The sequence below is a fragment of the Paraburkholderia sp. SIMBA_054 genome (assembly GCF_046534875.1).
GTDB lineage: Bacteria > Pseudomonadota > Gammaproteobacteria > Burkholderiales > Burkholderiaceae > Paraburkholderia > Paraburkholderia hospita.
Genome location: NZ_JAWRXV010000002.1, coordinates 1 through 228,125 on the forward strand (window position 1 = coordinate 1; position 228,125 = coordinate 228,125).

The window sequence follows — 228,125 nt, forward strand, 5'->3', positions numbered from 1 at the left end:
TCACCTCAAAGCGCGTGGGCGGCAGATCGATCACCTGACGGCCTTCGGGCAACACGGTGACGCTGGCTGCCGCGATCAGCCTCCTACATGCATCGCACACCCGCGTCACCGGGTGAATCTCGATGTGATCGGGTTGCGCGACGCGTTTGAGCGTCTTGCCCTTGTGCCCCGGTTGCGCGCCAGGCCTGGCGCCGCTCGTGCCGCGCAATGACTTCGGCTTGCGTCTTGGACCATCGCTTGACGGCGGCTTGCTGGAGTTATGACTGTCCTTCTCAAGCTTTGCCTCAAGCTCGTTCAGACGCCTCACCAGATCAACGATGAGTGCGTCCTTCTGCTCCGGTGTCAGGTCCTTGATGTCGGGCATCTTCGTCATGTCCCTCACTATGCATAGCCTGGTAGCAGTTTACAAGCGCTGAATAGTTACGCGGCGGCAAAGAAAAGTAGGCAAAAGAAGGCGGCTCACACCGCCAACATTTGTTCTTGCCTGAGGGCCCCCGAAGGTTCTTACGCTTCACACGGCAACCACGTGACCCACGTTCGTTGCTAACGCTCTTGCGCTGCGCCTCACCCGCTTCACGCACCCGCGCTTCATCATGCCGTGCCAGATATTCCACGGCCGCCCAGGTGGCAAACTGTGTGTAGGCCGTAGTGCCTCACACGCCTCACTTCGGACCGATTGCGCATGCGTTCCACCCTGTAAGAGCGCTGCCCTATACGACGCGACAACCTACACACAGTTTGCCACCTGGGCGGCACGTACCATTCGCTGCCGCTTGCCCGAGTACGGGTATTCGAAGCGGGTGAGGCGCTCATTCAGCGCGTTGGCAACGAACGCGAACAGGGACGCTGACGTGTGAAGTGTGGGACCGGCTGGGGGCCCTCAGGCAATAACTAGCACTGGCGGTGTGAGCCGCTTTCTTTTGCCTACTTTTCTTTGCGGCGGCAAAGAAAAGTAGGTGCCGCCCCGCACAGGGGCGACGCTTGAAGCGCGAAGGCAATACGCGGATGCTCGCGAAAACGCAAAGCAAACCACCAAGCGTCGCAGACAAAAAACCCCTTCAAACAACACTCTTAGACTGCTTCACAATCGTCAGCGCCGCCGCGATCATCGACCCCATTTCCGCCATATTCCCCGGCACGATCAACGTATTCCCCGCCTTCGCGAGATTCGCAAAAGCATTCACATACTGCTCAGCAACCTTGAGATTCACAGCCTCCATCCCGCCCGTAGACTGAATCGCCGCCGCAATCTTTTGGATTGCCTGAGAATTAGCCTCAGCAACAGCCAGAATCGCCGCCGCCTGGCCTTGCGCCTGGTTAATCGCCGCCTGACGCTCGCCCTCGGACTTCTGGATCGCCGCCTCACGCCCACCCGACGCGATATTGATCTGCTCCTGCTTGCGCCCTTCCGATGCAGCGATCAGCGCGCGCTTCTCGCGTTCCGCCGTGATCTGCGCCTGCATCGAATGGAGAATCTCCTTAGGCGGCGTCAGGTCCTTGATCTCGTAACGCAGCACCTTCACGCCCCAGTTCGACGCGGCTTCGTCGAGCGCCGACACGATCGAATGATTGATGAAGTCGCGCTCCTCGAACGTCTTGTCGAGTTCGAGCTTGCCGATCACCGAACGCAACGTCGTCTGCGACAACTGCGTAATCGCGAACACGAAGTTGCTCGAACCATACGACGCCTTCATCGGATCAGTCACCTGAAAGTACAGCACGCCGTCCACCTGCAACTGCGTGTTGTCGCGCGTGATGCAGACCTGACTCGGCACATCGAGCGGAATTTCCTTGAGCATGTGCTTGTACGCAATCCGGTCGATGAACGGCAGCACGAAGTTCAGGCCCGGCGTGAGCGTCGCGTGATAGCGCCCGAGGCGCTCCATCACCCATGCGTGCTGCTGCGGCACGATCTTGATCGTCTGCGCAGCAACCACGATCACGACAATCAGCAAGACCAGCCCAGCGATGCTCGACGATTCCATTCCTGCCCCCACTCTGTTTTTGAATTGTTGTGCGCGTTCGAATGCGCCTACGTTGCATCGGACGGCTCAAGCCCTCGCCGCCGCATGCCTGCTCGCGACGACGACAAGACAGTTGCCCCGCAGCGCAGTGATTTCATAGAGATTGGCGTCTTCCGGCTCGCCGGGCGCGAGTTCGACTTCCCATGACGCGCCGCGATAACTGGTGCGCGCGTGTCCGTCGTGCCACGCGGACACGGTCAACGTCGAGCCGATATCGAGATTCACGTCGGGATTGCGCGCGGCTTCAGCGCGCGTTTTCGTTTTACGTCCGAAGCGCGACTTGCGCAGCAGGAGCACCGCGGCGAGCGCGACGGCGGCCGCGATGCCGAATTGCAGCGGCAGATCAGCCCCCGCGAGACGCGCCAACGCCGCCGCAATAAAGCCGAGCGCCACCATCAGCAGATAGAACGTGCCGTGCAGCAGTTCGAGCACGATCAGCACGCCTGCGCCGATCCACCAGAACAGTCCACTTTGGAACACTTGCGCCTCCACAAAGCAAAACACCCCGGATCTACCGGGGTGTTTATAGCATGAAGCGTCCAGCTTTTATCGTTCGTAGCAGCACGTTTTACGTACCGCCACAAATCGATGCGTAATGCTTATTTAGCCGTCACCTTCGCCAGCGCCTGCCACGTTTCGATGATCGTGTCCGGGTTCAGCGAGATCGACGCGATGCCTTCCTTCGTCAGCCACTCGGCGAAGTCCGGGTGGTCCGACGGACCCTGGCCGCAAATACCGACGTACTTGTCGAGACGCAGGCACGTTTCGATCGCACGCTTCAGCAGGAACTTGATGGCGGGATCGCGCTCGTCGAAGTCCGCTGCCAGCAGTTCCATGCCGGAGTCGCGGTCGAGGCCGAGCGTCAATTGCGTCAGATCGTTCGAACCGATCGAGAAGCCGTCGAAGTACTGCAGGAACTCTTCAGCCAGAATCGCGTTCGACGGCACTTCGCACATCATGATCAGGCGCAGGCCGTTTTCGCCGCGCTTCAGACCGTACTTCGCGAGCAGGCCAACCACGCGCTCCGCCTGCTTCAGCGTCCGCACGAACGGCACCATGATCTCGACGTTGTCGAGGCCCATCTCTTCCCGCACGCGCTTGAGCGCGATGCACTCCATTTCGAACGCCTGCGCGAAGTCTTCAGAGATGTAACGCGATGCGCCGCGGAAGCCCAGCATCGGGTTTTCCTCGTCCGGCTCGTAGCGCGAACCGCCGATCAGCTTCTTGTACTCGTTCGACTTGAAGTCCGACAGACGCACGATCACGGGCTTCGGATAGAACGCCGCGCCGATCGTCGCGATGCCTTCCGTCAGCTTGTCGACATAGAAGGCACGCGGCGATGCATGACCGCGCGCGACGCTTTCGACAGCCTTCTTCAGATCCTGATCGATGTTCGGGTATTCGAGAATCGCCTTCGGGTGAACGCCGATGTTGTTGTTGATGATGAACTCGAGGCGGGCGAGACCGACGCCCTTGTTCGGTAGCTGCGCGAAGTCGAACGCGAGCTGCGGATTGCCGACGTTCATCATGATCTTGACGGGAATTTCCGGCAGTTCGCCACGCTGAATTTCCGTCACTTCCGTTTCGAGCAGACCGTCGTAGATCTTGCCTTCGTCGCCTTCCGCGCACGATACCGTGACGAGCGCGCCTTCCTTCAGCACGTCCGACGCGTCGCCGCAACCCACGACGGCGGGCACACCCAGCTCACGCGCGATGATCGCCGCGTGGCAGGTACGGCCGCCACGGTTCGTGACGATCGCGGCTGCGCGCTTCATCACGGGTTCCCAGTTCGGGTCGGTCATATCTGCGACCAGCACGTCGCCCGGCTGCACGCGCTCCATTTCCGACGGATCGTGAATCACGCGCACGGGGCCCGCGCCGATCTTCTGGCCGATCGCGCGGCCCGTCGCCAGCACCTGCGACTGGCCCTTCAGCTTGAAGCGCTGCTCGGCCTTGTTGCCGCCCTGGCTCTTCACCGTTTCCGGACGCGCCTGCAAGATGAAAATCTTGCCGTCGCGGCCGTCCTTGCCCCACTCGATGTCCATCGGACGCTGGTAGTGCTTTTCGATGATGACCGCGTACTTCGCCAGTTCGATCACGTCTTCGTCGGTGATCGAGAAGCGGTTGCGCTGCTCGTGCGGCACGTCGACGGTCTTCACGCGGCCTTCTTCGCCCGCCTTCGTGAATTCCATCTTGATGAGCTTCGAGCCGATCGAACGGCGGATGATCGGGTATTTGTTCTGCGCGAGCGTGGTCTTGAAGACGTAGAACTCGTCCGGATTCACCGCGCCTTGCACGACGGTTTCACCGAGGCCATAGCTCGAGGTGATGAAGACTGCGTCCTTGAAGCCCGATTCCGTATCGAGGGTGAACATCACGCCCGCTGCGCCGACGTCCGAGCGCACCATGCGCTGCACGCCCGCCGACAACGCCACTTCAGCATGCGTGAAGCCCTTGTGGACGCGATAGGAGATGGCGCGGTCGTTGTAGAGCGACGCGAACACGTGCTTCATCCGATCGAGCACGTCTTCGACGCCGACCACGTTCAGGTAGCTTTCCTGCTGACCGGCAAACGATGCGTCCGGCAGGTCTTCCGCCGTGGCCGACGAGCGCACCGCGAACGACAGTTCTTCAGGCGAGCTCTTTTGCAGCGTGTCGAAGCCTGCGCGGATTTCCTGTTCGAGACGCGCCTGCATCGGGGCGTCGACGATCCATTGACGGATCTCCTTGCCCGCAGCGGCGAGTGCCTTCACGTCGTCGACGTCGAGCGTCTCGAGACGTTGGGCGATGCGTTCGGTCAGGTTGTTGTAATGCAGAAAGTCGCGGAATGCGAGCGCCGTCGTGGCGAAACCCGTCGGGACGCGCACGCCGGCTTCGGCGAGCTGACTGATCATCTCGCCGAGCGAAGCATTCTTGCCGCCGACGATTTCCACGTCGGTCATCCGCAACTGCTCGAATGGAACTACATACGCCTGATCCTTAGCAACGTTAACTGCGTTAGTCATACAAGCCCCTAAGTGGAAAAAAATGCTCGATTGCGCAAGTGGGCTCGAACACGAGGCGCTCATTGAGAGCGTTGACTCGTGCCTTGCGCAACCTGTTGGAGAAACAATCGCAGAAGGCTTTATGCCCGGCACGAAGGCCGACGAAGCGGAGGATTGAACGAACTTGCAGCGTTGCCGTGCAACTTACGAACAAATCACGACGCAATCAAAGAGCGATAACAGATAGTTACACGCGATTTGGCTGCAATTGCTTATCCAACAGGTTGCCGCTATTCTACCGTGCCGACTCTCAAAATGTGACAGTCGGACGAGAAATGCGCCCAGGACGGCGCGCGCGGCTTGCCGCCGGGGTTTGCGTGACAACCGCGGCTGTCATCCGGGCCACGCGTCAGCCTTTTACCCGTTCCGGGCGCACGCTGCGCCGCGTGTCGTATCGTGTTGCGCCGCTGCCGTTTTCCGGCCAGCCACCGGGCAGCGCGCGCCACGCGGCAATGTCTGATTCGAGCGGATTTTGACGCTCATGTTCCCTGCCCACTGATGCCGCCAACCGTATTCATCGTCTCCGACGGTACCGGGATCACTGCCGAAACCTTCGCGCATTCGATCCTCTCCCAGTTCGACCAGAAGTTCCGTCTGGTCCGCGTGCCCTTCGTCGATTCGACGGAAAAAGCCTACGCCACGCTCGAAAAGATCAACGAAGCCGCTCATCACGAAGGCCGCCGCCCGATCGTCTTCACGACGCTCGTGAACAGCGCGTCGAACCAGATCGTGAAGGATTCGAACGCGCTCGTGCTGGACATGTTCCAGACCTTCGTCGAGCCGCTCGAACAGGAACTGGAGCTGAAGTCGAGCCACGCGATGGGCCGCGGCCACCAGAACGCCGACACCGAGGAGTACAAGAACCGGATCGAGGCGATCAACTTCTCGCTCGCGCATGACGACGGCCAGTCCAATCGCAATCTGGAAGAAGCCGACGTGATCCTCGTTGGCGTGTCGCGCAGCGGCAAGACGCCAACCAGCCTGTATCTGGCGATGCAGTACGGCGTGAAGGCGGCAAACTATCCGCTGATCCCCGAAGACTTCGAGCGCGGCAAGCTGCCGACGCCGCTGCTCGCGCATCGCACGAAGATGTTCGGCTTGTCGATCGATCCTCAACGGCTTTCGGAAATCCGCAACGAGCGGCGCCCCGGCAGCAAGTACGCGGCGCTCGAAAACTGCCGCTACGAGATCAACGAAGCCGAGACGATGATGCGGCGCGAAGGGGTCAAGTGGCTCTCGTCGACGCACAAGTCGATCGAGGAAATCGCGACGACGATCCTGCAGGAAATCAAGCTGGACCGGTCGTCGTATTGATGGCGATGCGGTGAATTCAGCCGGCAGCGCGCTGCTGCCGGCACTGCTCGAAAAGACACACGGCGGCGGCCGCCGCGACATTGAGCGACTCCATCCCACCCGGCTGTGGAATCGTCACGCGGTATGTCACTGCGTCGCGCCACGCCTGCGAGACACCCGCCCCTTCATTGCCGAACACCCACGCGACAGGCCCCGACAGATCGGTGTCGTAGATCGCCTGCGCGCCATGCGAGTCCGTGATCGCGACTGGCACGCCGAGCCGTTCGATCAGCGTCTGCGGCTCAACGTCCTCGTGAATCTGCAGCAGAAAATGCGCACCCATCCCTGAGCGCAGCACCTTCGACGACCACGCGTACGCGGTGCCCGGCGCGCAGAACACATGACCAATGCCCGCTGCCGCCGCGCTGCGCAGAATCGAACCGACATTGCCCGCATCCTGCACGCCGTCGAGCACGACGCAACCCTGCATCACGCGCTCGGGCAACGGCAGGTCGAGCTTCTCGACGAGCAGCAACAGGCCGACGCCGTTGACGACATTCGACAGTTGTCCAAACAGCGCATCGGGCAGTGTGACGATGCGCCGTTCCTCGATCCGTGCGACGAGCGCCTGCGCTTCATCGTGGCGCAGCGCGCCTTCCGTGACGACGCACATTTCCGGCTGGCCAGCGACGTCGAGATACGCGCTCGCGAGGTGAAACCCTTCGAGCAGCGCATGGCCGCTCTTGCGCTGTTGATGCGTCGAGCCGGCCAATGCCTTCAGACGCTTGTAGAGCGGATTGTCCCGCGAGGTGATGGCTTTCACAGGCAGCACGAAGAGAATAGCGGTGAAAAGAAAAGCGCCCGCAGGCGCTTGATCGTGTTTTGCGTGGCGTCAGAACGGCGCGCTGTCGTCGGCGAGGAATGCATCGTCGGCGGCTGCGGGCGGCACGACTATCACGCCTTTCGGCAAACCGTTGCCTGTGCCGAGCCGCAAATGCGCCTCACGTACGGGCGCGAACGAGCGCCGGTGATGCTCGCACGGACCATGCTCGCGCAACGCCGTCAGATGCTGCGGCGTGCCGTAGCCGGCGTGCGCATCGAAGCCATATACCGGGAACATCTGATGCAGTTCGAGCAGCATCCGGTCGCGCGTGACTTTCGCGAGAATCGACGCGGCCGAAATGCACGGCACGAGCGCGTCACCGCCAATGATCGCCTCGCTGCGGATGCTCAGCGTCGGACAGCGGTTGCCGTCGATCTTCGCCAGCGTCGGCGTGACCTTCAGGCCTTCGACTGCGCGCTTCATCGCGAGCATGGTTGCGTGCAGGATGTTCAGCGCGTCGATTTCCTCGACGGAAGCCGACGCGACGCAATACGCGAGCGAACGCTCGATGATCTTCTCATAGAGTTCGTCGCGCTTTTTCGCCGTCAGCGCCTTGGAATCGTCAAGGCCGCGAATGCGCGGCTTCGACGGATCGAAAATCACGGCGGCAGCCACCACGGGCCCGGCCAGCGGACCGCGCCCCGCTTCGTCGACGCCGCAAATGATGTCTTCCGGCGACGAAAAATCGAGGCCGCCCTGGTCCGTTTTCTTCGCCGATGCCTTGCGGCGCGACGCAGCCACGGCCGTTGCGCGGGTCATGGACGCCCCCGGCGCGCTTCAATGACGGCGACGACCGCTTCCGCAGCCCGCTGCGCGGTGTTCTGCTTGAGCACGTGATGCATCTCGGTGAAAATTTCCGTCAGCGTGCGCCGGTTTGCGTCGTCGCGCAACTGGGTCAGCGTGGCGTCCGCCAGCGCTTCAGGCGTCGCGAAGTGCTGCAGGATCTCCGGCACGACGAAACGCCCCGCTAGAATATTCGGCAAGCCGACGTACGGCAGATAACCCTGCCGGCGCATGATCTGTCCCGTCAGCCAGGGCACCTTGTACGAGATCACCATCGGTTTCTTCAGCAGCGCGGCTTCCAGCGTGACCGTGCCGCTTTTCACGAGAATCGCGTCGGCGGCCGTCATCGCGATCTGCGCGTTGCCGTCCGTCAGCGTCAGCGGCAGCTTCGGATGCGCTTCGACGAGCGGCTTCAGCAGATCGCGCAGCGCCGGCGTCGCTGCCGGCATCACGAAACGCACGCCCGGTTCGCGCTGCAACATCAGTTCCATTGCGTCGAAGAACGTCGGGCCGATCAGCGAGATTTCCGAGCGCCGGCTGCCCGGCAGCACGGCGATCACCGGGCCGCTTTCGGGCAGGCCGAGCACGCGGCGCGCGCCTGCCGTGTCCGGTTCGAGCGGAATCTCGTCAGCGAGCGGATGCCCGACATAGGTCGCCGTCACGCCCGATTTCTCGAGCAGCGCCTTTTCGAACGGGAACACGCACAGCATGTGATCGACGGCCTTGACGATCTTCTTGATGCGGCCGCCGCGCCACGCCCAGATCGACGGGCAGACGAAGTGAATGGTCGGAATACCCGCGTCGCGCAGCGGATGCTCGAGGCCGAAGTTGAAGTCGGGCGCATCGACGCCGATAAAGGCGGACGGCGGCTCGGCCAGCAGCTGGCGCTTCAGCTCGTTGCGAATGCCGAGAATTTCGGGAATGTGCTTCAGCGCTTCGACATAGCCGCGCACCGACAGCTTTTCCATCGGAAAATGCGCGTCGAAGCCCTTCGCGATCATGCGCGGGCCGCCAATACCGAAGTACTGCGTGGTGTCAGGCAGACGGGCGGCGAGCCCGTCCAGCAACGAAGCCGCCAGCAGATCGCCCGACGGCTCGCCGGCCACCATTGCGAGCCGTAGCGGACTGGTAGGCAACGGCATCGGTTAGCGGATGATGCCGCGCTGCGACTGCTCGACGAACTCGACGAGCGCGCGTACCGGCTCGTCGCCGTCGCCGCCCGCCGTCGCGAGCTCGCGCAACTGCACTTTCGCCTCTTCGAGCGACAGACCGTTCTTGTACAGCAGACGGTAGGCCGAGCGCAGCGCCGAAATCGCATCCGGCGAAAAGCCACGGCGGCGCAGCCCTTCTACGTTGATGCCGTGCGGCTCCGCCTTGTTGCCCGCCGCGATCACGAACGGCGGAATATCCTGCACGAGCGCCGACGCGCCGCCCAGCATCGAATGCGCGCCGATCCGCACGAACTGGTGCACGCCCGACATGCCGCCGACGATCGCGTGATCGCCGATGATCACGTGGCCCGCCATCTGCGCGTTGCTCGACAGGATCACGTTGCTGCCGATCTGGCAGTCGTGGCCAATATGCACGTAGGCCATGATCCAGTTGTCGTCGCCGAGCGTCGTGGTGCCCTTGTCCTGCACGGTGCCCGTGTGGATCGTGGTGAACTCGCGGATCGTGTTGCGATTGCCGATCACGAGCTGCGTCGGCTCGTCCCGGTACTTCATGTCCTGCGGACGCCCGCCGACCGATGCGTAATGACCGATCCGGTTGTCTTCGCCGATCGTCGTGTGGCCTTCGACCACGCTGTGCGAACCGACGGTCGTGCGTGCGCCGATCGTGACGTGCGCGCCGACAACGGCGTACGGTCCGATTTCGACCGATTCGTCGAGCTGTGCGCCCGACTCGATGATCGCAGTAGGATGAATCCTGCTCATGCGCCCTCGCTAGTATTTCCGCGTATCAGTTACATGGCGCCGATGACGCTGCGGCGTCATCCGACGCGTTGAAGCGGTCACGATGCAACCCGTTTTGTGACCGCTCAAGGTTTCGATGGTTCTGCCTCGCGCGTTGCCGGACACACCGTTCACGGCTGCCCGGCCGCTGGCATTACTCGCTGTCCGTCTGGCGCACCGCGCACATCAGGTCGGCTTCGGCAGCCACCTGGCCGTCCACTTCCGCGCGCGCCTTGAACTTCCAGATGCCGCGCATATGGCGCTCGAACGTGACGTTCAGGATCAGCTGGTCGCCCGGCTCGACGACCCGCTTGAAGCGCGCATTGTCGATGCCGACGAACAGGTACAGCGTGTTGTTCGGATCGTGCGGCTCTTCCGCGAAGGTCAAGAGCGCTGCCGTCTGCGCGAGCGCTTCCAGAATCAGCACGCCAGGCATAACCGGGCGCTTCGGGAAGTGACCCATGAAGTACGGTTCGTTGATCGACACATTCTTCAGCGCTTTGATGCTCTTGTGCGGCTCGAGTTCGAGCACCCGATCGACCAGCAGGATCGGATAGCGGTGCGGCAGCAGCGTGAGAATCTTGTGAATGTCGAGATTGATTTTTTCGGTGCTCATGGTGTTTCTGCTCACGCAAGGGTTGCGCGATGATGACTGCGAATGCTGGGTGCAAGGGGCTGGATGATGACGACGCGCCCTGCCGCCCGTTCCTGTTCCGGCTGCGCGCGATCCGGGGGCCGCGCGCGCCGGCGTTTCCTTCCGGTCGTGCCTATGGTGCCCGAGATGCTTACGCCTTGTCTCCGGAGGCGCTGGCGACTGCGGCTTCGAGCGCCTTGATGCGATCGCGCAACTTGTCGAGGTTGCGCATCAACGCGGCACTCTTGTTCCAGTCGGCATGGTCGACGGCCGGGAATGCGCTCGTGTACATGCCGGGCTTCAGAAGCGACTTCGATACACCCGACTGTGCGGTAACGATTACGTAGTCGGCCAGCGTGACGTGGCCGGCAATGCCGACCGCGCCGCCGATCATGCAGTGACGGCCGATCGTCGTGCTGCCCGCGATGCCCGCACAGCCGGCGATCACCGTGTAGGCGCCGATCTTGCAGTTGTGGGCGATCTGCACGAGGTTGTCGATCTTCACGCATTCTTCGATGACAGTATCGGCCATCGCGCCGCGGTCGATCGTGGTATTTGCACCGATTTCGACGTCCGGTCCGATCGACACGCCGCCAACCTGCGGAATCTTGACCCAGCTGCCCGTGCGCGCATCGCCTTCGCCGACGAAGTCCGGCGCAAAACCAAAGCCATCCGAGCCGATCACCGCGCCCGCGTGGATGATGGCGCGCTCGCCGATCTTGCAGCCGTGATACACGGCGACGTTCGGATATAGATGCGAGCCCGCCGCGATCTGCGTACCGCGCCCGACGAACACGTTCGCGTCGAGACGCACGTTTTCGCCGATCGACACGCCCGCTTCGACCGTCACATTCGGGCCGATCACGGCGCTCGCGGCGATCTGCGCGGACGGGTCGATGGTTGCGCCCGGATGCACGCCAGGTTTCGCCTTCGGCGAGGCCATGTCGATGAAGGCCTGCGCGAGGCGCGCGAAGTAAGCGTAGGGATTCGGCGTGACGATGAAATTACGACCGTCGCGCGACGTGACCTTCTCCAGATCCGCCGCGTTGATCAGCACCGCGCCCGCGCGCGTCGACTCGACTTGCGCCAGATACTTCGGGTTGGCGAGAAACGCCAGTTGATCGGGGCCAGCCTGATCGAGCGGCGCCAGATTGCCGACGCGGTGCGCGCGATCGCCGACGATCTCTCCGCCGAACTGCTGGACGATCTCCTCGAGCGTGAATGCCATGCGTGTACTGCTCCTGCTGTTCAGTTGCCTAACTTGCGCGCTTTTCCCGGATCTCGCGCGCGCCGGAAGGTGTGCGCCGGACGGCTGGCGTGGGCGCCGTCCGGCCCGGCTTCAATTGCCCGATGCCGCCAGCGCCTTCAGCACCTGGTCGGTGATGTCGATACGCGGGCTGACATAGACGGCTTCCTGCACGATCAGATCGTAGTGTTGCTGCTCGGCGATCTGCTTGATGACCTTGTTCGCGCGGTCGAGCACGGCCGCCAGTTCTTCATTGCGGCGCTGGTTCAGGTCTTCGCGGAATTCGCGCTGCTTGCGCTGGAAATCCGTGTCGAGCTGCGACAAGTCGCGCTGCTTCTGCGCGCGATCGGCCGGCGCCAGCGACGCGCCGTTCTTGTCGAGCGAGTCGGACAGCGACTTCAGACGCTGCGCCATGTCCTGCAGGTCCTTGTCGCGCTTCGCGAACTCCGCTTCGAGCTTGGTCTGCGCCGCTTTCGCCGCCGCCGACTCACGCAGGATGCGATCCGAATTCACCGCGGCGATTCGCGCTTCCTGCGCCAGCGCGGCGTTCGCCGCGCCCACGCCGAGCGTCATGGCAAGCGCCATTGCACACGCCACACGCTTCGAAAACATACCAGTTAGCAAAGTCATCCTCTCGATGCTGTAAGGGGTTCCAGTTCTGGTGCGCGCGATCAGAACGCCGTCCCGATCTGGAACTGGAACTTCTGATACTGGTCGCCCGTATGTTTCTGCAGCGGGAAGCCCAACGACAGCTTGAGCGGCCCGATCGGCGAAATCCACGCGAGACCGACACCGTAGCCGTAACGCAGACCGTTCGAACCCGTCGTCGTCGTGCCGCCCTGACCCGGATCGCCCCAGACGTTACCAGCGTCGATGAACGTGAACACCCGCAGCGTGCGGTCATAGCCCGTACCCGGCAGCGGGAACGTCAGTTCGATGTTACTGACGAACATCTTGTTGCCGCCGATCGGGTCGTTCGTCGTCGCGTCGCGCGGACCCAGCGAGCTCGGTTCATAGCCACGAACCGAGCCGATACCGCCCGCGTAGTAGTTCTTGAAGATCGGGTAGGCGTTGCCGATACCGTTGCCGTAGCCGCCCTGTACGTTGAAGCCCAGCACGAAGCCGCGCGAGAACGAGTAATAGTACTGCGCCTGCAAGTCGGCCTTGTAATACTGGACGCCGCCCAGCGGCGTGCCGTATTCGGCGTTCGCCTGCGTGAAGTAACCACGGCTCGGCACCAGCGCGCTGTCACGCGCATCGCGCGACCAGCCGACTGTCAGCGGCACGTTGTTCGACACGCGGCCGAAGTCCTGCACGTAGTTCTTGTAGGCCTGCGGCGTGTTCGCGTCGACGTCGAGCGTGTTCTGCTCGAAGCCCGCGCCGAAGTACACCGTGTCCACTTCCGAAAACGGAATACCGAACTTCAGGTCGCCACCCATCGTGACGATACGGAAGCTCGAATCCGTCGAGTAGTACAGCGGCTCGTACGTGCGGTAGTAGAGATCGGTAATGCGCTTGATGCCGTCGACCGTGAAATACGGGTCGACCTGCGTCACCGTCAACGTACGGTATGTCTTCGCGGTGTTCACGTTCACCGAGAGGCTCGTGCCCGAACCGAACACGTTGTCCTGCGACACGCCCGCCGACAGCACCACCTTGTCCGTCGACGAGAAGCCCGCGCCCAGCGTGATCGCGCCCGTCGGCTTTTCGGCGACCTTCACGTCGACGTCCACCTGGTCCGGCGTGCCTTCGACGGGAATCGTCGTCACGTCCACGTCCGTGAAGTAGCCGAGACGGTTGATACGGTCTTTCGACAGCGCGAGGCGGTTCGAATCGAACCACGAGCTTTCGAGCTGGCGCATTTCACGGCGCACGACTTCGTCACGCGTACGCGTATTGCCGACCACGTTGATGCGGCGCACGTACACGCGGCGGCTCGGATCGACCTGCAGCGTCAGGTCGACCTTGTGATGCTCCTGGTCGATCTGCGGCAGCGCGTTCACGGTCGCGAACGCATAGCCGTATTCGCCGAGCTTGTCGACGATCGCCTTCGTCGTGGCCTGCAGTTTTTCAGCAGAGAACTTGTCGCCCGGTTTGATCTTGATCAGTTTGTTCAGCTCGGCTTCGCGGTCGAGCAGATTGCCCGCGAGCTTGATGCTGTTGATCGTGTACGGCTCGCCTTCATGCAGCGTCACCGTCAGATACATGTCCTTCTTGTCGGGCGTGATCGACACCTGCGTCGACTCGATGTTGAACTCGAGATAGCCGCGGTTCAGGTAGTACGAGCGAACGTTCTCGAGGTCGCCCGTGAGCTTTTCTTTCGAATACAGATCGTTCTTCGTGTACCACGAGAACCAGTTCGGCGTGGACAGCTGCATCTCGTCGCGCAGCGTGCCCGTGCTGAACGACTTGTTGCCGATGAAGTTGATCTGGCGGATCTTCGCGCTCGGACCTTCGATCACGGCGAACAGGACCGCAACACGGTTGCGATCGATCGGCGTGATCGTAGTCGTGACTTCAGCTGCGTAGAAACCGCGCGTCAGATACTGGCGCTTCAGTTCCTGTTCGGCCTTGTCGACGAGCGCCTTGTCGTAATAGCGGCCCTGCGAGAGGCCGACGGCGCGCAGCGCCTTGATCAGGTTGTCCTTCTCGAACTCGTGCAGGCCGGAGAAGTCGATCGTGCCGATGGCGGGACGCTCGAGCACCTGGACCACCACGACCTCGCCTTCCGTGGCGATCTTCACGTCGTTGAAGAAGCCCGTTGCGTACAACGCGCGAATGGCTTCGGAAGCCTTTTCGTCGGTAAACGTATCGCCTTGCTTGATGGGAAGATAGGAGAACACCGTGCCGGGTTCTACCCGTTGCAGCCCTTCGATCCGAATGTCTTTCACCACAAAAGGTGTCGTCGCGTGAGCTACCAGCCCATGCGCGGCGATTGCCGCGGCTACAACCGTCTTTGGAACAAAGCGATGAGGTTTAAACAACGTGCTTCCCCAGTGTGTATAGCTGCATCAGGTCAGGCGGGCGCCATCGTACGCCGCCAGACACTTTAAAAATGGATTAAACGAGCAAGATCGTTGAACAGCGCGATCGCCGACAAGGCGACGATACAAGCCAGTCCCGCTCTTTGAAGAACGAGCTGCCAGCGATCGGATACAGCTTTGCCGGTAACAGCTTCAACCAGATAATATAACAGATGCCCCCCGTCCAATACCGGTATTGGTAAAAGGTTGAGCACGCCGAGGCTTATGCTGACAAGCGCAAGGAACGACAGGAATGCTGACGGACCGAGTCTCGCGCTCTTGCCTGCATAGTCCGCGATGGTCACGGGACCGGACAGATTCTTCAACGACGCTTCGCCGACGATCATCCGGCCGAACATCCGCACCGAGTACACAGCAAGGTCCCACGTGCGATGCGCGCCGAGGCGCACGCTGTCGACAGGACCATAACGGACGTCGATGGACGGCACCTGCGTCGCGAGCTCAGCGCCGATGCGGCCGATGGGTTGCCCCGTCGTTTCGTCGCGCTGTGCGCCCGGCACGATGGTTAGATTCTGTAATGCACCCGCCTGCTGATTCTTCGCGCCGCGCTCGATTTGCAGCACGATCGGCTTGCCCGCGTGCGACTTGATGTAGCTGATGAAGGTGGTCGCGTTGTCGGCGGGATGACCGTCGACGGCGCGAATCCGGTCGCCCGCCAGCAGTCCCGCCTGCAAGGCCGCGCTGCCCGGCTGCACGCCCGCCACCGACAACGTCCCGCCACCCGGCTCGAAACCGAGGTGTGACATGAAGTCGTCATCGACTTCCTTGTCGGAAAGATTTTGCAAGTCGAGCGGGAAGTCGAACGTGCCGTGCGTGTCCTTCGCGGTCAGCACGACGCGCTTGTGATCGAACGCGGCGCCGAGCAGCTTCCAGCGCAGATCGGACCACGAGCGCACGGGTTCCGATTCGCCCGCATTCGCATCGCGCACGGCAACCACCGTCTCGCCGCCGTCGAAGCCCGCGCGCGCGGCGGCCGTCTCGACAGCGGGCGCCGCGACGATCGCCGCGGGCTCGGTGACGCCCGTCGCGAACACGGCTGCGAACAGCACGATGGCAAGAATGAAGTTGGCGATCGGGCCGGCCGCCACGATCGCGATGCGCTTGCCGACCGATTGACGGTTGAACGCGCGCGGCAGGTCTTCGGGCGCAATGGGCGCGCCCTCTTCGCGCTCGTCGAGCATCTTGACGTAGCCGCCGAGCGGCAGCGCCGCGATGGTCCACTCGGTACCCGTCTTCTTGCTGACCCAGCGCGCGAGCGGCTTGCCGAAGCCAATCGAAAAGCGCAACACCTTGACGCCGCACAAGCGAGCGATGCTGTAGTGGCCATACTCATGGACGACCACCAGTACGCCAATCGCGACTGCGAAGGCGACCAGTTCGATCAGCAGGTTCATAAACGCCTCACTGGACGGCGCGTTCCGTAAGGCGAGCGCCCGCCGGCAGACCGTCGATGAATGCGTGGGCAGCGCGGCGCGCAGCGGCGTCGGCGTCGACCACGTCGGCGAGGCTCGACGCCTCGCGGTTGGGCAATGCGTTCAGCACGGCATCGACGACCCGGGCGATCGCCATGAAGCCGATGCGGCGCGTCAGGAATGCTTCGACGGCGATCTCGTTTGCCGCGTTCAGCGCGGCGCTCGCGACGCCGCCTTCAGCCAGTGCCTTCATCGCGAGCGCGAGGCACGGGAAGCGCGTGTAATCGGGCTTCTCGAACGACAGTTGAGCGATCTGCGCGAGATCGAGTTGCGCGACGCCGGAATCGACGCGATCGGGGAACGCCAGCGCGTGCGCGATGGGCGTGCGCATGTCCGGGTTGCCCAGTTGCGCGAGCACCGAACCGTCGGTGTAGGAGACCAGCGAGTGGATCACGCTCTGCGGGTGAATCAGCACCTCGATGCGATCGCCGGGCAGATTGAAGAGCCAATGCGCCTCGATCACTTCGAGGCCCTTGTTCATCATCGTCGCGGAATCGACGGAAATCTTGCGGCCCATCACCCAGTTCGGATGCTTGCACGCTTCTTCCGGCGTGATGTCGACGAGACTGGACGGTTCGCGTGTGCGGAACGGTCCGCCCGAGGCCGTCAGGATGATCTTCGACACGCCGCCATGCAGCGCCGATTCGCGCGGCAGACACTGGAAAATCGCGTTGTGCTCGCTGTCGACGGGTAGCAGGATCGCGCCGTTGTCGCGCACCGCGTCCATGAAGATCGCACCCGACATCACGAGCGCTTCCTTGTTCGCGAGCAGGATGCGCTTGCCGGCGCGCGCCGCCGCGAGGCTCGGCTCGAGGCCCGCCGCGCCGACGATCGCCGCGACGACGGTGTCGCAGCCGTCGCTCTTCGACACGTCGACCAATGCCTGCGGACCGTAAGTCACCTCGGTCTTGCAGCCCGCTGCGCGCAGTTTCGCGGCCACGCTCGCAGCCGTATCGGCATCGCCGACCACGGCCACTTCGGGCTTGAAGCGCAAGCATTGCTCGACGAGCTTGTCGCCGTTGCGGTGCGCCGTCAGCGCGTACACCGAGAAGCGCTCAGGATGACGCGCGACGACGTCGAGCGTGCTGTCTCCGATCGAGCCCGTGGAACCGAGCAAACTAATTCGTTTTTGCATATCTCTTTCTCTAGCCGATGGCTACGACAACACGAGCATCGCAAGCGGCAGCACCGGCAACAAAGCGTCGATGCGGTCGAGCACGCCACCGTGACCCGGCAGCAGATTGCTCGAATCCTTCACGCCAGCCTGGCGCTTGAGCATCGATTCGAACAGATCGCCCACCACGCTGAACACGACCAGCAAGGTCAGCGTGGCAAACGCACGAGCGGTGCCCAGATGGTCGAGCAGCGCGGAAAACAGGGTCGGCGCGAAGGCATGCGTGATGACAGCCAGGGCCGCGACGATCATCACGGCCAGCCACCCGCCGATCGCGCCTTCCCAGGTCTTGCCGGGACTGATCGACGGCGCGAGTTTGTGCTTTCCAAACGCCTTACCCGCGAAGTATGCGCCGATATCGGCCAACCAGACCACCAGCAGCAGGGAAAGCACGAACGGCACGCCCGCCATCCGCGCCGCGACGAGCGCATGCCAGCAGGCGGCGAACACGACCACGCCCGCCAGCAGCAGGAACGGCCGCCATGCGCCTTGCGCGAGCGTCGGCTTGCGCAGCAGCACGAACGGGCCGGCGAATATCCAGAAGATTGACGACGCCTCGAAGAGCGGGCGCGGCGCCGTGACGCCTGTGCCGAGCTTCGTGCTGGCGACCAGCGCCAGCGCGGCGACGATCGCGTAGATCACGGGACCGGCGCCCGGCAGCTTCAGAAGCCGCGCCCATTCCCACGCGGCGAACACGACGACGAACGCGATCAGCGCGCCAAAGCCGCCGATCGGCGCCCAAAGCGTGACAGGCAGAAGAATAGCCAGCAGGACGATCGCCGTGATGACACGGGTTTTTAGCATGGAAGCGAATCGACGTTTTGCGATTGCGGCTCGAGCTGCGCGCTCGTGCGTCCGAAGCGGCGCTCGCGCCCCGTGTATGAACCGATGGCGCGGCCGAGCGCGTCGGCGTCGAAATCCGGCCAGTAGGTGTCAGTGAAATAGAACTCGGTGTAGGCGAGCTGCCACAGCAGGAAGTTGCTGATGCGCTGCTCGCCGCCCGTGCGGATGAACAGGTCCGGCTCGGGTGCGTAGGCCATCGCAAGATGCTCGGCGAAGGCATCTTCGTTGACCTCGACGGGACGCCCCGCCGCCACCGACTGCTCGACCAGCTTGCGCGTGGCCTGCATGATGTCCCAGCGGCCGCCGTAGTTCGCGGCGATGGTGAGCGTGAGGCGCGTGTTGCGCGCCGTCTTGGTTTCGGCGCGTGCGATCAGATCCTGGATCTTCTTGTCGAACATCGACAGATCGCCGACCACGCGCAGGCGGATGCCGTTCGCGTGCAGCTTGCCAATCTCGCGCTCGAGCGCGGTCACGAACAGGCGCATCAGGAACGACACTTCGTCGGTCGGACGGCGCCAGTTTTCCGAACTGAATGCGAACAGCGTCAGGTATTCGACGCCCTGGCGCGCGCACGCCTCGACGGCTGCGCGCACGGCGTCGACGCCGCGCGTATGGCCCGCCACGCGCGGCAGGCGGCGTTGCGTCGCCCAACGGCCATTGCCGTCCATGATGATCGCGATATGACGTGGTACGGCTGAAACGTCAGGGACGCGAACGGTTGAGCTTGTATAGGTCATGGCCGTCGGGTAAAGCTGCAAAGAAAGAAACGATGATCAGTGAAAGTCTTGGGGTCTGGTGTGCGCCAGACCGTCAAACCGTCATGATCTCGCCTTCCTTGGTCTGTACGAGCTTGTCGATTTCGGCGACGAACTTGTCCGTCAGCTTCTGGATGTCGTCGCTACCGCGACGCTCGTCGTCTTCCGAAATCTCCTTGTCCTTCACGAGTTTCTTCAGCGCCTCGTTGGCGTCGCGGCGCAGATTGCGCACGGCCACCTTGGCCGTTTCGCCTTCGCTCTTGACGACCTTCGTCAGTTCGCGGCGGCGCTCTTCCGTCAGCGCGGGCATCGGTACGCGGATCACATCGCCTTGCGACGCCGGGTTCAGACCCAGATCCGATTCGCGGATCGCCTTTTCGACGACCGTGATCATCTTCTTTTCCCACGGTTGCACGCCGATCGTGCGCGCGTCGATCAGCGTCAGGTTCGCGACCTGCGAGATCGGCACGGGCGAACCGTAGTAGTCGACCTGAATGTGATCGAGCAGGCCCGTGTGAGCACGGCCCGTGCGGATCTTCGACAGATCGTTCTTGAACGCGTCGATCGAGCGCTGCATCTTTTGCTCAGCGCTTTTCCTGGTGTCAGCCAAAGACATGATTAAACCTCCGAACCATCAAAACGATGCGGGCCCATAAGCGCGCGAGGCGCAGCCTGAGCCCGCGTTCAAGCCCACAGACGTGAAAGAGAGTTTACACGTGGACGAGGGTGCCTTCGTCTTCGCCCTGCACGATGCGCTTGAGCGCGCCCGGCTTGACGATCGAAAACACGCGGATCGGCAGCTTCTGGTCGCGGCACAGCGCGAACGCCGTCGCGTCCATCACCTGCAGATTGCGGCCGATCGCCTCGTCGAAACTGATCGTCGTATAGCGCGTGGCCGACGGGTCCTTCTTCGGGTCAGCCGAGTAGACGCCGTCCACCTTGGTCGCCTTCAGCACCACTTCGGCGCCCACTTCCGAGCCGCGCAGCGCAGCCGCCGTGTCCGTCGTGAAGAACGGGTTGCCCGTGCCGGCCGCGAAGATCACGACCTTGCCTTCTTCCAGCTGACGGATCGCGCGGGGACGGATGTAAGGCTCGACCACCTGGTCCATGCGCAGCGCCGACTGCACGCGCGCCTCGATGCCGGCGTGACGCATTGCGTCCTGCAGCGCCAGCGCGTTCATCATCGTGGCCAGCATGCCCATGTAGTCAGCCGTTGCACGGTCCATGCCCGCTGCGCCGCCCGCCACGCCACGAAAGATATTGCCGCCACCGATCACCACCGCCAGTTGCGTGCCGAGCCGCACCACCTCGGCCATGTCCGCCACCATTCTTTCGATCGTCGCGCGATTGATGCCGAATGCATCGTCGCCCATCAGGGCTTCGCCAGAGAGTTTGAGGAGGACGCGTTTATAGGCAGTGGGCATAGAGATATCCGGGTCGCGCTGAGCAGGGCAAAAAGCCGCCAAACAACAAGAAACTAACTGTAGGGGCGAAATAGGGGTTCGGGCAAGCGCCGCCAAATTGACCTGCCTCGACGACTGATCGGGGCCTGCCAACCGGTGGCTGCGGCGCGGCTTTCGCGCGCGCAGCCCGGTGGCGCTGCCGGCCGCGGCGAAGTCCAGCTCCGCCGCGGGTGAAACGGTACTGCGTGAAACTTAAATAACGCTTATTGCTGCTTTGCAGCAGCGACTTGCGCAGCGACTTCGGCCGCGAAGTCGTCCTGACGCTTCTCAATGCCCTCGCCGACCACGAACAGCGCGAACTTCTGCACGCTCGAGTTCGCTGCCTTCAGCATCTGCTCGATCGTCTGCTTGTCGTTCTTCACGAACGGCTGGTTCAGCAGCGACACTTCCTTCAGATACTTCTGCACCGAGCCGTCGACCATCTTGGCGACGATCTCAGCCGGCTTGCCCGATTCAGCAGCCTTCTGTTCAGCGATGCTGCGTTCCTTGGCGATCAGGTCAGCGGGAACTTCGTCCGACGACAGCGAGACCGGCTTCATCGCCGCGATGTGCATCGCGACGTCCTTGCCGACCTGCTCGTCCGCGCCCGTGTACTCGACCAGCACGCCGATACGCGTGCCGTGCAGGTACGCAGCCAGCTGGTTCGACGTTTCGAAGCGCGCGAAACGGCGGATCGACAGGTTTTCACCGATCTTGCCGACCAGCGCCGAGCGCACTGCGTCGACCGTCGAGCCTTCCAGCGGCAGCGCCGACAGCGCAGCGACGTCAGCCGGGTTTTGCTTGACGATGAGTTCGGCGACCTGCTTCGTGAAGCCGATGAAGTCGTCGTTCTTCGAAACGAAGTCGGTTTCGCAGTTCAGCTCGACGATCGCGCCAACGCCGCCTTCGATGAACGAAGCGATCACGCCTTCAGCCGTGACGCGCGACGCGGCCTTGCTGGCCTTGTTGCCGAGCTTCACGCGCAGCAGTTCTTCCGCACGCGCCATGTCGCCGTCGGCTTCCGTCAGCGCCTTCTTGCATTCCATCATCGGCGCATCGGTCTTCGCGCGCAGTTCTGCCACCATGCTTGCGGTAATTGCCGCCATCATTCGCTCCTTGAGTCTGTCTGTCACACGCCGCCCGCATTCGATGCCGGCGACAGCATTTCGTTTCCGCGCAGCGCACATTTTTTCGGGCGCTGCCGCGTGCCCGTTGCGGCACGCTCATTCAGATCGTCGCGACTTAAAAAAAGGGGGCCTATAGAGAGCCCCCTTTTTTGCCGGACACAGGGTGCTTTACGCTTCCCCGTTGACCTCGACGAACTCGTCGCCGTCGCCACCGCGGACAGCCTGCACGACTTCGTTGACCGCGCTCGCACGGCCTTCGACGATCGCCTCAGCCACACCTTGCGTGTACAGGGCAACAGCCTTGCTGGCGTCGTCGTTACCCGGGATCACGTAGTCGATGCCTTCCGGCGAGTGGTTCGTGTCGACCACGGCGATGACGGGGATGCCCAGCTTGTTCGCTTCCGTCACGGCGATCTTGTGGTAGCCGACGTCGACCACGAAGATTGCGTCAGGAATGCCGCCCATGTCCTTCACGCCGCCGATCGACTTTTGCAGCTTGGCGATTTCGCGTTCGAACAGCAGCGCCTCCTTCTTGCTCATCTTTTCGAGCTCGCCTGCCTCGACTGCCGCTTCCATGTCCTTCAGGCGCTTGATCGATACCTTCAGCGTCTTGAAGTTGGTCAGCATGCCGCCGAGCCAGCGTGCGTTGACGAACGGCATGCCAGCGCGTTGTGCTTCTTCAGCGATCGTGTCGCGCGATTGACGCTTCGTGCCGACAAACAGGATCGTGCCGCGGTTCGCTGCCAGCTGACGCACGTACTTCAGTGCGTCGTTGTACATCGGCAGCGTCTTTTCGAGGTTGATGATGTGAATCTTGTTGCGATGGCCGAAGATGAAGGGGGCCATCTTGGGGTTCCAGAAGCGCGTCTGGTGACCGAAGTGGACACCGGCTTCCAGCATTTGACGCATGGTAACTGCCATGAAAATCTCCGCTAGGGTTGGGTCTTAAGCCGGCTGCCGTATCCGCTGCGCCGTCTTCGCCGCTTCGGGAAGACCTGACGCCGCGAACACCCTGGGTGCGCCGGCTTGCGAATTCCGCGAACTGCGCCGCATGTTATGCATGACGCCGCTCACGAAGAAGCCTGCCGCCGAGTTGAACATTGAATATTCAAACTGGCGATTGACTTAGCCAAAGAGTATAGCACGCGAGCATTGCAGGACTCAACCTGCGCGGTAGCTCCCGTCTGGGCCGCCGGTTGCACCACCGCGTCAGCAACTGCCCTGTTCGCGCACCATTTGGCCGCCCGGCAAGGCCGCGCGGAACGCCCGCCGCAAGCGCCGCCGCCCGCCCTCGCGTCCCGCAAATTCCAGCGATCACCTGAATAAGGTGCGATAATTACACGATAACCCGCATTTCAGGCCCGACTCATGGCTATTACGCTCAAAAACGAAGACGATATCGCGCAGATGCGCATCGCCGGACGCCTCGGGAGCGAGGTGCTCGACTACATCACGCCGTTCGTCAAACCCGGCATCACGACGGGCGAACTCGACCGCCTGTGCCACGAATACATGACGAACGTGCAGGGCACGATTCCCGCGCCGCTGAACTACCAGCCGCCGGGCTATCCGCCGTTTCCGAAGGCCGTCTGCACATCGGTGAACGACGTGATCTGTCACGGCATTCCCGGCGACAAGGCGCTGAAGAACGGCGACGCGCTCAATATCGACGTCACGGTGATCAAGAACGGCTATTACGGCGACACGAGCCGCATGTTCATCGTCGGCGAAGGTTCGATCATGGCGAAGCGTCTCGTCCAGACCACGTACGAATGCATGTGGCTCGGGATCGAGCAGGTGCGCCCGGGCGCGCATCTCGGCGACATCGGTTATGCGATCCAGAAACATGCGGAAGGCCTCGGCTACAGCGTCGTGCGCGAGTATTGCGGCCACGGCATCGGCCAGGTTTTCCACGACGATCCGCAGGTGCTGCACTACGGCCGCCCCGGCACGGGCATCGAGTTGCAGGCGGGCATGATCTTCACGATCGAGCCGATGATCAACGCCGGCCGTCGCGACATCCGCACGATGCCCGACCAGTGGACCGTCAAGACGAAGGACCGCAGCCTGTCCGCGCAATGGGAGCACACCATTCTCGTCACGCCGACGGGCTACGAAGTGCTGACCGTTTCCGCCGGCACGCCCGCTCGCCCGCAAATCGCGGCCGCCGCCACAGCCTGATCACCTTCCCCGCCACCCGCCGCCTATGAGTAGCGTTCACGCTGTCGCCCTTTCCGATGCCACGTCTCTCAAGGCGGACTACAAGGTGGCCAAGACCCCGCTGCTCGATCGCTTCAAGACTGCGACCAATGTCGACACGCTGATGCACGCGCTCGCGCGCATCACCGACGATGCGCTGCGCGGCGCGTGGGCCGCGTGCGAACTGCCTGCGTCGCTGGCACTGCTGGCCGTCGGCGGGTACGGGCGCGGCGAACTCGCGCCCCACTCCGACATCGACATTCTGGTGCTGCTGCCCGACGAGCCAGTGGCGCATCTCGAAGCGCGCATCGAGCGCTTCATCGGGCTCGCGTGGGATCTGGGGCTGGAACTGGGCAGCAGCGTGCGCACGGTCTCGCAATGCATCGAGGAATCGGCGAACGATGTCACCGTGCAGACTTCGCTGCTCGAAGCGCGGCGCATCGTCGGCAGCACAGCGCTGTTTGAGAGCTTTTCGCTCCGCTACCGCGACGCACTCGACCCGCGCGCGTTCTTTCAGGCAAAAGTCCTGGAAATGCGCCAGCGTCACGCGAAATTCCAGGACTCGCCTTACTCGCTCGAACCGAATGTCAAAGAAAGTCCGGGCGGCCTGCGCGACCTGCAGCTGATTCTGTGGATTACCCAGGCCGCCGGCTTCGGCTGCAGCTGGCGCGAACTGGATGCGCGCGGCCTGATCACGGACCGAGAAGCGCGCGAACTGCGCCGCAACGAAGGCTTCCTGAAGACGCTGCGCGCGCGGTTGCACGTGCTGGCGGGGCGTCGCCAGGACATTCTGGTATTCGACCTGCAGAATCCGCTCGCCGAGAGCTTCGGTTTCAAGGCCACGTCCACGCGCCGGGCCAGCGAGCAGCTGATGCGCCGCTACTACTGGGCCGCCAAAGCCGTCACGCAGCTGTCGACCATTCTGATCCAGAACATCGAAGCGCAGCTTTTTCCTAGCACGAGCGGTATTACTCGCGTTCTGTCCGATCGTTTCGTCGAGAAACAGGGCATGCTGGAAATCGCCAGCGACGACGTTTTCGAGCGCGAGCCGAACGCGATCCTCGAAGCCTTCCTGCTGTACGAAGAGACGCCCGGCGTCAAAGGGCTGTCTGCACGCACGCTGCGCGCGCTCTACAACGCGCGCGACAAGATGGACCACCGCTGGCGGCGAGATCCGGAAAACCGGCGCCTCTTCATGGAAATCCTCAAGCAGCCGCAGGGCATCACGCATGCGATGCGTCTGATGAACCAGACCAGCGTGCTAGGGCGCTATCTGCTGAACTTCCGCCGGATCGTCGGACAGATGCAGCACGATCTGTATCACGTCTATACCGTCGATCAGCACATTCTGATGGTGCTTCGGAACATGCGGCGCTTCGCGGTTGCCGAGCACGCGCACGAATACCCGTTCTGCAGCCAGTTGATCGTGAACTTCGAGCGGCCGTACGTGCTGTACGTGGCCGCGCTGTTCCACGACATCGCGAAGGGTCGCGGCGGTGATCACTCCACCCTCGGCATGGCCGACGCGCGCCGCTTCTGCCGCGAGCACGACATTTCCACCGACGACACGGCGCTAATCGTCTGGCTCGTCCAGCATCACCTGACGATGAGCCAGGTCGCCCAGAAGCAGGACACGAGCGACCCGGAAGTGATCAAGCGGTTCGCCGATCTGGTCGGCACCGAGCGGCGCCTGACGGCGCTGTATCTGCTGACGGTGGCCGACATTCGCGGCACCAGCCCGAAAGTCTGGAACACGTGGAAAGGCAAGCTGCTCGAAGACCTGTACCGTGCGACGCTCGCCGTGCTCGGCGGCGCCCGCCCCGACGCGCATTCGGAACTCAAGCAGCGCCAGGAAGAAGCGCTCGCGCTGCTGCGCCTCGAAACGGTGCCCGAGAACGCGCACCGCGCGCTGTGGGACAAGCTCGACGTCGGCTACTTCCTGCGCCACGACGCTGCCGACATCGCGTGGCAGACGCGCGTGCTGCACCGTCATGTGGAGACGGAGACGCCGATCGTGCGCGCGCGGCCCTCGCCCATCGGTGAGGCGTTGCAGGTGCTCGTCTACGTGAAGGACCGCCCCGATCTGTTCGCGGGCATCTGCGCGTATTTCGACCGCAATTCGCTGTCTGTGCTCGATGCGCGCGTGAGCACCACCCGACACGGTTATGCCCTCGACAACTTTCTCGTTGCGCATACCGAGCGTGACGTCCACTATCGCGACATCGCCAACCTCGTCGAACAGGAACTGGCAGGGCGCCTGAGGGCGGAAGGCACGTTGTTGCCTGAGCCGTCGAAGGGCCGGCTGTCGCGCCTGTCGCGCACGTTCCCCGTGACGCCGCGCGTCGACCTGCGGGCCGACGAGCGTGGCCAGTATTACATCCTGTCCGTGTCGGCCAACGACCGGCCGGGCCTTCTTTATTCGATCGCGCGCGTGCTGGCCGAGCACCGGGTCGGCGTCCATGCGGCGCGGATCAATACACTCGGCGAACGCGTCGAGGACGTGTTCCTACTTGATGGACACGGCCTCTCTGACAACCGACGACAAATCCAGGTCGAAACGGAGCTGCTGCGCGCGATCGCAGTGTGAGATTTCATGCGAGTCAAACTGACAGCCAAGCATCCGCGGCCGAGTTCGTCCGAGCGCACCCCTGTGCGTCCGGGCAGCACGACGGCACGCAAGACGACGCGGCCCGCCGCCCCAGCCAAAGGCGCTGCTTCGACGGGGCCGCGCGGCGGCGCCGGCTCCGCGGGCGCAAGCGCTGCGCGCCGAGGCGCGGCAGCTAGCGGCGAAACACCGAGGCGCGCTGCCGGCAAGCCGGCGGGCGGCCCGGGCGAGCGACGCGGACCGTCGGCGGGTGCGCGTGACGGCGCGTCGCCGCGCTCGGGCGACCGGCCCGCGCGCGCAGCGGGCGCGGGTTCGCGCGAACGTGGCGATCCCGGTTCGTTCGAACGCCGCTCGATGGGTGACCGTCCGGCGCGCAGGGAGGGCGCCGCAGGAAGCGGCGGTTTCCGCCGTGACGCGGGCGACCGGACCGAACGACGCGCGCCGTCGGATCGTCCTTCGCGTGGCGCCGCTTCGGCAGGCGCAAGCGACCGTGCACCGCGCTTTTCCCGCGATGGCGACGAACGGCGCAGTGCACCGCGCTTCTCCCGTGACGGCGACGCAGGCCGTCCACCCCGCGCACCGCGTGACGGCGACGAACGCCGCAGCGCACCGCGCTTCTCCCGTGACGACGATGCACGCCGCGCGCCCCGCGCACCGCGTGACGGCGACGAACGCCGTAGTGCCCCGCGTTTCGGCCGTGACGACGACGCACGCCGAGCACCCCGCGCACCGCGTGACGGCGACGAACGCCGTAGTGCCCCGCGTTTCGGCCGTGACGACGACGCACGCCGAGCACCCCGTGCCCCGCGTGACGGCGACGAACGCCGCAGCGCGCCGCGTTTCTCTCGTGACGACGACGCACGCCGCGCTCCCCGCGCACCGCGTGATGGCGACGAACGCCGTAGTGCGCCGCGTGTCGGCCGTGACGACGATGCGCGCCGGGCTCCCCGCGCCCCGCGTGAGGGCGACGAACGCCGTAGCGCACCGCGTTTCTCCCGTGACGACGACGCACGCCGTGCTCCCCGCGCCCCGCGTGAGGGCGACGAACGCCGTAGCGCACCGCGCGACCGCAGCGAATCGCCCCGCCCGCGTTTCTCCGGCGAGCGCGATGCATCTGCCGAACGACGCCCACGCAGCGAAGGTGCGCCGCGCCGTACTCGCAGCGACGACACGCAAGCCCGCGGCGAACGCACCTACGCGAAGCCCGTGAAAAGCGCGTACGCAAACCGCCCCGACGCCGATGCGTCAGCCAGCGCGACACCGCGCGCACCGAAGGCAAAACGCGACCCGCGCTCGCTCGACGACAGCTTCGACCGCCCGGCCCAATTCGACCGCGCGGCCCCGAAACCGGCGCGCAAGGCTCGCCCGGAGGCCGCCCCGCGACACCGCGACGAAGGCGAATTCAACGACGCCCCCGGCAACCTGCGCCTGTCGAAGCTGATGTCCGAACTCGGCCTGTGCTCGCGCCGCGAAGCGGACGAATGGATCGAGAAAGGCTGGGTGACCGTCGACGGCGTCGTCATCGATACGCTCGGCACGAAGGTGCGCCCCGACGCCAATATCCAGATCGATCCCGCCGCGCAAGCCATGCAGATGAAGCTGGTCACGATCCTCATACACAAGCCGGTTGGCCTGGTATCGGGTCAGGCGGAAGACGGTTACGAGCCGGCCGTGACGCTCGTCAAACCCGAGAACCACTGGGACGGCGACCAGACGGACACGCGCTTCTCGGTCGCGCATCTGCGCCAGCTCGCGCCGGCGGGCCGCCTCGACATCGATTCGACGGGCTTGCTGGTGTTGACGCAGGACGGCCGCGTCGCGAAGCAGTTGATCGGCGGTCATTCGGAAATCGACAAGGAATACCTGGTGCGCGTCGCGTACGGCGACGTCGAAACGGACGTCGAACAACACTTCCCGCCCGAAAGTCTCGAGCAATTGCGCCACGGCCTCGAACTCGACGGCGTGCCGCTCAAGCCCGCACTGGTCGACTGGCAGAACGGCGAGCAACTGCGCTTCGTGCTGCGAGAAGGCAAGAAGCGTCAGATTCGCCGGATGTGCGAACTGGTCGGGCTGGACGTGGTGGGCCTCAAGCGCGTGCGGATGGGTCAGGTCATGCTCGGGGCATTACCGCCCGGACAGTGGCGTTATCTCGGTCCGGACGAGTCGTTCTGAGATCGGACGTCAGTCCATCGACGCTTCTCGACATGAGAAAAGCCCGCTCGCGCGGGCTTTTTCCTTTTCGGCGTCTGAAACTCAATCGTCCGATTTCGGATCGAGGTCGGGAAACAGCACTTCGGTAAAGCCGAACTTGGAGAAATCCGTGATTCGCATCGGATACAGCTTGCCGATCAGGTGATCGCACTCGTGCTGGACGACGCGCGCATGGAAGCCCTCGGCGACGCGATCGATCGGTTTGCCGAACTGATCGAAGCCGTGATAGCGGATCATCGACAGGCGACTCACCGCGCCGCGCAAGCCCGGCACCGACAGGCAGCCTTCCCAGCCCTCCTCCGTATCCAGAGAAACGGGCGTGATGGTCGGATTGATCAGCACCGTTTCCGGCACGGAAGGCGCGTCGGGATAACGCTCGTTATGGCCGAAACCGAAGATGACGACCTGAAGATCGACGCCGATCTGCGGCGCGGCGAGCCCGGCGCCATTGGCGTCATGCATCGTCTCGAACATGTCCCGGACGAGCTCGTGCAGTTCGGGCGTGTCGAAATGATCAACCGGCTTGGCGATGCGCAGCAGGCGCGGATCGCCCATCTTGAGGATTTCGTGAATCATGTTGTCTGCCCCTCCAGGAGCTTACGCATACCATCTTCGTCGAGCACGGGGACGCCGAGTTCCTCGGCCTTTGCGAGCTTACTGCCCGCTTCGGCACCCGCCACCACGTAATCGGTCTTCTTCGACACCGAGCCGGCCACCTTCGCGCCGGCTGCTTCCAGCAACTCCTTCGCTTCGTCGCGGCCCATCGTGGGCAGCGTGCCCGTCAGCACGACCGTCTTGCCCGCCAGCACGCCCTGCGGCGCCTTCGGCGCCGGCGGTCCTTCCGGCCATGTCACCTTGCCGGGCGCGCGCAACTGCTCGATGACCGTGCGGTTGTGCTCCTCGGCAAAGAACTGATGGATCGACTCGGCGACGATGGGACCGACATCGTTCACTTCGAGCAGCTCTTCGACCGACGCATCCATGATCGGCGTGAGCGAGCCGAAGTGCTTGGCCAGATCCTTCGCCGTCGATTCACCGACATGCCGGATGCCGAGCGCGTAGATGAAGCGCGCGAGCGTGGTGTGCTTGGCCTTTTCGAGCGAATCGATGAGGTTCTGCGCGGACTTTTCCGCAAAGCGATCGAGTTCGGCGAGTGTCGCAAAGCCCAGGTTGAAGAGATCGGCTGGCGTGCGCACCAGATTCAGTTCGACCAGTTGATCGATGATCTTTTCGCCCAGGCCGTCGATATCAAGCGCGCGGCGCTGCGCGAAATGCCACAGCGCCTGCTTGCGCTGCGCCGGACAGAACAGGCCGCCCGTGCAGCGCGCGATCGCTTCGTCCGGCAGCCGCTCGATCGCGGAACCGCATACGGGGCATTGCGTCGGCATCACGAACTCGTGCGCGTCGGCCGGACGCCGGTCGAGCAACGCGCCGACCACCTCGGGAATCACGTCGCCTGCGCGTCGCACGATCACGGTGTCGCCGATACGGATGTCCTTGCGACGCACTTCGTCCTCGTTGTGCAGCGTCGCGTTCGTCACCGTTGCGCCGCCAACGAACACGGGCTCGAGCCGCGCGACGGGCGTGATCGCGCCCGTGCGTCCGACCTGCACGTCGATGGCGACGAGCTTCGTCAACGCCTCTTGCGCCGGGAACTTGTGCGCGAGCGCAAAGCGCGGCGCGCGTGAAACGAAGCCCAGCGTGTCCTGCTGATCGCGGCGATTCACCTTGTAGACGACGCCGTCGATGTCATACGGCAGCTTGTCGCGCTTCTCGCCCACCTTCTGGAAGAAGCCGAGCAGCCCTTCGGCGCCCTGCACGACGGCGCGCTCGCTGTTCACGGGCAAGCCCATCTCGTGATACCAGTCGAGCAGTTCGCTGTGCGTGGCCGGCATCTCGATGCCGTCGAGCACGCCGATCCCATACGCGAAGAACGACAGCGGACGCTGTGCGGTGATCTTCGAATCGAGCTGCCGCAAACTGCCCGCCGCCGCATTGCGCGGGTTCGCGAACTCGCGCTGCTCCGCGTCGCGCTGACGCTGGTTCAGCTTGTCGAAATCGCGTTTGAACATCAGCACTTCGCCGCGCACGTCGAGCAGCTTCGGCACGCGCTTGCCCTTGAGCTTCAAAGGTATCGAGCGAATGGTGCGCACGTTCTCCGTCACGTCCTCGCCCGTCGCGCCGTCGCCGCGCGTGGACGCCTGCGTGAACTGGCCGTCCACGTAGCGCAGCGAGATGGCCAGACCGTCGAACTTCAGTTCGCACGCGTAGTCGACGCTCGCCTCGTGCAGTGCGTCCGACACGCGCTTGTCGAAAGCCGCGATGTCTTCATCCGAAAAACCGTTGTTCAGCGACAGCATCGGCAGGTCGTGCACGACGGGCTGAAAGCCGCTCGCCACTTCGCCGCCAACCCGTTGCGTGGGCGAATCCGGCGTGATGAGATCGGGATGCTCGCTTTCGACCTGCTGCAGTTCCTTGAACAGCTTGTCGTATTCCGCGTCGGGCAAGTCCGGCTGGTCGAGCACGTAGTACGCGTGGTTCGCGCGCTCGAGTTCGGCGCGCAGCCACAACGCCCGCTCGGCGGGTGCGCTGGTTGCTGGATCAGGGACGTTGGTTCGGGCCATGCTGTCGGCGTTTCGCGGATGGTAACGGGATGTCAGATTATCTCAGGAAGCGCTTCCTGTCGCATCGGCCGGATGGCCAGTTTCGTGCGCGCGCAAACCCAGGCCGAACGTATTCCTACAAGTCCTGGCCGATCGGCCAGTTCGCGTGCAAACCGTTGACAGCGCGCGGCTCGCAATGCGACCTTGTCGCCTGCCGTCCATCGCGTGCTTCCATCCACATCGGCACGCATCGACTGGGAGAACCTATCGCCATGTCCGCTATCGTCGTCCGTTTCGTCCATTTCGTCCGTTGCCTGCTCGTGCTTCTGGGAGCGCTCGCCCTTTTCAGCGCGCGAGGCGCAATGGCAAGCGAGCAGGTGGTCAGCGTGCCGCTCGCGGAGGGCACGTCGATCTCCTATCTACTCACGCAGCAGGACGGCAGCGCGCCGCGTTGGGTGCTCGTGATGTTCCCAGGCAGCGCGGGCGATCTCGAACTGTCGCAACAGCCCGACGGCACGATCCGCATACGCGAGAAGAACAACTTCCTGATTCGCGCACGCCAGCTATTCGTGGACGCGCAGTTCGCAACGGCAATCGTCGATGCCCCGTCCGATCAACCCGGCGGCTACTCCGACGCGTTCCGCGCGTCGCCGCGCTCCGCGCAGGATCTCGCCCAGGTCGCAGCCAGTCTGCGCAACCGCTTCCCGCAGGCGAAGCTCGTGCTGGTCGGCACCAGCCGCGGCACGATCTCGACGGCGTATGTGGGCCGTGCGTTGCCCGACGTTTGGGACGCCGTCGTGCATACCTCCACGCTCAGCAGTCCCGCGCGCGGCCAGGTCACGCCGTTGATCGGCTTCGACTATGGCGCGATCCACCCGCGCCAGCTATTCGTACAGCACGCCGACGATGGCTGCTTCCTCTGCTCGTACGAAGCGCTAAGACGCATCGCGGAGAGCAGCCAGTACGCGCTGATCACCGTGCATGGCGGCGACGTGCGTGGCAAACCCTGCGAGGCGTTGTCGCACCATGGGTTCTATGGAAGGGACGAGGCGGTGGTCGCCGCGATCAAGGCGTGGATCAGCGGCCAACCGTGGCAGGACGACGTGGGATGAAGCCGTCCGCAGAGTGGGCTGCGCAAGGTAACTACGCGAATCGAGAGACCCAAATGAAAACCGCCTGAAGCGGTGGCACGCGTCAGGCGGTTTGTCCGGTTGTTTGTCCGGTTGTTTGTCCGGCTATGACGAAGTTTCGTCGGGTAACTAGTGTCGTGCGCTTACTGGCTGAACAGTCGCCGCGTCGCCGGCGAGCCAGCCGGAATCCCCGCCTGCTCGAGCTTCGCGTAAAGCGTCATCAACTGCTGCTCGATGGCGAGCAGCGCGCTTTCCGGCAGCGGCCGACGGCCATCGTCGACCACGCGCCCGCCGATGCGCTCCGCCAGCGACTTCGCGTAATCGCACATCAGGCGGAACGGCAGGATGTCTTCATCCGCGACGGGCACGTCGAGCACCAGCGTGATCATCTGGCCGCCCTTGTACGTGAGATCGTCGCGCAGGAAGTTGGTGTCGCCGAACTGCAGCATGAACACGGGGCTTTGCTTCGCGTCGAGCTTGACGAAGCGCGTGCCGTCGCGCGACAGCAGCAGCCCGTCCTGGGACGCGACGGCCTGCACGTAGTTCGCCGACCACGGCGCGCCGTCCGACAGCACGTTGATCGACAGTTGCGCGTCGCATTGCGCCGCAAAGCCGTCGAGTTCCCGGGCCATCGACACCGTTTCCATCATGTCCGGAAACTCGGGCGATGCATCGAGCGCGTCGGCGAATTGCTGGACACCCGTGACGAACTCGGAGAACTCCAGCTCGTTGAGCGGGCCGCTGCGGTTCGCGAGCTGCGCAGCCGCGCGCAGGTCTTCGTAGCGCATGCCGTTTTGCAGCAGTTCCCACGCGCCGCCGCCTTCCGGCTTGCCTTCGATATGCACCGGCTTGCTGCCCGCACGGCGCAGACGCTGCGCGAGCGGCAGCACCTTGTCGCCCGTCACGGATGACGAAAGCCTGATCGGCACGATGCAGTCGATGCGCCGATCGACGATGGCCGGCGGCGCCGACGAAATCGTCGTGGCAGCGGGCAAAATCGGCTCGTTCCGCTCGTCGTCGGCATGCACCTCGGCACCCGGCTGCGCGGCCTCTTCATCTTCGGGGAAACCGTTCGGCGACGTGTTCTCAGCCTGGATATCCGCTGGCGTGTCGAGCGGCGCGACGCCGCCGAAAGTCGGCTCGACGCGCGCGGCTTCCGCCGGGTCGCCCGCAGTGGATTCGCGGCGCGTCGTCGGGCGCGCCGGCTCGATGAACGGGCTTTGCTCCATCTGGTCGTCCCGGACGAGCGGGTCCGCCGCATCGGCGGGCATCGGCCGCGGCATCCTGCGGCGCACCTTCGCGCCCTGCCACGCGTTGTAGACCACCACTCCCCCGACCACCACGGCGCCCGCGCCAATCAATCCGAGTGTCAACTCGTCCATGCACGCTCCCCATCTGCAATTCTTATCGTCGTTGCGCGCAGCGCCTGGTTCGCGCGGCTGGCGGTGACACCGGGAGTGACACGCACCGCCGCTGCGGGCGCAGACGCGCAGCGAATTCAATTCTGTTTCAGCAACACCCGCGCACAACCGAAGCGACGCGCGGGTGGACGTTTAAACGATATTCTGGACAAATCCCGCAGCCGTTTCCATGTCGACGGCCACGATCCGCGAGACGCCCTGCTCCTGCATCGTCACCCCGATCAGTTGCTGCGCCATTTCCATCGCGATCTTGTTGTGGGAAATGAACAGGAACTGCGTCTTCTCCGACATCGCGCGCACGAGGTTCGCGAAACGTTCAGTGTTCGCGTCGTCGAGCGGCGCGTCCACTTCGTCCAGCAGGCAGAACGGCGCCGGATTCAGCTGGAACATCGCAAACACGAGGGCCGTCGCCGTCAGCGCCTTTTCGCCGCCCGACAGCAGGTGAATCGTCGAGTTCTTCTTGCCCGGCGGCTGCGCCATCACCTGCACGCCTGCGTCGAGAATCTCGTCGCCCGTCATGATGAGCTTCGCCTGGCCGCCGCCAAAGAGACGCGGGAACAGCTCGCCGAAATGACGGTTCACCTCGTCGAACGTGCCTTGCAGCAGCGTGCGCGTTTCCTGGTCGATCTTGCGGATCGCGTCTTCGAGCGTTTCGATTGCGTTGTTCAGGTCGGCCGATTGCGCGTCGAGGAAAGTCTTGCGTTCCGACGCCGCCTTCAGCTCGTCGAGCGCGGCCATGTTGACGGGGCCGAGCGCGGTGACCGCGTTGTTGATGCGCGTCACTTCGCCCTGCAGATACGACGGCTTCATGTCCGACGTGAGCTTCGCCTGCAGGTCGGCTTCGTCGACACCCGCCGCCGTCAGCTGCTCGATGAACTGCTCGGCGTTCAGGCGTGCGGCCTGTTCCTTCAACTGCAATTCGGTGATGCGGTCGCGCAGCGGTTGCAACGAGCGTTCAGTGGTCAGCCGCAGTTCGTCCAAAGCACGCAGCTTCGCGGTCAGATCGTCGAGTTCCAGACGCGCGGCGTGCAGCGACTCTTCCTTCGCGCGGCGGATTTCAAGCGCGTCGTGCAAGCCCGTGTGCGCGGTCTGCTCGTTGATCGTTTCGAGTTCGGCGCGCGCGTCTTCGAGCGAACCGGCGACGCGCTCGCTCTGCTCATGCGCGACCTGGATGCTGCGCTTCAGCTCGTCGATACGGTTCGCCGAGTTGCGCGCGGCAAAGCGTGCATCGGTGGCGGCGCGGTCGAGATCGCGCGCCTGGTTGCGCGCGTTGCCCAGTTCTTCATCGAGCGATTCGAACGCAAGCTGGTTGTCTTCGAAACGCGCCTGCAATTCGGCGAGTTCGCCGTCGTGGCGCTCGAAGTTCGCTTCCGACTCCGTGCGCAACGCGCGCTGCTCGTCGATCTGCGCGGTGATCTCTTCGAGTTCCTCGCTGATCTGCGTGCTGCGCTGCGTGTAGCGCTCGTGCGCCTGGGTGAGCTTGAGCACGTCCATCTGCAGCGCGTGCACGCGCTGGGTCGCGCGCTCGGCCTGCTGGCGCACTTCCGTCAACGCATTCGATGCCTGCGTATGCGCAGCCTCAGCGCGAATCGCGGCCGCCTTCGCCTCTTCGGCGAGCAGCGCCTGCGCGCGCACCTGGCGCGTCAGGTTTTCGATTTCCTGCTGACGCGCGAGCATGCCCGCCTGCTCGGAATCGGCCGCGTACAGTTGCACACCGACGCGCGTCACCACGTGCCCGGCCTTCACGACAAACGCGCCGCCTTCCGGCAGTTGCGCGCGCATCGACAGCGCCTGGGGCAGATCGTCGGCGATGAACGTGTTGCCGAGCCAATCGTTGAGCACCGCGCGGATGCCGGCGTCGTCGATGCGCACCAGCGACACCAACGGCCGCAGCGACGGCGGCGCAGCCACCGGCTGACCAGCCGCGGGCGGCGCGTAGAACGCGAGCTTGGCGGGTGGCGCGTCGCTGACGAAGTGTTTCACCCAGTCGAGATTCGACACTTCGACCGCGGCAAGACGCTCGCGCAGCACGGATTCGAGCGCGGTTTCCCAACCGGCTTCGACATGCAGCTTCTTCCACAGACGCGGCAGCGCGCCCAGCTCGTGCTTGTCGAGCCACGGCTGGACCTTGCCTTCCGTCTGCACGTTTTCCTGCAACTGGCGCAGTGCGGCCAGACGTGCTTCGAGCTGATGGATCTGGGCGCTTTCCGCCTGCACGCGTTCCTGCGCGGCGCGGCGCTCGCCGTCCAGACGCGGCAGCGTGTCCTGCGCATCGGCGAGACGCGCTTGCGCTTCGCTCAAAATCTCTTCGTGCTCGGCAAGCTGCATGCGCAACTCTTCAAGCTGCGCCTCGTCGGGCGCGTCCAGCCCGCCCGCTTCCGTCTTCAGACGTTCCTGACGCTGCTGCAACTGCTGCAACTGCTGGTCGGCGTTGCGCTGGTGCGCGGCTTCGAGCTTGAGCGCCTGCTCAGTCTGCGCGATACCGGCGCGCTCCTCGTTCAGTTGCGACTGCGCATCGCGCCAGCGCGCTTCGAGCGCAGGCATCGCGTCGTGCTTCGCGGCCGCCGTCTCTTCGGCGATCACCGCCTTTTCTTCGCCTTCTCCGAGCTGGATTTCGGCGTCTTCGAGATCGTCCTGGGCCTTTTGCGCCTGCGCGAGCCACTGCTCGCGCTGCGCCGTCAGCGCGGCGATCTGCGCCTGTACGCGGTTGCGCGATTCGACGATGAACTTGATTTCGGCTTCGAGGCGGCTCACCTCGGCGTTCGCTTCGTACAGCGCGCCTTGTGCGCCCTGCATCGCGTCGCTGGCCGAATAGTGCGCGACACGCAGCGTTTCGAGTTGCGCTTCGACTTCGCGCAGCTTCGCCGTGTGCGCTTCGAGGTCGATCTGTGCCTGTTCGATCGCGCGCTTCTGCTTGTCCTGCTCGGTGCCCGCCTCGTTCTTGCGCAACAGCCACAACAGGCGCTGCTTTTCTTCGCCTTCGGCCTGCAGTTGCTTGTACTTCGTCGCGACGACGGCCTGCGCTTCGAGCTTTTCCAGATTCGCCGTCAACTCGCGGACGATATCCTCGACGCGCGTCAGATTCTCGCGCGTGTCATGCAGACGGTTCTCGGTTTCGCGGCGGCGTTCCTTGTACTTCGACACGCCCGCAGCTTCTTCGAGGAACACGCGCAGTTCTTCGGGCTTCGCCTCGATGATCCGCGAGATCATGCCCTGCCCGATGATCGCGTACGCACGCGGGCCGAGGCCCGTGCCGAGGAAGATGTCCTGGATGTCGCGGCGGCGCGCGGGGAGATTGTTGATGTAGTAGCTCGACGTGCCGTCGCGCGTCAGCACGCGCTTGACGGCGATTTCGGCATACTGGCCCCACTGGCCGGCGGCACGGCCGTCGGCGTTGTCGAACACGAGTTCGACGCTGGCGCGGCTACCCGGCTTGCGCGCCGTCGAGCCGTTGAAGATCACGTCCTGCATCGACTCGCCGCGCAGCTCCGAGGCGCGCGATTCGCCGAGCACCCAGCGCACGGCATCGATGATGTTGGACTTGCCGCAACCGTTGGGACCGACCACGCCGACGAGCTGGCCCGGAACCTGGAAATGCGTGGGATCGACGAATGACTTGAAGCCAGCGAGTTTGATCGAGGTCAGACGCACGGCGATTTCGCTGTTTGAGAAATAATTTATGGAAACGGAACGCGCGGGTTCATCTGCGAACCGCCATCGGGTTCACACCCCGACTGACGGCACGACGGAGCGCGAGCCCGCTGCGATTCCGGCGCCGCGGTGCGCCCTACGCTGCACCGCCGGCCAATGAGGGGCAATCATACCATCGCGCGTGGGCGATTCTTACCGTTGCCATCGGCGTTTCCATCCTTGCCGGCGTCCGCCTTCTCTGCAGGCTTCACCCGATGCACCCAGCTCGACAGCGCCGAGGCCAGCACGATGCACGCGCCGCCCGCCCATTCGCGCGGACCGGGCACTTCGCCCGCGAACAGCCACGCCGTGAGCGCCGTGATGACGATCTCGAACAGCATGATGATAGACGCCCGGTTGGCCGGCACGCGCGCGAGCCCGTATTGCACGAGCATGTTGTTGGTGGCCAGCACGAAGCCGATGGCGAGCACGAGGAACACGGCCATGCCCATATGCGCGCCCGTCGGCGGCGCGGGCATCGATTCGAAGAAAGATGCGCAACCGCCGAAAATCGCCGCGCCGCCGAAGATCACAGCCGTGCGCATCTCCGCCTTCATGCCGGGCAGCACGCGGCTCGTCTTGAGGATCAGCACGTTGCTCATCGCGAAGGACATGCCCGCCGCGAGCCCGGCCCATTCGGCGAGACTGCCGGGCACAGGAATGCCGAGCTGCGGCGACCACAGCATCATCATCGCACCCGCCAGCGACAGCGCCGCGAGCCCCGCGCCCGCCCACGTCAGCCGCTCGTGCAGGATGAAATGCGCGAACAGCGCAGTCCACGCGGGCGTCAGATAGAACAGCAGCAGCACGCGCATCACCTGGCCGTGGATCGCGCCCCACACGAAGCCAAGATTGGTGATGCCCGCGAACAGCGCGAGCGCGGGCAGCAGCCAATGCCAGCGGACCGTCCTGATCGCGCTGCGCCGTACGAGCAGCACGAACAGGCACCCCGCGCCGCTCGTCAGCGCGCTCGCGGCCGTACCTGTCACGTCAAGGGCGTGGAGCATGCGCAGCGGATACCAGACCATGCCCCATACCGACGCGCCCAGCATGATCGCGAGCGTCGGCCAGGCGTTGCCCAAGGTGTTGCGAAGCGGGAGATTCATCGCGCGATGCTCCCGCCGATGTCCAGCGTGTATTGCATGACTGCCTTGCCTTGCGTGTTGCCCTTGTTGCCCTTGTTGCCCTGTGTATTGCCGGCGACGGCGGCGCGTGATCGCTGCCAGCCGTTGCCGCTGAATTCTTTACCGTTGCATCCGGTGACTGCCCGCATTGTGTCTCCACTTTCTTCTTTGTGCCGGACGCATCGACTTTAGCGCGCCCAGCGCGTTCCCGGCGCCGCAAAGCCTTGTCCAGATGGACGATGCGCCGTGCCGCGGCCCGCCGACAGGCTATAATCGATCGCTCGTCGCCGGTGCCGCGCAAGCGCTTCGATGTCATTGCATCGGAGGCTTGCGCATCCTGTCCGCCGCGCGCCGCTTTCGCTGTGTCAGCCTGTGTCAGTCCGACAATCCGTCCTGCAACACGCCGAACCTACGCCGAACCGCCAAGTGAATCCGCTACTCGACTCCCTTCAGTCTTATCCCTTCGAAAAGCTGCGCCTGCTTTTCAAGGACGCCACGCCGCCCGCCGGTCTTGCGCACATCAGCTTCGGGATCGGCGAGCCGAAACATCCGACGCCCGAGCTGATCAAGAAAGCCGTGATCGATTCGCTCGGCGGTCTCGCGGCCTATCCGCTCACGCTCGGCACGCCGGCGCTGCGCGAAGCGATCGCGAAGTGGGTCACGCGGCGCTACAACCTGCCGCCCGTCGACCCCGCGACCCAGGTGCTACCCGTGTCCGGCTCGCGCGAAGCGCTGTTCGCGCTGGCGCAGACGGTGATCGACCCGAAGAAAAACGCCAGGGGCGAACCTGCGATCGTACTCTGTCCGAACCCGTTCTATCAAATCTACGAAGGCGCGGCGCTGCTGGCGGGCGCGCAGCCGTACTTCGCCAATAGCGACCCGAAACGCAACTTCGCGTGCGACTACTCGGCCATTCCCGACGACGTCTGGGCGCGCACGCAGCTGCTCTACGTCTGCTCGCCGGGCAACCCGACGGGCGCCGTGCTGACGCTCGACGACTGGCGCGAACTGTTCGAGCTGTCGGACCGTCACGGCTTCGTGATCGCGTCGGACGAATGCTACTCGGAGATCTATTTCGACGAGGCGCGTCCGCCGCTCGGCGCGCTGGAAGCGGCGCACAAGCTCGGCCGGGGTTTCGAGCGGCTCGTGATGCTGTCGAGCCTGTCCAAGCGCTCGAACGTGCCGGGCATGCGCTCGGGCTTCGTCGCGGGCGACGCGGCCATTCTCAAGCAGTTCCTGCTATACCGGACTTATCACGGCGCCGCCTTGTCGACGGTCTTTCAAACTGCGAGCATTGCTGCGTGGAGCGACGAGGCACACGTGCGCGAAAACCGCGCGATGTACGTACAGAAGTTTTCGACCGTCACGCCGATGCTCGCCGACGTGCTCGACGTCAAGCTGCCCGACGCCGCGTTCTACCTGTGGGCAAACGTCGCGCGCACGGGCCTGTCGGACGACGAGTTCGCCCGCCGCCTGTACGCCGACTATAATGTGACGGTTCTGCCCGGCTCGTTTCTCGCGCGCACCGCGCACGACACGAACCCCGGCCGCGATTTCGTCCGCCTCGCGCTGGTCGCGGGCGTCGACGAATGCACGGAGGGCGCGCGGCGCATCGTCGAGTTCTGCCGCTCGCTGAAAAGCTAGATCCGGCATTCTCACACGTCGCAGGGAGCGCCGCCGCTGCGCTCCACCCTCACCCGCTTTCCGATTTCAACCTTCTCGAAAGAGCACCACGAACATGTCGCAACAACTTCAGCAGATCATCGATACCGCCTGGGACAACCGCGCCGAACTGTCGCCGAAGGCCGCGCCCGCCGACGTGCGCGAAGCCGTCGCGCATGCCATCGAGCAGCTCGATAAAGGCGCGCTGCGCGTCGCCGAAAAGAAGGATGGCGACTGGGTCGTCAACCAGTGGCTGAAGAAGGCCGTGCTGCTGTCGTTCCGCCTCGAAGACAACGCGCCGATGCCGGCCGGCGGTTACTCGCAGTTCTACGACAAGGTGCCGTCGAAGTTCGCCAACTACACGGCTGAAGACTTCGCCGCAGGCGGCTTCCGCGTCGTGCCGCCCGCCATCGCGCGCCGCGGCTCGTACATCGCGAAGAACGTCGTGCTGATGCCGTCGTACACGAACATCGGCGCCTACGTCGACGAAGGCACGATGGTCGACACGTGGGCCACCGTCGGCTCCTGCGCGCAGATCGGCAAGAACGTGCACCTGTCGGGCGGAGTGGGCATCGGCGGCGTGCTGGAGCCGCTGCAGGCCAACCCCGTCATCATCGAAGACAACTGCTTCATCGGCGCGCGTTCGGAAGTCGTGGAAGGCGTGATCGTCGAAGAGAACTCGGTCATTTCGATGGGCGTGTACCTCGGCCAGAGCACCAAGATCTATGACCGCGAAACGGGCGAAGTCACGTATGGCCGCATTCCGGCGGGCTCGGTGGTGGTCGCGGGCAACCTGCCGTCCAAGGACGGCTCGCACAGCCTCTATTGCGCCGTGATCGTCAAGAAGGTCGACGCGAAGACGCGCGCGAAGGTCGGCCTGAACGAACTGCTGCGAGGCGACTGATGGCGCGCGGCGCAGCGAAGACGACCGTCTACGGCATTCCGAATTGCGACACCGTGAAGAAGGCCCGCGTGTGGCTCGAAGAACATGGCGTCGACTTCGAGTTTCATGACTTCAAGAAGGCGGGCGTCACTGCGCCGCTCGTGAAGGGCTGGCTGAAGGACGTGCCGCTCGACACGCTGCTGAACCGCCGCGGCACGACATGGCGCGGCCTCGCCGACGACGTGAAGGCCTCGGCCGAAAGCGAAGCGGGCGCGATCGCGCTGATGATCGAGAAGCCTTCCGTCATCAAGCGGCCCGTCGTTGTGGTCGATGGGCGCGTGAAGACGCTGGGCTTTTCCGCCGACAACTACGCGTCGCTGTTCGCCTGAGCTTTCTGCGCTTCGGCGCACGCATGCAAAAGCTGTTGCCGGCCCGTTCGGGCCGGCATTTTTTCACCCTGGATTCAAGCGTGGCTGTTGGCCACGCGTCTCATCTGCTGGTTGGAAGGAACTGAATCGATGTCCGGCACCCTTGCCCTTACCGAAGCCCTGATCGGCCGCGCGTCCGTCACGCCAGACGATCAGAACTGCCAGCGCCTGCTGATCGAGCGCCTGTCCGCGATCGGCTTCGAATGCGAAACGATCGAATCGAACGGCGTGACGAACCTGTGGGCCGTCAAGCGCGGCACCGCGGGCCAGGACGGCAAGCTGCTCGCGTTCGCGGGCCATACCGACGTCGTGCCGACGGGCCCGCTCGATCAATGGACCTCCGCGCCGTTCGAGCCGACGCATCGCGACGGCAAGCTGTACGGACGCGGCGCCGCCGACATGAAAGCGTCGATTGCAGGCTTCGTGGTGGCGAGCGAAGAGTTCGTCGCCGCACATCCGCAGCATCGCGGTTCGCTGGCATTCCTCATCACGAGCGACGAAGAAGGCCCGGCAACGGACGGCACCGTGAAGGTCATCGAAGCATTGCAAGCGCGCGGCGAGCGTCTCGACTATTGCGTCGTGGGCGAGCCGACGTCGAGCGCGCAGTTCGGCGACATGGTGAAGAACGGTCGACGCGGCTCGATGTCGGGCAAGCTGACCGTCAAGGGCGTGCAAGGGCACATCGCGTATCCGCATCTCGCGAAGAACCCGGTGCATCTGCTCGCGCCCGCGCTGACCGAACTGGTCGCCGAGCACTGGGACGCAGGCAACGAATATTTCCCGCCCACCACCTGGCAGGTGTCGAACCTGCACAGCGGCACGGGCGCGACCAACATCATTCCGGGCCACGCGGAAGTGATGTTCAACTTCCGCTTTTCGACGGCGAGCACGGTGGAAGAACTGCAAAGCCGCGTCCACCAGATTCTCGACAAGCATGGCCTCGAGTACGACCTGAAGTGGACCGTGAGCGGCCTGCCCTTTCTGACGCCGCGCGGCGAGTTGTCGAATGCGCTGGAAAGCGCGATCCACGCCGAAACGGGCCTCACGACGGAACTGTCCACCACGGGCGGCACGTCCGATGGCCGGTTCATCGCGCGCATCTGCAAGCAGGTGATCGAATTCGGCCCGTTGAATGCGAGCATCCACAAGATCGACGAACATGTCGAAGTTGCACATATCGAGCCGCTCAAGAACGTCTATCGACGCGTGCTCGAACAACTGATCGCCTGACGGAGGGCCCAGACCATGACTCATCCGTTTTCCACGGTTCGCGATGTGCTGCGCCATGCGGTGTCGCAGTTCAACCAGGCCGACCTGGCGTTCGGCCACGGCTCGTCGAACGCTTATGACGAAGCCGCGTATCTCGTGCTGCATACGCTGCATCTGCCCATCGATCTGCTGGAGCCGTTTCTCGATGCGCGCCTCACGTCCGAAGAAATCGACGCGGTGCTGAAAGTGATCGAACGGCGCGCGAAGGATCGCGTGCCCGCCGCCTACATCACGCAGGAAGCGTGGATGCACGGTTATCGCTTCCATGTCGACGAGCGCGTGATCGTGCCGCGTTCGTTCATCGGCGAACTTCTGCAGGACGGCTTGCAGCCGTATGTCGAGGACCCCGAACAGGTTGGCGCGGTGCTCGAACTGTGCACGGGCTCCGGGTGTCTCGCGATTCTCGCGGCGCACGCCTTCCCGAATGCCGACATCGACGCCGTTGACCTGTCGCCCTCCGCGCTCGAAGTCGCGGCGCGCAATGTCCACGACTACCAGCTCGACGAACGCGTGGCGCTTTTCGAAGGCGATCTGTACGCGCCGCTGCCTGAGCGCCGCTACGACGTGATCATCACGAATCCGCCGTACGTGAACGCAGAATCGATGAAGGCGCTGCCCGCCGAATACAAACACGAGCCGGAAATGGCGCTCGCGGGCGGCGCGGACGGCATGGATATCGTGCGTCGCATCATCGCCGATGCACGCAACTGGCTGACCGACGAAGGCGTGCTGGTCATCGAGATCGGCAACGAGCGCGCGCATGTCGAAGCGGCGTTCGGCGGCCTCGACCTCGTGTGGATGTCGACCAGCGCCGGCGATGACAACGTGTTCCTGATCCAGGCAAGCGATCTTCCCGGCAATTGAGGCCGTCAGGCGCTCGCAAGCGCCTGATCGTCGCACACCACGACGCACGCCGCCCGCCTGGGCGCCGTGCGTCGTGTGCTTTTGGGCTCGCACATTCGATGTGCATAAGCATCGATTTGCGTAAAAAGCCCTTCACGCATTGACGACGGGCTGACCGCGACGCCAGCGCTTTCGGTAATATGAGCGCGACCGCGCTGCTGTCGCCAGGTAATGTAGCCAAGGTACTGTAGCCAAGTAAGCGAGCCCGGCCTCGACAAGTGCCGCCACGAAGTCAACTACGCGCAGCGGAAGGGCCAACGCTCGCACGCTTATGCAATTCGATCTGCTTCACATCGGCACGCTCGTGTTTCTCGCCCATGCGCTGGGCGTGATCGCGGCTTGCCACGCCATTCTGCACACCCGCACATCGCAAGGCGCGATCGCGTGGGCGGTATCGCTCGTCGCGATGCCGTATCTGACGCTGGTTCCGTATCTGTTCCTCGGGCGCAGCAAGTTCGCCGGTTACGCGGACGCGCGCCGCCTCGAGAACGAAACGCTGCGCACGCGCGCGCATCCGCCTGAGTGGGACACGGAAGCCTCGTCGCACGGCCGCCCCACGGAAGTGCTCGGCCATCAATTCGTGCGCTCGCTCACGCGCCTGTCCGGCATGCCGTTTCTGCCGGGTAACCATGTGCGCACGCTCGTGAACGGCGAAGCGACGTTCGCCGCGATTCTCGATGCGATCGAAAGCGCGCAGCGCTACATCGTCGTGCAGTTCTTCATCGTGCGCGCCGACGCGCTCGGCGAGATGCTCAAGGACGCGCTGCTCGCGAAGGCCGCGCAAGGTTTGCGCGTGTACGTGCTGTACGACAGCATCGGCAGCTTCGACCTGCCGCATCGCTATGTCGCGTCGCTGCTCGCGGGCGGCGTGCAGATGCATCCGTTCGCGACGAACCGGCAGTTCGTCAACCGTTTCCAGCTCAACTTCCGCAATCACCGCAAGATCGTCGTGGTGGACGGCGAGCGCGCGTTCGTCGGCGGACATAACGTCGGCGTCGAGTATCTGGGCGGCAAGCCGCCACTGTCGCCGTGGCGCGACACGCATATCGAAGTGCGCGGCCCCGCCGTCGCCAGCATCCAGTTCGTGTTCACGGAAGACTGGTACTGGGCCACGCAGGATCTGCCGCTCTTCGACTCACCGCCGCCCGCGCGACCTGGCGACGGCATGCACTGCCTCGTCGTGCCGACGGGCCCGGCCGACAAACAGGAGACCTGCTCGCTGTTCTTCGTCGAAGCGATCAATGCGGCGCGCGAGCGTGTCTGGATCACCACGCCCTACCTCGTGCCCGACGAAGCCGTGTTCGCGGCCTTGCGGCTCGCGGCACTGCGCGGCGTCGACGTGCGCATCCTGATTCCGAGCCGGCGCGATCACCGCGTCGTGTTCGAGGCGTCCAAGCTCTACGCGTACGACTCGATACGCGCGGGCGTGCGCGTGTTCCGCTACCGGCCGGGCTTTCTCCATCAGAAGGTGGTGCTGATCGACGACGTCGCGGCGGCCGTGGGCAGCGCGAATCTCGACAACCGGTCGTTCCGCCTGAACTTCGAGATCATGGTGCTGACCGTGGACCACGGCTTTGCGCTCGAAGTCGAAGAGATGCTGCTGCGCGACTTCGCCGAATCGTTCGAGATCGACCGCAGCGAGTATCGCAACGCGCCGGCGCTGCGGCGCGTGTTGATGCATGTCGCACGGCTCTTCGCGCCGATCCTGTGACGCGTGCTTACAGCAGCGCTTCGATGTCGTCCGTGATCGTTTCGGGCTTGGTGGTGGGCGCGTAGCGCTTGACGACCTTGCCGCTTCGGTCGACGAGGAACTTCGTGAAGTTCCATTTGATCGCTTCGATGCCGAGCACGCCGGGCGCCTCGTCCTTCAGATACTTGAACAGCGGATGCGCGTCCGAACCGTTGACGTCGATCTTGTCGAACATCTGGAACGTGACGCCGTAGTTCTTTTCGCAGAACGCGCCGATCTGCGCGGCGTCGCCGGGTTCCTGCTTGCCGAACTGGTTGCACGGAAAGCCAAGCACCTCCAGCCCGCGCGCCGCATACTGCTCGTGCAGCTTCTGCAAGCCCGCGTATTGCGGCGTGAAACCGCATTCGCTCGCCGTGTTGACGATCAGCATCACCTTGCCGTCGTAGCGGTCGAGACTGACCGGTTCGCCGCCCAGTGTGCTCGCCGAAAAGGAATAAATAGAAGTGTTGTCCGCTGCCATATGTCGCCCTCCAGGAATGTCGTTAGTGTAGGTGTTTCGATGCCGCGCGCCACCTGGCCGACCGGCCAATGCCTGAGCGCGCGCCGCGCAGTCTAAAATAGCGTTTTTCTTCGAGCCGGCCCTGCTGTGATCCGTTTTAACCAGTTCAGTCTCGCGCGCGGCACGAAGCCGCTCTTCGAACAAACCACCTTCACGCTCAACCCCGGCGAGAAGGCCGGTCTCGTGGGCGCTAACGGCGCGGGCAAATCCACTTTGTTCTCCGTGCTGCTCGGCGGACTGCACGCGGACGGCGGCGATGTTTCGATCCCGCCGTCGTGGCAGATCGCGCACGTCGCGCAAGAAACGCCTGCCGCCGACAAGACCGCGCTCGACTACACGCTCGACGGCGACGCCGCCTTGCGCGCGATCGAAGCGCGCATCGCGAAGGCCTCAGCCGCCCACGACGGCGCGGCCGAAGCCGAAGCGCACGCCGCGTTCGCCGATGCCGACGGCTACACGGCGCCCGCGCGCGCCGAGGCATTGCTGCTCGGCCTCGGCTTCACGCTCGAACAGACGCGCGCGAGTGTCGGCAGTTTCTCGGGCGGCTGGCGCATGCGCCTGAACCTCGCGCAGGCGCTGATGTGCCGCTCGGACCTGCTGCTGCTCGACGAGCCGACCAACCACCTGGACCTCGATGCGATCGTCTGGCTCGAAGACTGGCTGCACCGTTATCCGGGCACGCTGATCGTGATCTCGCACGACCGCGAATTTCTCGACTCGGTCTGCAATGTTACGCTGCATCTGGAGAACCAGCAGATCAAGCGGTACGGCGGCAACTACTCGCAGTTCGAAGTGCTGCGCGCGCAACAACTGGCGCTGCAGCAGAGCGCTTACGAAAAGCAGCGCAAGACCATCGAGCATCTGCAGAGCTACGTCGACCGCTTCAAGGCGCAGGCGACCAAGGCGCGCCAGGCGCAAAGCCGGGTGAAAGCGCTTGAAAAGATGGAGCTGATCGCACCCGCGCATATCGCGTCGCCGTTCACGTTCGAGTTCCGCGCGCCCAACTCCGCGCCCAATCCGATGATGGTCATGGAAGACGTGCGCTGCGGCTATCACGCGGTGGACGGCGGCGAGATTCCCATTGTCGATCGTGTCGCGCTGTCCATCCAGAACGGGCAGCGCATCGGCCTGCTCGGCGCGAACGGCCAGGGCAAGTCGACGCTGATCAAGACGCTGGCGGGCACGCTGGCGCCGCTCGGCGGCCATGTGCGCGAAGGCAAGGGCCTGCAGATCGGTTACTTCGCGCAGCATCAACTTGAGACGCTGCGAGCCGACGATTCCCCATTGCAGCATCTGGGGCGGCTCGCGCCGGACACGCGCGAGCAGGAATTGCGGGATTTCCTCGGCAGCTTCAACTTCTCCGGCGACATGGCGACGGCCGCCATCGCGCCCTTCTCCGGCGGCGAAAAGGCGCGTCTCGCGCTGGCGCTGATCATCTGGCAGAAGCCGAACCTGTTGCTGCTCGACGAACCGACCAATCACCTCGACCTCGAAACGCGCCACGCTCTGACCATGGCGCTCGCGCAGTTCGAAGGCACACTGATTCTCGTGTCGCACGACCGGCATTTGCTGCGCGCCACGACGGACCAGTTTATGCTCGTCGCGAAGCACAAACTGCAGCCGTTCGACGGCGATCTCGACGACTATCGCGACTGGCTGCTGCAACATGCCGCCGACCAACGCGCCGCGCTCAAGGCGGATGCGTCGAACGGCGACGCGAACGGCGCGGATGCGTCGGTGAATCGCAAGGAGCAGCGGCGTCTCGAAGCGGAAACGCGCCAGAAGCTCGCGCATCTGAAGAAGCCGTTGCAGACCCGCATCGCGAAGATCGAAAAGGAAATGGATGCGCTGAACGCGGAAAAAGCGACGCTCGATACGTTCGTCGCCGATCCCGCCAGCTACGCCGCTGAGCAAAAAACCAAGCTGACGGAAGCGATACGCCGTCAGGCAGATGTCAGCGCACGACTCGAGACGCTCGAAGCCGACTGGCTCGAAGCGCACGAGGAACTCGAACAAATCGGCTAACGGCCCCTTCGCCACCGCGAAGGAACAGACAGGGAATCGAGGCCGCGCCAGCAATCGATGGAGGGCTGGGCATTGTCGTCTACTGCCGCACTGAAGGGCTTGCGCGTGCTCGATCTGACACGCCTGTTGCCCGGTCCCGTCGCGACGCTCCGGCTCGCGGAAATGGGCGCCGACGTGTTGAAGATCGAAGCGCCCGGCGCCGGCGACGCGACACGCACGATGATGCAAAGCAGCGCCGACCGCGTGGCGGGACGGCCCGGCGCGTTCTACCGGCTGGTGAATCGCGGCAAGCGCGAAACGCGGCTCGATCTGAAGTCCGAAGGCGGACGCACTGTGCTGATGGCGCTCGCGCGCGAAGCGGACGTGCTGATCGAGAGCTTCCGGCCCGGCGTGATGGAGCGGCTCGGCCTCGGCTATGACGTGTTGCGGGTAATCAATCCGAAGCTCGTCTACTGCGCGATTTCGGGGTACGGCGCCGATGGGCCTTTCGCGGAGCTGGCCGGGCACGACCTGAATTACATCGGCTATGCGGGCGTGCTCGACCAGTTGGCGTCGCGCGACGGCGCACCGATTGTGCCCAACTTCCAGATTGCGGATCTGCTGGGCGGCGCGCTGTCGGCTGTCAATCAGATTCTCGCAGCGCTGTGGGCCGTGGCGCGCGGCGGTGATGGGCGGTTCGTCGATGTGTCGATGGCGCATTGCACGTACGCGAACAACGTCGTCGCGCAAGTCGCGCTCGCCAACGACGGCACGGCGCCCGTCGCGGGCAGCAGCCTGCTCAATGGCGGCGTGCCCTGCTACAACCTGTATCGCACGCTCGATGGACGGTGGCTCGCCGTCGGCGCGCTCGAGCTCAAATTCTGGGAAACGCTGTGCATGGCGCTCGACCGCCCCGACTGGGCGACGCGCCATTGGAGCCTCGGCCAGGCAATCGCCGGACCGGACGCGGTGCAGTTGATCAAGGACATGGCCGACCTGATCGCCACGCGGGCGCTCGACGAATGGGCCGCGCTGCTGGTGCCGCTGGATTGCTGCGTGTCGCCCGTGCTGACGCCGGCGGAAGCGGCTCAGCATCCGCTCTTCAATGCGGCCGCGCGCGAGGCGCTGATGGAGCAGCAGGCGAGCGACGGGGAATCGAACTAGGCGCCTGGCCGGCGCGGCGAGCGCCGCGAGACCGCCTTAACGCCGCGGCAAGGTCTGCCGTGGCTCCCGCTCATCGTCGATCAACCGGTGCTTGCGGCCTTCAACGTGGTGCCGGATGGTCGCCCGCACTTCGTCGGCCGTCACATCTTCCGCGACCACACGCCGCGAAATCTGCCCCGTCGTGTCGATCCATTCGACGATCCGGCAGCCGCTGCCCCAAAGCCCTTGAATGGGCGCGGATACGCGACAGCCGCGCAGGTTCGAGAGAAACTCGGCTGAGGATTCATGGGACTGTTTCAAGACGCTTCCTTTTTCCGCTCGTGACATTCCATTTCACGAGGATAGGGAAAACGAAAGTCGCTTGGGTTACAGCCGCGGTTGAGAAATTTACAGCGGATTACGCCAGAAAGCCGACGCGATCCGCAGACGTCTGAGTCCGGCTATTCGAGCGTTCGGATACGATCGATGGCCTGCTCGATGCGCTCGACGGCGATCACCTGCAATCCGTCGATGGCTTGCTTCGGCGCGTTCGCCTTGGGAATCAGCGCAATCGAAAAGCCGAGTTTCGCGGCTTCCTTCAGACGTTCCTGGCCGCGCGGCGACGGCCGGATTTCACCCGCCAATCCCACTTCGCCGAACACGATCAGCCCCTTCGGCAGCGGCTTGTTGCGCATCGACGAATGAATCGCGAGCAGCACGGCGAGATCGGCGGCGGGCTCGGTGATCTTCACGCCGCCCACCGCGTTCAGGAACACGTCCTGATCGAAACAGGCGATACCCGCGTGCTTGTGCAGCACGGCGAGCAGCATCGCGAGGCGGTTCTGTTCGAGGCCGACGGCCAGCCGGCGCGGATTCGGCACATTCGCCGCGTCGACGAGCGCCTGCACTTCGACCAGCAGCGGCCGCGTGCCCTCTTGCGTGACCAGGACGCACGAGCCGGGCACGATCTGCTCGTGCTGCGACAGGAACAGCGCCGACGGATTCGCGACGCCGCGCAAGCCGCGTTCCGTCATCGCGAACACGCCCAGCTCGTTGACGGCCCCGAAGCGGTTCTTGAACGCGCGCACGAGCCGGAACGACGAATGTGTGTCACCTTCGAAATACAGCACGGTATCGACGATATGCTCAAGCACGCGCGGGCCCGCGAGGCTGCCCTCTTTCGTCACGTGGCCGACCAGGATGATGGCCGTGCCCGACTGCTTGGCGACGCGGGTCAGTTGCGCCGCGCATTCGCGCACCTGCGCCACCGATCCTGGCGCGGACGTCAGCGCCTCCGAATAGATGGTCTGGATCGAGTCGATCACGGCGACGTCCGGCCTCTCTTCGGCGATGGTCGCCTGGATTTTCTCCAGCTGGATTTCGGCGAGCAGCTTCAGCTCGCTGGCGTGCGAGCCCGGTTCGAGCAGCGACAACCGTTGCGCGCGCAACGCAATCTGCGCCGCCGACTCCTCCCCGCTCACATACAGCGCGCGCCGCTCGCTGGCGATTTCCGCAAGCGACTGCAACAGCAGCGTCGATTTGCCGATCCCCGGATCGCCGCCGATCAGCACGACGCCGCCCGCCACCAGCCCGCCGCCGAGCACGCGATCGAACTCGCCGACGCCCGTCGAAAAGCGCGGCACGTCCGACGCATGAATCTCGGCGAGCCGCTGCACCGGCTGGCTCTTGGCCAGCGCCTGGAAGCGGTGCGCGGAAGGCGACTCCGCAACCGACTCGACGAGCGTGTTCCACGCATGACACGCAGGGCACTGGCCCTGCCACTTCGGCGACTGCCCGCCGCATTCCGTGCAGATGTACAACGTTTTTTGTTTAGCCAACTTGTTTTGTCACGCGTCGTGGTTCTTGATGTGGATTATTCGGCACGCACAGGCACGCGCGGCGCGACGGCGCACATCAGCTCGTAGCCGATTGTGCCGGATGACTGCGCGACGTCGTCGATGGGCAACTGCGCGCCCCACAGCTCGACGCGCGAGCCGACGTTCGCCTGCGGACACGGCGTGAGATCGACGGTGATCATGTCCATCGACACGCGCCCGACGATCCGCGTACGAATACCGTCGACGATCACGGGCGTGCCTTCCGGTGCGACACGCGGATAGCCGTCGGCGTAACCGCACGCAACGACGCCGACGCGCATGCCTGCGCGCGCGGTGAAAATCGAGCCGTAGCCAATCGTGCTGCCTTCCTTGAGCGTCTGCACCGCGATCAGTTCCGAGCTCAGCGTCATCGCCGGTTGCAGACCCGTGTCCTTGATCTCCGCGCTCAAGCCCGACGGCGACGCGCCGTACAGCATCACGCCCGGGCGCACCCAGTCGAAATGCGCCTCCGGATACCAGAGCGTAGCGGCCGAATTGGACAGGCTGCGCGCGCCCGCGATACCCTGCGCGCCGCGCTCGAACGCTTCCATCTGGTGGGTGATGCCGCGCTCGCTGTCGGCGTCCGAGAAGTGGGTCATCAACGTGATCTGGCCCACGCCCTGACAGGCCCGCGCGCGCTCCCACGCGGCGCGGAACTTCTCGGGCAGATAGCCGAGCCGGTTCATGCCGCTGTTCATTTTCAGCTGGATATTGACGGGCTTGGACAGACGCGCCATTTCCAGCATGCGCAATTGCTCGTCCGAATGCAGCGCCGTGGTGAGGCTATAGCGGTCGATCACGTCGATATCCGTCGGCCGGAAAAAGCCCTCGAGCAACAAAATGGGCCCGGCCCAGCCCAATTCACGCAACTTCACGGCTTCTTCGAGGTCGAGCAAACCAAAGCCGTCGGTTGCGCGCAAGCCCGGGAACGCTCGCGCGAGCCCGTGACCGTAGGCGTTGGCCTTGACGACGGCCCATATTTTGGACTTCGGCGCATAACGACGGGCAACTGCGAGGTTATTGGCGAGAGCGGCGGTATGAATCGTGGCTGAGACTGGGCGCGGCATGGGATATTTTCGTAAAGACATTGTCGAATCAGCAGCTTACAGGGTGTTTGCAACGCCCCCGCGATAACCGCGACAATGCGATCAAGGATTCTGCTAGTCGGGATTCGGCTATTTTCGTGATATAAAGCCGTGCGCACAACCCATTTCGAACGGAATAAGCCCGGACGCACACCTCACGGCCGGGGCGGACAGACCGCAGCGAGGAAAGCATCGCATCAGATGAAAAAAGGTTTTTACACCATTATGGCCGCGCAGTTTTTTTCGTCGCTGGCCGACAATGCGCTTCTGATCGCTGCTATTGCACTGCTGAAAGATCTTCACGCCCCGAACTGGATGACGCCGCTGCTCAAGCTGTTTTTTGTGCTGTCGTACGTCGTGCTCGCGGCTTTTGTCGGCGCCTTCGCGGACTCCCGTCCGAAGGGCCGTGTGATGTTCGTGACCAATACGATCAAGGTGGTCGGTTGCCTCACGATGCTGATCGGCGCGCATCCGCTGCTGGCGTACGGCATCGTCGGCTTTGGCGCCGCCGCCTACTCGCCCGCCAAATACGGCATTCTCACCGAGCTGCTGCCGCCTGACCGCCTCGTCGCCGCGAACGGCTGGATTGAAGGCACGACCGTCGGCTCGATCATTCTCGGCACCGTGCTCGGCGGCGCACTGATCAGCCCGCATATTGCATCGCACGTCATCAAGCACACGCCGTCCGCGATCCATACGCCGGCGGAAGCCGCGATGCTCATCATCATCCTGATCTACATCATTGCCGCGCTCTTCAATCTGCGCATTCCCGACACGGGCGCCCGCTATCCGCGCCAGGCGCACGGACCGATCAAGCTCATCACTGATTTCGCCGACTGCTTTGTCGTGCTGTGGCGCGACAAGCTCGGCCAGATTTCGCTCGCCGTCACGACGCTGTTCTGGGGTGCGGGCGCGACGCTGCAATTCATCGTGCTGAAGTGGGCGGAAGTGTCGCTCGGCATGTCGCTGTCGGAAGGCGCGATCCTGCAGGCCGTGGTCGCCGTGGGCGTCGCGGCGGGCGCGATGATCGCCGCCGCGCGCGTGCCGTTGAAGAAGTCGCTGTCGGTGCTGCCCGTCGGCATCATCATGGGCATCGCCGTGATGCTGATGGCTTTCTATACGAAGCATATGTTCCCGTCGCACTGGGGCTTTTACTTCGGCAAGATGCACGTCCCCGGTTATCTGATCTTTGCCTATATCTTCCTGATGATCGTCGGTGCGCTGTCGGGGTTCTTCGTCGTACCGATGAATGCGCTGCTCCAGCATCGCGGGCACGTGCTGCTGTCGGCGGGTCACTCGATCGCCGTGCAGAACTTCAACGAAAATCTCTCCGTACTCATCATGCTGTGCCTGTACGCCGTGCTCGTGTGGCTCGACGTGCCCGTCGCGATCGTGATCGTGCTGTTCGGCACCTTCGTGTGCGTGATGATGTGGCTCGTGATGCGCCGCCATCAGGCGAACCAGCGCGCGTTCGATTCCGTGTCGCTGATCGGCGAAGCCCGGCACTGACGCGGCACTGACACCCGCCGCTGCCGCACCTTCGCTGCGGCCGCGCACCCGTCTTCTTCCAGCGCGTCACGCGCGCTCCGCTTTTCAGGTTCTTCCATGACCCGACCGATTCCCAACGTCCTGACGATTGCCGGCTCCGACTCCGGTGGCGGCGCCGGCATTCAGGCCGATATCAAGGCTTTCTCGGCGCTCGGCGCGTACGGCGCGAGCGTGATCACGGCATTGACGGCGCAGAACACGCGCGGCGTGACGGCCATCCACACGCCCGACCCCGGCTTCGTCACCGCGCAACTGGATGCCGTGTTCGACGACATCCGCATCGACGCGGTGAAGATCGGCATGCTGGCCAATGCGGCCATCGTGCGCGCCGTCGCCGACGCGCTGCGCCGTTACCAGCCGAAGCATGTGGTGCTCGATACCGTGATGATCTCGAAGAGCAATCACGCGCTGCTCGCACCCGAAGCCGTCGACGCCGTGCGCAGCGAACTGCTGCCGCTCGCCGATCTGCTGACGCCGAACCTGCCGGAAGCGGCCGCGCTGCTGGGCACATCGAGCGCGACCGACGAGGCCGCGATGGTCGATCAGGGCGAAGCGCTGCGCAAGCTGGGCGCGCGCGCCGTGCTGATGAAAGGCGGCCACCTCGCCGCCGCCGACAGCCCCGACTGGCTGATCCAGGACAGCGGCACGATGCGTCTCGCCGGTCCGCGCGTGCCCGTCAAGAACACGCACGGCACGGGCTGCTCGCTGTCGTCGGCGATCGCGGCGCTGATTCCGCAGCGCGACGACCTCGCGAGTGCCGTCGCCGATGCGAAAGTCTGGTTGACAGGCGCGCTCGAACAGAGCGGCCGGCTCGACGTCGGTCATGGCGTCGGGCCGGTGCATCATTTCTATCGTTGGTGGTAAAACACAGCCGCTGAGCGCTTTGTCAGCGGCCTGTCTGCTCGCGCGCAAATGCCTGCGCCCGCTCGGGCCAGTCGTCGGGCACGATGAAGCCGCGCGAGCGTTCGGTCCACAGTCCATCGGCGCGCTCGACGAACGCCGCGACCATCGTCGGGCCGGTCTGTTGCGCGAATTGCTGCGCGAGCGCATCCGCTGATACGAAGCCCGACGCGTGACGCCCATCGCGCACGCGCGGCGCGAGCCACTCGAGCCTTGGCAGCAGCATCCATGCATCGGCCTGCGTGGCGGAAAACGACGGCCACTCAGCGCGCGTCGCCCACCAGCCGCGCGCGTGTGTCGGATCGATTTCGATGGGGTCGCGCTCCGCGAGGCCATTCCGATAGAACAGCCAGCCCTTGACGAACATCTGCGGATCCCACGGACCGCGATGTCCGAGTGACGCAAACTCTTCGCGCGCACTGAGCGGCAGTTGATGATCGAGCAGATGCGCGAGCTTCAGATCGAAGCGGTCCTGCAGATTCGGGCCCACGTAGTCGGCCAGTTCGCCGCGGCCGTCGCCTGCGTGCAGATAGCATTTGACGGCCAGTTCCCAATGCAGCCGCCTGCCCGCCTGCGTCTCGACGAGAAAATCGCATTCGCCGAGCGTCACGCCCGCGCGACGCAACGCGACGTTCGCCGCGATCAGGCGAGCCGCCGGACCCTGCTGCAGAAACCATCCGAGCAGGTACTCGGCGTAGCGCCCGAGGCGCGTCAAGCGCGCCGCCGCAATATGCCGATGCAACGCGGCGGGATCGGCGTCCTGCGCTTCGAGCCAGTCCAGCGACGCAGCGACTTCATCGGGCGATTCGAACGGCGTCGCGAGCACGCCGGGTGGCCGTTGCGCGCGCAACAGGTCGGGACTGAACAGCAGCCACGCGATATCGCGCACGGCGGCATCGGCGAGCGCATCGAGCCGGGCCGCTGACGGCGCATCGAACGAAGCGGTCGGCCCGGCGTCTTCACTCATTTCGGCCCTTCTCCTTGCGCGGCTGCGTTGCGCCAGGTGTCGCGGGCGAGGCACAGGTCCTGCCAGGACTTCGCCTTGTCGCCGAGGCTGCGCAGCAGATACGCGGGATGGTAGGTGACGATCACGGGCACACCTTCGTATTCGTGAACGCGTCCGCGCAGCGACGAAATGCTCGCCTCCGTCTTCAGCAGGCTCTGCGCGGCGAAGCGCCCGAGCGCCACGATCAGCTTCGGCTTCACGAGCGCGACCTGGCGTTGCAGATACGGCTCGCAGCGCGCGACTTCGTCCGGTTCCGGATTGCGGTTGCCGGGCGGCCGGCACTTGATCACGTTCGCGATATAGACGTTCGTGCCGCGCGCGAGATCGAGCGATTGCAGCATGTTGTCGAGCAGCTTGCCCGCCTGGCCGACGAACGGCTCGCCCTGCTTGTCCTCGTTCTCGCCGGGCGCTTCGCCGATCAGCATCCAGTCGGCTTCGCGATCGCCGACGCCGAACACCGTGTTGGTGCGCCGCTCGCACAGGCGGCAGCGTTCGCATGCCGATACGCGGGCTTCGAGCGCGGGCCAGTCGAGCGTGTCGATGGCCGGCTGCGCGGGTCTGTCCGCGTTGGCTTCTATCTCCGACGTATGCGACGGCGGTTCGGCGGGAAGGTCGTCGAACCAGGCGAAGTCGTCGTCGGGTGAAGGCGGCGGCGCGTCCGATACGGGCGGCGGAGCGCGGCGGGATTCGGGTGCATGCGCACCTTGTGCTTCGGCCCGCGCGACAGGTTTGATTGCAGGCTCAACGATGTCGCCCGGCATTGCAGCGTCCGATTTCGCTTCGATCGAACCGGTTGCTTGCGCGCGCACCGTTTCGTTGCTTCCGGCCGCGTCCCTATCGGCGCGCGCAACCGGCGCTTCGCTCACCACGGCATCGGCGGCGCTTTCGGGCGCCTGCCCAACCGCCGCGCCCTGCCCGATCCCGCGACGCACCCACATCGGCGCCAGGCCGAGTTCTTCCAATGCGGATTCATGCAGCGCCATCTGCGCCCTCCTTCACGAAACTGAAACGCATGACGATGGCGTCCTCGCGGCTGCGATGACGCGCCGGATAATAGTTCTTACGACGGCCAATCGACGTAAAGCCAAAGCGCTCGTACAGCTTGATCGCGCGATGGTTCGACGGCCGCACTTCGAGCAGCATGCCCGCGAGCTTTTCGCCGTGCGTGACGCGCACGGCTTCGCGCAGCAGCGCGAGCCCCGCGCCCGCATGCTGCGCCACGGGCGCGACACACAGATTCAACAGATGCATTTCATCGACGACGGGCATTAGCACGCAATAGCCGATCAGCGTACCCGTCACGTGCCGCAGGCACATGCCGAAGTAGCCGTTGCGCAGCGAGTCTTCGAAGTTGCCCCGGCTCCATGGAAATTCATAGGCGAGCTTTTCGACGGCAGCGACCTCATCGAGATCACCTTCGGTCATCGGCGACATGTAGCGGTCCGCCAGCAACACACCGCTCATCGCGTGCCCTCGTCGTGCGCGGCTTGGGCCGATTGACCCGTTTTACCCGACTTACCCGTTTTACTGGCCTGGGGCTCGTTGCCCGGCTGTCCCGTCAGCGCTGCCGCTGCCTGCACTTGCGCAGCCTTCGCGGCCATGCGCTCTTCCGTGGTCTGCGCGACCTTGTCGCGGATGTACTCCGGCGCGGCCTGGTCGGCGGGCAGCGTGCGCCCGGCGCGGAACGCCCGCAGCGCGGCGAACGCAACCGGCAATGCGTGCGGCACGGCGTCCCGATCAACGCTGCGCGCCGCCGACGCCGCCTTAAGACGCTCGCCAAAGGCGGCTGCGGCATTGCCCGCGAGCGTGAACGGCTGATCCGGCAATGCGAGCGCATCCGGCGCGCCAAGCGACGCGGGATGCACCGTGCGCCATTCGCCCGCGCCGTCGTCCCACGCGTAGTCCGCCCAATAGACCTCGTCCATGCGGGCGTCGAGCGCGGCGAGCACGCGCGTCGCCGACGGATCGCGCAGCCGTACGCTTTCGGCGCACGCGAGCAGCGTACCGATCGGCACCACCGGGCAATTCAGGCCGAACGCGAGACCCTGCGCGACGCCCGTCGCGGTGCGCAAACCCGTGAACGAGCCGGGACCGGAGCCGAACGCAATCGCGTCGCAGTCTGCGAGCGCGAGACCCGCTTCGTCGAACAGTTCGCGAATGGCAGGCAGAAGCCGCGTGCTGGAGACGGCGCCCGTCGCTTCGTGACGCGTCCACACGCGCGGTGCGGGCGCAGGCGCGTCCGCATCGGCCGATGACGTATCGTCGGCGGATTCGGCGGACAGGAGTGCGACCGAGCAGAATTCGGTCGAAGTATCGAGGGCAAGCAGCACGATTTTCGTCATGACCGCTATTGTAATGCGGCACCCTGCATCGCCGGATGCGAACAAAACCCTGCGCGTGCTCAACAGCCGCGCGCGGCGTTTGGAAGAATCGCTCCAGCCTCCCGGGGCCGCGCGCCGCGCATCGCTTGTTATGATCGACGCCCTATCTCGAATAAAGCATGGAGAATCTGATGAGCGACGCGGACGGTCTCTTCGCCAAGGCACAGGAAGACGTGAAGCAACTGCCGGAGCGTCCGGGCAATCTCACGCTGCTGCGCCTGTACGCGCTCTTCAAGCAGGCCACCGAAGGCGACGTGCACGGCGACAAGCCCGGCTTCACGGATATCGTCGGCAAGTACAAGTACGATGCGTGGGCCGCGCTGCAAGGCACGCCGCAGGAAACAGCGCGTCAGCAATATGTCGAGCTGGTCGAATCGCTGAAAAACGGTACGGCGGCCTGATACGAAACGCGTTGAAGGCGCGGCTAAGCTTTCATTCTTCTCACGAATTAGCCCCTTTAATTCGGAAAGTTCTTAATGGTGGCGCGGTGCAGCAAAAATCGGTATAATGCTGGCTGCGCTTCACCGCTTATGTCCGGCATGGTCCGGCGACGCTGCGGAAAAGCGTCTCGTAGCGTTTTGCTCCAATCCAGTTTAGAACCTGTCCCCTCCTGCATGGCCCTACGGGCCGTCAAGTCCAGGCTGGCGGCACGCCAATTCCGGCATGTCGCATTCGATACAGCTTCTAACGAGAAACTCGCCTTCATTGTTGCGAGTTGCCCCCGTTTTTCGATTTGCTCGCTGCTTTTTTGCTCGCTGAATCCGACGACTTGGGTATGCCGATTGGCGCCGACGTGTTACTTCCCATGTTTCAAGGATTCTCATGACTTCGAGCAATACCACCAGCCCGCTGAACGCCATCGCCGAACAAGCCCTCGGTCTCGACACGCCGGAAACGGCCGTGCAAGCCGTTGAAGCTGAAGGCCCGACGTTCGCTGAGCTGGGTCTGTCGGCGGATATCGTCTCCGCGCTGACGGCTGCCGGCTACAAGACGCCGACGCCCGTCCAGCAGCGCGCCATCCCCGCCGGCATTGCGGGCCGCGATCTGCTGGTGTCGAGCCCGACGGGTTCGGGCAAGACGGCGGCGTTCATGCTGCCCGCCATCGAGCGTTTCGCGCAGCTTCAGATAACCCTCGCCAGCCAACCGCGTGAATCGCGCGAAAGCAACGCAGCGGGTGGCCGTGGCCGCCGTCCGATGCCCGTCGCGCGTCCCAGCCTGCTGGTCCTCACGCCGACTCGCGAACTCGCGATGCAGGTGACGACGGCAGCGTCCACGTACGGCAAGCACCTGAAGCGCCTGCGTACGGTCAGCATTCTCGGCGGTGTTGCGTATGGCCAGCAGCTGATGCTGCTGGCGAAGAACCCCGAAATCCTGGTCGCCACGCCGGGCCGTCTGCTCGACCATCTGGAGCGCGGCCGTATCGACCTGTCGCAACTGCAGATGCTGGTGCTCGACGAAGCCGACCGCATGCTCGACATGGGCTTCATCGACGACATCGAGACGATCGTCGCCGCGACGCCCGCCACGCGTCAAACGATGCTGTTCTCGGCCACGCTCGACGGCAAGATCGGTTCGCTGACGGGCCGTCTGCTGAAGGATCCGGAGCGTATCGAGATCGTCCAGCGTATGGAACAGCGCACCAACATCGCGCAAACGGTGCATTACGTCGACGACCGCGATCATAAGGATCGCCTGCTCGACCATCTTCTGCGCGCCGACGGCCTCGACCAGGCGATCGTCTTCACGGCAACCAAGAGCGACGCCGACTCGCTGGCTGGCCGTCTGGCCGACGCCGGTTTCGAATCGGCTGCGCTGCACGGCGACCTGCCGCAAGGCGCGCGTAACCGCACGATCCGTGCGCTGCGCGAGCGCCGCGTGCGCGTGCTGGTCGCAACGGACGTCGCCGCTCGCGGTATCGACATTCCCGGCATCACGCACGTGTTCAACTACGATCTGCCGAAGTTCGCCGAAGACTACGTGCACCGTATCGGCCGTACGGGCCGCGCGGGCCGCTCGGGCATCGCGGTGAGCCTCGTGCATCACGCCGAACAGGGCGCGCTGAAGCGCATCGAGCGTTTCGTGCGTTCGCCCCTGCCTGTCAACGTTGTGGAAGGCTTCGAGCCGCGCAAGTCACCGCCGGCTAACGGTCGCGGCGGTTTCGGCGGCGGCCGTGGCCGTCCGGGCGGCGGCAATGGCGGCCGACGCTTCGGCAGCGGCGGCGGCAAGCCGGGCTATGGTGGTTCGCGTGACGGCAACGGCGGCGGCAATGGCGGCGGCTACGGCGCGCCGCGCGAAGCCGGCAGCGGCGGTGGTCGCAGCTGGGGCAACAACAAGCCGGCGGGCGGTTCGCGTGAAGGCGGCTTCGGCGGTGGCAACCGCGAAGGCGGTTATCGTGGCGGCAATCGCGAAGGCGGTTTCTCGCGCGACGGTGGTTTCGGTGCTCGCCGCAACGACGGCCCGCGCAACACGCGCCGCGGCGACTAAATGTCGCGCAGGCGCCTCACACGGCGCCTGACTCATGCGGGCAGATCCGCCGCATCCCGAAAAACCGACGCTCCGGCGTCGGTTTTTTTTCGCCCCCACCGCCATTTCACGATGCGAAAAATTTTTTTGCGTCGTAAAAAATCGTGTTGCACGGCACAACAGGCGCTGTTGCAACATGGAAAATTACATTTCTCATTGCGAAACGAGCCGTATAACTCGTTGAAAAATATAATGTAAAAATCGCCGAAAAAGCCTTGATGGTGTCTGTTCCGCCCAACGCCTTGCGCCTAGACTCTTATATAAGACTTCACGAAACGAAACGCCTTCGGCGGTCTCGCTTCGCGGAGGTCACGAGTCCACCGAACCCTCTTACAAGGCAAAAGGAGCACACCATGACGCGCAACGACCAGGCAAAGCAGCTTCAACAACAATGGGAAACGGACAGCCGCTGGAAGGGCATCAAGCGCAGCTTTACTGCGGAAGACGTCGTTCGCCTGCGTGGCTCGCTGCAAGCCGAGCACACGATCGCCCGCCACGGTGCCGAGAAGCTGTGGAATGACATGCACGAACAGCCGTTCGTCAACGCGCTCGGTGCGCTGACGGGCAATCAGGCGATGCAGCAGGTCAAGGCCGGCCTGAAGGCGATCTATCTGTCGGGCTGGCAGGTTGCTGGCGATGCCAACGTAGCGGGCGAAATGTATCCCGACCAGTCGCTGTATCCGGCGAACTCGGTGCCGCTCGTCGTGAAGCGCATCAACAACACGCTCACGCGCGCTGACCAGATCCAATGGTCGGAAGGCAAGAATCCCGGCGACGAAGGTTATATCGATTACTTCGCGCCGATCGTCGCGGACGCGGAAGCCGGTTTCGGCGGCGTGCTGAACGCGTTCGAGCTGATGAAGGCGATGATCGAAGCGGGCGCGGCGGGCGTGCACTTCGAAGACCAGCTGGCGTCCGTCAAGAAGTGCGGCCACATGGGCGGCAAGGTGCTCGTGCCGACGCGCGAAAACGTCGCGAAGCTGACGGCCGCGCGCCTGGCCGCCGACGTGTGCGGCGTGCCGACCGTGCTGATCGCCCGCACCGACGCGGAAGCCGCTGATCTGATCACGTCGGACGTCGATGACAACGACAAGCCGTTCCTCACAGGCGAGCGCACGGTGGAAGGTTTCTACCGCACGAAGCCGGGCCTCGACCAGGCTGTGTCGCGCGGTCTCGCGTATGCGCCGTACGCCGATCTGATCTGGTGCGAGACGGGCAAGCCGGATCTCGAATACGCGAAGAAATTCGCCGAAGCGATTCACAAGGAATTCCCGGGCAAGATGCTGTCGTACAACTGCTCGCCGTCGTTCAACTGGAAGAAGAACCTCGACGACGCGACGATCGCCAAGTTCCAGAAGGAACTCGGCGCGATGGGCTACAAGTTCCAGTTCATCACGCTCGCCGGCTTCCACGCGCTGAACTACTCGATGTTCAACCTCGCGCACGGCTACGCGCGCCAGCAGATGAGTGCGTTCGTCGAACTGCAGCAGGCCGAGTTCGCCGCTGCCGAAAAGGGCTTCACGGCCGTGAAGCACCAGCGCGAAGTCGGTACGGGCTACTTCGACGCCGTCACGCAGACCGTTGAGCGCGATGCGTCGACGACGGCCCTGCACGGCTCGACGGAAGACGAACAGTTCTTCGACAACAAGAAGGTCGCCTGAAACGTCTGACGTCGTCCGACGTCGGCGAATTCAGCGGCGGGAAGATACGCGCCTCTCACTCGCAGCACCATGAAAAACGGCCCCGCAGAGGGCCGGTTTCCATCACTTCCAGGGAGGAAGGTCGGGCGGTCTGTCCATGACGCCCGATATGAATGAGACGAACCTGAGAGAGACCTTAAAAGACACACTCGACGGCAAGCCACATCGGGCTTCTGCTGTAACAAATCGCGCGCTGGCTATCCGCCGGCGCGCGTTTTTTTAGACACACCGGGTGAAGACCCGGCATCCGCAAAGAACGCGGCCGAAACCGCCTATCACCGATAGACGATCACCGGAATTTTCGTATGCGTGAGCACGCGCTGCGTCTCGCTGCCGATCAGCAGACTGCCGAGGCCACGCCGCCCATGCGACGCCATGAAGATCACGTCACAACCGCCCGACTCGGCCGCTTCGATGATGCCCAGATACGGCGACGGATGCACGCTCGTCTGGCTCGTGCATTCGACACCCGCGCCGCGCGCGGCCTCCTCGACTTCCTGCAGATGCTGGCGCGCCTCGCGCTCGCTGCGGTCCTGGAAGTCCACGGGCGGCTCGATCACGACTTCGGAAAACGGCGAGTACGGATATTGCGGCAGGCACGCGTACGCAGTCACGCGCGCGCCGACGGCCTGGGCGAGATCGATTGCGCCGTCGATCGCCTTCTTCGACAGGTCCGAACCATCCGTCGGAACGAGGATGTGCTTGAACATGGTGCCCTCCGTCGTCGACTGCAGGTGTGGAATGCGCGCACATGCCATTCGCGGCCTCGCAACCTGGCGAGCAGGAACGCGAATGCCCGCATGCGCGTGCAACCGCCTGCGCCGCAGCGGTCGCGATGCCGCGCGGCGGGCTGTCAGAACGATTGTAGTGCGCCGAAAAGTCGCGCAAGCGGCGCGTGCGGGCATGTCCGCATATCGGAAACCCGCGCGCGATCCGGACTTCGCAGCTCGGCGCGCGCCGCGCTCAGCCCCAATATGCGGGATTGCCGTACGTATGCTTGAGGAAATCGAGATAAAGACGCACGCGCAACGGCAGATGCCGCCGCTGGGGAAACACCGCGTGAATGCCGATGGGCGGCGCGGCGAAATCGTCGAGCACGCTGACAAGGCGCCCCGCCGCGATATCCATGCCGACTTCCCACCACGAGCGCCACGCGAGCCCATGGCCTTCCAGACACCATTCGTGGAGCACCGCACCGTCCGAGCATTCCATCGTGCCCGACACCTTGATCGTGACGACATTGTCGCCCTGCTGGAACACCCAGCCGCGCTGCTGGTTCGCGCTTGCGCCGAGTGCGAGACAGTTGTGATGCGCGAGATCGGCGAGTGTCTGCGGTGCCGGGCGGTGTGCAAGGTAAGTCGGCGATGCGACGCATACGCGCTTGTTCTCACCGAGTCTCAACGAGACCAGCGACGAATCAGGCAATTCACCAAGCCGTATCGCGCAGTCGAACCCTTCGTTAACGAGATCGACCATGCGATCGGACAGATCGAGAGAGATCGATACGTCGGGATGCGCGACGGTGAACGCGGGCACCAGCGGCGCGACGTGCCGTCGCCCGAATCCTGCGGGCGCCGACAAGCGCAGATGGCCGCTCGCCTTCACGCCGCCCGCCGACACGCTCGCCTCGGCGTTCTGCATGTCGTGAATGATGCGCTGACAGTCTTCCAGAAACGCCGAGCCTTCGTAGGTCAGCGTGATGCGGCGCGTGGTGCGCACGAGCAGCTTGACGCCGAGCCGCTCCTCGAGCGCGTCGATGCGGCGTCCGATGATCGCGGGCGCGACGCCTTCGGACTGCGCCGCCGCCGACAGGCTGCCGCGCGCCGCGACGGTCACGAAAGTCTCGATCTGTTTGAAGCGGTCCACGGCGGATGATGGCGCGTCGATCGCGCACGAATAAGAGGTCGCGTCAGATTAGGTTGATGAAAGTAAAAGATCAAGTGATCTTTAGAGTCTTTTTTAGCACAAGCCGTCACGAATAGAATCGATCCTGACCTCTGATGGAGCGCACGGCAATGTCGGCCACAACGACACTCTTCCCCAAGGCAGTGATTTTCGACGCATACGGCACGCTGTTCGACGTGCATTCCGTCGTCGCTGCCGCGGAGCAGATGTTTCCGGGCCACGGCGATGCGCTTTCGCAGTTGTGGCGGCAAAAACAGATCGAATACACGCAGCTGCGCACGGCCTCCGATCCCGCCGGTGCGCGCTACGAGCCATTCTGGAACATCACGCTCGACGCGCTGCGTTTCTCCGCGCGCAAGCTCGGCCTCGCGTTGAACGCGGCCGGCGAAAAACGCCTGATGGACGAATACGCATGTCTGTCCGCGTTTCCCGATGTGCTGCCCGCGTTGCGCCAATTGCGCGACGTGCGTACAGCGGGGCGCAACGAGCCGATCGGTCTCGCGATCCTGTCGAACGGCAATCCGCAGATGCTCGACATCGCGGTGAAGAGTGCGGGCATGTCCGGACTGTTCGATCACGTGCTGTCGGTGGACGCCGTGCGCGCGTTCAAGCCGGCACCCGCGACCTATGCGCTCGGCACGCAGGCGTTCGGCGCGGCCGCGCGCGAGATCGTGTTCGTGTCGTCGAACGGCTGGGACGCGAGCGGCGCGAACTGGTTCGGCTACACCGTGTTCTGGCTCAACCGCCTGGGCGCGCCCGCCGAAGAACTCGGCGTCACGCCGCACGGCACAGGCAGGAGCATGAGCGATTTGATGACGTTTATCGAACACCGGACGTCGTCCGGAAAACCAGCGAAACGGGAAACAAGCAGCCGCACGCGCCACAGCCCTGACGCATGACGGCTTCGAACCCGGCGACGCATTGCAATTGCATCACCACGCATTTTTGAAACTGACCGACCAAGGAGAAATCATGGCGAACACGTTGTCGCTCCCGCAGGGCATGACCATCACCGGCGACATCAAGCCCGGCTTCGAAGCGATTCTGACGCCGCAAGCGCTCGAACTCGTCGCCAGCCTGCACCGGACGTTCGAGCCGCGTCGCCAGAAACTGCTGAAAGCGCGCACTGAACGTGCGCAACGTCTCGACGCGGGCGAGCGCCCGGATTTTCTCGCCGAAACGAAGAGCATCCGCGAAGGCGACTGGACGATCGCCCCGCTGCCGCAGGATCTGCAATGCCGCCGCGTCGAGATCACGGGTCCCGTCGATCGCAAGATGATCATCAACGCGCTGAACTCGGGCGCGGATTCGTACATGACCGACTTCGAGGATTCGAATGCGCCGAGCTGGGACAACCAGATCACCGGCCATATCAATCTGAAGGAAGCGGTGCGCCGCACGATCTCGCTGGAGCAGAACGGCAAGTCGTACACGCTGAACGACAAAATTGCGACGCTGATCGTGCGTCCGCGCGGCTGGCATCTCGACGAGAAACATGTGAGCGTCGATGGCCAGCGCGTGTCGGGCGGCATCTTCGACTTCGCGCTGTTCCTGCATCACAACGCGAAGGAGCAACTGTCACACGGCACGGGCCCCTACTTCTATCTGCCGAAGCTGGAGAGCCATCTCGAAGCGCGTCTGTGGAACGACATCTTCGTCGCCGCGCAGGAAGCCGTGGATGTGCCGCGCGGCACGATTCGCGCGACCGTGCTGATCGAAACGATCCTGGCTGCGTTCGAAATGGATGAGATCCTGTACGAATTGCGTGAACACAGCTCCGGGCTGAACGCTGGGCGTTGGGACTACATCTTCTCGGCGATCAAGAAGTTCAAGAACGACAAGGACTTCTGTTTGGCCGACCGTTCGCAGATCACGATGACGGTGCCGTTCATGCGTGCGTACGCGTTGCAACTTCTGAAGACGTGCCACCGCCGCAACGCGCCTGCCATCGGCGGCATGAGCGCGCTGATTCCGATCAAGGGCGATGCGGCCGCGAACGACAAGGCAATGGCAGGCGTGCGCTCGGACAAGGCGCGCGACGCGACGGACGGCTACGACGGCGGCTGGGTCGCGCACCCGGGACTCGTGCCCATCGCGATGGAAGAGTTCGTGAAGGTGCTCGGCGACAAGCCAAACCAGATCGGCAAGCAACGCGTCGATGTGCAGGTGACGGGCAAGGATCTGCTCGACTTCCGTCCCGAAGCGCCCATCACCGAGGCAGGATTGCGCAACAACATCAACGTCGGCATTCACTACCTCGGCTCGTGGCTCGCGGGCAATGGCTGCGTCCCAATTCACAACCTGATGGAAGACGCGGCAACGGCGGAAATCTCGCGCTCGCAAGTGTGGCAGTGGATTCGCTCGCCGAAGGGCAAGCTCGACGATGGCCGCAAGGTAACGGCCGAACTCGTGCGCGACCTGACGGCACAGGAACTGGACAAGGTGAAGGCCGCGATTACCGGCGATACAAAACCGTACAATCGCGCCGCAAAGATCTTTAGCGACATGTCGACGTCGGAGAATTTCACCGAGTTCCTGACGCTGCCGCTTTACGAAGAACTCTGAGCAACACAACTGCTCGATGGTTGACCGACCGGGATGGCCTGGCGGGCGTCATGCCTGCTGGGCCATTCTTTTTTCGACTGCGTTTTGCCGATTGCGGCGCTGGCCTCAGCGCCCGTTCGAACGCCGGTGCTCGACCCAATCGCCACTGCGTATCTCAGGCAGCCCTTTGACAGCGTCCCGCTGCACGGGATAGTAACGGCACGTGACGGGCGTGCCTTCGACATCGACGGTCACTTCACGCGGCATGAACAGACCCTCGATGCCCGGATACACCTGCTCGATCTCATCGAGCACGGCGACGAGCTCGTCGTCGATCGCGTAGACGTCGCCGCGCACGTGAACGCCGGCGGCGTCGGGCACGAGGCCCGGGTAGGCGCCGAAATCGAACAGACGGCCCCGCAAGGTGGCCGAACCGACCAGCGTCGGCGAAGCGATATCGTTGCGCGCCGCCGCGGCGCCGATGTCATTGATCTCACCAGCACGCAAGGTGCCATATACAAAGACGTTTTGCATCAGTTCACTACCCTCCTTCCAGACAACATCCATTCATCACTTGAGGCTTTACAGGAGCGGCGCGCTCGCCACCAGCACGCCGTCGCTGTCCGCATACACCCATTCGCCCGGCCGCACGGCCGAGCCGGGCAAACGCACGGGCACATCGCGCTCTCCGCCGCCGCGCTTCTCGCTGCGCTGCGGATGGGTCGCGAGCGCGACGACACCAATGTTGCATTCGTTCAGTTCCAGCACGTCGCGCACGCAACCGAACACGACGAGGCCCGCCCAGCCATTTTTCTCGCCAAGCTTGCCCAGATTGCCGCCGACCAGCGCGCAACGCAGACTGCCGCCGCCGTCGATCACCAGCACACGGCCCGCGCCTTTTTCTTCGAGCGTCGCGCGCACCAGCGTGTTGTCTTCGAACACCTTGAGCGTGACAGCCTCGCCGCCAAAACATGACGCGCGCCCGAAACGGCTGAATACAGGATCGAGCACGCGCAACGTACCTGCGGCGAGCTGATCTTCGTGCGCGTCGCACAAGTCGGCTGTGGCAAAGTTCATGAGCTTCTCCCGTCGGCGAAAGGAATCCGGTGCATTATGCCGCGCCATTTCTTCGATGTCGCATCGTCCATTCGGCCAATGTTCGGATCACCTGCGCGACCCTACAATGACAATCGTCATGCGGCAGATTCGCTGCCGCCCACTCCGTTACGCCATGACTGAAGCTGCCCGCTCAACTACCCGCTCGACGCCGTCCGCATCGAAAGCGTCTGCCGAAATGTCGACGCGCGTCGATTTCGCCGACATTCCGCCGGAGTTCGCGCCCACGCCGACGCATCCTATCCGCGTGCGCTCGCGGCCCATGCCCGCTGGCGTACGCATCGCGCGGCACACGCACGCGTGGGCGCAAGTCGCGTATGCGTCGCGCGGCGTACTGCGGGTGGGCACGTTCGGCACGACGTGGATGGTGCCGCCGTCACGCGCAATCTGGGTGCCGCCGTATGTGCTGCATGAAGTGACCATCGTCGAAGAGGCGTTTCTGCGAACGCTATACGTTAACGAGACAGTCGTGCCGCCGGGACTGGACGCGTGCCGGGTGGTCGAAGTGTCGGGGCTGCTGCGCGAGGTCATTGCCTCGCTGGACACGCCCGGCTTGCCACCTGACCGCGAACGCCTGCTCGGCTCGCTGGCACTCGACGAAATCACCCGGTCGCAGCCTTTGCCGCTGTCCGTGCCGATGCCGACGGAAAAACGTCTACGTGCATTGTGTGAGGCGGTGCTTGCCGATCCCTCGAATACGGATTCACTGGAGCGATGGGCGTCGACGGTCGGCGCGAGCACGCGCACGATCGCGCGGCTTTTTCGTCAGGAACTTGGGGTGAGCTTTTCGCAATGGCGTCAGCAAGCCGTGCTGGCCCGCGCGATCCCCTTACTCAGTCAGGGGCGGCCGCTGTCGCATGTCGCGCGGGAGCTGGGTTACCAGAGTCAGAGTGCGTTTTCCGCGATGTTCCGGCGCGCGTTTGGCGAAAGTCCGCGGGCATTCATGGTGCGGGGCCCGGAGCATAGGCGTGACGAACGGGACCGGGACGAAGACGACGATCAGGACGATCAGAGTTGATGAAACGGGCTGCCGCCACGAACGGGAACACGCAGTCGATGCGCTCGCAACGTCCTCAGACGCGCCGGGCCATATGCCGGATCGAGCCGAGCTGTGCGAGTCGCGGGCCGGAGAGCCGGTAGCCCATCCGTTGATAGAGACGTGCCGCAGGATTGTCGACGAATACGCGCAGTTGCAGTTCGGAGAGACCGCGCGCCCGCGCCCAACGGTGCGACGTATTCAGCAGATACGTGCCCGCGCCGCGCCGCCGATGTCCCTCGGCGATCTGCACGTCGCGGATATGCAGCGAGTCGCCTTCTTCGGTGATGCGCAACACGCCGATCCGTTCGCCGTCCGCTTCGAGAATGAAATTTTCCGACTCGCGCCAGCTCGCGAGAAACAGGTCGCTGCGCCACACGAGATGGTGCCGGCGGTAGTAGCCGCCCATGTTGCTGCGCGTCAGCGCCTCGGCGAACGAGAAGTCGTCCATGCTGGCCTTGCGCAAATGGAAGGGAGATGGATCGTCAGTCGGGTCGAGCATCGTGCAAGGACGAAAGAGTCGGTCCGCTCAACGTTAAGACACGCGGACCGCGCTGGCAATGGCTGTTTGCCCCACAGTGAAGCAAGCGGCATCCCGGATGCCTTTGCAAGCTGTGTCGAATGGCAAGCGAAAAAACAAAAAGCCCGCTGACAACTCAGCGGGCTTCCTATTTCTGGCGGAGCGGACGGGACTCGAACCCGCGACCCCCGGCGTGACAGGCCGGTATTCTAACCAACTGAACTACCGCTCCAATCTTGCTACCTGACTTGCGAGCGTCAGTTATTTCTCGCAAGCGCATTACCTGAATTTCAAGTAACGCCAGTATTCTGGCGTCCCCTAGGGGATTCGAACCCCTGTACTCACCGTGAAAGGGTGATGTCCTAGGCCTCTAGACGAAGGGGACAACGTACTTCACATGCTACTGCTTATACCTTTAATGAAAAAGCCCGCTCACCGAACGGGCTTAATCTGGCGGAGTGGACGGGACTCGAACCCGCGACCCCCGGCGTGACAGGCCGGTATTCTAACCGACTGAACTACCACTCCAGTCTTGCTACCTGACTTGCGAGCGTCGGTTATTTCTCGCAAGCGCATTACTTGAATCTCAAGCAACGCCAGTATTTGGCGTCCCCTAGGGGATTCGAACCCCTGTACTCACCGTGAAAGGGTGATGTCCTAGGCCTCTAGACGAAGGGGACATAATCTTTTCAGATCTGTCTCGTTCTTGCTGCTAACTTCATTCATCAGCAGCGAAGACCGCAATTCTAACTGCTTTACTACCGTTTGTGAAGTCTTTTTTCTACAACTTCCAGCTAACCGGAAGACTTCACTCTGCTCTGATGGTGGAGGTAAGCGGGATCGAACCGCTGACCTCTTGCATGCCATGCAAGCGCTCTCCCAGCTGAGCTATACCCCCTTGCAGAACAGAAGCGAGATTGTAGTGAGCAATTTTCGCTTTGTAAATACCTCTTAAGTCGCTTTCTACAATTTTTTTGCGAGGCCGCGCAACGATGCCCGGCGACCTCGCTTCGCCTGCTCAGGCAAGCCCCTTTTCGATGCGGCTCACGGCCACGTCGCGACCGAACAGCATCAGCACGCTATCGATGGAAGGCGTATGCGTCGTGCCCGCCACCAGCAAACGCACGGGCATCGCGAGTTGCGGCATCTTCAGTTTGTGCGTGCCGAGCGTCGCCTTCAACGCGGCGGCGATACCCTCCTTCGTCCACTCGCAGGTCTTCAATGCCGTAGCGAGATCGGCGAGCGCCGGACGCACGACATCCGTCACATGCTGTGCGAGCGCGTCGGTATCCGGATTCGGACCGCGATAGAACATCGCGGCGCTGTCCACAATTTCCTTCACCGTCGACGCGCGATCCTTCATCAGCCCGATCACCGCCACCAGATCCGCGCCCGTCGCGAGCGTCGCTTCGTCGATGCCGAGCGCCGCGAAGAACGGCTTGCTCAGATCAGCGAGACGCGCGTTGTCCGCTTCCTTGATGTAATGGTTGTTCAGCCAGCTCAGCTTGTTGTGGTCATACTGCGCCGGCGACTTGCCCAGGTGATCGAGATCGAACCATTCGATCAGTTGCTCGCGCGAGAAAATCTCCGCATCGCCATGCGACCAGCCCAGACGCGCGAGATAGTTCAGCACCGCTTCCGGCAGATAGCCGGCGTCGCGATAACCCATCACGCTCATCGCGCCATGCCGCTTGCTCATCTTCTCGCCCTGCTCGTTCAGCACGGTCGGCAGGTGCGCATAGACGGGCGGCTCGGCGCCAAGCGCGCGCAGGATATTGATCTGGCGCGGCGTGTTGTTGACGTGGTCGTCGCCGCGAATCACATGCGTGATCTTCATGTCGAGATCGTCGACGACCACGCAGAAGTTATAGGTTGGCGTGCCGTCCGGGCGCGCAATCACGAGATCGTCGAGTTCTTCGTTCGAGATTTCGACGCGGCCCTTCACGGCATCGTCCCACGCGACCACGCCCGTCAGCGGATTACGGAAACGCAGCACGGGTTCCACGCCGGCGGGGGGCGTCGGCAGCACCTTGCCCGGCTCGGGGCGCCACGTGCCGTCATAGCGCGGCTTTTCGCCCGCGGCGCGCTGGCGCTCGCGCAACGCGTCGAGTTCTTCCGTCGACATGTAGCACGGATACACGAGCCCCTGCTCCTGCATCTGCTGCAGCACCTCGCGATAACGGTCCATGCGCTGCATCTGGTAGAACGGACCTTCGTCGTAGTCGAGGCCGAGCCATTGCATGCCTTCGAGGATCGCGTCGACGGATTGCTCGGTCGAGCGTTCGACGTCGGTGTCTTCGATACGCAGCACGAACACGCCCTTCGTTTTGCGCGCGAACGCCCACGGATACAGCGCAGAGCGAATGTTGCCGAGGTGAATGAAGCCGGTGGGGCTCGGTGCGAAGCGGGTGCGAACGGGAGTGGTCATGTGCGGTAACTCGGAGGCAGACGCCTGCGCCGGCGAACATCGAAGCCAGGCGTGGCAACGGAAACGGATCGCGCCCGGCGACGGTGACAACGCCTGCCGACGGCGCGAACGCGATTGAAAAAGAGAGACGAATTATACCCGTCGAATACTGACAGCATGGGTTTGCAGGCGCGTCCGGCAGCGCGCCGGAAGGCATAAGCCGAAACATCGGACAGCGGACGTCGTCAGTACCCGATACTGACAACTGCACCTGTAGACGGTTTCCTCAACCGATTGTCGCCGTGTGTCCGCTTTGCATTATGATGTGCGCGCGCTGCCATCCGGCTCCCGGCAGGCTCCATGCAGCGCGCGAGGATCGCCGCCAGCGATCGCTTTTGCATGACACGCGGCACGACACTTTCGCATGGACGTCGGCGCCGTCGCTGGAGAATTCGTTGAAACCGTCATCGCCACGCTTGTCCCGCCGCACGTTCTCGATTGCCGCGGCCTCCGCTGTTCTCTCCGCCTGCGCGTCGACGGGCAGCAAGCCCGACACTGTCACGCCCACGCCCAACACCGCGTCCATCCCGCCGACGCCCCCCGTCAAGCCAGAACGGCCGCTGCGCATCGGGCTCGCGCTTGGCGGCGGCGCGGCGCGCGGCTTTGCGCATATCGGCGTGATCAAGGCACTGGAGGCGCGCAACATCCAGATCGATCTGGTGTGCGGGACGAGCGCCGGATCGGTGGTCGGCGCGCTGTATGCGTCAGGGCTGAACGGTTTCGCGCTCAACAAGCTCGCGCTGACCATGGACGAAGCGTCGATCAGCGACTGGGCGATGCCCTTTCGCACGCGCGGCCTTCTGCAAGGCGTCGCGCTGCAGAACTACCTGAACAAGACGCTCGACAATCGCCCGATCGAGAAAATGGCGAAGCCGCTCGGCGTCGTCGCAACGGATCTGAAAACGGGCCAGCCGATTCTTTTCCAGCGCGGCAACACGGGCATTGCGGTGCGCGCGTCGTCGAGCGTGCCGTCGGTGTTCGAGCCGGTGAAGATCGGCGGACATGAATACGTCGACGGCGGCCTCGTCAGCCCGGTGCCGGCGTCGTTCGCGCGCAAGATGGGCGCGGACTTCGTGATCGCCGTCGATATTTCCGCGCGACCCGAAATAGCGCTTACCGAAAGCTCGTTCGACGTGCTGATGCAGACGTTTACGATCATGGGTCAGACGATCAAGGCATACGAGCTCGACAAATACGCCGACGTCGTGATCCGTCCGAATCTGAACGCGATGAGCGGCACCGACTTCGGACAACGCAATGCGGCGATTCTGGCGGGCGAGGAAGCCGCCGCGCGCATCGCGCCCGAACTGCTGCGCAAACTGGCGGCGGCGCGCGCAACGGCCTGACCGGCGGCGGCGTCACGCCGCGTGTCGGGCGCACCAAAGCAAAAGGCCCGTTTCGAATGAAGCGGGCCTTTCGTTTGAAACCAGTCAACCGACGATCGTCTTAATTGTTGCCACCGATCGTCGCGCTCACGCGCTGGCGCAGTTCCTGCTGCTGCGGCACCGTCGATTCGATACGACGCGCGCCCGTGAAGCGCTTTTCCCAGTAACCGTCATCCATGTCGTCGACGCGGATCGTGCTGCCTGTAGAAGGCGAATGCACGAACTTGTTGTCGCCGATGTAGATGCCGACGTGCGAGAACGTACGGCGCATCGTGTTGAAAAACACGAGATCGCCCGGCTTCAGGTCGGAAACCCGAACCTTCTCGCCGACACGGCTCATTTCTTCCGCGCGGCGCGGCAGTGCCATGCCCAGCGTGTCCTGGAACACGTAGCGCACGAAGCCGCTGCAATCGAGGCCGGAATCCGGCGTATCGCCGCCCCAGCGGTAGCGCACGCCGATCATGTTGAGGGCGCCGACCACCACATCACCCGCCTTGCCGGCCATGCCGGACAAAAACGAACGAGCGCCGCTCTCGGAATTCGAGGCAGCGCTTTGCATGCTTTGTGTGGTGGAGGACACTGAACTCGACCCGGAAGAGGTCGAAAATGAGGCATTCTGGTTAAAGCTGCTTACTTCATCGGCGAAAGCGCCGGGAGCTGCGGCCATCAGTACGCCAATGAACATCCCGGCGACGACGCGCGTGCAAGCCTGGGTTAGGTTTTGGTGCTGCATTGGTCTGGTGGTTGGTCTTGGTTAGGGCTGGGTGCGGCGGTAGTTTTTGCCTGAAAATCAACAGGCTAGGAAAAAAGTTTGGTCGATACTAGCCAGTAAGTATTCCAATGTCAAAACAAATAGAAAAAAACAATGACTCGCCGCACCCAATTGGTGAATGTCAAGTCGTCAAGGCCGCTTTCAACAGCTTACGTGTGTAAGGATGGGTCGGTTCCGCAAAGATCCGCTCGACCTCACCCGTCTCCACGATCGCCCCGTTCTGCATGACGGCAACGCGATGCGCCATGGCGCCGATCACGGCCAGATCGTGGCTGATGAACACAAATCCCAAGTTGTATTTGCGTTGCAAACCCGCGAGCAGCTTCAACACCTGTTGCTGGATCGATACGTCTAGCGCGCTGGTCGGTTCGTCGAGAATCAGGATGCGTGGTTCCAGCACCAGCGCACGCGCAATCGCAATGCGCTGCCGCTGTCCTCCGGAGAATTCATGCGGGTAGCGCTGCAGCGCCGTCCGGTCGATCCCCACTTCGCGCAGCACGCCAATCACCTTGTCGCGCCGCGCGTCGGCATTCAGTTGCGGCCGATGCAGCGCGAGCCCTTCGCCGACAATCCGCTCGATCGTCTGCCGGGGTGAAAGTGAACTAAAAGGATCCTGAAAGACGACCTGCATGTTCGAGCGCAGCGTGGTCTGCTCGCGCCCCCGATAACTGCCGAGCGCCCTGCCCTGAAAATCGATCGCGCCGTGCGAGGTTCTTTGCAGGCCGAGCAGTGCCATCGCGAGTGTCGATTTCCCCGATCCCGACTCGCCGACAATACCCAAGGTTTCGCCCTGCCGCACCGACACCGTCGCGTCGTCGACGGCACGAAAGCGCCCCGACCGGAACCAGCCAGCCATGCCCGACAGCTTCGTCCTGAAATCCACGCAGACGTCGCGCGCGTCGAGCAGCACGGGCGCGATCGGCAGCACGGGCACGACGGTGCGCTCCGGACGGCTTTGCAGCAGACGCTGCGTGTACGGATGCTGCGGCGACGCGAACAGCGTATCGACGGGGCCGCTCTCGACGAGCACGCCCTTCTCCATCACCGCGACGCGTTGCGCGAAGTGGCGCACGAGGTTCAGATCGTGCGTGATCAGCAGCACGGCCATGCCGCGCTTTTCGGCTTCCTCGCGTTGCAGTTCGAGCAGCAGTTCGACGATCTGCGCGCGGATCGTCACGTCGAGCGCCGTCGTCGGCTCGTCGGCGAGCAGCAGCCGTGGACGGCACGCGAGTGCCATCGCGATCATCGCGCGTTGCCGCTGGCCGCCCGACAACTGGTGCGGATAGCTGTTCACGCGCTTGCCCGGCTCCGTGATGCCCGTCCGGTCGAGCAGCGCGACGGCGCGCTTGCGCGCTTCGTTGGCGCTGACGCCATCGTGCAGCACGATGGTTTCCGCGATCTGGTCGCCGATCGTGTACAGCGGATTGAGCGCCGTCATCGGCTCCTGAAAGATCATCGCGATAGCAGAGCCGCGCATCCCGCGCATTTCGCGCTCGCTCTTCGCGAGCAGATCTTCGCCGTCGAAGCGCACGACGCCGCTCGTCTGCGCATCGTTCAACAAACGCAGGATCGACAGCGCCGTCACGCTCTTGCCGGAGCCCGACTCGCCGACCAGCGCAACGCGCTCGCCACGGCCGATCGCGAGCGACACATCGTCGACGGCCACTGTGTCGCCGAAGGTCACGCGCAGATGATCGAGTTCGAGCAGCGGCCCGTCGTGTTTCGTCGCGTGCGCGCTCACTGGTTGCCTCCCGCTTTCATCGCGTCGGAGATACGCGTGTCGAGCGCGTTGCGCAGCGCGTCGCCCATGAACGTCAACAGCAGCAGCGTCACGACCAGCACGCCGAAGGTCCACATGGAGATCCACCACGCATCGAGGTTCGCCTTGCCTTGCGCGAGCAGTTCACCGAGGCTGGGCGTCGGCGGCGGTACGCCGAGGCCGAGAAAATCGAGGCTCGTCAGCGCGAGAATTGCGCCGCTCATGCGAAACGGCAGGAACGTGATGACGGGCGTCAGGCTATTAGGCAACACATGTCGCCAGATGATCTGCCAGTTCGACAAGCCCATGGCCCGCGCGGCGCGCACGTAGTCCTGTTGCCGGTTGCGCAGGAACTCGGCGCGCACGTAGTCGGCAAGGCCGATCCAGCCGAACAGCGACAGCAGCACGATCAGCAGGATAAAGCCCGGCTCGAAGATCGACGCGAAGATGATCAGCAGATACAGCTCCGGCATCGCGCTCCAGATTTCGATCAGACGCTGTCCGAAGATGTCAGTCTTGCCGCCGAAGTAACCCTGCACGGCGCCCGCCAGCACGCCGAGCACGGTGCCGATGAAAGTCAGCACCAGCGCGAACTCCACCGACACGCGAAAGCCGTACACGAGGCGCGCGAACAGATCACGGCCGCGGTCGTCGGTGCCGAGCCAGTTGTCGCGCGAAGGCGGCGCCGGATTAGGCCGCTTCGAAAAATAGTTCAGCGTGTCGTAGTAGTAGCGGTTCAGCGGATAGATCGCGAAGTTGCCCGGCGCGTCGATGCGCTGCTTGACGTATGGATCGAGATAGTCGGCGGGCGTCGGAAAGTCGCCGCCGAAGGTCGTCTCCGCGTAGTCCTTCACGAGCGGGAAATAGTAGTGGCCGTCGTAGCGCACGACGACCGGCTTGTCGTTCGACCACAGCGGCGCGGCAAGGCTCGCCGCAAACGCGACAACGAATACGATCAGACTCCAGTAACCCAGCCGCTGCTGCCGGAAACGCAGCCACACGCGGCGCGCGGGCGACGGCGACACAAACGCGCGCACCGGCTGCGCGCGCGACACTTCGGCATCTGTACGAACGCGGCTCAAATCAGCGCTCCAGTTCTTCGAATTGAATGCGTGGATCGACCCACACATAACAGAGATCGGAGACGAGCTTGGTCGCGAGCCCGATCAATGTGAAGAGATAGAGCGTGCCGAGCACGACGGGATAATCGCGCCGCACGACCGACTCATACGACAGCAGCCCGAGCCCGTCGAGCGAGAACAGCGTCTCGATCAGCAGGCTGCCCGTGAAGAACGCGCCGATGAACGCAGCCGGAAAACCGACGATCAACGGCAACAGCGCGTTGCGGAACACGTGCTTCCACAGCACGCGGCGCTCGGACAGCCCTTTCGCGCGCGCGGTCAGCACGTACTGCTTGCGGATTTCGTCGAGGAACGCGTTCTTGGTCAGCATCGTGACGACCGCGAAGCTGCCGACCACGGAGGCCACGATCGGCAGCGTGATGTGCCACAGGTAATCGAGAATCTTGCCGAAGAGGCTCAGCTGATCCCAGTTGTCGGATGTGAGATTGCGCAGCGGGAACAACTGCAGGAACGAGCCGCCGCCGAACAGCACGAGCAGCAGCACGCCGAGCACGAAGCCGGGAATCGCATAGCCGATCAGCACGACGAGGCTCGTCGCGACGTCGAAGCGCGAGCCGTTGCGCACCGCCTTCGCGATGCCGAGCGGCACCGATATCAGATAAGTGAGGAAGAACGTCCATAGCCCGATGCTGATCGACACAGGCAGCTTCGACACGATCAGCGACCACACGCTTTGATGCCGGAAATAGCTTTGTCCAAGATCGAAGTGAGAGAAGCGCTTGAGCATCAGCCAGTAGCGTTCGAGCGGCGGTTTGTCGAAGCCATACAACGCCTTGAGTTGCGCGATCTGCTGCGCATCGACGCCGCTATGCGCGCGCAGCCCGAACGGCGTGCCGCCTTCGGCGGTACTGCGCCGCAGTTCGTGCACCGCCTGTTCGACGGGTCCGCCTGGCACGAACTGGATCACGACGAAAGTCAACGTGAGGACGCCGATCAACGTCGGGATCATCAATAGCAGACGTTTGAGGATGTAGCTCCACATGGCGGCCGTCCAGAATCAAAAGTACATGATGGGGTACGCGATCAGCGCGCTCATTGCGGCGTGGCGAACCACCACATCGAGGTGATCCAGCCTTCCGCCGTATAGTACAGCGGCAAGGTCGACGGCCACGCCATGCCGCGCTTGAACGCCACGCGATGCGTCGCGCTGTACCAGTGCGGGACCATGTAGTAGCCGTTGATCAGCACGCGATCGAGCGCGTGAGTGGCATCGACGAGTTGCTCGCGGGTCTGCGCGCCGACCAGCGCGCGCAGGATCGCATCGACGGCGGGCGATTTCAGCCCGATCAGATTGCCCGAGCCCGGTTCGCCTGCAGCCTTGCTGCCGAACCGGTCGATCATGTCCGCGCCCGGCACCTGCACGTCGGGAAAACGGATGGTCGTCACATCGAAGTCGAACGCGTCGAGGCGCTTCTGGTACACCGCAAAGTCCGCCGTACGCGTACGCGCATCGATACCGAGCTTCTTCAGATTGCGGATATAGGTGGCGTAGACCGGGTCAAACGTAGCCGACGAGCCCGAGTCGTCGAGAATCTCGAACGCGAACGGCTCGCCCTTCGCGTTGCGCAACGCGCCATCGCGATACGTCCAGCCAGCCTGCGCGAGCAGCGCGCGCGCTTCGAGCAGATTCGCGCGCAGCGAACCGGGCGGGTCCGTGTCGGGTTGCTTCGGCGGCACGCCGAACACGCCGGGCTCGAGCTGTGCGCGCCATGGCTCGAGCAGTTTCAGTTCGCCTGGCGACGGCAAGCCTTTAGCTTGCAGATCCGTATTGACGAAGTAGCTGTCGATCCGCTTGTACTGGCTGTAGAACAGTTGCCGGTTGAGCCACTGGAAGTCGAGCGCGAGATCGAGCGCCTTGCGCACGCGCACGTCCGAGAAAAGCGGCCGGCGCTGGTTCAGGATGAAGCCCTGCATCCCCGTGCCGTTATGTTGCGGAAACTCGCGCTTGATCAGCTCGCCGCTGTCGAACTTCTTGCCCACGTCGCGGCGCACCCAGTTGCGCGCGACGTACTCGACGAGCGCATCGTACTCGCCCGCCTTGAACGCTTCGAGACGCGCGGTGCCATCCGAATACAGCTTGTAGTTGATGCGCTCGAAGTTATACATGCCGACGCGCACGGGCAGCTTGTCGCCCCAGTACTTCGGGTCGCGTTTGTAGGTGATCGTGCGCCCGTTGTCGTAGCTCTCGATCAGATACGGCCCGCTGCCGAGAGGTTTTTCGAACGCGAGCTGATCGAACGCCGTGCGACTGCCGTCCGCCTTCATGCCCCACTTGCGCGAGAACACGGGCATGCCGCCCGCGAGCAACGGCAACTCGCGATCGTGCTGCTTGAATTCGAAGCGCACGGTCGCCGGATCGACGATCACGACGCGCGTGATCTCCGCGAAATACGCGGCGAATTGCGGCGCAGCCTGCGGGCTCTTCAAGGTATCGAACGAAAACTTCACGTCCTCGGCCGTAACGGGGTCGCCGTTCGAAAAGCGTGCGCGCGGGTTGATGTGGAAAGTCGTCGACAGGGCGTCCGGCGCGACGGCGATGTCGTCCGCCAGCAGGCCGTAGGCGGACGCGACTTCGTCGGCGCTGCCCGTCGTCAGGCTCTCGAACAACAGGCCGATGCCGGGCGCCGCGCTGCCGCGCATCGTGAACGGATTGAACTTGTCGAAGCTCGTCGAGCGGTCGGGATTCGCGAGCACCAGCGTACCGCCGCGCGGTGCGTCGGGATTGACGTAGTCGAAGTGCTTGAAGTCGGGCGGATACTTCGGGTTGCCGTACTGCGCGATCGCATACGCGGCCTGCGCATGCTGCGCCGTCATGGGCGACAAGCCGATCAGCAAGCCGACGCACACGGCGAGCGCGGCACGCACGGCGCGCGGCATCGCCTTGCAACGGACACGCAACAGCGGACGAATCAGAGTGCGCCATCTCGGGCGCGGCGCTTCAACCCGTCGCGTGCCTGCGGTCATAGGTGCCTTGTTGGTCGGTGGGCAGTTGCAATGTGAGAGAATTCTACCCAAAATCCCGCGCGTTCCCGCACTCTGTCATCGCGGCGCACTGACCTCATTAGGAGAATCCATGGGCATCCTCGCTGGTAAACGAATCTTGCTGACGGGCCTGCTGTCGAACCGTTCGATCGCGTACGGTATCGCGCAAGCCTGCAAGCGCGAAGGCGCAGAACTCGCGTTCACGTATGTCGGCGACCGCTTCAAGGATCGCATTACCGAGTTCGCGAACGAGTTCGGCAGCAATCTGATCTTCCCGTGCGACGTCGCCGACGATGCGCAAATCGACGCGCTGTTCACTTCGCTGAAAGAACACTGGGACAGCCTCGACGGCCTGGTGCATTCGATCGGCTTCGCGCCGCGCGAAGCGATCGCCGGCAACTTCCTCGACGGCATGACGCGCGAAAATTTCCGCATTGCGCACGACATCTCCGCCTACAGCTTCCCCGCTCTCGCGAAGGCCGCGTTGCCGATGCTGTCGAATGATGCGGCGCTGCTCACGCTGTCGTACCTCGGCGCAGAAAAAGCGATCCCGAACTACAACACGATGGGCCTCGCGAAGGCATCGCTCGAAGCGAGCGTGCGTTATCTCGCCGTGTCGCTGGGCGGCAAGGGCATTCGCGTGAACGGCATTTCGGCAGGCCCGATCAAGACGCTCGCGGCAAGCGGCATCAAGGGCTTCGGCAAGATTCTGGATTTCGTCGAGGGCAATGCGCCGCTCAAGCGCAATGTCACGATCGAACAGGTCGGCAATGCAGCGGCATTCCTGATGTCGGACCTCGCTGCCGGTGTGACGGCTGAGATCATGCATGTCGATAGCGGCTTCAGCGCCGTGGTCGGTGGGATGGCCGCCGTCGCCGAGTAAGCGCACGCGCTTACATGTATGCACGCGTCGTTGCGCGTGCAACCAGAAAAAAACCGCCCCTCGGGGCGGTTTTTTGTTGGGCGCATGCGACGCCGCGTGGGATCAGTGCCAGCCGTTGTGATGGCCGTTATCCCAGTGGCCATGACCATGGCCATGATCGTAGCCGCCGTGATGACGATAGTAGTCATCGCGGCCCCAGTAGCGGCGGCCATCCCAGTAGCGGTCACCATGCCAGCCGATCACGATGGCGGGTCCAGCGACGACGGGCACCGGCTGATACGGCTGATACGGCTGGTACACGACGGGCGGCGGCGGCGGCGGTGCATACACAGGCGCCGGCGCGACGTAGACGGGAGCGGGAATACCGATGTTGACACCGACGTTCAGTCCCCCAGCCATCGCCGCACTCGACGCGCCAATCGCGATCACGCCAGCGATCAACGGGATAAGACGCATGGACTTCATGGTTTCACCTTTCTTTGCGGGAGTTGTGTTTTATCGACTGCTTGATTCGAATATAACAAAGCGACGCTTAACGCGTATTTCAACTTTGTAATAACTGATGCATAACTTCGCGTCGCAAAGCGCTTCGTAACGTCCTGTTACACGCGACAGCATTTGGTGATATGCCCAGCGCTTCCACTGTTGCGTACACGCACGTTTCGCGGGATCTTTGCCATTCGCAAACCGTAGGCAGTTCGTTGGTTATCCCAGGCAAAAAGATATCCCGCATGATTCGCGTGAATGGCGCATTCATCGCGAACGCAATTCACCAATACCGATGTTTACGGACTAGGGAATGAAAAGTTGAGACCGCGCAGAGTCCACCAAGAAGACACATGAAACGAAACAGGCGCGCAAAAAACAAAACCCCGCAGAGCCGCAGCTCTACGGGGTTCCACCGCCATTTCTGGCGGAGACGGAGGGATTCGAACCCTCGATCCAGGTTTTGGCCCAGATGCTCCCTTAGCAGGGGAGTGCCTTCGACCTCTCGGCCACGTCTCCCAAACTTTCGCTTGCGCCAGGGAGGCAGCGCAACGAAGCCAAGATAATAGCGGGTTACGAGGCAGCGGTCAATTTCTACTTCACACTTTTTGCGCCTGAAGTGTCAATCGAATGTCACTTCCTTGACCTGCCCTTTCGCCGCCCTTTTACCGCGCTTTTATCGCACACAAGCTTTTACGCAGATGCCTGTCACCGAAGCAAACAGGTACTGCGCGCACATCACGCCTGGTCGAGTTCGAATGCCTTATGCAGCGCGCGCACGGCGAGCTCCATGTACTTCTCGTCGATCAGCACCGAGATCTTGATTTCCGACGTGGAGATCATCTGGATATTGATGCCCTCTTCCGACAGCGTGCGGAACATCTTGCTCGCGATACCCACGTGCGAACGCATGCCGACGCCGACCACCGAGACCTTCGACACCTTCGGATCGCCTAGCACCTGTTCGGCGTTCACGTGACCCTTGACCTGGTTCGTGAGGATGTCCATGGCGCGTTGATAATCGCCGCGACCGACCGTGAACGTGAACGCCGTTTTGCCTTCGACGCTCTGGTTCTGGATGATCATGTCGACATCGATATTCGCATCGGCAACCGGGCCGAGGATCTGATATGCGATGCCCGGCTTGTCGGGCACACCCATCACGGCGATACGGGCTTCGTCACGCTGAAACGCGATTCCCGAGATGACTGCTTTTTCCATGGTTTCGTCTTCTTCAAAAGTAATCAGGGTGCCCGACTTCATTTCTGCGTCGAGCGACATCAGCGGATCGGTCAGGCTGGACAGCACGCGCGTCTTCACCTGATATTTGCCGGCGAATTCGACCGAGCGGATCTGCAGCACCTTCGAACCGAGGCTGGCCATTTCCAGCATCTCCTCGAACGTCACGCGATCGAGCCGGCGCGCTTCTTCGACCACGCGCGGGTCCGTCGTGTAGACGCCGTCGACGTCCGTGTAGATCAGGCATTCGTCCGCTTTCAGCGCCGCGGCCACCGCGACAGCCGACGTGTCCGAGCCGCCGCGGCCGAGCGTCGTGATGTGGCCTTCGGGGTCGATGCCCTGGAAGCCCGTGATGACGACGACCTTGCCTTCGTCGAGATCGCGCAGCACGCGCTCGCCGTCGATGTCGCTGATACGCGCTTTCGTGAATGCGCTATCCGTTTTGACGGGCACTTGCCAGCCGGTGTAGCTGACGGCATCGACGCCTGCGTCATGCAGCGCGATGGACAGCAGGCCGACGCTGACCTGTTCGCCCGTCGACGCGATCATGTCGAGTTCACGCGGGCTCGGCTGGGGTGAAATTTCTCTCGCGAGACCCAGCAGGCGGTTCGTTTCGCCGGACATCGCCGAGGGCACGACGACCATCTTGTGGCCTGCCTTGTGCCATTTCGCGACGCGCTTCGCGACGTTCTTGATGCGCTCGACCGAGCCCATCGATGTGCCGCCGTATTTATGTACGATGAGTGCCATTGTCGTTCTGAACTGAAGGGAAACTGATACGCCAACCGGCGCGCGCCGGGCGCGCTGGAGACGGCCGCACAAAGAAAGCACAGGGCACAACGTTCGGGAACGACGGCGCAGTGTGGGCGGCGCAGATGCAGCGTGCGTAGGGTACGCGCGGATTTGCCGGGTTTGCTTTTTCCGGCCCTGCCGAAACCTGCCGGTAAACAGGGCTGACGGACGCTAACGGGGTGGCTAACGGCTTGGAGCGCGCCCCGGACGTCCGCATAAGAACAGCCAGGTAACACGACAAAAAGCGAGTCGGGCAAACAAGTTACCCTACCTGATCGGCAATAAAAAGACAAGCCGCAATCCAGGCAAAAGCCGCTGCAAATGCTTGTCGTAGAAGGATTTGCAGCGATTGTTGCGCGTGGATGACAGTGGCTGTCCGGTCGGTCGGGAGTCGGCCTTGGGTGATGCGGACGTCGGCCAGACGTCAGGCGAACATCACGCGAGCGTCAGATCCTCGCGCCAGGCAATCCGGATGTAGCGCGCGCTTGCGTGCTGCGCCGGGTCGACGGGCGCGGCGCGGTTCACGCCGATCAGCGGCACGAACAGCAGTGCGTCGCCGGCAAAAAGCAACGGTACATCGCGCTTCCACGATGGCACGCCGCGCTCCTGAAACAGATTCTTCAACGTGCGGCTCGGGCCGTTCGCGACACAGCGCATCCGTTCGCCGCCGCGGCGCGAGCGTGCGACGAGCGGCGCGCGCGTGAGCGCATCGACGGGAATCGCATCGGACTCGTCGGCGCTCGCCTCGCTGAATACGAACGTGCCGCGCCACTGCGGCAAACGCCACACGCTTTGCCCTTGCCATACGAGCACGCTTTCGGCGCGTTCGACGAGTGCCGTTTCGTCGGCGGGATCGGCGCTGTCGCCGGCTTCCCAATAGACCTGGCCGCGATAGCTGCGTAACGCCTGGCCCGCGTGATCGACCCGCAAGCTGTGCGCGTCGCCGATCGCGCGCAACTGGCGCAGCGCATCCGTCAGACGCGCAGTCGATGCAGCCGTCAAGCCGAGCGTACGCATCCAGTAACGCAGCAGATTCGCCGCGCGATCGTCGTCGAGCGCGAGCAGCGCGTCGCGCGACAACGCGCCCTCTTCGTCGCCGCGCGCCGTTTGCAGATCGATACGCGCCAGCTCGTCGAGCAGACGCTGCGCCGAAGCCGCGTGCGCCGCCGTGCGGGCGAGCGCGTCGCGAAAGCCCGGAAAATGCACGGCGAGCGGCGGCAGTACATCGTGACGCAGCGCGTTGCGCGCGTAGCGCGTGTCGGTGTTCGACTCATCGTCGATCCAGCGCAGATCGCGCCCGTGCGCGTATTGCTCCAGTTGTGCGCGCAGCAGATGCAGCAGCGGACGCACCCGCACAACGGACGCGCCGGACGGCAGATAGTCCGGCGCCATCGCCGCCAGACCCGCAAGCCCTGCTCCGCGAAGTAGTTGCAGCAGCACGGTCTCCGCCTGATCGTCGGCATGCTGCGCGAGCCAAAGCGTGCGCACGCGATGCTGCGAGCAAAGCGCATCGAGCGCGCGATAACGGGCGTCGCGCGCAGCGGCTTCGATGCTCAGACCGCCCGCACGTGATACGTCGACATGCGTCGACGCAAACTCGACACCCCGTTCGCGCGCAAACGCGCCGCAATGGGCGAGCCATTCGTCGGCATTGGCGCTCAGACCGTGATGAATATGCAACGCGATGCAGCGAGACGCACCACCGACACGCACCGCGGCGTCGATCAGCACCGTCGAATCGACGCCGCCGCTGAACGCAATCGCGATGCGCGCATCGTCGGGCAAGGCCCCAAACGCAACGCCGACCGCATCGAGAACGAGGCGGTCGGCGGGAGTGTCAGCGGAGGGAGTCACGTTGTGATGGCGCTTATCGTACGCGAGGCGCCTTCGGACGAGAGCGCGAGGCTTACGCGCCCGGCGTCGTTTCCTTGAACTTGCCGTAGGCCATCAGGCGTTCAAAGCGGCGCTGACGCAGATCGTTAGTGCTCATGCCCTGGAACTGGCGCAGCGAATCGGCGAGCGCACGGCGCAGCATGGCTGCCATACCCTTCGGATCGCGATGCGCGCCGCCGAGCGGCTCGTTGACGATCTTGTCGATCAGGTTCAGCGCCTTCAGGCGATGCGCGGTCAGACCCAGCGCTTCGGCTGCTTCGGGCGCCTTCGCGGCACTCTTCCACAGAATCGACGCGCAGCCTTCCGGCGAAATCACCGAGTACGTCGAGAATTGCAGCATCAGCACGCTATCGGCGACGGCGACAGCCAGCGCGCCGCCCGAACCGCCTTCACCGATGATCGTCGAGATGATGGGCGTCTTCAGCTCGGCCATCACGTACAGATTGCGGCCGATCGCTTCGGACTGGCCGCGCTCTTCCGCGCCGATGCCGGGATACGCGCCCGGCGTGTCGATGAACGTGAAGAGCGGCAGGCCGAACTTCTCGGCAAGACGCATCAGCCGTTCGGCCTTGCGGTAGCCTTCGGGGCGCGGCATGCCGAAGTTGCGCAGCGCGCGCTCCTTCGTGTCGCGGCCCTTCTGATGGCCGATCACCATGCACGGCTGACCGTTGAAACGCGCCAGGCCGCCGACGATCGACAGGTCGTCCGCATACGAGCGGTCGCCATGCAGTTCGTGGAAATCGGTGAACAGTTCGTTGATGTAATCCTGCGAGTACGGACGCTGCGGATGACGCGCAATCTGCGAAACCTGCCATGGCGTCAGGTTCGTATACAGATCTTTCGTGAGCTGCTGGCTCTTCTTCGACAGCCGCTCGATTTCTTCCGAAATATCGACGGCCGAATCGTCCTGCACGAAGCGCAATTCTTCGATTTTCGCTTCGAGCTCCGCGATCGGCTGCTCGAAATCCAGAAAGGTGGTCTTCATTGGTTTTTAATCCTTCGACTTACCGGCAGCGCGTATTCTAACCGCGCGCGCCCATGTCAAAACCGTCTCGAATCTATCAATTTTAACAAATCAATAGACTCCAACGGTTTTTGCCTTCTGCTTCAATGCTTGATTCAGCTGCCGGCCGGCGCCGGATCGAGGCTGCGCCACATGTACCAGGTCGCAACCGTGCGCCACGGCTCCCAGTTTGCGGCGACTTCACGCGCTTCGCTGCGCGTCACCGGCTCCCCGCTGAAATAGTTCTGGCTGATCGCGTGAATCAGATTCGGATCGTCAAGCGGCAGCACGTCCGGACGCGACAGATCGAAAATCAGGAACATCTCCGCCGTCCAGCGGCTGATGCCGCGAATCTGCGTCAGCTCGGCGATCACGTCCTCGTCTTCCATCGACGTCCACTTGCCGACGTGCAATGCACCCGAGACGAAGTGATGCGCGAGATCGAGAATGTACTCGGCCTTGCGCTTCGAGACGCCGCAGTTCATCAGGTCGTCCTGCCCGAGCTTGATGATCTGTTGCGGCACGAGCTTCGGACAGGCGGCGACGATGCGCTGCCACATCGACTGAGCGGACGCGACGGAAATCTGCTGGCCGACCACCGAGCGCGCCAGCGTGACGAACGGATCGGCACGGCTCGACAGATGCACGGGGCCGAACTTCGGGATCAGCTTCTTCAGAATGCGGTCGCGCTTGACGAGATCGGCACAAGCCTTGTCCCAATACGCCGGACGCGTCACGACGGACGACTGCGGGTCGCCCTGCACAGCTTGCTCGCCTTCCACCGACGACACAGCGGCGCGCGGCTTGCGAACCGTTTCGGCCTCATGGCTTTCATAGGCGAGTTCCTGCGCGTCGCTCGCGAGTTCCGCGGGCAGCGAGCCGTTGCCCTTCGCGTGCGCGGCCCGCGCGCGCGATGGTTTCACAACCGTTGCTTCGGGCAAGTCCGCTCCGTTGGGCAGGTGTCGGGACGACGCCGGCTTCGCGAGCGCGCCATGCGAGCCCGCCGTTTTGCGCGGGCCATGCAGGCCTGCCTTGACGCCTTTCGCCGACGCCGATTTCACCGCCACCTTCGCTGCGCCGCTTCGCGCCCGTACTGCCTTTACCTTAGCTGCCGCGTTTGATTGAGACGTGGCCCGTTTAGCCGGCGTCTTCGTGGCCGTTGCCATCCTGCCTCCTGCCTGGCGAGTCGATCAGAGGGAAGTACGAGGTGCACTCACACGCGCCGCCACTCGGTCAACCCGCCCGGTTTGTCTTCGAGCGCAATACCGGCGTCCAGCAATTCCTTGCGGATCCGGTCTGCCTCGGCGTAGTCCTTTGCCTGCTTCGCAGCGACGCGCGCGGCGATCTTCACTTCGATCGCTGCGACATCGAGCGCACCCTCGCTTTCGCTGCCCGCCGCCTGCTGCAGATAGGCGCGCGGTTCGCGCCTGAGCAATCCGAGCACCCGCGCGAGACCGTGCAACTGACGCGCCAGCGCCGCATCGCGCGTGCGGTTCACTTCGCTCGCCAGCTCGAACAGCACCGACACGGCGACAGGCGTATTGAAGTCGTCGTTCATCGCCGCGCGAAAACGCTGCGCATGCGCTTCATTCCAGTCGATCTCGCCCGCTCCCGGCGGCGTGTCCTTCAGTGCCGTGTACAGACGCGCAAGCGCGCTGCGCGCGTCGTCGAGATGCGTGTCGCTGTAATTCAGCGGCGAACGGTAATGCGCGCGCGCAATGAAGAACCGCACGACTTCGGCATCGTACTTCGCGAGCACTTCGCGGATCGTGAAGAAGTTGCCGAGCGACTTCGACATCTTCTCATTGTCGATCTGCACGTAACCGTTGTGCATCCAGTAATTGACGAAGGTTTGGCGCGTAGCGCCTTCACTTTGTGCGATCTCGTTTTCGTGGTGCGGAAACTGCAGATCCTGGCCGCCGCCATGAATGTCGAAATGCTCGCCGAGCAGCGTGCAGCCCATCGCCGAGCACTCGATGTGCCAGCCGGGACGGCCGCGCCCATACTTCGAATCCCAGCCGGTGTCGGCGGGCTCGTCGGGCTTCGACTGCTTCCACAGCACGAAGTCGAGCGGGTCCTGCTTCGCGTCGTTCGCGGCCACGCGCTCGCCCGCGCGCAGGTCTTCGAGCGACTTGCCCGACAGCGCGCCATAGTTCGCGAACTTGCGCACCGCGTAGTTCACGTCGCCGTCGGCGGCCTGATACGCGTAGCCGTTCTGCTCGAGCTTCTCGATCATGCCGAGCATCTGCGGAATGAAGTCCGTCGCGCGCGGTTCGAGGTCGGGCCGCTCGATACCGAGCGCGTCCGCATCCTCGTGCAGCGCCGCGATGAAGCGGTCCGTCAGCGCGCGGATCGACTCGCCGTTCTCGACTGCGCGGCGAATGATCTTGTCCTCGATGTCGGTGATATTGCGCACGTAGGTGACCTTGTAGCCGAGCGTGCGCAGCCAGCGCTGCACGATGTCGAATACGACCATCACCCGCGCATGCCCCACGTGACAGTAGTCGTACACCGTCATCCCGCAGACATACATACGCACTTCGCCTTCATGAAGCGGCACGAAATTTTGCTTGTCACGCGCGAGCGTGTTGTAGATGCGCAGAGATTCCATAGAGACGATGCGTGGGCCGAAAGAGATCCGCTTGGTCTTCGTTCATACCGCGCCCGATGAAAGCATGCAACTGCATGCACGAACACGGGCGGTGCGGCATGACTGACAGCCTGTCGCGCAACGGCGCGGGATCAGGCTGACGTCAAGGCGGAGACGACCACGAGTGGCGAAAAGACAGTCTGTGGTTCGACGGAACGCGCAGACCTTTTGTTAGAATGGGTCGGAGTATAACATCCCGACCTGAGCCTATGAAACACTCCAGCGGCCGCGCGCGAGGCGCCACGACCCTCTTCGCGACGGCGCTCCGCTCGACGCTTCGCCCGATTTCCGGCGCGTCGTCCCGTACGGGTTCCCGTCCGGGTAGCCGTCCAGGTTTGCTCGCGGCCCTGAGCACGGCAGCGGGCGCGACCTGCTGCGGCCTCGCCCTCATGGTCCTGCCCGCCGCGCCCGCCTTCGCGCAGAAAACGCCGACCGTCGCCCACGGTCCGGCCGTGCGTGACGCGACACCCGACGCCGATGCGTCGATCCAGCAGAAGAACTGGACGGCCGCGCTCTCGCAGCTCGATGCGCGCATCGCCGCGAATCCGCGCGACGCACAGGCCAAATTCAAGCGCGCCACCGTGCTTGCGCGCCTGAACCGCGACGACGAAGCGATCGCCGCATTCACCGAACTCACCGAGACGTTCCCCGAACTGCCCGAACCGTACAACAACCTCGCTGCGCTCTACGCGAAGCAGGGCCGCTATACGGAAGCGCGCGCCGCGCTGGAAACGGCCGTCAAGGCGAGCCCCGGCTACGGCCTCGCGTATGAGAATCTCGGCGACCTGTACCTGCGCATGGCGGATCAGGCGTATCGCCGCGCACAAAGTCTGGGCGCCGGCAACGGCACGACGACCCAGCGTATCGCCGACATCGAGAAAATCGTCACGCCGCGCAAGACGCCCGTGAAGAAGACCGGCCAGCCGGCTGATACCGACTACACGAATCGCGCCATGCAGAACATTACCGAGACGCCGAGCTTCACGTTCGGCGGCCCAAACGGTTCGCTCGCGACGCCGCCGTACGTTGCACCATCGCAGTGAGCGCTGGCGCGCACGCTTTCGGGCAGCGCGCCTGCCGACGTTTTTCATCTGAGTTCACCCTGTTTTCACCCCGAGGATTTACATGAAATGGTTGATGTTGGCGCTCGGCAGCGCCGCCCTGATCGCGAACGCACCGGCTTTTGCGCAAAACGGATCACAGGCTGCGCATCCGTCCGTTCTCTTGAAGACGTCGGAAGGCGATATCCGCGTCGAGTTGTATCCTGAGAAAGCGCCGAAGACGGTTGCCAATTTCCTCGACTACGTGAAATCCGGTCAATATAACGGGACGATCTTCCATCGCGTGATTCCCGGCTTCATGGTCCAGGGCGGCGGCTACACGACGAGCTACGCGGAAAAACCGACGCGCGCGCCGATTCAGCTCGAAAGCCGCAACGGCCTGAAGAACATGACGGGCACGATCGCGATGGCGCGCACGAGCGACCCGAACTCGGCTACGGCACAATTCTTCATCAACACGGTCGACAATGCCGGCCTCGACTATCCGAATCCGGACGGCAACGGCTACACGGTGTTTGGCAAGGTCACGTCGGGTATGGACGTCGTGAAGAAGATCGAGGGCACGCCGACCACGTCGCGCGGCCCGATGAGCGATGTGCCGCAAAAGCAGATCGTGCTCCAGTCGGCGACAATTGTCGGCAAGTAATTGTCGGCAACCAAGCCGAACTTGGATTGGCAATGAAGCGGCCGTGCAGGCCGCGAGAAGGCGCTCGATAGCAAACGAGCAGACGACGCATTTGCAAACAGGGTGACGCGCGAGCCGCCGGCAACTCGATGCACTGCACGGGGCCGCGCTGCACCGGAACTAACCATGCCACGGGCGCAGGCCAATGGCCGCTCAGACGGCGATGCGCCACGCCCTCCACTCACCTAGACCCAAAGGAAATCATCATGGTTGAACTGCACACGAACCACGGCGTCATCAAGCTGGAACTGGACACCGAGAAGGCGCCGAAGTCGGTTGAAAACTTCCTCGCCTACGTGAAAGCCGGCCACTACGACAACACGGTGTTCCACCGCGTGATCGACGGCTTCATGATCCAGGGCGGCGGTTTCGAGCCGGGCATGACGCAGAAGCCGACCAGCACGCCGATCGCTAACGAAGCGAACAACGGTCTGAAGAACGTGAAGGGTTCAGTCGCGATGGCGCGCACGAACGATCCGCACTCGGCGACCGCCCAGTTCTTCATCAACGTGAACGACAACGACTTCCTGAACCACTCATCGCCGACGCCGCAAGGCTGGGGCTACGCGGTGTTCGGCAAGGTCGTCGAAGGCCTCGAAGTCGTCGATGCGATCCGCAAGGTGAAGACGGGCTCGAAGGGCTTCCACCAGGACGTGCCCGTCGACGACGTGATCATTGAAAAGGCCGTCGTCGTCGAGTAAGAGAATTACTCAAACGAACAGCCTATTCTTTAAGAATCGCTGAGCAACTAGAGAAGCACACTTCCATGCTGCAAGAGACGCCGCTGCGAAGCGTCGCTGCGGGCGTGCCTGGCGAGGGCAAACGCCCGCACGCGGCGCGCCCGTTTTTCTTTATCGCTGACCTGCATCTGAGCGAGGCGATCCCACAGACGGTCGCCGCGTTCGAGCATTTCATCCGCGTGACGGCCGAGCATGCGGATTCCGTTTTTATTCTGGGCGACCTGTTCGAATACTGGATCGGCGACGACATGCTCGCCGAGCCCTTCCCCGCCCGCATGGCCGCGCTGATGCACACGCTCTCGGAGCGCGGCATCGCGCTCTACATCATGCACGGCAACCGCGACTTCCTGCTGGGCAAGCGCTTCATGAAAGCGGCGGGCGCGATCTGGCTGCCCGATCCGTTCGTCATCACCGCGTTCGGGTCAAAAATCGCGCTCACGCACGGCGACGCGCAATGCACGTCGGACCGCAAATATCAGCGCTTTCGTGGCTTCGCGCGCAACCATTTCGCGCAGTGGCTGTTTCTGGTGTGGCCGTATCGCTGGCGTAAAGCGTTGGCGGAAAAAATGCGCGCATCGAGCGAAGCGGGACGCCAGCGCCCTGTGTCGCCGCGTTACGACGTGACGTCGGAAGGCATCGCCGCGCTCTTCAAGAAGACGAAGACAGCCACCATTATTCACGGCCATACCCACAGGCCAGCGCTGCATCATGAGAAAGGCGGCATGCGCTGGGTGCTGCCCGATTGGGACCTCGACCACGGCGAGCGCCGCGGCGGTTATGTACGCATCGACTCCGAAGGGATCAAGGCGCTGCGGCTGGACAAGTAGTCGTTTTCACCCTTTTCCCCTCGCGCGCGCTTCAGTTTGGCGCCGCTCAGCGCGCCGCCACCTCGACCTTCCCGTCGATCGCCGCCGACAGACGGCGCAGATCCAGCAACGCCGCGTCCGCGCCATGCAGCGCCTCGAGACTCGCGCCGAGCCGTTCGAGCGCTGCGACGACTTCGTCGATGCGCTGCGATTGCGTCGACGCGTGATTCACCAGCCCATGAATGGCAAGCGAGACGGGATCGTCCGCATTCGGCGTGATGCCGTACGCGCAGAAGCCTGGGCGAGCCGTCGTCGCCCTGCCATCGGCGCCCGCGGATGCGGGAGCCGCTGTCACCGATCCCGTCGCCGGCATGATCACGCGCGCCGGATTGCCGACGGCCGTGCCGCCCGCCGGCACCGGCTTCACGACGACGGCGTTCGAGCCGATCTTCGCGTCGGCGCCGATCGTGAAGCCGCCGAGCACCTTCGCGCCCGCGCCGACGATCACGCCGCGCTCCAGTGTTGGATGGCGTTTCGCGCCGCGCGTGAGCGACGTGCCGCCGAGCGTGACGCCCTGGTAGATCGTGCAGTCGTCGCCGATTTCAGCCGTCTCGCCGATCACGACGCCCATGCCGTGATCGATGAATACACGCCGCCCGATCGTCGCGCCCGGGTGGATCTCGATACCTGTCATGAAGCGGCCGAACTGCGACAGGAAACGCGCGAGCCAGCGACGGTTCGCACGCCAGCAGCCATGTGCGAAGCGGTGGAATATCAGCGCGTGCAAGCCCGGGTAACACGTGAGGACTTCCCAGCCGCTGCGGGCGGCGGGATCGCGCTCGCGGATCGTGGCGATGTCTTCGCGGAGTCTCGTGAACATGGCAGTGAGGCTGTCGTAGGGATTGATCGCCGCCGCGCATTGCGCGGGGAGCGGGCCGCCGGTGCCTGCGCTTTTGCGTCCGCTATTGCGTCCGCAGTAATGTGCATTCCAGCCGGCGAGCTTTGCTTATGACGTTTCGGGCCATTGTAGGGCGAATGCGCGAAACCTGCCGGAAGCCCACGCGGACGACAAGGTTTGAGCTTTCGTGGACCGCGACAGCCGCAACGCACGCGGCTGCGCCTGACGTGAGATACGCGCGCCGCTCAACGCTCGTGGCCGTCGCGCCCTTTCGCGTGCAGCAGAATATGCTTCGCGATTCCGCGCACGATGTTGACCTCTTCACGCTCCAGACCCGAGCGCGCGAAGAGCCGCCGCAAGCGCGACATCAGCTTTTTCGGGTTGCCGGGATCGAGAAAGTCGAGCGCGATCAGCGCGTTTTCCAGGTGAACATACATGCGCTCGATTTCATCGCTCGCGGCGAGCGAACCCGCGCCGCCCGCCACCGACTCCGACCCGTCGCTGTCGACCAGATAGGCCATGCGTAACTCGTACGACAGAACCTGAATCGCCTGCGACAGATTCAGCGAGCTGTACGCGGGATTGGCCGGAATATGGGCGAGCGCGCTGCAACGCTCGACGTCCTCGTTAGACAGCCCCGTGCGTTCGTTGCCGAACACGAGCGCGATATCGCCATGCGCGGCATGCTCGCGCGCCTGCATCGCGGCCGCGCGCGGCGCGAGCTGCGGCGGCCCGTACTCGCGCGCACGTGCCGTCAGCGCTAACGACCAGTGCGCGCCCGACAGCGCGTCGGCGAGCGTCGGCACGACATGGGCGGACGCGAGCACGTCGTCCGCGCCGCTAGCCATTGCGATCGCCTCCGGGTCGTTTTTCACGTCCGCCACGCGCGGCGACACGAGCACGAGCCGGGAAAAGCCCATGGTTTTCAACGCGCGCGCCGCCGCGCCGACGTTGCCGGGATGACTCGGCTCGACGAGCACGAAACGCGTCGACGTGAAACCGCCGCCGATGCAGGAGTTGTCGGAAGCGTTGCTGGAGGAAGGCGAAGCAGGCGTTTGAACCACGATGAGCTTTGGAGACAAAGAAATAGTAATGGTAGCCCCAACCCGCCACCTCTTTCCATCTGCCGATCGGCCAATACCGCACCAGGCGAACGTCATAGGCCTGTTTGCCTGCTCGCGGGTCGGCCCGAACCGCCTCGAAACGACGAGACTCAGGTAAAATCCCGATATTCGCGCCGTGCCACATTGCCTCTCACGGGGAACATCGGGCACCGCGCATCGCTCTTCTTCAATTCGTCTCCGTCGACGGAATGTGCTGCCAGATTTCGACTCAGTCGTGTCGGGCGCCCGTTTCGCATGATTAACAGCTTATTTTCAGCTCAACACCGGGCCGCCGCCGTGCGCGTCCGGCACAAGGATCCAGACTCATGCATCCCATGCTCAATATCGCTGTCAAGGCCGCTCGCCGCGCCGGGCAGATCATCAACCGCGCGTCGCTCGATCTCGACCTCGTGCAGGTCAGCAAGAAGCAGCACAACGATTTCGTCACGGAGGTCGACAAGGCGTCCGAAGCGGCCATCATCGAAACGCTGACCACCGCCTACCCCGATCACGCAATCCTCGCCGAAGAGTCCGGCGAATCGGGCAACGAGTCCGAATTCCAGTGGATCATCGATCCCCTCGACGGCACCACGAACTTCATCCACGGCTTCCAGTATTACTGCGTGTCGATCGCGCTCGCGCACAAGGGCACCGTCACGCAGGCGGTCGTCTATGACCCGACGCGCAACGACCTGTTCACGGCCTCGCGCGGCCGCGGCGCGTACCTGAACGACCGGCGCATCCGCGTCGGCCGCCGCGACCGGCTCGCCGACAGCCTGATCGGCACGGGCTTCCCGTTCCGCGAAAAGGACACGCTCGAAGCGTACACGCACCTCTTCGCCGACATGACGAAGGCCTGCGCGGGCCTGCGCCGTCCGGGCGCGGCGGCGCTCGATCTGGCGAACGTCGCGGCGGGCCGCCTCGACGGCTTCTTCGAGCAAGGCATCAGCGCGTGGGACATGGCGGCAGGCAGCCTGCTCGTCACGGAAGCGGGCGGCCTGGTCGGTAATTACACGGGCGACTCGGACTTCCTGCACTTGCATGAGATCGTCGCGGGCAACCCGAAGGTGTATGCGCAGATGATTCCGATTCTGTCGCGTTACACCAAGACGAAGGAGCAGGCAGCTTAAGACGCTGCGTGCAGTTGAAAGCGGCCTCGGCCGCTTTTTTCTTTTGGGGCTCGTGACTCGCGATACGTCGCACACATCAACGGGACACGTGCATCAAAGGCAAAATTGCGGGCGCTGTGTTTCAATCGGGACCATGAAGAAAGGTTTCTACACGATCATTGCGGCACAGTTCGTGTCGTCGCTCGCCGATAACGCGCTGCTGATCGCGGCCATTGCGCAGCTCACCGAGATCCGCTCGCCTGCGTGGATCACGCCGTTGCTGCAGATCTTCTTCACGATTTCGTATGTGCTGCTCGCGCCGTTCGTCGGCGCATTCGCCGACGCGCTGCAAAAGCGCCACGTGATGTTCATCTCGAACGCGCTAAAAGCGTGCGGCTGCCTGCTGATGATCGGCGGCGTGCATCCGATGATCGCTTACGGCGTGGTCGGCTTCGGCGCGGCCGCGTACTCGCCCGCGAAGTACGGCATTCTCACCGAGCTGCTGCCCGCCGACCGGCTCGTCGCCGCGAACGCGTGGCTCGAATCGGCGACCGTGCTGTCGACCATCGTCGGCACGATGCTGGGCGGCGCGCTGATCAGCACCTACGCGTCGCACTTCGTGCAGCACATGCATTGGCCGCTGATCCATTCCGCCGCCGACCTCGCGATGCTCGCCGTGATGATCACCTACGCGATCGCGGCCGCGCTCAACGTCGGCATTCCCGATACGGGCGCGCGCTATCCGAACCGGTTGGCCGAGCCGGGCGAACTGGTCGGCGAGTTCGTGCGTTGCTTCAACGTGCTGTGGGCCGACCGTCTCGCACAGATCGCGCTGTGGGTCACGACGCTGATGTGGGGCGGCGCGGTCACGCTGCAACTGCTCGTACTCAAATGGGCCGACGCGAATCTCGGGCTGTCGCTGTCGAAAGCGGCCGTCATGCAGGGCGTGGCCGGCCTTGGCATCGCAATCGGTGCAGCGGCTGCCGCCGCCTGGATTCCGTTGCGCGCGTCACTCAAGGTGCTGCCCGTCGGCCTGATCACGGGCGCCGTGGCTGTCGCGATGGCGTTCTACAACAAGAACCTGTTTCCGCCCGGTGCGGGCCTGCGCGTCGGCGAGCTGTTTGCGCCCGCCTACATCATCTTCGCGTATCCGTTGATGGTGCTGCTCGGCGCGCTGTCGGGCTTCTTCATCGTGCCGATGAACGCAATTCTCCAGCACCGCGGCGCGACGCTGCTGACGGCGGGCCACTCGATCGCCGTGCAGAACTTCAACCAGAATCTCGCCGTGCTGCTGATGCTCGGCGCGTACGCGATCCTGCTGACGGCGAAGATGCCCGTGCAGTGGATCATCGCCGTGTTTGGCGTATTCATCACGGGCATGATGTGGCTTGCGCAGCGGCGCAGCGCCGCGAACGCGCACAAGGTCGACATGCGCGCGCTGATCGAGGAATGAGCAAAGCGTACGTGTGTCTGTACGGCGACAGCAACCTGGCCATCCGGCCAGGTTCGCTCGACGCGTCGGCGGGTTAAACTCACGCCCTGAACAGTCACGCAAGAAAGACACGAGGATGGGCACTCAAACCGCAGCCGCAAGCGACAACGCGCAACACACCCCCATGATGCAGCAGTATCTGCGCATTAAAGGGGAGCATCCGGGCACGCTCGTGTTCTACCGGATGGGCGATTTCTATGAACTGTTCTTCGACGACGCCGAAAAGGCCTCGCGCCTGCTCGATCTGACGCTTACGCAGCGCGGCGCGTCGGGCGGCAATCCGATCAAGATGGCGGGCGTGCCGCATCACGCCGTCGAACAGTATCTGGCGAAGCTGGTCAAGCTCGGCGAGTCGGTTGCGATCTGCGAGCAGATTGGCGATCCCGCGACATCGAAGGGGCCTGTCGAACGCAAGGTCGTGCGCGTGGTCACGCCCGGCACGCTGACGGACGCCGCGCTGCTGTCCGACAAGAACGACACGTATCTGCTCGCCGTGTGCGCCGGGCACAACCGGCGCGGCGTCGTGACCACGATCGGCCTCGCATGGCTGAATCTGGCGAGCGGCGCGCTGCGCCTCGCAGAAGTCGCGCCCGATCAGGTCGCGGCCGCCCTCGAGCGCATCCGCCCTGCTGAAATCCTCGTTGCCGACGCGCCGTCGTCGAACGATTCGAACGCGTGGACAGTGCCCACCGGCTTCGGCGCGACGACGCGCGTGCCCGTCTGGCACTTCGACGTCGCCTCGGGTACGCAGCGGCTGTGCGATCAACTGGAAGTGGCGGGCCTCGATGGCTTCGGCGCGCATTCGCTTTCGAGCGCATGCGGCGCGGCGGGCGCGCTGCTGCTGTACGCGGCGGCGACCCAAGGCCAGCAGTTGCGCCATGTGCGCAGCCTGAAGGTCGAGTATGAATCGGAGTACATCGGCCTCGATCCGTCCACGCGCCGCAATCTTGAACTGACGGAAACACTGCGCGGCACGGACTCGCCCACGCTCTGCTCGCTGCTCGATACCTGCTGCACGACAATGGGCAGCCGTCTGCTGCGTCACTGGCTGCATCATCCGCCGCGCGACGCGTCGTTCGCGCAGGCGCGCCAGCAGGCGATCGGCGCACTGCTCGACGCGCCGCCGCAAGCAAGCCTCGACGGGCTGCGCAGCGCGCTGCGGCAGATCTCGGATATCGAGCGGATCACTGGGCGGCTCGCGTTGCTGTCGGCGCGCCCGCGCGATCTGTCGAGCTTGCGCGACACGTTCATTGCGCTGCCCGAACTGCGCGCGCAACTCGCCGCCGTGACGGCCGCTGCCGATTCGCTCGCGCGCATCGATACGGCGCTGGTGCCGCCCGCTGACTGCGTCGATCTGCTGAAGCGCGCAGTCGCGCAGGAACCCGCTGCGATGGTGCGCGACGGCGGCGTGATCGCACGCGGGTACGATGCGGAACTCGATGAACTACGAGATATTTCGGAGAACTGTGGACAGTTCCTGATCGATCTCGAAACGCGTGAACGTGCGCGCACGGGCATCGGCAATCTGCGCGTCGAATACAACAAGGTGCACGGCTTCTATATCGAAGTGACGCGCGGCCAGACTGACAAGGTGCCCGACGATTATCGCCGCCGTCAGACGCTGAAGAACGCCGAGCGCTACATCACGCCTGAGCTGAAAACGTTCGAGGACAAGGCGCTGTCCGCGCAGGAACGCGCGCTCGCGCGAGAGAAAGCGCTGTATGACGCGCTGTTGCAATCGCTGCTGCCGTTCATCGCCGATTGCCAGCGCGTTGCGTTGGCGCTCGCCGAACTCGATCTGCTCGCCGCGTTTGCCGAGCGCGCCCGCGCGCTCGACTGGGTTGCCCCTGGCTTCACGCCGACGGGCGGCATCGATATCGAACAGGGCCGGCACCCCGTGGTCGAAGCGCAGGTCGAGCAGTTCATCGCCAACGACTGCGTGCTCAATCCCGAACGCAAGCTGCTGCTGATCACCGGCCCGAACATGGGCGGTAAATCGACGTTCATGCGTCAGACCGCGCTGATCGCGTTGATGGCGTATGTAGGCAGCTATGTGCCCGCGCGGCGCGCGTCGTTCGGCCCGATCGATCGTATTTTCACGCGGATCGGCGCCGCCGACGATCTGGCGGGCGGCCGCTCGACCTTCATGGTCGAAATGACGGAAGCCGCCGCGATCCTGAACGATGCGACGCCGCAAAGCCTCGTGTTGATGGACGAAATTGGGCGCGGCACGTCGACATTCGACGGCCTCGCGCTCGCTTGGGCCATCGCGCGGCATCTGCTGGCGCACAACAACTGCCATACGTTGTTCGCGACGCATTATTTCGAACTGACGCAACTGCCCGCCGAGTTTCCGCATGCGGCGAACGTGCATCTGTCGGCAGTCGAGCATGGGCACGGCATCGTGTTCCTGCATGCCGTCAACGATGGCCCCGCGAACCAGAGCTACGGCCTGCAGGTCGCGCAACTGGCGGGCGTGCCGAACGCGGTGATTCGTGCCGCGCGCAAGCATCTCGCTTATCTGGAGCAGCAGTCGGCCGCGCAACCCGCGCCGCAACTCGACCTGTTCGCGACGCCCGTTGCGATGCTCGAAGACGCCGACGACGAGCCGCCCGCGCCGGCAGTCGATCCCGCCACGCAGGCGCTCGTCGAACGCTTGCGCGAGATCGACCCGAACGATCTACGTCCGCGCGACGCGCTCGACCTGCTGTTCGAACTGCATGAACTGGCCAAGTCGCCAGATGCGCGACACTGACGCCGGCAATCGCCGCGCGCCGCCCCGCCTTCGCCGCCGCTCGCGCGGCGCAGCGCGAGCGCTCGCGCTGACGCTCGCGTACGTGAGCGCGCTGTCGCTGGCGGCGCTGGGCCCTGAGTCGTTCGCAAAGGAACCGGCGCCGCAGTACGCGTTCGCGGTCATCGGCGGCACGCTGCAAAGTTCCGCCGACGAAGCGCTCACGCAGCGACTGCTCGACGCAATCGGACGCGATCCGGACGTCTCGTTCATCGTCTACGATGGCAATCTGAAAAGCAGCAAGGAAGCCTGCCGCGATTCGCTGTTCGAGACGCGCCATACGCTGCTCGAAACGTCGAAGCCCGCGCTCGTCTTCATTCCCGGCCAGCACGACTGGACCGATTGCGGCACGGCTGAGGCCGGCAGCTACGATCCCGTCGAGCGGCTCGATCTGCTGCGGCAGACGCTGTTCGCCGATGCGTCGTCGATGGGACAGAATCCGATTCCGCTCGCACGCGAAAGCGAAGTGTCGCGGTTCCGGCCTTATCGCGAGAATGTGCGCTGGCTGGTCGGCGATACCGTGTTCGTCGGCCTCAACGTGCCGGGCCCGAACAATCATTTTCTGTATGCGGGCGGCCGCAATGGCGAGTTCGAAGACCGCGTGATCGCGAATGCATTCTGGCTCGATCACGCCGCCGAGTATGCGAAGCGCCGCGGCGCACGCGCGATCGTCGTGCTGGTTCAGGGCGACTTCGATCCCGAACGTTACGAGCGCCCCGAGCGCTTCGCGTGGCTGCGCTTCGGGCATCGCTCGAAGCGCGATGGTTTCATGGAATTCAAGCGCAGTCTGGTGAAGCTGGCCGAGACGTTTCGCGGACCAGTCGTCGTGATTCATCAGGACGACGACAGATCGCATACCGGCTTTATGATCGACCAGCCGCTGCGCAACGATAAGGGCGATCTGGTGACGAATCTGACGCGCATTGCATTCGCGCCGCGTAGCCCTCAGAACCAGTGGATACAGGTCGATGTCGATCTGCAGAAGCGGCCGCCGTTTCGCGTGACTATACGCGATGTGCCGAAGAATCTGCCGCTGCCGGCCGCGCCCACCATGCCGTCGCACAACGATAACGCCACGCCGCCGATGCCGCCGTCGATGCCCGCCGTGCCGGACTCCGCGCCCGCTTCCGAGCTGCCGCCGATCCTGCCTGAACCGTCGCGCACGCCGTCGCCGGATTAGAGCAACGGCATCACATACCGCGCTACGCGCCCCAGATGCGACAACGGGCGCTTACGCGCCCGCTTCGGGAACTGCTCCGTCGTCGGCCCTCTATCCGGTACCCAAGCGTCCACCCTGCAAATTCAGTGCAGCGTCGGCCGTGACGGTTCGGCGTCGTCGGCATCGTCCTCATCATCATCTTCGTCGGCGATTTCGAGTCCGCTCGCGCCGTGTGCATGCTCGTGCTGGATTTCGTCTTCCGTCGCTTCGCGCACGTCCTTCACAGTCAGGCTGAAACGCAGCGCCATGCCTGCGAGCGGGTGATTGCCGTCGAGCACGACCTTGTCTTCGGCGACATCGGTGACGGTATAGATCAACGAGTCCAGATCTTCATCGCCCTCTTCCGGCGTGCCTTCGAACTGCATGCCGACTTCGAGCGGCTCAGGGAAACGGCTGCGCGGCTCGATCTTCACGAGGTCAGGATCGTATTCGCCGAACGCGTCGCCCGGTTCCAGCTGGATCTGGGTTTCGAAGCCGGGCTCATGGCCGTCAAGCTCTTCCTCGATCTTGGGGAACGTGCCATCATAGCCGCCGTGCAGATAAACCATCGGCTCGTCGCTTTCCTCAATCAGATTGTCTTGCGCATCCGACAGTTTGTAAGTGACCGATACGACGGTGTTCTTTGCGATTTTCATTCGATTCTCCAGATTACGACTCACATTATACGATGCCCGTGCGGCCCCCTGACTACCCCGCTGGCAAAGCTTCAGCGCGTTCCACTCCGACTCCCGCCTCCGCTTCTTCCGCGCCTGCGCCCGATCGGCCTGCGTCGTTGCTGGGCAATCTGACGCCGTCGCAATTCATGCGGCGCTACTGGCAAAAGAAGCCTTTGCTGATCCGTCAGGCCATACCGGATATCGCCGCGCCGCTCTCGCGCGACGAACTGTTCGAACTGGCCGATCAGGATGAAGTCGAGTCACGCCTCATCACGCACTTTCGCAACAAATGGCAGCTCGAACATGGTCCGTTTGCTGCAGACGAATTGCCTTCCGTCAAACAGCGTGCGTGGACGTTGCTCGTGCAAGGCGCCGATCTGCATAACGACCGAGCGCGCGCATTACTTGACCGTTTTCGCTTCGTGCCCGACGCGCGTCTCGACGACCTGATGATCTCGTACGCGACGGACGGCGGCGGCGTCGGTCCTCATTTCGACTCTTACGATGTCTTCCTGTTGCAGGTTCACGGCAAGCGCCGCTGGCGCATCGGCGCGCAACGCGATCTGTCGTTGCAGCCCGGCCTGCCCTTGAAAGTTCTACAAAACTTCGAGCCGGAAGAGGAATGGGTATTGGAGCCCGGCGACATGCTTTATCTGCCGCCGCACATCGCCCACGACGGCGTGGCGGAAGGCGAATGCATGACGTGCTCGATCGGTTTTCGCGCGCCGTCGACGTCCGAACTCGCCGCGCAGTTCCTGTATTACCTTGCGGAGCGCGGCGAAGCGGCCAACTCGCCGGACGGCGCCGCGCTCTATCGCGACCCGCAGCAACCGGCCGTCGCGAAGCCAGCGGCACTGCCCGCTGCGCTTGTCGACCGGGTGGGTGCGATCCTTGCTAAGATCGACTGGAACGAGAAGGACGTCTCGTCATTCCTCGGTACCTATCTGAGCGAACCGAAGCCGAGCGTCGTATTCGATCCACCCGAGCGACCGCTCGATGAAGCGCGTTTCATCAAGCGCGCAAGCAAGGAAGGCGTGCGTCTGGATCGCAAGACTGTGCTGCTTTACGACAGTCGTGCTTACTACCTGAATGGAGAAGAAAGCAGGCTGTCGGGCGTGAAAACCGCGGTGATTGAACTCGCCGACAACCGCTATCTGAGTGCGAAACGCTTTGTAACACTCTCGGGGCAATCGTCGGTGACAGCACTACTTCACGAGTGGTATCGTGCGGGCTGGATACAGATGGGTGATCTGAGATAAGATTCGCTCCGCTGTCATACCGTATAGCGAAAAATTGTCTGAGAAAGACAACGTATTGGCCCCGGATTTGTCGACGGTCGATACGAAAGTGCATATAATTTCCGCCCAAGCCGTAGGGAAGATTCACGCTCATGAAGTGCGGTCTCCACCAGCGGCCCAGGTCGGTGTTGGAGCACATTACCGGTATTATTTTGCGCTGTTGCTTACCTTTAACCATAAAAGGACGTGATCATGAAGAAATCCCTCCTCGTAGCATCCCTGTTGGCAGCTGTGGCACTGGCTGCATGCAACAAGAGCAGCGACCAGGCAGCTGCCCCGGCTAGCGATGCTGCTGCCGCTTCGGCACCCGCTGCTGCTGCTTCGGATTCGGCTGCTGCCGCTTCGGGCGCTGCTGCTGCTGCGAGCGACGCTGCTGCTTCGGCTACGACGGCTGCTTCGGATGCAGGCGCTGCTGCTTCGGACGCTGCTGCGTCGGCAGCTGCTCCGGCTTCGGGCGCAAGCCAGTAAGCTGTAGCACAGGGTTCGCCTCAGGGCGAAAACTGCGACGGGAAGTCCGAGGGCTTTCCGGGCAAAAAACAAAACGCCACGAGTTCAAACTCGTGGCGTTTTGCTTTATGCGCCGCTATTAATCGCGATTATTTCGCTTGCATGCATTCGATGCATTTTGGTCAATTCATGTCGTTAAGCCACAACACGCAGTCCGGCCTTAAAAACAAAATGATTTGCCCGCTGCATCGGCAGCATGGTGTTTTCGATGTAACGAGCGCTTATTCGGAAGCCTGCGCCTTCTCTTCGAAGAACTCGCGCACGACGTCGATTTCACGCGTGCGCTTGAATGGCGGCAGGCTCTGCCATATCCGGCGCCCATACGGCTTGTCGACCAGCCGGGTGTCGCAGATCATCAGCACGCCGCGATCGGTCTCAGAGCGGATCAGACGCCCTGCGCCCTGCTTGAGCGTGATAACTGCCTGCGGCAGTTGATGCACGGCAAATGGACTCAAGCCCTTCTTCGTCAGCGCATCGAGACGCGCGGACAGCACGGGGTCGTCAGGCGGCGCAAACGGCAGCTTGTCGATGACGACGAGCGACAGCGCATCGCCACGCACATCGACGCCTTCCCAGAAGCTCTGGCTGCCGACGAGAATCGCATTGCCATAGGAGCGGAACCGGTCGAGCAGTTCAGTACGGCTCGCATCGCCCTGCACGAGTAATGGCATGTTCCAGCCGCGCGACTCGATCACGTCGCGCAGCTTCGTCGCGATGCGATCGACGGCGCGCAGCGTCGTGCACAGCATGAACACACCACCGCCCGATGCTTCGATCGCCGGCAGCGCGGCATCGAATACGGCATCGGTGAACGTCGGCGACGAGGGCTGCGGCAAATTACGCGGCACGTAGAGCAGGCCCTGCGTGCCGTAGTCGAACGGGCTGGGCAGCGTCATCGAGCGACGCGAGTTGAGACCCATCTGCGCCGCATAGTGCGCGAAGTCGCCACGCACCGACAACGTCGCCGACGTGAACACCCACGCGCGCGGCACGCCCGCGCGCTGCTTCGCGAAAATGGGCGCGACGGATAGCGGCGTCTCGTGCAGTTGCACGGTATGCGAGAACACTTCGATCCAGCGGACCTTCTCGTTCGGATCGCTTTTCTCTGCTGCTTTTGCGGCGTCCGTTGCGGCGTCGCGTTCGGTCTCGGTGGGCGGCGTGGTCCAGCCCGACAGCACCTCCTGCAACTCTCGTCCGCGGCGCACCAGCGCACCCAGCGACTCGGCGCGCTCCGACTGCCCAGCGAGCGCGCTTGCGAGCGCATCGAGTTCCGTCTCGACGGCTTCGAGCGCGGGGAACAACGGATGATCGTCGGGCAACTGGCCAATCGACAGCCGCACCGAGTCTTCCTTGAATGCGAGCCGCACGTCGCGCGCCGAGCGTTCGAGCGCTGCGCCGAGCTTCACCCAGTCGACGGCATCACGCGCATGGCCGAGGCCTTCCGCGACCGAGTCGCGCGCGAGCTCGAGGAATTGCGTGGTGGACAACGTTTCGCCGAAGAACAGCGTCGCGGTTTCGGGCAGTTGATGCGCTTCGTCGAAGATCACCGTGTTCGCCGTCGGCAGCAGTTCGGCCATGCCCGTATCGCGCAGCATGATGTCGGCGAAGAACAGATGGTGATTGACGACCACGATATCGGCCTGCTGCGCCTCACGGCGCGCCTGCATCACGAAGCAGTCCTTGTAGTGCGGGCACTCCTGGCCAAGACAGTTATCGCGCGTCGACGTCACCATCGACCACACGGCCGCCGTCTCCGGCACGCTTGCAAGCTCGGCCTTGTCACCCGTGCGTGTGATCTTCGCGAAGCGGATGATGTCCTGCAGATACGACGTTTCCTGCCGCGACGGCAGACGGCCGTTGTCGGCCGTGCGTTGCAGATAGTAGTGGCACAGATAGTTCGCGCGGCCCTTGAGCATCGCGACGGACACGGGCACGGCGAGCGCGTCGCGCACGGTCGGAATGTCGCGCTGAAAGAGCTGGTCCTGCAAGTGCTTGGTGCCCGTCGAGACGACCACCTTGCCGCCCCACAGCATCGCCGGCACGAGGTACGCGTAGGTCTTGCCCGTGCCCGTGCCTGCTTCGACGATCAGCGTGTTCTCGCCGCCTTCGGTATTGCCGTCAGCGGCCGCTGCGTCTTCAGGTGCGGACTGCGCTGCCGATGCCGACTGCTGCAAGCGCCGCGCCGGACGCTTCTGCGCCTCGAACATCGCGGGCTCCGGCATCGCGCGGCCCGATGCTTCCATCGCGGCGGCCACGGCACGCGCCATTTCGATCTGCGACGCGCGCGGCCGGTAGCCGTCGATCTGGCGTGCGAGCAGCCCGTCGGCGGCGAAGATGTCGGCGAGTTCGGATGATCGCTTGTGACTCAGCGACGCGGCTAGCGCGCCGCCGCCCGATGCGGGCTTCGCCGCGTGCTCGTCGGCGCCCGTCGCAGCGGCGTCCGAAGCGCCCGCCGACGCCGTCCGGGAAGAAGATTGAAGCGATGAATTCAAGGCAAGCGATTCCTGCAAAGTCCGGCGCGCCACATGCTGAACGGGGCCGGCGCCTGCCTGGCCGCTCCGTCAGTTGCGGGCTTCCGGTTCAAGCTGCAACTGCAGCAAGATGATGGTGTCCTTGACCTTGAGCTTGCGCTTTTTCAGGCGCTGGATCTCGAGGTCGTCGATGCCGGGTTCCTCGGACATTTTGTCGATCAAACGATCAAGCCCACTATGCTCCGATTCCAGTTGCAGAATGCGGTCGCGCAGTGTGTCCGAATTGACGACGCGATGATGGTCGCGCATGCTCGCCTCCTCTTTCGAAAGGGCGAAGGCCGCGCTGCGCGGTCGCTCCGCTCGAGGTTGCTGTCCGGCCTGAAACGCGTTACGGCTGTTGCTGACTGATGCTCACTGCTGCTGTTGCTGCTTCTGTTGCTGCTCGAGCTGCTGTTGCTGTTTCGCCTGCTCTTCCTGTTTCTGTTTGGCCTTCTCGGCCGCCTGCTTCTGACGCTCTTCGACATCGGCCTTGTGCTGCGCTGCTTCCGACTGCTTCTGCTGGAAGCGCTGCTGCTTCTCGCCGCGCTCCTGAGCCTTCTGGGCGGCCTGCTGATGCGCCTCGTCGAGCTTGCGCTGGAAGTCGGCCTGCTTCGCATCGTAGGCCTTCTGGTTCGCGGCCGCTTGCGAAGGCGAAATGCCGCGCTGCGCCTGATCGATGGCGTGCTGTTGCTGCTTCTGCTGGAAAGCCTGCTCGTTCGCGGCGCGCTGCGGCGCTTCTGCGTTGCGCTGCGCCTGACTCAACTGATGCTGACGCTGCTTGTCTTCGTACGCCTGCGCATTGCGCTCGTCCTGTGCAGTGCGCGCGGGCGTGTCTGCTTCGTACTGCGCGCGCTTGATGGCCGCCTGCTCGTCGCGTTGCCGCGCGTGCTCGACGCGCTTTTCGTCGTCGAGCGCGAGCTGCTCCTTGCGAATGTCGGCGGCGACGACACGCATGTCTTCACGGGCCGAGTCCAGGCAATGATTGACGAAAAACTTGCTATAACAGTTGTGCTGGGCGACGCCGTAACGGTAGTTGTTCTCCGTCGTGCGGGTATCGAGCGTCTTTTGACGCGCGTCGAAATCGTTCGCGGCTGGCACGCCCGAAGCCGTAGCCGACGCGGCCGACGATGCCGCCACGGCATTCTCCTGCGCATCGGCGAGCGCGGGCGTAAGCGCCGCGCACGCGACGAACGCCAGCGACGCGGCGAGCGCGAACCGGCGGACGGACCCGGCACACCAAAGTGCAACGGACGCGGCCTCTGGGCTGAAGACGGGCGATGCGAGCGGAGATCGGCGTGAAGATCCGGGCAGATTTCCGGACGTGAGGCGTGAGGTCGGCAACGTCGTAGATGGGCAGCGGAACATGCCTGAAATTCTATCACCCCGCGCTTGAGCGCTCGGTCATTTATGGCAAAATGCCCCGCTTCAGCAAGCTTTCACGAGCTTTGACGACTTTTCCGCAACCCGGCCGCCGCGTGTTTCGCGCAGCACGGCCACAGTCGAATCCGGCAGGAACATCAAGACCCTATGACGGACACCGTAGCAATCAAGATCGTACAGCGCATCGCCACCGAACTGACCGTCCAGCCGCGCCAGGTCGCGGCCGCGGTGCAACTACTCGATGAAGGAGCGACTGTTCCGTTTATCGCCCGGTACCGGAAGGAAGTCACCGGCAATCTCGACGACACGCAACTGCGCACGCTCGAAGAACGCCTGCTCTATCTGCGCGAGCTGGAAGACCGGCGCGCCTCGATCATCGCGAGCATCGACGAGCAAGGCAAACTCACGGACGAACTGCGCGCCGCGATCGAAGGCGCCGACAGCAAGCAGGTCCTCGAAGACCTCTATCTACCGTACAAGCCGAAGCGCCGAACGCGCGCGCAGATCGCCCGCGAAGCCGGCCTGCAGCCGCTCGCCGACGCGCTGCTCGCGAACCCGCTGCTCGATCCGCAGACGGAAGCCGCGAAATACGTCGATGCCAAGAAAGGCGTCGCGGACGTCAAGGTCGCGCTCGACGGCGCGCGCGACATTCTCTCCGAGCAGTTCGGCGAAACGGCCGAAGTGCTCGGCAAGCTGCGCGACTATCTGTTCAATCAGGGCGTGTTGGCGTCGGCAGTGGTCGAAGGCAAGGAAGGCGAAGAAGGCGAGAAATTCCGCGACTACTACGACTATTCGGAAACGATCCGCACCGTGCCGTCGCACCGCGCGCTCGCCCTCTTCCGCGGCCGCAATGCAGGCGTGCTGATGATCAAGCTGGGACTCGGCGAAGAACTCGACGCGCAGGTGCCGCATCCGGGCGAAGCGATGATCGCGCGCCACTTCGGCATCGCGAATCAGGGCCGGCCGGCGGACAAGTGGCTCTCCGATGTATGCCGCTGGTGCTGGCGCGTGAAGGTGCAGCCGCACATCGAAAACGAACTGCTGACGAATCTGCGCGAAGAAGCCGAAAACGAAGCGATCCGTGTGTTTGCGCGCAATCTGAAGGATCTGCTGCTGGCCGCGCCGGCGGGCCCGAAGGCTGTGATCGGCCTCGATCCGGGTCTGCGCACGGGCGTGAAGGTGGCTGTCGTCGACCGTACGGGCAAGGTGCTCGCCACGGATCAGATCTATCCTCACGAACCGCGCCGCGACTGGGACGGCTCGATCGCGAAGCTCGCACGCATCGCCGCGCAAACGCAGGCGGAACTGGTCAGTATCGGTAACGGCACGGCGTCGCGCGAAACGGACAAGCTCGCTAGTGAACTGATGTCGCGTCATCCGGAACTGAAGTTGCAGAAGATCGTCGTGTCGGAAGCGGGCGCTTCTGTGTACTCGGCATCGGAACTCGCGGCCAAGGAATTCCCGGATATGGACGTGTCGCTGCGCGGCGCGGTGTCGATCGCGCGCCGCCTGCAGGACCCGCTCGCCGAACTCGTGAAGATCGAGCCGAAGGCGATTGGGGTCGGGCAGTATCAGCATGACGTGAACCAGCGCGATCTCGCGCGTTCGCTCGATGCCGTTGTCGAAGACTGCGTGAATGCCGTCGGCGTGGATGCGAATACGGCTTCCGTTGCGTTGCTGGCGCGCGTGTCCGGCCTGAACGCGACGCTTGCGCGCAATATCGTTGATTATCGCGATGCGAACGGTCCGTTCCCGACGCGCGACCATCTGCGCAAGGTGCCGCGTCTTGGCGACAAGACGTTCGAGCAGGCTGCGGGCTTCTTGCGCATCAATGGCGGCGAGAATCCGCTCGACCGCTCGTCGGTGCACCCGGAAGCGTATCCCGTCGTTGAACGGATGCTTGCGAAGATCAGCAGGAACATTGGCGACGTGCTCGGTAATCGCGATGCGCTGTCGCGGCTGTCACCTGCCGAGTTCGTCGACGATCGTTTCGGTCTGCCGACTGTGCGGGATATTCTCTCTGAACTTGAGAAGCCTGGGCGTGATCCGCGTCCTGAGTTCAAGACTGCGACTTTCCGCGAAGGCGTTGAGAAGATTTCTGACCTGTCGCCGGGCATGGTGCTCGAAGGTGTCGTGACGAACGTGGCTGCGTTTGGCGCGTTTATCGATATCGGCGTGCATCAGGATGGGCTCGTGCATGTGTCGGCGATGTCGACGAAGTTCATCAAGGACCCGCATGAGGTCGTCAGGGCCGGGCAGATCGTCAAGGTGAAGGTGCTTGAGGTCGACGTCAAGCGTCAGCGGATTTCGTTGACCATGCGGATGGATGATGATGTTGCAGCGGGTGCGCCGCAGGAGCGCTCGGCTGGGCGTTCGGGGTCCGGGTCGGCCTCGGGGGCAGGTGCGGGGCGTTCGCAGCAACGCGCGCGTGGGCCGGAACCGGTTAATGCTATGGCGGCGGCTTTTGCCAAGTTGAAACGGTAAGTGTGGGCGGGGCTTTTGCCCCGTGTGCCCCGTTTTTGCGTTGCGCGTTGGGTGGTTTGTTGCTCTGCGATGGGGGTGCGGTTTGCCGCCGCGGTGCAGGCTTTAGTCTTTCAATGGCATCCGCGATTTGCCTTCGCTGTTCATGCGTTGCCCCGGTGATTTTGCCTGTGCGCTGGCATCCGCGCTTTGCCTTCGTGCTTCAAGCGTCGCCCCTGTGCGGGGCGGCACCTAAAGAAAGCGGCTCACACCGCCAACTCTTCTTCCTGCCTGAGGGCCCTCAACAGGTCCCACGCTTCACACGGCAACGTCTCTGTTCGCGTGTGTTGCCAACGCTCTGAATTGACGCCTCACCCGCCTCAAACTCCCTCGCAAATGCAAGCGGCAGCGAATGGTATATGCCGCCCAGGTGGCAAACTGTGTGTAGGTTGTCGCGTCGTATAACCTTGCGCTCTTACAGGGTGGAACGCGTGCGCTATCGGTCCGGAGTGAGGAGTGTGAGGCACTATGGCCTACACACAGTTTGCCACCTGGGCGGCGGTGGACTATCTGGCACGGCGTGCTGTAGTGCGGGAGCGTGAAGCGGGTGAGGCGCACCGCAAGAGCGCTGGCAACGAACGTGGGTCACGTGGTTGCCGTGTGAAGCGTAAGAACCTTCGGGGGCCCTCAGGCAAGAAGAAATGTTGGCGGTGTTAGCCGCTTTCTTTTGCCTACTTTTCTTTGCGGCGGTGGCAAAGAAAAGTAGGTGCCGCCCCGCACAGGGGCGACGCGTGAACGGCAAACACCACAACGCGGATGCCAGCGAAAACCAAAGCAAACCACCCAGCGTCGCAAGACAAAAAAACTCAGATCTCTATTTTCGTCCCAAGCTCAACAACGCGATTCGCGGGAATGCTAAAAAAGTCAGTTGGCTTCGCAGCATTCTGATGCATCCATGCAAACACACGCTCACGCCACACGGACATGCCGGGCAACTGCGTCGGCACGACAGTCTCCCTCGCGAGAAAGAACGACGTGTCCATCAACTCAAACGACATATCGTGTGACACGCTGATCTGCTCGAGCACAGCCTTCACATCAGGCGTCTCATTGAACCCATAAGCGGCCTTGACGAGAAAAAGCCCACCGCTAACATCCTTGACCGTCAACCGGTCCTTATCCTCAACATAAGGAATATCCCGCGTGATGAAAGTCAGAAAGATGGTCCGTTCGTGCAGCACCTTGTTGTGCTTGAGATTATGCAAAAGGCTCACGGGAACGAGCGTCGCGCTCCCTGTCAGATAAATGGCCGTGCCCGACACGCGATGCGGCGGATGCGCAAGCAGTCCTTGCACGAAGGGCATCAACGGAATACCGTCGGCGGCCGTGCGCTCCTTCACAATCATGCGCCCCTTGAACCACGTCATCAGCAGGAAGAACAGCAACGCGCCGATGCCGAGCGGCAACCACCCGCCCTCCGCCACTTTCAGCAGATTCGCGCCGAAGAACCCAAGGTCGACAATCAGCAGCGCGCCGATAATCAACGCGACAACGCCCTTGTTCCAGTTCCACACCTTCACCATCACCACGCTCGCGAGGATCGTCGTGATCACCATCGTCGCCGTCACGGCAATACCGTAGGCCGCGGCCAGATTGTCCGAACTCTTGAACGCGAGGACGATGCACAGAATGATGAACAGCAGCATCCAGTTGACGACAGGCACATAGATCTGCCCGATCGCCAGCTCCGACGTGTGCAGGATCTTCATGCGCGGCACGTAGCCGAGCTGGATCGCCTGGCTCGTCAGCGAATACGCGCCCGAAATCACCGCTTGCGACGCAATCACCGTCGCAACCGTCGACAGCACAACCAACGGCAGCAGCGCCCAGTCAGGCGCAAGCAGAAAGAACGGGTTTTCGATCGCCTTCGGGTCGTGCATCAGCAACGCACCCTGGCCGAAGTAGTTCAGCACCAGCGACGGCATCACGAGCGAATACCACGCGCAGCGTATCGGCGCCGCGCCGAAGTGGCCCATGTCCGCGTACAGCGCTTCCGCGCCCGTCAGCACCAGCACGACCGAGCCGAGCACCACGTACGCCTGCAGCAGGTGCGCCGACATGAACGAGAACGCGTAGTACGGATTGAGCGCCTTGATCACTTCCGGTGCCTGCACGATATGCGACAGGCCGAGCACCGCGATCGTCACGAACCACAACACCATGATCGGGCCGAACAGCCGGCCGACCATCGCCGTCCCGTGGCGCTGGATCCAGAACAGCAGCACGAGGATCACCATCGTCAGCGGCAGCACCAGATGCGAGAGCTTTGGCGCAGCGATCTCCAGACCCTCGACAGCCGACATTACCGAAATGGCAGGCGTGATCACGGCATCGCCGTAGAACATGCAGGCGCCGAAAATGCCGAGCATCATCAGAAGGCCCGCCGCCCTGCTCTTCGTGTCGAACGAGCGCAGCGACAGCGCCATCAACGCAAGCACGCCGCCCTCGCCGTTGTTGTCGGCGCGCATCACGAACATCACGTACTTGATGCTGACGACCACGATGATCGCCCAGAACAGCAGCGATATGACGCCGAGGATAGAACTCTCTGTGAGGGGAATGCCGTGGGAGGGGCTGAAGGCTTCTTTCAGCGAATACAGGGGGCTTGTGCCGATATCCCCGAAAACCACGCCGATCGCAGCGACTGCAAGCGAGGGCAACGGCTGCTTGGGGACGTGAGAGTTGTCTGTCATAAACGCGAAAAGAATCCGTTCCTGAGCGGCAAAAAACGAACGCTATTCTAAAGAATATAGGCGACAAAGCCCACCATTCAGCCCGTTGTGCTGACGCCACGCAGTCGGGCAGCGTCGGTCGAGTGTAGCATCACACCCCATGGCCGGCGTGCGTTTGCGCGTGTCAAGGGCTGCATTGTCAAATTGTTCCCGTTTGACCACGCTCATCAACGAATGTGAGGCGAACATAAAAACGGAGCCTCGAGAGGCTCCGTTTCAGTTTGCAGCATGCCGCCATCAACTTGCACGACGGCGGGCGGATGCTAGCTGGCGTCCGTCGAACGCTCCTGGCCACGCTTGATCCATGCGCTCAGGTTGTGCGGACGCACTGTGTCCCACTCCTCGAACGGCTGATGGATCCACGGGTTCGTCGCGAGATAGTGAACGTGATAGTCCGGCTTCACCTTCGAGCACGCCTTCCACCACAGCACCGCCGAACGCACCGACGTGATGGCGGGATAACGCTCCTTCAGATGCTGCTGCACGCGCGCGAGCGTCACGCCCGAATCGACAAGGTCATCGACCAGCAGCACGTTGCCCGACAGTTCGCCGCGCGTCATCGTGATGTACTGCGCGATATCGAGCTCGCCCTGCTCCGTGCCTGCCGCTTCGCGGTACGAACTCGTCGCGAGGATCGCGAGCGGCAGATCGTAGATGCGCGAGAGCTGATCGCCGACCCGCAGACCGCCGCGCGCGAGGCACAGGATCTTGTCGAACTTCCAGCCCGATTCGTGGACGGCGAGCGCAAGCAGCTCGATCAGCCGGTGATATTCGTCCCAGCCGACCCACAAGTTGCGCTCGTCGTTGCGCGGGTCCTTCATTTCAATCATGGGTACACCCTGGATCATGCTTAAACCTTGAACGGGTGACGCAGAAGAATGGTTTCGTCGCGGTCCGGACCCGTCGACACCATGTCGATCGGCACGCCCGCCACTTCCTGCACGCGCGACAGATACGCTTGAGCGTTCGCGGGCAACTTGCTCCATTCCTTGATACCGACCGTGCTTTCCTGCCAGCCGCCGAACGTTTCGTAAACCGGCTCGCAGCGCGAGACTTCGGACGCGCCGCGCGGCAGGATGTCGGCGCTCTTGCCGTCGATCGTGTAGCCGACGCACAGCTTCACTTCGTCGAGACCGTCGAGCACGTCGAGCTTCGTGATGCACAGGCCCGACACGCCGTTGATCTGGATCGAGCGGCGCAGCGCGGCGGCGTCGAGCCAGCCGGTGCGGCGCGGGCGGCCCGTGACCGAGCCGAATTCCTTGCCGACCTTCGCAAGCGTCAAGCCGACTTCTTCCTGGCGGTTGGCGTTGTCGGCGTCGTACAGTTCGCTCGGGAACGGACCCGAGCCGACGCGCGTGCAGTACGCCTTCGTGATGCCAAGAATGTAGTCCAGCTTCTGCGGGCCGACACCCGCGCCCGCGCTCGCCGCACCCGCGACGCAATTGCTCGACGTAACGAACGGATACGTGCCGTGGTCGATATCGAGCAGCGTGCCTTGCGCGCCTTCAAACAGCAGGTTGTTGCCCGCGGCGTTCTCGTCGTACAGACGGCGCGAAACATCCGTGACCATCGGCTTCAGACGGTCGGCGTAGCTCAGCATCATGTCGAGCGTCTGCTGATAATCGACAGCCGGTGCGCCGAGGTATTGCGTGAGCACGAAATTGTGGAAATCGAGATTTGCGCGCAGGCGTTCAGCGAAGGTCTTCGGCTCGAACAGGTCCTGCACGCGCATGCCACGGCGCGCCACCTTGTCTTCGTAGGCCGGGCCGATGCCGCGCCCCGTCGTGCCGATCTTGCCGGCGCCGCTGCGTGCTTCGCGGGCCTGGTCGATGGCGACGTGGTACGGGAGGATCAGCGTGGTGGCTTCGGAGATGAAGAGACGCTTCTGCACGTCGACGCCGGCCGATTCTAGCTCTTCGATTTCCTTGAACAGCGCTTCAGGCGACAACACGACGCCATTGCCGATGTAGCAGGCGACGCCCGGGCGCATGATGCCCGACGGAATCAGACGCAAGATGGTTTTCTTGCCGCCGATGATGAGCGTATGGCCGGCGTTGTGACCGCCCTGGAAACGAACGACGCCTTGCGCGTGGTCCGTCAGCCAGTCAACGATCTTGCCCTTGCCTTCATCACCCCACTGGGTACCCACGACGACGACATTGCGCCCAGGGTTCACATTCACTGCGCTGGCAGACATGTTGTTTCTTAAGCTGGTTAAAAACGTATTTTACCTATGTTCGCGAAAGGTTCCCGATTTTTTCACGGACTGATACCGGGATTTTTCCCGAAATTTCCTTTTGCGCTCAAAGGCATGGGAGCGGCGAGGCGCTGCGGCCCGGCCGCGCGTGGCACGGAGCGGCCACGCGTTCGATGGTTGCGGCGTCACGTTTCACATGACGCGGCAGGCCTTCACGGCATCACGACTTCGATTCGACGACCCACTGGCCGTTGCGCTCGACCAGCACGCGGTCGCACGCGAATTCGTCGAGTGCGTGGTCGTGCCCCGGCAGCGCCTGGATCACGACTTCGCCCGCATCGCGCAGCGCGGCGACGCTCGTGCGCAAGGCTTCGCCGTGTTGCCATGGCGCGAGGATCGCGCTGCTGCGCGCCTCGATGGGCGAGATGCGCGCCACTTCGCGCAGATCCAGCGAAAAGCCCGTTGCCGCGCGGGCGCGGCCGTACGCCTGGCCGACCTTGTCATAGCGGCCGCCTCGCGCGACGGCATTCGGCACGCCATCGACGTAGGCCGAGAACATCACGCCGCTGTGATAGGCGTAGCCGCGCAGATCGGCCAGATCGATCATCACTTCCGCGCCGTCGACCTGTTGCGCGAGGAACGCGAGGTCGTCGAGCGCCCGCGCGATTTCGGGCGCATTCGGCAGACGCGCGCGCGCTTCTTCGAGCACGGACGCGTCGCCGTACAGCGTGGGCAGTGCGCGCAGCGCGTCGCGCGTGACGGGCGTGAGGTTCGCCGTCAGTTCGTTGAGCAGCGGCACGTCCTTGCCTGCGAGCGCTTCGTAAAGCGCCTCGCCGAGCGACGCGGCAGCCGGCTCGCCATCGATCAGCGCGCCAAGCACGGCGGCGTGGCACAGATCCAGACGCACGCGGCCGAGTCCCGCGAGATGCAGCGCGTCGAGCATCAGTTGCTGAATCTCCAGATCCGCTTCGAGACCCGCATGACCGTAAATTTCGGCGCCGATCTGGATCTGCTCACGCGTCGCGTGCAAACCGCGCGGGCGCGTGTGCAGCACATTGCCCGCGTAGCACAGGCGCGTCACGCCCTGGCGGTTCAGCAGGTGCGCGTCGATGCGCGCGACCTGCGGCGTGATGTCGGCGCGCAGGCCGAGCGTGCGGCCCGACAGCTGATCGACGAGCTTGAAGGTGCGCAGGTTCAGGTCGCTGCCGCCGCCTGTCAGCAGCGACTCCAAGTATTCGAGCAGCGGCGGCATGACCATCTCGTAGCCGTACGCGCGAAAGCGGTCGAGCAGCCGGCGGCGCAGTTCTTCGATCTTGCGTGCCTCGGACGGCAGCACGTCGGCAATATTCTCGGGAAGTAACCAGGTCGACATCGATACAGTCCTACGACGGTGAATCCGGCGTCATGGCAAACGCCGTCGGAAATTGGGGTGATGCGCGGCGCGCGGAACGTTGGTGCCCACCTCGAGACTCGTTCCGGGCTTCGCCCCGGGGAGCCGGCGACGTGCCGGCCGGCCGTGATGGCCGGCAAAGTGAACGACACTTGGCGCATTACGACGCATGGCGCGTGCTGCACGCAGTGTCCGGAAACGGACGCCACCTCGTGAGTGCCGCCCGGCATCGCATGGCGCCCGGTCAGGTCGCGATCAACAGCAACAGCAGCCCGAGCACCATGACGATCAGCCCGCCGATCCGGATGTGGTGCGGCGGGCGCTCCGCTATTCTACGAAACGTGTCGCGCCAGGCGCTCGGAAACACGAACGGGAACATCCCCTCGATGATCAGCATCAGTGCGATCGCGAGCAATAACGAGCCGGCTATGTCCATGCGATGAGGCCGCCGCGATCCGTATGCCGCGGCGTTCCAGTTATCAGTGTTTGCGCGCGCCCGTCGACGCGCCGGAAGACGATTGAACGGCGGCGGCTCCGCCGTCCGGCCCGCGCATGAAGCGGAAGAAATCGTTGCTCGAGTCGACGACCATCACGTCGCCGGGTTTGAAGCTGTTCTTGTACGCCTGCATGCTTTGGTAGAACTGATAGAACTGCGGGTCGCTGCCATACGCCTCGGCGGCAATCGACGCAGCCTTGCCGTCGCCCTCGCCCTTGGTCGCCTGCGCCTGCTTGTACGCGTCGGCGAGCACCGCCTGCTGCTGTTGCGCGGCGTCCGCCTTGATGCGGTCCGCTTCGGCTGCGCCGTCCGCACGCTCCTGATTGGCCACCTGCTGGCGCGCGGCAATCATGCGCTTGTAGACGGAATCGGCCATCGCAGCCGGGAAATCGAGCCGCGTGAACTGCACGTTGACGACGTCGACGCCCAGCGACGCCGCGCCCTTCTGCATACCGTCGCGCGCCTGAGTCGCGATCGCGTCCTGCTTCGCGAGCGCGTCGGTCAGCGTGTATTTCGCGAACGCGTCGCCGAGCGCGCCGCGCGTGAGCAGCGCGAGCCGGTCAGGCAGGCTCTGCACGTCGCCCTTGGTTTCCGTGACCAGCTTCACGGGATCGGACACGCGGAATTTGACGACGGGGTTCACCAGCAGATCCGTTTTATCGGACGTGGCGTAACGGTCTTCGTCGGGTGCATCCAGCGACTGGATGCGCGTGTCCACCGATGTCACCGTCTGTAGCGGCGGCGGCAGCTTCACGTGCAGGCCGGGGCCCGCGAGCGTGGGCGCGGCGTCGCCGCGAGCGGAGACGACGGCCATATGCCGCGGATCAACGACGAATACCATCGACGACGCCGCGAACAGCACGATCACGACGGCCACGACGAGCGCAACAATTTTGTTCATGTTCGCGCTCCTTATTGCAGATCGTCTTCGCGGCCGCGGCTGCGGAACGAATCACGCGAACGGAAGGCGTCGCTTGCGGCGGCTGCCTGGCTTGCGCTGCTGACGGGCGCGGCGGGCGGCGTGATGATCGCGGGCGTGTTGCCGCCCTGCGCCGCCGCTTGTGCACCCTGAGCACTCTGTGCATTTTGTGCGGGCTGCGCAGCCTGCGCCGCCGATGCGGCACTGGCCGCAGCCGATTCGGCCACGCGCTGACGCGTCTGCTCGACGAGCTTGTCGAGCGGCAGGTACAGCACGTTGCTGCCCGACTTGCTGTCGACGAACACCTTCGTCGTGTTCGAGTAGATTTGCTGCATCGTTTCCAGGTACATACGTTCGCGGATCACGGCAGGCGCCTTCGAATACTGCGCATAGACTTCCTTGAAGCGCTCGGCATCGCCTTGCGCCTGCGCGATGACGCGGTCACTGTAGGTTTTCGCGTCATCGATCATGCGCTCGGCTTCCGCCTTCGTGCGCGGCAGCAATTCGTTCGCGTAGGCTTGCGCGTCGCGCTTTGCACGCTCGCGATCCTGCCGCGCCTTTGCGGCGTCGTCGAACGCGGCCTGCACCTGATCGGGCGGCTGCACGCTCTGGATCGTCACGCCCGTGACGGCGAGCCCCGTGTGATATTCGTCCAGGGAATGCTGGATGGCTTCCGTCAGTTGCGCGCGGATGGCCTCGCGGTCCTGATAGAGGATGTCGCTCGTGCTGCGCGAGCCGACGATCTCCCGCACCGCCGCCTGCGCGGCCTGGGTGACGCTTTGATCAGGGTCGGCGCTGCGGAACAGATAGTCGGTCGGCTTGCGGATCTGGTACTGGACGGCAAAGCGCACGTCGACGATATCGGCGTCGTGCGTGAGCATCGACGCGTCCTTCACGTTCGCGAGACGCACCACGTTGTTGCGGCCGATCTCGACCGAGCGAACCTGGCCCACGTTGACGGTTTCATGGGATTCGAACGGATACGGCAGACGCCAGTGCACGCCCTGCCCGACCGTGCCGCGCAACTGCCCCAGACGCAGTACCACGGCCGCCTGGTTGTCCTGCACGACGAACACGCCGCTGCCGAGATAGATCGCAATCAGCACGCCGATGATGATGCCGACGCCGATGCGCGCGCCGCGCCCGTTGTCCGGACGCGGACCGCCGCCGTTGCCGCCCTTGCGGCCAAACATGCGCGACAGACGCCGGTTGAAGTCACGCCACATTTCGTCGAGATCGGGCGGACCTTCGCTGTCCTTGCCGTTGGGCGGACGCTTCGAATCGTTCAGACGCTGGCGATCGCCATTGCCTTCGCCCCGGCCCCAGCGCGGGTCGTTCAGCGACAACATGCCGCGCAGACGCAGCCAGATACTCCGCTCGTTGTAATCGTTCACCTGTGTTCGTTCACCAGAGTAGACAGCGGGTCAATGCAATTGGAACGGGTCAGCGCCCGTGTCTGGGATCTTGCGGTCTTCGCGGTGGTCTTCGCCTGCATCATCGCGTTGCTCTTGATGAGGTGCCGCCGCTTCCGGGCCTCTCTCCGACAGTAGACCGTCAGACTCCGGCAGATGTTCGGCAGTTGCGATTTCGGCGATGGCAGCGCGCAGTGTGTCCAGCCCTTGCCCCGTGCGCGCGCTCAAAAAGACGCGCGAAATATTACCATACTCGTCCCGCTCGACCGCGTCGCCCCGGGCCGCCAGTTCGGGCACGGCGTCGATCTTGTTGAACACGAGCACCTGCCGGATCGTATCCGCGCCGATCTCGCGCAGCACGTCGTTGACCTGATCGATCTGATCGAGCCGCACCGCGCTCGACGCATCGACGACATGCAGCAACAGGTCCGCGTGAATGGTTTCCTCGAGCGTGGCGCGGAAAGCGGCCACCAGTTGGTGAGGCAACTCGCGGATGAATCCTACGGTGTCCGAGACGACGATCTGCCCGACCTCTTCGCCGAGATACACGCGGCGGGAAGTCGTATCGAGCGTGGCGAACAACTGGTCGGCGGCGTACGCCTGCGCCTTGGTCAGCGCGTTGAACAGCGTCGACTTGCCCGCGTTCGTATAGCCGACCAGCGACACCGACATCGTGCGATTACGCGCCCGCGCGCGCCGCTGCGTGCCGTGCTGGCGGCGCAGCTTTTCGAGCCGCCCCTTGAGCATCTTGATGCGCTCGCCGATCAGCCGGCGGTCGGTTTCGAGCTGCGTTTCACCCGGGCCGCGCAGGCCGATACCGCCCTTTTGCCGCTCCAGGTGGGTCCACGCGCGAATCAGCCGCGTGGCGAGATATTGCAATTGTGCGAGTTCGACCTGGAGCTTGCCTTCGTGACTGCGCGCGCGTTGCGCGAAGATATCGAGGATCAGGCTGGTGCGGTCGACCACGCGCCTGTTAAGCGTACGCTCCAGATTGCGCTGCTGCGCCGGCGCAAGTGCGTGGTTGAAGATGACGATGTCGATGTCGTTCGCCTCGCACGCGAGGCGCAACTCTTCGGCCTTGCCGCTGCCGACGAACATCGCGGCATCGGGACTGGAACGGCGACCGGTGAGGGTGACGGCTGGATGGGCACCCGCGCTTTGCGCGAGCAGGCTGAGTTCTTCGAGACTGGCTTCGAAATCGATCTTTCCGAAGTCGATGCCGACAAGCGCTGCGTTGATCAAATTGGTGGATGTCAAAATGAAGCGGCCGGGCTGTGTCGCCTGCGGACGACGCTCGACCGGCCGCGACGAGAGGTTAGGACGATTCGGAATCCGGGTGGAAATTCACCGGACGGGCAGGCACGACAGTCGAGATAGCGTGCTTGTAGACCATCTGGGTCACCGTATTCCGGAGCAACACGACGTACTGGTCGAACGATTCAATGTTCCCTTGAAGCTTGATGCCGTTGACCAGATAGATCGAGACCGGCACGTGCTCTTTACGCAGTGCGTTCAAAAACGGGTCTTGTAACAATTGCCCTTTGTTGCTCATAGCAAACTCCGTGTTTTTTTGCAGGTTGACTTTATTGCCGGCGAAGAAAAAGAAATCCGCCGTCAATCGCTACACTATAGCCGATTTTTATTGACCAGCGCTTTGCCTGGCCGTTCGGCCAGGACCCAATGTACATGCGGGTTTCAGGCCGGATTTCAAGCCATGAACCGGCCTGCGTTGAACGCCTGTATCAGCCCTTGTCCGCGTACGGATTCGTCGTCGAACGAAACTCTATTCGCAATGGAGTGCCCGTCAGCGCGAAAGTTTCCCGGAAGCGGTTTTCAAGGTAGCGCTTGTACGTATCGGTCACAGCGTCGAGCGCGTTGCCGTGAATCACGATGATCGGCGGATTTTGTCCCCCTTGGTGCGCGTAGCGCAGTTTTGGACGCACGGGACCGCGGCGGCGCGGCTGCTGGAACTCGACAGCTTCGATCAGCGCACGCGTGAGCTTCGGCGTCGGCAGCTTCGTCATCGCAGCCTTGTACGCGTCGTCTACGGAGCGCATCAACGGGCCAATTCCCGTCTTTTCCGCTGCAGAAATGAAGTGGAACTTGGCGAACTCGAGGAATTTTAGCTTGCGCTGAAGATCCGCCTTGGTGCGCTCACGCACATGCGGGTCGAGCCCGTCCCACTTGTTCACGCCGACCACGAGCGCCCGACCCTGCTCGACAACGAAGCCCGCGATGTGCGCGTCCTGCTCCGAAATGTCCTGGCGCGCGTCGAGCAGCAGGATCACGACGTTGGCGTCGGAAATCGACTGCAGCGTCTTCACGACCGAGAATTTTTCGATCGCCTCGAACACTTTGCCGCGTTTGCGCAGGCCGGCCGTATCGATCAGCGTGTATTTTTTGCCCTGCCGTTCGAAGTCGACGTAAATCGAGTCGCGCGTCGTGCCCGGCATGTCGAACGCGATCACGCGGTCTTCGCCGATCAGCGTGTTGACGAGCGTCGACTTGCCGACGTTCGGCCGCCCGACGATCGCGATCTTGACACCGTGCTGCGCCTTCTCTTCGTCACTCTCTTCCGGCTGGCCGGCGTACGCGACGTCGAGCGCCTCGTTGATCATTTCCGTGACGCCGTCGCCGTGCGCAGCGGAAACCGCGCGCGGGTCGCCGAGGCCCAACTCGTAGAAGTCGGCGGCCACCGACGTGTATTTCATCCCCTCGGACTTGTTGACGACGAGGAAAATGGGCCGGCCCGTCTTGCGCAGGTAGTCGGCGATCGACTTGTCCTGCGGCGCGAGGCCATTGCGGCCGTCGACGATGAACACGACGATGTCGGATTCCTCGACGGCCTGACGCGTCTGGCGCGCCATCTCATGCAGAATGCCGTCCTTCGCGACGGGTTCGAAGCCGCCCGTGTCGACCACGAGATACGGGCGCTCACCGCCGACGCGGCCTTCACCGTAGTGACGGTCGCGTGTGAGGCCGGGCAGATCGGCGACCAGCGCATCGCGCGAACGCGTGAGCCGGTTGAACAGCGTGGATTTCCCCACATTGGGGCGCCCGACGAGGGCAATAACGGGTTTCATCAGATCTTGTTCACAGTGAGGCGCGGCATCGAACGGTCGATCTGCCGCGCTGGCAACGCCATGCGGCCGTTGCACGGCTGCGTTTGACGAAAATTATCACGAATTTGACCCAATTCGAACGCGCGGAGCTTGCGCATGCGAACGGATTTCAGGTTGGCTGCCTGCGTGGGTCCGCCCAGTGGCTCATGCGACCCGATCGGCGCCACCTGGATCGCGCGTGATGACGCGACGCGTGCTGGATGACCGCCTGTGCAGCCTGACTGGCGGTCCCGATGATGTGGGGCGGCATGCTTCTTCCGCGCTCGTCCCGATCAAAATCGGGACGCCATCAAAAAAAGTGCGGCCGGCAAAGCCGGCCTGGATTCACCGCACGACGCGCCGTCCAGGACGCGCCGCACAGCCCAACTACGTTTTAACGCGGACGGAAACCGTACAGATCGCCGTCGTGCGTCTGCACGATCAGCGTGTCGCCCGCCAGCACGGGCGCAGCCGTGATCGCGCTGCCGTCCGTCTTCGCACGGGCGACGAACGTGCCGTCGTCGCGCGACAGGAAATGCACGTAGCCCTGATAGTCGCCGACCACGGCGGCGTGGCCAAGCAGCATCGGCACGCTGACGTCACGGCTCTTCAGCTGGTCGTTGCGCCACAGTTGCTTACCCGTGTTGGCGTCGAACGCCGACACGATTGCCCAGTCGTCGCCCGCGACCACGACACGGTCGTCCTGAGCGAGACCGCTCGTGCTCGAGAATGCCTTTTCCCACAGCGCGCGACCCGAGTTGGCGTCGAAGCAGCCAAGCTGACCCTGGAACGTGACCGCGCAGGTTTCGGCGCCCATCAGCGTGGGCGGGCCCGTCACGTCGTTGATACGCTCGACTTCCGTCACGCCCTTCGGATACGACACAGGCGTCGTCCAGTAGGCGTCGCCCGTCTGCAGGTTGATCGCCGCGAACTGGCCGCCGGGAAAGCCGGCGAGCACGGCCTGGTCGCCCGCGAACGTCATGCCCGCCGATACGCGCAGATTCAGCGGCACCGCGCGGTTGCGGTAGTTCCACTTCTGCTCGCCCGTTTGCGCGTTGAACGCGGTGATCTGACCGTCCACCGTACGTACGACCACGAGACCGTTACCGACGAGCGGCGGCGACAGGATTTCGCCCGGTGCAAGACCCTTCCACGACAGCTTGCCGCTCTGGTCGAGCACAAACACTTCACCCTTCAGGCCGCCGACGGCCGTCAGCGTGCCGTCCGTGCCGACGCCGGCCGACAGGTCGCCGTCGACCTTCGTGCGCCACAGATCCTTGCCCGTCTTGGCATCGATCTTCGCGACCGAGCCGTTTGCGCCCGCCGCATACACGGCGTCGCCGACCGTCACGGGCGAGAACATATAGCGTCCGGCCTTGCCGACGCTGGACGTCCACACCTGCTGCACGTCGAGCACGGGTTTGAACTCGGTGAGCGGCGTGGGCACGCGGCGCTCGTCTTTCGACGATGAGCAGGCCGTCAGAGCAAGCAGGGTCATCGCACAGGCAACGGGCACAGCGTAACGTTTCAGCAGATTCATCGGTGAACGAAGCATGTATGTTGTATTGATCAAAAATTGTCGGCGGACGTTGCAGCGGCGTGCAACGTTCAGCCGCCCAGCGCGTCGAGCTTGAACTGGATCAGTTGACGGGCCGAGGCATCGTTCTTCGGCAGCGAGTCGAGCGCGAGCTTGTAGGCAGTGCGTGCATCGTCGCGCTTGCCTTGCGCGGCGAGCAGGTCGCCGCGGCGATCCGCGACGACGCCCTTGAACGCATCCGAAGGATCGTTCAACAGCGCGAGACCGGCGTCATAGGCTTTTTCATCGAGCAGCAGCGACGCGAGACGCAGCTTCGCAATCTGCTTGAATTCGTCGTCCTTCGCGTGGTCGACGGCCCATTGCAGTTGCGCTTTCGCGCCCGGTTCGTCGCCTGCAGCATACAGCGCCTTCGCGGCTGCGAGCGCCGTCATCTGCGCGTAAGCCGTGCCGCTGAACTTGTCTTCCATGTCGGTCGCGACGCGCGTGATGGCCGCCTTGTCCGTGCCCGTCGTGGCTTGCTGAACCTGGTCGTACAGCACGGCTGCTTCCGCTGCCTGATGACGCTGCCAGTAGTTCCAGCCGTTCCAGCCGGCGGCCGCAACAAGCGCGACCAGCACGATCCACGTGACGCCATTCCCCCACTGCGCCCACCATGCTTTCAGGCTTTCAAGCGATTCTTGTTCGTCGTGGTAACTCATCGCGACGCGTTTTCCTTTCCTGGTGCTTTATATGAATGGGGCCGCAACCGGTGCGGCCCGTCGAATGACGCCGCGATCAGTCGTCGTCTTCGGTGGACGCAACCATCGCATTGATTAGATATTCGGTCAAGTCTTCGAGCGGCACCGTTTGTTGCTCGCTCTTTCCGTCGCTTTGCGATGTGTCGCGCAGCGCCTTCACGCCAGCCGTGCCGTTCGCGATCTCATCCTCGCCGAGGATCACGGCGAACGCCGCGCCGCTTGCGTCCGCGCGCTTCATCTGCGACTTGAAGCTCGACGCCTGACCGTCAGGACTGCAATGCAGAATCACATCGAGGCCCGTGTCGCGCAGACGCTCGGCGACGATGAACGCCTGCTCGCGGGCCGCATCGCCCTGGTGCGCGACGTACACATCGCACCCTTCTGCTTCGGGCACGAGATTCTCTTCCTTCAGCAGCTCGAGAATGCGTTCGATGCCCATTGCCCAGCCGCACGCCGCCGTCGGCTTGCCGCCGAGCTGCTCGATCAGCGGATCGTAGCGGCCGCCTGCTGCGACCGTACCTTGCGCGCCGAGTTTGTCCGTGACCCATTCGAACACAGTCAGATTGTAATAATCCAGACCACGCACGAGACGCGGATTGATCGTGAACGGAATGTTGTTCGCCTTCAGGATGCGCTGCAGCCCTTCAAAGTGCGCGCGCGATTCCTCGCCGAGGAAATCGATCAGCTTCGGTGCGTTCTGCGCGACTTCCTGCATGGCCGGATTCTTCGTATCCAGCACGCGCAGCGGGTTCGTGTGCAGACGGCGCTTCGCGTCTTCGTCGAGCACGTCGAGGTGCTTCTCGAGATACGCGATCAGTTCGACGCGGTGCTTTGCACGCTCTTCAGCGAGACCCAGCGAGTTGATTTCGAGCTTGATGCCCGTCAGCCCGAGGTCGTCCCACAGACGCTGGCACATCAGGATGATCTCAGCGTCCGTGTCCGGGCCGGCGAAGCCGAGCGCCTCGACACCCACCTGGTGGAACTGCCGGTAACGGCCACGCTGCGGACGCTCGTGACGGAACATCGGGCCGATGTACCACAGGCGCTTCGGGCCGTCGTACAGCATGTTGTGTTCGATCGATGCGCGCACCACGGCAGCCGTGTTCTCCGGACGCATCGTCAGGTTTTCGCCGTTCAGCGCGTCGGTGAAGCTGTACATCTCTTTCTCGACGATGTCGGTCACTTCGCCGATACCGCGCGTGAAGAGCTGCGTGTGCTCGACGATCGGCGTGCGGATATTCTGGTATCCGTACGAACGCAGCATCGACTTGACCGTCGATTCGAAAAATTCCCACAAGCCGGCGTCCTGCGGAAGGATGTCGTTCATGCCCTTCACGCCGGACAACTTGTCGAGCTTCTGCTTCTTCTGTTCAGTCATCTGTCTACTTGACGATTGGATGGGGAGCGAATCAGTTCGTCGCTTCGGCGCGACCGTAGGTGCGCTCGACGTAATCGCTCACGATCTGCTGGAATTCCTGCGCGATGTGTTCGCCGCGCAGCGTCTTGACCTTCACGCCGTCGACAAACACGGGCGCGGCCGGATTTTCGCCCGAGCCCGGCAGGCTGATACCGATGTTCGCGTGCTTCGATTCGCCCGGACCATTGACGATGCAACCCATCACGGCGACGTGCATCTTCTCGACGCCGGGATATGTGTCGCGCCACATCGGCATTTGCGTGCGCAAATACGTTTGAATCTGCGATGCGAGTTCCTGGAACAGCGTGCTCGTGGTGCGGCCACAGCCGGGGCACGCGATGACCATCGGCGTGAACGAGCGCAGGCCCATCGTCTGCAGGATTTCCTGGCCGACGATCACTTCGCCCGTGCGCGATGCGCCCGGTTCCGGCGTCAGCGAGATACGGATCGTGTCGCCGATGCCCTGCTGCAGCAGCACGGAGAGCGCCGCCGTCGAAGCGACGATGCCCTTCGATCCCATGCCCGCTTCCGTCAGGCCAAGGTGCAGCGCGAAGTCGCAACGGCGCGCGAGTTCCTGGTACACGGCGATCAGATCCTGCACGCCGCTCACCTTGCACGACAGGATGATCTTGTCGCGCCCAAGGCCGAGTTCGACAGCACGTTCCGCCGAGCCGATCGCCGACTGGATCAGCGCTTCGTACATCACGCTTTGCGCTTCCCACGGTTCGGCGCGCGTGGCGTTTTCGTCCATCATCCGCGCGAGCAGGTCCTGATCGAGACTGCCCCAGTTCACGCCGATCCGCACCGGCTTGTCGTACTTCGCGGCCGCTTCGATCATCTGCGCGAACTGCGTGTCGCGCTTCGCACCCTGGCCGACGTTGCCGGGATTGATCCGGTACTTCGACAGCGATTCGGCGCAGCCCGGATAGTCGCGCAGCAGCAGATGGCCGTTGTAGTGGAAATCGCCGACCAACGGCACCGTGACGCCCATACGGTCAAGCTGCTCGCGAACTGCGGGCACGGCAGCTGCCGCTTCCGGCGTGTTGACCGTGATACGGACGAGTTCCGAGCCAGCCTGCGCAAGTTCCTTGATCTGGATTGCCGTGCCGATCGCGTCTGCCGTATCGGTGTTCGTCATCGACTGCACGCGCACGGGCGCGTCGCCGCCGATCGTCACGAGCTGGCCGCCCCAACGGACGTCGACCGCATTCGAGCGGCGACGCGGCGCGTGACCGCCGAACACCGGCACGGTCGAAACAATCTGACTGCTGGATTTCACTTGATCGGAGTGCATCGATAAACCCGCTTACACCGCCTGCTCACCGCCCGGAAAGTGTCCGGCCCCGTTGAGAAATACGGCGCGTGAATTGAAAAAGCGCCGCGGCCCCAAAAGCCGCGACGCACACGATTGAATTGACGTCAGGGCAGCGCGAAGCGTGCCACATTGCCCTTCGCCGACACATATTTGGCCGGATCGACCGGCTGGCCGTCCAGCGTGATCGAGTCCAGACCCGCCTTGTTGCCGAGCGTCACCTTGAGCGGCGGCACGCCGCTGACTTCCTTGCTTTCACCCGCGTGCACGAGTCCGGAGAATACTTCCTTGCCGTCCTTCTGGCGCACGCTGAACCAGCTGTCCTGCTTGACCGACAGCGCGACCGTCGATGAACCTTCCGGCGCGACCGGCGACTCGCTCGCCGACGCAGCCGCCGCGACGGCCGGCGCCGCGCTCGCAGCCTTCGGCGCCGCAGCAGCCGGCGTCGATGCCGATGCGACCGTCGATGCCGGCGCAACGCCTGCCATCGGAAGCGGCGTGGGCATCGGCGTCGCCGACGCGCCTTCAGCGGCCGCTTGCGTATCCGTTTGCGCCGCCGAATCCGACGCGCTGATTTCGCCTGTCACAGCCGAACCGCTTGCGGCCTGTGCTGCGCTCGACGATGCCGTTTCCGTCGACGCCGCACTGCCGGCGATACCCTTCAGACGCGCAAGCCACGCGGTCGAGTCACCATTGTTCGTATGCCACATGGCGAGCGCGATCAGCACCACCACGGCGAGCGCGACGCCCCACATCCACGAACGGCGGCGCGGCGCGCCGCCGCCAAGCGACAGCGATACTTTCCCGCGCGGCAGATCCGTGCCCGCCGATGCCGGCATGGTCAGCGCAGGTTCCGGCACGCCCTTTTCGCGACGCAATGCCTGCGTCATCGGGGCGGGATCGGCACCCACCATTTTTGCGTAGCTGCGCAAGACGCCCAGCGCGAACGTGGTGTCCGGCAACTGGGTGAGATCGCCCGCTTCGAGCCCGCGCAGCTTGCCCGGCGAAACCTTCAGGCGCGCGGACACGTCCTCGACCGACCAGCCTTTTGACTCGCGCAACTGCGCAAGCCGCGCGCCGACGGCGCCCAGCGAGTCGAACCCGGTCGGCACGGCTGCCGGCACGGCCGCCGGCAGCGGTCGATCCGAATGCGTATCCATGTCGTGCGGTTGCGGGTGCTGCGGCTCACTCATCCCAAATCCTTTCGCGTCGATTCTTTTATCACTCATGCGAACGGGCGGCTTTTTGCCTCGCCCGGTTTCGCAGACCGTTTATAACAAAATGTGCGGCTGTGCGTGCCGCTTCCGATCGCTTTTGCAAACTTTCTTTTCACATCACGCGACACGGCGCACCCGAAGAGGAGGCTTGCTGGCATGCCGCCCCTTTTCGCCTGTCGCGGGCCTTACACGGCGCGAACTTCGATGACCTTCGACTTGCCGGTGCGCTCAGCCAGGCGCGTGCGGTCCTTGACTGCGCCTGCCAGCTGACCGCAGGCGGCGTCGATATCGTCGCCGCGCGTCTTGCGCACTGTCGTGACGACCCCAGCGTCGATCAACACTTGCGCGAAACGCTTGATCTGCTCGTTTTTCGAGCGAAACAACCCCGATTCCGGGAACGGATTGAACGGAATCAGGTTGAATTTGCACGGCACGTCGCGTGTGACGGCCAGCAACTCGCGTGCGTGCGCTTCGCTGTCGTTCACGCCGTCGAGCATGCAGTATTCGAACGTGATGAAGTCGCGCGGCGCGACTTTCAGATACCGCTGGCACGCGGCCATCAGCTCGCGCAGCGGATACTTCTTGTTGAGCGGCACCAGCACGTCGCGCAGCGCGTCGTTCGGCGCGTGCAGCGAAACGGCGAGTGCCACAGGCAGATCGGCGCCGAGCCGGTCCATCATCGGCACGACGCCCGAGGTGGACAACGTGACGCGCCGGCGCGACAGACCGTAGGCGTTGTCGTCGAGCATCAGCCGCATAGCCGGCACGACGGCGTCGTAATTGAGCAGCGGCTCGCCCATGCCCATCATCACGACGTTCGTGACGACGCGCTCGCCCTTGCCCTCACCGCCCGTCGCGCGCCCGCCGGCCGTGCCGAGCGACGCGCGCAGCGCGAATTCGGCCATGCGCAACTGGCCGATGATTTCGCCCGTGCTGAGATTGCGTGAGAAACCTTGCTTGCCCGTCGAACAGAAACGGCAGTTGACGGCGCACCCCGCCTGCGACGACACGCACAGCGTGCCACGCGTTTCTTCGGGGATGAAGACGGTTTCGACGGCATTGCCGTTACCGACGTCGACGAGCCACTTGCGTGTGCCGTCGGTGGAAATATGGTCGCTGACGATGGGCGGCATCGTGATGGATGCACGCCCTTTCAGCTTTTCGCGCAAGGACTTCGCGAGATCGGTCATCCCGTCGAAGTCGGCAGCGTTGTACTGGTGTAACCAGCGCTGCAATTGCTTGGCGCGAAACGGCTTCTCGCCGAGGCTGTCGCAATACGCGACGAGGCCAGCGGCGTCGAGATCGAGAAGGTTGACGGTGGGACTGCTCGTCATATCGAATCCTGCCATTCAGTGCGAGACTGCGTTCATGCAACAAGCTGCATGAACGCGTATGCCGCTCGCGCCCGCTCCTGCTGCGATTACTGCTGTCCTACGAAGCGCTTAGCGCGAGTAGACGTTGACTTCCGGGAAGAAGAACGCGATTTCGCCGCGTGCCGTTTCCACTGCGTCCGAGCCATGGACTGCGTTCGCGTCGATGCTGTCAGCGAAGTCAGCGCGGATCGTGCCCTTGTCGGCCTTTTTCGGGTCGGTTGCACCCATCAGATCGCGGTTCTTCAGGATGGCGCCTTCGCCCTCCAGAACTTGAACCTGCACCGGGCCGGAGATCATGAACTCAACCAGATCCTTGAAGAACGGGCGTTCTGCGTGCACAGCGTAGAACTTCTCTGCGTCAGCGCGCGACAGATGAACCATGCGCGATGCCACGATCTTCAGGCCAGCGTTTTCGAAGCGGCTGTAGATCTGGCCGATCACGTTCTTGGCCACTGCGTCCGGCTTGATAATCGACAGGGTGCGTTCGATCGCCATAAAAACTCCAGAAAATTTAAGAGGTTACAGATTTAAATGAATCCGCTATTGTAGCATGTTCCAGTGTATGATTGCGATTGAACCCTTACGATACTGTAAGGTCGAAGTTGGAGTCGCCCAAGCCCTTTAAGTCAGCGCTAAGAATGGGGTAACACAATGTAATCGCACGGTGTCGTGCGCCGCATTGAAACTCCCCGCTACGCCGCTAATCTTAGGGGTGTGGGTTCGCGTGACGGCGGCAACTGCCAGCCGGCACCGTACAAAAACCGTTGCAAGCCACGTCGCAACACTGCGTCTGACGCAAGGAGAAACCATGAACGATTATCCCAATACCTTTGGCCGGGGCGGCAGCGTCACCACGGCCGAGACCCGCAACCGGGTACTGCGCAACACCTACTGGCTGCTCGCGCTGTCGATGGTGCCGACCGTCCTCGGCGCGTGGGTGGGCGTCGCCACCGGCTTCTCGCTGTTCGCCGCCACCAGCCCGGCGATGAGCATGCTGGCGTTCTTCGCCATCGCGTTCGGTTTCATGTTCGCGATCCAGAAGACGAAGGACAGCTCCGTCGGCGTGTTCGTGCTGCTCGGCTTCACGTTCTTCATGGGCCTGATGCTGTCGCGCCTGCTGAGCTTCATCCTGGGCTTTTCGAACGGGCCGCAGCTGATCATGCTCGCCTTCGGTGGCACTGGTGTGATCTTCGCCGCGATGGCGACGATCGCCACAGTCAGCAAGCGTGACTTCTCGGGCCTCGGCAAATGGCTGTTCGTCGGCGTGATCGTGCTGCTGCTGGCGATGGTTGCGAATGTGTTTCTGCAACTGCCTGCGCTGATGCTGACGGTGTCGGTGCTCGCGATCGTGATCTTCTCGGCCTACATGCTGTTCGACGTGCAGCGCGTCGTGAACGGCGGCGAGACGAACTACATCACGGCGACGCTCGCGATCTATCTCGACCTGTACAACGTGTTCGTGAACCTGCTGGCGCTCCTCGGCATCTTCGGCGGCAACCGTAACTGATCGAACGCTGATCGTTAGCTAAAACAAAACGCCCGTGACGAGCAATCGTCACGGGCGTTTTTCATTTCAAGGCGCCATGCGAGCGGCGATGCTCAAAGGCTCAACCAGCCGAACCCTTCGCTTTGCGTCGCCACCACCACTTCTGTTGCCGCCGCGCCTAGCACGCCAGCCATCGCCGCCTGGGCCAGCTCAGGTAGATTGTTCTGCTGACTCAGATGCGCCGCCACAAGATGCCGCAGCTTCGAGCGATCGAGCGACGCGAGAATCTCCGCCGCCGCGTCGTTGTTCAGATGCCCATGATTACCGCCGATCCGCGCCTTCAACGACGGCGGATAGCGCGAACCCGCCAGCATCTGCACATCGTGATTGCATTCCAGCACGAGCGCGTCGCAACCGCTCAGCACCGCGCTGATGTGCGGCGTCGACGTGCCGACGTCGGTCAGCACGCCCAGGCGCGATGCACCATCGGAGAATATGTATTGCAGCGGCTCGCGCGCGTCGTGCGGTACGGTGTACGGCAGCACGCTCAGATCGCCGATCGCGACGGTTTCGTCGCCCCACAGCACATGCAGATCGACATCGGCTTCGTCGGCGCCCACGGCGCGCGCGGTGCCCCAGCTCATGTACAACGGAATGGACAGCTTGCGCGCCAGTGTCAGCGCGCTGCCGATGTGATCGCTGTGTTCGTGCGTGATGAGAATGGCGTCGAGCTCGTCGACGCCAGCGCCCAGCCGCTCCAGCCGCCGGGCGACTTCTTTGCCCGAGAAGCCGCAGTCCAGCAGGATGCGCGTGGTCGTGACACCGCTTTGAGCTTCGACCAGCAACGCATTGCCCTCACTGCCGCTTCCCAGACTGGCGAATCGCACGACCCGCCTTAGTTCAGTTGCGCATGCAGCAGCGACACGATGCGCTGCGCGTCCGACGACGTATCCACCTGGCCATTCGAGTCGACGACGGCAACCTGCGTCATCGCGTCGCCCTTCGAGCGCACGTTGACGAGGAATTCGTGGCTGTCTTTCTTCGCGCTCTTGTCGCTATAGAACAGCTTGCCGAACAGACCGTCGCGCTTGAGTTCCTGCATCGAATCCGCGTAGCGCACGTAGTAGATGCCCTTTTCGCGATCGCGGTTGTCGACGGTGAAGTTCGTACGGTCGAGCGCAAGGCCGACGCGCAGCCACGCGCGATCGAACGATTCAGGCAGGTCGAGCGTGGCGCCGCCCGCGCTCTTGTCGAGCTGCGCCTGCGCCGTCGACGGACGCGCGTCCGTCAGCAGTTGCTTCGATTGCGCGTCGGTGAGGCCGAACTTCTGCATCAGCTTGGCGAGGAACTCGGCTTCCAGCGCGGGATCGCGCGGACGCTCGACCCAGCGCGACGAGGTCTTGTCCTGTCCCGTCAGCACTTCTTCCATCGCCGAGTGCGTGATCGAGATATCGGTTGCGCCTGTGCCGCTCGAATCGCGCGAAACCAGCGTGCGGAAGCTGTCGCGCGTGCCCGACGAGTACGCGAAATCGACGACCTTGCCGATCGTGCGGCGGAACCAGTCGTCCGGAATGTTGGCGCGGTTTTCCGCCCAGTCGGTCGACATGATGCCCGTGGTCGGCGCATCCGTCTTCAGCGAGAAACCGTTCTCGGTCCAGAATTCCTGCAACTGCGGCCACAGCTGTTCCGGTGAGCGTCCGTCCACGACGAGCCAGCGGCGGTCGCCATCGCGCTCGATGTGCATGCCCAGCGGGTCTTGCGCGCTCGGCACCCCTTCTGTCAGGTTGCCCGCCGCTGTCTTCGCGCGTTGCGGCGCGCCGCCGAGCGCCGCGCCTGCAGGAGGCGCCACGTAGCGCTGGTCGATTTGCGCAGCGGACAGATCGCTAGGCACGGCGAGCGGCGGCGCACTCGCGGTTGCCTTGTAGTTCACTCGGTCCGACGCGAGCATGTCGTTCAGCGACTCGCAGCCAGAAAGCGACGCGATCGAGCCAGCCGCAAGCGTCAGCGCCGCCAGGCGCGTTGCGTGGAGGGAAAGTGCGGAACGTTTCATGGGGTCCTTCGTGAAGCTAAACGCGCTGCCTGGATCGGTGCGGACCGTGGGCGATATCGACGTCAGTTGAAAAAATGCCGGGAGGCGCCTGAAATGTCAGACGCTCAGCCGAGCAGCCCAGCCTCGCGCAGCGCGGCGCGAACCACGTCGTGGTAACGCGCGTCCAGCGGCGTAAGAGGCAGACGGATGCCGCCCTTGACGCGGCCCAGTTGCTGCAACGCCCACTTGGCGGGAATCGGATTCGATTCGATGAAGAGGTTCTTGTGCAGCGAGAGAAGTTTCAGATGGATTTCGCGCGCCGTCTTCGCGTCGGCTGCGAGCGCGGCCTTGCACAGGTCGCTCATCAGGCGCGGCGCGATGTTTGCCGTCACCGAGATATTGCCATGGCCGCCCAGCAGCATCAGCGCAATCGCGGTCGGATCGTCGCCGCTGTAGATGCCGAAGTGCGCGGGCGCCGACTTGATCAGATGCGCAGCGCGATCGATGTTGCCCGTCGCTTCCTTCACGCCGATGATGCCCGGCACGTTAGCGAGACGCAGGATGGTCTCGTTCGACATGTCCGCGACCGTGCGGCCCGGCACGTTGTACAAGATCACGGGAAGATCGACCGTTTCGGCGATTTTCGAGAAGTGGCGGTAGATGCCTTCCTGCGTCGGCTTGTTGTAGTACGGCACGACCTGAAGCGTGGCATCGGCACCCACTTTCTTCGCCTGCTCGGTCAGCTCGATGGCTTCCGTCGTCGAATTGGCGCCCGCCCCCGCGATCACGGGGATGCGGCCGGCTGCCTGCTCGACGGCCGTCCGGACCATCAGCACGTGCTCCTCGACCGACAGCGTCGCCGACTCGCCGCTCGTGCCGACCACGACCAGACCGTTCGTACCCTCTTCGATGTGCCAGTCGACCAGTTTGCGGAAGGCCGGGAGATCGAGACTGCCGTCTTCGAGCATCGGAGTGATGATGGCGGGAATGCTGCCGCGAATCGCGACGCCGTCTTGCTGAGTGCCGTTAGCCATGAAACGCCATGAATTTGTTCAATAAACTGCGATTGTAGCGGATTAACCGGTCAGATCGTAACGCGGGGGAACACCCGTATCTTTCGTTTCGACCGACCCATCCGGCTCGCGCACCGCGCAAATGCGCTGCACGTAGGCGGGACGCGGCTCCGCGAGGAATCCATCCTGAAATGCAACGACACGTAACAGTCCGCGCACCGCGTCAATCAGCTCACCGGGCGCGAGCAGAAAAGCGGGGTTCGAAGGCTTGCCGACCGTTTCGTTGCCCTTCGCGAACGTTTCGTAGATCAGCACGCCGCCAGGCGCCAGCGCGCCCAGCAATTGGGGGAAGAGCGGACGGTGCAGATAGTTCGTGACGACGACGGCCGCGAATTGCGAATCCGCCGGCAGCGGCCACGGACCGTTTTCGATATCGGCGGCGACGGCCGTGATGCCGTCCACGCCGTTCATCGACTCCAGAGCGGCGGCATCGCGGTCGATTGCCGTAACGGGATGGCCGCGCGACGCGAAAAACCGCGCGTGCCGCCCAGCTCCCGATGCCACATCGAGCACCGCACCGCCCGCTTCGACCAGGTGCGCCCAGCGCTTCACCCAGCGCGACGGCTCACCGATCGCCGCATGGCTTGCGCCCGACGCGCCTGGGTTCTGGCCGTCCGTCATCAGGTGTACGACAGGCCCATCGCTTCGCGCACGTCGCGCATCGTCTCCGACGCGAAACGGCGCGCCTTGTCGCAGCCGTCGGCGACGATCGCGCGCAGCAGCGACGGATCATCCATGTACTTCTGCGCGCGTTCGAGCATCGGCTGCTGCTCGCGCAGAATGCCTTCGATCACCGGCTGCTTGCACTCCAGGCACCCAATGCCCGCCGTGCGGCAGCCCTTCTGCACCCACTCGTGCGTCTCGCTGTCGGTGTAGACCTGATGCAGCTGCCATACCGGGCACTTGTCCGGATCGCCCGGATCGGTGCGGCGCACGCGCGCCGGGTCGGTCGGCATGGTGCGGACTTTCTTCGTGATCGTCTCAGCGTCTTCGCGCAGGCCGATCGTGTTGCCGTACGACTTCGACATCTTCTGGCCGTCGAGGCCGGGCATCCGCGACGCTTCCGTCAGCAGCACCTGCGGCTCCGGCAGGATGATCTTGCGCGAGCCTTCGAGGTAGCCGAACAGGCGCTCGCGATCGCTCATCGACAGGCTTTGCGACTCCGACAACATCGCGCGCGCCTTTTCGAGCGCTTCTTCGTGGCCTTCCTGCTGATACGCGACGCGCAGTTCGTGATAAAGCTTCGAGCGCTTGCCGCCGAGCTTCTTCGCGGCTTCGTTCGCTTTTTCTTCAAAGCCGGGTTCGCGCCCGTACATGTAGTTGAAGCGCCGCGCCATTTCGCGCGCCATTTCGACGTGCGGCACCTGATCCTCGCCGACGGGCACGAGCGACGCGCGGTACAGCAGGATGTCGGCGGCCATCAGCACGGGATAACCGAGGAAGCCGTACGTGCCGAGGTCCTTGTCGCGCAGCTTCTCGATCTGCTCCTTGTAGGTCGGCACACGTTCGAGCCAGCTGAGCGGCGTGCTCATGCCGAGCAGCAGCGAGAGTTCGGCGTGCTCTGGCACACGGCTCTGGATGAACAGCGTCGCCTGCGCCGGATCGATGCCCGAAGCAAGCCAGTCGACCAGCACATCCCAGACGTTCTTCTCGATGACTTCCGGCGTTTCATAGTGCGTCGTCAGCGCATGCCAGTCGACCACGCAGAAGAAACACGGGTACTCGGATTGCAGACGCACCCAGTTTTTTAGCACGCCGTGATAGTGGCCGAGGTGCAGCGAGCCGGTAGGCCGCATGCCGGAGAAGATACGGTCGGGGTACATGGTTTTGATTTATAGAAGCGAAACGAGAGGGGTCAGGATAACCGTCACGGCCTCATAGCCGATATTTACGAGCGGACGCAGCCAGTAGCGCGTCAACGTGCCCGTCATCACGAGCGCCATCACGATGAAGAATCCGTATGGCTCGATGCGCGCGAGCGCCATCGCCGGGCGCACGGGCAACAGCGCCGTCAGCACGCGGCCGCCGTCGAGCGGCGGCAACGGAAAGAGGTTCAGCACGCCGAGCACCAGGTTCACGCCGACGCCCGCACCCGCCATGCGCGTGAAGAACGGCTCGTCGACATTCATCGCTGCGAGCGCGACACCAAATATGCCCCAGATGAGCGCCTGCGCAAAATTGCACAACGGCCCGGCGAGCGCGACCCACATCGAGCCCCAGCGCGGATTGCGCAGGTTGCCGAACGCGACGGGCACGGGCTTCGCGTAGCCGAACATGAATGCGCCGCTCGTGGCGAAGTACAGCACGAGCGGAATCACGATCGTGCCAATCGGGTCTATGTGCCGCATCGGATTGAACGACACGCGGCCGAGCACGTACGCGGTGTTGTCGCCGAGCATGCGCGCGACGTAGCCGTGAGCCGCCTCGTGCAGCGTGATCGCGAAGATCACCGGTAATGCGTAGACGACGATGGTCTGTATCAGGGAGGAATCCATATCGCTCTATTGTAACAACGGCGCCTTGCGGCACTGTCGGCTTTCGTTCATGTGATTTTTATGCCGTCTCTTCAAGACCGAACGGCGCGAGCGAGCCGCGCCCCGGCCGCACCAGCACGGGCTCTTCGCCCGTCAGGTCGATCACCGTCGACGGCTCGCACGGACACGCGCCACCGTCGATCACCAGATCCAGTTGCTTTTCCAGTTTCTCGCGGATTTCTTCCGGATCGTTCAGCGGCTGCGTCTCGCCCGGCAGGATCAGCGTCGAGCCGAGCAGTGGCTCGCCGAGTTCTTCGAGGATGGCGAGCGTGATCGCGTGGTCGGGCACGCGCAGGCCGATCGTCTTGCGCGACGGATGCGACAGGCGCCGCGGCACTTCCTTGGTCGCCTGCAACACGAACACGTAGGGACCCGGCGTCACCGATTTGATCAGACGGTATTGGCGATTGTCGACGAGCGCGAAGTTCGCCAGCTCGGACAGATCGCGCACGAGCAGCGACAGCAATTGCCGATCGTCGAGGCCGCGAATGCGCCGCACGCGGTCGACAGCATCCTTGTTGTCGAGCTGGCACGCGAGCGCGTAGCTGGAATCCGTCGGCAGCGCGACCACGCCGCCGCCTTCGATGATCTGCGCCGCCTGCTTGATCAGCCGCGGCTGCGGATTGTCCGGGTGAAGCCGAAAATATTGGGACATGATGTCGGTCAGAAGGTCGGGAATCGGCAGACAGCAAGCAAAGGCTCATGCAGCGCGCGTGACCGCGCAGCACGCGAATCCAGAGCTTACAGCCAACGTTCCCAGACTGGCTTCAGATCGGACGGCAGCGGCGGCAAACTGCCGAGATCGACGCGGCCTTCGCCCGCCGCATGAAAGTCGGACCCGCGCGATGCCTCAAAGCCGAAGCGGCGCGCGACGTCCGCATACTCGCGATACTGATCGGGCGTGTGGCTACCCGTCACGACTTCGATTGCCTTGCCGCCAAGATCGATGAATTCCGCGAACAGCGCGTCGAACTCGGTCTGCGTGTAGGCATAGCGGCCCGGATGCGCGATCACCGCTTCACCGCCCGACACCCGGATCCAGTTGACGGCGTCGGCGAGCTTCGACCAGCGATGCGCCACGTAGCCCGGCTTGCCGTCGCCGAGAAAGCGGTTGAACACGTCCTGCGTGTTTTCCGCGTAGCCGCTCTCGACCATGAAGCGCGCGAAGTGCGTGCGCGAAATCATGTCGGGATTCGACACGAACTTCAGTGCGCCTGCGTACGCGTCGGGAATGCCGAGCGTGGCCAGCTGCTCGCCGATCGCTTCCGCCCGCGCGGCGCGGCCATTGCGCGTGCGCTCGAGCCCTTCGACGAGATCCTTGCAGGCAGGATCGACATGCAGGCCGACCACGTGAATGGTGCGCGACGCCCATGTCACCGAAATTTCGACGCCGCTCAAATACTGCATGCCGAGTGCTTCGGCCGTTTCGCGCGCTTCGACCTGACCGCTGATTTCGTCGTGATCGGTGAGCGCCCACAGCGTCACGCCGCCGGCATGCGCGCGGCGCGCGACATCGGCGGGCGCGAAAGCGCCGTCGGAAACGGTGGAATGGCAATGCAGATCGGCGTTCATCGTTTTATGGATAGCGTGATCCGACCATTTTACTGCAACGCAGTAAGCACACGCAGAGGATTCGTCGAGACAAATGTAGAACGCGCACTACACGCAAAACGCTTCGATCAGCGCCGCGACCTGCTCCGGCTGGTCGTGGTGAACCATGTGGCCCGCATCGTCGATGATGGCTTCGCGCCAGTCGGGAAACGCCTGGAAACGCGCCTTGAATTCGTCGAGCGGAATGTTGCCCGCCAGCACCGCGAGGGTCGGCGATACAGCGGCTTCCACGTGCAGCACCTTGGCGCGCACGTTCGCCCAGACGGCCATCACTTCGTCGAGCCGGTACAGCAGTGGCCCGCGAATCTTGTGCGCGGGATCGGCGAGCAGCATGTAGCCGCCCTCGCCGTCCGGCTTCGACCAGTGCTGCGCGAGAAAGCGCGCGCGCTGCGGGTCCAGGCGTTCGTTGGTCTTGATGAGACGCGCAGCGACGTCGTCGAGCGTCGCGTAGCGGCGCAGCGTCGGCGGCTCGCGCAGTTCGTCGAGCCACGACGCGATCCGGCGCGGCAACTGCGCGGGCTTCGACGGCGGGAGCCCGAATCCCTCCAGATCGACTACGCGGCGCACGCGCTCGGGCCTTGCGCCGGCATACAGGCACACGACGTTCGCGCCCATGCTGTGCCCGACGAGGTTTACTTCGCCCGTTGGCGCGTAGTGGTCGAGCAGCGCGTCGAGGTCGGCCAGATATTCGTGGAACCAGTAATGACCGCCGTTCTGGTTCGCGACGGGCCAGTCGGACAGGCCGAAGCCGCGCGCATCGGGCGCGATCACCTGCCAGTCGTTCGCGAGCACGTCGACGACGAACTGGAACGACGCGGCGACGTCCATCCAGCCGTGCAGCATAAAAAGCGTCGGCGCATCGGGATTGCCCCAGCGACGCACGTGCAGGCGCACGCCGCGCACGGTCACGAATTCGGATACGGAAGGTTTGAGCGGACGGTTCATGATGCGAGCGCAGAAAAAGAATGGTCGTTCTATTATATCGGGATCGCCGTGCCGCCGCTTGGTCCGAGCCTGAAACAGGCTCAGTCGGCCGGGCGCTGCTGGGCGTCGAGACCCGCCAGCGCGGCGAGTTCTTCCTCTTCGAAACCAGCGTCGCGGCGCGCTTCGAAATTGAACGGACCGCGCAGTTTCGGCGCGTGATACTCGTCGGAAAGACGCAAGTAGGTTTGATGTGCGTCGATGCCCGCCTCGTCGCACAGATGCCGGAACCAGCGGTTGCCGATCAGCACATGTCCGATTTCGTCGCGCAGGATCACGTCCAGAATCGCCGCCGACGCGTGATCGCCTGCTTGTTGCAGGCGCGCGCGGATCGGCGGCGAGGCGTCGAGCCCGCGCGCCTCGAGCGTGCGCGGCACCAGCGCCATGCGCGCGAGCACGTCGCCGCGCGTGCGCTCGCACATGTCCCACAAACCGTCGTGCGCCGGAAAGTCGCCGTATGCATGGCCGAATTCGGCCAAACGCGCCGACAGCAGCGAAAAGTGATGCGCCTCTTCCGACGCGACCTTTAGCCAATCGACGTAAAACGCGTCGGGCATGCCGCCGAAACGCCACACGGCGTCGAGCGCGAGGTTGATTGCGTTGAACTCGATGTGTGCGAGCGCGTGCAGCAACACCGCGCGCCCTTCCGGCGACTGCATGCTGCGTCGCCCGAGTTTGCGCGGCTCGACCAGTTCGGGCTGCGCGGGGCGCCCCGGCAGATCCGTCGGCTCGTCCAGCACACGCCCCGGCGAAACGACCGCCTCGCCTGCCTGTACGCGCGCGTAAAGCGCCTGCGCCGCAGCGGCTTTGGCCGCGGGAACACGCTCTGCCAGCACAGCGAGCGCTTCGGAACGGGCGCAAATCATCGGATGGGGACGGATCGACTCGGGGGCATGCATCGCGAAACGGGAACCAGCAAAAAAGGACAAAAACGAGCGATTCTGACACGGCGTTGCCCGCGCGCATGCTTCGCACGGACCAATGGCACAACCGTTTACAATACGCGATTCGACCATGCCGCGCGGGATGCCGCCATTTCGCGCAAATCGCCTCGTCGCCATCCCGACGACAGCAACCGTCTTGCATGAGACCAGAGGAGACACTGTGGCAATCTACAAGCTTGGCGACGCCGCCCCGACCATCCACGAAAGCGTGTTCGTCGCGGACACGGCGACCATCATCGGCAAGGTGACCGTCGAAGAAAACGCGAGCATCTGGTTCGGCGCGTCGATTCGCGGCGACAACGAGCCGATCACCGTCGGCAAGGGCACTAACATACAGGAAGGCGCCGTCCTGCACGCCGACCCGGGTTTCCCACTGACGCTCGAAGCGGGCGTGACGGTTGGCCATCAGGCGATGCTGCACGGCTGCACGGTCAAGGAAGGCGCGTTGATCGGGATTCAGGCCGTCGTCTTGAATGGAGCGGTAATCGGCCGCAATTGTCTGGTTGGCGCAGGCGCCGTCGTTACCGAGGGCAAGGTTTTTCCTGACAATTCCCTGATTCTCGGATCACCCGCAAAGGTTGTCCGGGAACTGACTGAAGCAGATATCAAAGGCCTGAAGCGCGCTGCGGACATCTACGTGGAGCGCAGGGATTATTTCAAGGCGCAACTCGTGCGCATCGGCTAGGGCCGACCGCACGGCGCGCCACGCGTGGCCTTCCCACCGCGCGGTTCGACCGAGGAAAAGTTGTGAGTGACCAGTTGCAGAAATTCATGTTCAGCGCGGCGCCCGTTCGCGGCGAGATCGTTTCGCTGAGCAACACGTGGCAGGAAGTCCTGACGCGCAGAAGCTATCCGGCGCCCGTGCGGACCATGCTCGGCGAGATGATGGCCGCGTGCGCGCTGCTGTCGGCGAATCTGAAGTTCGATGGCACGCTGATCATGCAGATCTTCGGCGACGGCCCCGTGAAGATGCTCGTCGTGCAGTGCAATTCGGACCTGTCGATGCGCGCGACCGCCAAGTTCTCCGGCGACACCGCGCACACGATCGCCGACGACCTGTCACTCGTCGATCTCGTCAATCCGGGCGGTCACGGCCGTTGCGTGATCACGCTCGATCCGAAGAACAAGGTTCCCGGCCAGCAACCTTATCAGGGCATCGTGCCGCTGTCGGACGAAAACGGGCCGCTCACGTCGATGGCGCAAGTGCTCGAGCACTACATGCATCATTCGGAGCAGCTCGACACGCGCATGTGGCTTGCCGCGAACAACGAGCGTGCGGTCGGCATGCTGCTGCAGAAGCTGCCCGGCGACGGCGGCATCGTCCCGCATCCGGGCGACATCGACGCCGATACGTGGGACCGGCTGTGTACGCTCGGCGGCACGCTGTCGCAGGACGAAATGCTGGCGGAAGACCCGAACACGCTGTTCCGGCGCCTGTTCTGGCAGGAGAACGTCCAGCATTTCGAGCCGACGCGAACCCGCTTCGAGTGCACGTGCTCGCGTGCGCGCGTGGGCAACATGCTGAAAATGCTGGGCCGCGAGGAAGTGGACAGCGTGATCGAAGAGCGTGGCCACGTCGAGATTCACTGCGAATACTGCAACCAGCGCTATGAATTCGACCCTGTCGACGTGGCGCAACTTTTTGTCGCGAGCGGGCTCTCACAGGGAGTGGCGCCCGCTGCCGAGCAGCGGCACTAAAGCTGGACTATCCGCGTCGCTCCGCCCCGCTACGGGCGGGCGACGGCGCGGTATCATCGGATACTGGCGGCCGCGTGCTTTCCGGCCATCGATTTGCTTAGGTATCCGACCGATGGAGGTCGAAATGAATGCCCCTTCGCTGTTCCAACCCGTACACCGGATAGCGGCGCTTGCGCTCGTTGCGGGCGCGATGGCGCTGTCGGGCTGCATGCTGGACCCGCCCGGCCCGTCGCCGATCTATAGCCGCCTGCCTGCGGACCAGTCGGGCATCGCCGCGACTGCGCAACCGCTCACACCGGAAGAACGCGCCCGCTACGATGCAATCGACAAGCAGGTGATGGCCGAGCAGAACCAGGCCATGGCCGCCGACGCCGCCGCGCAGGCGTATTCGCGCTACGCCGCGCCGCCCGTCTCCGTGTATGGCAGCTACTACAGCGGCGGATGGGGACACGGCTGGGGCACGGGCATCGGCTACGGTTATGCGCCGGGTTGGGGCTGGTGAGCGGCACATCGGTCTGAATGCCGGAACTCCCGCCCGCGGTTCGTCCCGCCAAACAAAAAGGCGCGGTTCATTGCGAACCGCGCCTTTTTTCATGATCCTGCCGCACCGGCTTTACACCGCACCAGCATCAACCCGGCTTCTTCTCCTTCGGATCCTTTTTCGCGTGCTTGCGATCCGGCTTCGCGCGCGATTCCGGATTCGGCACCACGCGCAGCGGCGCGCCCGTGATCTGTCCGCGCGTCGACGTACTCGACTGCGGCACGTTCAACGCCGACGATGGCGCATTCGGCGACACGAACTGCACGAACACCTCGCTGTCCTTGACCATGCCCATTTCGTAGCGGGCGCGCTCTTCGACGGCGGCCGTGCCGTTCTGCAGATCCTGCACCTCGCCCTGGATGCGCTCGTTGCGCTCCTTCGCGTCCGCGTTCTTTTTCAACTGCTGCGCCAGTTCCTGTTGCAGTTCGTGAACGCGCAGCCAGCCGCCATGGCCCCACCACAGAGGGTATTGGATCAGCACCAGCAGGACGAGCAGAACGACGGTGACGAGCCGCATGAAGTGAATTGCAGGGTTGAATGTGCGCCGCCCTGCGCTTTACGCAGGGCGGTAGGGTGAATCAGTAGCGAAGCATAACCGGTTTAACGGTTATTGAGACGGGTTTGTTGACATCAAGCGTCACTTACTCGCGCCAATCCGGCTCATTCGACGGCGTTCAACGCAGGTTGTAGAACGCCGACTTGCCCGGGTAGCTGGCGATATCGCCGAGATCTTCCTCGATACGCAGCAGCTGGTTGTACTTCGAAATACGGTCCGAGCGCGACAGCGAGCCCGTCTTGATCTGACCCGCGTTGAGACCGACAGCGATGTCGGCGATCGTCGAATCTTCCGTTTCGCCCGAGCGGTGCGAGATCACAGCCGTGTAGCCCGCGCGCTTGGCCATTTCGATCGCTGCGAAGGTTTCCGTCAGCGTGCCGATCTGGTTGATCTTGATCAGGATCGAATTCGCGATGCCCTTGTCGATGCCTTCCTTCAGGATGCGCGTGTTCGTCACGAACAGGTCGTCGCCGACCAGCTGGATCTTCTTGCCGAGCTTGTCGGTCAGGATCTTCCAGCCTTCCCAGTCGCTTTCGTGCATGCCGTCTTCGATCGAGACGATCGGGAATTTGTCCGCGAGCGCGCCGAGGTAATCGGCGAATTCCGACGAAGACAGTTGCAGGCCTTCGCCCGCCAGCTGGTACTTGCCGTCGTGGTAGAACTCGCTGGCTGCACAGTCGAGCGCGAGCAGCACGTCTTCACCGGCGCGATAGCCAGCCTTCTCAATAGCTTGCAGGATGGTCGACAGGCACTCGTCGTTGCTGCCGAAGTTCGGCGCGAAGCCGCCTTCGTCACCCACGGCCGTGCTCATGCCGCGGTCCGACAGGATCTTCTTCAGCGCGTGGAACACTTCAGCGCCGCAGCGCAGTGCTTCGCGGAAGGTCGGCTGGCTGACGGGGACGATCATGAATTCCTGGATGTCCAGGCTGTTGTTCGCGTGCGCGCCGCCGTTGACGATGTTCATCATCGGCACGGGCAGTTGCATCGCGCCCGAGCCGCCGAAGTAGCGGTACAGCGGCAGGCCGGCTTCTTCAGCAGCAGCCTTCGCGACAGCCATCGACACGGCTAGCATCGCGTTCGCACCGAGGCGCGACTTGTTGTCGGTGCCGTCCAGTTCGAGCAGCGTCTTGTCGAGGAAGGCCTGCTCGGAAGCGTCGAGGCCCATGATCGCTTCGGAGATTTCGGTGTTGATGTGCTCGACAGCCTTCAGCACACCCTTGCCGCCGTAGCGGCCGGTTTCGCCGTCACGCAGTTCGATCGCTTCACGCGAACCCGTCGATGCGCCCGACGGCACAGCCGCGCGGCCCATCGTGCCCGATTCGAGCAGCACGTCGCATTCGACGGTGGGGTTGCCTCGCGAATCGAGAATCTCGCGACCGATGATATCTACGATAGCACTCATGGTTTCCTCTGAAATGACGATGAATTCTTAAGGTGAGACGTCCGGCTCACTTCGACAGCACGCGTCCGGACGCGTTCGACGACCATCGGGTTGGAGCACGCGCGCGTCGCCGGACAGCGGCGAAGCGCGCGTGGCTGCATCAGTTGAAATCGTTCTCGAGGAACGGCGTGCGCTTCACGGCCTGATCGAGGGTCAACAGCGTTTCGAGCAGATCGGCCATGCGATGCAATGGCACGGCATTGGGACCGTCCGACTTCGCTTCAGCCGGATTCGGATGGGTTTCCATGAACAGACCCGCGATGCCCGTCGCGACGGCGGCACGCGCCAGCACCGGGACGAACTCGCGCTGGCCGCCCGAACTCGTGCCCTGCCCGCCCGGCAACTGCACCGAGTGGGTCGCGTCGAACACGACGGGGGCGCCTGTTTCACGCATGATCGCGAGCGAGCGCATGTCGGACACGAGGTTGTTATAGCCAAACGACACGCCGCGCTCGCACGCCATGAAGCGGTCTTCCGACAGACCCGCTTCACGCGCAGCATCACGCGCCTTGTCGATCACGTTCTTCATGTCGTGCGGCGCGAGGAACTGGCCTTTCTTGATGTTGACGGGCTTGCCCGAACGCGCGCACGCGTGGATGAAGTCCGTCTGGCGGCACAGGAACGCAGGCGTCTGCAGCACGTCGACCACGGATGCCACCTGCTCGATCTCGTGTTCGCTGTGCACGTCCGTCAGAACGGGCAAGCCGAGTTGACGCTTCACTTCGGACAGAATGCGCAAACCCTCATCCATTCCCAAGCCACGAAACGACTTGCCGCTGCTGCGATTGGCCTTGTCGTAAGAAGACTTGTAGATGAACGGAATCTTCAGCTTCGCGCAGATTTCCTTCAGCTTGCCGGCCGTGTCGATCGTCATCTGTTCAGATTCGACGACGCAGGTGCCAGCGATCAGGAAAAACGGCTTGTCGAGGCCGATTTCGAAATCGCCCAGTTTCATACTTTCTCCTCGACGCTCGCTTCGCGATGGGCGCGCGCCGCTTCGACGAATGCCTTGAAGAGCGGGTGTCCGTCGCGCGGCGTCGACGTGAATTCGGGGTGGAACTGAACGCCGACGAACCACGGGTGCATCGAGCGCGGCAGCTCCATCATTTCCGGCAGATCTTCGCTCGGAGTACGGGCGCTGATGATAAGGCCGCCCGCTTCGAGCTGGGGCACGAAGCGGTTATTGACTTCATAACGGTGACGGTGACGCTCGTTCACATCCTTGCCGTAAATCTCTTCGGCCATCGTGCCCGGCTTGATCGGGCAACGCTGCGAACCGAGGCGCATCGTGCCGCCCAGATCGGATTCTTCCGTACGCTTCTCAACCTTACCGTCGCGGTCGTACCACTCGGTAATCAACGCGACCACGCGATTCGGCGTTTCCGGGTCGAATTCCGTGCTGTTCGCATCCTTGAGGCCGACCACGTCGCGCGCGAATTCGATCACGGCCAGCTGCATGCCGAGGCAGATACCGAGATACGGCACCTTCGCTTCGCGTGCATAGCGGATCGCCTTCATCTTGCCTTCCGTGCCGCGACGGCCGAAACCGCCTGGCACCAGCACGGCATCCAGATGCTTGAGGCTGTCGACGCCGCTTTCTTCCACCTCTTCGGAGTCGATGTATTCGATGTTGACCTTGGTCGACGTGTGGATCGACGCATGGCGCAGCGCTTCGATCAGCGACTTGTACGACTCCGTCAGTTCGACGTACTTGCCGACCATGCCGACCGTGACTTCGCTCTTCGGGTGTTCGAGCTTCTCGACGAGGCCCGACCACATCGACAGATCCGCCGGCTTGGCCGTCAGCTTCAGCTCGTCGCAGATCAGTTCGTCGAGGCCCTGGTCGTGCAGCATCTGCGGAATCTTGTAGATGCTGTCGACGTCCCACACCGAGATCACGGCGTCTTCCGGCACGTTCGAGAACATCGAGATCTTCGCGCGCTCGTCGTCGGGAATACGGCGGTCGGCGCGGCACAGCAGCACGTTCGGATAGATACCGATTTCGCGCAGCTTCTGCACGCTGTGCTGCGTCGGCTTGGTCTTCAGTTCGCCCGCGGTGGCGATGAACGGCACCAGCGTCAGGTGCACGAAGCACGCGCTGTTACGGCCCATGCGCAGGCTCATCTGACGCGCGGCCTCGAGGAACGGCAGCGATTCGATGTCACCGACCGTGCCACCCACTTCGACGATGGCGACGTCCGGCTCGCCGCACGTCGCGGATGCCGCGCCGCGTTCGACGAATGCCTGGATTTCGTTCGTGATGTGCGGAATAACCTGCACCGTCTTGCCTAGATAATCGCCGCGGCGTTCCTTGCGGATCACCGATTCGTAAATCTGGCCCGTGGTGAAGTTGTTGGCCTTGCGCATCTTCGTGCTGATGAAGCGCTCATAGTGGCCAAGGTCGAGGTCGGTCTCCGCGCCGTCTTCCGTCACGAACACTTCGCCGTGTTGAAACGGGCTCATCGTGCCGGGGTCGACGTTGATGTAGGGGTCTAGCTTGAGGAGGGTGACTTTCAGACCGCGCGATTCGAGGATCGCGGCGAGGGAAGCGGCGGCAATACCCTTGCCGAGGGAAGAAACTACGCCGCCGGTGACGAAAACATATTTGGTCATCGCTGGATGCTCGCGGGAAAAACGGATTATACCCGAACGTGTGCATCCAGCCCATACCTGGGGCGGCTCGTTCGCGACGATCGAGCATTCTTTTTGAGCATCCACGGGGTCGCTTTTCGCGTGAATGCCCGATGGATTTCGGTTCGCGCGTTTCGTGCCTTGAGTGCGCCGCGGGTTTGTTGCGGGTTTATGTCGCAGCGCAGCCCGGCGTTTCATTTATCCGCGAACGCGGATGCCGTCGCGGGCGAAAATCATTCGAGCCCGCGCAGTATTCTCTGCACGGCGCGTGCCGTTTCGATGGGCCGCTCCATTGGATACAGGTGGCTTCCTTCCATCCACTCGAAATGCTCGCCCGCGATGCGCCGGGTCGCGTGCAGTCCCGCCTGCCGCACCTCCCGCGACCGCGTCCCGGCGACGAAGCCGACGGGCACGGGCGCGCCGCGCGCCAGCCGGCCGCCGAACGTATGCGGCAAAGTCTTGTAGATCCGGTACTCGGTCTGCCGGTCGAAAGCGAGTTCCCGCGTGCCGTCGGCGCCCGCTTGCGGAATGCCGAAATCGACGTAGTCGGACAGAACCCGCTCGTCCCAGCGCGCGAACGCGGGCTTCGAATGGAAGTGGCGCCACGCCTCGTCGCGGCTGCCCCAGCGCGTTCGCCGAGTGCGCGTCGCCGCCGCGGGCGACAGCCGCTCGTCCAGCCCCGTCCATTGCGACACGCGCAGCATGTTGCTGCGCCAGCCCGCGATGACGGGCGAATCGAGCATCACCACGCCGCGCACCCATTGCGGCTTCCTCAGCGCCGCCATCAGTGAAAGATAACCGCCGAGCGAATGCCCGACGAGCCAGACAGGGTTCTCGTAAGCACGCCCGATGTCATCCAGCAACTCCTCGACCAGATGCGGCCAGTCGCGCGTCACGGGATAGCGCGCGTCATGGCCGATCCGCTCGATGAAACGCATGTCGTAGTCGTCAGAGAGTTCGGCGAAGAACGTCCGATACGTGGACGCCGGAAATCCGTTTGCATGCGAGAAATGGATGATGTTCTTCAAGCGCTATGGTCTCCGTTCTGATTTGTTCTCGATCGCGCCGGGCCCTTTGTTACGGGTCCATCCAGTACCGGCGATGCGTCTGCCGATAACGCTCCAGCGACAGCGTCGCACCTGCCTCGATGCGCGCGGCGCCGTCTTCGTCGCTGCGCGAAAGCTCGATGCCACGCGCCCGATACCGTTCGTAGACGCCCGCGTACGGATGATGAAACCGGTTGCGATAGCCTATCGTACGCAAGAAGCTCTAGAGTGCGCTAACTATTTGATTTTTAACGAACAGTCTCGCGCCGGTCAGCACTGAGATTGTCACGGTTTTCAGCGGGTTTATGCTGTGTTCGAAGGCTTGTGGACACAATATGGGCACAATGCTTATTGGTGTTGGCTCCCCTCGACCCATTTCACAAACCCCTGTATCGAGATCAGCACTGCTCCATCCGATGTGCGGCGAAATTCCTTGCCCTCAATCCATTTTCCTTCCTCGATCTTGCGCCGGATTGCTTTGGCGCTGAGACCCGTCATGGTCGACGCGAGTGCGACGGTGACGTATTCCGCGCTCGTCACACGGATGGCTTTCGCAAAAGCTGGTCTAAGCGGTGGGGATTCAGGCATCTCCACACGCAAGCTAGCTGGACACAAATCCGCTACCCATCGCTCGGCACGGCCCCGCCACTCGGCGTATCCTTCGATCGCCCTGCCGTCGCTTGCCAGGCGTCGATCGAGTTCGGCTAGATAACGTCGCATAGATTCGGCACGGTTCCAACTCTCGGCTTCGAAGACGAACTCTTCATAGTCGACCTGTTCGTCCCAAAGGCGTCGCCGCTCTTCCTGCTTCTTCTTTTCGAGCGAAGCACTACGCGCCCGCTTCTTTGGCTCACGCTTACGCAACTCCCGCGCGCTGATCTGTTGCCGCTGGGATCGAGCCGGCAGAGGTGGTGCGCTCACGACCGCCAGCCCTCTTCGTAGGTGAGACCAGTACGCTGGTGGCGGAAGTGGGACGTTCAGTTCCTGACACGCCCATTTGATAGTTTGCCTCGACAATCCATACTTCGCCCCTACTTCGAACATCGGCATACGCCAGACTTCGTCGTATAGTGTTTCGCGATCGATGTCTTCTCGATTTTTCATAGTAGCCCTCCGGTAGGACGCCCACCCACCGAGTCTTTGCATGCGAACACCAAAATCTCTACCGCAAGATCTGACTCCGAAACTGATTCCGCTCGACGCGTGGGCGAAGCTGGTATTCGGTGACTATGCTCCGCATCGCAACACACTTTACAACTGGCGTCAGTACGGCTGGATCGTGCCGGCGCCAATCAAGATCGGGCGTCGATATTTTGTCGAGCCGAACGCGGTATATGCAGATACGGATGGAGAAATGGCCCGACGCCTAGGAGGCGACATTCGATGAGCGAGACGTTTCTTACTGAAGAAGAAGTTGGCGAACTGACAGGCATCCTGACGGGGCGCCGCGGGAAGAGACGCGAGGAGCTGCAAGCCGAATGGTTGCGTTCCGTGGGAATCCCATTTTGGGTGAATGCTCGCGGTCGGCCGATCATCCCGCGTACTGCAATCGAAGGTAGGCCCACTACTGCTGAACCACCGAAGAAGAAGTGGGTGCCAAAGGCCCTACGCGAGCAATCCGAGGACTGATTTGATGAAGACTGTATTTTTTCTCATGGCCCAGTACGACGCGAGAGTGGTCATCCCGATCGAAGAAGTCTGTCGCGACTACTTCCCGACCCTGCAGGTCGACAAACTGCTCCGGAAGTGCGCGGCCGGCGAAATTCCATTGCCGATCATGCGAATGGAAAAGTCACAAAAGGCGATGAGGGGCGTGCACTTGGTTGATCTCGCCATATATCTCGACGAGCAACTCCAAGCTGGGAAGAATGAATGGGAGCAGTTCAAAGCAGGACGACTACCCTGACTGGCCCATACACTATGGCCGCCACCGGCGAAAGCCGGCTTGAGTCTGTCGCATGTTTGGTGCGGCAGCCGCCCACTGAGGGCGTAGAAACGGAAAACCGCCCGAAGGCGGTCTACGATAGGCGTCACGCTTCTAACGGCGGGAAGTCCGCATCATACTGATCGAAGGCCGCTCTCATACGCTTACGATGCTCCGGGTTGTCGAGGGCCTTCACGATCTCGCGCGCCAGCAAATGTAGTGACGAGGTAGGCATAACAACGGTGACCGATGGGTTGACCTGCGTCGCCGATCCATCTTGCAACCCAAACGTAATTCTTGAGACGAACGTGCCAATCCCCAATTGAGTCATGGCATCGAAATACATCATCGGCATCTGCTGAACCTGGTGATCATTCCCCGACAGCGTATTGCGAGATGCCGAAGAGCTCGGCTTCAACTTCGTAGGGCGTTGCATAAAGTGCCTCTGGACTAAGGTCTTCGCTTTCAATAGCGAGTTGGGAATACGGAACGAAACGCACCGATAATGCACAGTCGAATGCGTGAGCAAGTTTCACCAAGGTATCAAGTGAATGCTTGCCGTACTCTGGGTCTTCAAAACGATGGATTCCCGTTTGAGTCGTACCGATCGCCTCACCCAATTCCTTCTGGGTCATATGACGACCCTCTCTATTCGCTCGTATCTGCCAAGCGAGCCCCTCCTCAATGGAGGCGTCCGCGTACGCCTCCCGAAATTCGCGGTCTGTCCATTCCGGACGTTCCTGAAGCGCCTGTTTCGGGGTATTTCTGTGCGGGGTCGGTTCCGGCTTCGTTTCCAGTAGAACCAAAGCATAGGCGGGCACGACTGGCGAAGTCATTGTCACATACTGACTTTCGGCTCGAACCTTCGGTTTGATAATTGTTTGGGTAGTAGACATCGTCCTTCTCAAAGCCCGTTAAGGTCATCACGAACGCTGCTTTTTGATCATGGAAATGACCGAACACGCGATGTTGCATCCTATTTTCGTCGCTGAATCGTATCACATATATGTGATCGCCAACATTGCTCGCGGGAAGGGGTTTGCTCCAATTTTGCTTGGGCTGATGTTTCAATTGGTCACGCGATCGGGAAAAGCGGCCTCGCGCGCCAGCTGAAAGCGTGTTGTGCCATTCGTCGATTACGTCGTCCCCTCGATGGTCCTTAAAACAGTGCCAATTCCAAGGCGGCCCCTTGACCACGGCGGGCGCCCCCGGAGTGTTTGCGGCGTGTGAGGGTTTTTTCAGTCTTTTCTGTTTATCTCGTTTACTCATTCACGGATCTACGCCCCGTTCAGGTATGTTTGACCGCATTATTGTTGCCAAGGTGAAATATTACCTTGCCTCGGCATGTTTAACCTGACAACCGCTTGAACGGTTGGATTGGGCGCAACTGGATCTAACATCCCATGTCGGCACGACTTGATGCTTGGTTCCGAATATACTGTATAAAAATACAGCATTGACCATGCCGCGCAGATCCTTCTCCGACTTCGAAACGCCCACGACAGCCGAGTTGCGTCGACTCTGGCGCAAGCACGACGATCCGGCCATACGTCGCCTCATGCTTGAGATCGAGCGGATGCGGCGCGTCTTCATCGAGATTGGGCTTACCGCGTAGTTGTGGAACGGTGCTGGAAAGAGGAGACGAGCGCGCAACTGGTCGCGCTGGAGAAGTTGCGGATGATTATGGAGACGGAGAGATCGAGGCTCGGAATCCAGCGGTCAGAGATACCCGTCGCGCCAGATGGATCGGATGACAGAAACGGCGGCCCAGCCCAGGATTGAAAATGTCCCCTTTGGTGGTCATAATGCCCGTCTCTCAGGTTCTGGTGTAGGCCCTCGGATGTGCCAGAACCCTTGCCGGCCGGACGCTGTGGCGTCCGGCTCTTTTTCTGGCGCCAATGCCTGTCCTTCACTTGTCGTTACGATGCGCGCTGAGCGCGTCTATCAGTTCCCGCGCAAACTCCACTTCTCTTTTGAGCGACGCTGCAGTGCCATCCGGGGGAACCTGCGCCATTGCTTCGAGCACATGACCAAGTGCCATTCCAGCGCGGTCGAGGCCGCTCCATAGCGCCTTCATCTGACGGCTCATAGCCTCAACCGCATAAGTCTCCATCTGCCTGATTTCGCGCAGAACCTCTGCCGCAGAGTCGATATGCGGATTCTTCGCCAGGCGCAGAAGCATCTCCGCATTGACGGAGATGCCCGCCGCGTCCGCTGCCTGCTCTATTTCAGCGTGCAGATTCTTTGGCAGGCGCAGAGAAGTTTTAACGGTGAGGTCGGGTGTCGGCATGCGCCGAATTCTAAGTGCCGAAAATAGGGTGCGCTACTGCCACCGCTTTAAGCATTGATTTGACATTGTTTACCCCGTCTTTTCATTTCATTACGGCATCATATCTGGTATCAAAATGATGCCATCGATCACGACGAGGCGGAGAGCTGGCAGCAATGGAACGGAACAAGGACGCGGTCGACGCTGCGCACGAAGCGTTGAAGACGGTTGGCACCGCGGTTGACACAATTAACACCAAGGCGACTCAACTGGAAGCCCTCATGGTATCGCTGATGCACGCCAGCAGATCGGCGGATCTACCGATTCAGCACTTCGAGTTAGCGTTGTGGCTGGCGTGCGACGTCGCGGGCGACATCAAATCCGCCGCACGGCGTTTGGGTTAGACTTCGCGCTCTCGCACACGAGGAAGACATGGATTACGCATCACAATTCCAACGAGACGGCTTTCTGGTCCTTCCGGGGTTCTTCGCCAAAGATCACATCGACGCGGTCGTATCGTCGATTAACCGGACGATCGAGGCGCAGCCAAAGCACATCGTCGTCGACATGCTAGAGACCGGCGCGCGGACGCGCCTCTCGTCGCTCACCGCCGAGCAGGTGCGCAACGGTCGCATGAAGGTGAACGACCTGTATCTGACGATGGACGACGTGCGTGAACTCGCGATCGAAGAACGGCTCGCTGGCGTGCTCAACGCATGCATGGGCGCACCCGTGGCGCTGTGCAATAGCCTCTACTTCGAGAAAGGCAGCGCACAGCCGCCGCATGTCGACGCAATCTATATGACACCCAAAACTCCCGGTCATTTGCTTGCATCGTGGGTCGCGCTCGAGGACGTTCATGCTGACGCTGGGCCGCTTGAATACTTCCCGGGCAGCCACCTGATACCGCAATGGAAATTCAGCGACGGCAGCTATCACTTCATCCCGGAAGAGATGAATCAGTGGCATGCGTACATGGATGAGCAAGTCGCTCAACGCGGCCTCGAAAAGACGTCGTTTGCCGCGCGCAAAGGCGACGTCTTTATATGGCACGCGCATCTGCTTCACGGTGGCGGGCCGATCAATGACGCTAACCGGACGCGCAAGTCGCTGGTGTTCCACTACTTCACGCGCGACGACAGCCGAAAGAGCCGCCCCAAGCAGGAAGGCCCCGCCTACTGGATTGACCGTCCCGCACAGGAAGTGCCTGGCGAACTGCCGCGGACGTTGCGCGGCGTTCTGAGGCAGGTGAAGCGCGCGATCAGTTGATCAACTGCCCGACGGATACGGTGGTTTGACCGGAAGCGCGGTCACTACCGTGCCGACCGGCGCACTGATGATCGCTCTCAGCGCCGCACGATAGGAAACCCAATCGGCAGGAATCGCGATGCCGTGCTCGACGCATCGGAGAACGGTGATGTCCGATGCCGGGAAAGCCGCCAGAGCTTGCTGTTTATATTCGCCAAGATGTGCCGCCGCTTCCGCAGCTGGAGCCGCCGCCTGAAGCTGCTCCATCGTCGGTTGCGGCACGTCACCATAGTCCCAGAAGCTGATGAACTGGTTGCCGTCATCGTCTTGACCGACTTGCCAGTTCGTCAGAAACAAAGCGTCCGGATACAGGTACTGAATGATTTGCGGGATATTCATCGTTTTCCTCAAATGACACGAGCTGCGCGGATCGTCGAGTTGGCCGTACAACTTCCACCAGTGAAAGCCAACGTGCCGACAAGATAGACAGGCGTGTTCGCGGCCACCGAAACACGAAGCGTTGGTGTCGGAGCATGATTGGCTCCCGGACTGCTTAAGGCGCCCTGTATCACATAGTTAGAGCCCACTGCTCCGAGTGTCCCCGAAACCGTGCTAATTCCGGCAATGATTGAATTGAAACTCGTCACTGACACTGGCAGATACTGAATAGCGCCGGAAACATCCCAGACGCCCGGGGTGAGCGTCAAACTAACCGCATTGAATGAAGACGCGTTCGGCACTGAAGTGCCGCTAGCGTTGGCAGTCAGTAGCTCCCCTACACTGCCAACAGCCGCTGCGGCACCGGTCGTATTGCCGACAATGTTCGGTTGGTTCAACGTCGGAGCTGTTCCGAATACCAACTTGCCAGTTCCGGTTTCGTCACTGATGACGCCCGCCAACTGCGCCGAAGTAGTGGCTGCGAATTGCGATAGATCAGTACCGGTAGCGGCAGCACCAAGCGCCGAGCGCGCCGCAGCAGCCGTCGCTCCACCAGTTCCGCCTTGCCCGACGCTCAACGCCGTTGTCAGACCTGACAGCGACGTGATATCGCTGTTCGCGCCGCTCGCAGCAGCTCCAAGGCTGGTGCGCGCGCCGGCGGCCGTCGATGCATTCGTGCCACCGTTTATCACCGGAATAAGAGAAGCACCAAGGAGCGCAGAGAGCGCGGCCGCCTGTGTTGCTTGGCCTGTCCCGCCCTGGCTGATGGACAGCGCGGCTGTCAGCCCTGAAAGGGAAGTGATGTCACTGTTCGCACCACTTTTCGCCGCAGAGATGTTGCTCCGCGCGGTCGCCGCGTTGGATACGTCCGACAGATTCGACGCCATGGCCAGAGCACCGATCGCGTTCGCTGCGGCCGCTCCTGCGGATGCGTGCCCGGTGCCTCCATTAGCGACAGGAAGCGTGACGCCCGCAAGATCAGCCGTTACGAGTTGCCGATACGACGGCGGCACAGCGGCGCCTGATGCTGGCCCCGACAGAACCAGATTTGCGTTTTGCGGGCCGGTAAGAGCCGCGATCTGTGGCGCAGCCGTGGGAATGAACCGTCCGAGTTGAAGCTCAAGCGCGGACGATTCATCGGCCTGGATGACTAACGAGAAGTTGTTCATACCGGTAGCGGGGTGTCGATGATGCGGAAGAAATCCGCGAGGCTCACGTACTGGTTGGCGCTGGGGTCACGCGCCGCAGCGTCGATGCGTGCTTTGCCGACCGGCCAATTACTCGTGTCGCCAGCTGAGAGCTGTAGCGTCCCGGTCGTCTGATCGATCCAGGTAGGCGTAAGGGTGGAGATGAGCGTGACGCCTGTAGCATCGTGAATCTGCGCGGTCACAGACCAGTTAGTCATGTCGACGGGCGCACCTTCAAGTTGGAACTGTCCGACGACCTGAAACGTGGAACCCTGAACGAATTGCCACATGTCAGGCTCCGATTCCGGTGTATTCGAGAATGCAAGACGCGTAGTACGGCGGTTTGTTTTCGATGGCCGCCCCACTACCGGTGTTTTGCGTCGAAATTCCCGTTACGGCGCCGTTGATGCCAATGTTGGACGCTGCACCTTGGATGCTGATGCCGGTCGCTGACGTCGAGGTAAATGATTTCAGGTCGTAAGATTGACCAGTCCCACCGACGAGGTTCACGACCGTCCCATTCGTAAGGAAGGCATTCAAATCTTGCGGTCGGTGAGAGTGACCAGGATCGTTGACCCCGTGTCCGTGGCCCGGGTCGGAGATCGAATGCGCATGACCCGGATCGTTGATTCCGTGGTTGTGCGCCGGCAAATTTGCGATCGCCAGCGTATTCGTGCTGTTACCGCCAGTCGCTCCGGGCGCATAGAGGTTACCAGCGCCAACGATGAAGCGATCGCGGCAGTCAGAAGTGCCATTCGTGCCATCGGCAAGCTGCCACCCGGCACCCCAGACAGAAGCGATATTCGCCACCGCGCCATGCCACATGCGTTGCTCACCGACCTTGTATGCGAGAGCGCGTGCCTGCGCTCCGGTGATCGCGTCCGTGCTCGTGCTCGTCGTCGAGCCGGCACCGAGGTTGGTGAGCTTCTTGCCGCCCATGTTGACGTCTGAGGTCGGTGCTAATCCGACTCCAGTCGCAATCTGCTTGATGAATGCGCCAAGCGCCTGAAGATAGCCGTTAGCGTTCGGACCGACCGTCTCTGAGCCCTGCGGCGAGTTGTTGTTCGGATTTACATCGAGGTCGTTGATGCTGCTCGGGATCGGCATGTGATCACCCAATAAAAAAGCCACCCGAAGGTGGCTTGTGCTGGACTGGATTCGTTTAACCGCGGTTGTCGGTCGGCACGCGAGGGTCCGCCTGCATACGTCCGCGGAAATAGCTGGCAATGCCGAGAGGCGCCGCCATGGTGGTCATCACTGCCGCTTCTGCGCCGAGCATCCCAGGCAAGTAAGTCAGCACCGACGCATCGACATGAAGAAACATCACCCCGACGTATGCAATCGTCACGGTCAGGCCTGCTGAGATACCGAGAAGACCGAAACAGAAACCGATGAATGGTCGCCAGCTGTAGGTTGGCCAGTGGTCCGATTTCGCTTCGACCTGCATCGTCTGATTCACGACTGCTGTGTTCGAAACATCAGCAGCAATCTCAGCCTTTTGAAGATCAGCCGCCACCTCTGCCAGATGCGCCTGCTGATCCAGCACAGCTTTCTGAAATTGCATCGAAAGATTCGGATCGGCCTGAATCGCGGCGAGCGCCGCATCAGGTGCGGACTGACCTGTGACCGCCTTCGCGATGCCAACGACCTTGCCTGCAACGTCTTCAGCCTTCGAGCCGCCAAGCCATCCGGCAATCATCGGCGCGAATTGAGCCAGCGCCATGGCGATAGGAATCAGCGGCATTTACGCGGCTCCTTTCCAGAGATTGTTCGCGACGCGGTCCGCCCAGCCTTTGCCGAAGTCGAGCCACGTTTTCAGAGATGTGAAGTACTTCAGGCGTAGCGAGTTCCAGCGAAGCATGAACCGCAATGGGTCGGTGGCCTGCACCGCTGCGATCGTGTTGGGTCCGATCAGACCGTCGACCTTCGCACCCGCGGCGCCCTGCATCCAGATCACGGGATGGCCGCCGTTGTAGTTCGCGTCGAAGATCTGGAACGCGACGCGCAGGTCAAATGCGTCGAGAGAAAGCGGATCCCAGTAGAGCTTCTTCGCGATTTCCTTCGCGGTATCTCGAGGAAGGTCCTTCATCGGGCCGGCATACCCATACGCCCGAGCAACGCGCGCAGTGACGCCCCACATCGTCTCGCCACCAGGATCTTTCGGGTTATTCGAATAGCCGCCCTCGTTGCCGATCAAGGCATCAAAAGCATCGTCAAAGCTGCTCACGTTCCCTCCGGATGATCTTGTCGCGGACAAGCACGTATGCCTGCAGTCCGATGTAGACGATCGTTGCGGCGGCGACATACCAGTTGATGTCGTGGCTTGTGAACCAGAGCCAGTAGTTGGCGCCCACAGGCGGTGCTACTTTCGCGGCACTCGCTACGAGATCGTTCATTTCAGTTCCCCGGAATAAAAAAAGCCGCTCGATGGCGGCCTGGTCTGATTCGGATACAATCCCCAAAGTCATTTGGGGTCTGCTCATGTACGAACAGATTGTTCATCTTTGGTTGATCAAACTCGTCATCGTGTCGGTGGCCGGATTACTGTGGGGTATTTATGAAGCCGCCAAGAAGCCCGTTGACAACGGCTGGACGCCCATAGTTAAGGAGCCCCTTTACGATCGGGCCTGGAAGCGCCTGACCGGCCGGCACGGCAGCACGAGCGTCGAGGTACGGGAGTAGCGCCTGAGGGTCGAGCAGGTAACTGCCCAAACGCTGCTGCAGCCTGTTCCCCACTGCCTGCCCTAACCTGTTGGCGGTGCCATAGACGCCCAGCGCGGCAATCGGGTGGCCGGCAAGAGCCGTCGCCGCCGAAGCCGCCGCTTTTCCCATCCCCGTTGCACCCTCAAATCCTGGCCCGTACAGATTGCGTGCGAGCCACCCTTGCGAAGAGAGGTTGTATGCGGTGTCGCTTCCCGAACCAGACCGCAGAGAGTTTGAGATCGTCGAGCGTTGGAGATCGCGTCCGATGTTTTCAAGCGACTGCTGCGCGGCCGGATCAATCCCGAATTCCTGCGAGCGCAGCGCCTGCCCAAGTGCCGTTGCATAGCCGGGAGCCGTCACCAGCGGCGTGCCGGACGTATTGAGCGCCTTGTTCAGGCCACCAAGCCTTTCGGCCATCTGCTGCGCGGCTTCCATCGTGTTGACCGGAGGCGAGTTCGCGGCATACGCCTGGCGTGCGTGCGCGTAGTCCGTCGACGTGTTGTCGAGCCAGCCCAGAAAATCCTTTTGCGCTGTGTTGATGGCGGTCCGCTCGGAAGGGCCAAGGCGCGTGTTCTCGCGCGCGCTGTTCTGCAGGTCATCCATCCCAAGCTTCAGGTAATGAAGGACATCACCTGAGATTTGCGCCGGTTGCCCCTGCGTCGCCGGTCGAGTGAGAATCTGTTGAAAGAGCGGCTGACCGTTGAACCCGACGCCACCGGTCGGCACGTTCGCATGCTGCGCGGCTTGTGCCTGAACCGCCGGCACCAACCCTTGATTGCCTTCATTGCGCGCAATCGTGATCCCGCGCGCGAGCGCATCCTGCATCGCGGGCCGTTCCATCAGGTCGGTCAGATCGGCATCGACCGGGTACGTCTGGGCACGCGCAGCCTGATAAGCCGGTCCAGCCGCTGCCTCGCGCGCCGCTATCGCTGCGTCGAGATCCGCAGGCGTGCGCGCAATTTGGTTCAGCGCATCCCAGCGCGCCTGATTGTTGGCGTTCTCCCTCGCCGTCAGCGCAATCTTGAAATCCGGATTGTCGTTTGCCGCGGCCTTCTCTGTCGCAACGAGGACCGGGCTCGGCGCGGCCTGCGCGGTCGTAGGCGCGCTCCCCTGAACGAACGTCGGCGCTGTGCGGATGTTCGCCGCGGCGGCACCCGCATCCTGCGGGTTTAGTGCGCCAGCCAGCCCTTCGCCAACGAACTTGCCGGGCTGAATAACCGGCTTGATCGCATTCCAAAGGTTCGAGCCCAGCGCGCGCGTACCGGCGAACGCCGCCGGCAGCGTCGCGCCGAGCCCGGCGCCGAGCCCGGCTTGCGTGAGTTTTTGCTGCGCATACGACTGGTCGGAGTTACCAGTGGTCGGCATCATCAAAGCGCCCGCCGCGCCTTGCGCCGCACCGAGTCCAATTTTTGCTGGCAACGACGCCGCCGCAAACTCCGGGCCGATCAACATCGTCGGCACAGTCCCCAGCGCATTACCTGCCAGGCGTCCCCAATCGATACCCGGATCCGGTTTTTGCCCAGTGATCAGGCCGCTAAGATTCTGCGGTTGCCGTGCCATGCGCGCCTGCTCGTACGCCGCATTCTGCTGGTCGATCGTCTGCTGCATCTCCGGCAACGCTGCACGTGCATCCTTCGCGAACTGCGAGTTTGGTGCGACGCGATCGGCAACCCATGACAGGCCATGTACGATGCCCTGCGTCGTACCTTTCGCTACATCACCAACGCCGGTCAGGAAACCGCCGAGCGGAGCGGGTTGCCCGTCAGGTGCGGCAGCAACGACAGGTGCCGATGCCGCAGGCTGGGGCGCGCCCCCACCGAGCCATGCGTCCACTGGATCCTCCGACGCCTTCGACGGCGCATTCATGCTCGTGCCGAGCCAATCATCGACAGCCGTCATTGCACCCACCCATTCTGGAGAGCCATCGCGGTCTTCGCGCGCAGCGCCGCCGCGTCGGGCTGTTGCTTGAGGAACGCCTGACGATCAGCCGGTGCCATCTGCTGCATCTGATAGATGCGCGGGTCGTAGTTCTGCCGCCACGTGTTTTCGAATTTGTTGAAGCCCGCAGGATTGTTGCCGTTCTGCGCCAGCCACTGATCCGCCGCGTTCGTCTTCGCCTGCAGCGCGAGTTCCTGTGCCTTCAACTTCGGAATCACTTCGACCATGGCCTTGTTCATCATGTCGGGCGTCGGCGTGCCCTTCAGCACCGTTGCGAGCTGCGCATCCGTGCCCGTTCCGCCAAGCGCCTTCTGATACTGCTGCGCGAGATTCGACATGTACTTTTGCAGGATCTGAGCATTGGCAGTGTCGTTGCCGCCAAGCTGCATCCCCGACGGCAGATAACCATTCAGCGCCGCGATGCGATCCATACGCTCACTCCAGCCCGGCCCGAACTTCGTCGTGCCCTGCGCTAGCGCCATCATGTTGTCGAGCGTGTTGATGCGATCGCCGGACGTCGAAGCGAGGCTGCGGAGGTTGCTGTACGACGCGGCATTATCCTTCGCCATGGTCGTTGCGCCCTCGGTGTAGCCAGGAGGTGCAGCTGCTGCCATGGGCCCGCCCTGTTGGCTCGTCACAGGCGCGGCGCTCTGAGACTGTGCGCCCCCGCCATTCATCGCGGTCAGAAGCGAGACCTTGCCGAGATAATTACGCGTCTCTTGCGGAAGCGTCTCGAACTGGCCGCCGCCCTTCATCCATGAATCTGTCGCACCGGGACCCATGTTGTACGCGACTGACGCGAGCGTAGGATTTCCGTAGCGCTGAAGCATTGCGTTGTAATAGTCGCGGCCCACGCGATCCAGCTCACCGCGCGAGGTGTTCGCCGCTGGCTGCACGCCGAACCCCGGATTCACCTGGGTGTTCGGCATCACCTGCCAGGCACCCTGCGCACCTTTGGGCGATAGCGCATTCGGATTGCCGTTGCTTTCGGTCTGCACGATCGCGCGCTGATCGGGCGTCGTTGCACCAGCCACTCCGCCGCCGGCGGCCGCGGCGATATTCGTCGTGGGCTGATACTCCATCTGGCCGGTCGCGGGATTCCAGACCTCCTTCAGATTGAAACCTGCGGGACCGGAGGCCTGCGCGCGCGACTGCGCCGCCGTAACGCCAGCCGCGCCCGCCATCGGCGCGACACCAGCGAAATTGCCCTGGCCGTCCATCACCGGCACCGCGCCCTTCGGAACGTCCGGATTCCATGTGCGCGTGCCATCCGGAGAGATCGTCCAACCGCCGGGGCGCCCTTCCGTCGGCGCGATGTATCCTGCTTTCTTGATGACGCCATTGAGCGCGGCAGTGTATTCCGGCGAGCCCGGCTTGTAGCCAGCGGCAATAAGCTGCTTCTGGATGTCAGTCGGCGCATATTGCGCCATCGCGTTTTCGAGAAGCTTTGCCGGATCTTTGAGCAGACCGAGACCGATCAAGCCATCGGGCAGGTTGCCGAAGATGGGATCGGGCGCGCGGTCGGTGGCAGCGGTCTGTATCGGCTGTTGTGCCGCTGCGGGACTCCCAACAGGTGCCGACATTGGACCGCCCGGGGCGCCTACCGGGAATGACTGCACGCCCGGACCGGAACCGCCAGAAACGGCTGACACGCCGCCTGCATCCGTTACCCCAAGCGCCATCGGCGGAGCCGACACAGCAGCGGGCTGCTGCGCGCCGTTGGCACGATCCAGATAGTGCTTGGCCGCGTTGAAGAACAGTTGGTTGTTCTGCAACTGGTATCCGAGTTGCTGAAGCTGTGCATTCTGCAACTGCTGCTGCATCTGCAACTGCTTCGACTGCTGATATTGCTGAAGGCCGTCCAGGCCACCTTGACCGACTGCCGCGAGCCCTGAGTTCAGCCCGCGATTGCGCGCCAGAATGCCCAAGCCAGCGGCAAGCAGACCGTCTGCGGCAGGCTGTGCCTGCGGCGTTTGCGCCCACTGCGTGAAATTGTCTAGGAGACCCATGTTTAACCTTGATTGAAGCCCGACGGGTTCGACTGAGCAGCCCTGATGATTTGCTGAAGCAGTGAATCAGCGCTGCCGCTGCTGAGCGTATATGGAAGCGTGATCGCAGACTGGGGGACGAAACTGACATTGCCGGCGCGATACGGCGCGCGCGCACCGTTCTGCGGCTGCCAGCCAGTGTTCTGGCGCTGCTGCCCGTTCTGTTGTTGCTGCTGTAGCTGCTGCTGGCCTTGACTGAGCAGGTTCTGCAGCATGCTGCCGTATCCGCCCATCGACGCGCCGCCGATATTCGACAGTCCCGCCGTCTCACCGGACAGGCCTCCGCCGAGCGCGCCGCTCGATGTGCCAGTCATGCCGCCGCCCGGCAGCAGCCCGCTAAATAGACCCGTCGGCGACGAACCGAGCGCGCCGCCAAGATCTCCACCCATTGCTGTACCGAGACCGGAGCCACCCGCCGACACGGTGCCCGTCAAGCCAGCATCGCCGAACGCTGCGGGGCCGCCAAGGAATCCGCTAAAGCCACCCGCGCCAGCACCGCCAAGGCCGCCCGCACCCGCGCCAGCTGCATCCGCCCCGCCAATGCCGAACAGGCTCGACAGGCCGCCCCCGCCCGCCGCACCACCGATACCGGCATCTGCTGCACCAAGACCTGCAGCGCCCGCGCCAGCGCCTCCTGCCGCACCACCAGCACCGCCCCCTCCAGCAGCACCGAGCGCGCCGCCAAGCGCACCGCCAGTGAATGCCGAGCCGACAGCGAGCCCGATCGCGTCGCCGGGCTTCGCCGCGCTGAGATTGCCGATGTTGTTCACGATCGGGATCTGACGCAGCGGATTGACCTGCTGGTCAAACTTGTTGAGGGGCTGCGCGATCGGCTGCAGCACCTGATTCGTGGCCTTCGGGAGATCCTTCGATGTCCAGTCGGCCCACTTGCCGCCCGTGATCCACGACAAGGGATCGGTCCATTTCTGGATCGGCTCCGCGATCTTGCCGACGGGCGAGTCCTGATTGTCGGTGCTGAGTGCGCCGCCAAATGCTGAAGACATGGCGCCCCCTTAGCCGAAGGCTTTCAGGAGACCGCCGCCGAGCGCGAGACCGCCGCCGAGCAGATTGCCCCAGCCGGAGCCGCCGCTTTGCGTCGAAGTCGTGACGCCCTGCGAGCCATTGCCGAGCGCACCCTGCAGCGCGCTTTGCAACACGCCAAGCTGCTGATATGGCGAATAGGCCTGGTTGTACCACTGCTGATATTGGCCGCTGAGCTGGTTCTGGTCGGTCTGCTGCTGCGTCTGGCCCGCGCCGAGCTGCTGCTGATAGCCGTAGTAATTCGCGGCATTGAGCGACGGCGCCAATCCGGCAGCAGCCAGTGCATTGCCCTGCGCGTTCTGGTAGTTCTGGCTGTTCAGCGCGTTCTGCGCCTGCGTCGCATTCAGATTGTTCGACTGATTCGCGAGATTCGTTTGCGTGTTGAGCGCCGCCTGCTGCCCTGCTGCCTGTTGCGTGTTCGCGTAGGCATTGCCGCGAAGTTGCGACTCGACGTTCGTCAGATCATTCCCGAGATTCGTGTTTTGCTGGTCCTGATACTGCTGCATCGCCGAGCCGCCAAACGCGCCAGCATTGCGGAACTGCGCCATGGTCTGAGCCGCGGTGCCGTTCTTGTACTGGTTCGTCAGGTCCGTCTGCGCCTTGCTCACCTGCGCGTCGAGATATGGGTTCTGCATTGTCGCGTATGGATTCTGCGACGCCTGCACGTTCTGTCCGATGTACTGATTCGACGTTTGATAAGGTGTACTTGCGTTACTCACTGCTCCCTGCACCGCAGAATTTGCGGCGTTCAGCGTCGGATTCTGTTGTCCAGCCTGATTGTTGATGCCGCTGATCGCTGACTGCTGACCGTCAGTCAGACCGGCGACGAGCTGGCCGCCATATTGCGGCATTTGCTGCTGCGAAAGGTCCGAGCCGCGCTGAAGGATCTGCTGCGCATAAGGCTGCGCATATCCCGGAAGCGCTTGAGTTTGTGTGGTGCTACCACTGCCGCCGCCACCGCTCATGATTTGAGTTTCCTTTGAAAGACAGTTTCGCGAACGGAGAAGCCATACTTCGGCGCGGTCTTAGACCAGCCGCGCCGCGTTGTGCCAAAAGTGATCGTTGATGCGTTTATGCTTCGCGCGATGTTGTCGAGTTCGTCGCTGAACTCGGCCATCACGTCGACATCGGATCGCGCGTGAAGAAGCCAGATATGCAGACGCGTACCGTCGAAATCGTTGATCTGCCTGAGCACGACGAAGCCCACTTCCTCATCGTCGATAACGACGAGATAGAGCGTTGCGCCGCCCTGACGCAGCGTGCAGTACACGTCCTCGACGATCCATCCATCGGGCGATTCGATTGCCGCCATGCCTTCGCGCAGACGCGGCCACACCGCGCTGATCTGCATCGGCGCAATTTGTTTGAGTGCTCGCATTGATCAGTTACCGGTAAGAGAGCGACACGCTACCCACGTGCCGGGCGTTCCTGCGGCCGTGCAAAGCCAGCCAGTGATGACGTATTTCGAGCCCGCGGTACCGAGTTCTGACGGCGCGCTGTTGCGAATGAAGTCGCCCTGCTGATATGTGCCCGCAGTCGGCGGCGCAGTGCTGGCATTCGTCGCTGCTGCGACATGGCCTTCGCTCAGGTTGTTGAGCTGGTCGATGACGTTTCCGAAGATCTGCTTAACCTTGAACACCAGATCCGCGCCGAACTTGTCGCTGCTCGGCGCGGAGGGAAGTTGTGGTTTCTGGACTCTCATGCCTGACCATCCGGGACCAGTTTCGGCGTGAAGCCGAGCAGCTCGCAGTCGCCCTGGAATGTCATGAGCGCGCGGTGATAGCGGTCGGACACGTCAACATCGAACTTGCCATCAGCGTAGGTCGTGCTCACGCCGGGCGTGAACGTGCCGCCGAGTGTGTCGCGATGCTGTGTGCTCATCGATGCGGACGCGGGATCCTGCGCGCAGCGCAGCCGAACGTACTGCAGCAGCGAATACATCTCGTCGTCGCCGAAATCGCCAGTCGTGAGTGAAGACTGCGTGGCGGAGCCCGTAAGCGTCTGGATCGTATGCGTGGTGTCGATGATCGACGGCTGGAGTGCGACGCTGGTCCAGAAAGGCGAATCCCACGGCACCTGCGGCATGTCCGACCAGTGGTTTGCGAGCGTGCCTAGACCGGTCCATGTGATCTGTCCGTTAATGAAGTCGACGGCGCACTCGATCGCGCGATCAGCCTTGCCCCAGCGATTCGTCTTGTAGTTGTAGACGACGGCACTGTCGATCGCCCCCGTGCTCTGGTTGCTGACGTAATACCAGTAGACGAGGCTGTTCGCCCGGTCGTGAACGCTGCGCACGAGCTGCTTGAACTGCGGGTTCTGATTGCGGAAGAACCAGTTCTTTACCTGATCACCGATCGGCTGCGGGCGGGTGCCATCGAAGATGTAGAAGTTGTCGTTGCCGAGGAACAGATGCGCGGTGCCGATCGATACGACCGCTTCCTGACACGGCGTGCCGATCTGGTTCGAGATCACATTGAACGCCCAGATGATCGGCGGACCCTGATAGGTGCCGTAATACATCGACGTCTCTTTGTAGACAACGATGTCCGGTCCGAGCGCGCGGCCGGCGCGAATGTCACCCGGCGTGTCGATGATGCGGCCGTTTGCGGATTGCGTCGCCTGACTCGGTGTCCAGATCGTCTGATCGAACAGGCCGCTGTTCCACCAGCCATCAGGGCGCGCGCCGTTGATCGGATCGGTTGTGTTGAACAGGAACACGAAGCCAGCCACCACTTCGACAATCGCGGCTTTCGGCGCGCCCGCGATGTCAGCAAATACACCGGTCTGGCTGGACTGGAGCACATCTGCGTTGTTCGTTGCGAGCGTCACATTGCCGAACTGTGCAAAGCGCCACGCGCCGCTGACGGGCGTCGTGTAGGCTCCACTCGCGCGCGTGACGTCGTTCCATGCCCCCGAACCTTCCTCGTAGAGCTTCGTCGTAGTGCCGACGATCAAGCGCTTCGTATTGTCGAGCTTCACGAGCGTCGAGCCGCCGAGCGCCGCAGACGAAAGCGCGGGCATTCCGGCGCTGACCGGCGACGCTGCTGCGCGCATCCCGCGAATCGAAGGGATCAGCGCCGAGCAATCGAGAATGACGCCCGGCGTCGTGGGATCCAGATCGGGCGCGAAGCCGATGAACGATTGACCGTTCGCCATATCAGCTGTTCTTCATCGTGAGCGCCGAGCCCGAGTACTGCCCCGACTGATCGTTGTCTTCGAGATCCTGCAACGCCGTCGTCAGCGCAGCCGTCCAGACAGCAATGCGCTCATCGTTCTTGATGTATGGTTCGGCCTCGAGGAGCGACGCATACAGGTAGATGTCGGGTGCGTCCTCGAGCAGCCAGTTCGATGTGTTCGAAGCGCTAAGCGCCTCGATCTGCTGGTAGTAATGCAGCGTGAACTTCGTCTGGCCGTCGACAGCCGTCAGCAACCAGATGCGATTGCCCGCGATGGTGTATTCATTGCCGAAACCGCGCTCTTCCATCCACTGCTCGGCGGAATCTTCGGAGCGGAAATCCAGCTTCTGATCGCCATATGTCAGGCGGATGGCCTCGTTGTAGTCACCCGGCAGCGTGATGAACTGCTGCGTGGGCGTGACGGTGTACCACGTACGCATCTGACGTACGCGGATCTTCCGGTTCAACCGCGCTTCAGCGAGCGCGATGAAGTCAGGTGCTGCATCGCCGAGGTTGTTACGCTTCAGCCAGCGTGCGACAGACGCCTGCAGGTCCGAGTAGGAGTTGAATGGCATCAGACGCGCCCTTCCCAAACACGGAACGCCGCGAGCGCCGAATCGTTCAGCATGGCCTTCGCATGCGCCGGATTCGACATCCACTCTTCGAACGTGATGCCCTTCTCGTTGCAGTAGCGCTCGACAACGACCATCGGAAAGCGAGCCGCGTGGCGCATTTCCTTGTCGCCGTGGATGCCTTCATTGCGCAACGCGGTCGCATGGTCGACGAGAGGCGTGCAATCCTGAATACGCTCGATCGCGGTCGTGTCGGTGTCGTGCGCGTAGTGAAAGCGCGTGAAGACCCGGCTCATATCAGCTTTCCTCGCAGGGGCTGACCTGAACCGTGCCGGTCGCCGATACCTGAAGTGCTGCGATCGTCGTGGTGCCAGCGACTGCGAGCTTGATGGAATCGCCAGGCTGCACCATCACATCGCCCGCCACTGCCGCTACTCCAGCCGCGCCGAGCTTCACGTAGGCCGCCGCCGTCGCCGATACGCGCACCCACTTCGCCGGCGTGCCGTTGGTCGTCGTGGGAAGCGTCGCGTTCACCGAGGCCGCGCCGGTCGTCAGCGTGATGCCGGTCTTGAAAATCTGCGTTTGCATTCGATGTCCCAATAAAAAAGGGGCGCCCCGAAGGACGCCCCAAGTACCGCATGGAGACTCTGTTTCTTACAGCAGGTCGCGAATTGCGCCGCCCGACTTTTCCTGACCGGCTTCAAGCGTGTATTCGCAGATCAGCATGCGCTTCTCCGCGTCACCCGTCTTCGCCAGCGGCGTCGTGCGCATCGGACGCAGGTACGACACCTTCCAGCGGCCCAGCTCGAGCACGAAGGCCGTGCGTGCGCGCTGAAAGCGGTTCGGCACAGCCTTGATCGCGCCGAAGTCCGATTCGTACACGTCGATGGCCGCCGTCAGGTTGCGGTCTTCGCCCTTGTCGAAACGGGTCGAGTTGCCCGTGAACGTCGAGAACGTCTGCTTCTGCGTGCCACCGAGCATGATGACGTTCGGCTTGCCGCCTTGCGCCCACGACAGCTGGATGATGTTCTTCAGCTGGGATTCCGTGAACGCACGCTGCGTGCCGTCCGTCGGCGCCGTGTTCGTGTTGTAGTTCGGCGCCGCGCCCGTTGCACCCAGATCGTTATTCGTCGCGACCCAGCCTTCGAGGCCGCGCAGCTGGCGAGCGACCGTCGACGAGCCCGTGACCGTCGTCGTGTTCTGCGTCAGCGCGAATTCCATGTCGCGCTTCAGCTCGAGGCCCTTGAGGCTGATCTGGTAGGCCAGTTCCTGCTTGCGGCCTGCCGGATCCATGCCATCGTCCTGCGTGCCCGACACGATTACGGTTTTGCGCGAGATCTGCGTGCGGTTGTTCAGGCGCACCGTCGGCGTCGTTGCATCAGCCGTCGCATCGTCGCCTTCGACCTGCGCGTTGTTGGCAGCAGCGGCGAGATCCTGCGTTTGCCATTCGTGCAACGTGCTCTTCGCTTTGTTCTTGCCGATGCCGCTCATAAACGGCACATCGGTCGGCGAGATGCGATAGATCACGTCGGTCAGGTCTTCACGATTGCCGACGGCCTGGTACGTCTGGAGGGTATTTGTCGGTGCGGACATCTCAGTTTCCTATCAGAGGAATTGGAGGATTGCATCAGCCCCCGACTCCACCGTGCCAGCCTGCGCGTGGCGCTTGATCGCCGCCGTGCGGCCGTCGCCTGGCTGAACGCCGTTTCCGGGTCGTTCAGTCTTCGGCGGCAGCTTCTGGACACGCTGTGTCACCTGGGACTGCTGCTGCATCATTCGGTCGTACAACATCGCCTTTCGAGCCACCAGAATCACGCGGTGGTCGACGATGCCGTTGCGCTCCTGATCACCGAACCCTGCATCACGCAGGAACGTATCGATCGCGCCGGCTTCGTCCTTCGCCTTGGTGGCGTCTTTCCAATCCGGCAACGCGCCGAGCAGCTTGTTCTGCTCATCGGCCGCATAGGTCTGCTGCCGCTGCGCGGCTTCGGCCTGCTGCTGCTGCGTCAGGTGAGCTTGCACGGCCATGGCCTGATTGATCTGCGCGACGCGCAGATCGAATGCATGCTTCTGGCGTACGTACTCTGCCGGGTCGGTTTGCAACAGGTGATCCCAGTTCGGCTGGTCCACCTGCAGGAGCTGCTGCAACTGCGGCACGAACACGTCGAGAACCTGCTTGAGCTGCGCTCGCTCCTGCTGGAGTGGAGTGCGCTCAGCATCGGCCTGCTGCCGTGCCAGCGTCGCTTCCTTCAGGCGCGCTTCTGCCGCTTCGGCCTTCTGGACCGTCGCGATCATCTCGCTGCGCGTGAGGGTGCGCTCCTGACCATCGACCTTGATGACGTACGTTTCCTCGTTCGCCGGATCTTGAGGTTGCGCTTCGGGATGGACATTGCTGTCGTCCGTCGGCGTCTCTTCACCGGTAGATTGAGAACCGTCGACCAGCTCGGTCAAATGGCTCATTACATCGTCGTCTTGCCCTGCGTCTTCGCCGCTGCTGGCGAACTCAGCACCACCACCACCGGAGCCGTCTTCGCCAACACGGAATGTGAAAGCGCCGAAGTACCGAGCGAGCAACTTGAAAATATTCACTGCCATCTCCTGCACAGAGTCGTCGCCCCGAAGGGTGGAGTCGTCCGGCAACGGTTAACAAAAAAGCCCGCTGGATCGCTCCACGCGGGCTCACTGCAAATCTGCTATGGCTTACTCGTCGGTACTCAGCTCGACGACTTCGCCATTGTTGAACTGGTAGGCGTGCGAGCCCTCTTCGACAGGCGCACAGCCGAATGCGCCATGCCAAAGCTCAGCATCGGCGTCCGGATGCCACACACGGACGATGCGGCGATGCTTGTGTTCCTGCTCGACGCTCAGGAGGTGAACCGAGAAAGCACCCCAGTCATCTTCTCCTGCAGCTTCTCGAGCCGCGTCTGTTCCTCGATCTGCATCCGGGCCAGCTTGCCCGTCTCCAGTGTTTGCTGCAGGAATGCTTCGAGCTTTCCCACTAGCGCGTGTAGCTGCCATAACTTCTCCCTCCCTTCAGAGTCCCGCGCCGGGCTGCTGGCCCACGCTTCCTTGAACTCCGCTCGCAGGGTTTGGAACGCCTCCTGCAAAAGCGGGTTCTCCACTAGGTCCTGAGCCTGCCGGCCCCGGTCCGCTTCCAACAGCAGGTTGGGCTCCTGCATCTCCTGATCCATTCAACACTCCGGTGGTTTGCTGGTAAGTGCGCACGAACGTAATGCCCTCGAGCGCCGGATGGATGCCGTACTTGAACATCATCTCTTCGCGGCGCAGCGCAATGTCGGCGTCGAGTTCTGCCTGTCTGCGTGCGGCCTCGGCCGCGTTCTGCGCGATGACGTTTTGCTGCTTCTGCTGCAATTCCTGCATGTCGTACTGATGCTGCATCTGGATCTTCGCCATCTCCGGATCCGGCTTCGGAGGCTGCGGCGGCTGCGATTTCGGATCCGTGAAGAACTCGTCTGCATTCTTGTAGCCGAGCGCGCTGGGAACCTTCTTCAGGGTGTTGTAGATGTTCTCAGGTGTCGCAACGCCGATCGAAAGCGCCTGCTGCTGAGCCTGACCGAGCAACGTCAGATGCTGAATGACCTGCGACTTGTCGCCGGTGCCGAGGCCGACGTTCACGACCATGTCGTACTCGTTCTTCCACGCGCGGGGATCGACGTCGACCCACTTTTCGCGCAGCTTGAGCGTCATCGAACGGTCCTGATACATGCTCAGCAGCTTCTGGATCAACCTGAACAGATCCTTCATGCCGGTCTCAGCCAACACGCGCGCGATCAGCTTCACTCGCATATCCGCGCGGTTCGTGATGTTTTCGAGGCCGCCCTTCGTCTTGTTCAGCGTGTCGGCGTCGGAACCCTGCGTGTACTTCGTGATGCCCGTACGGTCCTGCTTCGCAGCGTCTGCATACTCGAGCGCCTGGTATGCGCTGCCCGAATCCGACAGTCCCTGCTGCAGCGGCTGCACGGCGTCAAGCGTATCCATGCGCACGATGCCGCCCGGCCGGTTCGTCAGCAGGTCGTCGAGATTGACCTTGCCGTTGAGCACCTTCGTGCGCGCGTTGAGCTGGAAGTAGATGTTGTCGAGGATGCCGCGCCAGATCGATGTCTTCGTGCGCTGCGCTTCCATCGCCAGATCGGCGAGCGACAGACCGAAGAATCGATGCGGCAGGCGCACCGGCGTCCACGTCACGAACGGAGGGCCGTCACATTCGGCATTGTCGAGCGTCACGTTGCCAACGCGCGTCACCTTGCGCCATTCAGCAATGCCGTCACCGTCATAGTCGACCTGCACGTACATCTCGTTGACCCAGACCATGCGTTGCGTCGGGTCGAGATTGTCGTCGCTGTCGTTACCGCTCCACGCGTAATCGTCGTCCCACGACATGCGCTGGATGCGCTCGCCGTTCAGATCGCCATCGCTATCCGATGTCAGATCGTCGACGTTCTTGTAACCCTTAGCGCGCAGATCCGACAGCGTCTTCTGCGAGCGGTGTCCACACGGCGCATCGCCGATTCGCTTGGAGCGCCGCGAGACGATGAATTCCTCCGGCGGCACGTTCTCAATGCACACATGCCCGTTCTTTCGCGTGCGCTTGAGCGTGAACGCGTGCAGCGTCGGAATCTGCGACATATCCGGCTGCTGGGGCGGCGGAGCATTGAACGGCTGACCGGCTTGCTGCGCCTGCGCGGCTGCCTGCTGATATTGCGCGACCTGCAGCTGGTACTGCGCCTGCACCGCCTGCATGGCGTTGACGTCCGGATATTCGGCGTGCTCGATCGGCTCGACCTCGGGATCCTGCAGGATCATCGACATCTGAATGAGCGTCTGGTCGCGATATTCCTCGCGCGTCTCGTCGATCTTGTCTTCCCACCAGACCTTCAGGAAGCCATTCTTCTGTAGCAGCCCGTCTTTGATCCAGTCGTACAGGATCGCCCAGCCCGGATTCTGTTGGTAGAACACGTAATTGCAGACGTCGGTCGTCTGCTCGGCCGCATCTTCCTGATCCCCGCGGCGTTCCTTGAACTCGACGACGTTGTCGCCCGCGGTGAAGATCTCCATCAGCGCCGGCAGCACCCATTCGATCGTATCGGACACATCCGTCGACACAACGCGCGAGCGGCCCGGAATCGGTGGCGGCGCCAGATCTTCAACCGGCTCGCCGAGGTAGTAGTACTCTGCCTTCCGGCGCATCTCCGACAGTTTGCTGCCCGCATATGCAACAGACTGGCGAATCTCGTTGTCGACGAGCGTACCCAGCTCTTCGTCAGTCATCTTGGTCTTGGTTGCCATTACGCGTTGTTCATGTCCGGATAGTTGATGGAACCGCCCCACGCTTCGTTACGCATGTCGTCGAGATTGATCGCGATGTATCGCCCGTTGTCCGCGCCGTGCGAGAACTCGTCGTGAAGTGGAGCGCCTGGCTCGTTCGTCTGCTGGTTGATCGCGCGGCGATAGCGCTTGAAGCACTCGACCAACCGCGCGGCCTTAGTCTTGTCGATGTAGAAGCGCGGCAATGCCATCCGCGTCGCGCGAATCCCTTCCTCAACGCTCATGCTCGGCGTGATCGCCACCTCCCAGCTGAGCGCCTGCATGATTTCCTCAGCGCTCTTGCCGGTCTTGAAATCCTTGTTGCGTCCGTCGTGCGGAAGGTAGACCTTGCCCCAGTTGAGGCGCTTCTCGCGCAGATCTGCGCTGTACTGCGCCAGCGTGCGGTGCGAGTCTTCGATGTACTCGATCACACGGACCTCAGATGCATTGCGCTGCACTAGCGAGATCGCCATCGCATCGTTCCAGCCAAGGTCGAATACGACGTGCACCTTCAGCATCGGGTCGTATGGCACATTGCAAATGCGGCCGTCCGCCTCCGCTGCGGCGATCTCGTTGTAGTAGATCGCGCCGGCCACGGCAGGCTTGCACTTTCCGCCCCAGATGTTCTTGTAGCCTTCCGGATCTGTGCGCTGGCAGTGGAGACGCTCGGCCTCGAGTTCGTCGTTGAACCACGGGTTGTCGTTGTAATTGACCTCGACGACAAGCGCGTTGGGCGGCGGATGCTTAACGAATCGCTGGTACGTCTCGTCGGTCTCAAGTTCCGGGTTGAACGACACCCAGATCTGTGAGCCCTTCTTGCGAATCGTCGGGATCAAGACGTCCCAGGAGCGCTTCGTGACGAACTGCGCCTCTTCTACCCACGCACGGTCGAGGCCTTCGTACGACTTGATCGATTCGACCGTGTGCGCCGCCAGGCCCGCGAAAATGAACTCCGTGCCGTTGCGCCCGCGGATTGTCGTCTCGAGTACTTCGTAGAACGCCCCGAGTCCCAACGCCTGAATCTGGTCGCCCAATAGCTTGTGAACGGAGTCCTTGATGGACTTCTGGATTTCACGGAAGCAACCGATACGGAGCGTTTGCTGTGCGCCCTGGATCAGCAGCGCACGGGCGAATGACCAGCTTTTTGCACTTCCCCGGCCACCGTGGGCGACCTTGTACCGCGCCTCCTCAAAGAGACACTGCAACTTCTCGGGGAACTCGATCATTCCTGCGGCTTGACCGGCGGCTTAACGAACGTCACAGTCAAATTGAGCGGAATCGGCTGACCGTCCGGCCCGCTGAATTCGCCTTTCACCTTGTCCTGGTTCCAGCCCATCACGCGAGCAATGCTGTCGAGAGCGGCTTTCTTGTCCGCCCACTTCACCTTGCTCGTGAGAGTCGGTGCTGGCACTACGTTCCCTTCGTCGTCAACCTCGCTCGTGTGCTGTACGCTGACTTCGAATCCAGCCAACGCAGAAGCTGTGTCGTCGTCGAGTTCGGTTACGCCCTTGAGCGAGCCGTCCGCATTGAAGAACTTACGCGGATCACTGAAAGCCAGGCGCGCGTACTCTGCAAGCAGCCGCTCACGCGTGATTTCCAGTTTGTTAGCCGTCTTTGCTCGTGCCGCAGCAATAGCAGCAGCGATTTGAGGTTTCCTGAGGTTTTCCGCACCAATAGCAGATGCCGTTTTCGCACTGTATCCGGCCCGCAATGCTGCTTGTGTCGCATTCAGGTCGATCAGATACTCGTCGACGAAACGCTGCTGTTTGCCCGATAGTCCTTTGGGCGATTTCGTCGATGCCATGGTGAGAATATTCGGGAGTTACAGCACCGACTTGATCTGCGCGACGAGCTTCTTCACTTCGGATGCCATCTTCGCGAGGAAGGAATCAGCGGAGCCTTCAAGGGCCGTGACATGGTCGGCGATCTGGTCAGCGAACCCATGTGCGGCATGCGATGCGCCTTGATCCAGCGATGCGGCTTGCGCGCCGAGCGACACGTATGCCGGCGTCATTGCTGCGACGAACTGGGCGTGTGCATCACCACCCTCGGCTCCAGTCGCTTGCGTACCAGATGCCGTCACAATCGCAACGGAATCGATCAAGGGGGCGCTCGAAGGTATAGCGGCCGATGACGATCCAGCGTTCGCGGACGCATCGGTACCGGCGTTTGGGAGATCACCACCAACGACAGGAGCAACGCCACCCACGGGCGCGCCAGCGTCCACATTCAGCGCCGCCGGCGTCTCTACGCCTTGCTGGGCAATGTCCTGCGGCTGAATGCTTGCATTGATGTCCGACATGGTCTGCTCCATTAGGGTTGAGGGTGCTACCACACGCGCCGCTTGAGTTCCGGTTTCCCGGCGGAGGGCACGGCTTCCAGAACGTCAGTAGCTGACATGGTTGGCGCACTCATGCCTTGCGAGAGTTAGAAATGAAAAAAGCCCGCGAATGCGAGCTTGATTTGTGGACGGCGAGGAACTAGGCTCGAAGAGCCTATCGCCAAATTGGCTGACCACTCAGGGATCGAACCTGACTCACACGGATTAACAGTCCGGCCGCACACCGTTGTGCGTTGCGGTCAATAAATGTGCTCACGAGAACAGTTTTCTATTACGCCGCAGTCTTCTGCTCGCCGAGAATCTCGCGCAACTCATCAAGCCGATTGATCAGCGACGCCTTGAGCGCTGCGTCGATCGCGCGCATGTGCGTAATGTCGCGTTCAATAGAGTCAACTATGCGCTGACCGGTCTGCGAGCTATCCATGTAATATTCCACAGCCGGAAGGGCCGGCATTTAAACAAGGAAGAAGAATGGCAACGTATGATCGATTCAAGGCGGCGGAGCGCGCCGTCGAAATTGCAAAACTCGCAGTTCAGGCTGGTCTCATCAACTCTGTCACGCCGCATGGCTTGGACGATCCCGCCAAATCTGGGACAAAAGCCGCTGAGTGGGTTGGCGGCTTCATCGCCGAACTGACAGATCGCATCGAAAAGCTCTAATGCAAAAAGCCCGCTCTGCTTTCGCTCGGCGGGCTTCAGAGACAGTTATCGAGACTGCCTATTAAGCACCGATTTTAATGCAGAGTGTTCAATCAACGCACGAACTATTTTGCTCAACGTTTCTTGAACACTCGGCACTCATCGACTCGTGAGCCTTCTTTAGCGCCTTGCTCATCCTGATGGCATCCTGAGCGAATTTTCGGGCTCGGTTGTATACCGTACCGCGTGCGCATTTCAGTTCGGCCGCTACCTGCTTGATCTTCGCGTCGTACCAGTAGACGCCGAGAAAGCACGCGGCCTCTTCCTCACATCCTTGCTCGTCGAACAGTCCGTGCAGCGCCGAATTGAAGTACGGCATTTCCGGATCTAGTCGCGCGTCCGTTTCGCGCACTGCCGATCTGCGCGGTTGCAGCCTGGCTAGAATGTTCAGCTTGCCGGCCGGCACGTACAGCCGGCGCGACTGACTCCACCACAGCCAACGGTCGCAGTAAGCATCGATTTGCTGTTCAGTCATTCGTTTCCTTTCTTCCGGTTTGCTTTGTCCATGCCCAACTTGTGAAACGCGTCTTCGGCCAGCGTGTGAAGCGATGGCTTTTCGCACGGCGCAGGGGCAATTTGAACCACGCATCGAATATGCGGCCGAACAACCACGTCATACCCATCAGATAGCCGCCCTCGTTGATCTGGATGCCGCGCAGCGAGATACGCCAGATGCCGCCGAATATTTGCATGTCATTCCCCGCGGTCCCTGTCGGCGCCATGCTTCGATAGCTCTGCGCGCAGCCGCGCTTTGAATGCTTGATAGATTTGTTCAAGGTTCGTCGTTTGGGTGACCTCGTAGTATCGAAGCGTCACCGCATAATCGCCGTACATTTCGAAGAACTCTTCCCAGTCATCCATCACAGACCTCGCATAAACCGATCGTGCTCGGCGCTGTTGAACCACTCGCGGCCCGCCGCCGCGCCACCGACAGAGCCTTGCTGGGCGGGCGATTCAGGCTCGGATGCTGCGACTCCGCGCCCGCGGCGACATGTTTCAGTAAGGCATTGTGTTCAAGGGACGCGAACCGAATCCAGTTAGCGGCATCCTGAGATACTGGCCATGGCCGTGAGTCAGGCGCGGCGATGGCGCGGGCTTCGAGTTCAGTCACGTCACTCCTCCGGGAACAGATCGCCGAGGATCTTGCCGTACTGCTTCTTCCGGCGTTCGGCGAGCGCATGCTCATCCATCAGTCGTAGCAACCGGGAGAACTCGATCGTCTTCGCTGCGCAGATCTCCTGAATCGTCGCCTCGGTCGACACGATCTGCTCGTCGATCTTCGCCATCTCCAGCTCAGCTTGCCCTTTCACCTGGCGGGCACGGATCGGAGCAAGGGCTTCGTCGAGCTTTTCTTTCGACATCGCGATGATTTCTTTGTAGGGCTTCAGTTTCATGCTTATTCCTCTGTGAGAAGGACGAGCAGGCGCTCGTCGGGGGTGGACGCCGTCGGCGCACACTGGTTCGCCGCCTGGCCTTGGTTCGCCGCCCAGTACGCGGCCTGCTGATTCATCGCCTGTTGGTTGAGATAGTCGTACTGGCTCATGCCGAGCAAGCCCGCGCTTCCAAGTCCGGAGAACATGTCGGGCTCCTTAAACGATCTGCCAATCGTCGGCGAGCATGTCGGTCTGCGAGGCCAGCCAGCCCATCAGAATCTCGCCCGTCGCCGTCTTCATCGTGATGCACGGAAGCACGTCGGCCGACCACCCGGGCTGTGACTCGGCGTATTCCCGGTTCGGGCCAGCCCAGAACTTGTCAGCCGACAGCGACGCCGCGCCGGGCGAATAGGCCAGCCACATGCCTTTACCGTTCCAACCGGCGCGCGCAGCACGCTTACCTTTCTTCAGAGCCTCGAGCGCCAAGCCGAAGGTCAGGCCCGACGTCACGCGGTATGCACCGTCGAACTGCTCTTTCGGCGACCAGCTCACGTAGCCAGCGAAATCGGGCGTGTTCGGTGCTCCGCCGTCGGTGTATTCGACGAGACAGCCGTCGACGTTCTGCTCTTCCCCAACCGGCGGTTGCCAGCCACGATAGGCGTTGTACTCGCCGCGCGTCATGGGCTTGGCGTTGATGATCTTCGAACCGATGTACTGCTGCATAGGGTCTCTCCGTCGCGTTGGTTAGTGTTTTGCTGCTTCCAGGCAGAACGCCGACGTCTTCGTGTCGCGATCGCCAAAAGCACACTGCAGCGAAGCCGGGTTCCCGGCCTTGGCGAGCACTTCGGTCTGCACGTAGTTCTGATGCGCAGTGCAGCTCGCGATCGAAATGGCGACCACGCTGACCGCACCGGCTGCGCACTTCCAGAACAGCCCGTAGAGTTGGTTGTCTTCCATCGTTCTCTCCCGTTGTTAAAACGTCGTCGGTTTGGCAATCGAACGGATCACCGCCATGAAGCCCTGCTGCAGATTCGTCTTGCCGATCGCGAGCCAGCGCTTGTCGACCTCCGGCAACGATTCGAGCGCCTCCAGTTCGACGCGGATGTTCTCGGCCATGTCCTTGATCGTGTTCATCGACGAGATCTCTTCCGGCGTCAGATCCCGGTAGCCCTTGATGCTGCGATGCTGGTTTTCCATCTGCTCTCCAATGGCCCCATGTGGGGTGAAAAGTGTTGCCGTCAAAACCCATGGGTTTCCGCTGGGTATCCCGTGGGTTACCCGTTGGGTTTCGCGAACGAAACCGACTGGGTTCCGAATCCTCGCGAACATTCGCGAGACCTCTCGCGTCACGCTGCGTCACACAGCGTTTCGTTGCGTTGCATTGCGTTGCACCGCGTTGCACATAAGCGTGCAACGTTGCACCGTTTCGCTAGCGCCCTGCTAGCAAGTGCTTAGCATCTGCTCACATCTGCTAGTCCCGATTCGGGACACCTGTCCCACCGTGGGACTAGTCCCGATTAAGGACTACTAACGCCTCAACCGTTACCGCACCGTTTCTGTAACGTTCCTTCACCGTTACCTAACTGTTATCGCCGTGATATCAGCCTGATATCAAGCCGACACCAAAGGGTATCGAAAGGGTTCCCCGAAGGTTTCACCCAAGGTTGGCCCGAAGGTTATCCTTAAGGCTTCACCCAACCCTTCCCCGAAGGCTTCACCAAAGCCACCCTTTGGTGCGGTCGTTGGTGACGACCACAGCATGCTTGGAGCATTGCTCCTGGCATCTCGTCACGGTGCGTGCGTGACATCTGTCACGCGTCAGTCCCATATCTGTCCCGAGGTTGTCCCGCGGGACACGACCGGATGTCACGCGGTCGTCCGTGTGACTGACCGGGGTTTCGCGGAATCCGCGTTCTGTGACAGAGCGTGTCGCTGAAGCCGCACAGAATCTGTATGTAGACGGTGCTGTAGACGCTAGGCCGTCTACACTGGCGTCTCGCCGATCAAAGTGCAACGGTGCCACTTGGTCGACAGGACTTGCTACCAAGGTCGAAAGCCCTTCGGCCTTTGGCCGTCCAAGGATCTCCGAAGGGGCTCCCAAGGCCCTTCCATGGGGTTGTTGAAATAACAACGGTTGTTGATTCGACAACGGTTGTCGGAATGACAACGCGAGCGTCCCGCCCTGACGGCTGACGCCTCTACCCGGCCGGGTCTGTTTACCGCCGCGTGTCCGCAACGGAGAATCGTCATGCGTCAGAGGGGTTGCTGAATGAGCAACGGGGGTTGCCGAATCGGCAATTGCTGAATCAGCAACGCGGTCGTCAGCGTGGACCGCGTGTAATCGGATTACGGGCGCGTGGAATCGGATTCCAGCGTTCACGCGGCCACCGCGAGCGTTTCGCGGCCCATCACGGCCAGGCGGTCCGCCTTCTCGTTGCCGGCGTTGCCGTTGTGTCCTCGCACCCAGCGGAATTCGGCGCGCACCCGCTTTTTCTCGGCATCGAGCGCCAGCCAGAGATCGCGATTAGGCATCGGCTCACCCTTTTTGCGCCAGTCTTTCCGCGCCCAACCGGCCGACCAGATCGTCAGGCCATTCACGCAGTATTGCGAGTCGCTGTGAATGATCGCCCGCGCCCCGTCAGGAAGAGCCTTCATGGCTTCGACAATGGCGGTCATCTCCATGCGGTTGTTCGTCGTCTCGGGCTCGCCGCCAAATGCGCTCGCGCCGTCCGATCGATGCCAGCCCCAACCACCTACACCCGGGTTCGGGTCGCACGCACCATCGGTCCAGACCACGAAGTCAGCGCTGGTGTCGACCTTGGTAGCGTCGTGCAGTCCGACTACAGCATCACCAGCCTTTCCACCAGCCAACAGTTCGAACTCGCGCGCAGCCACCTCGTTCACAGGCTTGCCGACCACCCACCGTTTCCATCCCCTGGCAGGGGGCCAGCTCACGTTCAGGAGCGCTAGCTGACGTTTTGTGTAGCCGCCAGCCAGCGTCATGTTCTTGTTCAGCCATTCGTCTGTCACGATCACGCTTGCTCTCCTTGCTACCACCGATTAACTAGGAAACGGGGATGGACACCCTGAGCACACTCCCCCCAAGCCCGTCTACAAGAGAAGGGCTCGAGAGGATTCAGGCGACCAACTGAGGTATCCGGTACTTTGCCTGGCAGCGCTCATCGCTAAACGTTCCTGCGCTGCTGGTCAGACTTTCGCCACCCGTTGTGCGGTGACCCGATGCCGTTCTGACCGAGCTGACACGCCAGGGTGCTCGTCTCCGGATAACCCCAACCTCGCGGCCTGGATCCGTTCGTTGCGTGATGCTTCCTGACGCCGCTATCCACTCCCGCGGCTGGCCCTTTCGCTTAGTTGGCCACTATCTCGAATCTGACCGCCCTACGCGGTTGTCCCTGAAAACACGATCAGATCCGTACTGCTTCTCAACGCCCCGGTGTTCGGAGAACCGGGTTTAAGCCTCTCTTACTTCGGCGCGACTACAAACTCATCCAATGCATAGACCTGATCCAGGGTCAATCTAAGACCGCGACCGCTTGCGAACTCGATCAAACGCTTCGCTGCGTCCAAAGATGGATCACAGCCATCGTTCTCATACTGAGAGATCGTGCTTTGGCCGACGTGCATCGCCCTCGACAGCTCATGCTGCGAAACGGAAAGCGCTGCTCGTATCTCAGAAACCTTGTTCATCGCCCATTTATCAGTAAGTATTAGTGTGCATGTTAAACACTAATTAGACACTCGTCAACAGTAAAAGTGATTGCCCGTTACCAGTTACACTGATACCATCCCCGGCATGACACCGAAACCTCAAAACCGCCATCAGGTCGACGACGCTCGACGTCTACAAACGCTCTTCTACGAGTGGCAGACAAGACGTCAAGCTCAGGGGCTGCCCTTTTCTCAGGCGGAGGCTGCCAGCATTCTTGGATTCGGCCAAAGCGCGGTGAGTCAATATCTGAAAGGCACTATCCCGCTGAATTTCAGGGCGGCGAGCAAGTTCGCTGAACTTCTCGGATGTCCCATTGGGCGTATCAGCCCGTCAATAGCCGACCAAGCGAAACATCTGACGGAACGGGTGGCATCGGCTTCGGATGAGTACGCCGAGTGGAGAGAGAAGCGCGGATTGCCTCCAGTGGGTCGCAGTGCAGCTATCGAAATGACAAAGCAGAGCCTCGCGAGCCCGACCTCCGTCAAGCATCCGCTTCTAGGCTGGTTGGAAATTTCCGGGTGGCTAGAGGCGTCCGCGAGTGCTGGCCAGTTCGACGCTGCAACCTGGTACGGGGCTCCAATCGATGTGTCGCCAAAGTCGTTCTATTTGATCGTCCCAGGTGACAGCATGTGGAATCAGGCGGCTCCTCTGTCCTTCCGTCAGGGTGAACTCATTCTGGTGGACCCGGAAGTCACTCCAATCAATGGATCTTACGTCGTGGTGCAAGAGGTAGGGTCCAGCGAGCCTAGTTTCCGTCAGCTTATTGGCGAGGCCGGAAAGCGTTATCTACAGGCTCTGAATCCGGCGTGGCCCGATCGCATCACCTCTCTCTCCGACGATGCGACGATTCTCGGTACCGTGAAGTCGAAGATGGTATTTTTTCCGACGTGACAAAAAATTATCATTTTTACTGTTGACTACTAATATCATAAGAACTAATATATTCCTCAGAGCAACACGATACGCGACGAGGAAACATGACCACCGCCAAACTGATCCACTGGATCGACAACCACGACACCGCAGCACCCACTGTCGAAAACGCCGACGGCTCGCTGACCGTTTCGAGCTGGTGCGTTCGTACCAACCTTCCCATTGAGCATCCCGACCGCGTCTTCATGGAGCGCGCGATCATCCCGGCGACGATGTCCGCAGCTCGCGACCTCCTCGGCTACTAGGAGAGCGACATGACCAGGATCATCAAAGCGACCGCGCGACTTCTCGATCGCCTTCACTATGAACAGCAGCGTCTGATCGCGCATATCGCGGCGCCAGTCATGCGTGCAACCGGTTTCCGCTTCCACAAGAAGTCGCGCAGCAATCGTTTGCTGAACGCGGTGATCTGCCGCGTCTCGGCGAACCTGCTGGCAGACGGCATCAAGCCTGGCCGGATGAGGTTTTAGACCCGGCGTGCGGCTCCGGAAGAAACCTGATGCTGCGTGAACTCGAAATCGCCGACCTGATCAATGTCTCCGACGCGCAATACGTGACGAACATCGTAGACAAGGTGACGCACGAGTTCTTCGTGAATATTGCCTAGACCGAACGCTACAAAGACTTTCCCAAGTTCGTCTAATTCTTCGGTATGACGATGACGATGGAGGTTGAAGGCGCCAAGTATCGTTTCTAAGTGTTTGATTTATTTAAGGTTGAATCACGTTGACAAGCGTTGTAGGCCCCGAACTAGGAATTTTCGAGATTTTGTGCTGTAGCATTTCCGAAGTCGATGGCCAGAGCGCTGTGTTTTTTGCATGCTCAGGGTTCGTGCACTGCTGTAGTACAGTTGTCAGCGGTTTAGGCCCTTAGTAATTGGTCGCCGGTTTCAGTTTGCCTTATCCTGAGTGGACAGTTACTGCTAGGCGTCGCGTGAAGCAGAATGATGCAAGTTGTGCGTGCAATCACAATTTCCATGATTCTGTTGTTGCACGGGTTTTCCCGCTGCCTAGAATTTGTTTGTCCCGAAACGTAGCTAGTTAAACCATAGGAGATCACTAGCGCATACAGAAGAACGAAAACCCTCGAACCGATGTGTCACCTTTTTGATTAGCATAACTAAGCTGATCTGGGGCAACTCGTACCTACGGTTTGAACAATCAGGATTTTTTAGGGGTGGTTGCCAGAGATGGCAGCTTGGAAGGTTGCGCGCTCGACTGACGCTAACAGTCGGCGCGCGGATACCACTGAGGTAAAGCAATGAACATGTCGGATTCTAATGCACTGCAGCAGCAAGTCAAGGAAATCACTGCTGTTAAGGGTTCTTCCGGACGTAAGTTCGGCCCTTGCACGCCTGCCAGTGTCCTCAGTTTTCTCTATGAGCGCGCCAAGGGTTTGAATGCCGAAGAACTCAAGTTCCTGTCGGGCTCCTCACAAGCGGCTTGCTTCATGGCATCTCAACTGGGCGGTGCTGTATCAAACATCGGCTGCCTGATCGACAACGACGCTAATCCCGCTCCCGGTGCATTGCGAGCTGGAAACTTCGAGCTCGGCGACAACGTAGCTCAGCTGCTGTTCTCGATAGCCGATCAGGTCAACATCATCAGCGAGCTTGTGCACATCGGTTCTGAGTGCGATTTCAGCCTTCGTCAAATGGGAGTGGAAAGTGTCTGACCAACAACGAGAAGGGTTCGCCGCCCGGCTTGAAAAGGCTCGTATCTTCCGGGGTCTGTCCCAGACCCAACTCGCGGACGTCGTCGGCTGCTCGCAAACGGAAATCGCACACATCGAATGTGGCGGAAGTGAAGCAAACACATTCACGCCCGCCATCGCCAAAGCGTTAAAAGTCGACGCCTACTGGCTGGTACATGGCGTCGGTGACGCGTTCGGCGTGAAGGATGAGTCGAATCAAGCGCCCCATCCGTTCGTGAACGATACGTGGGTGAGCGATGACGATCCAGAATATTCACAGTGCCACACGCACCGGATCGCCGACATCACGCGGGCCGCAAACGGCATCAAGGTCATATCGCGGATCGTGCATAACAGTCTCGGCCAGCCAGATATGAGCGGAGATCAGCCGCTCGACATCAGCTCCATCCAGCAACTTCTGAATGCGCTCGAATGCCTGGGCGATTACGTCTACGACAACACGGAAAGCATGCGGGAGACGGAGGCTATGCGCGCGAAATGGGAACAACAGCGCGAGGTGTTTCATGGCCAAGAGTGACGCCGCCGTTACGCCCGACGACATCGCGGCTGTTTCATTACGCTGCGAGCAGTCGTATCACGCGATCACGGCACTTCACGACCTATGTCAGGAGGCTATGTCCGGGTCGGGCGATCAGGCCAGCGCCAACACTTTCGTGTTGCTCCGTGAGGCGCTTCGCAGTTTGGCGCGTGATATGGAGAACTGCGCGGAAATTCTGGACAACGATCGCGGCGGCCTCGGCTACTTCGAAGCGCACTACGGGAGCGTGTGAAATGGGTTTCTTCACCCGAAAGCCTCGCGTGCGGCCGATCAATCCGTTTTTAGAGCCGTGGGAGATGACGAACGAGGCGAACGTCATCTCCCTGCCCCGTATCGCTCAGATCGCTGACCGCCGACTTCACCGTGACGACCATGCCGAATCGATGTGCGTGGCGTGGAAGTGCCATCCGCTCGACTTTCGCTATGACGAGTGGATTGCGGACCACGCATTCCAACCTGGTTGGCATGTGCGGGCCGCCGAAGATCGCGACCTGGTATCCGAACTGGTCGATAACTCTGGTGCATTGCGAGCAGAGATTGTGAATCGCCAGTTGATCGACGGGTATTCGATTCTGTCGATACTGCCACGCTTCTACGTTACTGCACAGCACGATCCGGCCGACAACATACGGGTTGTTGCATTGGATCGGCGAGACAAGCGCGTAATGCGTCAAACGCGCTGGATGTCGCCGAGCGAGCACAAGTACGTGAAGCACCTGACCACCGAATACGCGGGATGGCTGGACGAGTTGAAGCCGAATCACCGCGATCCGTTTGCATACTGGAGTGAAGCATGAAGTCACCAATCGAATTCAATGCCCTGAGCGCGTTGCTAACAATCGCCCAGTGTGCGATCGAGTATCACGACGCAGACGTTGCTGTACGTGCAGCCCGATACACCTTCTTCGATGCCTGCGAGGTCTGCAAGGCTGAGATGGGTATCAGCGATTACATCCAGCGCGCCACTCCCGCATGGGAAGTGCTGGCCGAAAAGACGTCCGCCGAGCGCCTGGCGCTTCAGCAGGCGAAACGTGTCCGATATAACGCAGCCCGGCGCCTCCAGAGCGCCGTGCGCCGTCATCGCGCCAAGGGGGAATGATGGGCGAAATTGTGATGGTAATCGACGGCAGCGCGGTCACGACTACGCTGGCAATCGCGGAAGGCACCCAGATTGAGCATGCCAGCGTTATAAAGCTGGCTCGTACCTACGAAGGGGATCTGGCTGAATTCGGAGGGGTGCGATTTGAAATCGAACCCTTTGAGACTGCTGGCGGCGCCCAACAGCGCGAGGTTGCGTACTTGAACGAGCAGCAGTCGACGTTGCTGCTGACCTACATGCGCAACAGCGAAGTCGTGCGCTCGTTCAAAAAGCGGCTTGTCCGGAAATTTTGGGAAATGGCCGAGCAAATGCGTGGCCACGCGCAAATTCTCACGCCCGCCCAGATGTTCCTGCAGAGCGCCCAGGTGATGGCAGACATCGAGCGCCGTCAGATTGAGCAGGCTGAAACGGTCGCGCGTATTGAGCTGCGCATTGATGAGGTCGAGCAAAAGACGCAAGTACTGCCCACATGCCCGACCCATGCCGAGCCGATCACCCGCATCCGCCGACGCATCAACGAAAAATATGGGCTGCCTAGCCGGATCATCGACGAGGTAATCCGTCAGAGCCCGTATTCACCGAAGCCGGCGGGGACCGTCCGGAACTCCCGCGAGGAAGCCGACGGTGCGACGTACGAGGTCTTCTGGATAAAGGACGTCAACCAGATTTTCAAGCGGTTCGTGTCCGAATGCGAAGCGATGACCGAAACCCAATATGTGCACCCGTTCATCGAAGGGCGTTTCAGGATGCGCGTGAAGGAGGCGGCGTGACGGCGCTACAGAAACACTACCGCGTCGCCGAGGTGATGGATCTGCTTGGCGTGAGCCGCACAACCGTCTATCGCTGGGCGCAGGAGGGGCGCCTGAAAATAGTGAAGTACGGAAAACGGGCGATGGGCGTTCCCGCCGACAGCCTACGTGACCTGATGCGCGGCGACGTGCCGAAGGAGTGACCATGGCTGCAATTGCGATCATCGGCGACCGCGCGCTGAGCATCAAGGAAGCCGCCCAACTGCTGCGTGTCTCGTATGGGACCGTCTACGCCCACAAGGAACAGTTGGGATTCTTCCGCATCGGTGCTGCGTGGCGGGTCTGGCCTGACAAATTGAAAGAACGCGCCGGCGAGTACAATCAACCTCGACCGGCGCAGACGGAACTGGAGAAGCACGAATGTCCATCCGAAAGCGCAATGGCTCCGACGTCTGGCACGTTGACATCCGCACGCCAGGCGGCAGCCGAGTTAGACAATCTACTGGCACGACCAACCGCAAGGAGGCTCAGGAGTATCACGACCGGTTGAAGACCGAGTTGTGGCGAGTCGCAAAGTTGGGTGAAAAGCCGTCGCGGACGTTCGACGAGGCCGCGCTCCGATTTCTCACCGAACATGCCGGGACTGTCGACGTCACGAACAAGACGATCCACATACGGCACTTTCGGGCAGTCTTCGCGGGGCGAAAGCTGGATTCGATCACCCGCGATGAGATTTTCGAGGCGCTACCTGAGGTGAGTCAAAAGTCGAAGGAAATCACGCCCGTTTCGAACACCACGAAGAATCGCTATCTGGGCACCATGCGCGCGATGCTGAACACCGCGTGGCGCGAATGGGAGTGGATCGAGAAGGCGCCGAAGCTGCCGGAGCTGTCGACCGGCAAGAAACGCATCCGGTGGATCACGCGCGAAGAGGCTCAGCGGCTTCTGGCCTCGATCCGCACGGACTGGATGCGTGACGTGACGATCTTCGGCTTTGCGACGGGCCTGCGACAGGCGAACATTCTCGGTCTGGAATGGACGCAGGTCGATCTGGTGAAGCGCCGGGCGTGGATTCATCCCGACCAGGCGAAGGCTCGTAAGCCGATCGGCGTGCCGTTGAACGCGGAAGCAGTCATCGCGATCAGGCGTCAGATCGGCAAGCACGACACGTACGTTTTCACCCGGAAGGGCAAGCCGTGCTTGAAATGGGACATCGGGCAGTGGAACGGGGCATGCACGCGCGCTGGCCTCGACAATTTCCGCTTCCACGATGTCCGGCACACCTGGGCAAGTTGGCACGTGCAGAGCGGGACTCCGCTCAACCGGCTGATGGAACTGGGTGGCTGGTCGAAGTACGAGATGGTGCTGCGCTATGCCCACCTCGCGCCCGACCATCTGGCACAGCATGCCGACGCGGTCACAATCTGGGCACACAATGCATCAGATGTTTCGGGCACAGCAGTACAGAAGTTGTCAGTAGCAGGCTGAAACCGTTGCTGGATAATGGTTTAGAGGCGGCCCACTCCAGCCAGATCGGAGTGCGCGCCGCCGAATGGTTCAGATAGCCTACCTGAAATACCGCGATGGACGGCTCGATAGAGTCGAGGAACGGCTCGGTCGACGAGGTCTTGCTGCCGTGATGCGGCACGAGCAAAATCTGCGCGCGCAATGCGGCGGGCTCGCGCGCGAGCAGCGTGCGTTCGACGGGCGCTTCAATGTCCGCGGCCAGCAAGGCGACGACGGGCTTCTGTCCATCTTCATGCGTTTGGATGCGAGAACTGCGTGCCGCGACGCCCGCCGTGCTCACGCGCAGCACGCAGCAATGCGCGTTCGGCTTGCCTTGCAAGGGACCCGCGTCGGGCCAGAGTATCGCGAAGTCGACACCGTCCCATCGCCAGCGCTGGCCCGCCGCGCAGCGCACCGTTTGGGCGCCCTTCCCGGCCGCCTCGCGCCAAAGTGCGTGGCCTGGCGGAAGTCCCGCCAGCAACTGCCTCACTTCGATGCCTTCGAGCACGGCGGGAGCGCCGCCCGAATGGTCGGAGTCGGCATGGCTGATGATCAGCGTATCGAGCGCCGCGATGCCCGCCGCCTGAAGGTAGGGCACGACGATGCGCTCGCCCGCGTGCGTCGATTCGGGACCCGGACCGGCATCGAACAGCAGCGTGTGATGGGCGGTTTCGACAACGATCGACGAGCCTTGCCCGATGTCGAGCGCCGCGAGACGGAACGCGCCCTCGGCGGGAGCGGCCGATGCCGGCGCCAGTAGCGGCAGCCACGTCAGCGGCGCGGCCCAGCGCAACGGCCAGCCGGCAGGTGCAAGACACCACGCGACGCCGACGGCCGCAAACGCCATCGCCCATGCATCCGGCTGCGGCAATTGCCACACCGTCCACGCCGGACCCGACAGCAGTTGCAGACCGGCTGCGAGCAGATCCAGCAGATGATGCGCGAAACGAAAAGCGAGCGCATCGAGCGGCGCCGGCAACGCGATGCCGGCGATCACGGCAGGCGTCACGAAGACGCTGACCCACGGAATCGCGAACGCATTCGCCACGGGACCGATCAGCGGTATCTGCGAGAAGAAGCACACCGTCAGCGGCGCGAGCGCGATCGTCACCGCGAACTGGACGCGAGCGCCGCTGCGTACGCGCTCTATCAACGCTCCGATCCGCGAACGCAATACGTCGGCGCAGCGCCTCATTAAAGAGCGTTCGCCTTGCTCTTCATCCAGTGGGTCAGACGCCCCGCTTCGCGCGACATGCGCCGACCCCGACATCGCGAACAGAATCGCGCCGACCGCACAAAACGACAGCCAGAATCCCGCCGACACGACCGCCCACGGATCGACCAGCAGCACGAGCCCGAGCGCCCACGCGATCACGACGGAAGGCGCGACGCGCCGTCCGCCGACATAAGCGAGCGCAACGACACCCGCCATCCACAATGCCCGTTGCGCGGGCACGTTGAAGCCCGCGAGGGCCGCATGAAAAGCGGCGAACAGCGCGCCGCCGCCGATCGCCACTTTCTGCGCGGGCACGAGCAACGGCAAGCCGCGTCCGATGAAGAACGAATGCCGCCACAGCATGCCTATCAGCCATCCGGCCAGTCCTGCGACAAAACCGATATGCAAACCGGAAATCGCGACGAGATGGCTCGTGCCCGTGCGCCGCATCAGCAGCCAGTCGGCGGCGCTCACGGCGTCCTGCGCACCGATCGCGAGCGCGACGACGATGCCCATGTGCGGCGCGTCGCCGAGCACAGCGGCGATGCGAGCGCGGATGGTCGATCGCCAGCCGTCGATCAGCACGCCCGCCCCGCTTGCCTTGCCGGGAAGCCGCACAGCACGCGAAGGCGCGCTCACATAACCCGTCGCCCGAACGTCACGCGCGAGCAACACGGCTTCCGCGTCGCGCACGCCCCAGTTCGCGTTTCCGTGCGGACGCTTGAGCCGCACGTTCAGACGCCAGCGCGAACCCGGTTCGAGCACGGGCGGCGGCGCGTCATCCGCGATCCACGACAGTTGCAGCGTGCGGGGAAAACGTTCGACGGGCGCATCGGCTGAATCGACGACGAACAGGAAACGCGTGCCGTCCGCGCTGCGCGTCGGCAGACCTTTGACCCAGCCGCTGACGGCGATATCGCGCCCTTCCCACGCATGCGGCAGTTCAAACGCGAGCCGCGCCTGCGCGCGCCACGCCGCATAACCGAAGCCACAGCACGCCGCTGCACACAGCACGGCGAACCAGCCCGCGCGCGTGGACCACGCGCCGCCGCGTCGCAAGCACGTCCACAAAATCAGACTCAGTGCGCAAACGCACGCGATCAACGCGAACCAACCCGACCACCGCGGCAACGAAGCCTGCTGCTGCAACCACACGACGCCCAACGCAAAACCGCACCACACTGCCCGCATGCCGCCTCCGCAACCGATGCTCGCACAGCGCCACGTTGACATTCATCAGGAACCCGAATCAATGTCGGCGTCAACGCGCCATGCGAGCCAAACAGTGATTATGCAGAGGAAAGCGCGAGCCGCGGCAATGCAGCGTGTGCATTAGCCGTTGTGCCTATCGCCAGCGTGTTTTTGTCGATGCCGCGCTGCTCGGCGAGCATCGCGCCGATAGCAGGAATCTGGTCCGGCGTGTTGCGCTGCCTGTAGAGCCACGAAGGGGCGATATCGGGCGCATCGGTTTCGACGACCAGCGCGTCGAGCGGCAACTGCGCCGCGAGCCGCCGGATCTGCAGCGCGCGTTCGAACGTCACATTGCCGCCGAAACCGAGATGCATGCCGTGATCGATGAACGCCTGCGCCTGCTGGAAACTGCCGTTGAACGCATGCGCGATGCCGCGATTGACGTGAGCTCGCCGCAAGCCCTTCAGCACCTGGTCCTGCGACTTGCGCACGTGGCAAATCACGGGCAGATCGAACTCGCGCGCGAGCTTGAGTTGCTCGTTGTAATAGAACTGCTGCGTCTCGTCGTCGAGCCCCGGCACGAAGTAGTCGAGCCCAATCTCACCGAGACCGACGAAAAGCGGGTCGTCGAGACTCGCCTCGATTTCCATGCGCAGGACATCGAGATCGGACGGCTGCGCCTGCGGCGTGAAAAGCGGATGAATGCCGAGCGCATACGCGCCGCCCTGCACGCGATGCGCCAGTTCCCGCACCGTCGAAAAGTTGCTGCGCGCGATGCCCGGAATCACGATCCGGCTCACGCCCGCTTCGAGCGCGGCGCTCGCCACAGCGTCGCGATCCGCGTCGAATTCGGAAGCGTCGAGATGACAGTGCGTATCGATCCACATGCGCGCAGCCTCGTGTCGAATGGAAAGCGCCCGGCCTCAGACGGGCACGGTCGGCTCCTCGTACAGCACGCCGTCGCGCAGACGCATGATGCGGTCGCAGCGCGCGGCCAGATCGGGATCGTGTGTGACGATCACGAAACTCGTCGACAGCGTGTTCGACAGTTCCAGCATCAGGTTGAACACCGTATCCGCCGTGCCGCCGTCGAGGTTGCCCGTCGGCTCGTCGGCGAGCACGCAGGCGGGCTTCGTGACCAGTGCGCGCGCAATCGCGACGCGCTGCCGTTCGCCCCCAGACAGCTCGCCCGGACGATGCTTCGCGCGATGCGCGAGCCCCACCCGTTCGAGCATGTCATGCGCCTGTTTGCGCGCGTCTTCCGTCGTCATGCGGCGGATGCGCAGCGGCATCGCGACGTTATCGAGCGCGGTGAATTCCGGCAGCAGATGGTGGAACTGATACACGAAGCCGAGCGCGCGGTTACGCAAGTCGTTGCGCTCGCGCTCGGAGAGCTTCGTAAACGGCTTGCCCATCACTTCGACATGCCCGGTGCTCGGATCGTCGAGGCCGCCCAGCACGTGCAACAGCGTGCTCTTGCCGGAGCCGGATGCGCCGACGATCGCAAGCTTCTCGCCGCGTCGCACGGAGAGCTGCGTGTTGTTCAGCACCTGCACGTTCAGGCCGCCCTGAACGAACGCCTTCGAAATGCCCGTAGCTTCGAGCACGTACGGATGCAAACCAGTTTCGTCGGCGGCCATGAGAGTGTTGTTCGGACGATCATTCATAACGCAGCGCCTCCGCCGGACGCACCTTGGCGCCGCGCCAGCTCGGATACAGCGTCGCGAGACACGACAGCACGAACGCGATCACGCCGATCTTGACCACATCGCCGGGCACGAGTTCGGACGGCAGCTCGCTGATGAAATACACCGACGGCGGCAGGAACTGCACGTGCAGCAGATGCTCGATCATCGGCACGAGCCACGGAATGCTCCATGCAATCAGGCAGCCGAGCGCGACGCCGATGCCCGTGCCGACGAAACCGATCGTCATGCCCTGGATGACAAAAATCTTCATGATCGAGCCGGGCTGCGCGCCGAGCGTGCGCAGGATCGCGATATCGGCCTGCTTGTTGGTCACCGTCATCACCAGCGACGAAACAAGATTGAACGCCGCCACCGCGATGATCAGCGTCAGGATGATGAACATCATGCGCTTCTCGATCTGCACGGCCGAGAACCAGGTCTTGTTCTGCTGCGTCCAGTCGCGGATATACAGATCGCCCGACAGCGTGCGCGCCAGCTGATGCGCGACTTCCGGCGCGCGCTGCATGTCCTTCAGCCGCAAGCGTACGCCCGTCGGCGCGGGCAGCCGGAACAGCGCTTCCGCGTCCTTGATGTTGATCAGTGCGAGCGTGCTGTCGTACTCATAGTGGCCGGACTCGAACACGCCGACCACGGTGAACTGCTTGAGACGCGGCAGCAGGCCCGCGGGCGTCATCGTGCCTTCGGGCGCGACCAGCGTGATCTTGTCGCCCGTCGTCACGCCGAGATTCCCGGCCAGATCCCCGCCGAGCACGATGCCGAACTCGCCGGGCTTCAGCTCGTTCAGGTTGCCCGCCTTCATCTCCTTGCCGATATCCGACACTTCCGGCTCCAGCGACGGCTCCACGCCGCGCAGCGCGACGCCGCTCACGGCGTCCTGGCGCGTGAGCAGCGCCTGCGCTTCGACATACGGCGCCGCGCCGATCACTTCCTTGTTCTGCTTCGCCTCTTGCGCCGTCAGCTGCCAGTTCGGCATCGAGCCCGTCGGCGAAAAGATCTCGACGTGCGCAAGCACCGACAGCATGCGGTCGCGCACCTCTTTCTGGAAGCCGTTCATCACCGACAGCACGACGATCAGCGCGGCCACGCCGAGCGCGATACCCGACATCGACACGAGCGCGATGAACGAGATGAAGCCGTTACCCGTGGTGCGTTTGCCGGCACGCGTGTAGCGCCAGCCTATCTGCCATTCGTATGGAAGTTTCAAGCGAGTCCTTTTTCAGCGTGATTGCGCTGTGTTCTGCATTTGCCCTGACTGTCCGCGCGGTCGGCGAAAAACGCCGTCAGGCGCGCGAGAGCCGTGTCGATTGGGCGCGAATTTCGGCCGATGGTTCCAGAACGCCGGCTTGCAGCGGCTTTCCTCATACGGCGCGCCGGCTGTGACGCCGTGCAACGGCGCGCGCAACATCGCACCGTCCGGTGCGCAATCGTTGCGTGAATTGTACGCACCGGCGCGCAAATCACGCATTCGGGCCCGGTCTGATCGCCCGCCATCGCGGATCAACGGGGCGAAGTTTGCCATACAATGCGCAGCATCATGAATGCCAACCGCCTGCATCTCCTTCTACCTTTCGCGCTGCCCGCCGCAGCCGATGCGTCCACCGCGCTGTATTCCCTCGACATTCCCGCCCTCGACAAACTGATCGCCCGCGCGACGCTGGTCGAACGTGTGATCGGCGAAGACTTCCAGCGCACGCTGCCGCACGAGCGCTGGGTGGCCCGCAGTTTTGGCGCGGTGCCCGCCGGCACGGCCGCCGCCGACGAGGCGCCCCTCGCGCCCTACATGCTGCTCGCCGACGGCGGTAACCCCGGCGACGCGACATGGGCATGCGTGCAGCCGGTGCATGTGCGGATCGCGCACGACCATCTGGTGCTGATCGATCCCGCGTCGCTGGAACTCGCGAACGACGACGCGCGCGCGCTGTTCGACGTCGCGCGTCCGCTGATCGAGGAACTGGGCGTGCGGATCGAGGCGCCGCAGCCGTCGCGCTGGTATCTGTCGAGCGACGCGTTCGGCACGCTGGCGGGCGCCTCGCCGCTGCGCGCGAGCGGGCGCAACATCGAAATCTGGCTGCCGCACGAAGCGCACACGGGCGAGCGCTCGCGTGCGTGGATGAAGCTGCAGAACGAAGTGCAGATGGCCTGGTTCGAGCATCCCGTGAACGAGGCGCGCGAGGCGCGCGGCCTGCCCGCCGTCAATTCGATCTGGTTTCACGCGCAAGGCGCGGCGCAGCCGGTCAAAAGCGACTTTGCGCGCGTGCTGTCGGATGCGGCGGCGACGCGCGGTCTCGCGCTCGCCGCGCAGGCGGCAACGGCCGCGCCGCCTGCGACTTACGACGCATGGCGTTCGGACAGCGCGAACGGCAGCGCCGCCACCACGCTGATCGAACTCGACCCGTTTTCCGCGCCTTTTATCGAGCAGGACTGGTTCCGCTGGAACGCCGCGTTCGCCGCGCTGGAGCGCGACTGGCTCGCGCCCGCGCTCGCCGCGCTGCAGGCGGGCGAACTCGGCACACTCGGCCTGACGCTGTGCGGCGACACGGGCTCGGTGACACTCGACATTACGCGCGGCGATTTGCGCAAATTCTGGCGACGGCGCCTGTTCGCGTCGCTCTTCATCGAATGAACTGTTCTTCTGCTCCAGGTTTTGCCGCATGACTCGAATCGTTACACGCCCCTGCTCTCCCGCCGACGCGGAAGCGCTGATCCGCCACGGCCTGCATCCCGTGCTCGCGCGCCTCTATGCATCGCGCGGCGTGTGCCTGCCCGATGAGCTCGAAATCGGGCTCGCGCGCCTGACGCCACCCGCGTCGCTAAAAGGCTGCGATGCGGCCGCGGCTCTGCTCGCCGATGCCATCGAAGGCCGGCGCCGCATGCTGGTCGTCGCGGACTACGACTGCGACGGCGCGACGGCTTGCGCTGTCGCCGTGCGCGGCTTGCGGATGTTCGGCGCACAGATCGACTACCTCGTGCCGAACCGCTTCGAGTACGGCTACGGCCTCACGCCGGAAATCGTCGCGCTGGCCGCGCAACGGCCGGGCGGCAAGCCCGAGTTGCTGATCACCGTCGATAACGGCATTGCGAGCGTCGACGGCGTCGAGGCGGCGAATGCGCTCGGCATCGACGTGCTCGTCACCGATCACCATTTGCCCGGCGACGAGTTGCCCGCTGCGCGCGCGATCGTCAATCCGAACCAGCCGGGCTGTACGTTCCCGAGCAAGTGCATCGCGGGCGTCGGCGTGATGTTCTATGTGCTGCTCGCGCTGCGCGCCGAACTGCGCCGCCGTGGCGCATTCGGCGACGCGCGCCCGGAACCGCGTCTGGACGGTCTGCTCGATCTCGTCGCGCTCGGCACGGTCGCCGACGTCGTGAAGCTCGACGGCAACAACCGGGTGCTGGTCGCGCAGGGCTTGCAGCGCATCCGCAACGGCCGCATGCAGCCGGGCATCGCCGCCCTTTTTCGCGCCGCGGGCCGCGATGCGCGCAGCGCGTCGGGCTTCGATCTCGGCTTCGCACTGGGGCCGCGCCTGAATGCGGCGGGACGGCTGTCGGACATGTCGCTGGGCATCGACTGCCTGACGACGGACGACGTCGGACGTGCGTGGGAACTCGCGCAGCAACTCGACACGATGAACCGCGAGCGGCGCGAAATCGAAGCGGGCATGCAGCAGCAGGCGCTCGACGACCTGTCGACGGTCGATCCCGCCGACTCGACGACGATCACGCTGTTCAATCCGAGCTGGCACCAGGGCGTGATCGGTATCGTGGCCGGGCGGCTGAAGGAGAAATTCCACCGGCCGTCGTTCACGTTCGCGCTGGCCGATGATGGCGGCACCACCGTCAAGGGCTCGGGCCGCTCTATTCCGGGTTTCCATCTGCGCGATGCGCTCGATCTCGTGTCGAAGCGCGAGCCGGGGCTGATCGCCAAATTTGGTGGCCACGCGATGGCCGCGGGTCTGACGATCGCTACGGCCGATATTCCGCGCTTTACCGCGGCGTTCGAGCGGGTTGGGCGCGAGTGGCTCACTCAGGACGTGCTGGCGCGCACGGTCGAGACGGATGGCGATCTCGAAGATGCGTATTTCACGCCGCAATTCGTCGAGATGATTGATGCGGCTGTCTGGGGACAGGGGTTTCCGGCGCCTGTTTTCTCGGGCGAGTTCGATGTGATGTCGCAGGCGCTGGTGAAGGATAAACATCTGAAGCTGCAGTTGATGCGCGGGCGCCAGCGGTTCAATGCGATCTGGTTCAATCACACGGCGCCGCTGCCCGCGCGGACGACTGTTGCCTATCGGCTGTCGGCGGATACGTGGAATGGCGTTGCACGGGTGCAACTGATCGTTGAGCATGCTGTGTTGTAGGCTGGGTGCGCCCAGCCCTGGCGCTGTGATCCGCTATAATTTTGGTTTTTGGCGGGAAGGGGTGTGGTTGGCCTTTTTTCGGTTTGGGTTTGGGTTTGGGTTTGGGTTTGTTTTTTTGCTGGCGCCCGCGATTTGCTCTTGCGCTGGCATCCGCGACTTGTTTTGCCTGCTTCACGCGTCGCCCCTGTGCGGGGCGGCACCTACTTTTCTTTGCCGCCGCAAAGAAAAGTAGGCAAAAGAAAGCGGCTAACACCGCCAGCTCTTGTGTTTGCCTGAGGGACCCCAACCGGTCTTATGCTTCACACGGCAACGTCTCTGCTGGCGCGCGTTGCCAACGCTCTGAATGAGCGCCTCACCCGCTTCGCATTCCCATGCACGGGCCAGCGGCAGCGAATGGTTGGTGCCGCCCAGGTGGCAAACTGTGTGTAGGCTTTCGCGCCATACACGCACCACTCCAGACTGAAAAGCGAGGTTGGTGTTTCTGGTAAGGGCACTAATCCGTGCGGTGCGACAACCTACACACAGTTTGCCACCTGGGCGGCGATGGAATATTCGGTACGGCATGCTGCGACGCGGGCGTGTGAAGCGGGTGATGCGTAACGCAAGAGCGTTGGCAACGAGCATGAGTCACGTGGTTGCCGTGTGAAGCGTAAGACCCGTTGGGGGCCCTCAGGCAGGAAGAAATGTTGGCGGTGTTAGCCGCTTTCTTTTGCCTACTTTTCTTTGCGGCGGCAAAGAAAAGTAGGTGCCGCCCCGCACAGGGGCGACGCGTGAAGCACGCTAACGCATCGCGGATGCCAGCGAAAGCAAACACCGCAACGCGAACAAAACCCAAACCCAAACGCCCCCCCAACAGCGTCGCAGACAAAAAACCCATTTATTTGAAACTGGATCGACATGGAAGCGGAACGCCTCAACGCAATCGAATCCTCCCTGGCGGACCTGCGCTCACGCGCAGGCGAGCTCCGGGGGTATCTTTGACTACGATGCAAAGTCGGTACGACTGATCGAAGTCAACAAGGAACTCGAAGACCCGAACGTCTGGAACGACTCGAAGCACGCCCAGGCACTCGGCAAGGAAAAGAAGCTGCTCGAAGGCGTCGTCGACGTGCTGAGCGCGCTCGATAACGACCTGCGCGACACGCAAGACCTGTTCGACATGGCGCGCGAGGAAAGCGACGAAGACACGCTCGTCGCGGTCGACGAAGATGCCGCGAAACTCGAAGCGCGCGTCGCCGACATGGAATTCCGCCGGATGTTCTCGAACCCGGCCGACCCGAACAACGCGTTCATCGACATCCAGGCAGGCGCGGGCGGCACGGAAGCGTGCGACTGGGCATCGATGCTGTTGCGCCAGTACCTGCGCTACTGCGAGCGCAAGGGCTTCAAGACGGAAGTGCTCGAAGAATCGGAAGGCGATGTCGCCGGCATCAAGAGCGCGACCATCAAGGTCGAAGGCGAATACGCGTACGGCTTCCTGCGCACCGAAACAGGCATTCACCGCCTCGTGCGCAAGTCGCCGTTCGACTCGTCAGGCGGCCGTCATACGTCATTCTCGTCGGTGTTCGTCTATCCGGAAATCGATGAGTCGTTCGAGATCGAAGTCAATCCGGCCGATCTGCGCATCGATACCTACCGTGCTTCGGGCGCGGGCGGTCAGCACATCAACAAGACCGACTCCGCCGTGCGTATCACGCACGTCCCGTCAGGCATCGTCGTGCAGTGCCAGAACGACCGCTCGCAGCACCGTAACCGCGCCGAAGCCATGGCGATGCTGAAATCGCGTCTGTACGAAGCCGAAATGCGCAAGCGCCAGTCGGAACAGGACAAGCTCGAAGCGGGCAAATCGGACGTGGGCTGGGGCCACCAGATCCGTTCGTACGTGCTCGACAACAGCCGCATCAAGGATCTGCGTACCAACGTCGAAATCAGCAACACGAAGAGCGTGCTCGACGGCGACCTCGATCCGTTCATCAGCGCCAGCCTGAAACAGGGCATCTAGGCGTAGCCGGCGCGGCACGCTTCGCCACGCCGCATTTTTTTCACCGCCTGTGCGCCACAGTCGAAAGCGCGCATGAGGCATCGGATACCGAACATCATCACCATGACCGAACCGACCCAGCCGAATGCGGCCCAGCGGGATGCCGCCCAGCAGAACGCCGCCGCCGAGGTGGACGACAACCAGATCATCGCCGAGCGCCGCGAAAAGCTGCGCGCACTGCGTGAGCAAGGCGTCGCCTACCCGAACGACTTCCGCCCGACCCACCACGCCGCCGATCTCCAGTCCGACTACGCGGACGACGACAAGGACGCGCTCGAAGCGAAAGCGCTGCCAGTTGCACTGGCCGGCCGCATGATGCTCAAGCGCGTGATGGGCAAGGCGAGTTTCGCGACGGTGCGCGACGGCTCGGGCCAGATCCAGTTCTTCATCACGCCCGCCGACGTCGGCGAAGCGACATACGAAGCGTTCAAGAAGTGGGACCTCGGCGACATCGTCGCCGCCAAGGGCGTGCTGTTCCGCACGAACAAGGGCGAGCTCTCCGTGCGCTGTACGGAACTGCGGCTGCTGTCGAAGGCACTGCGTCCGTTGCCCGACAAGTTCCACGGTCTCGCCGACCAGGAAATGCGCTATCGCCAGCGCTATGTCGATCTGATCGTCACGCCGGAAGCGCGCAAGACGTTTGTCGCACGTACCAAAGCCGTGTCGTCGATCCGCAAGTTCATGGCCGACGCGAACTTCATGGAAGTCGAAACGCCGATGCTGCACCCGATTCCGGGCGGCGCCGCGGCCAAGCCGTTCGTCACGCATCACAACGCGCTCGATATGCAGATGTTCCTGCGCATCGCGCCTGAGCTGTATCTGAAGCGGCTGGTGGTGGGTGGCTTCGAGCGTGTGTTCGAGATCAACCGGAATTTCCGTAACGAGGGCGTGTCGCCGCGTCACAATCCGGAATTCACGATGATGGAGTTCTACGCCGCGTACACCGACTACAAGTGGCTGATGGACTTCACCGAGCAACTGATCCGTCAGGCCGCCGTCGATGCACTCGGCGACGCGACGATCACGTATCAGGGCCGCGAACTGGATCTTTCCAAGCCGTTCCATCGCCTGACGATCACGCAGGCGATCCAGAAATTCGCGCCGCAATACACGGACGCGCAACTGGCGGACGGCGCGTTCCTGCGCACGGAACTGAAGAAGTTCGGCGTCGACGCGAACCAGCCGCAGTTCCTGAACGCGGGTATCGGCGCGCTGCAACTGGCGCTGTTCGAGGAAACGGCGGAGTCGCAATTGTGGGAGCCGACGTTCATCATCGATTACCCCATCGAGGTATCGCCGCTCGCGCGCGCATCGGATAGCGTGGACGGCATCACCGAACGTTTCGAGCTGTTCATCACGGGCCGTGAAATCGCCAACGGCTTCTCGGAGCTGAACGATCCGGAAGACCAGGCCGCGCGCTTCAAGAAGCAGGTCGACCAGAAGGACGCCGGCGACGAAGAAGCGATGTACTACGACGCCGACTACATCCGCGCGCTCGAATACGGCATGCCGCCGGCGGGCGGCTGCGGGATCGGCATCGACCGTCTGGTGATGCTGCTCACCGACAGCCCGAGCATCCGCGACGTCATCCTGTTCCCGCATCTGCGCCGCGAAGACTGATCTTCCCGCTGATACCGCTGTCCCCGCGCACGGCCGTTTTCGCGCCGTGCGCGGCTTCCACTCCCCCGCCGCTCTCCCTTCTTTCCGAAGTGCACGTGCCGTTTGTAACTATCGGTAAAAGCTGCGCAATTCGATCTGGTCCGCTTTTGTCGCTAATTCGCCGAAATCCAGCTTCGGCGCGGTTTTTGGCTTTTGGTGCACTTCTTGCATTCGCCATGGGCAAATCCCGGCCCGTTCCCGGTTACAAATTGAAACCCTGAGCGGATCGGCATGTCCGACACTTATACGGCTACTTTTACAGGTCAAACTCTGCACAGCTGGAGGCCTACCACCATGGATAATCCGAACAATTCACCGCGCCGCCTTCATCCCCTCATTGCCGTGGCGGCAGGCGCCGTCATCGTCGCCAGTCTGGTCGCGACGGCGGCCGTGACGGGACTGTTCCCGAAGGCTTCGAGCAACGGCGAGCAAAGCGACCAGGTGCAGTCGGCTGCCGTCGCACAGCAACAGCAGCCCGTCGTCGATACCGCGCAACCGGCTAACCTGAGCGCGCAGCAGCAAGCAGCAGCTCAACAGCAGGCCGAACAGCAAGCGGCACAGCAGCAGGCTCAGGCACAACAGGCCCAGCAGGCGCAGGCGCAGCAAGCACAGCAGCAGGCCGCGCAGCAGGCGCCGCAAGCACCCGCGCCGGCCCCGCAATTTGCGCAACAGCCGCAATACGCGCAGCAACAACCCGCGCGACCCGCCTACTGTTCGACGTGCGGCACGGTCGAAGCGATTTCGGCCGTGCGCCAGGAAGGCCACGGAACCGGGATTGGCGCCGTGGGCGGCGCGGTGGCGGGTGGTGTCGTCGGCAACCAGTTCGGCAGCGGCGGCGGCCGCACGGCGATGACGCTGCTCGGCGCGCTCGGCGGCGGCCTCGCGGGTAACTCGGTCGAAAAGCATCTGCGCAGCTCGACCAGTTACTCGGTGCGCGTGCATATGGAAAACGGCAAGACGCGCTACTTCACGTATCACGAAGCGCCGCCGTTCCAGCAAGGCCAGCGTGTGCGAGTGGAGAACGGGACGCTCGTCGCAGGCTGATCTTTAACGGACGCCCGCGCGCGCAAAGCTTCGAGCATTAAAAAAGGCGACTTCCACGGAAGTCGCCTTTTGCATGTGTTGCGTCTGAAGCGCCGCTGTACGCGCCGCGCTCAGTAATCCGCGTCTTCGATCCATGCCGCCTGAATCGCCTCAAGGATCTTTTCGTTCGAGCGATTCGGATCGTCGTCGAAACCGTCCAGTTCCATCACCCAACGGTGTAGATCGGTGAACCGCACCTGTTGCGGATCGATCTCGGGGTGCTTGTCGGTCAAGGCCATCGCGATATCTTGCGTGTCGGTCCACTTCATGGCTGCTCGCTCCTGTTAGTGATTTTCCTTCGCGTGGTTGATCGAATAACGCGGAATCTCGACCACGAGATCGTCGCCTTCAGGCATGAGCGCCTGGCACGACAACCGCGATTCGCGTTCGAGACCCCATGCCTTGTCGAGCAGATCGTCCTCGTCTTCTTCCGACGGCGTCAGCACGTTGAAACCCTCACGGACGATCACGTGACAGGTCGTGCACGCGCAAGACTTCTCGCATGCGTGCTCGATTTCGATGCCGTGTTCGAGCAGATTGTCGCAGATGCTCTTGCCCGGCACGGCGTCGATGACCGCGCCGTCTGGACACAGTTCGACGTGAGGCAGCACAACGATTTGAGGCATACAAATTCCGTTCTGGTCTGTGAGGCACGGACGCCGCCCTTCAGGCACCGTACCATTTTACTGGTGGCGCGGCCGTTTTTGGCACGCGCCGCGTGATTCAGCGGCGACGTGTGAATCATGGATTCACGGCATCGCCTTGGTTGCGTCGACTGCGCTGATTGAAGACTGGCGCGGCGTCAGATCTCGTCGAGCTTGCGGCCCGCGAGCGCGCGGCGAATGCTCTTGTTCATCCGGCGCGCGGCGAATTCGTCGGTGCCTTCGGCGAGCGTCTTCGTCGCCGTTTCGATCGCGTCGGTATCGTCGCCCGGCGCGATCGCACGCAGCGCGGCGACCAGACCTTCGAGCGTGACACGCTCGTCGGCGTCGAGCAGTTCGCCGTCGGCCGCAAGCGCCGCTTCCGTCGCTTCGACCAGCCGCTGCGCTTCGACCTGCGCCTCGCGCAACGCCCGCGCGCGCATATCGACTTCCGCCGTCTTGAAGCTGTCTTCGAGCATGCGCGCGACGTCGTCGTCGGCGAGCCCATACGACGGCTTCACGATCACCGATGCCTCCACGCCCGAATGCTGCTCGCGCGCAAACACGGACAACAGACCGTCCGCATCGACCTGATAGGTGACGCGGATGCGCGCCGCGCCCGCCGCCATCGGCGGAATGCCGCGCAACTCGAAGCGCGCGAGCGAACGGCAATCGGACACGAGTTCGCGCTCGCCCTGGACGACGTGAATCGCCATCGCCGTCTGGCCGTCCTTGAAGGTCGTGAATTCCTGCGCGCGTGCGACCGGGATGGTCGAGTTGCGCGGGATGATCTTCTCGGCGAGGCCGCCCATCGTTTCGACGCCGAGTGACAGCGGAATCACGTCGAGCAGCAGCCAGTCGTCGCCGTCGGCGCCGCGGTTGCCCGCGAGCAGGTCCGCCTGGATCGCCGCGCCGAGCGCGACGACCTGATCCGGATCGAGATTGGTCAGCGGCGGCTGGCCGAAAAAGTTTTCGACCGCGCGGCGTATCACCGGCATGCGCGTCGCGCCGCCGACGAGCACGACGCCGTCGATATCGGCCGCCGTCAGCTTCGCGTCGCGCAGCGCCTTTTTCGTCGGGCCGAGCGTGCGCTGCACGAGCGCCTGCGTGATCGTTTCGAACGCCGCTTCGTCGACGGTGACATCGATCTTTGCGCCGCTTGCGAGCGTTACCTGGATCGGAGCGCTCGGCGCCGACGACAGCGTTTCTTTCGCGACACGCACGGTGTCGAGCAACAGGCGCACGTCTTCCGGTGTCAGCGACTGCGCCGGAACGTTCGCCTTCTCCAGCACATGACGATACAGCGCGTGATCGAAGTCGTCGCCGCCGAGCGCCGAATCGCCGCCCGCCGCGAGCACTTCGAAAACGCCCTTCGTGAGCTTCAAAACGGACAGATCGAACGTGCCGCCGCCGAGGTCGTACACCGCGTACAGACCTTCCGCGCCGTTATCGAGACCGTAGGCGATCGCGGCCGCCGTCGGCTCGTTCAGCAAGCGCAGCACGTTCAGGCCGGCGAGACGCGCGGCATCCTTGGTCGCCTGGCGCTGCGCTTCGTCGAAATAGGCGGGCACGGTGATCACCGCGCCGACCAGCTCGTCGCCGAGCGTGTCTTCCGCGCGATAGCGCAGCGTCGCGAGAATTTCGGCGGACACTTCGACGGGACTCTTCACGCCGTCGATGGTGCGGATCTGCACCATGCCCGGCGCGTCGACGAAATCGTACGGCGCGTTTTCCGCGTGCTCGACTTCGCTCTTGCCGCGCCCCATGAAGCGCTTGACCGAGACGATCGTATTGCGCGGATCGGTGGCGGCTTCCGCTTTCGCCGTGCGGCCGATGCGCCGGCCGCCCTTCTCCAGATATCGCACGACGGACGGCAGCAGATAGTGGCCTTCGTCGTCGGGCAATACGTCGGGCACGCCGCTGCGCACCGCCGCGACGAGAGAGTTGGTCGTGCCAAGGTCGATGCCGACCGCGAGACGCCGCTGATGCGGCGCGGGCGCCATGCCGGGTTCAGAAATTTGCAGTAAAGCCATCTGGAATCTTCTTCGGAGCTTGCTTCGCCCCGGTCCTGATCGTGTTGGTTCGCGTGGTGATTGGGCTATATCGTCGGGCCGCGCCAGGCGGCCTCAGACGTCGAGCCGCTCGATCTGCGTGCCGATCTCCGCGGCCACGCGCTCGATGAACATCAGTTGCCGCACGGCCTCGCCCGCTGCCTGATTCGAGCCGCTGTCGAGCAACGCGGCCAGCTTCGTGAAGCGCACCTTTTCTTCTTCGCGCAGTTCCGCGAGCAGCGCATCGAGCGCATCGACATTCTTTGCCGCCGACGCGTCCTCGATGTTCTCCCGCCATTCCATCTGCTGCATCAGGAACGCGGGCTCCATCGCCGTGTTGTTCTCCGCGCCGACATCGATGCCGCGCAACGTCAGCAGGTAGCGTGCGCGTTTCAACGGATCGCGCAGCGTCTGGTACGCCTCGTTCGTGCGCGTTGCCCATTGCATCGCGATGCGCTTTTGCGCGTCGCCCGCTGCGGCGAAACGGTCGGGATGCACCTGCGCCTGCACCGTGCGATACGCGTGATCCAACGCGGATGCATCGAGCGCGAATTGCTCGGGCAGATTGAAGAGTTCGAAGTGACTGTCGTTCAGCGAGGCCATTAGGTTACTTTGTCCATGCAATGCGCGCAGGGCAGCGCCGAAGCGCGCGCCAGGTGCGCGGCGAAATTGAAAAAAGGCGGCACAGGCCGCCTTTTCAGCATGACTCGCGCGCTTACACGCGGAACGATTCGCCGCAGCCGCACTCGTCCTTCACATTCGGGTTGTTGAACCTGAAGCCTTCGTTCAACCCTTCGCGTGCGAAGTCGAGTTCCGTGCCGTCGATATAAGCGAGGCTCTTCGGGTCCACCACGATCTTCACGCCCTTGCATTCGAACACTTCGTCTTCGGGCGCGAGTTCATCGACATACTCGAGCTTATACGCGAGCCCCGAGCAACCCGTCGTGCGCACACCGAGCCGCAACCCGACACCCTTGCCGCGCCGGATCAGATATTTCTGCACGTGTTGTGCTGCCTTTTCGGTCAACGTAATTGCCATAGCGTTTCTCATTGTGCGGCACACCGTCGCTCCTCACGACCCGTGTCGCGACCCTGCCTGCTTCCCAAATCGTTCCGGCGGGCGCCGATAGCCAGTATCGACGCGTCGCCGTGCCACTCCTGACGCGCTCGACTGCGTCTTAAGCCGATTGCTCGGCCTTCGCTGCGTCAGCCGTTTCGCCGTGACGATGCTTGTAGTCGGCGACCGCTGCCTTGATCGCGTCTTCCGCGAGGATCGAACAGTGGATCTTCACGGGCGGCAGCGCCAGCTCTTCGGCGATCTGCGTGTTTTTGATCGTGAGCGCCTGATCCAGCGTCTTGCCCTTCACCCATTCCGTGACGAGCGAGCTCGACGCGATGGCCGAACCGCAGCCGTACGTCTTGAACTTCGCGTCTTCGATCACACCGTCTGCGCCCACGCGAATCTGCAGCTTCATCACGTCGCCGCAAGCGGGCGCGCCGACCATGCCGGTGCCAACCGCGTCGTCGTCCTTCGAGAACGAACCGACGTTGCGCGGGTTTTCGTAGTGATCCAGAACCTTGTCGCTATATGCCATTTTGTGACTCCTTGATTCGATTCAACCTGCGTGCGTTTATCGACTGATTCAAGGCGCGCTTAGTGCGCGGCCCATTGAATCGTCGAAATATCGATGCCGTCCTTGTGCATTTCCCACAGCGGCGACAGATCGCGCAGCTTCGCAATCTTGCTCTTCAGCAGGTTGATGACGTAATCGACGTCCTGCTCCGTCGTGAAGCGGCCCACCGTGAAGCGGATCGAGCTGTGCGCCAGTTCGTCGTTGCGGCCGAGCGCGCGCAGCACGTATGACGGCTCCAGCGATGCCGACGTGCAAGCCGAGCCCGACGACACGGCCACGTCCTTCACCGCCATGATCAGCGACTCGCCTTCGACGAAGTTGAAGCTGATGTTCAGGTTGTGCGCGACACGCTTTTCCATGTCGCCATTCACATACGTTTCTTCGATCTCTTTCAGGCCGCGCAGCAACTTGTCGCGCAGCGCGCGGACGCGTTCGTTTTCCGTCGCCATTTCTTCGCGCGCGATACGGAACGCTTCACCCATGCCGACGATCTGGTGCGTCGCCAGCGTGCCCGAGCGCATACCGCGCTCGTGGCCGCCGCCGTGCATCTGCGCTTCGATGCGCACGCGCGGCTTGCGGCGCACGTACAGCGCGCCGATGCCCTTCGGGCCGTATGTCTTGTGCGCCGAGAACGACATCAGGTCGACCTTCAGCTTCTGCAGGTCGATTTCGACCTTGCCCGTCGATTGCGCCGCGTCGACGTGGAAAATGATGCCCTTCTCGCGGCAAATCTCGCCGATCGTCTCGATGTCCTGGACGACGCCGATCTCGTTGTTCACGTGCATCACGGAAACGAGGATCGTGTCCGGACGCAGCGCGGCCCTGAACACGTCGAGGTCGATCAGACCGTCGTCCTTCACATCCAGATACGTGACTTCGTAGCCTTCGCGCTCCAGCTCACGCGTGGTGTCGAGCACAGCCTTGTGCTCGGTCTTCACGGTGATGATGTGCTTGCCCTTGCCCTTGTAGAAGTGCGCAGCACCCTTGATTGCGAGGTTGTCCGATTCCGTCGCGCCCGACGTCCAGATGATTTCGCGCGGGTCGGCGTTGACGAGCGCCGCGACGTTCTCGCGCGCTTCCTCGACGGCACGTTCCGCGTCCCAGCCGTATGCGTGGCTGCGCGATGCCGGGTTGCCGAACTGCTCGCGCAGGTACGGAATCATCTTGTCCACCACGCGCGGATCGACGGGTGTCGTCGCGCTGTAGTCCATGTAAATGGGCAGGTGGGGAATGTCGTTGTTCATCAATCGCTCCGGGGACATCAGTGCTTATGGCTTCATGGTTCTGGCGTTCGCGTCTGTGCGCGCTCTGTCAGCCGGCCATGTTGAAAACGGAATTCGGCCCTTTCGGCACCGCGCGCGGCTCCACGGCGGGCGCTTCGGTACGCCGGTCGCGCAGCACCGCCGTCGAACCTTCGCGCGAGCGCTGCTGGTCGACCAGGTCTTTCAGGGAAACGGAGTCGAGATACTCGACCATCTTCTGGTTCAGCGTCGACCACAGTTCATGCGTCATGCAATGGCCGTCGTGATGCTTCGTGCCCTCGCACGAACCCTTGCCGCCGCATTGGGTGGCATCGAGCGGTTCGTCGACGGCGATAATGATGTCCGCGACCGTCACATCCTCCGCGCGGCGCGCGAGGTTGTAGCCGCCGCCCGGCCCGCGCACGGATTCGACGATCTCGTGACGGCGCAGCTTGCCAAACAGCTGCTCGAGGTAGGACAGGGAGATGTGTTGGCGCTGGCTGATACCCGCAAGCGTCACCGGGCCCTGCTCCTGGCGCAATGCCAGGTCGATCATCGCCGTGACGGCGAAACGGCCTTTCGTGGTGAGTCTCATATGTGGTGGGAACCGCAATTCTCGACAAGTTTGGTCAAGTATAAATACATGACGAATTTAGTCAAGTATCCCTATCTCGATTTGGGTCATTTACTTAACGAAAAACTTGTCTACGGGGTCAATTGGGGCCGCAGCACCGCGATCAGTCCACGGCAGGCGGCTTCGCACTGGTCCAGCACGATTTCGAAGCCCTCGCCGCCGCCGAAGTACGGATCGACGACTTCGCGTGCATCGAAACCTGGCGCGCGTTTTTCCGCGCCGCTTGCGTCCGGCGCGTCCGCGTCAGTCGCAAATTCCATCAGCAGACGAATCTTGTCGCGCTGTTCCGCCGGACAGATTTGTCTGAGCGCGGCGACGTTTTTGTCGTCCATCGCAATGATCAGATCGAAGCGCTCGAAATCGACGGCGGTGATCTGACGGCCGCGAAATATCGACAAATCGTAACCGCGATTTTTTGCGGCGCGCTGCGCGCGGTCGTCCGGCGCTTCGCCAATGTGCCAGTCACCCGTACCCGCAGAATCCACGATCACGTGATCCGCAAGCTTCGCGTCTGCCAGCAGGTGCCGCATGACGCCTTCCGCAGTCGGGGAACGGCAAATGTTCCCAAGGCACACGAAGCAGATGGCGACGGTTTTCATCAATGGCTGAGCGGCTCAGCCGCAAGTGTCATATGTGGTGAAACGGTGCCGCGATTATACAAAGCCGTGCAAAATCACGCCGGCGGCGCGCCAGCAGCCATGCCGATTACATCGGCTGTGCGGACATGCGTGCCGTCGCGGGCAGCACGTCGGCGGGCATCGCAGCCTCGCCGCCGACGAATCCATACGAAACCGTACGAGCAAGCTCGGCCGACACGCGCTCAGCAGCAAGCGGCGACTGCGTAGCCGCGCCGTTATACAGATGCAGATAAGCAATGGCCGCAAGCGGCACAACGATGGCTAATGGCCAATACACCGATATTTTCTTTTTCATGATGTCGTTCTCTTTAAGCGGGCCGCAGTGCACAGACGCACTTTGCCCAGTCGAAATGGTAGCCGAGGACGCAATCCGGAAAAACCCGCCCCAACGGAACACTGCGTTGCGCCCGGATGAACAGTCGGGATCGCGAAGCGGATTTGCAAAGTGCCGACGACAGTCTTTCGACCGCCGAAAGATATCCTTACAAAAGCACACACAGGTAATAGTCAACAGGCGGTACAACTAGCTACATGGATAGACACGCACCTCTCGCTTGTCTTAACACTCAAATGAAACGTCTTATTCCTTCTTTCGCTCCTGCTGCCGTTGCACTCTGCGCAGTCGCCGCTCTCAGTGGATGCGTCGCTTATCCGTACGGCGGCCAGCCGGCGGGCTATGGCTACAACGACGGCTACTACGACGGCTACGGCGCACCCGTCCCCGCCTACGGATACGGATACGCCGAACCGCCCGTGCAATCGAGCCTGTTCCTGGGCTTCGGCGGGGGCGGATACTCAGGTTCCAACTACGACCGCCACTATTGGGGCGGACGTGGCTACGATCACGGAAATTACAATCGCGGCGACCGCGGCAACTGGAACGGGAACGGCCGCGGCGGCAACGGCAACAATGGCGGCCCGCCGCGCGGTCAGCCACCGCAGGCAGGCAATCCGCCGCCACCGAATCCCGGCGGCAATTCGGGCGGCGGCTACCATGGCAACCGTCAGCCCGTGCAAGCGGGTTCGGGGCAGCAGCAAGGCGGGGGCAATCGCGGCGGACAGGCGTGGAATAACGAGGGCGGCAGACCGCATTGATCGCCGGGACGAAAACAAAGGCCTTCAGTGCTGACGCGCAATGAAGAAGAGGCTGTATCGCACATGCGATGCAGCCTCTTTCAATTTCGACGCGCGAGGGAGGAGCGCTACCCGATATGGGTCTTGCTCGCGGCGTATAGCTCGCGGAAGGTCCGCCCGACAGGCGCGGGCATTTCGCGCGTGTCGGTCCAGCCCCCGCCAAGCGGCAGCTTCGCGATCGACTTCCGGTTGCCGCCCATTTTCTCGAGAATCCGCACCGCGACCTTCGTGAAGAGCCTGTACGCCGTCGGATGCATCGCCAGATAGCCCCAGACGGCGAGCCCGTAGCGCTCCTGCCACGGCCGCAGATGCCGCTCCACCTGGCGCTCGCGCAGCTTGCGCAACAAATCCGACAGCGGAATGCCGACCGGGCACACGCTATTGCATTCACCGCATAGCGTCGCGGCCTGCGGCAGATCGAGCGCTTTTTCGATGCCGACATAGCTCGGCGTCAGCACCGAGCCCATCGGCCCCGGATACACCCAGCCATACGTGTGTCCGCCGACCTTCTGATACACAGGGCAATGGTTCATGCACGCGCCGCAGCGGATACAGCGCAGCATCTCCTGAAAGTCGCCGCCGATCAGCCCGGTGCGCCCGCCATCGACGAGCACCACGTACATATGTTCCGGCCCGTCCTGGTCGCCTGCGCGTCGCGGCCCCGTCAGCACGGAGAAATAGTTCGAAACGTCCTGCCCCGTCGCCGAGCGCGGCAACAGACGCATGGCCGTCGCGAGATCCTCGAGCGTCGGCAGTACCTTTTCGATGCCTGTCACCGCGACGTGCACGCGTGGCATCACCGTGCACATGCCTTCGTTGCCCTCGTTGGTCACGAGCGCGACCGAGCCTGTCTCCGCGATCACGAAGTTGCCGCCCGTCACACCCATGTCGGCCGTCATGAAGTGCGGGCGCAGCACCTCGCGCGCCTCGCGCGTCATCTCGGGAATCTCAGTCAGACGCGGCTTCTGGTGGGTCTTCGCAAAGAGATCAGCGATCTCTTCCTTGTCCTTGTGGACGACGGGCGCGATGATGTGGCTCGGCGGCTCGTTGTCGTTGATCTGCAGGATGTATTCGCCGAGGTCGGTTTCGATCGACTGCACACCCATTTGCCCGAGTACCTCGTTCAGGCGCATTTCCTCGGACACCATCGACTTCGTCTTGATCACCTTCTTCACGTCGTGCTTGCGCGCGATATCGGCGACGAGCTTCGCTGCGTCTTGCGTCGTCTCGGCGAACAGCACTGTGACGCCGCGCCGCGTCGCCTCGCGCTCGAAGGTCTCGAGCCAGACGTCGAGGTTCTCCAGTGCGCGGTTGCGGCGCTCCTTGAGCGCGGCGCGCGTGGCCGGGAAATCGATCGCCAGCATCGCCGACGCGCGCGCCGACACGAATTTCGTCGACAGCTTGGTCAGGTTTTGCTGAAGGCGCTGGTCGGCGAGCTTCTGGCCCGCGCGCGCCTTGAACTGCATCGTTTGGACTTGCATGACGGCCTTGGGGATCGGTTATAGGTTTGCGCTACCGCTTGCTATCACTTGTCAGGCGAAGAACAAAGTTCAACCGCGCTCAGGCGTCGCCTGCCAGAACCTGCGCGATGTGGAGCACGCGCGTCGTCGTATCGCCCGTGCGCCGCAGGCGCCCTTCGATATTCAGCATGCAGCCGAGGTCGCCCAGCACGACGGCTTGCGTGCCGCTCGCCTGAATATTGGCGCACTTCTCGTCGACGATCGCCGTCGAGATATCGCCGAACTTCACCGCAAACGTACCGCCGAAGCCGCAGCAATGCTCGCAGTCCTTCATCTCAGTCACGGCGACGCCAGCCTGCGCGAGCAACGCGCGCGGCTGCTGCTTGACGCCCAGCTCGCGCAGCCCGGAACAGGAGTCGTGATACGTCACCGGCCCCTGGAAATCGCCCGGCGTCAGCTCGACCTTCGCGACGGTGGCAAGAAAATCCGTCAGTTCGTAGACCTTGGGACGCAGCCGCGCGAAGCGTCCCATCAGTTCGGGATCGTTGGCGAACAGATCGCCGTAATGCGCGCGAATCATCCCGCCGCATGAGCCGGACGGCACGACCACGTAATCGTATTGCTCGAACTCGCGCAACGTCTTTTCCGCGAGATCACGCGCGATGCGCCTGTCGCCGGAGTTGTAGGCCGGCTGTCCGCAGCACGTTTGCGCCGGTGGCACGAACACTTCATAGCCCGCGCGCTCGATCAGCTTGATCGCGGAGAAGCCGATTTCGGGGCGCATCAGATCGATCAGGCAGGTGACGAAAAAACCGACTCGCATGAGTGCTCCTCCGGGGAAACGTCCCCGATTATCCGCTGTTTGACGCGTAATACCAACGCGTAACCGCCCCAATGCGCAATGAACCGCCAAATAGTGAGATTGGAGGATCATTTCCAATGGCGTTCGCTTTTTTCACAATACGAGATACAATCAGTTTCCGCTGTTTGACGCGTCAACCGTTTAGCCTTATGAGCGATACGAACCCGGACCCCAAGACGTCGATTCAGGTAATCGAGCGCATGATGCGCCTGCTGGATGCCCTCGCCGCGCATAGCGACCCGGTCAGCCTGAAGGAACTCGCGCAACGCACCGAACTTCACCCGTCCACCGCCCATCGCATCCTGAACGACATGGTGACCTGCCGGCTGGTGGATCGCTCGGACCCGGGCACCTATCGTCTCGGCATGCGGCTGCTGGAACTGGGTAATCTCGTCAAGGCGCGCCTGTCGGTGCGCGACGCCGCGCTGATGCCAATGCGCGAACTGCACCGGCTGACGGGCCAGACCGTCAACCTGTCGGTGCGTCAGGGCGACGAGATCGTCTATATCGAGCGCGCCTATTCCGAACGCTCGGGCATGCAGGTGGTGCGCGCGATCGGCGGCCGCGCGCCGCTACATCTGACTTCCGTCGGCAAGCTGTTTCTCGCCGCCGACGAATCGACCCGCGTGCGGGCCTACGCGACCCGGACGGGCCTGTCGGGCCACACGCAGAACAGCATCACCGATCTCACCAAGCTGGAACGCGAACTGTCGCACGTGCGTCAGCAGGCATGCGCGCGCGACAACGAAGAACTGGAGCTGGGCGTACGCTGCATCGCAGCCGGCATTTATGACGATACGGGTAAGCTCGTCGCGGGCCTGTCGCTGTCCGCGCCGGCCGACCGTCTGCAGGACTCGTGGCTCGGCCAGTTGAGCAAGACTGCGCTGGTGATTTCCGAATCGCTCGGTTATCACCCGCAGGTCCAGCACGCGAGCGCTTCGGCACATACGGTGTGAACGCACCCACAGGCGTGAATAAAAAAGCCCCGCAATGCGGGGCTTTTTGTTGGGCAGAGCTTTCGCTCAGGTCCCGGCGCCGTTGGCGTCCGCGCTCGTGATGCGCTGTTCGCCGCCGTTGTCGAGCCACGTGCGCAGACGCTGCGCATCGGCGAAACGTGAGTACTTGCCCGACGAATCGAGCAGCACCATGATCATCGGACGATCGTGGATCGTTGCCTGCATCACGAGGCACTCGCCTGCTTCGTTGATGAAGCCCGTCTTCTGCAGGCCGATATCCCACGTCGGGTTGCGCACCAGCGCGTTCGTGCTGTTGTACGCAATCGTGCGCTTGCCCGTGTACACCTCGTAGCTGCGATCGGTCGAGAACCTGCGGATCATCGGATACTGATACGCGGCGTTGACCATCTTCACCAGGTCGCGCGCGCTCGATACGTTCTGGCTCGTCAGGCCCGTCGGGTTTTCGAAGTGCGTGTCGGTCATACCGAGCGACTTCGCCTTCGCGTTCATCGCGGCCATGAAAGCGGGACGGCCGCCGGGGAAGTAACGCGACAGCGCTGCCGCCGCGCGGTTTTCCGACGCCATCAGCGCGATGTGCAGCATGTCTTCACGCGAGAGCACCGAGCCGACGGACAGGCGCGAGCCCGTGTTCTTCTCGTAGTCGCGGTCTTCGTCCGTGACTTCGACCTGCTCGGTCATCGCTGCCTTCGAATCGAGCACGACCATCGCCGTCATCAGTTTGGTGATCGATGCGATGGGCACGACGGCGCGCGAGTTCTTGTCGAACAGCGACTCGGACGTGTTCTGGTCGACCACGTACGCGACGCTCGAACGCAGCATCAGCGCGTCAGGCGTTTCGTGCAGACCGAACGCCGTGCCGACGGACGGCTGACGGGGCTCGAATGCGACACGGCGCACGACCGAGTGATGGCGGCCGTTCACCGTATATGAGACGCGGCGCTTCTTCGAAACGGTACGGGGCTGGTCGTCGTCGTCCTTCGCGGCGGCCTTGACGTCCTTGGCGGCCTTCGACGACTTGCTGGAGACTTGCTCGGCAGCGGCCTTCTTCGAAGGCTTCTTGCCGGCTTTCGCGGACTTGGCGGGCGCCGTGGCGGAAGCGGCAAATGCGTCCACCGGCGCGGCAAAAGCCGCTGCGATGACCACCGAGGCAGCCACCGACAGAGCGGTGCTGAGCGCCGCGCCGTGCATCACTTTCAGTGACGAAAACATGTCGGTTTTCATTGGTGTTCTGGTTGGAGCGGCGAGAGAGTTTTCGCCAGTGTAGTAAAACAGTTAAAAATTAGCAATATTAAGCACTTATCGACAGTCCTTAAACCGAGTTGTCAGGCTCGATTGAGAAAAGGCAATAAGTTGCAGATGCACCATCGAAAATACCAATGACGCGCCGGCAAGCCGCCCCCGCCCATGTCGCTGAAAGACTCTTACACGTTCAGCATATCGGCATATTCGAACCAAACTTGATCGGGGGAAGTACGGTCGCGTACGGATAGCAATACGATCCAGCAGCAAGCGTCCAGAGCACGATGCCTGCCGCACCGAAGCACACATGCAGGACGCCGCGCCGGCCGATTCTTAAGCGACTACTGCGAAGCAGTAGGCCGCGCATTCGACCGGGATGGCGATTTAACGTTCCGCTACGGTTTTCGGTTTACCTGAGAATTTTACCTTTTTGCTCGGAAATGCGCCGTCGGCGTGTTCCAAGCCCTTATCTGGCTTGAGAGATCACTTTTTCCGTCGCACCATATCGGTGCAAACCCTAATGTGCATGCGCTTCACCACAATGTCATAAACGCTACATAACGTGTTGTTTTATTAGTAATTTCTATGCGTTGTGCGTTGCACAAAAAAGTCCTTGACATCTATCGGCGTCGTCCTAAAATGGGAACCATTGCTGCGACGCACAATTAACAGCGGACCAGCGATTCCTAATTTGTTCTGCAGTTAACCCAACGCGGTCCGCGCCAGACGGGCCGGTATTCCAGGAGCGTAAAACATGACTCTGCTGACCCCTGAGCAATTCGCCGCAGCACAGAAGGCCAACCTCGAAACTCTGTTCGGCCTGACTTCGAAGGCATTCGAAGGCGTCGAAAAGCTGGTCGAGCTGAATATTCAAGTCGTCAAGTCGACGATCGCTGAAGGCCAGGAAAATGCACAACGCGCGCTGTCGGTGAAGGACGCGCAAGAACTGCTCGCGCTGCAAGCCAGCCTGACGCAGCCGGTGGCTGAGAAGGTTCTGTCGTACGGCCGTCACCTGTACGAAATCGCATCGGCCACGCAAGCTGAATTCGCACGCGTTGCTGAAGCGCAGTACGAAGAACAGAACAAGAAGGTGCAAGCGCTCGTCGAGAACGTCGCGAAGAACGCACCGGCTGGTTCGGAAACGGCTGTCGCCGTGATCAAGTCGGCCATCACGGCCGCGAACACGACGTACGAAACGGTTCACAAGGCAACGAAGCAAGCTGTCGAAATCGCTGAAAGCAACTTCAATGCGGCTGCTACGGCTGCATCGAAGGCCGCTTCGCAAGCTGCTGCTCAGGCTTCGCGCACGGCGGCTTCGGCCAAGAAGGCTGCTGTCTGATAACGATGTAACGGCTTCAACGGATCGGGCTTCACCTGTGCGTTGACGGATGCCCCATCATCTGTCGGCGCGCAGCCGCGAGATACACTGTCGAAGTGACTGGCGGTATGAACAGCGCCGCATGGTCGAGACTTCAGTGGCCATGCGGTCAGACGCTCCGATACGTTAAACAGCGTATCGTTTCCCCGGTCTAGGCCGGGATTTTTTTTGCCCTTTGCGGGTGGTGCTGTTCGGTGTTTTAGCCTTGCGCTGGCATCCGGGTTGGCCTCTTCGCGGCGCAGGCGTTCGGCGTTTTTGCTTTTTCGCTGGCATCCGCGCTTTGCCTTCGTGCTCCAAGCGTCGCCCCTGTGCGGGGCGGCACCTACTTTTCTTTGCCGCCGCAAAGAAAAGTAGGCAAAAGAAAGCGGCTCACACCGCCAACTCTTCTTCCTGCCTGAGGGCCCCCAACCGGTCCCACACTTCATACGGCAACGTTCTTGTTCACGTGCGTTGCCAACGCGCTCTCTATACGCATCACCCGCTTCATGCACCCGCGTTGCAGCGTGCCGTGCCAGATATTCCACCGCCGCCAAGGTGGCAAACTGTGTGTAGGCCGTAGCACTGCACACGCCTCACTTCGGACCCGATAGCACGCGCATACCTCCATGTCAGAGCGCCAAGCTATACGGCGCGACAACCTACACACAGTTTGCCACCTGGGCGGCAGAAACCATTCGCTGCCGCTAGCCCTTGTGCGGGTATTCGAACTGGGTGAGGCGTTCATTCGAAGCGTTGGCAACGAGCGTGAACAGATATGTTGCCGTGTGAAGCGTAGGACCGGTTGGGGGCCCTCAGGCAGGGAGAAGAGTTGGCGGTGTTAGCCGCTTTCTTTTGCCTACTTTTCTTTGCGGCGGTGTACAGACTGGAGACATAGCTGACAGGTGTACAGGGACATGACTGACACTTTCGGGTAATCAAACGCCCGGATTCCAACCATGCCCTGGGAAGCAAAAGACACCATGAATCTCCGCGAAGACTTCGTGCGCGATGCCGCCACGCAGGCGGTGCCGTTCAGCGAGTTGTGCCGCAAATACAAGATCACCCGTCAGACCGGCTACAAGTGGCTTGGACGCCATAAGAGCGAAGGCGCCGACGGACTGGCCGACCGCTCCCGCCGCCCGCATCACAGCCCCACACGCTCACCGGAGCACATCGAAGCGCTGGTGCTGGACCTGCGCTGCCAGCACGGCTGGGGCGGACGCAAGATCGCACAGCGCCTGCGCGATCTGGGCCAGACCGAGGTGCCCGCGCCTGCCACCATCACCGAGATCCTGCGGCGCCACGGGCTGATCGACGAACAGGCGTCGCGACAGCGCCAGCACTGGCAACGCTTCGAGCATGAGCATCCGAACTCGTTGTGGCAGATGGACTTCAAGGGCGACTTCCCGACCCTGGAGAGCGGGCGCTGCGCGCCGCTGACGGTCATCGATGACCACTCGCGCTACAACATCGTGCTGAGCGCCTGCTCGCGCACCACCACGCAGGTCGTGCAGGAAGCGCTCGAGCAGGCGTTCCACTGCTACGGGCTACCCTCGCGTATCAACACCGACAACGGCGCGCCGTGGGGTTCGCCCAGCGCGCCGGGACAGCTCACCGAGTTCGCCGTCTGGCTGATCCGGCTGGGTATCCATGTGAGCTACAGCCAGCCGTATCACCCGCAGACCAATGGCAAGGACGAACGGTTTCACCGCTCGCTGAAGGCCGAAGTGCTGCAGCGGCACGCCTTCAACACGCACAAGCACGTGCAGCAGGCACTGGATCGCTGGCGGCAGGTGTACAACACCGAGCGTCCACACGAGGCACTCGGGATGGCCACGCCGATTACCCGCTACGCGTGCAGCCTGAGCAGGATGCCCGATCGCCTCCCGGAGCCCGAATACGAGTCCGGCGATGAAGTTTTACTGGTCAACTCAAGCGGCGTGGTGCGCTTCCGGGGCGAGAAAGTGAGGCTCTCGATTGCGCTCAAGGGCTTGCATGTGGCAGCCCGCCCGAGCGAGGACGAAGACGGGGTGATCGAGTTCTGGTTCGCCCATCAGCGTGTCGAAAAACTTGACCTGAAGGAGCCCAAACCCTGACCATCATGTGTCAGCGATGTCCCTGTACATGTGTCAACGATGTCTCCAGTCTGTACACGGCGGCAAAGAAAAGTAGGTGCCGCCCCGCACAGGGGCGACGCTTGAAGCGCGAAGGCATAACGCGGATGCCAGCAACAACCGAAGCAAACCAACCAACGCACACGCACCCGGTGTAGCAAAAAAAAACGGCGCACCTCTTCGCCAAAAGAGGCACGCCATCATCATCTGGAAAGCAGCACAACCGCCGCCCCAAAAAATTACTTCTTCTTCTGCGGCGGCAAATCCGTACAGACACCTTCATACAGCTCGGCAGCCATGCCAATCGATTCCCCGAGCGTCGGATGAGGATGGATAGTCTTGCCGATATCCGTCGCGTCAGCGCCCATCTCAACCGCAAGACACACTTCGCTGATCAGATCGCCCGCATTCAGCCCGACAATCCCGCCACCAATCACGCGATGCGTCTCCTCATCGAAGATCAGCTTCGTAAAGCCCTCATCGCGACCATTCGCGATCGCACGCCCTGAAGCGGCCCACGGGAACACCGCCTTGCCGTACTTGATGCCTTCGGCCTTGCACTGGTCTTCCGTCTTGCCCGCCCATGCCACTTCCGGATCGGTGTAAGCCACCGACGGAATCTGCAGTGCGTCGAAGTACGCCTTCTCGCCATGCGCCGCTTCCGCCGCGACGTGGCCTTCATGCACGGCCTTGTGCGCCAGCATCGGCTGACCCACGACATCGCCGATCGCGAAGATGTGCGGCACGTTAGTCCGCATCTGCTTGTCGACGTCGATGAAGCCGCGATCCGTCACAGCCACGCCTGCCTTGTCCGCGCCGATCTTCTTGCCGTTCGGGCTGCGGCCCACGGCAACCAGCACGAGATCGTAGCGTTGCGGCTCGGCGGGTGCCTTCTCGCCTTCGAAGGCCACATAGATGCCATCCGGCTTCGCTTCCGCGCCCGTCGTCTTGGTCTTCAGCATCACGTTGGTGAAACGCTTGCTGTTGAACTTCTCCCAGACCTTCACGAGATCGCGGTCCGCGCCCGCCATCAGACCGTCGAGCATTTCGACCACATCGATCTGCGCGCCGAGCGTCGCATACACCGTCGCCATTTCCAGACCGATAATGCCACCGCCGATCACGAGCATGCGCTTCGGAATCTGACGCAGTTCCAGCGCGCCCGTCGAATCGACCACGCGCGGATCTTCCGGAATGAACGGCAGGTTCACGGCCTGCGAACCGGCCGCGATGATCGCCTGCTTGAACTTGACGACCTTCTTGCCGCTCTCGCCCTGCACTTCCATGTGATACGGATCGACGAACGTGCCGACGCCCGTCACGACTTCGACCTTGCGCGCCTTCGCCATGCCCGCGAGACCGCCCGTCAGCTTCTTGACGACGCCCGACTTGAAGTCCCGCAGCTTGTCGAGATCGATCTGCGGCTTGCCAAACGAGATGCCGTGCGAGCCGAGCGCAGCCGCTTCGTCGATCACGAGCGCCGTATGCAGCAGCGCCTTCGACGGAATACAGCCGACGTTCAAACACACGCCACCGAGCGTCGCATACCGTTCGACCAGCACCGTCTTCATGCCAAGGTCAGCCGAACGGAATGCGGCCGAATAACCACCAGGCCCGGCGCCAAGCACGAGCATGTCGCACTCGATATCGGCCGAACCCGAATAGCTGCCAGCTTGCGGCGCGGGCGCCGCAGCAGCAGCGGGTGCGGGAGCAGGCGCAGCCTTCGGAGCGGGCGCAGCCGCCGCGCCTTCGCCTTCGAGCAACAGCAGCACGCTGCCTTCGGAGACGCTATCGCCGACCTTGACCTTCAGTTCCTTGACGACGCCGGCGGCCGGGCTCGGCACGTCCATGGTCGCCTTATCGGATTCGAGCGTGACGAGCGACTGCTCCTTCTCGACGCGATCGCCGACCTTCACGCCGACTTCGATGACGGGCACATCTTTATAGTCGCCGATATCCGGCACCTTGATTTCCTGCACAGCGCCGCCGCTTGCTGCCGGTGCGGCAGCGGGCGCGGCTGCAGGTGCAGCTTTCTCAGGTTCTTTAGCGGCCTTCGCTTCGCCCGACGTTTCCACGGTGGCGATGACGGTGCCTTGCGACACCTTGTCGCCCGCCTTGACGCGGACTTCCTTGACCGTGCCGGCCGCTTCGCTCGGCACTTCCATGGAGGCCTTATCGGTTTCGAGCGTCAGCAACGACTGCTCTTTTTCGATGGTATCGCCCGGCTTGATATTGACTTCGATGACATCGACGTCTTTGAAATCGCCGATGTCCGGCACCTTCACTTCGACGAGACTCATAGTGTCCCCTTCTCTTATTGACCGTTTTGAACGATGAGCCGCAATGAACCTTCGCCTTGAAAAACCCACGACGCCAAACGCAGACTAAATGCCGTCCGCCAAGGACGCGGCTTTCTTTTGCCTACTTTTCTTTGGAAGACGCCCCGCAGGAAGTACCCTTGGGGTGCAAAGAAAAGTAGGTGCCGCCCCGCACAGGGGCGACGCGTGAAGCGAGACGACAAAGCAGGTTCAACGACGAAGCATGAGCAACCACAAAAAGCTCACACCTCGCCGCGCGACAAAAGCTCAACAATCAAAGAATCACACGCCGGAAATCGGCAAGAATCGACCCAAGATACGCATTGAAGCGCGCCGCTTCAGCCCCGTCGATCACACGATGGTCATACGACAGCGACATCGGCAGCATGAGACGCGGCACGAACTGCTTACCGTCCCACACCGGCTTCATCGCACCACGCGACAGCCCAAGAATCGCGACTTCAGGCGCATTGATGATCGGCGTGAAGTTCGTCCCGCCAATACCGCCCAGCGACGAGATCGAGAAGCAGCCGCCTTGCATCTGGTCGGGCTTGAGCTTGCCTTCGCGCGCGAGCTTCGACAACTCGGCCATTTCCTTCGCGATGTCGACGAGACCCTTCTTGTCCGCATCGCGGATCACGGGCACGACGAGACCATTCGGCGTATCGGCAGCAAAACCCACGTTGTAGTACTGCTTGTACACGAGGTTATCGCCATCAAGGCTGGTATTGAACGTCGGGAACTTCTTCAGCGCCGCGACGACGGCCTTGATCACGAACGCGAGCATCGTGAACTTGACGCCCGACTTCTCGTTTTCCTTGTTCAGCTTCACGCGCAACTCTTCGAGTTCGGTGATATCCGCTTCGTCGTTGTTCGTGACGTGCGGAATCATGACCCAGTTGCGATGCAGGTTCGCGCCGGAGATCTTCTTGATGCGCGACAGCGGCTTCGGATCGATCGGGCCGAACTTCGTGAAATCGATCTTCGGCCACGGCAGCAGACCAAGCTCGCCGCCACCTGCGCCAGCGGGCGCAGCGGCTGCAGCAGGCGCGCTGCGCTGGCCCGTCATCACGCCCTTGACGAACGCGGTGACGTCATCTTGCGTGATGCGGCCCTTCGGACCCGTACCTGACACGCGCGACACGTCGACGCCCAGTTCACGCGCGAACTTGCGCACCGACGGCGACGCATGGCTCACGCGATGCGCGCCGCCTTCGCCTGCGGGAATGACAGGCGCCTGCGCGAGCGCGGACGGCTGCGCGGGAGCCGGCGACGGCGCAGCGGGCGCGTCCGACGGCTTTTCTTCGTGCTTCGCGGCTGCGGGTGCCGGAGCGGGCGCAGCGGCGCCGCCGCTGTCGCCTTCGAGCAGCACGATCAGCGTGCCTTCCGACACGTTGTCGCCTACCTTGACCTTGATTTCCTTGACGATGCCAGCCGCCGGGCTCGGCACGTCCATCGTCGCCTTGTCCGATTCGAGCGTGACCAGCGACTGCTCCTTCTCGACGCGGTCGCCAACCTTGACGCCGACTTCGATCACGGGCACATCTTTGTAGTCGCCGATATCCGGCACCTTGACTTCCTGCACGCCGCCACCGGTTTTGCCAGATGCAGCTACGGGCGCGGGTGCAGCCGCAGGTGTCGGTGCGGGCGCCGCAGCAGGCGCAGCCGCGCCGTTCCCTTGAGCGGGCTTCGCGGCAGCCGCGCCGCCTTCGCCGTCGAGCAGCACGATCAACGTGCCTTCCGACACCGTGTCGCCAAGCTTGACCTTCACTTCCTTGACCGTGCCCGACGCGGGGCTCGGCACATCCATCGTCGCCTTGTCGGATTCCAGCGTGACGAGGGACTGCTCTTTCTCGACGGTATCACCCGCCTTCACCAGCACCTCGATTACAGGGATGTCCTTGTAATCGCCGATGTCCGGCACCTTGACTTCGATCGCTTGGCTCATTGTTTTCTGTCTCCAGGGCCGCGCGCGCCTCGTCCGCCCGCTTCGGGCGGCGAGGTGCGCATTGGGGCTCGCGGGTCGATGCCTTAGACGGTCATCGGGTTGGGTTTGGACGGATCGAGGTTGTACTTCTTCAGCGCGTCGGCCACGACCTTGCGCTCAATCGTACCCTCATCGGCCAGCGCGCTCAGTGCAGCGACCGTGGTCCAGTAGCGGTCGACTTCGAAGAAGTGACGCAGCTTCTCGCGCGTATCCGAGCGGCCGAAGCCGTCCGTACCCAGCACGACGAAACGTTGCGGCACGAACGCACGGATCTGGTCGACCAGCGCGCGGACGTAGTCGGTCGATGCGATCACCGGGCCCTTCGCGTCCTTCAACAGCGTCTCGACGTGGGAGAGCTTCTTCTCGCCGAGCGGGTTCAGCAGGTTCTGACGCTGCACTTCGTGACCTTCGCGGGCCAGTTCCGTGAAGCTCGGCACGCTCCACAGATCCGACTCGACGCCCCAGTCGTTCTTCAGCAGGTCGGCGGCGGCGATCACTTCGTTGAAGATCGTGCCCGCGCCCATCAACTGCACGCGCGGCGCCTTCGCATTGGCCGCGCCCTTGCGGAACGCGTACATGCCCTTGATGATGTCCTTCGCGACGTGCTCGCCCTGCGGGATCGCCGGGTGCTCGTAGTTCTCGTTCATCACCGTGACGTAATAGAACACGTCTTCCTGCTCCTGCACCATGCGGCGCAGACCGTCCTGCATGATGACGGCGAGTTCGTAGCCGAACGTCGGGTCATAGCTGATGCAGTTCGGCACCGATGCCGCCCACAGCAGCGAGTGGCCATCTTCGTGCTGCAGGCCTTCGCCGTTGAGCGTCGTGCGGCCCGCCGTGCCACCCAGCAGGAAGCCGCGCGAACGCATGTCGCCCGCGGCCCACACCAGATCGCCGATGCGCTGCATGCCGAACATCGAGTAGAAGATGTAGAACGGAATCATGATCTCGCCGTGCGTCGAGTACGACGTCGCCGCTGCGATCCAGTCCGACATGCCGCCTGCTTCGTTGATGCCTTCCTGCAGGATCTGGCCCGTCGTCGATTCCCTGTAGAACATCAGCTGGTCGGAATCTTCCGGCACGTACTTCTGGCCGTCCTGATTCCAGATACCGATCTGGCGGAACAGACCTTCCATGCCGAAGGTGCGCGATTCGTCCGGCACGATAGGCACGACGCGCTTGCCGATCGCCTTGTCCTTCAACACGATGTTGAGGATACGGACGAACGCCATCGTCGTCGAAATTTCACGGCCTTCGCCCGTGCCCTTGAGCAGCGGCTCGAATGCTTCGAGCGCCGGGACGGGCAGCGATTCCGCCTTCTGGCGGCGCGCCGGCAGATAGCCGCCGAGTTCCTGACGGCGGGCACGCATGTATTCGAGTTCCTTCGAGCCTTCCTCGAAAGTCAGATACGGCACGTGCGTGATTTCATCGTCCGAGATGGGCAGACGGAACTGGTCGCGGAACTGCTTGAGCGACTCCACCTGCATCTTCTTCTGCTGGTGGGTGATGTTCATCGCCTGGCCGGCTTCGCCCATGCCATAGCCCTTGATCGTCTTCGCGAGGATCACGGTCGGCTGGCCCTTGGACTGCGTCGCTTCCTTGAACGCAGCGTAGATCTTGTGCGGATCGTGGCCGCCGCGGTTCAGGTTCCACACGTCGTCGTCGGACCAGTCGGAGACCAGCGCCTTCAGTTCCGGCGTGTTGAAGAAGTGCTCGCGAACGAACGCGCCCGATTCCGACTTGTACGTCTGATATTCGCCGTCGACGACTTCCATCATCCGGCGCATCAGCGCGCCCGTCTTGTCGCGTGCAAACAGGGCATCCCAGCGGCTGCCCCAGATGACCTTGATGACGTTCCAGCCCGCGCCGCGGAATTCGCTTTCGAGTTCCTGGATGATCTTGCCGTTGCCGCGCACCGGGCCGTCCAGGCGCTGCAGGTTGCAGTTGATGACGAACACGAGGTTGTCCAGACGCTCGCGGCCGGCCATGCCGATCGCGCCGAGCGATTCCGGCTCATCCGTTTCGCCGTCGCCGAGGAACGCCCACACCTTGCGGCCGTCCGTCTTTGCGATGCCGCGCGCCTGCAGGTACTTCATGAAGCGCGCCTGATAGATCGCCATGATCGGGCCGAGACCCATCGACACCGTCGGGAATTGCCAGAAGTCCGGCATCAGCCAAGGGTGCGGATACGACGAGATGCCCTCGCCGCCCACTTCCTGACGGAAGTTGTCGAGCTGGTTCTGGGTCAGACGGCCGAGCAGGAACGCGCGCGAGTACACACCCGGCGACGAATGGCCCTGCACGAATACGAGGTCGCCGCCATGCTCGGGCGACGGCGCGTGCCAGAAGTGGTTGAAGCCGACGTCGTACAGCGTCGCCGCCGATGCGAACGATGCGATGTGGCCGCCGACGTTGGTTTCCTTGCCGGCGCGCAGCACCATCGCCATCGCGTTCCAGCGCGTGTACGAACGGATGCGGTGCTCGATGTCCTGGTCGCCCGGAATCTTCGCCTGATTCGCGACGGGGATCGTGTTGATGTACGGGGTGTTAGCGGAGAAAGGCAGATGCTCGCCATGCACGCGGGCAAATTCGATCTGCTTTTCGATGAGGTAGTGAGCGCGGTCGGGCCCAACAGCAGAAATCACGCCATCTAGCGCTTCGAGCCATTCGGCTGTTTCTTGCGGATCGTGGTCGTCTTTGGCGTTGGCGACGTATTTCAGGACTTCGTCAGGTACAGCGGACATGCTCGTCTCCTGGATATGGGAACGCTCTGTGAACAGGCGACGCGGACAAACGTCGAGGACGCACATTGGCCGCGGCAGCTTCCGGCCGATTGTAATAAGGCCCACAACGCCTGCGCAAGGAAATTTTCAGATTACGAGAGAGTTTCTCATAATGCGGAAAATTGTTGCGACGCACCCTGGTTTGACTGCCCATCAGCAAGTACGTCGGCTAGTTTGCGCCGAATTGCGTGACTTTCACCTCTTTTTTGCGTCATTTGCATGTCAGGCGCTGCGCTACAATGCCAGCCATGTTGACCGATCGGCTTTTCGCACGCTCGGCGCGCTCTGCCGGAACGTCGGCGGATTCGTCGCCGTCCCGCTGGCACCACGGACCGTGGTGGTCGAACTCCTATTTGCTGACGCCGCTGCTGTCCATCCTCGTGTTCCTCGTGGTCATGAGTCTGATCCTTTGGAGCCTGAACCGGCGCGAGCAGCAGCAGCAGGAAGACACGCTCTACCGCAACGTCGCGTGGGCGCAGCAGCAGATCCGCCTGTCCATGACGGGCGCGCAGGAACAGCTCCAGGCGCTCGCGCGCGATCTCGTCTCCGGCCGCGCCGACCCGCATTCTTTCCAGGTATCGACGGCCGACATCATGCAGGGGCATCCCGAGATCCTCTACATGAACTGGTACACCAGCGCGCAGCAGCCGCGCTGGCCGAACAACGCGCTGCCCGTTCTTGGCCAGCGCCTCGCCAAGCCCAACGACCAGCAGATGGACGAGGCCGTCAAGGCCGCCTTCACGGAAGCGAAGAACACGCGCCGCCAGGTCTACTCGCCGCTGATATACGACGACGTGGGCAACGGCTACATCACGCTGCAAACTCCCGTTTATCGCGACCGCGACTTTCTCGGCACGGTGGCCGCCGTGTTCTCGATCGAAGGGATACTGAAGCGCGACATCCCGCCCGAGCTGTCCGCGAAGTACAAGATCTCGATCATCGACATCAACAACCGCGAGCTGGCCACCACGTCGACGCGCCCGCGCCTGCCGCGCGACGCGTACTACGACCTACCGCTCGATCCGCCCGGCCAGGGCGTGTCGGTCCGCGTGTACGCGTACCCGCAGATGACCAACTTCACGAACAACACGCTCGTGTGGCTGGTCGCGGGCCTGTCGTGTTTCGTGCTGTGGAGCTTGTGGAGCCTGTGGAAACACACGCGCCAGCGCTTCGAGGCGCAGCAGGCGCTGTACGCCGAAGCGTTCTTCCGCCGCGCGATGGAAAACTCCGTGCTGATCGGCATGCGCGTGCTCGACATGCACGGCCGCATCACGCACGTGAACCCCGCGTTCTGCCGGATGACGGGCTGGGACGAAAGCGATCTCGTCAGCAAGAATGCGCCGTTCCCGTACTGGCCGCGTGATTCGTATCCGGAGATGCAGCGCCAGCTCGACATGACCTTGCGCGGCAAGGCGCCCTCTTCCGGGTTCGAGCTGCGCGTGCGCCGCAAGGACGGCTCGCTGTTCCACGCGCGTCTCTATGTGTCGCCACTGATCGACAGCTCGGGACGGCAGACGGGCTGGATGTCGTCGATGACGGACATCACCGAACCGAAACGCGCGCGCGAAGAACTCGCCGCCGCGCACGAGCGCTTCACGACCGTGCTCGAAAGCCTCGACGCCGCCGTGTCCGTGCTCGCCGCCGACGAAGCCGAACTGCTGTTCGCGAACCGTTATTACCGGCACCTGTTCGGGATCCGCCCGGACGGCCACCTCGAACTGGCGGGTGGTGGCGGCTTCGACAATTCGGCGGCCTCGTCGGATTCGATCGACATGGTCGACGCCTTCGCCGGCCTGCCCGCCGCGGCGCTCACGGAAGGCTCCGCCGACGCGCAGGAAGTCTACGTGCAAGGCATCCAGAAGTGGTTCGAAGTGCGCCGCCAGTACATTCAGTGGGTTGACGGCCATCTCGCGCAGATGCAGATCGCGACCGACATCACGACGCGCAAGCAGGCGCAGGAACTCGCGCGTCAGCAGGACGAGAAACTCCAGCACACCAGCCGCCTGATGACGATGGGCGAAATGGCCTCGTCGCTCGCCCACGAATTAAACCAGCCTCTCGCGGCCATCAATAACTATTGCTCTGGAGCCGTAGCGCTGGTTAAATCTGGTCGGACAACTCCCGACAACCTGTTACCAGTTCTCGAAAAGACGGCGCAACAGGCTGTGCGGGCCGGCATGATCATCAAGCGGATCCGCGAATTCGTGAAACGCAGCGAACCGAAACGCCAGGCCACCCGCGTCGCCGACATCGTCGCCGATGCCGTTGGCCTTGCCGAGATCGAAGTACGCAAGCGCCGCATCCGCATCGTGACGGACATGCGCCAGCGTCTGCCCGTCATCTACGTCGATCCGGTGCTGATCGAGCAGGTGCTCGTGAACCTGCTGAAGAACGCAGCGGAAGCGATGTACGACGCGCGGCCCAATGCCGTCGACCCCGTGATTCGCCTCGTCGTCAAGCTCGATTCCGGCTTCGTGTGCCTCAGCGTCGTCGACCAGGGTCCGGGCGTCGACGAAGCCACGGCCGAACGTCTCTTCGAACCGTTTTACAGCACCAAGTCCGATGGCATGGGCATGGGGCTGAACATTTGCCGTTCGATCATCGAATCGCATCGCGGACGCCTGTGGGTGGTCAACAACGTCGAATCCGACGGCCACGTCACAGGTGCCACTTTCCATTGCAATCTGCCTATTGGAGAGCCCGACGGCCCGAGCAACGGCGGGTCAGAGGCGCCGACACCACAAACCGTTACGGGAGAGCTATGAACACCCCAGTTACCACACAGGAAACCGTGTTTGTCGTCGACGACGATGAAGCGGTGCGAGATTCGCTGCGCTGGCTGCTGGAGGCGAACGGTTATCGCGTTCAGTGCTTCTCCAGCGCCGAGCAGTTCATCGACGCATGGCAGCCACATCAGCATCCCGGCCAGATCGCGTGCCTGATTCTCGACGTGCGGATGTCAGGCATGAGCGGGCTCGAACTGCAGGAACGCCTGATCGCCGACAACACGCTGCTCCCGATCATCTTCGTGACGGGTCACGGCGACGTGCCGATGGCCGTGTCGACGATGAAGAAAGGCGCGATGGACTTCATCGAAAAGCCATTCGACGAAGCCGAACTGCGCAAACTGGTCGAGCGCATGCTCGACAAGGCCCGCAGCGAAAGCAGCAGCGTGCAGCAGCAGCGCGCCGCCGCCGAGCGCCTGGGCAAGCTCACGGCACGTGAGCACCAGGTGCTCGAGCGCATCATCGCGGGCCGCCTGAACAAGCAGATCGCCGACGACCTCGGCATCAGCATCAAGACGGTCGAAGCGCACCGCGCGAACATCATGGAAAAGCTCAACGTGAACACGGTCGCCGATCTACTGCGTCTCGCGTTGTCTAACAAGCCACAACAGGCGCAGTAATACCGCAGTACTACGCGTCGCGGTTGTCATCACCTGATGGCCGCGATCTTCGCCTGCGCTTCGTTGCGCAGGCGCATGAAGTAACGTTGACGCCCGCTGAGGCCGTCGCGCGGCGCTGTCTTTAGCGCCGGATTCCCCCTCCTCTTCCGCACGATTCTTCGTCGCGCGCGTCGCTCCCATTTCATTAGCGATCCCAACTGACTCGCATTGCGTTCGATCAGGCCGTCTCGCATCGCGAGCGCGCCCGGCTCGAGCGTCCGCGTTCGAGTTTGATATCGCGCATTGACAGTCGCGGCTCCGCTTTCTAATTTACATACCAGATCAACCGAAAAAGCGACCCATGCCCGAAACGTGCAATGCGGGCGCGACGCGTGCATCACTGGCCACGATGCGCGTCGCATGCAACGCCCTCGCCGCGGACATTTCCGCAGGCCTCAGATTGCCCTTGCGCGTCCCGCCCACTTCCATTATCAGTCGCCCTACAGCGTCGTCCGCTTGTCGCTCCATTGCCACAAGACCGCGTGGCGGCACGCCGGCCTCGCCCGGTAGCCGCTGCGCTCACCACGCAGCAAGGAGGTTTTCATCGTGAAACGTTACGGACCCTACAGGCCGCGCGCGTGGCTCGTCTGCGCGGCGCTGGCAGGCATGCCGCTCGCCGCGGGCTTCGTCGCGCCCACTGACGCCGTCGCGCAAACGCCCGCGAAAGTCTCGAACCAGCAACTCGATTCGCTGACAGCGCCCATCGCGCTCTACCCCGATGCGCTGCTCGCGCAGGTGCTGATGGCGGCGACGTTCCCGCAGGACGTGACGGCGGCCGCCGCGTGGTCGAAGGCAAACTCGCAGTACAAGGGCGACGACGCCGTGAAAGCCGTCGCATCGGAGCCGTGGGACCCGAGCGTGCAATCGCTGGTCGCGTTTCCGCAGGTGCTCGCGACGATGGCCTCGAAGCCCGACTGGGTCACGCAGCTCGGCAACGCGTTCCTCGCGCAGCCGGACGACGTGATGGACTCGGTGCAGCGACTGCGCAAGCAGGCGCAGTCGGCGGGCAATCTGAAAACGAGCGAGCAGCAGAAGGTGATCGTCGAACAAAGCACGATCCAGATCGTGCCCGCCAATCCGCAGGTGGTCTACGTACCGACCTATAACCCGACCGTCGTCTACGGCACGTGGCCCTACCCGGCCTATCCGCCCGTCTATGTGCCGCCGCCTCCCGGTTACGCGATCGCGACGGGATTCATGACGGGGCTCGCATTCGGCGCGGGCGTGGCCGTCGCCAATTCGCTATGGGGCGGGTTCAACTGGAACAACCACGACGTCAACATCAACGTCAACCGCTACAACAACATCAACGTCAACAACCGGATCACCTCGAACACGTCAACCGCGAACTGGAACCGCAACGAGAGCATCAATCGCAATAACGCGAACTTCAATCGCAACAACGCCAATCTGAACAGCAGCAACCTCGCTGCGCAGCGCGACCAGTTTCGCGGGCGCGACGCGTCGCGGGCGCAGGCGCAGCAGACGTTGCAGAACCGCACTGGCGAGAACCTGAGCGGCAACGCGAGCCAGCGCGTGCAGAACATCCATCAGGGCGGCGCTAATACGGGCAATGTCCGCAACAGCGCGCAAAACCTGAACCGCGACAATGCATTGCGCGGCTCGGGTGATGCCGCGGGCTCGCGGCAGGAGTTGCAGCGCGGACAGGCGAGCCGCCAGTCGTTGGCGAGCAACGGCGGCGCGAGCAACCGGCCCGGCGCGGGCGGCGGCGGACAGCAGTTCAACGGCGCGCAGGCGGGCGGCGGGCGACCCGGCGGCGGTG

The 228,125-nt window shown here is 62.8% G+C and carries 221 protein-coding genes and 7 tRNA genes (1 of these 228 running past the window's edge); 71 read left to right on the forward strand and 157 right to left on the reverse strand.

Going from position 1 to position 228,125, the window contains the following annotated elements:
• The 4 genes from SB822_RS02705 to ppsA all read right to left on the reverse strand — a co-directional run.
• Nucleotides 1–373 (reverse strand): DUF6444 domain-containing protein (locus SB822_RS02705; RefSeq protein ID WP_410854087.1); only part of this gene is annotated, 373 nt, incomplete at its 3' end.
• A gap of 685 nt (nt 374–1,058) precedes the next feature.
• Nucleotides 1,059–1,985, reverse strand: coding sequence for an SPFH domain-containing protein (locus tag SB822_RS02710; RefSeq protein WP_090835820.1), 927 nt, complete (start codon nt 1,983–1,985; stop codon nt 1,059–1,061).
• 66 nt (nt 1,986–2,051) lie between these two features.
• Nucleotides 2,052–2,504 (reverse strand): NfeD family protein, encoded by a 453-nt coding sequence (locus tag SB822_RS02715; protein WP_007749442.1) that lies wholly within the window; start codon nt 2,502–2,504, stop codon nt 2,052–2,054.
• Between the two features lie 119 nt (nt 2,505–2,623).
• A complete protein-coding gene (ppsA, locus tag SB822_RS02720; protein ID WP_090835821.1) occupies nt 2,624–5,029 on the reverse strand; it encodes a phosphoenolpyruvate synthase in 2,406 nt (801 codons plus the stop codon).
• Between the two features lie 537 nt (nt 5,030–5,566).
• Here ppsA and SB822_RS02725 point away from each other — a divergent pair.
• The gene (locus SB822_RS02725) at nt 5,567–6,382 is read left to right on the forward strand and encodes a pyruvate, water dikinase regulatory protein (RefSeq protein WP_007585382.1); all 816 of its coding nucleotides are present in this window, start codon (nt 5,567–5,569) and stop codon (nt 6,380–6,382) included.
• 16 nt (nt 6,383–6,398) lie between these two features.
• Here the strand turns inward: SB822_RS02725 and SB822_RS02730 are convergent, their stop codons facing one another.
• From SB822_RS02730 to rpsB, 16 genes are all read right to left on the reverse strand, one after another.
• Entirely contained in the window at nt 6,399–7,184 is a 786-nt protein-coding gene (locus SB822_RS02730) for a TrmH family RNA methyltransferase (RefSeq protein WP_090835877.1), read from the reverse strand.
• Between the two features lie 69 nt (nt 7,185–7,253).
• Complete coding sequence (gene rnhB, locus SB822_RS02735; RefSeq protein ID WP_244144567.1) at nt 7,254–8,003, reverse strand: ribonuclease HII; 750 nt, start codon at nt 8,001–8,003, stop codon at nt 7,254–7,256.
• Nucleotides 8,000–9,169 carry a lipid-A-disaccharide synthase gene (gene lpxB / locus SB822_RS02740; RefSeq protein ID WP_090835822.1) on the reverse strand — a complete coding sequence of 390 codons (1,170 nt, stop codon included), beginning with the start codon at nt 9,167–9,169 and terminating at the stop codon, nt 8,000–8,002. The genes rnhB and lpxB overlap by 4 nt, the downstream gene beginning before the upstream one ends.
• Before the next feature lie 3 nt (nt 9,170–9,172).
• Nucleotides 9,173–9,961, reverse strand: a complete 789-nt coding sequence (gene lpxA, locus SB822_RS02745) for an acyl-ACP--UDP-N-acetylglucosamine O-acyltransferase (protein ID WP_090835823.1) — start codon at nt 9,959–9,961, stop codon at nt 9,173–9,175.
• Between the two features lie 172 nt (nt 9,962–10,133).
• Nucleotides 10,134–10,595, reverse strand: coding sequence for a 3-hydroxyacyl-ACP dehydratase FabZ (gene fabZ / locus SB822_RS02750; RefSeq protein ID WP_007585391.1), 462 nt, complete (start codon nt 10,593–10,595; stop codon nt 10,134–10,136).
• A gap of 169 nt (nt 10,596–10,764) precedes the next feature.
• Nucleotides 10,765–11,841 carry a UDP-3-O-(3-hydroxymyristoyl)glucosamine N-acyltransferase gene (lpxD, locus tag SB822_RS02755; RefSeq protein ID WP_090835824.1) on the reverse strand — a complete coding sequence of 359 codons (1,077 nt, stop codon included), beginning with the start codon at nt 11,839–11,841 and terminating at the stop codon, nt 10,765–10,767.
• A 111-nt stretch (nt 11,842–11,952) separates the two neighbouring features.
• On the reverse strand, nt 11,953–12,444 hold the full coding sequence (locus tag SB822_RS02760; RefSeq protein WP_007585396.1) for an OmpH family outer membrane protein: 492 nt from the start codon (nt 12,442–12,444) through the stop codon (nt 11,953–11,955).
• An 86-nt stretch (nt 12,445–12,530) separates the two neighbouring features.
• Entirely contained in the window at nt 12,531–14,843 is a 2,313-nt protein-coding gene (bamA, locus tag SB822_RS02765) for an outer membrane protein assembly factor BamA (RefSeq protein WP_007585398.1), read from the reverse strand.
• A gap of 65 nt (nt 14,844–14,908) precedes the next feature.
• Nucleotides 14,909–16,297 (reverse strand): RIP metalloprotease RseP, encoded by a 1,389-nt coding sequence (gene rseP / locus SB822_RS02770; RefSeq protein ID WP_090835825.1) that lies wholly within the window; start codon nt 16,295–16,297, stop codon nt 14,909–14,911.
• A 7-nt stretch (nt 16,298–16,304) separates the two neighbouring features.
• Nucleotides 16,305–17,510: a 1-deoxy-D-xylulose-5-phosphate reductoisomerase gene (locus SB822_RS02775; protein WP_090835826.1), complete on the reverse strand. Its 1,206-nt coding sequence runs from the start codon at nt 17,508–17,510 to the stop codon at nt 16,305–16,307.
• 21 nt (nt 17,511–17,531) lie between these two features.
• Nucleotides 17,532–18,353, reverse strand: coding sequence for a phosphatidate cytidylyltransferase (locus tag SB822_RS02780; protein WP_007585403.1), 822 nt, complete (start codon nt 18,351–18,353; stop codon nt 17,532–17,534).
• Nucleotides 18,347–19,129 carry a polyprenyl diphosphate synthase gene (gene uppS / locus SB822_RS02785; protein WP_007585405.1) on the reverse strand — a complete coding sequence of 261 codons (783 nt, stop codon included), beginning with the start codon at nt 19,127–19,129 and terminating at the stop codon, nt 18,347–18,349. Before uppS ends, SB822_RS02780 begins: the two co-directional genes overlap by 7 nt.
• A gap of 73 nt (nt 19,130–19,202) precedes the next feature.
• Nucleotides 19,203–19,763, reverse strand: coding sequence for a ribosome recycling factor (frr, locus tag SB822_RS02790; RefSeq protein WP_007585407.1), 561 nt, complete (start codon nt 19,761–19,763; stop codon nt 19,203–19,205).
• A gap of 94 nt (nt 19,764–19,857) precedes the next feature.
• Complete coding sequence (gene pyrH / locus SB822_RS02795) at nt 19,858–20,571, reverse strand: UMP kinase (protein WP_007585409.1); 714 nt, start codon at nt 20,569–20,571, stop codon at nt 19,858–19,860.
• 242 nt (nt 20,572–20,813) lie between these two features.
• Nucleotides 20,814–21,695 (reverse strand): translation elongation factor Ts, encoded by an 882-nt coding sequence (gene tsf, locus SB822_RS02800; RefSeq protein WP_007585411.1) that lies wholly within the window; start codon nt 21,693–21,695, stop codon nt 20,814–20,816.
• Between the two features lie 189 nt (nt 21,696–21,884).
• Nucleotides 21,885–22,637 carry a 30S ribosomal protein S2 gene (gene rpsB / locus SB822_RS02805; protein ID WP_007585414.1) on the reverse strand — a complete coding sequence of 251 codons (753 nt, stop codon included), beginning with the start codon at nt 22,635–22,637 and terminating at the stop codon, nt 21,885–21,887.
• A 447-nt stretch (nt 22,638–23,084) separates the two neighbouring features.
• Between rpsB and map the strand changes: the two genes are divergently transcribed.
• From map to SB822_RS02825, 4 genes are all read left to right on the forward strand, one after another.
• Nucleotides 23,085–23,897, forward strand: coding sequence for a type I methionyl aminopeptidase (gene map, locus SB822_RS02810; protein ID WP_007585415.1), 813 nt, complete (start codon nt 23,085–23,087; stop codon nt 23,895–23,897).
• A gap of 25 nt (nt 23,898–23,922) precedes the next feature.
• The gene (locus tag SB822_RS02815; protein ID WP_090835827.1) at nt 23,923–26,502 is read left to right on the forward strand and encodes a [protein-PII] uridylyltransferase; all 2,580 of its coding nucleotides are present in this window, start codon (nt 23,923–23,925) and stop codon (nt 26,500–26,502) included.
• 508 nt (nt 26,503–27,010) lie between these two features.
• On the forward strand, nt 27,011–27,730 hold the full coding sequence (locus SB822_RS02820) for a hypothetical protein (protein WP_143055699.1): 720 nt from the start codon (nt 27,011–27,013) through the stop codon (nt 27,728–27,730).
• Nucleotides 27,727–28,692, forward strand: a complete 966-nt coding sequence (locus SB822_RS02825) for a pseudouridine synthase (RefSeq protein ID WP_090835829.1) — start codon at nt 27,727–27,729, stop codon at nt 28,690–28,692. Before SB822_RS02820 ends, SB822_RS02825 begins: the two co-directional genes overlap by 4 nt.
• An 81-nt stretch (nt 28,693–28,773) precedes the next feature.
• On the opposite strand, the gene def is transcribed toward SB822_RS02825, so the two are convergent.
• Nucleotides 28,774–29,307 (reverse strand): peptide deformylase, encoded by a 534-nt coding sequence (gene def / locus SB822_RS02830; RefSeq protein ID WP_007580570.1) that lies wholly within the window; start codon nt 29,305–29,307, stop codon nt 28,774–28,776.
• On the reverse strand, nt 29,304–31,355 hold the full coding sequence (gene ligA, locus SB822_RS02835) for an NAD-dependent DNA ligase LigA (RefSeq protein WP_090835830.1): 2,052 nt from the start codon (nt 31,353–31,355) through the stop codon (nt 29,304–29,306). The genes def and ligA overlap by 4 nt, the downstream gene beginning before the upstream one ends.
• Before the next feature lie 251 nt (nt 31,356–31,606).
• On the opposite strand from ligA, the gene SB822_RS02840 reads away from it, so the two are divergent.
• Nucleotides 31,607–32,446 (forward strand): hypothetical protein, encoded by an 840-nt coding sequence (locus tag SB822_RS02840; RefSeq protein ID WP_090835879.1) that lies wholly within the window; start codon nt 31,607–31,609, stop codon nt 32,444–32,446.
• Between the two features lie 161 nt (nt 32,447–32,607).
• Here the strand turns inward: SB822_RS02840 and SB822_RS02845 are convergent, their stop codons facing one another.
• From SB822_RS02845 to SB822_RS02860, 4 genes are all read right to left on the reverse strand, one after another.
• Nucleotides 32,608–33,846: a cell division protein ZipA C-terminal FtsZ-binding domain-containing protein gene (locus tag SB822_RS02845; protein WP_090835831.1), complete on the reverse strand. Its 1,239-nt coding sequence runs from the start codon at nt 33,844–33,846 to the stop codon at nt 32,608–32,610.
• A 171-nt stretch (nt 33,847–34,017) separates the two neighbouring features.
• Entirely contained in the window at nt 34,018–37,536 is a 3,519-nt protein-coding gene (gene smc / locus SB822_RS02850; protein ID WP_090835832.1) for a chromosome segregation protein SMC, read from the reverse strand.
• A 167-nt stretch (nt 37,537–37,703) separates the two neighbouring features.
• The gene (locus tag SB822_RS02855; protein ID WP_090835833.1) at nt 37,704–38,681 is read right to left on the reverse strand and encodes a DMT family transporter; all 978 of its coding nucleotides are present in this window, start codon (nt 38,679–38,681) and stop codon (nt 37,704–37,706) included.
• A complete protein-coding gene (locus tag SB822_RS02860) occupies nt 38,678–38,848 on the reverse strand; it encodes a hypothetical protein (protein WP_158660489.1) in 171 nt (56 codons plus the stop codon). The genes SB822_RS02855 and SB822_RS02860 overlap by 4 nt, the downstream gene beginning before the upstream one ends.
• Before the next feature lie 277 nt (nt 38,849–39,125).
• On the opposite strand from SB822_RS02860, the gene dapC reads away from it, so the two are divergent.
• The 6 genes from dapC (at nt 39,126) to cls (ending at nt 45,555) form a co-directional block, all read left to right on the forward strand.
• The gene (gene dapC, locus SB822_RS02865) at nt 39,126–40,343 is read left to right on the forward strand and encodes a succinyldiaminopimelate transaminase (RefSeq protein ID WP_090835880.1); all 1,218 of its coding nucleotides are present in this window, start codon (nt 39,126–39,128) and stop codon (nt 40,341–40,343) included.
• Between the two features lie 94 nt (nt 40,344–40,437).
• Nucleotides 40,438–41,265 carry a 2,3,4,5-tetrahydropyridine-2,6-dicarboxylate N-succinyltransferase gene (gene dapD, locus SB822_RS02870; protein WP_007580558.1) on the forward strand — a complete coding sequence of 276 codons (828 nt, stop codon included), beginning with the start codon at nt 40,438–40,440 and terminating at the stop codon, nt 41,263–41,265.
• Nucleotides 41,265–41,633, forward strand: coding sequence for an ArsC family reductase (locus tag SB822_RS02875; RefSeq protein ID WP_090835834.1), 369 nt, complete (start codon nt 41,265–41,267; stop codon nt 41,631–41,633). The genes dapD and SB822_RS02875 overlap by 1 nt, the downstream gene beginning before the upstream one ends.
• A 129-nt stretch (nt 41,634–41,762) precedes the next feature.
• Entirely contained in the window at nt 41,763–42,902 is a 1,140-nt protein-coding gene (gene dapE, locus SB822_RS02880) for a succinyl-diaminopimelate desuccinylase (RefSeq protein ID WP_090835881.1), read from the forward strand.
• A 15-nt stretch (nt 42,903–42,917) separates the two neighbouring features.
• Nucleotides 42,918–43,805 (forward strand): 50S ribosomal protein L3 N(5)-glutamine methyltransferase, encoded by an 888-nt coding sequence (gene prmB, locus SB822_RS02885; RefSeq protein ID WP_007580553.1) that lies wholly within the window; start codon nt 42,918–42,920, stop codon nt 43,803–43,805.
• A 310-nt stretch (nt 43,806–44,115) separates the two neighbouring features.
• On the forward strand, nt 44,116–45,555 hold the full coding sequence (cls, locus tag SB822_RS02890) for a cardiolipin synthase (RefSeq protein WP_007580551.1): 1,440 nt from the start codon (nt 44,116–44,118) through the stop codon (nt 45,553–45,555).
• A 7-nt stretch (nt 45,556–45,562) separates the two neighbouring features.
• On the opposite strand, the gene SB822_RS02895 is transcribed toward cls, so the two are convergent.
• Nucleotides 45,563–46,054, reverse strand: a complete 492-nt coding sequence (locus SB822_RS02895; protein ID WP_007580549.1) for a glutathione peroxidase — start codon at nt 46,052–46,054, stop codon at nt 45,563–45,565.
• A 126-nt stretch (nt 46,055–46,180) separates the two neighbouring features.
• Here SB822_RS02895 and SB822_RS02900 point away from each other — a divergent pair, with 126 nt between their 5' ends.
• Nucleotides 46,181–48,118 (forward strand): ATP-binding cassette domain-containing protein, encoded by a 1,938-nt coding sequence (locus SB822_RS02900; RefSeq protein ID WP_090835835.1) that lies wholly within the window; start codon nt 46,181–46,183, stop codon nt 48,116–48,118.
• Nucleotides 48,119–48,175: 57 nt separating this feature from the next.
• Nucleotides 48,176–49,261, forward strand: a complete 1,086-nt coding sequence (locus SB822_RS02905) for a CaiB/BaiF CoA transferase family protein (protein WP_176133858.1) — start codon at nt 48,176–48,178, stop codon at nt 49,259–49,261.
• 36 nt (nt 49,262–49,297) lie between these two features.
• Here the strand turns inward: SB822_RS02905 and SB822_RS02910 are convergent, their stop codons facing one another.
• The 3 genes from SB822_RS02910 to alr form a co-directional block, all read right to left on the reverse strand.
• Nucleotides 49,298–49,561, reverse strand: coding sequence for a DUF2866 domain-containing protein (locus SB822_RS02910; RefSeq protein WP_090835883.1), 264 nt, complete (start codon nt 49,559–49,561; stop codon nt 49,298–49,300).
• A 140-nt stretch (nt 49,562–49,701) separates the two neighbouring features.
• Nucleotides 49,702–51,078: a DNA repair protein RadA gene (gene radA, locus SB822_RS02915; protein WP_007580540.1), complete on the reverse strand. Its 1,377-nt coding sequence runs from the start codon at nt 51,076–51,078 to the stop codon at nt 49,702–49,704.
• Between the two features lie 35 nt (nt 51,079–51,113).
• Nucleotides 51,114–52,184, reverse strand: a complete 1,071-nt coding sequence (gene alr / locus SB822_RS02920) for an alanine racemase (RefSeq protein ID WP_007580538.1) — start codon at nt 52,182–52,184, stop codon at nt 51,114–51,116.
• A gap of 219 nt (nt 52,185–52,403) precedes the next feature.
• Between alr and lplT (SB822_RS02925) the strand changes: the two genes are divergently transcribed.
• Complete coding sequence (gene lplT, locus SB822_RS02925) at nt 52,404–53,711, forward strand: lysophospholipid transporter LplT (protein ID WP_007580536.1); 1,308 nt, start codon at nt 52,404–52,406, stop codon at nt 53,709–53,711.
• 96 nt (nt 53,712–53,807) lie between these two features.
• Nucleotides 53,808–54,614, forward strand: a complete 807-nt coding sequence (gene thiD, locus SB822_RS02930; protein ID WP_007580534.1) for a bifunctional hydroxymethylpyrimidine kinase/phosphomethylpyrimidine kinase — start codon at nt 53,808–53,810, stop codon at nt 54,612–54,614.
• Between the two features lie 22 nt (nt 54,615–54,636).
• Here thiD and SB822_RS02935 read toward each other — a convergent pair whose 3' ends face one another.
• The 4 genes from SB822_RS02935 to tsaB are packed head-to-tail and all read right to left on the reverse strand — an operon-like array spanning nt 54,637 to nt 57,998.
• Nucleotides 54,637–55,617 carry a DUF1853 family protein gene (locus SB822_RS02935; RefSeq protein WP_090835836.1) on the reverse strand — a complete coding sequence of 327 codons (981 nt, stop codon included), beginning with the start codon at nt 55,615–55,617 and terminating at the stop codon, nt 54,637–54,639.
• Nucleotides 55,614–56,639: a uracil-DNA glycosylase gene (locus SB822_RS02940; protein WP_090835837.1), complete on the reverse strand. Its 1,026-nt coding sequence runs from the start codon at nt 56,637–56,639 to the stop codon at nt 55,614–55,616. Before SB822_RS02940 ends, SB822_RS02935 begins: the two co-directional genes overlap by 4 nt.
• On the reverse strand, nt 56,626–57,120 hold the full coding sequence (gene rimI, locus SB822_RS02945; protein ID WP_007580528.1) for a ribosomal protein S18-alanine N-acetyltransferase: 495 nt from the start codon (nt 57,118–57,120) through the stop codon (nt 56,626–56,628). The genes SB822_RS02940 and rimI overlap by 14 nt, the downstream gene beginning before the upstream one ends.
• Nucleotides 57,117–57,998 (reverse strand): tRNA (adenosine(37)-N6)-threonylcarbamoyltransferase complex dimerization subunit type 1 TsaB, encoded by an 882-nt coding sequence (gene tsaB / locus SB822_RS02950; RefSeq protein WP_090835838.1) that lies wholly within the window; start codon nt 57,996–57,998, stop codon nt 57,117–57,119. Before tsaB ends, rimI begins: the two co-directional genes overlap by 4 nt.
• A 170-nt stretch (nt 57,999–58,168) precedes the next feature.
• On the opposite strand from tsaB, the gene SB822_RS02955 reads away from it, so the two are divergent.
• The 3 genes from SB822_RS02955 (at nt 58,169) to aceA (ending at nt 62,221) form a co-directional block, all read left to right on the forward strand.
• Nucleotides 58,169–58,438 carry an acyl-CoA-binding protein gene (locus SB822_RS02955; RefSeq protein WP_086910526.1) on the forward strand — a complete coding sequence of 90 codons (270 nt, stop codon included), beginning with the start codon at nt 58,169–58,171 and terminating at the stop codon, nt 58,436–58,438.
• 421 nt (nt 58,439–58,859) lie between these two features.
• Complete coding sequence (locus tag SB822_RS02960; RefSeq protein WP_007580522.1) at nt 58,860–60,521, forward strand: DEAD/DEAH box helicase; 1,662 nt, start codon at nt 58,860–58,862, stop codon at nt 60,519–60,521.
• A gap of 392 nt (nt 60,522–60,913) precedes the next feature.
• Entirely contained in the window at nt 60,914–62,221 is a 1,308-nt protein-coding gene (aceA, locus tag SB822_RS02965) for an isocitrate lyase (RefSeq protein ID WP_007742222.1), read from the forward strand.
• A gap of 314 nt (nt 62,222–62,535) precedes the next feature.
• Here the strand turns inward: aceA and SB822_RS02970 are convergent, their stop codons facing one another.
• Entirely contained in the window at nt 62,536–62,970 is a 435-nt protein-coding gene (locus SB822_RS02970; RefSeq protein ID WP_007580518.1) for a universal stress protein, read from the reverse strand.
• 253 nt (nt 62,971–63,223) lie between these two features.
• Complete coding sequence (locus SB822_RS02975; protein ID WP_090835840.1) at nt 63,224–64,126, reverse strand: LysR family transcriptional regulator; 903 nt, start codon at nt 64,124–64,126, stop codon at nt 63,224–63,226.
• 149 nt (nt 64,127–64,275) lie between these two features.
• Between SB822_RS02975 and SB822_RS02980 the strand changes: the two genes are divergently transcribed.
• The gene (locus SB822_RS02980; protein ID WP_086910523.1) at nt 64,276–65,064 is read left to right on the forward strand and encodes a haloacid dehalogenase type II; all 789 of its coding nucleotides are present in this window, start codon (nt 64,276–64,278) and stop codon (nt 65,062–65,064) included.
• Between the two features lie 73 nt (nt 65,065–65,137).
• Complete coding sequence (aceB, locus tag SB822_RS02985; protein WP_090835884.1) at nt 65,138–66,730, forward strand: malate synthase A; 1,593 nt, start codon at nt 65,138–65,140, stop codon at nt 66,728–66,730.
• A gap of 105 nt (nt 66,731–66,835) precedes the next feature.
• Here aceB and SB822_RS02990 read toward each other — a convergent pair whose 3' ends face one another.
• Together SB822_RS02990 and rraA are read right to left on the reverse strand one after the other, a co-directional pair.
• Nucleotides 66,836–67,243 carry a gamma-glutamylcyclotransferase gene (locus tag SB822_RS02990; protein WP_007580504.1) on the reverse strand — a complete coding sequence of 136 codons (408 nt, stop codon included), beginning with the start codon at nt 67,241–67,243 and terminating at the stop codon, nt 66,836–66,838.
• Nucleotides 67,244–67,291: 48 nt separating this feature from the next.
• The gene (gene rraA, locus SB822_RS02995) at nt 67,292–67,786 is read right to left on the reverse strand and encodes a ribonuclease E activity regulator RraA (protein WP_007742226.1); all 495 of its coding nucleotides are present in this window, start codon (nt 67,784–67,786) and stop codon (nt 67,292–67,294) included.
• Between the two features lie 217 nt (nt 67,787–68,003).
• Between rraA and SB822_RS03000 the strand changes: the two genes are divergently transcribed.
• Nucleotides 68,004–68,843, forward strand: coding sequence for an AraC family transcriptional regulator (locus SB822_RS03000; RefSeq protein ID WP_079499852.1), 840 nt, complete (start codon nt 68,004–68,006; stop codon nt 68,841–68,843).
• Nucleotides 68,844–68,898: 55 nt separating this feature from the next.
• Here SB822_RS03000 and SB822_RS03005 read toward each other — a convergent pair whose 3' ends face one another.
• From SB822_RS03005 to gltX, 7 genes are all read right to left on the reverse strand, one after another.
• Nucleotides 68,899–69,363, reverse strand: a complete 465-nt coding sequence (locus SB822_RS03005) for a GNAT family N-acetyltransferase (protein WP_007580501.1) — start codon at nt 69,361–69,363, stop codon at nt 68,899–68,901.
• A 173-nt stretch (nt 69,364–69,536) separates the two neighbouring features.
• Nucleotides 69,537–69,613 (reverse strand) — tRNA-Asp (locus tag SB822_RS03010).
• A 77-nt stretch (nt 69,614–69,690) separates the two neighbouring features.
• A tRNA-Glu gene (locus tag SB822_RS03015) sits at nt 69,691–69,766 on the reverse strand.
• Between the two features lie 66 nt (nt 69,767–69,832).
• Nucleotides 69,833–69,909: transfer RNA gene (locus tag SB822_RS03020), tRNA-Asp, on the reverse strand.
• A gap of 76 nt (nt 69,910–69,985) precedes the next feature.
• A tRNA-Glu gene (locus SB822_RS03025) sits at nt 69,986–70,061 on the reverse strand.
• A gap of 142 nt (nt 70,062–70,203) precedes the next feature.
• A tRNA-Ala gene (locus tag SB822_RS03030) sits at nt 70,204–70,279 on the reverse strand.
• Nucleotides 70,280–70,399: 120 nt separating this feature from the next.
• Complete coding sequence (gene gltX, locus SB822_RS03035; RefSeq protein ID WP_090835841.1) at nt 70,400–71,809, reverse strand: glutamate--tRNA ligase; 1,410 nt, start codon at nt 71,807–71,809, stop codon at nt 70,400–70,402.
• A gap of 299 nt (nt 71,810–72,108) precedes the next feature.
• On the opposite strand from gltX, the gene SB822_RS03040 reads away from it, so the two are divergent.
• On the forward strand, nt 72,109–73,194 hold the full coding sequence (locus SB822_RS03040; protein ID WP_090835842.1) for a patatin-like phospholipase family protein: 1,086 nt from the start codon (nt 72,109–72,111) through the stop codon (nt 73,192–73,194).
• A 100-nt stretch (nt 73,195–73,294) separates the two neighbouring features.
• Here SB822_RS03040 and SB822_RS03045 read toward each other — a convergent pair whose 3' ends face one another.
• From SB822_RS03045 to SB822_RS03065, 5 genes are all read right to left on the reverse strand, one after another.
• Nucleotides 73,295–73,966 carry a C40 family peptidase gene (locus tag SB822_RS03045; RefSeq protein ID WP_090835843.1) on the reverse strand — a complete coding sequence of 224 codons (672 nt, stop codon included), beginning with the start codon at nt 73,964–73,966 and terminating at the stop codon, nt 73,295–73,297.
• A gap of 160 nt (nt 73,967–74,126) precedes the next feature.
• Nucleotides 74,127–75,746, reverse strand: coding sequence for an ABC transporter ATP-binding protein (locus SB822_RS03050; protein ID WP_090835844.1), 1,620 nt, complete (start codon nt 75,744–75,746; stop codon nt 74,127–74,129).
• Nucleotides 75,743–76,894 (reverse strand): ABC transporter permease, encoded by a 1,152-nt coding sequence (locus tag SB822_RS03055; RefSeq protein ID WP_407671749.1) that lies wholly within the window; start codon nt 76,892–76,894, stop codon nt 75,743–75,745. The genes SB822_RS03050 and SB822_RS03055 overlap by 4 nt, the downstream gene beginning before the upstream one ends.
• Nucleotides 76,848–77,888: a microcin C ABC transporter permease YejB gene (locus SB822_RS03060; RefSeq protein WP_090835845.1), complete on the reverse strand. Its 1,041-nt coding sequence runs from the start codon at nt 77,886–77,888 to the stop codon at nt 76,848–76,850. The genes SB822_RS03055 and SB822_RS03060 overlap by 47 nt, the downstream gene beginning before the upstream one ends.
• Before the next feature lie 50 nt (nt 77,889–77,938).
• A complete protein-coding gene (locus tag SB822_RS03065) occupies nt 77,939–79,870 on the reverse strand; it encodes an extracellular solute-binding protein (RefSeq protein ID WP_090835846.1) in 1,932 nt (643 codons plus the stop codon).
• A 109-nt stretch (nt 79,871–79,979) separates the two neighbouring features.
• Here SB822_RS03065 and fabI point away from each other — a divergent pair, with 109 nt between their 5' ends.
• Nucleotides 79,980–80,771, forward strand: coding sequence for an enoyl-ACP reductase FabI (gene fabI, locus SB822_RS03070; protein WP_007580492.1), 792 nt, complete (start codon nt 79,980–79,982; stop codon nt 80,769–80,771).
• A gap of 102 nt (nt 80,772–80,873) precedes the next feature.
• On the opposite strand, the gene SB822_RS03075 is transcribed toward fabI, so the two are convergent.
• The 7 genes from SB822_RS03075 to cysS form a co-directional block, all read right to left on the reverse strand.
• Complete coding sequence (locus SB822_RS03075) at nt 80,874–81,236, reverse strand: hypothetical protein (protein ID WP_090835847.1); 363 nt, start codon at nt 81,234–81,236, stop codon at nt 80,874–80,876.
• A gap of 446 nt (nt 81,237–81,682) precedes the next feature.
• Nucleotides 81,683–81,776 (reverse strand) — tRNA-Ser (locus SB822_RS03080).
• Between the two features lie 219 nt (nt 81,777–81,995).
• A complete protein-coding gene (locus tag SB822_RS03085; RefSeq protein ID WP_007580490.1) occupies nt 81,996–83,246 on the reverse strand; it encodes an aspartate kinase in 1,251 nt (416 codons plus the stop codon).
• Between the two features lie 477 nt (nt 83,247–83,723).
• Nucleotides 83,724–85,142, reverse strand: coding sequence for a tRNA lysidine(34) synthetase TilS (gene tilS / locus SB822_RS03090; RefSeq protein ID WP_090835848.1), 1,419 nt, complete (start codon nt 85,140–85,142; stop codon nt 83,724–83,726).
• 52 nt (nt 85,143–85,194) lie between these two features.
• Nucleotides 85,195–86,166 carry an acetyl-CoA carboxylase carboxyltransferase subunit alpha gene (locus SB822_RS03095; RefSeq protein ID WP_007580477.1) on the reverse strand — a complete coding sequence of 324 codons (972 nt, stop codon included), beginning with the start codon at nt 86,164–86,166 and terminating at the stop codon, nt 85,195–85,197.
• 134 nt (nt 86,167–86,300) lie between these two features.
• Complete coding sequence (locus SB822_RS03100; protein ID WP_090835849.1) at nt 86,301–87,350, reverse strand: DNA-3-methyladenine glycosylase family protein; 1,050 nt, start codon at nt 87,348–87,350, stop codon at nt 86,301–86,303.
• A 47-nt stretch (nt 87,351–87,397) separates the two neighbouring features.
• Nucleotides 87,398–88,795 carry a cysteine--tRNA ligase gene (gene cysS, locus SB822_RS03105; RefSeq protein ID WP_007580473.1) on the reverse strand — a complete coding sequence of 466 codons (1,398 nt, stop codon included), beginning with the start codon at nt 88,793–88,795 and terminating at the stop codon, nt 87,398–87,400.
• Nucleotides 88,796–89,043: 248 nt separating this feature from the next.
• Here cysS and SB822_RS03110 point away from each other — a divergent pair, with 248 nt between their 5' ends.
• From SB822_RS03110 to SB822_RS03125, 4 genes are all read left to right on the forward strand, one after another.
• Nucleotides 89,044–89,877 (forward strand): tetratricopeptide repeat protein, encoded by an 834-nt coding sequence (locus tag SB822_RS03110; RefSeq protein ID WP_090835850.1) that lies wholly within the window; start codon nt 89,044–89,046, stop codon nt 89,875–89,877.
• Between the two features lie 82 nt (nt 89,878–89,959).
• On the forward strand, nt 89,960–90,541 hold the full coding sequence (locus tag SB822_RS03115) for a peptidylprolyl isomerase (protein WP_090835851.1): 582 nt from the start codon (nt 89,960–89,962) through the stop codon (nt 90,539–90,541).
• A gap of 245 nt (nt 90,542–90,786) precedes the next feature.
• Entirely contained in the window at nt 90,787–91,281 is a 495-nt protein-coding gene (locus SB822_RS03120) for a peptidylprolyl isomerase (protein WP_007580469.1), read from the forward strand.
• A gap of 65 nt (nt 91,282–91,346) precedes the next feature.
• Nucleotides 91,347–92,147 (forward strand): UDP-2,3-diacylglucosamine diphosphatase, encoded by an 801-nt coding sequence (locus SB822_RS03125; RefSeq protein ID WP_007742041.1) that lies wholly within the window; start codon nt 91,347–91,349, stop codon nt 92,145–92,147.
• A 46-nt stretch (nt 92,148–92,193) separates the two neighbouring features.
• On the opposite strand, the gene cysE is transcribed toward SB822_RS03125, so the two are convergent.
• Nucleotides 92,194–93,006, reverse strand: a complete 813-nt coding sequence (cysE, locus tag SB822_RS03130) for a serine O-acetyltransferase (RefSeq protein ID WP_090835852.1) — start codon at nt 93,004–93,006, stop codon at nt 92,194–92,196.
• Between the two features lie 263 nt (nt 93,007–93,269).
• On the reverse strand, nt 93,270–94,088 hold the full coding sequence (locus SB822_RS03135; RefSeq protein ID WP_090835853.1) for an RNA methyltransferase: 819 nt from the start codon (nt 94,086–94,088) through the stop codon (nt 93,270–93,272).
• A 365-nt stretch (nt 94,089–94,453) separates the two neighbouring features.
• Here SB822_RS03135 and SB822_RS03140 point away from each other — a divergent pair, with 365 nt between their 5' ends.
• The 4 genes from SB822_RS03140 (at nt 94,454) to SB822_RS03155 (ending at nt 100,699) form a co-directional block, all read left to right on the forward strand.
• A complete protein-coding gene (locus tag SB822_RS03140; protein ID WP_007580463.1) occupies nt 94,454–95,257 on the forward strand; it encodes an inositol monophosphatase family protein in 804 nt (267 codons plus the stop codon).
• Nucleotides 95,258–95,390: 133 nt separating this feature from the next.
• Nucleotides 95,391–96,689, forward strand: a complete 1,299-nt coding sequence (gene lplT / locus SB822_RS03145) for a lysophospholipid transporter LplT (protein WP_086910536.1) — start codon at nt 95,391–95,393, stop codon at nt 96,687–96,689.
• A 115-nt stretch (nt 96,690–96,804) separates the two neighbouring features.
• Complete coding sequence (mutS, locus tag SB822_RS03150; RefSeq protein ID WP_090835854.1) at nt 96,805–99,483, forward strand: DNA mismatch repair protein MutS; 2,679 nt, start codon at nt 96,805–96,807, stop codon at nt 99,481–99,483.
• Complete coding sequence (locus SB822_RS03155; protein WP_090835855.1) at nt 99,470–100,699, forward strand: hypothetical protein; 1,230 nt, start codon at nt 99,470–99,472, stop codon at nt 100,697–100,699. Before mutS ends, SB822_RS03155 begins: the two co-directional genes overlap by 14 nt.
• Before the next feature lie 122 nt (nt 100,700–100,821).
• On the opposite strand, the gene SB822_RS03160 is transcribed toward SB822_RS03155, so the two are convergent.
• Entirely contained in the window at nt 100,822–101,373 is a 552-nt protein-coding gene (locus tag SB822_RS03160; protein ID WP_007580456.1) for a peptidylprolyl isomerase, read from the reverse strand.
• Nucleotides 101,374–101,405: 32 nt separating this feature from the next.
• Between SB822_RS03160 and SB822_RS03165 the strand changes: the two genes are divergently transcribed.
• Nucleotides 101,406–102,653 (forward strand): cupin domain-containing protein, encoded by a 1,248-nt coding sequence (locus SB822_RS03165; RefSeq protein WP_090835856.1) that lies wholly within the window; start codon nt 101,406–101,408, stop codon nt 102,651–102,653.
• Between the two features lie 231 nt (nt 102,654–102,884).
• The gene (locus SB822_RS03170) at nt 102,885–103,160 is read left to right on the forward strand and encodes a hypothetical protein (protein ID WP_079482153.1); all 276 of its coding nucleotides are present in this window, start codon (nt 102,885–102,887) and stop codon (nt 103,158–103,160) included.
• Between the two features lie 260 nt (nt 103,161–103,420).
• Here SB822_RS03170 and SB822_RS03175 read toward each other — a convergent pair whose 3' ends face one another.
• The 3 genes from SB822_RS03175 to SB822_RS03185 all read right to left on the reverse strand — a co-directional run bounded on the left by SB822_RS03175 (nt 103,421) and on the right by SB822_RS03185 (nt 107,074).
• Nucleotides 103,421–105,691, reverse strand: coding sequence for an ATP-dependent DNA helicase (locus SB822_RS03175; RefSeq protein WP_090835857.1), 2,271 nt, complete (start codon nt 105,689–105,691; stop codon nt 103,421–103,423).
• Between the two features lie 69 nt (nt 105,692–105,760).
• Nucleotides 105,761–105,979 (reverse strand): DUF465 domain-containing protein, encoded by a 219-nt coding sequence (locus SB822_RS03180; protein WP_007580448.1) that lies wholly within the window; start codon nt 105,977–105,979, stop codon nt 105,761–105,763.
• Between the two features lie 102 nt (nt 105,980–106,081).
• Entirely contained in the window at nt 106,082–107,074 is a 993-nt protein-coding gene (locus tag SB822_RS03185; protein ID WP_244144568.1) for a colicin transporter, read from the reverse strand.
• A gap of 162 nt (nt 107,075–107,236) precedes the next feature.
• On the opposite strand from SB822_RS03185, the gene SB822_RS03190 reads away from it, so the two are divergent.
• On the forward strand, nt 107,237–109,573 hold the full coding sequence (locus tag SB822_RS03190; RefSeq protein WP_090835858.1) for a Tex family protein: 2,337 nt from the start codon (nt 107,237–107,239) through the stop codon (nt 109,571–109,573).
• 842 nt (nt 109,574–110,415) lie between these two features.
• Here SB822_RS03190 and SB822_RS03195 read toward each other — a convergent pair.
• From SB822_RS03195 to ndk, 18 genes are all read right to left on the reverse strand, one after another.
• On the reverse strand, nt 110,416–112,302 hold the full coding sequence (locus SB822_RS03195; RefSeq protein WP_007580443.1) for a potassium transporter Kup: 1,887 nt from the start codon (nt 112,300–112,302) through the stop codon (nt 110,416–110,418).
• Nucleotides 112,303–112,604: 302 nt separating this feature from the next.
• On the reverse strand, nt 112,605–113,189 hold the full coding sequence (locus tag SB822_RS03200; RefSeq protein ID WP_007580441.1) for a phosphoribosyltransferase: 585 nt from the start codon (nt 113,187–113,189) through the stop codon (nt 112,605–112,607).
• Nucleotides 113,190–113,191: 2 nt separating this feature from the next.
• The gene (locus SB822_RS03205) at nt 113,192–114,538 is read right to left on the reverse strand and encodes an adenylosuccinate synthase (protein ID WP_007580438.1); all 1,347 of its coding nucleotides are present in this window, start codon (nt 114,536–114,538) and stop codon (nt 113,192–113,194) included.
• Between the two features lie 220 nt (nt 114,539–114,758).
• Nucleotides 114,759–115,910: an ATP phosphoribosyltransferase regulatory subunit gene (locus SB822_RS03210; protein ID WP_090835859.1), complete on the reverse strand. Its 1,152-nt coding sequence runs from the start codon at nt 115,908–115,910 to the stop codon at nt 114,759–114,761.
• 262 nt (nt 115,911–116,172) lie between these two features.
• A complete protein-coding gene (locus SB822_RS03215) occupies nt 116,173–116,364 on the reverse strand; it encodes a DUF2065 domain-containing protein (RefSeq protein ID WP_007580434.1) in 192 nt (63 codons plus the stop codon).
• Between the two features lie 43 nt (nt 116,365–116,407).
• The gene (gene hflC / locus SB822_RS03220) at nt 116,408–117,325 is read right to left on the reverse strand and encodes a protease modulator HflC (RefSeq protein WP_079485009.1); all 918 of its coding nucleotides are present in this window, start codon (nt 117,323–117,325) and stop codon (nt 116,408–116,410) included.
• Nucleotides 117,326–117,336: 11 nt separating this feature from the next.
• Nucleotides 117,337–118,737: an FtsH protease activity modulator HflK gene (gene hflK / locus SB822_RS03225; protein ID WP_090835860.1), complete on the reverse strand. Its 1,401-nt coding sequence runs from the start codon at nt 118,735–118,737 to the stop codon at nt 117,337–117,339.
• 30 nt (nt 118,738–118,767) lie between these two features.
• Complete coding sequence (hflX, locus tag SB822_RS03230; RefSeq protein WP_007580428.1) at nt 118,768–120,012, reverse strand: GTPase HflX; 1,245 nt, start codon at nt 120,010–120,012, stop codon at nt 118,768–118,770.
• A 58-nt stretch (nt 120,013–120,070) separates the two neighbouring features.
• Nucleotides 120,071–120,307: an RNA chaperone Hfq gene (gene hfq / locus SB822_RS03235; RefSeq protein ID WP_007580427.1), complete on the reverse strand. Its 237-nt coding sequence runs from the start codon at nt 120,305–120,307 to the stop codon at nt 120,071–120,073.
• Nucleotides 120,308–120,497: 190 nt separating this feature from the next.
• Nucleotides 120,498–121,838, reverse strand: coding sequence for a ribosome biogenesis GTPase Der (gene der / locus SB822_RS03240; protein WP_007580424.1), 1,341 nt, complete (start codon nt 121,836–121,838; stop codon nt 120,498–120,500).
• Complete coding sequence (locus tag SB822_RS03245) at nt 121,838–121,975, reverse strand: hypothetical protein (RefSeq protein ID WP_158660488.1); 138 nt, start codon at nt 121,973–121,975, stop codon at nt 121,838–121,840. The genes der and SB822_RS03245 overlap by 1 nt, the downstream gene beginning before the upstream one ends.
• 275 nt (nt 121,976–122,250) lie before the next feature.
• Nucleotides 122,251–123,396: an outer membrane protein assembly factor BamB gene (gene bamB / locus SB822_RS03250; RefSeq protein WP_007580421.1), complete on the reverse strand. Its 1,146-nt coding sequence runs from the start codon at nt 123,394–123,396 to the stop codon at nt 122,251–122,253.
• Nucleotides 123,397–123,464: 68 nt separating this feature from the next.
• On the reverse strand, nt 123,465–124,091 hold the full coding sequence (locus tag SB822_RS03255; protein ID WP_090835861.1) for a tetratricopeptide repeat protein: 627 nt from the start codon (nt 124,089–124,091) through the stop codon (nt 123,465–123,467).
• A 76-nt stretch (nt 124,092–124,167) separates the two neighbouring features.
• Nucleotides 124,168–125,508 (reverse strand): histidine--tRNA ligase, encoded by a 1,341-nt coding sequence (hisS, locus tag SB822_RS03260; protein ID WP_086910547.1) that lies wholly within the window; start codon nt 125,506–125,508, stop codon nt 124,168–124,170.
• 31 nt (nt 125,509–125,539) lie between these two features.
• Nucleotides 125,540–126,841 carry a flavodoxin-dependent (E)-4-hydroxy-3-methylbut-2-enyl-diphosphate synthase gene (gene ispG, locus SB822_RS03265; protein WP_007580416.1) on the reverse strand — a complete coding sequence of 434 codons (1,302 nt, stop codon included), beginning with the start codon at nt 126,839–126,841 and terminating at the stop codon, nt 125,540–125,542.
• Between the two features lie 125 nt (nt 126,842–126,966).
• Nucleotides 126,967–128,052 (reverse strand): helix-turn-helix domain-containing protein, encoded by a 1,086-nt coding sequence (locus SB822_RS03270; RefSeq protein ID WP_007580414.1) that lies wholly within the window; start codon nt 128,050–128,052, stop codon nt 126,967–126,969.
• Nucleotides 128,053–128,261: 209 nt separating this feature from the next.
• Nucleotides 128,262–129,410 (reverse strand): 23S rRNA (adenine(2503)-C(2))-methyltransferase RlmN, encoded by a 1,149-nt coding sequence (gene rlmN, locus SB822_RS03275; protein WP_007580411.1) that lies wholly within the window; start codon nt 129,408–129,410, stop codon nt 128,262–128,264.
• A 108-nt stretch (nt 129,411–129,518) separates the two neighbouring features.
• Nucleotides 129,519–129,944: a nucleoside-diphosphate kinase gene (gene ndk, locus SB822_RS03280; protein ID WP_007580409.1), complete on the reverse strand. Its 426-nt coding sequence runs from the start codon at nt 129,942–129,944 to the stop codon at nt 129,519–129,521.
• Between the two features lie 313 nt (nt 129,945–130,257).
• Here ndk and SB822_RS03285 point away from each other — a divergent pair, with 313 nt between their 5' ends.
• A complete protein-coding gene (locus tag SB822_RS03285; protein ID WP_007580408.1) occupies nt 130,258–130,956 on the forward strand; it encodes a Bax inhibitor-1/YccA family protein in 699 nt (232 codons plus the stop codon).
• 92 nt (nt 130,957–131,048) lie between these two features.
• Here SB822_RS03285 and SB822_RS03290 read toward each other — a convergent pair whose 3' ends face one another.
• From SB822_RS03290 to SB822_RS03335, 10 genes are all read right to left on the reverse strand, one after another.
• The gene (locus tag SB822_RS03290) at nt 131,049–131,822 is read right to left on the reverse strand and encodes an MBL fold metallo-hydrolase (protein ID WP_090835862.1); all 774 of its coding nucleotides are present in this window, start codon (nt 131,820–131,822) and stop codon (nt 131,049–131,051) included.
• Nucleotides 131,823–131,830: 8 nt separating this feature from the next.
• Nucleotides 131,831–132,985: an outer membrane protein assembly factor BamC gene (bamC, locus tag SB822_RS03295; RefSeq protein ID WP_007580405.1), complete on the reverse strand. Its 1,155-nt coding sequence runs from the start codon at nt 132,983–132,985 to the stop codon at nt 131,831–131,833.
• Between the two features lie 104 nt (nt 132,986–133,089).
• On the reverse strand, nt 133,090–133,998 hold the full coding sequence (gene dapA / locus SB822_RS03300; protein WP_007580404.1) for a 4-hydroxy-tetrahydrodipicolinate synthase: 909 nt from the start codon (nt 133,996–133,998) through the stop codon (nt 133,090–133,092).
• Nucleotides 133,999–134,040: 42 nt separating this feature from the next.
• Nucleotides 134,041–134,658: a class I SAM-dependent methyltransferase gene (locus tag SB822_RS03305; protein ID WP_090835863.1), complete on the reverse strand. Its 618-nt coding sequence runs from the start codon at nt 134,656–134,658 to the stop codon at nt 134,041–134,043.
• On the reverse strand, nt 134,658–135,860 hold the full coding sequence (locus SB822_RS03310; RefSeq protein WP_007580402.1) for a tryptophan--tRNA ligase: 1,203 nt from the start codon (nt 135,858–135,860) through the stop codon (nt 134,658–134,660). Before SB822_RS03310 ends, SB822_RS03305 begins: the two co-directional genes overlap by 1 nt.
• A gap of 9 nt (nt 135,861–135,869) precedes the next feature.
• On the reverse strand, nt 135,870–136,532 hold the full coding sequence (locus SB822_RS03315; protein ID WP_007580401.1) for a site-2 protease family protein: 663 nt from the start codon (nt 136,530–136,532) through the stop codon (nt 135,870–135,872).
• 58 nt (nt 136,533–136,590) lie between these two features.
• A complete protein-coding gene (locus SB822_RS03320; RefSeq protein WP_007580400.1) occupies nt 136,591–137,226 on the reverse strand; it encodes an L-threonylcarbamoyladenylate synthase in 636 nt (211 codons plus the stop codon).
• Nucleotides 137,227–137,312: 86 nt separating this feature from the next.
• On the reverse strand, nt 137,313–138,143 hold the full coding sequence (locus SB822_RS03325) for a 3',5'-nucleoside bisphosphate phosphatase (RefSeq protein ID WP_007580399.1): 831 nt from the start codon (nt 138,141–138,143) through the stop codon (nt 137,313–137,315).
• A gap of 87 nt (nt 138,144–138,230) precedes the next feature.
• Nucleotides 138,231–139,127 carry an alpha/beta fold hydrolase gene (locus tag SB822_RS03330; protein ID WP_410854088.1) on the reverse strand — a complete coding sequence of 299 codons (897 nt, stop codon included), beginning with the start codon at nt 139,125–139,127 and terminating at the stop codon, nt 138,231–138,233.
• Between the two features lie 80 nt (nt 139,128–139,207).
• Complete coding sequence (locus SB822_RS03335) at nt 139,208–140,062, reverse strand: ferritin-like domain-containing protein (RefSeq protein ID WP_007737523.1); 855 nt, start codon at nt 140,060–140,062, stop codon at nt 139,208–139,210.
• 205 nt (nt 140,063–140,267) lie between these two features.
• Here SB822_RS03335 and SB822_RS03340 point away from each other — a divergent pair, with 205 nt between their 5' ends.
• The 3 genes from SB822_RS03340 to SB822_RS03350 all read left to right on the forward strand — a co-directional run bounded on the left by SB822_RS03340 (nt 140,268) and on the right by SB822_RS03350 (nt 142,307).
• Nucleotides 140,268–140,792, forward strand: a complete 525-nt coding sequence (locus SB822_RS03340) for a gamma carbonic anhydrase family protein (RefSeq protein ID WP_007580393.1) — start codon at nt 140,268–140,270, stop codon at nt 140,790–140,792.
• Nucleotides 140,793–140,854: 62 nt separating this feature from the next.
• Nucleotides 140,855–141,805, forward strand: a complete 951-nt coding sequence (gene hslO, locus SB822_RS03345) for an Hsp33 family molecular chaperone HslO (protein WP_090835866.1) — start codon at nt 140,855–140,857, stop codon at nt 141,803–141,805.
• Nucleotides 141,806–141,929: 124 nt separating this feature from the next.
• Nucleotides 141,930–142,307 carry a hypothetical protein gene (locus tag SB822_RS03350; RefSeq protein WP_007737526.1) on the forward strand — a complete coding sequence of 126 codons (378 nt, stop codon included), beginning with the start codon at nt 141,930–141,932 and terminating at the stop codon, nt 142,305–142,307.
• Nucleotides 142,308–142,434: 127 nt separating this feature from the next.
• On the opposite strand, the gene ftsB is transcribed toward SB822_RS03350, so the two are convergent.
• From ftsB to SB822_RS03385, 7 genes are all read right to left on the reverse strand, one after another.
• Entirely contained in the window at nt 142,435–142,863 is a 429-nt protein-coding gene (ftsB, locus tag SB822_RS03355; RefSeq protein ID WP_007580387.1) for a cell division protein FtsB, read from the reverse strand.
• 157 nt (nt 142,864–143,020) lie between these two features.
• Nucleotides 143,021–144,304 (reverse strand): phosphopyruvate hydratase, encoded by a 1,284-nt coding sequence (eno, locus tag SB822_RS03360; protein WP_007580385.1) that lies wholly within the window; start codon nt 144,302–144,304, stop codon nt 143,021–143,023.
• Between the two features lie 139 nt (nt 144,305–144,443).
• Nucleotides 144,444–145,298: a 3-deoxy-8-phosphooctulonate synthase gene (kdsA, locus tag SB822_RS03365; RefSeq protein WP_035990648.1), complete on the reverse strand. Its 855-nt coding sequence runs from the start codon at nt 145,296–145,298 to the stop codon at nt 144,444–144,446.
• Nucleotides 145,295–146,956: a CTP synthase gene (locus tag SB822_RS03370; protein ID WP_079484974.1), complete on the reverse strand. Its 1,662-nt coding sequence runs from the start codon at nt 146,954–146,956 to the stop codon at nt 145,295–145,297. Before SB822_RS03370 ends, kdsA begins: the two co-directional genes overlap by 4 nt.
• 251 nt (nt 146,957–147,207) lie before the next feature.
• Nucleotides 147,208–148,002: an alpha/beta fold hydrolase gene (locus tag SB822_RS03375; RefSeq protein WP_090835867.1), complete on the reverse strand. Its 795-nt coding sequence runs from the start codon at nt 148,000–148,002 to the stop codon at nt 147,208–147,210.
• A 49-nt stretch (nt 148,003–148,051) separates the two neighbouring features.
• Nucleotides 148,052–148,237, reverse strand: a complete 186-nt coding sequence (locus SB822_RS03380) for a hypothetical protein (protein ID WP_410854155.1) — start codon at nt 148,235–148,237, stop codon at nt 148,052–148,054.
• Nucleotides 148,238–148,368: 131 nt separating this feature from the next.
• Complete coding sequence (locus SB822_RS03385; protein ID WP_410854089.1) at nt 148,369–149,124, reverse strand: hypothetical protein; 756 nt, start codon at nt 149,122–149,124, stop codon at nt 148,369–148,371.
• Nucleotides 149,125–149,164: 40 nt separating this feature from the next.
• Between SB822_RS03385 and SB822_RS03390 the strand changes: the two genes are divergently transcribed.
• From SB822_RS03390 to SB822_RS03400, 3 genes are read left to right on the forward strand one after another with little or no spacing between them, the layout of a single operon-like run.
• Nucleotides 149,165–149,407: an excisionase gene (locus tag SB822_RS03390; protein ID WP_410854090.1), complete on the forward strand. Its 243-nt coding sequence runs from the start codon at nt 149,165–149,167 to the stop codon at nt 149,405–149,407.
• Nucleotides 149,404–149,649: a DUF4224 domain-containing protein gene (locus tag SB822_RS03395; RefSeq protein ID WP_410854091.1), complete on the forward strand. Its 246-nt coding sequence runs from the start codon at nt 149,404–149,406 to the stop codon at nt 149,647–149,649. Before SB822_RS03390 ends, SB822_RS03395 begins: the two co-directional genes overlap by 4 nt.
• Nucleotides 149,650–149,653: 4 nt before the next feature.
• Nucleotides 149,654–149,926: a pyocin activator PrtN family protein gene (locus tag SB822_RS03400; RefSeq protein WP_410854092.1), complete on the forward strand. Its 273-nt coding sequence runs from the start codon at nt 149,654–149,656 to the stop codon at nt 149,924–149,926.
• A gap of 124 nt (nt 149,927–150,050) precedes the next feature.
• On the opposite strand, the gene SB822_RS03405 is transcribed toward SB822_RS03400, so the two are convergent.
• Together SB822_RS03405 and SB822_RS03410 are read right to left on the reverse strand one after the other, a co-directional pair.
• Nucleotides 150,051–150,293: a hypothetical protein gene (locus SB822_RS03405; RefSeq protein ID WP_410854093.1), complete on the reverse strand. Its 243-nt coding sequence runs from the start codon at nt 150,291–150,293 to the stop codon at nt 150,051–150,053.
• Between the two features lie 22 nt (nt 150,294–150,315).
• Entirely contained in the window at nt 150,316–150,840 is a 525-nt protein-coding gene (locus SB822_RS03410) for a helix-turn-helix domain-containing protein (protein WP_410854094.1), read from the reverse strand.
• A 49-nt stretch (nt 150,841–150,889) separates the two neighbouring features.
• Here SB822_RS03410 and SB822_RS03415 point away from each other — a divergent pair, with 49 nt between their 5' ends.
• Together SB822_RS03415 and SB822_RS03420 are read left to right on the forward strand one after the other, a co-directional pair.
• Nucleotides 150,890–151,057 carry a hypothetical protein gene (locus SB822_RS03415; protein ID WP_410854095.1) on the forward strand — a complete coding sequence of 56 codons (168 nt, stop codon included), beginning with the start codon at nt 150,890–150,892 and terminating at the stop codon, nt 151,055–151,057.
• A gap of 349 nt (nt 151,058–151,406) precedes the next feature.
• Nucleotides 151,407–151,559: a hypothetical protein gene (locus tag SB822_RS03420; protein ID WP_410854096.1), complete on the forward strand. Its 153-nt coding sequence runs from the start codon at nt 151,407–151,409 to the stop codon at nt 151,557–151,559.
• A gap of 294 nt (nt 151,560–151,853) precedes the next feature.
• On the opposite strand, the gene SB822_RS03425 is transcribed toward SB822_RS03420, so the two are convergent.
• Nucleotides 151,854–152,234: a hypothetical protein gene (locus SB822_RS03425; RefSeq protein ID WP_410854097.1), complete on the reverse strand. Its 381-nt coding sequence runs from the start codon at nt 152,232–152,234 to the stop codon at nt 151,854–151,856.
• A 155-nt stretch (nt 152,235–152,389) separates the two neighbouring features.
• Between SB822_RS03425 and SB822_RS03430 the strand changes: the two genes are divergently transcribed.
• Together SB822_RS03430 and SB822_RS03435 are read left to right on the forward strand one after the other, a co-directional pair.
• Nucleotides 152,390–152,617 (forward strand): hypothetical protein, encoded by a 228-nt coding sequence (locus SB822_RS03430; protein ID WP_410854098.1) that lies wholly within the window; start codon nt 152,390–152,392, stop codon nt 152,615–152,617.
• 28 nt (nt 152,618–152,645) lie between these two features.
• Nucleotides 152,646–153,482 carry a phytanoyl-CoA dioxygenase family protein gene (locus SB822_RS03435; RefSeq protein ID WP_410854099.1) on the forward strand — a complete coding sequence of 279 codons (837 nt, stop codon included), beginning with the start codon at nt 152,646–152,648 and terminating at the stop codon, nt 153,480–153,482.
• Here the strand turns inward: SB822_RS03435 and SB822_RS03440 are convergent, their stop codons facing one another.
• The 26 genes from SB822_RS03440 to SB822_RS03565 form a co-directional block, all read right to left on the reverse strand.
• A complete protein-coding gene (locus tag SB822_RS03440; protein ID WP_410854100.1) occupies nt 153,483–153,860 on the reverse strand; it encodes an XkdW family protein in 378 nt (125 codons plus the stop codon).
• A gap of 8 nt (nt 153,861–153,868) precedes the next feature.
• Entirely contained in the window at nt 153,869–155,068 is a 1,200-nt protein-coding gene (locus tag SB822_RS03445; protein WP_410854101.1) for a hypothetical protein, read from the reverse strand.
• The gene (locus SB822_RS03450; protein WP_410854102.1) at nt 155,065–155,376 is read right to left on the reverse strand and encodes a hypothetical protein; all 312 of its coding nucleotides are present in this window, start codon (nt 155,374–155,376) and stop codon (nt 155,065–155,067) included. Before SB822_RS03450 ends, SB822_RS03445 begins: the two co-directional genes overlap by 4 nt.
• Before the next feature lies 1 nt (nt 155,377).
• A complete protein-coding gene (locus SB822_RS03455) occupies nt 155,378–156,193 on the reverse strand; it encodes a hypothetical protein (RefSeq protein WP_410854103.1) in 816 nt (271 codons plus the stop codon).
• A gap of 55 nt (nt 156,194–156,248) precedes the next feature.
• The gene (locus tag SB822_RS03460) at nt 156,249–156,830 is read right to left on the reverse strand and encodes a hypothetical protein (protein ID WP_410854104.1); all 582 of its coding nucleotides are present in this window, start codon (nt 156,828–156,830) and stop codon (nt 156,249–156,251) included.
• Nucleotides 156,831–157,313, reverse strand: a complete 483-nt coding sequence (locus tag SB822_RS03465) for a glycoside hydrolase family 108 protein (protein ID WP_410854105.1) — start codon at nt 157,311–157,313, stop codon at nt 156,831–156,833.
• The gene (locus SB822_RS03470; RefSeq protein ID WP_410854106.1) at nt 157,300–157,482 is read right to left on the reverse strand and encodes a hypothetical protein; all 183 of its coding nucleotides are present in this window, start codon (nt 157,480–157,482) and stop codon (nt 157,300–157,302) included. The genes SB822_RS03465 and SB822_RS03470 overlap by 14 nt, the downstream gene beginning before the upstream one ends.
• Nucleotides 157,483–157,627: 145 nt before the next feature.
• Nucleotides 157,628–159,688 (reverse strand): hypothetical protein, encoded by a 2,061-nt coding sequence (locus SB822_RS03475; protein WP_410854107.1) that lies wholly within the window; start codon nt 159,686–159,688, stop codon nt 157,628–157,630.
• A complete protein-coding gene (locus SB822_RS03480; protein ID WP_410854108.1) occupies nt 159,685–161,736 on the reverse strand; it encodes a lytic transglycosylase domain-containing protein in 2,052 nt (683 codons plus the stop codon). Before SB822_RS03480 ends, SB822_RS03475 begins: the two co-directional genes overlap by 4 nt.
• A gap of 2 nt (nt 161,737–161,738) precedes the next feature.
• A complete protein-coding gene (locus SB822_RS03485) occupies nt 161,739–162,779 on the reverse strand; it encodes a hypothetical protein (RefSeq protein ID WP_410854109.1) in 1,041 nt (346 codons plus the stop codon).
• Between the two features lie 9 nt (nt 162,780–162,788).
• Complete coding sequence (locus SB822_RS03490; RefSeq protein WP_410854110.1) at nt 162,789–163,781, reverse strand: hypothetical protein; 993 nt, start codon at nt 163,779–163,781, stop codon at nt 162,789–162,791.
• Nucleotides 163,778–164,194, reverse strand: a complete 417-nt coding sequence (locus SB822_RS03495; protein WP_410854111.1) for a hypothetical protein — start codon at nt 164,192–164,194, stop codon at nt 163,778–163,780. Before SB822_RS03495 ends, SB822_RS03490 begins: the two co-directional genes overlap by 4 nt.
• 3 nt (nt 164,195–164,197) lie before the next feature.
• Nucleotides 164,198–164,518, reverse strand: coding sequence for a hypothetical protein (locus tag SB822_RS03500; RefSeq protein WP_410854112.1), 321 nt, complete (start codon nt 164,516–164,518; stop codon nt 164,198–164,200).
• Nucleotides 164,515–165,972, reverse strand: a complete 1,458-nt coding sequence (locus tag SB822_RS03505; protein ID WP_410854113.1) for a hypothetical protein — start codon at nt 165,970–165,972, stop codon at nt 164,515–164,517. Before SB822_RS03505 ends, SB822_RS03500 begins: the two co-directional genes overlap by 4 nt.
• A gap of 1 nt (nt 165,973) precedes the next feature.
• The gene (locus tag SB822_RS03510; RefSeq protein ID WP_410854114.1) at nt 165,974–166,567 is read right to left on the reverse strand and encodes a hypothetical protein; all 594 of its coding nucleotides are present in this window, start codon (nt 166,565–166,567) and stop codon (nt 165,974–165,976) included.
• Nucleotides 166,567–166,860, reverse strand: a complete 294-nt coding sequence (locus SB822_RS03515) for a hypothetical protein (RefSeq protein ID WP_410854115.1) — start codon at nt 166,858–166,860, stop codon at nt 166,567–166,569. Before SB822_RS03515 ends, SB822_RS03510 begins: the two co-directional genes overlap by 1 nt.
• Nucleotide 166,861: 1 nt before the next feature.
• Entirely contained in the window at nt 166,862–167,152 is a 291-nt protein-coding gene (locus SB822_RS03520) for a hypothetical protein (protein WP_410854116.1), read from the reverse strand.
• 66 nt (nt 167,153–167,218) lie between these two features.
• Nucleotides 167,219–168,157 (reverse strand): DUF5309 domain-containing protein, encoded by a 939-nt coding sequence (locus SB822_RS03525; RefSeq protein WP_410854117.1) that lies wholly within the window; start codon nt 168,155–168,157, stop codon nt 167,219–167,221.
• A 12-nt stretch (nt 168,158–168,169) separates the two neighbouring features.
• Complete coding sequence (locus tag SB822_RS03530; RefSeq protein WP_410854118.1) at nt 168,170–169,204, reverse strand: hypothetical protein; 1,035 nt, start codon at nt 169,202–169,204, stop codon at nt 168,170–168,172.
• A 60-nt stretch (nt 169,205–169,264) separates the two neighbouring features.
• Nucleotides 169,265–169,582, reverse strand: a complete 318-nt coding sequence (locus SB822_RS03535; protein WP_410854119.1) for a hypothetical protein — start codon at nt 169,580–169,582, stop codon at nt 169,265–169,267.
• 15 nt (nt 169,583–169,597) lie between these two features.
• On the reverse strand, nt 169,598–171,871 hold the full coding sequence (locus SB822_RS03540; RefSeq protein ID WP_410854120.1) for a hypothetical protein: 2,274 nt from the start codon (nt 171,869–171,871) through the stop codon (nt 169,598–169,600).
• On the reverse strand, nt 171,871–173,115 hold the full coding sequence (locus tag SB822_RS03545; protein WP_410854121.1) for a PBSX family phage terminase large subunit: 1,245 nt from the start codon (nt 173,113–173,115) through the stop codon (nt 171,871–171,873). The genes SB822_RS03540 and SB822_RS03545 overlap by 1 nt, the downstream gene beginning before the upstream one ends.
• On the reverse strand, nt 173,112–173,693 hold the full coding sequence (locus SB822_RS03550) for a terminase small subunit (RefSeq protein WP_410854122.1): 582 nt from the start codon (nt 173,691–173,693) through the stop codon (nt 173,112–173,114). Before SB822_RS03550 ends, SB822_RS03545 begins: the two co-directional genes overlap by 4 nt.
• A gap of 18 nt (nt 173,694–173,711) precedes the next feature.
• The gene (locus SB822_RS03555) at nt 173,712–174,191 is read right to left on the reverse strand and encodes a hypothetical protein (RefSeq protein WP_410854123.1); all 480 of its coding nucleotides are present in this window, start codon (nt 174,189–174,191) and stop codon (nt 173,712–173,714) included.
• Nucleotides 174,192–174,396: 205 nt separating this feature from the next.
• Nucleotides 174,397–174,472: transfer RNA gene (locus tag SB822_RS03560), tRNA-Asn, on the reverse strand.
• 29 nt (nt 174,473–174,501) lie between these two features.
• A complete protein-coding gene (locus SB822_RS03565) occupies nt 174,502–174,654 on the reverse strand; it encodes a hypothetical protein (RefSeq protein WP_410854124.1) in 153 nt (50 codons plus the stop codon).
• Nucleotides 174,655–174,701: 47 nt separating this feature from the next.
• On the opposite strand from SB822_RS03565, the gene SB822_RS03570 reads away from it, so the two are divergent.
• A complete protein-coding gene (locus tag SB822_RS03570; protein ID WP_410854125.1) occupies nt 174,702–174,890 on the forward strand; it encodes a hypothetical protein in 189 nt (62 codons plus the stop codon).
• A gap of 88 nt (nt 174,891–174,978) precedes the next feature.
• On the opposite strand, the gene SB822_RS03575 is transcribed toward SB822_RS03570, so the two are convergent.
• The 10 genes from SB822_RS03575 to SB822_RS03620 all read right to left on the reverse strand — a co-directional run bounded on the left by SB822_RS03575 (nt 174,979) and on the right by SB822_RS03620 (nt 180,010).
• Nucleotides 174,979–175,404 (reverse strand): hypothetical protein, encoded by a 426-nt coding sequence (locus SB822_RS03575; protein WP_410854126.1) that lies wholly within the window; start codon nt 175,402–175,404, stop codon nt 174,979–174,981.
• On the reverse strand, nt 175,397–175,621 hold the full coding sequence (locus SB822_RS03580) for a hypothetical protein (protein ID WP_410854127.1): 225 nt from the start codon (nt 175,619–175,621) through the stop codon (nt 175,397–175,399). The genes SB822_RS03575 and SB822_RS03580 overlap by 8 nt, the downstream gene beginning before the upstream one ends.
• A gap of 1 nt (nt 175,622) precedes the next feature.
• Nucleotides 175,623–175,790 carry a hypothetical protein gene (locus tag SB822_RS03585; RefSeq protein WP_410854128.1) on the reverse strand — a complete coding sequence of 56 codons (168 nt, stop codon included), beginning with the start codon at nt 175,788–175,790 and terminating at the stop codon, nt 175,623–175,625.
• 251 nt (nt 175,791–176,041) lie between these two features.
• Entirely contained in the window at nt 176,042–176,323 is a 282-nt protein-coding gene (locus tag SB822_RS03590) for a hypothetical protein (protein WP_410854129.1), read from the reverse strand.
• Between the two features lie 2 nt (nt 176,324–176,325).
• Nucleotides 176,326–176,508: a hypothetical protein gene (locus SB822_RS03595; protein ID WP_410854130.1), complete on the reverse strand. Its 183-nt coding sequence runs from the start codon at nt 176,506–176,508 to the stop codon at nt 176,326–176,328.
• 10 nt (nt 176,509–176,518) lie between these two features.
• Nucleotides 176,519–177,025: a DUF2829 domain-containing protein gene (locus tag SB822_RS03600; protein WP_410854131.1), complete on the reverse strand. Its 507-nt coding sequence runs from the start codon at nt 177,023–177,025 to the stop codon at nt 176,519–176,521.
• 21 nt (nt 177,026–177,046) lie between these two features.
• On the reverse strand, nt 177,047–177,259 hold the full coding sequence (locus SB822_RS03605; protein WP_410854132.1) for a hypothetical protein: 213 nt from the start codon (nt 177,257–177,259) through the stop codon (nt 177,047–177,049).
• Nucleotides 177,260–177,274: 15 nt separating this feature from the next.
• On the reverse strand, nt 177,275–177,499 hold the full coding sequence (locus tag SB822_RS03610) for a hypothetical protein (protein ID WP_410854133.1): 225 nt from the start codon (nt 177,497–177,499) through the stop codon (nt 177,275–177,277).
• 1,179 nt (nt 177,500–178,678) lie between these two features.
• Nucleotides 178,679–179,338 carry a ribonuclease H gene (locus SB822_RS03615; RefSeq protein WP_410854134.1) on the reverse strand — a complete coding sequence of 220 codons (660 nt, stop codon included), beginning with the start codon at nt 179,336–179,338 and terminating at the stop codon, nt 178,679–178,681.
• A 447-nt stretch (nt 179,339–179,785) separates the two neighbouring features.
• On the reverse strand, nt 179,786–180,010 hold the full coding sequence (locus SB822_RS03620) for a helix-turn-helix transcriptional regulator (protein ID WP_410854135.1): 225 nt from the start codon (nt 180,008–180,010) through the stop codon (nt 179,786–179,788).
• A gap of 106 nt (nt 180,011–180,116) precedes the next feature.
• Between SB822_RS03620 and SB822_RS03625 the strand changes: the two genes are divergently transcribed.
• From SB822_RS03625 to SB822_RS03680, 12 genes are all read left to right on the forward strand, one after another.
• The gene (locus SB822_RS03625) at nt 180,117–180,923 is read left to right on the forward strand and encodes a LexA family transcriptional regulator (RefSeq protein ID WP_410854136.1); all 807 of its coding nucleotides are present in this window, start codon (nt 180,117–180,119) and stop codon (nt 180,921–180,923) included.
• An 86-nt stretch (nt 180,924–181,009) separates the two neighbouring features.
• The gene (locus tag SB822_RS03630) at nt 181,010–181,210 is read left to right on the forward strand and encodes a hypothetical protein (RefSeq protein WP_410854137.1); all 201 of its coding nucleotides are present in this window, start codon (nt 181,010–181,012) and stop codon (nt 181,208–181,210) included.
• Between the two features lie 9 nt (nt 181,211–181,219).
• Nucleotides 181,220–181,435: a hypothetical protein gene (locus SB822_RS03635; RefSeq protein ID WP_410854138.1), complete on the forward strand. Its 216-nt coding sequence runs from the start codon at nt 181,220–181,222 to the stop codon at nt 181,433–181,435.
• Nucleotides 181,436–182,225: 790 nt separating this feature from the next.
• Nucleotides 182,226–182,639, forward strand: coding sequence for a hypothetical protein (locus SB822_RS03640; protein WP_410854139.1), 414 nt, complete (start codon nt 182,226–182,228; stop codon nt 182,637–182,639).
• Entirely contained in the window at nt 182,632–183,195 is a 564-nt protein-coding gene (locus tag SB822_RS03645; RefSeq protein WP_410854140.1) for a helix-turn-helix domain-containing protein, read from the forward strand. The genes SB822_RS03640 and SB822_RS03645 overlap by 8 nt, the downstream gene beginning before the upstream one ends.
• On the forward strand, nt 183,182–183,448 hold the full coding sequence (locus tag SB822_RS03650) for a hypothetical protein (RefSeq protein ID WP_410854141.1): 267 nt from the start codon (nt 183,182–183,184) through the stop codon (nt 183,446–183,448). Before SB822_RS03645 ends, SB822_RS03650 begins: the two co-directional genes overlap by 14 nt.
• Nucleotide 183,449: 1 nt before the next feature.
• A complete protein-coding gene (locus SB822_RS03655; protein WP_410854142.1) occupies nt 183,450–184,013 on the forward strand; it encodes a hypothetical protein in 564 nt (187 codons plus the stop codon).
• Complete coding sequence (locus SB822_RS03660) at nt 184,010–184,315, forward strand: hypothetical protein (RefSeq protein WP_410854143.1); 306 nt, start codon at nt 184,010–184,012, stop codon at nt 184,313–184,315. Before SB822_RS03655 ends, SB822_RS03660 begins: the two co-directional genes overlap by 4 nt.
• The gene (locus SB822_RS03665; RefSeq protein ID WP_410854144.1) at nt 184,312–185,085 is read left to right on the forward strand and encodes a Rha family transcriptional regulator; all 774 of its coding nucleotides are present in this window, start codon (nt 184,312–184,314) and stop codon (nt 185,083–185,085) included. The genes SB822_RS03660 and SB822_RS03665 overlap by 4 nt, the downstream gene beginning before the upstream one ends.
• Nucleotides 185,082–185,267 carry a helix-turn-helix transcriptional regulator gene (locus SB822_RS03670; RefSeq protein WP_410854145.1) on the forward strand — a complete coding sequence of 62 codons (186 nt, stop codon included), beginning with the start codon at nt 185,082–185,084 and terminating at the stop codon, nt 185,265–185,267. Before SB822_RS03665 ends, SB822_RS03670 begins: the two co-directional genes overlap by 4 nt.
• A gap of 2 nt (nt 185,268–185,269) precedes the next feature.
• Nucleotides 185,270–185,614: a helix-turn-helix domain-containing protein gene (locus SB822_RS03675; protein ID WP_410854146.1), complete on the forward strand. Its 345-nt coding sequence runs from the start codon at nt 185,270–185,272 to the stop codon at nt 185,612–185,614.
• The gene (locus tag SB822_RS03680) at nt 185,611–186,552 is read left to right on the forward strand and encodes a tyrosine-type recombinase/integrase (protein ID WP_410854147.1); all 942 of its coding nucleotides are present in this window, start codon (nt 185,611–185,613) and stop codon (nt 186,550–186,552) included. The genes SB822_RS03675 and SB822_RS03680 overlap by 4 nt, the downstream gene beginning before the upstream one ends.
• Here SB822_RS03680 and SB822_RS03685 read toward each other — a convergent pair.
• From SB822_RS03685 to SB822_RS03700, 4 genes are all read right to left on the reverse strand, one after another.
• Nucleotides 186,482–188,977 carry a DNA internalization-related competence protein ComEC/Rec2 gene (locus SB822_RS03685; RefSeq protein ID WP_410854148.1) on the reverse strand — a complete coding sequence of 832 codons (2,496 nt, stop codon included), beginning with the start codon at nt 188,975–188,977 and terminating at the stop codon, nt 186,482–186,484. The two genes, SB822_RS03680 and SB822_RS03685, sit on opposite strands and share 71 nt — an antisense overlap.
• Before the next feature lie 98 nt (nt 188,978–189,075).
• Nucleotides 189,076–189,864: a TatD family hydrolase gene (locus tag SB822_RS03690; protein WP_090835868.1), complete on the reverse strand. Its 789-nt coding sequence runs from the start codon at nt 189,862–189,864 to the stop codon at nt 189,076–189,078.
• Between the two features lie 36 nt (nt 189,865–189,900).
• Complete coding sequence (gene lolD / locus SB822_RS03695; protein WP_007580373.1) at nt 189,901–190,644, reverse strand: lipoprotein-releasing ABC transporter ATP-binding protein LolD; 744 nt, start codon at nt 190,642–190,644, stop codon at nt 189,901–189,903.
• Nucleotides 190,637–191,890, reverse strand: a complete 1,254-nt coding sequence (locus SB822_RS03700; RefSeq protein WP_007580371.1) for a lipoprotein-releasing ABC transporter permease subunit — start codon at nt 191,888–191,890, stop codon at nt 190,637–190,639. The genes lolD and SB822_RS03700 overlap by 8 nt, the downstream gene beginning before the upstream one ends.
• A gap of 318 nt (nt 191,891–192,208) precedes the next feature.
• Between SB822_RS03700 and SB822_RS03705 the strand changes: the two genes are divergently transcribed.
• The 5 genes from SB822_RS03705 to SB822_RS03725 all read left to right on the forward strand — a co-directional run bounded on the left by SB822_RS03705 (nt 192,209) and on the right by SB822_RS03725 (nt 199,788).
• On the forward strand, nt 192,209–193,309 hold the full coding sequence (locus SB822_RS03705; protein WP_086910553.1) for a regulator: 1,101 nt from the start codon (nt 192,209–192,211) through the stop codon (nt 193,307–193,309).
• Between the two features lie 28 nt (nt 193,310–193,337).
• Nucleotides 193,338–195,044: a single-stranded-DNA-specific exonuclease RecJ gene (recJ, locus tag SB822_RS03710; protein WP_090835869.1), complete on the forward strand. Its 1,707-nt coding sequence runs from the start codon at nt 193,338–193,340 to the stop codon at nt 195,042–195,044.
• 897 nt (nt 195,045–195,941) lie between these two features.
• Nucleotides 195,942–197,046, forward strand: a protein-coding gene (prfB, locus tag SB822_RS03715) for a peptide chain release factor 2 (protein WP_103153676.1) whose coding sequence is annotated in 2 segments (ribosomal slippage) — nt 195,942–196,022 and nt 196,024–197,046 — 1,104 coding nt in all. Because the reading frame shifts where the segments join, the coding sequence is not laid out codon by codon here.
• A gap of 102 nt (nt 197,047–197,148) precedes the next feature.
• A complete protein-coding gene (lysS, locus tag SB822_RS03720) occupies nt 197,149–198,705 on the forward strand; it encodes a lysine--tRNA ligase (RefSeq protein WP_086910677.1) in 1,557 nt (518 codons plus the stop codon).
• A 333-nt stretch (nt 198,706–199,038) separates the two neighbouring features.
• A complete protein-coding gene (locus tag SB822_RS03725) occupies nt 199,039–199,788 on the forward strand; it encodes a glycine zipper 2TM domain-containing protein (RefSeq protein WP_410854149.1) in 750 nt (249 codons plus the stop codon).
• Nucleotides 199,789–199,898: 110 nt separating this feature from the next.
• Here the strand turns inward: SB822_RS03725 and iscX are convergent, their stop codons facing one another.
• The 10 genes from iscX to SB822_RS03775 all read right to left on the reverse strand — a co-directional run bounded on the left by iscX (nt 199,899) and on the right by SB822_RS03775 (nt 206,961).
• A complete protein-coding gene (gene iscX / locus SB822_RS03730; RefSeq protein ID WP_007586799.1) occupies nt 199,899–200,096 on the reverse strand; it encodes a Fe-S cluster assembly protein IscX in 198 nt (65 codons plus the stop codon).
• A 15-nt stretch (nt 200,097–200,111) separates the two neighbouring features.
• Nucleotides 200,112–200,453, reverse strand: coding sequence for an ISC system 2Fe-2S type ferredoxin (gene fdx, locus SB822_RS03735; RefSeq protein WP_007586800.1), 342 nt, complete (start codon nt 200,451–200,453; stop codon nt 200,112–200,114).
• Nucleotides 200,454–200,629: 176 nt separating this feature from the next.
• Nucleotides 200,630–202,501 carry a Fe-S protein assembly chaperone HscA gene (gene hscA / locus SB822_RS03740; RefSeq protein ID WP_090835871.1) on the reverse strand — a complete coding sequence of 624 codons (1,872 nt, stop codon included), beginning with the start codon at nt 202,499–202,501 and terminating at the stop codon, nt 200,630–200,632.
• Between the two features lie 93 nt (nt 202,502–202,594).
• Complete coding sequence (gene hscB / locus SB822_RS03745; protein WP_090835872.1) at nt 202,595–203,122, reverse strand: Fe-S protein assembly co-chaperone HscB; 528 nt, start codon at nt 203,120–203,122, stop codon at nt 202,595–202,597.
• 112 nt (nt 203,123–203,234) lie between these two features.
• On the reverse strand, nt 203,235–203,558 hold the full coding sequence (gene iscA / locus SB822_RS03750; RefSeq protein ID WP_007586809.1) for an iron-sulfur cluster assembly protein IscA: 324 nt from the start codon (nt 203,556–203,558) through the stop codon (nt 203,235–203,237).
• A gap of 139 nt (nt 203,559–203,697) precedes the next feature.
• Complete coding sequence (gene iscU / locus SB822_RS03755; RefSeq protein WP_007586814.1) at nt 203,698–204,114, reverse strand: Fe-S cluster assembly scaffold IscU; 417 nt, start codon at nt 204,112–204,114, stop codon at nt 203,698–203,700.
• Nucleotides 204,115–204,173: 59 nt separating this feature from the next.
• Complete coding sequence (locus SB822_RS03760; protein WP_090835873.1) at nt 204,174–205,397, reverse strand: IscS subfamily cysteine desulfurase; 1,224 nt, start codon at nt 205,395–205,397, stop codon at nt 204,174–204,176.
• 67 nt (nt 205,398–205,464) lie between these two features.
• Entirely contained in the window at nt 205,465–205,989 is a 525-nt protein-coding gene (gene iscR, locus SB822_RS03765; protein WP_007586816.1) for a Fe-S cluster assembly transcriptional regulator IscR, read from the reverse strand.
• 110 nt (nt 205,990–206,099) lie between these two features.
• Complete coding sequence (locus SB822_RS03770; RefSeq protein ID WP_090835874.1) at nt 206,100–206,627, reverse strand: low molecular weight protein-tyrosine-phosphatase; 528 nt, start codon at nt 206,625–206,627, stop codon at nt 206,100–206,102.
• Nucleotides 206,628–206,733: 106 nt separating this feature from the next.
• Entirely contained in the window at nt 206,734–206,961 is a 228-nt protein-coding gene (locus tag SB822_RS03775) for a hypothetical protein (RefSeq protein ID WP_007586818.1), read from the reverse strand.
• Between the two features lie 275 nt (nt 206,962–207,236).
• Here SB822_RS03775 and SB822_RS03780 point away from each other — a divergent pair, with 275 nt between their 5' ends.
• Nucleotides 207,237–207,761 carry a hypothetical protein gene (locus SB822_RS03780; protein ID WP_090835875.1) on the forward strand — a complete coding sequence of 175 codons (525 nt, stop codon included), beginning with the start codon at nt 207,237–207,239 and terminating at the stop codon, nt 207,759–207,761.
• 107 nt (nt 207,762–207,868) lie between these two features.
• Here the strand turns inward: SB822_RS03780 and SB822_RS03785 are convergent, their stop codons facing one another.
• On the reverse strand, nt 207,869–209,281 hold the full coding sequence (locus SB822_RS03785) for a LutB/LldF family L-lactate oxidation iron-sulfur protein (protein ID WP_042307065.1): 1,413 nt from the start codon (nt 209,279–209,281) through the stop codon (nt 207,869–207,871).
• Nucleotides 209,282–209,360: 79 nt separating this feature from the next.
• Nucleotides 209,361–210,083, reverse strand: coding sequence for a (Fe-S)-binding protein (locus SB822_RS03790; protein WP_007586823.1), 723 nt, complete (start codon nt 210,081–210,083; stop codon nt 209,361–209,363).
• Nucleotides 210,084–210,271: 188 nt separating this feature from the next.
• Here SB822_RS03790 and SB822_RS03795 point away from each other — a divergent pair, with 188 nt between their 5' ends.
• On the forward strand, nt 210,272–211,078 hold the full coding sequence (locus SB822_RS03795; RefSeq protein WP_007586824.1) for an IclR family transcriptional regulator: 807 nt from the start codon (nt 210,272–210,274) through the stop codon (nt 211,076–211,078).
• Nucleotides 211,079–211,144: 66 nt separating this feature from the next.
• Here the strand turns inward: SB822_RS03795 and pbpG are convergent, their stop codons facing one another.
• Nucleotides 211,145–212,320 carry a D-alanyl-D-alanine endopeptidase gene (gene pbpG, locus SB822_RS03800; protein WP_007586826.1) on the reverse strand — a complete coding sequence of 392 codons (1,176 nt, stop codon included), beginning with the start codon at nt 212,318–212,320 and terminating at the stop codon, nt 211,145–211,147.
• Nucleotides 212,321–213,092: 772 nt separating this feature from the next.
• Between pbpG and SB822_RS03805 the strand changes: the two genes are divergently transcribed.
• Both SB822_RS03805 and SB822_RS03810 read left to right on the forward strand, forming a co-directional pair.
• A complete protein-coding gene (locus SB822_RS03805) occupies nt 213,093–213,677 on the forward strand; it encodes a phasin family protein (RefSeq protein ID WP_007586828.1) in 585 nt (194 codons plus the stop codon).
• 974 nt (nt 213,678–214,651) lie between these two features.
• The gene (locus tag SB822_RS03810; protein ID WP_103153675.1) at nt 214,652–215,791 is read left to right on the forward strand and encodes an IS481 family transposase; all 1,140 of its coding nucleotides are present in this window, start codon (nt 214,652–214,654) and stop codon (nt 215,789–215,791) included.
• Between the two features lie 257 nt (nt 215,792–216,048).
• Here SB822_RS03810 and lpdA read toward each other — a convergent pair whose 3' ends face one another.
• The 3 genes from lpdA to aceE form a co-directional block, all read right to left on the reverse strand.
• Entirely contained in the window at nt 216,049–218,109 is a 2,061-nt protein-coding gene (lpdA, locus tag SB822_RS03815) for a dihydrolipoyl dehydrogenase (protein ID WP_090835692.1), read from the reverse strand.
• A 292-nt stretch (nt 218,110–218,401) separates the two neighbouring features.
• Nucleotides 218,402–220,075 (reverse strand): dihydrolipoyllysine-residue acetyltransferase, encoded by a 1,674-nt coding sequence (gene aceF, locus SB822_RS03820; RefSeq protein ID WP_090835689.1) that lies wholly within the window; start codon nt 220,073–220,075, stop codon nt 218,402–218,404.
• 83 nt (nt 220,076–220,158) lie between these two features.
• Nucleotides 220,159–222,858 carry a pyruvate dehydrogenase (acetyl-transferring), homodimeric type gene (aceE, locus tag SB822_RS03825; RefSeq protein WP_079499886.1) on the reverse strand — a complete coding sequence of 900 codons (2,700 nt, stop codon included), beginning with the start codon at nt 222,856–222,858 and terminating at the stop codon, nt 220,159–220,161.
• Nucleotides 222,859–223,145: 287 nt separating this feature from the next.
• Between aceE and fixL the strand changes: the two genes are divergently transcribed.
• The 3 genes from fixL to SB822_RS03840 all read left to right on the forward strand — a co-directional run.
• Nucleotides 223,146–225,662, forward strand: a complete 2,517-nt coding sequence (fixL, locus tag SB822_RS03830) for an oxygen sensor histidine kinase FixL (RefSeq protein WP_007586833.1) — start codon at nt 223,146–223,148, stop codon at nt 225,660–225,662.
• On the forward strand, nt 225,659–226,303 hold the full coding sequence (gene fixJ / locus SB822_RS03835) for an oxygen response regulator transcription factor FixJ (protein ID WP_007586834.1): 645 nt from the start codon (nt 225,659–225,661) through the stop codon (nt 226,301–226,303). Before fixL ends, fixJ begins: the two co-directional genes overlap by 4 nt.
• A 585-nt stretch (nt 226,304–226,888) precedes the next feature.
• Nucleotides 226,889–228,125: the 5' portion of a DUF3300 domain-containing protein gene (locus SB822_RS03840; protein WP_407671747.1), read on the forward strand. Its footprint extends 107 nt past the window's final position; only the first 1,237 of its 1,344 coding nucleotides appear in the window; it begins with the start codon at nt 226,889–226,891; its stop codon lies off the right edge, out of view.

Excerpts from the sequence above, each read along its gene's own strand:
- SB822_RS02970 (WP_007580518.1), bottom strand. The coding sequence starts at position 62,970 with ATGTTCAAGCACATCCTCGTTCCGACGGATGGTTCGGACCTGTCGAAG.
- lpxB (WP_090835822.1), bottom strand. The coding sequence starts at position 9,169 with ATGCCGTTGCCTACCAGTCCGCTACGGCTCGCAATGGTGGCCGGCGAG.
- SB822_RS03500 (WP_410854112.1), bottom strand. The coding sequence starts at position 164,518 with ATGAGAGTCCAGAAACCACAACTTCCCTCCGCGCCGAGCAGCGACAAG.
- SB822_RS03690 (WP_090835868.1), bottom strand. The coding sequence starts at position 189,864 with ATGTGGATCGATACGCACTGTCATCTCGACGCTTCCGAATTCGACGCG.
- SB822_RS03565 (WP_410854124.1), bottom strand. The coding sequence starts at position 174,654 with ATGGATAGCTCGCAGACCGGTCAGCGCATAGTTGACTCTATTGAACGC.
- SB822_RS03160 (WP_007580456.1), bottom strand. The coding sequence starts at position 101,373 with ATGAAAATCGCAAAGAACACCGTCGTATCGGTCACTTACAAACTGTCG.
- SB822_RS03590 (WP_410854129.1), bottom strand. The coding sequence starts at position 176,323 with ATGAAACTGAAGCCCTACAAAGAAATCATCGCGATGTCGAAAGAAAAG.
- SB822_RS03585 (WP_410854128.1), bottom strand. The coding sequence starts at position 175,790 with ATGGATGACTGGGAAGAGTTCTTCGAAATGTACGGCGATTATGCGGTG.
- ndk (WP_007580409.1), bottom strand. The coding sequence starts at position 129,944 with ATGGCGATCGAACGCACCCTGTCGATTATCAAGCCGGACGCAGTGGCC.
- SB822_RS02960 (WP_007580522.1), top strand. The coding sequence starts at position 58,860 with ATGACTTCGAGCAATACCACCAGCCCGCTGAACGCCATCGCCGAACAA.
- SB822_RS03575 (WP_410854126.1), bottom strand. The coding sequence starts at position 175,404 with ATGACTGAACAGCAAATCGATGCTTACTGCGACCGTTGGCTGTGGTGG.
- SB822_RS03785 (WP_042307065.1), bottom strand. The coding sequence starts at position 209,281 with ATGCAAGTCCAAACGATGCAGTTCAAGGCGCGCGCGGGCCAGAAGCTC.
- SB822_RS03660 (WP_410854143.1), top strand. The coding sequence starts at position 184,010 with ATGAAGTCACCAATCGAATTCAATGCCCTGAGCGCGTTGCTAACAATC.
- SB822_RS03395 (WP_410854091.1), top strand. The coding sequence starts at position 149,404 with ATGAGCGAGACGTTTCTTACTGAAGAAGAAGTTGGCGAACTGACAGGC.
- ftsB (WP_007580387.1), bottom strand. The coding sequence starts at position 142,863 with ATGCGGCTCGTCACCGTCGTTCTGCTCGTCCTGCTGGTGCTGATCCAA.
- SB822_RS02710 (WP_090835820.1), bottom strand. The coding sequence starts at position 1,985 with ATGGAATCGTCGAGCATCGCTGGGCTGGTCTTGCTGATTGTCGTGATC.
- SB822_RS03325 (WP_007580399.1), bottom strand. The coding sequence starts at position 138,143 with ATGAACGCCGATCTGCATTGCCATTCCACCGTTTCCGACGGCGCTTTC.
- SB822_RS03400 (WP_410854092.1), top strand. The coding sequence starts at position 149,654 with ATGAAGACTGTATTTTTTCTCATGGCCCAGTACGACGCGAGAGTGGTC.
- SB822_RS03285 (WP_007580408.1), top strand. The coding sequence starts at position 130,258 with ATGAACGATTATCCCAATACCTTTGGCCGGGGCGGCAGCGTCACCACG.
- SB822_RS03525 (WP_410854117.1), bottom strand. The coding sequence starts at position 168,157 with ATGTCCGCACCGACAAATACCCTCCAGACGTACCAGGCCGTCGGCAAT.
- thiD (WP_007580534.1), top strand. The coding sequence starts at position 53,808 with ATGACCCGACCGATTCCCAACGTCCTGACGATTGCCGGCTCCGACTCC.
- bamB (WP_007580421.1), bottom strand. The coding sequence starts at position 123,396 with ATGAATCTGCTGAAACGTTACGCTGTGCCCGTTGCCTGTGCGATGACC.
- SB822_RS02875 (WP_090835834.1), top strand. The coding sequence starts at position 41,265 with ATGGCGCGCGGCGCAGCGAAGACGACCGTCTACGGCATTCCGAATTGC.
- SB822_RS02940 (WP_090835837.1), bottom strand. The coding sequence starts at position 56,639 with ATGGCGCTGCATGAATCCGCATTGGAAGAACTCGGCCTGGCGCCGATG.
- SB822_RS03095 (WP_007580477.1), bottom strand. The coding sequence starts at position 86,166 with ATGAAGACCACCTTTCTGGATTTCGAGCAGCCGATCGCGGAGCTCGAA.
- SB822_RS03635 (WP_410854138.1), top strand. The coding sequence starts at position 181,220 with ATGACCAGGATCATCAAAGCGACCGCGCGACTTCTCGATCGCCTTCAC.
- SB822_RS03060 (WP_090835845.1), bottom strand. The coding sequence starts at position 77,888 with ATGTGGAGCTACATCCTCAAACGTCTGCTATTGATGATCCCGACGTTG.
- SB822_RS03760 (WP_090835873.1), bottom strand. The coding sequence starts at position 205,397 with ATGAACAACGACATTCCCCACCTGCCCATTTACATGGACTACAGCGCG.
- SB822_RS03775 (WP_007586818.1), bottom strand. The coding sequence starts at position 206,961 with ATGAAAAAGAAAATATCGGTGTATTGGCCATTAGCCATCGTTGTGCCG.
- SB822_RS02860 (WP_158660489.1), bottom strand. The coding sequence starts at position 38,848 with ATGCGGGCAGTCACCGGATGCAACGGTAAAGAATTCAGCGGCAACGGC.
- lolD (WP_007580373.1), bottom strand. The coding sequence starts at position 190,644 with ATGAATGATCGTCCGAACAACACTCTCATGGCCGCCGACGAAACTGGT.
- SB822_RS02760 (WP_007585396.1), bottom strand. The coding sequence starts at position 12,444 with ATGGCGCTTGCCATGACGCTCGGCGTGGGCGCGGCGAACGCCGCGCTG.
- SB822_RS03075 (WP_090835847.1), bottom strand. The coding sequence starts at position 81,236 with ATGAAGTCCATGCGTCTTATCCCGTTGATCGCTGGCGTGATCGCGATT.
- SB822_RS02935 (WP_090835836.1), bottom strand. The coding sequence starts at position 55,617 with ATGAGTGAAGACGCCGGGCCGACCGCTTCGTTCGATGCGCCGTCAGCG.
- SB822_RS03140 (WP_007580463.1), top strand. The coding sequence starts at position 94,454 with ATGCATCCCATGCTCAATATCGCTGTCAAGGCCGCTCGCCGCGCCGGG.
- pyrH (WP_007585409.1), bottom strand. The coding sequence starts at position 20,571 with ATGCCCACTGCCTATAAACGCGTCCTCCTCAAACTCTCTGGCGAAGCC.
- SB822_RS03705 (WP_086910553.1), top strand. The coding sequence starts at position 192,209 with ATGCGCAGCATCATGAATGCCAACCGCCTGCATCTCCTTCTACCTTTC.
- SB822_RS03370 (WP_079484974.1), bottom strand. The coding sequence starts at position 146,956 with ATGACCAAATATGTTTTCGTCACCGGCGGCGTAGTTTCTTCCCTCGGC.
- SB822_RS03505 (WP_410854113.1), bottom strand. The coding sequence starts at position 165,972 with ATGGCGAACGGTCAATCGTTCATCGGCTTCGCGCCCGATCTGGATCCC.
- aceE (WP_079499886.1), bottom strand. The coding sequence starts at position 222,858 with ATGTCCGCTGTACCTGACGAAGTCCTGAAATACGTCGCCAACGCCAAA.
- iscX (WP_007586799.1), bottom strand. The coding sequence starts at position 200,096 with ATGAAGTGGACCGACACGCAAGATATCGCGATGGCCTTGACCGACAAG.
- pbpG (WP_007586826.1), bottom strand. The coding sequence starts at position 212,320 with ATGAAAACCGACATGTTTTCGTCACTGAAAGTGATGCACGGCGCGGCG.
- SB822_RS03545 (WP_410854121.1), bottom strand. The coding sequence starts at position 173,115 with ATGATCGAGTTCCCCGAGAAGTTGCAGTGTCTCTTTGAGGAGGCGCGG.
- hflC (WP_079485009.1), bottom strand. The coding sequence starts at position 117,325 with ATGAACAAAATTGTTGCGCTCGTCGTGGCCGTCGTGATCGTGCTGTTC.
- lpxA (WP_090835823.1), bottom strand. The coding sequence starts at position 9,961 with ATGAGCAGGATTCATCCTACTGCGATCATCGAGTCGGGCGCACAGCTC.
- SB822_RS03610 (WP_410854133.1), bottom strand. The coding sequence starts at position 177,499 with ATGGAAAACCAGCATCGCAGCATCAAGGGCTACCGGGATCTGACGCCG.
- tsaB (WP_090835838.1), bottom strand. The coding sequence starts at position 57,998 with ATGACGAAAATCGTGCTGCTTGCCCTCGATACTTCGACCGAATTCTGC.
- SB822_RS03305 (WP_090835863.1), bottom strand. The coding sequence starts at position 134,658 with ATGACGGACGGCCAGAACCCAGGCGCGTCGGGCGCAAGCCATGCGGCG.
- SB822_RS03425 (WP_410854097.1), bottom strand. The coding sequence starts at position 152,234 with ATGCCGACACCCGACCTCACCGTTAAAACTTCTCTGCGCCTGCCAAAG.
- SB822_RS03780 (WP_090835875.1), top strand. The coding sequence starts at position 207,237 with ATGAAACGTCTTATTCCTTCTTTCGCTCCTGCTGCCGTTGCACTCTGC.
- SB822_RS02905 (WP_176133858.1), top strand. The coding sequence starts at position 48,176 with ATGGAGGGCTGGGCATTGTCGTCTACTGCCGCACTGAAGGGCTTGCGC.
- lysS (WP_086910677.1), top strand. The coding sequence starts at position 197,149 with ATGACCGAACCGACCCAGCCGAATGCGGCCCAGCGGGATGCCGCCCAG.
- SB822_RS03405 (WP_410854093.1), bottom strand. The coding sequence starts at position 150,293 with ATGATGTATTTCGATGCCATGACTCAATTGGGGATTGGCACGTTCGTC.
- SB822_RS02780 (WP_007585403.1), bottom strand. The coding sequence starts at position 18,353 with ATGCTAAAAACCCGTGTCATCACGGCGATCGTCCTGCTGGCTATTCTT.
- SB822_RS03655 (WP_410854142.1), top strand. The coding sequence starts at position 183,450 with ATGGGTTTCTTCACCCGAAAGCCTCGCGTGCGGCCGATCAATCCGTTT.
- SB822_RS03245 (WP_158660488.1), bottom strand. The coding sequence starts at position 121,975 with ATGCGCAAGCTCCGCGCGTTCGAATTGGGTCAAATTCGTGATAATTTT.
- mutS (WP_090835854.1), top strand. The coding sequence starts at position 96,805 with ATGGGCACTCAAACCGCAGCCGCAAGCGACAACGCGCAACACACCCCC.
- SB822_RS03065 (WP_090835846.1), bottom strand. The coding sequence starts at position 79,870 with ATGACCGCAGGCACGCGACGGGTTGAAGCGCCGCGCCCGAGATGGCGC.
- eno (WP_007580385.1), bottom strand. The coding sequence starts at position 144,304 with ATGAGTGCTATCGTAGATATCATCGGTCGCGAGATTCTCGATTCGCGA.
- SB822_RS02815 (WP_090835827.1), top strand. The coding sequence starts at position 23,923 with ATGAGTAGCGTTCACGCTGTCGCCCTTTCCGATGCCACGTCTCTCAAG.
- SB822_RS02990 (WP_007580504.1), bottom strand. The coding sequence starts at position 67,243 with ATGCAAAACGTCTTTGTATATGGCACCTTGCGTGCTGGTGAGATCAAT.
- cls (WP_007580551.1), top strand. The coding sequence starts at position 44,116 with ATGCAATTCGATCTGCTTCACATCGGCACGCTCGTGTTTCTCGCCCAT.
- fixJ (WP_007586834.1), top strand. The coding sequence starts at position 225,659 with ATGAACACCCCAGTTACCACACAGGAAACCGTGTTTGTCGTCGACGAC.
- SB822_RS03665 (WP_410854144.1), top strand. The coding sequence starts at position 184,312 with ATGATGGGCGAAATTGTGATGGTAATCGACGGCAGCGCGGTCACGACT.
- SB822_RS03310 (WP_007580402.1), bottom strand. The coding sequence starts at position 135,860 with ATGTACCCCGACCGTATCTTCTCCGGCATGCGGCCTACCGGCTCGCTG.
- lplT (WP_007580536.1), top strand. The coding sequence starts at position 52,404 with ATGAAAAAAGGTTTTTACACCATTATGGCCGCGCAGTTTTTTTCGTCG.
- aceA (WP_007742222.1), top strand. The coding sequence starts at position 60,914 with ATGACGCGCAACGACCAGGCAAAGCAGCTTCAACAACAATGGGAAACG.
- SB822_RS03805 (WP_007586828.1), top strand. The coding sequence starts at position 213,093 with ATGACTCTGCTGACCCCTGAGCAATTCGCCGCAGCACAGAAGGCCAAC.
- SB822_RS03770 (WP_090835874.1), bottom strand. The coding sequence starts at position 206,627 with ATGAAAACCGTCGCCATCTGCTTCGTGTGCCTTGGGAACATTTGCCGT.
- SB822_RS03335 (WP_007737523.1), bottom strand. The coding sequence starts at position 140,062 with ATGCATGCCCCCGAGTCGATCCGTCCCCATCCGATGATTTGCGCCCGT.
- tsf (WP_007585411.1), bottom strand. The coding sequence starts at position 21,695 with ATGGCGGCAATTACCGCAAGCATGGTGGCAGAACTGCGCGCGAAGACC.
- SB822_RS03510 (WP_410854114.1), bottom strand. The coding sequence starts at position 166,567 with ATGCCATTCAACTCCTACTCGGACCTGCAGGCGTCTGTCGCACGCTGG.
- SB822_RS03125 (WP_007742041.1), top strand. The coding sequence starts at position 91,347 with ATGCTGCAAGAGACGCCGCTGCGAAGCGTCGCTGCGGGCGTGCCTGGC.
- der (WP_007580424.1), bottom strand. The coding sequence starts at position 121,838 with ATGAAACCCGTTATTGCCCTCGTCGGGCGCCCCAATGTGGGGAAATCC.
- fdx (WP_007586800.1), bottom strand. The coding sequence starts at position 200,453 with ATGCCTCAAATCGTTGTGCTGCCTCACGTCGAACTGTGTCCAGACGGC.
- SB822_RS03675 (WP_410854146.1), top strand. The coding sequence starts at position 185,270 with ATGGCTGCAATTGCGATCATCGGCGACCGCGCGCTGAGCATCAAGGAA.
- SB822_RS03455 (WP_410854103.1), bottom strand. The coding sequence starts at position 156,193 with ATGCCGATCCCGAGCAGCATCAACGACCTCGATGTAAATCCGAACAAC.
- SB822_RS03460 (WP_410854104.1), bottom strand. The coding sequence starts at position 156,830 with ATGCCGCTGATTCCTATCGCCATGGCGCTGGCTCAATTCGCGCCGATG.
- hscB (WP_090835872.1), bottom strand. The coding sequence starts at position 203,122 with ATGGCCTCGCTGAACGACAGTCACTTCGAACTCTTCAATCTGCCCGAG.
- iscR (WP_007586816.1), bottom strand. The coding sequence starts at position 205,989 with ATGAGACTCACCACGAAAGGCCGTTTCGCCGTCACGGCGATGATCGAC.
- SB822_RS03045 (WP_090835843.1), bottom strand. The coding sequence starts at position 73,966 with ATGCAGCACCAAAACCTAACCCAGGCTTGCACGCGCGTCGTCGCCGGG.
- prmB (WP_007580553.1), top strand. The coding sequence starts at position 42,918 with ATGACTCATCCGTTTTCCACGGTTCGCGATGTGCTGCGCCATGCGGTG.
- bamC (WP_007580405.1), bottom strand. The coding sequence starts at position 132,985 with ATGAAACGTTCCGCACTTTCCCTCCACGCAACGCGCCTGGCGGCGCTG.
- ppsA (WP_090835821.1), bottom strand. The coding sequence starts at position 5,029 with ATGACTAACGCAGTTAACGTTGCTAAGGATCAGGCGTATGTAGTTCCA.
- iscA (WP_007586809.1), bottom strand. The coding sequence starts at position 203,558 with ATGGCAATTACGTTGACCGAAAAGGCAGCACAACACGTGCAGAAATAT.
- SB822_RS03055 (WP_407671749.1), bottom strand. The coding sequence starts at position 76,894 with ATGTGTGGGTCGATCCACGCATTCAATTCGAAGAACTGGAGCGCTGAT.
- SB822_RS03155 (WP_090835855.1), top strand. The coding sequence starts at position 99,470 with ATGCGCGACACTGACGCCGGCAATCGCCGCGCGCCGCCCCGCCTTCGC.
- SB822_RS03470 (WP_410854106.1), bottom strand. The coding sequence starts at position 157,482 with ATGAACGATCTCGTAGCGAGTGCCGCGAAAGTAGCACCGCCTGTGGGC.
- SB822_RS03320 (WP_007580400.1), bottom strand. The coding sequence starts at position 137,226 with ATGTCCCAATATTTTCGGCTTCACCCGGACAATCCGCAGCCGCGGCTG.
- SB822_RS03330 (WP_410854088.1), bottom strand. The coding sequence starts at position 139,127 with ATGAACCGTCCGCTCAAACCTTCCGTATCCGAATTCGTGACCGTGCGC.
- map (WP_007585415.1), top strand. The coding sequence starts at position 23,085 with ATGGCTATTACGCTCAAAAACGAAGACGATATCGCGCAGATGCGCATC.
- SB822_RS03480 (WP_410854108.1), bottom strand. The coding sequence starts at position 161,736 with ATGGGTCTCCTAGACAATTTCACGCAGTGGGCGCAAACGCCGCAGGCA.
- SB822_RS02955 (WP_086910526.1), top strand. The coding sequence starts at position 58,169 with ATGAGCGACGCGGACGGTCTCTTCGCCAAGGCACAGGAAGACGTGAAG.
- SB822_RS03205 (WP_007580438.1), bottom strand. The coding sequence starts at position 114,538 with ATGTCTGCCAGCGCAGTGAATGTGAACCCTGGGCGCAATGTCGTCGTC.
- hfq (WP_007580427.1), bottom strand. The coding sequence starts at position 120,307 with ATGAGCAACAAAGGGCAATTGTTACAAGACCCGTTTTTGAACGCACTG.
- ispG (WP_007580416.1), bottom strand. The coding sequence starts at position 126,841 with ATGCACTCCGATCAAGTGAAATCCAGCAGTCAGATTGTTTCGACCGTG.
- rnhB (WP_244144567.1), bottom strand. The coding sequence starts at position 8,003 with ATGACCCGCGCAACGGCCGTGGCTGCGTCGCGCCGCAAGGCATCGGCG.
- SB822_RS02980 (WP_086910523.1), top strand. The coding sequence starts at position 64,276 with ATGTCGGCCACAACGACACTCTTCCCCAAGGCAGTGATTTTCGACGCA.
- SB822_RS03210 (WP_090835859.1), bottom strand. The coding sequence starts at position 115,910 with ATGTCGACCTGGTTACTTCCCGAGAATATTGCCGACGTGCTGCCGTCC.
- cysS (WP_007580473.1), bottom strand. The coding sequence starts at position 88,795 with ATGGAATCTCTGCGCATCTACAACACGCTCGCGCGTGACAAGCAAAAT.
- SB822_RS03490 (WP_410854110.1), bottom strand. The coding sequence starts at position 163,781 with ATGAGCGGTGGCGGCGGCAGTGGTAGCACCACACAAACTCAAGCGCTT.
- rpsB (WP_007585414.1), bottom strand. The coding sequence starts at position 22,637 with ATGGCAGTTACCATGCGTCAAATGCTGGAAGCCGGTGTCCACTTCGGT.
- SB822_RS03515 (WP_410854115.1), bottom strand. The coding sequence starts at position 166,860 with ATGAGCCGGGTCTTCACGCGCTTTCACTACGCGCACGACACCGACACG.
- aceF (WP_090835689.1), bottom strand. The coding sequence starts at position 220,075 with ATGAGCCAAGCGATCGAAGTCAAGGTGCCGGACATCGGCGATTACAAG.
- fixL (WP_007586833.1), top strand. The coding sequence starts at position 223,146 with ATGTTGACCGATCGGCTTTTCGCACGCTCGGCGCGCTCTGCCGGAACG.
- hisS (WP_086910547.1), bottom strand. The coding sequence starts at position 125,508 with ATGACTGAACAGAAGAAGCAGAAGCTCGACAAGTTGTCCGGCGTGAAG.
- def (WP_007580570.1), bottom strand. The coding sequence starts at position 29,307 with ATGATTCACGAAATCCTCAAGATGGGCGATCCGCGCCTGCTGCGCATC.
- SB822_RS03255 (WP_090835861.1), bottom strand. The coding sequence starts at position 124,091 with ATGAGTTACCACGACGAACAAGAATCGCTTGAAAGCCTGAAAGCATGG.
- iscU (WP_007586814.1), bottom strand. The coding sequence starts at position 204,114 with ATGGCATATAGCGACAAGGTTCTGGATCACTACGAAAACCCGCGCAAC.
- SB822_RS03540 (WP_410854120.1), bottom strand. The coding sequence starts at position 171,871 with ATGGCAACCAAGACCAAGATGACTGACGAAGAGCTGGGTACGCTCGTC.
- SB822_RS03350 (WP_007737526.1), top strand. The coding sequence starts at position 141,930 with ATGAATGCCCCTTCGCTGTTCCAACCCGTACACCGGATAGCGGCGCTT.
- SB822_RS03195 (WP_007580443.1), bottom strand. The coding sequence starts at position 112,302 with ATGACAGACAACTCTCACGTCCCCAAGCAGCCGTTGCCCTCGCTTGCA.
- ligA (WP_090835830.1), bottom strand. The coding sequence starts at position 31,355 with ATGGCCCGAACCAACGTCCCTGATCCAGCAACCAGCGCACCCGCCGAG.
- SB822_RS03485 (WP_410854109.1), bottom strand. The coding sequence starts at position 162,779 with ATGTCTTCAGCATTTGGCGGCGCACTCAGCACCGACAATCAGGACTCG.
- SB822_RS03185 (WP_244144568.1), bottom strand. The coding sequence starts at position 107,074 with ATGTTCCGCTGCCCATCTACGACGTTGCCGACCTCACGCCTCACGTCC.
- SB822_RS03410 (WP_410854094.1), bottom strand. The coding sequence starts at position 150,840 with ATGTCTACTACCCAAACAATTATCAAACCGAAGGTTCGAGCCGAAAGT.
- SB822_RS03650 (WP_410854141.1), top strand. The coding sequence starts at position 183,182 with ATGGCCAAGAGTGACGCCGCCGTTACGCCCGACGACATCGCGGCTGTT.
- gltX (WP_090835841.1), bottom strand. The coding sequence starts at position 71,809 with ATGACCACTCCCGTTCGCACCCGCTTCGCACCGAGCCCCACCGGCTTC.
- lpxD (WP_090835824.1), bottom strand. The coding sequence starts at position 11,841 with ATGGCATTCACGCTCGAGGAGATCGTCCAGCAGTTCGGCGGAGAGATC.
- SB822_RS02895 (WP_007580549.1), bottom strand. The coding sequence starts at position 46,054 with ATGGCAGCGGACAACACTTCTATTTATTCCTTTTCGGCGAGCACACTG.
- SB822_RS03270 (WP_007580414.1), bottom strand. The coding sequence starts at position 128,052 with ATGAGTGAGCCGCAGCACCCGCAACCGCACGACATGGATACGCATTCG.
- SB822_RS03600 (WP_410854131.1), bottom strand. The coding sequence starts at position 177,025 with ATGCAGCAGTACATCGGTTCGAAGATCATCAACGCCAAGCCCATGACG.
- SB822_RS02845 (WP_090835831.1), bottom strand. The coding sequence starts at position 33,846 with ATGGACGAGTTGACACTCGGATTGATTGGCGCGGGCGCCGTGGTGGTC.
- SB822_RS03795 (WP_007586824.1), top strand. The coding sequence starts at position 210,272 with ATGAGCGATACGAACCCGGACCCCAAGACGTCGATTCAGGTAATCGAG.
- SB822_RS02855 (WP_090835833.1), bottom strand. The coding sequence starts at position 38,681 with ATGAATCTCCCGCTTCGCAACACCTTGGGCAACGCCTGGCCGACGCTC.
- SB822_RS03570 (WP_410854125.1), top strand. The coding sequence starts at position 174,702 with ATGGCAACGTATGATCGATTCAAGGCGGCGGAGCGCGCCGTCGAAATT.
- SB822_RS03385 (WP_410854089.1), bottom strand. The coding sequence starts at position 149,124 with ATGAAAAATCGAGAAGACATCGATCGCGAAACACTATACGACGAAGTC.
- rraA (WP_007742226.1), bottom strand. The coding sequence starts at position 67,786 with ATGAACTTTGCCACAGCCGACTTGTGCGACGCGCACGAAGATCAGCTC.
- SB822_RS03005 (WP_007580501.1), bottom strand. The coding sequence starts at position 69,363 with ATGCTCGACCCGACTGACGATCCATCTCCCTTCCATTTGCGCAAGGCC.
- rlmN (WP_007580411.1), bottom strand. The coding sequence starts at position 129,410 with ATGACGAGCAGTCCCACCGTCAACCTTCTCGATCTCGACGCCGCTGGC.
- dapD (WP_007580558.1), top strand. The coding sequence starts at position 40,438 with ATGTCGCAACAACTTCAGCAGATCATCGATACCGCCTGGGACAACCGC.
- lplT (WP_086910536.1), top strand. The coding sequence starts at position 95,391 with ATGAAGAAAGGTTTCTACACGATCATTGCGGCACAGTTCGTGTCGTCG.
- hscA (WP_090835871.1), bottom strand. The coding sequence starts at position 202,501 with ATGGCTTTACTGCAAATTTCTGAACCCGGCATGGCGCCCGCGCCGCAT.
- SB822_RS03790 (WP_007586823.1), bottom strand. The coding sequence starts at position 210,083 with ATGCGAGTCGGTTTTTTCGTCACCTGCCTGATCGATCTGATGCGCCCC.
- SB822_RS03420 (WP_410854096.1), top strand. The coding sequence starts at position 151,407 with ATGCCGCGCAGATCCTTCTCCGACTTCGAAACGCCCACGACAGCCGAG.
- lpdA (WP_090835692.1), bottom strand. The coding sequence starts at position 218,109 with ATGAGTCTCGTCGAAGTGAAGGTGCCGGACATCGGCGATTTCAAAGAC.
- aceB (WP_090835884.1), top strand. The coding sequence starts at position 65,138 with ATGGCGAACACGTTGTCGCTCCCGCAGGGCATGACCATCACCGGCGAC.
- SB822_RS03495 (WP_410854111.1), bottom strand. The coding sequence starts at position 164,194 with ATGCGAGCACTCAAACAAATTGCGCCGATGCAGATCAGCGCGGTGTGG.
- SB822_RS03115 (WP_090835851.1), top strand. The coding sequence starts at position 89,960 with ATGAAATGGTTGATGTTGGCGCTCGGCAGCGCCGCCCTGATCGCGAAC.
- SB822_RS03440 (WP_410854100.1), bottom strand. The coding sequence starts at position 153,860 with ATGAATATCCCGCAAATCATTCAGTACCTGTATCCGGACGCTTTGTTT.
- SB822_RS03435 (WP_410854099.1), top strand. The coding sequence starts at position 152,646 with ATGGATTACGCATCACAATTCCAACGAGACGGCTTTCTGGTCCTTCCG.
- SB822_RS03120 (WP_007580469.1), top strand. The coding sequence starts at position 90,787 with ATGGTTGAACTGCACACGAACCACGGCGTCATCAAGCTGGAACTGGAC.
- SB822_RS03415 (WP_410854095.1), top strand. The coding sequence starts at position 150,890 with ATGGAAATGACCGAACACGCGATGTTGCATCCTATTTTCGTCGCTGAA.
- SB822_RS03520 (WP_410854116.1), bottom strand. The coding sequence starts at position 167,152 with ATGCAAACGCAGATTTTCAAGACCGGCATCACGCTGACGACCGGCGCG.
- SB822_RS03450 (WP_410854102.1), bottom strand. The coding sequence starts at position 155,376 with ATGTGGCAATTCGTTCAGGGTTCCACGTTTCAGGTCGTCGGACAGTTC.
- SB822_RS03085 (WP_007580490.1), bottom strand. The coding sequence starts at position 83,246 with ATGGCACTCATCGTACATAAATACGGCGGCACATCGATGGGCTCGGTC.
- alr (WP_007580538.1), bottom strand. The coding sequence starts at position 52,184 with ATGCCGCGCCCAGTCTCAGCCACGATTCATACCGCCGCTCTCGCCAAT.
- SB822_RS02775 (WP_090835826.1), bottom strand. The coding sequence starts at position 17,510 with ATGCAAAAACGAATTAGTTTGCTCGGTTCCACGGGCTCGATCGGAGAC.
- SB822_RS03445 (WP_410854101.1), bottom strand. The coding sequence starts at position 155,068 with ATGAACAACTTCTCGTTAGTCATCCAGGCCGATGAATCGTCCGCGCTT.
- SB822_RS03620 (WP_410854135.1), bottom strand. The coding sequence starts at position 180,010 with ATGAACAAGGTTTCTGAGATACGAGCAGCGCTTTCCGTTTCGCAGCAT.
- SB822_RS03390 (WP_410854090.1), top strand. The coding sequence starts at position 149,165 with ATGCGAACACCAAAATCTCTACCGCAAGATCTGACTCCGAAACTGATT.
- fabI (WP_007580492.1), top strand. The coding sequence starts at position 79,980 with ATGGGCATCCTCGCTGGTAAACGAATCTTGCTGACGGGCCTGCTGTCG.
- SB822_RS03625 (WP_410854136.1), top strand. The coding sequence starts at position 180,117 with ATGACACCGAAACCTCAAAACCGCCATCAGGTCGACGACGCTCGACGT.
- rimI (WP_007580528.1), bottom strand. The coding sequence starts at position 57,120 with ATGAGCGGTGTGTTGCTGGCGGACCGCTACATGTCGCCGATGACCGAA.
- cysE (WP_090835852.1), bottom strand. The coding sequence starts at position 93,006 with ATGTTCACGAGACTCCGCGAAGACATCGCCACGATCCGCGAGCGCGAT.
- SB822_RS03725 (WP_410854149.1), top strand. The coding sequence starts at position 199,039 with ATGGATAATCCGAACAATTCACCGCGCCGCCTTCATCCCCTCATTGCC.
- SB822_RS03555 (WP_410854123.1), bottom strand. The coding sequence starts at position 174,191 with ATGTCGGACATCAATGCAAGCATTCAGCCGCAGGACATTGCCCAGCAA.
- SB822_RS03595 (WP_410854130.1), bottom strand. The coding sequence starts at position 176,508 with ATGTTCTCCGGACTTGGAAGCGCGGGCTTGCTCGGCATGAGCCAGTAC.
- fabZ (WP_007585391.1), bottom strand. The coding sequence starts at position 10,595 with ATGAGCACCGAAAAAATCAATCTCGACATTCACAAGATTCTCACGCTG.
- SB822_RS03215 (WP_007580434.1), bottom strand. The coding sequence starts at position 116,364 with ATGGACATAGCCGGCTCGTTATTGCTCGCGATCGCACTGATGCTGATC.
- SB822_RS03165 (WP_090835856.1), top strand. The coding sequence starts at position 101,406 with ATGCCCGTGCGGCCCCCTGACTACCCCGCTGGCAAAGCTTCAGCGCGT.
- SB822_RS03200 (WP_007580441.1), bottom strand. The coding sequence starts at position 113,189 with ATGATCCAGGGTGTACCCATGATTGAAATGAAGGACCCGCGCAACGAC.
- dapE (WP_090835881.1), top strand. The coding sequence starts at position 41,763 with ATGTCCGGCACCCTTGCCCTTACCGAAGCCCTGATCGGCCGCGCGTCC.
- SB822_RS03535 (WP_410854119.1), bottom strand. The coding sequence starts at position 169,582 with ATGGCAGCTACACGCGCTAGTGGGAAAGCTCGAAGCATTCCTGCAGCA.
- SB822_RS03180 (WP_007580448.1), bottom strand. The coding sequence starts at position 105,979 with ATGCGCGACCATCATCGCGTCGTCAATTCGGACACACTGCGCGACCGC.
- SB822_RS03170 (WP_079482153.1), top strand. The coding sequence starts at position 102,885 with ATGAAGAAATCCCTCCTCGTAGCATCCCTGTTGGCAGCTGTGGCACTG.
- recJ (WP_090835869.1), top strand. The coding sequence starts at position 193,338 with ATGACTCGAATCGTTACACGCCCCTGCTCTCCCGCCGACGCGGAAGCG.
- SB822_RS03810 (WP_103153675.1), top strand. The coding sequence starts at position 214,652 with ATGCCCTGGGAAGCAAAAGACACCATGAATCTCCGCGAAGACTTCGTG.
- SB822_RS03475 (WP_410854107.1), bottom strand. The coding sequence starts at position 159,688 with ATGACGGCTGTCGATGATTGGCTCGGCACGAGCATGAATGCGCCGTCG.
- SB822_RS03630 (WP_410854137.1), top strand. The coding sequence starts at position 181,010 with ATGACCACCGCCAAACTGATCCACTGGATCGACAACCACGACACCGCA.
- SB822_RS02725 (WP_007585382.1), top strand. The coding sequence starts at position 5,567 with ATGCCGCCAACCGTATTCATCGTCTCCGACGGTACCGGGATCACTGCC.
- uppS (WP_007585405.1), bottom strand. The coding sequence starts at position 19,129 with ATGACCTATACAAGCTCAACCGTTCGCGTCCCTGACGTTTCAGCCGTA.
- SB822_RS03190 (WP_090835858.1), top strand. The coding sequence starts at position 107,237 with ATGACGGACACCGTAGCAATCAAGATCGTACAGCGCATCGCCACCGAA.
- SB822_RS03100 (WP_090835849.1), bottom strand. The coding sequence starts at position 87,350 with ATGGCAACGGCCACGAAGACGCCGGCTAAACGGGCCACGTCTCAATCA.
- SB822_RS03580 (WP_410854127.1), bottom strand. The coding sequence starts at position 175,621 with ATGCAAATATTCGGCGGCATCTGGCGTATCTCGCTGCGCGGCATCCAG.
- SB822_RS03430 (WP_410854098.1), top strand. The coding sequence starts at position 152,390 with ATGGAACGGAACAAGGACGCGGTCGACGCTGCGCACGAAGCGTTGAAG.
- rseP (WP_090835825.1), bottom strand. The coding sequence starts at position 16,297 with ATGAACCTGCTGATCGAACTGGTCGCCTTCGCAGTCGCGATTGGCGTA.
- SB822_RS03315 (WP_007580401.1), bottom strand. The coding sequence starts at position 136,532 with ATGGATTCCTCCCTGATACAGACCATCGTCGTCTACGCATTACCGGTG.
- dapA (WP_007580404.1), bottom strand. The coding sequence starts at position 133,998 with ATGGCTAACGGCACTCAGCAAGACGGCGTCGCGATTCGCGGCAGCATT.
- SB822_RS03640 (WP_410854139.1), top strand. The coding sequence starts at position 182,226 with ATGAACATGTCGGATTCTAATGCACTGCAGCAGCAAGTCAAGGAAATC.
- SB822_RS02840 (WP_090835879.1), top strand. The coding sequence starts at position 31,607 with ATGTCCGCTATCGTCGTCCGTTTCGTCCATTTCGTCCGTTGCCTGCTC.
- SB822_RS03550 (WP_410854122.1), bottom strand. The coding sequence starts at position 173,693 with ATGGCATCGACGAAATCGCCCAAAGGACTATCGGGCAAACAGCAGCGT.
- SB822_RS03605 (WP_410854132.1), bottom strand. The coding sequence starts at position 177,259 with ATGGAAGACAACCAACTCTACGGGCTGTTCTGGAAGTGCGCAGCCGGT.
- SB822_RS03000 (WP_079499852.1), top strand. The coding sequence starts at position 68,004 with ATGTCGACGCGCGTCGATTTCGCCGACATTCCGCCGGAGTTCGCGCCC.
- kdsA (WP_035990648.1), bottom strand. The coding sequence starts at position 145,298 with ATGAAACTGGGCGATTTCGAAATCGGCCTCGACAAGCCGTTTTTCCTG.
- SB822_RS03110 (WP_090835850.1), top strand. The coding sequence starts at position 89,044 with ATGAAACACTCCAGCGGCCGCGCGCGAGGCGCCACGACCCTCTTCGCG.
- SB822_RS03685 (WP_410854148.1), bottom strand. The coding sequence starts at position 188,977 with ATGCGGGCAGTGTGGTGCGGTTTTGCGTTGGGCGTCGTGTGGTTGCAG.
- SB822_RS03040 (WP_090835842.1), top strand. The coding sequence starts at position 72,109 with ATGATGTGCGCGCGCTGCCATCCGGCTCCCGGCAGGCTCCATGCAGCG.
- frr (WP_007585407.1), bottom strand. The coding sequence starts at position 19,763 with ATGTCTTTGGCTGACACCAGGAAAAGCGCTGAGCAAAAGATGCAGCGC.